153 protein-coding genes, 1 tRNA gene and 2 pseudogenes (1 of these 156 cut by a window edge) are annotated in these 169,586 nt (G+C 73.9%); 102 read left to right on the top strand and 54 right to left on the bottom strand.

From position 1 onward, the window contains the following. A protein-coding gene (locus SM450_RS19695) for a class II 3-deoxy-7-phosphoheptulonate synthase (RefSeq protein ID WP_474621207.1) crosses the window boundary here: on the top strand, window positions 1-619 show its 3' portion. Its footprint begins 788 nt before the window's first position; the window shows 619 of its 1,407 coding nt (coding positions 789-1,407); its start codon lies beyond the left edge, outside the window; its stop codon occupies window positions 617-619. Continuing rightward, the gene (locus SM450_RS19700) at window positions 612-1,643 is read left to right on the top strand and encodes a threonine aldolase family protein (protein WP_474621208.1); all 1,032 of its coding nucleotides are present in this window, start codon (window positions 612-614) and stop codon (window positions 1,641-1,643) included. The genes SM450_RS19695 and SM450_RS19700 overlap by 8 nt, the downstream gene beginning before the upstream one ends. A gap of 164 nt (window positions 1,644-1,807) precedes the next feature. Here the strand turns inward: SM450_RS19700 and SM450_RS19705 are convergent, their stop codons facing one another. Beyond that, on the bottom strand, window positions 1,808-2,686 hold the full coding sequence (locus SM450_RS19705; RefSeq protein WP_474621209.1) for a deoxyribonuclease IV: 879 nt from the start codon (window positions 2,684-2,686) through the stop codon (window positions 1,808-1,810). After that, window positions 2,683-4,665, bottom strand: a complete 1,983-nt coding sequence (pknB, locus tag SM450_RS19710; RefSeq protein ID WP_474621210.1) for a Stk1 family PASTA domain-containing Ser/Thr kinase — start codon at window positions 4,663-4,665, stop codon at window positions 2,683-2,685. Before pknB ends, SM450_RS19705 begins: the two co-directional genes overlap by 4 nt. A 143-nt stretch (window positions 4,666-4,808) precedes the next feature. Here pknB and SM450_RS19715 point away from each other — a divergent pair, with 143 nt between their 5' ends. Next, complete coding sequence (locus tag SM450_RS19715; RefSeq protein WP_474621211.1) at window positions 4,809-5,189, top strand: Rv2175c family DNA-binding protein; 381 nt, start codon at window positions 4,809-4,811, stop codon at window positions 5,187-5,189. Between the two features lie 119 nt (window positions 5,190-5,308). Here SM450_RS19715 and SM450_RS19720 read toward each other — a convergent pair whose 3' ends face one another. Both SM450_RS19720 and SM450_RS19725 read right to left on the bottom strand, forming a co-directional pair. After that, window positions 5,309-6,391 carry a polyprenyl synthetase family protein gene (locus SM450_RS19720; RefSeq protein WP_474621212.1) on the bottom strand — a complete coding sequence of 361 codons (1,083 nt, stop codon included), beginning with the start codon at window positions 6,389-6,391 and terminating at the stop codon, window positions 5,309-5,311. A 9-nt stretch (window positions 6,392-6,400) separates the two neighbouring features. Continuing rightward, window positions 6,401-6,718 (bottom strand): hypothetical protein, encoded by a 318-nt coding sequence (locus SM450_RS19725; RefSeq protein WP_474621213.1) that lies wholly within the window; start codon window positions 6,716-6,718, stop codon window positions 6,401-6,403. Window positions 6,719-6,935: 217 nt separating this feature from the next. Here SM450_RS19725 and metF point away from each other — a divergent pair, with 217 nt between their 5' ends. Both metF and SM450_RS19735 read left to right on the top strand, forming a co-directional pair. Then, entirely contained in the window at window positions 6,936-7,853 is a 918-nt protein-coding gene (gene metF, locus SM450_RS19730; protein WP_474621214.1) for a methylenetetrahydrofolate reductase [NAD(P)H], read from the top strand. A gap of 44 nt (window positions 7,854-7,897) precedes the next feature. Continuing rightward, the gene (locus SM450_RS19735) at window positions 7,898-8,587 is read left to right on the top strand and encodes a CDP-alcohol phosphatidyltransferase family protein (protein ID WP_474621215.1); all 690 of its coding nucleotides are present in this window, start codon (window positions 7,898-7,900) and stop codon (window positions 8,585-8,587) included. 64 nt (window positions 8,588-8,651) lie between these two features. Here SM450_RS19735 and SM450_RS19740 read toward each other — a convergent pair whose 3' ends face one another. The 10 genes from SM450_RS19740 to SM450_RS19785 form a co-directional block, all read right to left on the bottom strand. Continuing rightward, window positions 8,652-10,139, bottom strand: coding sequence for a phytoene desaturase family protein (locus tag SM450_RS19740; protein ID WP_474621216.1), 1,488 nt, complete (start codon window positions 10,137-10,139; stop codon window positions 8,652-8,654). 12 nt (window positions 10,140-10,151) lie between these two features. Beyond that, the gene (locus SM450_RS19745; protein ID WP_474621217.1) at window positions 10,152-11,279 is read right to left on the bottom strand and encodes a glycosyltransferase family 2 protein; all 1,128 of its coding nucleotides are present in this window, start codon (window positions 11,277-11,279) and stop codon (window positions 10,152-10,154) included. Continuing rightward, on the bottom strand, window positions 11,276-12,118 hold the full coding sequence (locus tag SM450_RS19750) for a carotenoid biosynthesis protein (RefSeq protein WP_474621218.1): 843 nt from the start codon (window positions 12,116-12,118) through the stop codon (window positions 11,276-11,278). Before SM450_RS19750 ends, SM450_RS19745 begins: the two co-directional genes overlap by 4 nt. Next, complete coding sequence (locus tag SM450_RS19755; protein ID WP_474621219.1) at window positions 12,115-12,669, bottom strand: GNAT family N-acetyltransferase; 555 nt, start codon at window positions 12,667-12,669, stop codon at window positions 12,115-12,117. The genes SM450_RS19750 and SM450_RS19755 overlap by 4 nt, the downstream gene beginning before the upstream one ends. Further along, window positions 12,666-13,397 carry a monooxygenase gene (locus SM450_RS19760; protein WP_474621220.1) on the bottom strand — a complete coding sequence of 244 codons (732 nt, stop codon included), beginning with the start codon at window positions 13,395-13,397 and terminating at the stop codon, window positions 12,666-12,668. Before SM450_RS19760 ends, SM450_RS19755 begins: the two co-directional genes overlap by 4 nt. After that, window positions 13,394-13,882 carry a YbaK/EbsC family protein gene (locus tag SM450_RS19765; protein WP_474621221.1) on the bottom strand — a complete coding sequence of 163 codons (489 nt, stop codon included), beginning with the start codon at window positions 13,880-13,882 and terminating at the stop codon, window positions 13,394-13,396. The genes SM450_RS19760 and SM450_RS19765 overlap by 4 nt, the downstream gene beginning before the upstream one ends. A gap of 109 nt (window positions 13,883-13,991) precedes the next feature. After that, window positions 13,992-14,825: a TetR/AcrR family transcriptional regulator gene (locus SM450_RS19770; RefSeq protein WP_474621222.1), complete on the bottom strand. Its 834-nt coding sequence runs from the start codon at window positions 14,823-14,825 to the stop codon at window positions 13,992-13,994. A 36-nt stretch (window positions 14,826-14,861) separates the two neighbouring features. Further along, entirely contained in the window at window positions 14,862-15,662 is an 801-nt protein-coding gene (locus SM450_RS19775; RefSeq protein WP_474621223.1) for an FAD:protein FMN transferase, read from the bottom strand. Next, on the bottom strand, window positions 15,659-16,189 hold the full coding sequence (locus SM450_RS19780; protein WP_474621224.1) for an FMN-binding protein: 531 nt from the start codon (window positions 16,187-16,189) through the stop codon (window positions 15,659-15,661). The genes SM450_RS19775 and SM450_RS19780 overlap by 4 nt, the downstream gene beginning before the upstream one ends. Window positions 16,190-16,209: 20 nt before the next feature. Continuing rightward, window positions 16,210-17,607 (bottom strand): ferredoxin reductase family protein, encoded by a 1,398-nt coding sequence (locus tag SM450_RS19785; RefSeq protein ID WP_474621225.1) that lies wholly within the window; start codon window positions 17,605-17,607, stop codon window positions 16,210-16,212. 545 nt (window positions 17,608-18,152) lie between these two features. Between SM450_RS19785 and SM450_RS19790 the strand changes: the two genes are divergently transcribed. From SM450_RS19790 to SM450_RS19830, 9 genes are all read left to right on the top strand, one after another. Beyond that, window positions 18,153-18,680: an SAV_6107 family HEPN domain-containing protein gene (locus SM450_RS19790; protein ID WP_474621226.1), complete on the top strand. Its 528-nt coding sequence runs from the start codon at window positions 18,153-18,155 to the stop codon at window positions 18,678-18,680. 125 nt (window positions 18,681-18,805) lie between these two features. Beyond that, complete coding sequence (locus SM450_RS19795) at window positions 18,806-19,603, top strand: hypothetical protein (RefSeq protein WP_474621227.1); 798 nt, start codon at window positions 18,806-18,808, stop codon at window positions 19,601-19,603. Next, a complete protein-coding gene (locus tag SM450_RS19800; RefSeq protein WP_474621228.1) occupies window positions 19,600-21,669 on the top strand; it encodes a DNA polymerase Y family protein in 2,070 nt (689 codons plus the stop codon). Before SM450_RS19795 ends, SM450_RS19800 begins: the two co-directional genes overlap by 4 nt. A 207-nt stretch (window positions 21,670-21,876) precedes the next feature. After that, on the top strand, window positions 21,877-25,257 hold the full coding sequence (locus SM450_RS19805; RefSeq protein ID WP_474621229.1) for an error-prone DNA polymerase: 3,381 nt from the start codon (window positions 21,877-21,879) through the stop codon (window positions 25,255-25,257). Window positions 25,258-25,354: 97 nt separating this feature from the next. Continuing rightward, the gene (locus tag SM450_RS19810; protein WP_281587440.1) at window positions 25,355-25,537 is read left to right on the top strand and encodes a hypothetical protein; all 183 of its coding nucleotides are present in this window, start codon (window positions 25,355-25,357) and stop codon (window positions 25,535-25,537) included. A 72-nt stretch (window positions 25,538-25,609) separates the two neighbouring features. Continuing rightward, entirely contained in the window at window positions 25,610-26,359 is a 750-nt protein-coding gene (locus tag SM450_RS19815) for a class I SAM-dependent methyltransferase (protein WP_474621230.1), read from the top strand. Beyond that, window positions 26,356-27,519, top strand: a complete 1,164-nt coding sequence (locus SM450_RS19820) for an alkaline phosphatase family protein (RefSeq protein ID WP_474621231.1) — start codon at window positions 26,356-26,358, stop codon at window positions 27,517-27,519. The genes SM450_RS19815 and SM450_RS19820 overlap by 4 nt, the downstream gene beginning before the upstream one ends. Before the next feature lie 67 nt (window positions 27,520-27,586). Continuing rightward, window positions 27,587-28,849 carry a DNA polymerase IV gene (locus tag SM450_RS19825; RefSeq protein ID WP_474621232.1) on the top strand — a complete coding sequence of 421 codons (1,263 nt, stop codon included), beginning with the start codon at window positions 27,587-27,589 and terminating at the stop codon, window positions 28,847-28,849. 115 nt (window positions 28,850-28,964) lie between these two features. After that, the gene (locus SM450_RS19830) at window positions 28,965-29,366 is read left to right on the top strand and encodes a DUF3040 domain-containing protein (protein WP_282283661.1); all 402 of its coding nucleotides are present in this window, start codon (window positions 28,965-28,967) and stop codon (window positions 29,364-29,366) included. Window positions 29,367-29,688: 322 nt separating this feature from the next. On the opposite strand, the gene SM450_RS19835 is transcribed toward SM450_RS19830, so the two are convergent. From SM450_RS19835 to SM450_RS19845, 3 genes are read right to left on the bottom strand one after another with little or no spacing between them, the layout of a single operon-like run. After that, entirely contained in the window at window positions 29,689-32,154 is a 2,466-nt protein-coding gene (locus SM450_RS19835; protein ID WP_474621233.1) for a transglutaminase TgpA family protein, read from the bottom strand. A 15-nt stretch (window positions 32,155-32,169) separates the two neighbouring features. Next, a complete protein-coding gene (locus SM450_RS19840; RefSeq protein WP_474621234.1) occupies window positions 32,170-33,468 on the bottom strand; it encodes a DUF58 domain-containing protein in 1,299 nt (432 codons plus the stop codon). Between the two features lies 1 nt (window position 33,469). After that, window positions 33,470-34,522 (bottom strand): AAA family ATPase, encoded by a 1,053-nt coding sequence (locus SM450_RS19845; protein ID WP_474621235.1) that lies wholly within the window; start codon window positions 34,520-34,522, stop codon window positions 33,470-33,472. A gap of 351 nt (window positions 34,523-34,873) precedes the next feature. On the opposite strand from SM450_RS19845, the gene leuS reads away from it, so the two are divergent. Continuing rightward, a complete protein-coding gene (gene leuS / locus SM450_RS19850; protein WP_474621236.1) occupies window positions 34,874-37,714 on the top strand; it encodes a leucine--tRNA ligase in 2,841 nt (946 codons plus the stop codon). Window positions 37,715-38,051: 337 nt separating this feature from the next. On the opposite strand, the gene SM450_RS19855 is transcribed toward leuS, so the two are convergent. The 3 genes from SM450_RS19855 to SM450_RS19865 are packed head-to-tail and all read right to left on the bottom strand — an operon-like array spanning window position 38,052 to window position 40,724. Then, window positions 38,052-38,768 (bottom strand): TVP38/TMEM64 family protein, encoded by a 717-nt coding sequence (locus SM450_RS19855; RefSeq protein ID WP_474621237.1) that lies wholly within the window; start codon window positions 38,766-38,768, stop codon window positions 38,052-38,054. Further along, window positions 38,765-39,487, bottom strand: a complete 723-nt coding sequence (locus tag SM450_RS19860) for a type 1 glutamine amidotransferase (protein ID WP_474621238.1) — start codon at window positions 39,485-39,487, stop codon at window positions 38,765-38,767. Before SM450_RS19860 ends, SM450_RS19855 begins: the two co-directional genes overlap by 4 nt. Beyond that, entirely contained in the window at window positions 39,477-40,724 is a 1,248-nt protein-coding gene (locus SM450_RS19865) for a MurT ligase domain-containing protein (protein ID WP_474621347.1), read from the bottom strand. Before SM450_RS19865 ends, SM450_RS19860 begins: the two co-directional genes overlap by 11 nt. Before the next feature lie 355 nt (window positions 40,725-41,079). Here SM450_RS19865 and mraZ point away from each other — a divergent pair, with 355 nt between their 5' ends. From mraZ to SM450_RS19990, 25 genes are all read left to right on the top strand, one after another. Beyond that, complete coding sequence (gene mraZ, locus SM450_RS19870) at window positions 41,080-41,511, top strand: division/cell wall cluster transcriptional repressor MraZ (protein WP_474621239.1); 432 nt, start codon at window positions 41,080-41,082, stop codon at window positions 41,509-41,511. Between the two features lie 204 nt (window positions 41,512-41,715). After that, the gene (gene rsmH, locus SM450_RS19875; protein ID WP_474621240.1) at window positions 41,716-42,774 is read left to right on the top strand and encodes a 16S rRNA (cytosine(1402)-N(4))-methyltransferase RsmH; all 1,059 of its coding nucleotides are present in this window, start codon (window positions 41,716-41,718) and stop codon (window positions 42,772-42,774) included. Next, a complete protein-coding gene (gene ftsL / locus SM450_RS19880; RefSeq protein ID WP_474621241.1) occupies window positions 42,771-43,352 on the top strand; it encodes a cell division protein FtsL in 582 nt (193 codons plus the stop codon). The genes rsmH and ftsL overlap by 4 nt, the downstream gene beginning before the upstream one ends. Window positions 43,353-43,355: 3 nt before the next feature. After that, window positions 43,356-45,581, top strand: a complete 2,226-nt coding sequence (locus SM450_RS19885; RefSeq protein ID WP_474621242.1) for a peptidoglycan D,D-transpeptidase FtsI family protein — start codon at window positions 43,356-43,358, stop codon at window positions 45,579-45,581. 52 nt (window positions 45,582-45,633) lie between these two features. After that, window positions 45,634-47,196, top strand: coding sequence for a UDP-N-acetylmuramoyl-L-alanyl-D-glutamate--2,6-diaminopimelate ligase (locus tag SM450_RS19890; protein ID WP_474621243.1), 1,563 nt, complete (start codon window positions 45,634-45,636; stop codon window positions 47,194-47,196). Beyond that, complete coding sequence (locus SM450_RS19895; protein ID WP_474621244.1) at window positions 47,193-48,602, top strand: UDP-N-acetylmuramoyl-tripeptide--D-alanyl-D-alanine ligase; 1,410 nt, start codon at window positions 47,193-47,195, stop codon at window positions 48,600-48,602. Before SM450_RS19890 ends, SM450_RS19895 begins: the two co-directional genes overlap by 4 nt. Continuing rightward, window positions 48,599-49,726 carry a phospho-N-acetylmuramoyl-pentapeptide-transferase gene (mraY, locus tag SM450_RS19900; RefSeq protein WP_474621245.1) on the top strand — a complete coding sequence of 376 codons (1,128 nt, stop codon included), beginning with the start codon at window positions 48,599-48,601 and terminating at the stop codon, window positions 49,724-49,726. Before SM450_RS19895 ends, mraY begins: the two co-directional genes overlap by 4 nt. 120 nt (window positions 49,727-49,846) lie before the next feature. Further along, window positions 49,847-51,373, top strand: coding sequence for an FtsW/RodA/SpoVE family cell cycle protein (locus SM450_RS19905; protein ID WP_474621246.1), 1,527 nt, complete (start codon window positions 49,847-49,849; stop codon window positions 51,371-51,373). Next, the gene (gene murG, locus SM450_RS19910) at window positions 51,373-52,479 is read left to right on the top strand and encodes an undecaprenyldiphospho-muramoylpentapeptide beta-N-acetylglucosaminyltransferase (protein ID WP_474621247.1); all 1,107 of its coding nucleotides are present in this window, start codon (window positions 51,373-51,375) and stop codon (window positions 52,477-52,479) included. The genes SM450_RS19905 and murG overlap by 1 nt, the downstream gene beginning before the upstream one ends. Window positions 52,480-52,510: 31 nt before the next feature. Continuing rightward, entirely contained in the window at window positions 52,511-53,992 is a 1,482-nt protein-coding gene (gene murC / locus SM450_RS19915; RefSeq protein ID WP_474621248.1) for a UDP-N-acetylmuramate--L-alanine ligase, read from the top strand. Beyond that, the gene (locus SM450_RS19920) at window positions 53,989-54,807 is read left to right on the top strand and encodes a cell division protein FtsQ/DivIB (RefSeq protein ID WP_474621249.1); all 819 of its coding nucleotides are present in this window, start codon (window positions 53,989-53,991) and stop codon (window positions 54,805-54,807) included. The genes murC and SM450_RS19920 overlap by 4 nt, the downstream gene beginning before the upstream one ends. A gap of 248 nt (window positions 54,808-55,055) precedes the next feature. After that, window positions 55,056-56,171 (top strand): cell division protein FtsZ, encoded by a 1,116-nt coding sequence (gene ftsZ / locus SM450_RS19925; protein ID WP_474621250.1) that lies wholly within the window; start codon window positions 55,056-55,058, stop codon window positions 56,169-56,171. A 9-nt stretch (window positions 56,172-56,180) separates the two neighbouring features. Further along, the gene (locus tag SM450_RS19930; protein ID WP_474621251.1) at window positions 56,181-56,927 is read left to right on the top strand and encodes a YggS family pyridoxal phosphate-dependent enzyme; all 747 of its coding nucleotides are present in this window, start codon (window positions 56,181-56,183) and stop codon (window positions 56,925-56,927) included. Window positions 56,928-57,120: 193 nt separating this feature from the next. After that, window positions 57,121-57,825 (top strand): cell division protein SepF, encoded by a 705-nt coding sequence (locus tag SM450_RS19935; RefSeq protein WP_474621252.1) that lies wholly within the window; start codon window positions 57,121-57,123, stop codon window positions 57,823-57,825. Between the two features lie 28 nt (window positions 57,826-57,853). Then, window positions 57,854-58,159: a YggT family protein gene (locus tag SM450_RS19940; RefSeq protein WP_091059628.1), complete on the top strand. Its 306-nt coding sequence runs from the start codon at window positions 57,854-57,856 to the stop codon at window positions 58,157-58,159. Between the two features lie 41 nt (window positions 58,160-58,200). Continuing rightward, entirely contained in the window at window positions 58,201-59,007 is an 807-nt protein-coding gene (locus tag SM450_RS19945; protein ID WP_474621253.1) for a DivIVA domain-containing protein, read from the top strand. 72 nt (window positions 59,008-59,079) lie between these two features. Beyond that, the gene (locus SM450_RS19950; protein ID WP_474621254.1) at window positions 59,080-59,757 is read left to right on the top strand and encodes a hypothetical protein; all 678 of its coding nucleotides are present in this window, start codon (window positions 59,080-59,082) and stop codon (window positions 59,755-59,757) included. Window positions 59,758-59,759: 2 nt separating this feature from the next. Further along, complete coding sequence (locus SM450_RS19955) at window positions 59,760-60,068, top strand: DUF167 domain-containing protein (protein ID WP_474621255.1); 309 nt, start codon at window positions 59,760-59,762, stop codon at window positions 60,066-60,068. A gap of 22 nt (window positions 60,069-60,090) precedes the next feature. Next, the gene (locus SM450_RS19960) at window positions 60,091-61,596 is read left to right on the top strand and encodes a potassium/proton antiporter (RefSeq protein ID WP_474621256.1); all 1,506 of its coding nucleotides are present in this window, start codon (window positions 60,091-60,093) and stop codon (window positions 61,594-61,596) included. A 217-nt stretch (window positions 61,597-61,813) separates the two neighbouring features. Next, window positions 61,814-62,233: a TraR/DksA family transcriptional regulator gene (locus SM450_RS19965; protein WP_107157596.1), complete on the top strand. Its 420-nt coding sequence runs from the start codon at window positions 61,814-61,816 to the stop codon at window positions 62,231-62,233. A 67-nt stretch (window positions 62,234-62,300) separates the two neighbouring features. After that, on the top strand, window positions 62,301-62,903 hold the full coding sequence (gene lspA, locus SM450_RS19970) for a signal peptidase II (RefSeq protein WP_474621257.1): 603 nt from the start codon (window positions 62,301-62,303) through the stop codon (window positions 62,901-62,903). Beyond that, entirely contained in the window at window positions 62,900-63,844 is a 945-nt protein-coding gene (locus SM450_RS19975; protein ID WP_281587467.1) for an RluA family pseudouridine synthase, read from the top strand. The genes lspA and SM450_RS19975 overlap by 4 nt, the downstream gene beginning before the upstream one ends. Window positions 63,845-63,846: 2 nt before the next feature. After that, a complete protein-coding gene (locus SM450_RS19980; protein ID WP_474621258.1) occupies window positions 63,847-64,701 on the top strand; it encodes a hypothetical protein in 855 nt (284 codons plus the stop codon). Between the two features lie 117 nt (window positions 64,702-64,818). After that, window positions 64,819-66,375: a MinD/ParA family ATP-binding protein gene (locus SM450_RS19985; protein WP_474621259.1), complete on the top strand. Its 1,557-nt coding sequence runs from the start codon at window positions 64,819-64,821 to the stop codon at window positions 66,373-66,375. A gap of 49 nt (window positions 66,376-66,424) precedes the next feature. After that, entirely contained in the window at window positions 66,425-67,180 is a 756-nt protein-coding gene (locus tag SM450_RS19990) for a DUF2567 domain-containing protein (RefSeq protein ID WP_474621260.1), read from the top strand. Here SM450_RS19990 and SM450_RS19995 read toward each other — a convergent pair. Further along, window positions 67,146-67,850, bottom strand: a complete 705-nt coding sequence (locus SM450_RS19995; RefSeq protein WP_474621261.1) for an LON peptidase substrate-binding domain-containing protein — start codon at window positions 67,848-67,850, stop codon at window positions 67,146-67,148. The two genes, SM450_RS19990 and SM450_RS19995, sit on opposite strands and share 35 nt — an antisense overlap. A gap of 107 nt (window positions 67,851-67,957) precedes the next feature. On the opposite strand from SM450_RS19995, the gene hisD reads away from it, so the two are divergent. The 12 genes from hisD (at window position 67,958) to hisF (ending at window position 76,158) form a co-directional block, all read left to right on the top strand. Beyond that, complete coding sequence (hisD, locus tag SM450_RS20000; protein WP_474621262.1) at window positions 67,958-69,280, top strand: histidinol dehydrogenase; 1,323 nt, start codon at window positions 67,958-67,960, stop codon at window positions 69,278-69,280. Beyond that, entirely contained in the window at window positions 69,277-70,350 is a 1,074-nt protein-coding gene (locus tag SM450_RS20005) for a histidinol-phosphate transaminase (RefSeq protein WP_474621263.1), read from the top strand. Before hisD ends, SM450_RS20005 begins: the two co-directional genes overlap by 4 nt. Then, window positions 70,347-70,958 carry an imidazoleglycerol-phosphate dehydratase HisB gene (gene hisB, locus SM450_RS20010; protein WP_474621264.1) on the top strand — a complete coding sequence of 204 codons (612 nt, stop codon included), beginning with the start codon at window positions 70,347-70,349 and terminating at the stop codon, window positions 70,956-70,958. The genes SM450_RS20005 and hisB overlap by 4 nt, the downstream gene beginning before the upstream one ends. A gap of 2 nt (window positions 70,959-70,960) precedes the next feature. Further along, window positions 70,961-71,128, top strand: a complete 168-nt coding sequence (locus tag SM450_RS20015) for a hypothetical protein (RefSeq protein ID WP_282283630.1) — start codon at window positions 70,961-70,963, stop codon at window positions 71,126-71,128. Then, entirely contained in the window at window positions 71,128-71,754 is a 627-nt protein-coding gene (gene hisH / locus SM450_RS20020; RefSeq protein ID WP_474621265.1) for an imidazole glycerol phosphate synthase subunit HisH, read from the top strand. The genes SM450_RS20015 and hisH overlap by 1 nt, the downstream gene beginning before the upstream one ends. Continuing rightward, window positions 71,747-72,067 carry a hypothetical protein gene (locus SM450_RS20025; protein ID WP_281587477.1) on the top strand — a complete coding sequence of 107 codons (321 nt, stop codon included), beginning with the start codon at window positions 71,747-71,749 and terminating at the stop codon, window positions 72,065-72,067. The genes hisH and SM450_RS20025 overlap by 8 nt, the downstream gene beginning before the upstream one ends. Before the next feature lie 19 nt (window positions 72,068-72,086). Then, entirely contained in the window at window positions 72,087-72,815 is a 729-nt protein-coding gene (gene priA, locus SM450_RS20030; RefSeq protein ID WP_474621266.1) for a bifunctional 1-(5-phosphoribosyl)-5-((5-phosphoribosylamino)methylideneamino)imidazole-4-carboxamide isomerase/phosphoribosylanthranilate isomerase PriA, read from the top strand. Then, a complete protein-coding gene (locus tag SM450_RS20035) occupies window positions 72,812-73,258 on the top strand; it encodes a Rid family hydrolase (protein ID WP_474621267.1) in 447 nt (148 codons plus the stop codon). The genes priA and SM450_RS20035 overlap by 4 nt, the downstream gene beginning before the upstream one ends. 129 nt (window positions 73,259-73,387) lie before the next feature. Next, entirely contained in the window at window positions 73,388-73,834 is a 447-nt protein-coding gene (locus SM450_RS20040) for a MarR family winged helix-turn-helix transcriptional regulator (protein WP_474621268.1), read from the top strand. A 2-nt stretch (window positions 73,835-73,836) separates the two neighbouring features. Next, a complete protein-coding gene (locus tag SM450_RS20045; RefSeq protein ID WP_474621348.1) occupies window positions 73,837-74,262 on the top strand; it encodes an organic hydroperoxide resistance protein in 426 nt (141 codons plus the stop codon). 55 nt (window positions 74,263-74,317) lie between these two features. Continuing rightward, the gene (locus SM450_RS20050) at window positions 74,318-75,316 is read left to right on the top strand and encodes an NADP-dependent oxidoreductase (RefSeq protein WP_474621269.1); all 999 of its coding nucleotides are present in this window, start codon (window positions 74,318-74,320) and stop codon (window positions 75,314-75,316) included. 74 nt (window positions 75,317-75,390) lie between these two features. Next, window positions 75,391-76,158, top strand: coding sequence for an imidazole glycerol phosphate synthase subunit HisF (gene hisF / locus SM450_RS20055; protein WP_474621270.1), 768 nt, complete (start codon window positions 75,391-75,393; stop codon window positions 76,156-76,158). Between the two features lie 17 nt (window positions 76,159-76,175). Here hisF and SM450_RS20060 read toward each other — a convergent pair whose 3' ends face one another. Both SM450_RS20060 and yczE read right to left on the bottom strand, forming a co-directional pair. Next, window positions 76,176-76,637 carry a hypothetical protein gene (locus tag SM450_RS20060; protein ID WP_474621271.1) on the bottom strand — a complete coding sequence of 154 codons (462 nt, stop codon included), beginning with the start codon at window positions 76,635-76,637 and terminating at the stop codon, window positions 76,176-76,178. A gap of 117 nt (window positions 76,638-76,754) precedes the next feature. Continuing rightward, a complete protein-coding gene (gene yczE, locus SM450_RS20065; RefSeq protein WP_474621272.1) occupies window positions 76,755-77,387 on the bottom strand; it encodes a membrane protein YczE in 633 nt (210 codons plus the stop codon). A 59-nt stretch (window positions 77,388-77,446) separates the two neighbouring features. Here yczE and yczR point away from each other — a divergent pair, with 59 nt between their 5' ends. Then, window positions 77,447-78,898 carry a MocR-like transcription factor YczR gene (gene yczR, locus SM450_RS20070; RefSeq protein WP_474621273.1) on the top strand — a complete coding sequence of 484 codons (1,452 nt, stop codon included), beginning with the start codon at window positions 77,447-77,449 and terminating at the stop codon, window positions 78,896-78,898. A 106-nt stretch (window positions 78,899-79,004) separates the two neighbouring features. Beyond that, window positions 79,005-80,276: a low temperature requirement protein A gene (locus SM450_RS20075; protein WP_474621349.1), complete on the top strand. Its 1,272-nt coding sequence runs from the start codon at window positions 79,005-79,007 to the stop codon at window positions 80,274-80,276. Between the two features lie 79 nt (window positions 80,277-80,355). On the opposite strand, the gene SM450_RS20080 is transcribed toward SM450_RS20075, so the two are convergent. From SM450_RS20080 to SM450_RS20090, 3 genes are all read right to left on the bottom strand, one after another. Beyond that, entirely contained in the window at window positions 80,356-82,182 is a 1,827-nt protein-coding gene (locus SM450_RS20080) for an AMP-dependent synthetase/ligase (protein WP_474621274.1), read from the bottom strand. Window positions 82,183-82,284: 102 nt separating this feature from the next. Continuing rightward, complete coding sequence (locus tag SM450_RS20085) at window positions 82,285-83,235, bottom strand: terpene synthase family protein (protein WP_474621275.1); 951 nt, start codon at window positions 83,233-83,235, stop codon at window positions 82,285-82,287. 126 nt (window positions 83,236-83,361) lie between these two features. Next, entirely contained in the window at window positions 83,362-83,991 is a 630-nt protein-coding gene (locus SM450_RS20090; protein ID WP_474621276.1) for a TIGR03085 family metal-binding protein, read from the bottom strand. Window positions 83,992-84,184: 193 nt separating this feature from the next. Here SM450_RS20090 and SM450_RS20095 point away from each other — a divergent pair, with 193 nt between their 5' ends. Continuing rightward, entirely contained in the window at window positions 84,185-86,059 is a 1,875-nt protein-coding gene (locus tag SM450_RS20095; protein ID WP_474621277.1) for an ABC transporter ATP-binding protein, read from the top strand. Further along, entirely contained in the window at window positions 86,056-87,831 is a 1,776-nt protein-coding gene (locus SM450_RS20100) for an ABC transporter ATP-binding protein (RefSeq protein WP_474621278.1), read from the top strand. The genes SM450_RS20095 and SM450_RS20100 overlap by 4 nt, the downstream gene beginning before the upstream one ends. Before the next feature lie 16 nt (window positions 87,832-87,847). Here the strand turns inward: SM450_RS20100 and SM450_RS20105 are convergent, their stop codons facing one another. The 3 genes from SM450_RS20105 to SM450_RS20115 are packed head-to-tail and all read right to left on the bottom strand — an operon-like array spanning window position 87,848 to window position 89,960. After that, a complete protein-coding gene (locus SM450_RS20105; protein WP_474621279.1) occupies window positions 87,848-88,486 on the bottom strand; it encodes a TetR/AcrR family transcriptional regulator in 639 nt (212 codons plus the stop codon). After that, entirely contained in the window at window positions 88,483-89,238 is a 756-nt protein-coding gene (locus SM450_RS20110) for an ABC transporter permease (RefSeq protein ID WP_474621280.1), read from the bottom strand. The genes SM450_RS20105 and SM450_RS20110 overlap by 4 nt, the downstream gene beginning before the upstream one ends. Further along, complete coding sequence (locus SM450_RS20115; RefSeq protein ID WP_474621281.1) at window positions 89,235-89,960, bottom strand: ABC transporter ATP-binding protein; 726 nt, start codon at window positions 89,958-89,960, stop codon at window positions 89,235-89,237. Before SM450_RS20115 ends, SM450_RS20110 begins: the two co-directional genes overlap by 4 nt. 107 nt (window positions 89,961-90,067) lie before the next feature. On the opposite strand from SM450_RS20115, the gene SM450_RS20120 reads away from it, so the two are divergent. Genes SM450_RS20120 through SM450_RS20135 form a run of 4 tightly spaced genes read left to right on the top strand, consistent with a single transcriptional unit; the run spans window position 90,068 to window position 93,000 of the window. After that, on the top strand, window positions 90,068-90,457 hold the full coding sequence (locus tag SM450_RS20120) for a MerR family transcriptional regulator (protein WP_474621282.1): 390 nt from the start codon (window positions 90,068-90,070) through the stop codon (window positions 90,455-90,457). 22 nt (window positions 90,458-90,479) lie between these two features. Then, entirely contained in the window at window positions 90,480-90,881 is a 402-nt protein-coding gene (hisI, locus tag SM450_RS20125; protein WP_474621283.1) for a phosphoribosyl-AMP cyclohydrolase, read from the top strand. Continuing rightward, on the top strand, window positions 90,878-92,431 hold the full coding sequence (locus SM450_RS20130) for an anthranilate synthase component I (RefSeq protein ID WP_474621284.1): 1,554 nt from the start codon (window positions 90,878-90,880) through the stop codon (window positions 92,429-92,431). Before hisI ends, SM450_RS20130 begins: the two co-directional genes overlap by 4 nt. Continuing rightward, a complete protein-coding gene (locus SM450_RS20135; protein WP_474621285.1) occupies window positions 92,428-93,000 on the top strand; it encodes a Trp biosynthesis-associated membrane protein in 573 nt (190 codons plus the stop codon). Before SM450_RS20130 ends, SM450_RS20135 begins: the two co-directional genes overlap by 4 nt. On the opposite strand, the gene SM450_RS20140 is transcribed toward SM450_RS20135, so the two are convergent. After that, the gene (locus tag SM450_RS20140) at window positions 92,993-93,268 is read right to left on the bottom strand and encodes a hypothetical protein (RefSeq protein WP_474621286.1); all 276 of its coding nucleotides are present in this window, start codon (window positions 93,266-93,268) and stop codon (window positions 92,993-92,995) included. The genes SM450_RS20135 and SM450_RS20140 overlap by 8 nt on opposite strands. 442 nt (window positions 93,269-93,710) lie before the next feature. Between SM450_RS20140 and trpC the strand changes: the two genes are divergently transcribed. The 5 genes from trpC (at window position 93,711) to SM450_RS20165 (ending at window position 99,272) form a co-directional block, all read left to right on the top strand. Continuing rightward, window positions 93,711-94,514: an indole-3-glycerol phosphate synthase TrpC gene (gene trpC, locus SM450_RS20145; RefSeq protein ID WP_474621350.1), complete on the top strand. Its 804-nt coding sequence runs from the start codon at window positions 93,711-93,713 to the stop codon at window positions 94,512-94,514. Between the two features lie 36 nt (window positions 94,515-94,550). Then, window positions 94,551-95,777 carry a tryptophan synthase subunit beta gene (gene trpB, locus SM450_RS20150; protein WP_474621287.1) on the top strand — a complete coding sequence of 409 codons (1,227 nt, stop codon included), beginning with the start codon at window positions 94,551-94,553 and terminating at the stop codon, window positions 95,775-95,777. 4 nt (window positions 95,778-95,781) lie between these two features. After that, on the top strand, window positions 95,782-96,585 hold the full coding sequence (gene trpA / locus SM450_RS20155; protein ID WP_474621288.1) for a tryptophan synthase subunit alpha: 804 nt from the start codon (window positions 95,782-95,784) through the stop codon (window positions 96,583-96,585). Between the two features lie 291 nt (window positions 96,586-96,876). Continuing rightward, window positions 96,877-98,073, top strand: coding sequence for a prolipoprotein diacylglyceryl transferase (gene lgt, locus SM450_RS20160; RefSeq protein WP_474621289.1), 1,197 nt, complete (start codon window positions 96,877-96,879; stop codon window positions 98,071-98,073). A gap of 11 nt (window positions 98,074-98,084) precedes the next feature. Continuing rightward, complete coding sequence (locus SM450_RS20165) at window positions 98,085-99,272, top strand: FAD-dependent oxidoreductase (RefSeq protein WP_474621290.1); 1,188 nt, start codon at window positions 98,085-98,087, stop codon at window positions 99,270-99,272. A gap of 18 nt (window positions 99,273-99,290) precedes the next feature. On the opposite strand, the gene SM450_RS20170 is transcribed toward SM450_RS20165, so the two are convergent. Continuing rightward, window positions 99,291-100,133 carry a GNAT family N-acetyltransferase gene (locus SM450_RS20170; protein WP_474621291.1) on the bottom strand — a complete coding sequence of 281 codons (843 nt, stop codon included), beginning with the start codon at window positions 100,131-100,133 and terminating at the stop codon, window positions 99,291-99,293. 145 nt (window positions 100,134-100,278) lie between these two features. On the opposite strand from SM450_RS20170, the gene gltB reads away from it, so the two are divergent. The 3 genes from gltB to SM450_RS20185 all read left to right on the top strand — a co-directional run bounded on the left by gltB (window position 100,279) and on the right by SM450_RS20185 (window position 107,079). Continuing rightward, window positions 100,279-104,937 carry a glutamate synthase large subunit gene (gene gltB / locus SM450_RS20175; protein WP_474621292.1) on the top strand — a complete coding sequence of 1,553 codons (4,659 nt, stop codon included), beginning with the start codon at window positions 100,279-100,281 and terminating at the stop codon, window positions 104,935-104,937. Beyond that, a complete protein-coding gene (locus tag SM450_RS20180) occupies window positions 104,930-106,432 on the top strand; it encodes a glutamate synthase subunit beta (RefSeq protein WP_474621293.1) in 1,503 nt (500 codons plus the stop codon). Before gltB ends, SM450_RS20180 begins: the two co-directional genes overlap by 8 nt. Before the next feature lie 122 nt (window positions 106,433-106,554). Then, window positions 106,555-107,079: a hypothetical protein gene (locus tag SM450_RS20185; protein ID WP_474621294.1), complete on the top strand. Its 525-nt coding sequence runs from the start codon at window positions 106,555-106,557 to the stop codon at window positions 107,077-107,079. A gap of 62 nt (window positions 107,080-107,141) precedes the next feature. Here SM450_RS20185 and SM450_RS20190 read toward each other — a convergent pair whose 3' ends face one another. Continuing rightward, window positions 107,142-108,677, bottom strand: a complete 1,536-nt coding sequence (locus SM450_RS20190) for a M1 family metallopeptidase (protein ID WP_474621295.1) — start codon at window positions 108,675-108,677, stop codon at window positions 107,142-107,144. 139 nt (window positions 108,678-108,816) lie between these two features. Next, window positions 108,817-110,307 (bottom strand): MFS transporter, encoded by a 1,491-nt coding sequence (locus SM450_RS20195; protein WP_474621296.1) that lies wholly within the window; start codon window positions 110,305-110,307, stop codon window positions 108,817-108,819. Window positions 110,308-110,470: 163 nt separating this feature from the next. On the opposite strand from SM450_RS20195, the gene SM450_RS20200 reads away from it, so the two are divergent. From SM450_RS20200 to SM450_RS20215, 4 genes are all read left to right on the top strand, one after another. After that, entirely contained in the window at window positions 110,471-111,049 is a 579-nt protein-coding gene (locus SM450_RS20200) for a TetR/AcrR family transcriptional regulator (RefSeq protein ID WP_474621297.1), read from the top strand. A gap of 124 nt (window positions 111,050-111,173) precedes the next feature. Beyond that, window positions 111,174-113,855, top strand: a complete 2,682-nt coding sequence (locus tag SM450_RS20205) for a hypothetical protein (protein WP_474621298.1) — start codon at window positions 111,174-111,176, stop codon at window positions 113,853-113,855. A 66-nt stretch (window positions 113,856-113,921) separates the two neighbouring features. Next, window positions 113,922-114,335 (top strand): hypothetical protein, encoded by a 414-nt coding sequence (locus SM450_RS20210; protein WP_474621299.1) that lies wholly within the window; start codon window positions 113,922-113,924, stop codon window positions 114,333-114,335. 50 nt (window positions 114,336-114,385) lie between these two features. Then, complete coding sequence (locus SM450_RS20215) at window positions 114,386-114,556, top strand: hypothetical protein (protein WP_474621300.1); 171 nt, start codon at window positions 114,386-114,388, stop codon at window positions 114,554-114,556. 31 nt (window positions 114,557-114,587) lie between these two features. Here SM450_RS20215 and SM450_RS20220 read toward each other — a convergent pair whose 3' ends face one another. Genes SM450_RS20220 through SM450_RS20230 form a run of 3 tightly spaced genes read right to left on the bottom strand, consistent with a single transcriptional unit; the run spans window position 114,588 to window position 115,491 of the window. Next, window positions 114,588-115,001, bottom strand: coding sequence for a hypothetical protein (locus SM450_RS20220; RefSeq protein WP_474621301.1), 414 nt, complete (start codon window positions 114,999-115,001; stop codon window positions 114,588-114,590). Continuing rightward, a complete protein-coding gene (locus tag SM450_RS20225; RefSeq protein WP_474621302.1) occupies window positions 114,998-115,291 on the bottom strand; it encodes a hypothetical protein in 294 nt (97 codons plus the stop codon). Before SM450_RS20225 ends, SM450_RS20220 begins: the two co-directional genes overlap by 4 nt. After that, window positions 115,288-115,491, bottom strand: a complete 204-nt coding sequence (locus SM450_RS20230; protein WP_474621303.1) for a hypothetical protein — start codon at window positions 115,489-115,491, stop codon at window positions 115,288-115,290. Before SM450_RS20230 ends, SM450_RS20225 begins: the two co-directional genes overlap by 4 nt. Window positions 115,492-115,725: 234 nt before the next feature. Between SM450_RS20230 and SM450_RS20235 the strand changes: the two genes are divergently transcribed. Then, window positions 115,726-115,953: a winged helix-turn-helix domain-containing protein gene (locus tag SM450_RS20235; RefSeq protein ID WP_474621304.1), complete on the top strand. Its 228-nt coding sequence runs from the start codon at window positions 115,726-115,728 to the stop codon at window positions 115,951-115,953. Between the two features lie 15 nt (window positions 115,954-115,968). On the opposite strand, the gene SM450_RS20240 is transcribed toward SM450_RS20235, so the two are convergent. Next, window positions 115,969-117,000, bottom strand: a complete 1,032-nt coding sequence (locus tag SM450_RS20240; RefSeq protein WP_474621305.1) for an endonuclease domain-containing protein — start codon at window positions 116,998-117,000, stop codon at window positions 115,969-115,971. A gap of 125 nt (window positions 117,001-117,125) precedes the next feature. Beyond that, entirely contained in the window at window positions 117,126-118,535 is a 1,410-nt protein-coding gene (locus SM450_RS20245; protein WP_474621306.1) for an alkaline phosphatase PhoX, read from the bottom strand. A 190-nt stretch (window positions 118,536-118,725) separates the two neighbouring features. On the opposite strand from SM450_RS20245, the gene SM450_RS20250 reads away from it, so the two are divergent. The 3 genes from SM450_RS20250 to SM450_RS20260 all read left to right on the top strand — a co-directional run bounded on the left by SM450_RS20250 (window position 118,726) and on the right by SM450_RS20260 (window position 122,432). Then, window positions 118,726-121,227, top strand: coding sequence for an FtsK/SpoIIIE domain-containing protein (locus SM450_RS20250; protein WP_474621307.1), 2,502 nt, complete (start codon window positions 118,726-118,728; stop codon window positions 121,225-121,227). Beyond that, complete coding sequence (locus tag SM450_RS20255; protein ID WP_474621308.1) at window positions 121,224-122,030, top strand: hypothetical protein; 807 nt, start codon at window positions 121,224-121,226, stop codon at window positions 122,028-122,030. Before SM450_RS20250 ends, SM450_RS20255 begins: the two co-directional genes overlap by 4 nt. A gap of 138 nt (window positions 122,031-122,168) precedes the next feature. Next, window positions 122,169-122,432, top strand: a complete 264-nt coding sequence (locus SM450_RS20260) for a DUF6244 family protein (protein WP_089157165.1) — start codon at window positions 122,169-122,171, stop codon at window positions 122,430-122,432. 7 nt (window positions 122,433-122,439) lie between these two features. Here the strand turns inward: SM450_RS20260 and SM450_RS20265 are convergent, their stop codons facing one another. Further along, the gene (locus SM450_RS20265; RefSeq protein ID WP_474621351.1) at window positions 122,440-123,801 is read right to left on the bottom strand and encodes a pentapeptide repeat-containing protein; all 1,362 of its coding nucleotides are present in this window, start codon (window positions 123,799-123,801) and stop codon (window positions 122,440-122,442) included. Window positions 123,802-124,014: 213 nt separating this feature from the next. On the opposite strand from SM450_RS20265, the gene SM450_RS20270 reads away from it, so the two are divergent. Continuing rightward, the gene (locus tag SM450_RS20270) at window positions 124,015-124,833 is read left to right on the top strand and encodes a lipase family alpha/beta hydrolase (RefSeq protein WP_474621309.1); all 819 of its coding nucleotides are present in this window, start codon (window positions 124,015-124,017) and stop codon (window positions 124,831-124,833) included. Window positions 124,834-124,899: 66 nt separating this feature from the next. Here SM450_RS20270 and SM450_RS20275 read toward each other — a convergent pair whose 3' ends face one another. From SM450_RS20275 to SM450_RS20285, 3 genes and pseudogenes are all read right to left on the bottom strand, one after another. Next, a complete protein-coding gene (locus SM450_RS20275; protein ID WP_474621310.1) occupies window positions 124,900-126,492 on the bottom strand; it encodes a GMC family oxidoreductase in 1,593 nt (530 codons plus the stop codon). A gap of 68 nt (window positions 126,493-126,560) precedes the next feature. Continuing rightward, window positions 126,561-127,426: pseudogene (locus SM450_RS20280) on the bottom strand (aldo/keto reductase). Between the two features lie 73 nt (window positions 127,427-127,499). Further along, window positions 127,500-130,463: a SpoIIE family protein phosphatase gene (locus tag SM450_RS20285; RefSeq protein WP_474621311.1), complete on the bottom strand. Its 2,964-nt coding sequence runs from the start codon at window positions 130,461-130,463 to the stop codon at window positions 127,500-127,502. Window positions 130,464-130,687: 224 nt separating this feature from the next. On the opposite strand from SM450_RS20285, the gene SM450_RS20290 reads away from it, so the two are divergent. From SM450_RS20290 to SM450_RS20315, 6 genes are all read left to right on the top strand, one after another. Then, on the top strand, window positions 130,688-131,053 hold the full coding sequence (locus tag SM450_RS20290) for a YciI family protein (protein WP_474621312.1): 366 nt from the start codon (window positions 130,688-130,690) through the stop codon (window positions 131,051-131,053). A 234-nt stretch (window positions 131,054-131,287) separates the two neighbouring features. Beyond that, window positions 131,288-132,736 (top strand): pyruvate kinase, encoded by a 1,449-nt coding sequence (gene pyk / locus SM450_RS20295; RefSeq protein ID WP_474621313.1) that lies wholly within the window; start codon window positions 131,288-131,290, stop codon window positions 132,734-132,736. Between the two features lie 160 nt (window positions 132,737-132,896). Beyond that, window positions 132,897-133,781, top strand: coding sequence for an acyl-CoA thioesterase (locus tag SM450_RS20300; protein ID WP_474621314.1), 885 nt, complete (start codon window positions 132,897-132,899; stop codon window positions 133,779-133,781). 141 nt (window positions 133,782-133,922) lie between these two features. Beyond that, complete coding sequence (locus tag SM450_RS20305) at window positions 133,923-134,393, top strand: RrF2 family transcriptional regulator (RefSeq protein ID WP_474621315.1); 471 nt, start codon at window positions 133,923-133,925, stop codon at window positions 134,391-134,393. A 121-nt stretch (window positions 134,394-134,514) separates the two neighbouring features. Continuing rightward, a complete protein-coding gene (locus SM450_RS20310) occupies window positions 134,515-135,636 on the top strand; it encodes a sulfite exporter TauE/SafE family protein (RefSeq protein ID WP_474621352.1) in 1,122 nt (373 codons plus the stop codon). 325 nt (window positions 135,637-135,961) lie between these two features. After that, window positions 135,962-138,259 carry a rhamnogalacturonan lyase family protein gene (locus tag SM450_RS20315; RefSeq protein WP_474621316.1) on the top strand — a complete coding sequence of 766 codons (2,298 nt, stop codon included), beginning with the start codon at window positions 135,962-135,964 and terminating at the stop codon, window positions 138,257-138,259. A 171-nt stretch (window positions 138,260-138,430) separates the two neighbouring features. On the opposite strand, the gene SM450_RS20320 is transcribed toward SM450_RS20315, so the two are convergent. Beyond that, on the bottom strand, window positions 138,431-139,426 hold the full coding sequence (locus SM450_RS20320; RefSeq protein WP_474621317.1) for an LLM class flavin-dependent oxidoreductase: 996 nt from the start codon (window positions 139,424-139,426) through the stop codon (window positions 138,431-138,433). Window positions 139,427-139,487: 61 nt separating this feature from the next. Continuing rightward, window positions 139,488-139,967 (bottom strand): Lrp/AsnC family transcriptional regulator, encoded by a 480-nt coding sequence (locus SM450_RS20325; protein WP_474621318.1) that lies wholly within the window; start codon window positions 139,965-139,967, stop codon window positions 139,488-139,490. Window positions 139,968-140,069: 102 nt separating this feature from the next. On the opposite strand from SM450_RS20325, the gene SM450_RS20330 reads away from it, so the two are divergent. After that, entirely contained in the window at window positions 140,070-141,227 is a 1,158-nt protein-coding gene (locus SM450_RS20330) for a trans-sulfuration enzyme family protein (RefSeq protein WP_474621319.1), read from the top strand. 75 nt (window positions 141,228-141,302) lie between these two features. Here the strand turns inward: SM450_RS20330 and SM450_RS20335 are convergent, their stop codons facing one another. Together SM450_RS20335 and SM450_RS20340 are read right to left on the bottom strand one after the other, a co-directional pair. Further along, window positions 141,303-142,052, bottom strand: a complete 750-nt coding sequence (locus SM450_RS20335; RefSeq protein WP_474621320.1) for a terminase gpP N-terminus-related DNA-binding protein — start codon at window positions 142,050-142,052, stop codon at window positions 141,303-141,305. Between the two features lie 31 nt (window positions 142,053-142,083). Further along, a tRNA-Leu gene (locus SM450_RS20340) sits at window positions 142,084-142,161 on the bottom strand. A gap of 94 nt (window positions 142,162-142,255) precedes the next feature. On the opposite strand from SM450_RS20340, the gene SM450_RS20345 reads away from it, so the two are divergent. The 8 genes from SM450_RS20345 (at window position 142,256) to polA (ending at window position 152,092) form a co-directional block, all read left to right on the top strand. Then, on the top strand, window positions 142,256-142,876 hold the full coding sequence (locus tag SM450_RS20345) for an ANTAR domain-containing response regulator (protein WP_281587537.1): 621 nt from the start codon (window positions 142,256-142,258) through the stop codon (window positions 142,874-142,876). Window positions 142,877-142,924: 48 nt separating this feature from the next. After that, window positions 142,925-144,085, top strand: a complete 1,161-nt coding sequence (locus SM450_RS20350) for a hypothetical protein (RefSeq protein ID WP_474621321.1) — start codon at window positions 142,925-142,927, stop codon at window positions 144,083-144,085. 260 nt (window positions 144,086-144,345) lie between these two features. Next, window positions 144,346-145,512: a branched-chain amino acid ABC transporter substrate-binding protein gene (locus tag SM450_RS20355; RefSeq protein WP_474621322.1), complete on the top strand. Its 1,167-nt coding sequence runs from the start codon at window positions 144,346-144,348 to the stop codon at window positions 145,510-145,512. A gap of 95 nt (window positions 145,513-145,607) precedes the next feature. Then, the gene (locus tag SM450_RS20360; RefSeq protein ID WP_474621323.1) at window positions 145,608-146,558 is read left to right on the top strand and encodes a branched-chain amino acid ABC transporter permease; all 951 of its coding nucleotides are present in this window, start codon (window positions 145,608-145,610) and stop codon (window positions 146,556-146,558) included. Further along, on the top strand, window positions 146,555-147,709 hold the full coding sequence (locus tag SM450_RS20365) for a branched-chain amino acid ABC transporter permease (protein ID WP_474621324.1): 1,155 nt from the start codon (window positions 146,555-146,557) through the stop codon (window positions 147,707-147,709). Before SM450_RS20360 ends, SM450_RS20365 begins: the two co-directional genes overlap by 4 nt. Continuing rightward, window positions 147,702-148,622, top strand: coding sequence for an ABC transporter ATP-binding protein (locus SM450_RS20370; protein WP_474621325.1), 921 nt, complete (start codon window positions 147,702-147,704; stop codon window positions 148,620-148,622). The genes SM450_RS20365 and SM450_RS20370 overlap by 8 nt, the downstream gene beginning before the upstream one ends. Further along, entirely contained in the window at window positions 148,612-149,322 is a 711-nt protein-coding gene (locus SM450_RS20375; protein WP_474621326.1) for an ABC transporter ATP-binding protein, read from the top strand. Before SM450_RS20370 ends, SM450_RS20375 begins: the two co-directional genes overlap by 11 nt. Window positions 149,323-149,392: 70 nt before the next feature. Next, window positions 149,393-152,092, top strand: a complete 2,700-nt coding sequence (gene polA, locus SM450_RS20380) for a DNA polymerase I (protein ID WP_474621327.1) — start codon at window positions 149,393-149,395, stop codon at window positions 152,090-152,092. 30 nt (window positions 152,093-152,122) lie between these two features. Here polA and SM450_RS20385 read toward each other — a convergent pair. The 4 genes and pseudogenes from SM450_RS20385 to SM450_RS20400 form a co-directional block, all read right to left on the bottom strand. Beyond that, window positions 152,123-152,467: pseudogene (locus SM450_RS20385) on the bottom strand (DUF3140 domain-containing protein); the annotation flags it as partial. After that, entirely contained in the window at window positions 152,454-152,672 is a 219-nt protein-coding gene (locus SM450_RS20390; RefSeq protein ID WP_474621328.1) for a hypervirulence associated TUDOR domain-containing protein, read from the bottom strand. The gene SM450_RS20390 and the pseudogene SM450_RS20385, both read right to left, overlap by 14 nt. A gap of 41 nt (window positions 152,673-152,713) precedes the next feature. Beyond that, complete coding sequence (locus SM450_RS20395) at window positions 152,714-153,229, bottom strand: Uma2 family endonuclease (protein WP_474621329.1); 516 nt, start codon at window positions 153,227-153,229, stop codon at window positions 152,714-152,716. Window positions 153,230-153,368: 139 nt separating this feature from the next. Beyond that, on the bottom strand, window positions 153,369-154,172 hold the full coding sequence (locus tag SM450_RS20400; RefSeq protein ID WP_474621330.1) for a class I SAM-dependent methyltransferase: 804 nt from the start codon (window positions 154,170-154,172) through the stop codon (window positions 153,369-153,371). Between the two features lie 320 nt (window positions 154,173-154,492). Between SM450_RS20400 and rpsA the strand changes: the two genes are divergently transcribed. The 6 genes from rpsA to SM450_RS20430 all read left to right on the top strand — a co-directional run bounded on the left by rpsA (window position 154,493) and on the right by SM450_RS20430 (window position 162,049). Next, entirely contained in the window at window positions 154,493-156,034 is a 1,542-nt protein-coding gene (gene rpsA, locus SM450_RS20405; protein WP_474621331.1) for a 30S ribosomal protein S1, read from the top strand. Between the two features lie 159 nt (window positions 156,035-156,193). After that, window positions 156,194-157,372, top strand: a complete 1,179-nt coding sequence (gene coaE / locus SM450_RS20410) for a dephospho-CoA kinase (RefSeq protein ID WP_474621353.1) — start codon at window positions 156,194-156,196, stop codon at window positions 157,370-157,372. Between the two features lie 313 nt (window positions 157,373-157,685). Then, on the top strand, window positions 157,686-159,797 hold the full coding sequence (gene uvrB, locus SM450_RS20415; RefSeq protein WP_474621332.1) for an excinuclease ABC subunit UvrB: 2,112 nt from the start codon (window positions 157,686-157,688) through the stop codon (window positions 159,795-159,797). A 25-nt stretch (window positions 159,798-159,822) separates the two neighbouring features. Continuing rightward, window positions 159,823-160,659 (top strand): helix-turn-helix domain-containing protein, encoded by an 837-nt coding sequence (locus SM450_RS20420; protein WP_474621333.1) that lies wholly within the window; start codon window positions 159,823-159,825, stop codon window positions 160,657-160,659. 24 nt (window positions 160,660-160,683) lie between these two features. Continuing rightward, window positions 160,684-161,052 carry a VOC family protein gene (locus SM450_RS20425; protein WP_474621334.1) on the top strand — a complete coding sequence of 123 codons (369 nt, stop codon included), beginning with the start codon at window positions 160,684-160,686 and terminating at the stop codon, window positions 161,050-161,052. A 97-nt stretch (window positions 161,053-161,149) separates the two neighbouring features. Next, window positions 161,150-162,049, top strand: coding sequence for a DUF5753 domain-containing protein (locus tag SM450_RS20430; protein WP_474621335.1), 900 nt, complete (start codon window positions 161,150-161,152; stop codon window positions 162,047-162,049). A 93-nt stretch (window positions 162,050-162,142) separates the two neighbouring features. Here SM450_RS20430 and SM450_RS20435 read toward each other — a convergent pair whose 3' ends face one another. Then, complete coding sequence (locus SM450_RS20435) at window positions 162,143-162,436, bottom strand: antibiotic biosynthesis monooxygenase family protein (protein ID WP_474621336.1); 294 nt, start codon at window positions 162,434-162,436, stop codon at window positions 162,143-162,145. 102 nt (window positions 162,437-162,538) lie between these two features. Between SM450_RS20435 and pnuC the strand changes: the two genes are divergently transcribed. From pnuC to SM450_RS20450, 3 genes are all read left to right on the top strand, one after another. After that, window positions 162,539-163,192, top strand: coding sequence for a nicotinamide riboside transporter PnuC (gene pnuC / locus SM450_RS20440; protein ID WP_474621337.1), 654 nt, complete (start codon window positions 162,539-162,541; stop codon window positions 163,190-163,192). Continuing rightward, on the top strand, window positions 163,189-164,280 hold the full coding sequence (locus tag SM450_RS20445; RefSeq protein ID WP_474621338.1) for an AAA family ATPase: 1,092 nt from the start codon (window positions 163,189-163,191) through the stop codon (window positions 164,278-164,280). Before pnuC ends, SM450_RS20445 begins: the two co-directional genes overlap by 4 nt. Before the next feature lie 316 nt (window positions 164,281-164,596). Then, complete coding sequence (locus SM450_RS20450; RefSeq protein WP_474621339.1) at window positions 164,597-165,595, top strand: TerC family protein; 999 nt, start codon at window positions 164,597-164,599, stop codon at window positions 165,593-165,595. 48 nt (window positions 165,596-165,643) lie between these two features. On the opposite strand, the gene SM450_RS20455 is transcribed toward SM450_RS20450, so the two are convergent. Then, window positions 165,644-166,561 carry a C40 family peptidase gene (locus SM450_RS20455; protein WP_474621340.1) on the bottom strand — a complete coding sequence of 306 codons (918 nt, stop codon included), beginning with the start codon at window positions 166,559-166,561 and terminating at the stop codon, window positions 165,644-165,646. Between the two features lie 56 nt (window positions 166,562-166,617). After that, window positions 166,618-167,715, bottom strand: a complete 1,098-nt coding sequence (locus tag SM450_RS20460; protein ID WP_474621341.1) for a mandelate racemase/muconate lactonizing enzyme family protein — start codon at window positions 167,713-167,715, stop codon at window positions 166,618-166,620. A 44-nt stretch (window positions 167,716-167,759) separates the two neighbouring features. Here SM450_RS20460 and SM450_RS20465 point away from each other — a divergent pair, with 44 nt between their 5' ends. Continuing rightward, a complete protein-coding gene (locus tag SM450_RS20465; RefSeq protein ID WP_474621342.1) occupies window positions 167,760-168,557 on the top strand; it encodes a tyrosine-protein phosphatase in 798 nt (265 codons plus the stop codon). A gap of 4 nt (window positions 168,558-168,561) precedes the next feature. Here SM450_RS20465 and SM450_RS20470 read toward each other — a convergent pair whose 3' ends face one another. Next, complete coding sequence (locus SM450_RS20470; RefSeq protein WP_474621343.1) at window positions 168,562-169,428, bottom strand: serine hydrolase; 867 nt, start codon at window positions 169,426-169,428, stop codon at window positions 168,562-168,564. Between the last annotated feature and the right edge of the window lie 158 nt (window positions 169,429-169,586).

The raw sequence follows: 169,586 nt of genomic DNA on the forward strand, positions 1-169,586 counted from the left end.
GGAGTACGACCGGGCGCTGACCCGGATCTCCAACCGCAAGGCGTACGGCCTGTCCGGGCACTTCCTCTGGATCGGCGAGCGGACCCGGCAGCTCGACGGCGCGCACATCGACTTCATCTCCCGGATCGCCAACCCGATCGGCGTCAAGCTCGGCCCCACCACCTCACCGGACGAGGCGATCGAGCTCTGCGAGAAGCTCAACCCGGACAACGTGCCCGGCCGGCTCACCCTGATCAGTCGGATGGGCAACCACCGGGTCCGGGACGCGCTGCCGCCGATCGTCGCCAAGGTCACCGCCGCCGGCGCCAAGGTCGTATGGCAGTGCGACCCGATGCACGGCAACACCCACGAGTCCTCGAACGGCTACAAGACCCGGCACTTCGACCGGATCGTCGACGAGGTGCTCGGCTACTTCGAGGTGCACCGCGGCCTGGAGACCCACCCGGGCGGCCTGCACGTCGAGCTGACCGGCGAGGACGTCACCGAGTGCCTCGGCGGCGCCCAGGGCATCGAGGACCTCGACCTGCCCGACCGGTACGAGACCGCCTGCGACCCGCGACTGAACACCCAGCAGTCGCTGGAGCTGGCCTTCCTGGTTGCGGAGATGTTGCGTGGATAGTGCTGTCGACCTTCGTACGGACACCGTGACCCGGCCGACCGCGGAAATGCGCGAGGCCATGGCCACCGCCGAGGTGGGCGACGACGTCTACGGCGAGGACCCCACAGTCGTCGCGCTCGAAGCCGAGGTGGCCGCCCGGTTCGGGCACGAGGCGGCGCTGTTCGCCCCGAGCGGCTCGATGGCCAACCAGCTCGCCCTCCAACTGCTCGTCCCACCCGGCGACGAACTGCTCTGCGACGCCGACGCGCACGTGGTCACGTACGAGGTCGGCGCCGCCGCCGCGTACTCCGGAATCTCGTCGCGGACCTGGCCGGCGGTGGGCGCGGAGATCGACCCCGACGTGGTCGTCGGGATGATCCGGCCGGACGGCTACTTCGCGGTGCCCACCCGGGCGATCGCGGTGGAGCAGACCCACAACCGGGGCGGCGGCGGGGTGATCCCGCTGTCCACGCTGCGCCGGCTACGCGCGGTCACCGACGAGCACGGGCTCGCCCTGCACTGTGACGGCGCCCGGATCTGGCACGCGCACGTGGCCGACGGGGTGCCGCTCGCCGAGTACGGCGCGTTGTTCGACACGCTCTCGGTCTGCCTCTCCAAGGGCCTGGGCGCGCCGGTCGGCTCGCTCGTGGTGGGCAGCGCCGAGAAGATCGCCCGGGCCCGGTTCCTGCGCAAGCGGATGGGCGGCGGCATGCGGCAGGTCGGCATCCTCGCCGCCGCCGGCCGGTACGCGCTGGCGCACCATGTCGAGCGGCTCGCCGACGACCATGCCAAGGCCGCCCGGCTGGCCGAGGCGGTCGCCCCGCACGGGGTGCTGGCGTCCACGGTGCGGACCAACATCGTGCCGCTGGACCTGACCAAGCATCCGCTCGACGCGCACGCCGTCGCCGCCGCCGCCCGGGCGGAGGGTCTGCTGATCTCGGTGCTCGGCCCGCGTACCGCCCGGCTGGTCACCCACCTGGACGTCACCGACGCCCAGACCGACCGCGCCGCCGAGATCCTCACCAACATCCTGCGCGCCGCCTGACCCCCACCCCACCCGCTCCAGGCTGGGCCGGGCGGGGCCGGGCGGGGCGGGGCCGAGTTGATCATGAAGTTAGCGGCGTGAACTGTCCGATTTGATACCGCCAACCTCATGATCAACCTCGGAGCGGCCGGGGTGGGCTGGGGCGGGGCCGGGCGGGGAGCGGGTCAGGGGTGAAGACGTCTGAGGATGGCGATGTCGGCGGCGTGGCCGGCGTGTTTCTCCGTCGGCGTCTCCACAAGCACCGGGACACCGGCGGTCGCGGGGTGACGCATCAGCTCCGCGAATGCCGGCTCGCCGATGCTGCCCTTGCCGATGCTCTCGTGCCGGTCCCGGGTGGAGCCGCACAGGTCCTTCGAGTCGTTGGCGTGCACCAGCCGTAGCCGGTCGGCGCCCACGGTGGCGACGAGCGTGTCAAGCGTGGCGGTCATGCCACCCTCGGCGGCCAGGTCGTGCCCCGCGGCCCAGGCGTGGCAGGTGTCGAAGCAGACGCCGAGCATGGGGTGCCGGTCGACCGCGTCCAGGTAGGGGCCGAGGTGCTCGACCCGGGACGCCAGCGACCGGCCGCCCCCGGCGCTCGGCTCGACAAGCAGCATCGGCCCGCCGACGGCCGCCGCCTCGTCCAGCAGCGGAAGCAGCGATGCCCGGACCTGCCGGAAAGCCGCCTCCGCGTGCCCCTTGTCGACCGAGCTGCCGGCGTGGAACACCACGCCCTCGGCGCCGATGGCCCGGCCCCGGCGCAGCGCGTGGGCAAGCGTCTCCACCGACCGGGCGACCGTGGCCGGTGTGGGGGAGCCGAGGTTGACCAGCAGCGAGGCGTGGATGAAGACGGGCAGGCCACGTTCGCCGCAGCCGTCGCGGAACAGCGTGTCCTGCGTCGGGTCGCCCGCCGGCAGCGCCCAGCCGCGCGAGTTGGAGACGTAGACCTGCACCGCCTCCGAGCCGGCCGCCTCGGCGTACGGCAGCGCGGCCCGGGCCAGCCCGCCGGAGGTGGGCGTGTGCGAGCCCACCCGGCGGCGGTCGCCGGCCGCATGCGCCCGGGTCATAGGCAGGTCACCGTGACCGTGGTGCCCGGCGGCACCGGAGTGTTCTCGGGCGGGTTCTGGAGCTTGACCACACCGTTCGGGTTGAGCTGGACGTTGACCGGGAAGCCCTGGCTCTCCAGCGTCTGCTTGGCCTGCTGGCACGGCAGGTCGATCACCCGTGGGACGGCGACCTGCGGTGGACCCTTGCTGATCTCCAGCTTGACCTTGGCGCCCTTCTCCACGCCGGTGCCGTCGGCCGGGCTCTGGCCGAGGATCTCGTCCTTCGGCTTGTCGGAGTCCTTGAAGTTCTCCTCCACCTTCAGCCCGCGCTGCCCGAGGATGCTCCGCGCCTCGTTGAGGTTCTTGCCGACCAGGTTGGGCACGGTCACCGGGGCGCGACCCTTGCTGAGGATCAGCGTCACCTTCGACCCGGGCTTGACCACCGTGCCCACCTTCGGGTCGGTGGCCAGCACCACGCCGGCCGGCAACGCGTCGTCGTAGCGGGAGGAGCCCTTGGCCGGCGCCAGCTTCGCGTCGGTCAGCTCGGCCTGGGCCAGCTCGTAGTCCTTGCCCACCACGTCCGGCACCGGCAACCGCTCCGGGCCGAGCGACAGCGTCAGGGTGATGGTGCCGCCCTTGACGATCCGGGCGGCCGATCCGGGCGCCTGCCCGAGCACGGTGTCCTTGGGCACCTTCTCGTCGTAGCGGGGGTCGGCGTAGCGCAGCGTGAACCCGCCGCGCTGGGCCTGCGCCTCCGCGTCGGCCTTGGTCAGGCTCACCAACTGCGGCGCGACCGTGTATCGGCCCACCCCGAACCACCAGCCACCGCCGGCGGCCACCAGGCCGAGCACCACGACCACCGCGGCGACCGCCAGCCGGCCGCGCGGCGAGCCCATGACCCGGGTACGCAGGGCGGCCAGCCGGGCGCCCCGCCCCTCCGGCTCCTCGGCTCGGCGTCGGTGCGGGCGCTGCCCGCCGCCCTCGGGCAGCCGGGCCCAGGCCGGACGTTCGGTCGGGCGGAGCGCGGCCACCACCTGGGTCGGCTGGCTCAGCACCGACGTGTCGTCGCCGATCTGGCGCAGCACCGCCGTGTGCGCGTGCGGGTTACCCAGCTCGTCACGGGCCGCCTGCACCTCGGTCAGCAGCGCCCCGGCGTCGGCCGGCCGGGCCGCCGGATCACGCCGGGTGGCGCGTGCGACGAGCGCGTCGAGGGCCGGCGGCAGCGCCGGGACCAGGGTGGACGGCGCCGGCACGTCGCGGTCGACGTGCTGCCAGGCGACCTCCACCGGCCGGTCGCCGTCGTAGGGCACCCGGCCGGTGAGCATCTCGAACAGCACGATGCCGGCGGAGTAGACGTCGGTGCGCGGGTCCGCGTGGCCCTGGGTGACCAGCTCCGGCGCCACGTACGCCACGGTCGCCATGAGCTGGTTGCCGTTCTCCTCCTCGGCGCTGGCCTCGACGGCGCGGGCCAGCCCGAAGTCGGCCACCTTGACCACGCTGTCGACCAGGTCGCCCCGGCCGCCGGCGGGCGCCTCGGCGACAAGCACGTTCTCCGGCTTGACGTCGCGGTGCACGAGGCCGGCCCGGTGCGCGGCGGCGATCGCGGCGAGCATCTGCTCGGCGATCGCGAGGGCCTCGTCCGGGTCGAGCCGGCGCCGCTCGGCGAGCACGTCGCGCAGCGTGCGACCGCGGACGTATTCCATCACCAGGTAGGGCAGGCCGGCGTGGATGCCCTGGTCGTAGACCGCGACCACGTTCGGGTGGGTGAGCCGGGCGATGGTCTTGGCCTCGTCGGTGAAGCGTTCGACGAAGCCGGCCATCCGGGCCCGCGCCTGGGGCGCCTGGGTCGGATGAATGATCTTGACCGCCACGGTGCGCTCCAGGCGCTCGTCGGTGGCGGTGTACACGGTCGCCATGCCGCCACGGGCCACGCGACCGCGAATGCGGTAGCGCCCGTCGATAAGCGAGCCCAGCAACGTGTCGGCGACCTGTGTGTCCATCGGCAGGCAGTCTATGTGTCGGAGCGGTGAAGGATGAACAGGATGCTACCGCCGGGGTCCGACGCCGGGGGACCGCCACGCTCCCCGGCTGGGTCCGGGGGTGCCGTGCACCAGGTGCGGCGGGCACGTGGCAGGGTGGTCGGGTGACCGATTCCGTACCCGCCGAGGCCGGTGCCGACCTGCCCGGACCGACCGACCCGGCCGGCTGGCTGAGCCTGCCGGACGTGGCCGAGCGCCTCGACCTGTCGATCAGCAAGGTGCACCAGATGATCCGGGACCGCGAGCTGCTCGCGGTGCGCCGCGACGGCGTCCGCCGGATTCCGGCCGACCTGGTGGCCAACCACATCGTGCTCAAGCACCTACCCGGCGTGCTCAACCTGCTCGCCGACGCCGGGTACGACGACGAGGAGGCGTTGCGCTGGCTCTACCGGGAGGACCCGAGCCTGCCCGGCACCCCCGCCGCCGCGCTCGCCGGTGACCTGGCCCGCGAGGTCAAGCGCCGCGCCCAGGCCACCGCCTTCTGACCCACCCCACCCCCGGCCCTTTCGCCCGCTGATTCACGGAAAGCGTGGCCATCGCGCGCGGAATGACCACGCTTTCCGTGAATCAGCGCGGATCTGGGGTGGGGAGGGGGTGAGGGGGGTCAGTCGGTGCGGCGGGTGGCGGCGATGGCCAGGTCGACCAGGGACTGGCGGGCCTCGGTGTCCAGGTCGACGGCGGTCAGCGCGGCCAGGGCGCTCTCGGTGAGTGTGGCGATCCGGCGCTCGGTGCGCTCCAGCGCGCCGCTCGCGGTGATCAGCTCGCGCAGCCGGGTCACCCCGGCGGCGTCCAGGTCCGGTGCGCCGAGACCGCCCAACAGCAGCTCCCGGCCGGTCGGTTCGAGCGTCTCCAGGGCCGCCGCCACCAGGTACGTCCGCTTGCCCTCGCGCAGGTCGTCGCCGGCCGGCTTGCCGGTGCGCTCCGGGTCGCCGAACACGCCAAGCACGTCGTCGCGGAGCTGGAACGCCTCACCCAGCGGCAGCCCGTACGCCGAGTAGGCCGCGTGCACCTCGGCCGGGGCGCCGGCCAGCGCGGCGCCAAGCAGCAGCGGACGCTCGACGGTGTATTTCGCCGACTTGTACCGGGCCACCTTGCCGGCCCGGTCGAGCGAGGTGTCGCCGGTGGCCTGGGTCAGCACGTCCAGGTACTGCCCGACGGTCACCTCGGTGCGCATCTCGTCGAAGACCGGCCGGGCCCGCGCCACCGTCGCCGGGGACAGACCGGCGGAGTGCAGCAACTCGTCGGACCACACCAGGCAGAGGTCGCCCAGCAGGATCGCGGCGGCGTCGCCGAAGGAGCCGGCGTTGCCGCCCCACCCGGCGTCACGGTGCCGGGCGGCGAACCGCCGGTGCACCGAAGGCTCGCCCCGCCGGGTGTCCGAGCGGTCCATCAGGTCGTCGTGGATCAACGCGCTGGCCTGCACGAACTCCAACGCGGCGAGGGTGGCGACGACCTGGTCGGAGTCGATCCCGCCGGCACCCCGGTAACCCCAGTAGCCGAAGGCCGGACGCAGCCGCTTGCCGCCACCCAGCACGAACGCCTCGATCGCCTCGGCGACCGGCAGCAGGCCGTCGTCGACGGCGGCCAGCCAGGCGCGCTTGCCGGCGAGGAACTCGGTGAGCGCCTTGTCGATCCGCTGGCGCAGGCCGGCGCGGTCGACGGGGGACACGGGAGCAGCGTGGGTCACGCCACGACGCTAGCCGGTTCCGGCCGGACCCGCCCCGCCGCCGCCCCGGCGCGCCGGCCGCCCGCGACGGAGCCGACGGCTGCGCGCGGTGGCCTCGGCGATCAGCTCGACCGGCGCCCCGAGGACACGCGCCAGCCAGCGGGACCAGAAGTCGCCGGGGAGCCGGAGCTGCCGCTCCCACCGGGATATCTCGTGCCGGGTGAGGGTGGGCACGCCGGAGGCGGCGCACAACTCGGCGGCGACCCGCTGCTGGCTCCAGCCACGGGCGGACCGCAACTCGGCCAGGAGCGGTCCGAGCGGACGGGCGACGGAAGGCGGGGACGACATCATCGGGACCTCCGGGGCGGGGACGCGGGCGGTGACGCCCGGCCGTGCGCGCCGGCGCGTCGCTGTCGTGGCGACCCCCGCGCGGGCCCCCGGGCCGGCCGCCGGCCACCCCACCGCGCTGTCCTCGTTTCTACCCCCGGGGTACGACGTTCCGGCCGTACCGTTCGCGGACTGGGAAGATCCCGGCCCGCCGGCCCGGTCCGGCTACAGTCGGTCCGTGGCGCTCGGTCTTCCCTCGGTCCTCCCCAACCCGCAGCCGGCGATCGGGGAGTTGATCCGTGACGGCCGCCCGACCTTCTCGTTCGAGTTCTTCCCGCCGAAGACCGCCGCCGGGGAGAAGCTGCTCTGGCAGGCGATCCGGGAGCTGGAGTCGCTGCTTCCGTCGTTCGTCTCGATCACGTACGGCGCGGGCGGCTCGACCCGGGACACCACTGTCGCGGTGACCGAGCGGATCGCCACCGAGACCACCCTGCTGCCGATGGCGCACCTCACCGCGGTCAACCACTCGGTCGCCGAGCTGCGGCATGTGATCGGCCGGCTGGCCTCGGTTGGGGTGCGTAACGTGCTTGCCGTGCGGGGCGACCCGCCAGGTGACCCGGGCGGCGAGTGGATCACGCATCCCGAGGGCGTCCGGTACGCCGAGGACCTGGTCCGGCTGGTGCGCGACAGCGGCGACTTCAGCGTCGGGGTGGCCGCCTTCCCGTACAAGCACCCGCGCTCGCCGGACGTGGCGAGCGACACCGCACACTTCGTCCGCAAGTGCCGGGCCGGCGCCGAGTTCGCGATCACCCAGATGTTCTTCGACGCCGACGACTACCTGCGGCTGCGGGACCGGGTCGCCGCCGCCGGCTGCGACACCCCGATCCTCGCCGGGGTGATGCCGGTGACCCAGATCGGCACCATCGCGCGCTCGGTGCAGCTCTCCGGCGCGCCGTTCCCGACCGCGCTCGCCGAGCGGTTCGAGCGGGTGGCCGACGACCCCGGGGCGGTCCACCGGCTCGGCGTCGAGCAGGCCGGCGAGATGTGCGCGAAGCTGCTTGACGAGGGCGTGCCCGGGATCCACTTCATCACGCTCAACCGGTCCACCGCGACGCGCGAGGTGTGGCAGCTCCTGCGGGCCGACGCGCGGGTGTGACCACCCGCCACGCGACACCCGCGTCGCCCTTCTACGGTTGACCGGTGGTGGGCACACAGCTGAACTGGGACCAGTACGCGACCGCGTGGGCGCGGCTGCACGGTGGGTTCGATCCCCGTAGCGCCGCGCCTGTGGTACGCGCCTGGCTGCGCTTCGCGTACCACGTGGGTTTCGTCCTGGGCCGGCTGCGGGTCGGCCCGACCGCGGTGACCGTGGTCGGGGTGGTGCTCTGCTTCTGCGTACCCCTGCTTGTGGGCCGGGCCGGCGACGGACCGTTCCTGGGTGCGTTGTTCGTGCTGCTGGCCGCCGTGGCGGACAGCGTCGACGGCGCGGTGGCGGTGGCCACCGCACGGACCACCCGGCTGGGCTACGTCTACGACTCGGTCGCCGACCGGCTCGGCGAGGTGGCCTGGCTGATCGCGTTCTGGCTGCTCGGCGCGCCCGGCGCGTTGGTCGCCGCGGCCGGCGGCCTGTCCTGGTTGCACGAGTACGTGCGGGCCCGGTCCGTGTCGGCGGGGATGCGGGAGATCGGCGCGGTGACCGTGGGGGAGCGGCCCACCCGGGTCTGTGTGGCCCTGGTCGGGCTGCTTGTCGCCGGGCTCACCGGGCTGATCGACGTCGACCTGACCGCAGGCACCGTCACCATGGCCACCACGGTGTGGGTGCTGCTCGCCGGCTTCGGCCTCGGCCAGTTGCTCTCCGCGGTCCGGCGCGCCCTCGTCGACGCCGGCTGACCGGCCCGGCGGGTGTTAAGCGGGGGCCCCGCCTCTACCGAAAACGTTAAGCGGGGGCCCCGCCTTACCACCCGGGTCCGATGGCGTCGGCGACTATCTCCGCGGAGAGGGTCACCATCGGGAGCCCGCCGCCCGGATGCGTGGAGCCGCCGACCAGCCACAGCCCGGCCACCGGGCCCCGGTTGGCCGGACGCAGCAGCCCGCCCGCGGTGCCGTAGATCGCCCCGCCCGGCGCGCCGGTGGCCGCGTCCAGGTCGGCCGGGGTGCGGGTCTCCGAGAACACCAGCCGGTCCCGCACGTCCACCCCCCGCTCGGCCAGCACGTCGAGGATCCGGTCCGCGTACGCCTGGGCCAGCCCCGGCCGCCGCCAGTCCACCGCGTCCGGGGCGGTGCCGTGCCGGGGCGCGTTGACGAGCACGAACCACGCCTCGTGCCCGTCCGGCCGGACCGCCGGGTCGTCGGCCACGGTGACGAACACGGTCGGGTCGGACGGCGGGCGGGCCCGCACGCCGCGACCGGGGTCGCCGAAGACGGCGTCGAACTCGGCGTCGTAGTCGCGGGGGAAGAAGACGTTGTGGTGGGCCAGCCCGGAGTCGCCGCGCACGCCCAGCAGCAGCACGAAACCGGCCAGGCTGCGATCGGTGAGCGCGGCCAGCCGGCGCGGGTTCGGCAGCAGGTCCCGGTAGACGGTGAGCGCGTCGGTGTTGGCGACCACCACGTCGGCCGGGACCGGCGCGGCCGACCCGGCGACGCGTACCCCGTGCACCCGGCCGCCGGCGGCGTCGATCCGGGTGACCGCCGCGTCGGTGCGCACCACCACCCCGAGGTCGAGGCAGCGCGACAGCAGCGCGTCGGCGAGCGTGCCCAGCCCGCCGCGCAGGTACCAGCCGCCGTACGCCAGCTCGGCGTAGGGGACGGCGACGAGCGCGGCCGGGGCGCGGCGCGGGTCGGCGCCGGCGTAGGTGGCGTACCTGTCGAGCAGCATCCGCAGCCGCCTGTCGGACAGGTGCCTGCGGCCCAGCCCGCGCAGCGTGCGGCCGGGGGCGATGGCGGCGAGGTCGCCCAGCCGCCAGGCGAGCGCGGCCAGGTCGCGCGGCGAGTCCACGGCGCGGCGCAGGATGTCCCGGTGCGACGCCGTCCACACCCGCTCCGCGCGGCGCCACAGCCGCTGCCAGTCGGCGGCGGACCGGTCGCCGAACGCGGCGCCGATCCGGGCGGCGAACTCGTCCGGGTCGGCGCAGGAGTCAAGCGCGGGGCCGCCGCCGGGGAAGACGTGCCGCACGATCGGGTCCAACGGCACCAGGTCGAGGTATTCGTCCAGTTTCGCCCCGGTGGCCTCGAACAGGTCGTGGAAGACCTGCGGCAGGGTGAGCAGGCTCGGCCCGGTGTCGAAGCGCCACGACCCCTCGGGGGTGTGGTGCGCGTACCGGCCGAGCTTGCCGCCGACCGTGCCGGCCCGTTCCAGGACGGTGACCTCGTGTCCGGTGACCGCGAGCCGGGCGGCGACGGCGAGGCCGCCCACGCCGGCGCCGATGACCACGATGCGCGCCATGGCGTGCCCCTCCTAGGTGACCGGGCGACCCCGCCAGGTGAGCCGGCGTCGCTTCCGCAGATGGTACGACCGGACGGTCAGCCAACCGAGGACCACGACCGACACGGGGTGCGCCAGCGCGTCGGGCCAGGCCCGCCCGCCGGTGGCGCGGGCGCTTACCACCCGTCCGGCCACGCCCGCCAGGTAGGCGCCGAACGCCGCGCCGGCCACCGCCGGCGCGCCTGCCACAAGCGCTGCCACGGCCAGCAGCGGCGGGGCCGTGTAGAGCAGGAGCAGCAGCGCCAGCACGGCAGCCGCGGCGGTCGGGTGCCCGAACGAGGCCCACAGCGACTTGGTGTAGCCGTCGCGCAGTTGCGGCCAGTCGTCGTACATCCGGCAGGACGCCAGATGGGAGCCGTCGGCCAGGGCGATCCGGCCGCCGGCCCGCTTCACCGCCCGGGCCAGCTCGATGTCCTCAAGCACCTTGTCGGCCACCGCCGCGTGCCCGCCGGCCCGCAGGTAGCCGGCCCGGTCCACGACCAGGAACTGCCCGCCCGCCGCCGCGAGGGACGGCCGCCGCGAGCGTTCCATCGCCCGCAGCGGCAGGAACGTCAGCCACAACCACTGCAACAGCGGCTGCACCAGCCGGTCGGCCGCCGTCCGCACCACGATCCGGGGGTACGGCGACAGCAGCGTCGCGTCCGCCGCGCGCAGCTCGGTCACCGCCGCCGCGACCGCGTACGGGGTGAGCACCACGTCGGCGTCGACGAAGGCCAGCACGGTCGGGGCCGGATCGGTGCGGGTGGCGAGCTGCCAGCAGGCGTGCGGCTTGCCCAGCCAGCCGGATGGCGGGGCGACGCCGGTGAGCAGCGTGACCCGCGGGTCGGCGCCGGCCACCGCGCGGACCACCTCGGCGGTGGCGTCGCCCGAGCCGTCGTCGAGCACCACGATCCGTAACCCGGGCACGCCGCGCTGGGCGAGCAGCGCGCGCAGGCACGGGGTGACCCGGTCGGCCTCGTCACGCAGCGGCAGCAGCACCGCCACCGCCTCGGTGACCCCGGTCGGGCCGGCGGCGGGGCGGCGCAGCCAGGCGACCGCGTTGACGAGCGTGTGCAAGGTGAGCGCGGCGACGGCCACCACGAGCGCGAGGGCGGCGGTCATGCCGGCGCGTCGACCCGCGGCGGGGGAGCGTCGGCGTCGGCGCGGTCCCGGCGACCGCGCCACAGCACCACCGCGAGCGGCACCGCGGCCACCGCCATCCCGGCCGCGCCCCACAACGCGGACGCGGGCAGCCGGAGGAAGACCGCGTGCGCCAGCACGCTTGAGGCGTACGTCCAGAGGTAGAGCGCGAACATCGGCGCGTCCCGGCGGTCGACCCGGTCGACGGACGGCCCGGCGAGCGGGCGCAGCGCGGCGGCCAGCAGCACCGCGAAGCCCAGCCACCCGAGGTAGTTGCTGACCGGGATGCCGGGCAGCCCGGGCAGCGCCGGCGTGGCGTCCCGCCAGGTCCAGTACCCCTCCGCCACCATCTGCGGATCGAGGAACAGATCCCACGCCGCCAACCCCACCGCCGCGAGCGCAAGGCGGGGGCCCCGCTTAACGCTTTTGGTAGAGGCGGGGCCCCCGCTTAACACCTGGGTGATCCGGACCGCGGTGAGCCACGCCGGCCAGGCCATCCACGTCCACGCCAGCGGGATGATCAGCGGCACGCCGGCCAGCTTCGGGCCCAGCTCGCCGGAGTAGTCGTAGCTGCCGAACGGGAACCCGGTGGCCACGCCGAGCGCCTCGACCGCGAACCCGCCGCCGGTGGCGACCGCGACGAGCGCGGCGGCGGCCCGGGCGCCGCGGGTGAGCAGCGCGTGGCCGACCGAGAGCAGCCAGCCGAGCAGCACGGTGGCCACGGTCAGCCCGGCCCGGGTCGCGCCGCCGGTGAGCGGATAGCAGATCTGGGTGAGGACCAGCACCGCCAGCAGCGCCCAGGGCAGCCGGGCGTTCCTCATGTCCCGTCCGGCACGGGCAGCGGCAGGTCCCGGCCGAGCACGCCGAACGGCCGCTCGTCACCGGGGAAGTGGAAGTGGCGCAGGACGTCGACGAAGCCGAACCGGCGGTAGAGCCGCCAGGCCCGCGACGCCTGCTCGTCCGCCTCCGGGGTGGAGAGCAACGTGGTGTCGCCCTCGGCCATGGTGAGCAGCGCCCGGAGCTGGCGCGCGCCCAGGCCGTGCCCCTGCGCCGGCGGCCGGACGTGCAGCTCGACCACCTCGAACGGGTGGCCCAGCCAGCGCTGCCGGGCCTCCGCCTTCAACGCCCGGTGCACCTGGTCGTGCCACCACTGGCCGGTGGCGCCGAGATAGCCGTACCCGAAGCCGGCCAGGTGCCCCTCCGTGGTGAGGCTGGCGACGGCGCGGAACCCGGGCCGCCGGACGTGGGTGGCGATGTAGCCGCGCCGGGCCTCCAGCAGGTCGGCGCGGTAGCCCATCGCCTCGCCGTAGACGGCGACCACGTCGTCCAGCCGCCGGACCAGGTCGTCCGGCGTCCAGCGCACCAGCCTCATGCGTTCCCTCTCGCCGAGTCGGGGTCGCCCTCGGCGGCGACCCAGCCGAGCACCGTACGGTCGCCGACCACGTCGCCCACCGCGAACCGCGCGAACAGTTCCTCCGCGTACCAGCCCTCGGTGGGGGTGCGGGTGATCGCGGCGCGGTGCTCGGGGGAACGGTACGCGAACGCGACCAGGTCCGTCGGATCACGCCACACGCTCACCGTGCCCTGCCAGCCCAGCGGCGCCTCGCCGACACCCAGTCGGGCGAGCAGGCCGGGCGCGGCGTGCAGCTCGGCGGCGACCGGCGGGATCGCCCGCCAGAACGTGGCCGCCCGGCGGGGCCGCAGCCGGGCCCGGGTCAGCGCCAGCACCGGCCCGGTGACCCGCCCGCCGGTCGGCGTGCCGAACGGCTCGTGCCCGGACCACCGGCCCCGGCTGCTCAGCGGGCGCAGGTCCAGCCGGACGGCGGCGCGGGCGATCCGGGCCCAGGAGCGGGCGACCGGGGAGGCGTCGAAGCCGGCCGCCGCGGCGGGCGAGTCCCAGACCACGAGCGCGGCCCACCGGGTCAGGTCGGCGTCGCCCGGCCCGAAGCCGGTGCCGGTCCCGGTGCCGAGCAGCTTGGCGAAGCGGACGCCGGGCACCCGGCGCAGCCGCGCCGGGTGGGTCGCCATCCGGGCCAGCGCCCCGGGCAGGCACCGGCGGGGTACGCGCCACACGTGCAGCGTGACCAGGTCGGGGTTCACGCCACCTCGGCCGGGGCGCCGCCGGTGATCCGCAGCAGTTCCGCGTACGTGGTGGGGAACACCGCCTGCGGTACGCCACCGGCCGCCCACAATTCGTCGTACCCGGCGAGGGCGGTGTCGACCACGGTGCGCAACGGCCCGGGGTGGCCGACCGGCGCGACCCCGCCGATCACCTGCCCGGTGTGCCGTTTGACGAATTCCGGGCTGGCCCGGCGCAGGTGGGTCACGCCAAGCGTGGCGGCCAGGCCGGCGGTGTCCACCCGGTGCGCGCCGGAGGTGAGCACCAGCAGTGGCGCGTCATCGGCGTCGAAGACAAGCGAGTTGGCGATGGCGCCGACGTCGACGCCGAGCGCCCCGGCCGCCGCGGCGGCGGTGTGCACCGCCTCCGGCAGCAGACGAACGACGCTGGCCCGGCCGGACCCGTCGAGCGCCTCCGCCCCGTCGAGCGCCAGTTGCACCGCCCGCACATTCGGATGTGGCTGCATACCCCCATTCTCCCCCCACCCCTCTCCCGCCCCACCCGCCCCCACCCCGGCCCGGTGATCATGAAGTTGACGGCGATGTGGATCTCTGTCGGGGCCGTCAACTTCATGATCACCCCCTCGTCGGTCGGGTGGTGATCAGGGCTTCGATGCCGTCGAGGATGCGGGTCAGGCCGAAGTTCAGGGTGGAGTCGGGGGAGAGGGCGGCGGGGGTGGGGGAGTGGGTGTCGGGGGGATCGGTCAGGGCGGCGGCCAGGGCGGGGAAGCGGGTCTCGCGTCCGCGTACCAGCGCGCCGAACGCCGCCTCCCGGCCGGAGTCGGGTGGCAGGCCGGCCAGGTTGCGGGCGTGCCCGACCAGCAGCGTCGCCACGTCGAGCCGCTCGTGGGCGGTGAGCCCGGTGCCGGCGAGCACGGCTACGACGCGTTCCACCCAGGACAGCTCGTTCGGCCCGGGCAGCCGGGCGCCGACGGCCGCCGCCTGGGCCCAGGGATGCCGGCGGAACCGCTCGACCAGCCGCCGGGTCCAGTCGTCGAGCTGCGCGCGCCACCCGTCGCCGGCCGGCGACGGGATGCCGGGTGCGGCTCGCCCGGCATCGTGTCCGGCCGTCGCGACCGAGTGGGCGCCGGACGCGGCTCGTCCGGCCTCCGTGCCCGAGCCGGCGTCGACCGGTGGCGGGGGTGGCTCGCCCAGCGCCGCGTCAAGCATCAGGGCGACCAGCTCCGCCCGGCCCGGCACGTAGCGGTAGAGCGCCATCTTGGTGACGCCCAGCCCCTCGGCGACCCGCTGCATGGTCAGCCCGTCGAGCCCTTCGGCGTCGGCGACGACGATGCCGGCGCGGGCCACGGCGGCCGGCGACAGGGTGGGGCGCGGTCCACGCCGAGGCCCGGCCGGCGTACCCCAGAGCAGCTCGAACAGCCGCTTCTTGTCCACCTCGCCGGCCCGCACGGTCGCCCTCCCCGCCGGCGGCACCGGGTCCGCCCGCTAGCGGAGAAGATACGGCCTGTGGGAGCGGGCGCCGGGCCAGCCCGGGGTGGTCCGGACCCGGCCGTCGGCGGTCACCAGCAGGGCCGCGTACCCGTCCAGGGTGGCCAGCCAGTCCGGCGCGTCCGCGCCGCGGGCGACGGCCGCGGTCGCGTACACGTCGGTCCAGAGCAGATCCGGGCCGACCACGGTGACCGACCGGACGGCCTCGGCCGGCCGACCCGCGCGCGGGTCGGTGATGTGCGCGCCGCGCCGCGCGGTGCCGGAGGTGGCGACCGCGCCGCCGGTCCGCTCGACCACGTCGAGCATCCGCTCCGGCCGGTCCGGGTCCTCGATCCCGACCCGCCAGGCCGGGCGGTCCGGCGCGGCCCGCAGCAGCACGTCCCCGCCCGCGTTCAGGCACAGGTCGTGGCCGTCCAGGTCGGTCAGGTGCCGGGCGGCCCGTTCCACCGCCCAGCCCTTGACCAGGCCGGACGGGTCGAATCCGAGGCCACCGAGCGGCAGCGGCAGCCGGCGGGCGTCGAACCATCCGCCGGTACGCGCGCGGGCCGTCTCGCAGAGCCCGGCCACCTCGCGCACCAGCGGGTCGGCGGTGGCCGCCGGGCCGGGTGGCGCGCCCCGGAGGCGGCCCAGCACGCTGTCCGGCCGGTACGTGCTGAACACCGCGTCGGCGGCGCGCAGCTCGGCGAAGACCCGCGCCACCCGCTCCTCGACCGCCCGCGTACGCACCCGTGGGCCGCGCAGGTGCACGCTTACCGGCAGCCCCATCACCTGCTCCACCCAGGCCCGCCGGTCGCTCACCTGAGGTGCGCCGCGTCGATGGCGGACTGGAGCGACTCCCGGTAGCCGTCGCTGGTGACGGTGGCACCGGAGACGCTGTCGATCCGGGCGCTCTGCGCGGCCAGGGCCTCCTGCCGCAGGATCGGCACCGCGTAGTCGTTGATCTCCTGGTCCCGCCGGTTGCCGTCGGGCACCCGGACGGCCGTCACGTCGGTGATCTTCCCGCCGGATACGGTGATCCGCACCTGCACCGGCCCCCACCGGGTCTGCGCCACCGACCCGGTCGCCGTGCCGCTCGCGCCGCCGCCGGTGCTACCGCCGTCGTCGGACCCGGTGCCGCCGCCGGTGCTGCCGCCGTCGTCGGACCCGGTGCCGCCGTCGGACGGGTCGGTGCCGCCGTCCGTGCCGCTCCACGAGCTGCCGCCCGGGTCGCCGCCGGTGGCGACCGCGCTTGTCTCCCCGCCCGCGCCCATGGTGCTGGTCCGGTAGCTGAACAGCAGCACCAGCACGGTCACGGTGGACAGCAACCAGATGGTGATCCGGCGCACGGATCCTCCCTTCGCGCCCGTCACCAGGCGAAGCGTTCGTGATGGACGTGCGCGTCGGGCACCCCGGCCGCGCGGGTCGCGGCGCGGACGGCGTCGACCCAGCCGTCCGGTCCGCAGAGGAAGACGTCGTGTCCGGCCACGCCGGGGGAGAGCCGGCGCAGCGCCTCGGCGTCGGTCAGCCCGTCGGCGTACGCGGGCAGCCAGGACGGCCGCGCCGCCCGCGGGCCGACCAGGTGGTGCACGACCAGCCCGCGCTCGGCGACCAACCGGTCCAACTCGGCGGAGAAGGCCAGGTCCTCGCCGGTACGCGCGCGGTAGGCGAGCACCGCCTGGCCGGGCGCGTACGGCAGCTCCCAGAGCAGCGCCAGCAGCGGGGTGAGGCCGACGCCGCAGGCCAGCATGGTGAGCCCGCCGCCGCGCCAGTGCTGCCCGGTGAGCCGCCCGTACGGCCCTTCGATCAGCACCCGGGTGCCGGGGCGCAGGGCGGCCACCCGGGCGCTGTCGTCGCCCAGGTCCTTGACGGTGATCCGCATCAGGTCCCCGTGCGGCGGCGCGGACAGCGAGTACGGGTGGGCGCGGGACCAGCCGGGTCCGTCCAGGAACCGCCAGAGCAGGAACTGCCCGGCGCGTACCGGCAGCCGGTGCAGGTCCCGCCCGCGCAACCAGACCGAGGTGATCCCGGGCGCCTCGGGCACCACCGCGGCCACCTCGATCCGGTGCCGCAGCGAGCGCCACACCGGCACGCCGAGCCGCCAGATCAGCACGCTTGCGAGCGCCAGCAGGTAGACCGTCCACCAGTAGGCGCGGGCGAGCGGCGAGGCGAGGAAGTCGGCGCCGGTCCAGAGCTGGTGCGGCAGCGCCAGCGCGACGCCCAGGTAGGCGTAGAGGTGCAGCAGGTGCCAGGACTCGTAGCGCAGCCGCCGCCGGGCCGCGCGGACCGAGGTCACCACCACCAGCGCCAGCAGGGCCAGCGCCGCGGTGGCCAGCAGCATCCCGGGGTACGTGACGATCAGGTCCCAGGTCTCGGCGAGCACCCCCTGGCGGGCGGCGCCGGCGTACCCGAGGACGGTCAGCAGCACGTGCGCCAGGAGCAGGTGGAACGAGGTGAAGCCGGCGAGCCGGTGCCAGCGGGCGATCCGGTCCTGGCCGAAGCGACGCTCGAACAGCGGCACCCGGGCCATCAGCACCACCTGGACCAGCATCAGGTCGGCGCTCACCAGACCGGCGAGCCGGCCGAGCGAGGTGAGCCCGGTGGCCGCGCCGGCCAGCAGCTCCTGCACCCCGCGGTCGGCGGTCCACAGGGCGGTGACGACCAGCAGGCTGAGCACCGCGAGGCCGCCGGCGACGTCGGCCCACCAGGCGGGAGCGGCCGGCGGGACGCGGCGTACGGCCCGTGGGCCGGCCACGCCGGCGGTCACCGGAAGATCCTTTCGGTACGGCGGACGCTCATGGGGTAAACGGTGAGCCGGTGAGTTCTGGTTCTCCTTTGCCGGGGCTGTGCCCCGGCTGGGAATCGCGCCGCCCACCCGGGGTGTCTCCGGTGCGTCACACGTTGCGTTTTTGTCGGCGGGGAGGTGTACTGTCAGGGCAGTTAGAACGAGTGTTCGATTCGGTCGCGGTTGATCCAGTCCCCGCCCGATCGGGTCGCACACCGTCAGCAAGCTCCGGAAGCGGTGTTTCGCGGCACCGGCTTTCGGAAGGTGCGGCTCCGCGGGCCGCACCGGGCTTCGGACAGTCGCGAGTCCGAGCCCATCTGGCAGGTCGTCGCCCGCCGCCCACGACCCCCGGGCGGCGGGCGACGGACCCGCCGGCACGCCGGCCGGGCGTGGGTGTGGGGAAGCGTCCACACCCGGCCGGCCGCCAACACTGGTGCGTCTTCCTCCGCACCGACCGCTCCGGGTGACCGGGCGACGGTTCCCCGTCGCGCGACCGCCCGCCCCGGCCACACGCGGAGGAGAGACCCATGCCGACCAGTCCGGCCCAGGCGCCCACGGTGCCCGCGCACGTGCTGCCGCACCGCACCCCCGCTCAGCTGCTCGTGGTGGCCCGCGACGGGTTGGTCGAGGCCGCCCGCACCCGCCCCGACGGCCTCCGGTACGCCGCCGCCCACCTCGCGGCGCTGCGCGCCGCCGCCGCCGTGCTCGCCGCCCGCGCCCGCCCCGCGCCGACCCGGCGTAACCGGGTCACGAGTGTCTGGGTGTTGCTCGCCACCGTCGCCCCCGAGATGGACGAGTGGGCCGCCCTCTTCGCCGCCGGCGCGAGCAAGCGGGCCGCCGCCGAGGCCGGCATCCCCCGGGTGGTCACCGCCCGGGAGGCCGACGACCTGCTCCGCGCCGCCGAACAGTTCGTGACCGTGGTGGAGTCCGTGCTCGGCCTGGCACACCAACCGGCGCTCGACGGCCTGCACCGGCCCCTGCGGACCAGCGGGTCCGACATCACGCCGCGTTCCGGTTCGGCCGCCGTGCCGCGTCGCGGGACGGCAGCCGCCTGAATCGTGGCGCCCGGCCGCCGTCGGCGGGACCCCAGGGTGGCCGGGCGCCGCTCCACCGCATCACACGATCCACAGCACCACCCACGGGCCGGGCCCGGGGCAGAACACGACGGGGGGTTGGTCCGATGGCGGGCCGAATGGTGGTCGGTTCCGCCGCCCTGGCCGAGCTGGTGCGTCCGGCGAGCACGCCCGACCCGGCCGGCGGCCACCGGGTGCTCCCCGTCCGGGCCGAGCTGACCGGGTTGCTGCCCAACCGCGGGCTGCGACGCGGCAGCACCGTCGCGGTCGGTGTCGGGCGGCCCCGGCACAGCGGCGCCACCTCGCTGATCCTCGCGCTGCTCGCCGAGGCGTCCCGGGCCGGCTCGTGGTGCGCCGTGGTCGGCGTACCCACCTTCGGGGCCGGCGCGGCGGCGGAAGCCGGGATCGTGCTGGACCGGCTCGCCCTCGTGCCCGACCCGGGGCCGGAGTGGCCCACCGTCGTGGCCGCGCTCATCGACGGGATCGACGTGGTGGTCACCGCCGTGCCGAACACGGTCTCCGCCTCGGTCTCCGCCCGGCTGGCCGCCCGGGCCCGGCAACGTGGCAGTGTGCTGGTCCCGTACGGCCGGTGGGACGGCGCGGACGTGACGCTCCAGGTGGTTCGCGGCGTATGGCAGGGGCTCGGGTCGGGCCGTGGTCGGCTGCGCCGCCGCGAGGTGACCGTCTCGGCGCGCGGTCGGGGCGCCGCCGCCCGGCCGAAGGAGATCAAGGTGTGGCTGCCCGGCGACGAGCTGACCCGGGTGATCCCGCGCTCTACCGGGCTCGCCGTCCCACCCGCCGTCCCGGCCCGCCGGCTGCGCGTGGTGACCCCCGCCGGTCCGCTCACCGTGGCCGGTCCACCGGGCCGGCGAGCCCCCCGCTCGCGAACTGAGGCGGGCCAGTGAGCGGCGTCCCGCCGCGTGCCCTGCTGCTCTGGTGCCCGGACTGGCCCGTCCTCGCCGCCGAGATCGTCGACGGGGTGCCCGCCACCGACCCGGTCGTGGTGCTGCACGCCAACCGGGTGATCGCCTGTTCCGAGCGGGCCCGGGCCGAGGGGATCCGGCGCGGGCTGCGCCGGCGGGAGGCGCAGGGGCGCTGCCCCCGGCTCACCGTCGTCGACCACGACCCCGGCCGGGACGCGCGGGCGTTCGAGCCGGTGGTGGCCGCCGTCGAGGAGGTGGTCGCCGGGGTCGAGGTGATCCGGCCCGGCGCGTGCGCCACCGCCGCCCGGGGGCCGAGCCGCTACCTCGGCGGCGAGGAGGCGGCGGCCGAACGGATCGTCGAGCACGTCGCCCAGAGCTGCGCGGTGGAGAGCCAGGTCGGCATCGCCGACGGGGTCTTCGCGGCCGGGCTGGCGGCCCGGGAGGGGCGGATCGTGCCCGTCGGCGGCACCGCGGAGTTCCTGGCCGGCCGTCCGGTCGAGGCGCTCGGCCGGCCCGCCCTGGCCGACCTGCTGCGCCGGCTCGGCGTACGCACCCTCGGTGACTTCGCCGCGTTGCCCGCCGGGGACGTGCTGGCCCGGTTCGGTTTCGACGGGGCGCTGGCGCACCGGCTCGCCGCGGGCCGGGACGACCGTCCGCTCGCCGTCCGGCAGCCACCCGCCGACCTGACCGCCACCGCCGAGTACGACGAGCCGATCGACCGGGTCGACGCCGCCGCGTTCGCCGCCCGGACGCTGGCCGGGAGCCTCCACGAGCGGCTGGCCGCGTACGGGCTGGCCTGCACCCGGCTCGGCATCGAGGCGGTCACCGCGCACGGCCAGGAACTGCACCGGGTGTGGCGGCACGACGGCCTGCTCACCGCGGCGGCCATCGCCGACCGGGTCCGCTGGCAGCTCGACGGCTGGCTCTCCGGCAGCAACGGCCGGGGCGGGGCCCGCCCGACCCGGCCGACCGCCGGGATCATCCGGCTGCGGCTGGTGCCGGACGGTGTGCTCGCCCAGGCCGGCCTGCAACCCGGCCTGTGGGGTGAGACCGGCGCGGAGCGGGAACGGGCGCACCGCGCGTTGAACCGGGTACAGGGCATCCTCGGCCCCGAGGCGGTGGTCACCGCCGTCCTCGGCGGCGGGCGTTCCCCGGCCGACCAGGTGCGCCTGGTTCCGTGGGGCGACGAGCGGGTGCCCGCCCGCCCCGGCCCACCACCGCTGCCGGCCCTCCCGCCGACGGGCGTCACCTCACCCGTCCCGCCCGTCGTGCCAGCTCCAGGCGTTACGCCGACCCTCAGCGTGTCGGAGCCGTCTGTCGTGCCGGGGCCGCCTGTCGCGTCGGTCCGGGCTCCGGGTTTCGTGCCGGGGCCGGTCGTTGCGTCGGCCCCAAGCGTGCCGGGGGCGTCTGTCGTGTCGGTCCCGGCGGGCCTGTCGACTCCGGCTCCGGGCCTCGTGCCGGTTCCGTCCGTCGGTCCGGTCCCGGCTGGCGTTTCGCCGGTCGTGTCGGCTGCCGGGTCAGCTCTTGTGCCGGCTGCGGCTGGCGTTTCGCCGGTCGTGTCGGCTACGGAGTCAGCTCTTGTGCCGGTCCCGGCTGGCGTTTCGCCGGTCGTGTCGGCTGCGGCTGCGGAGTCAGCCCTCGTGCCGGTCGGGTCCGCCGATTCGGCCCGGATGGGTGTGCGGGCCGGTCGCCGGGCTGGTCGGGTCAAGGCAGTGCCCGAGCCGCCGTGGCCGGGTCGGATCCCGCCGCCGGCGCCGGCCGTGGTGCTGCCCACCCCGCTGGCGGCCGAGGTGCACGACGCGGCGGGGGAACCGGTCGTGGTGAGCGCCCGGCTGGCGGTCAGCGCGGCGCCGGCCCGGCTGACCGTGGGCGCCGGCCGGCCGGCCGGGATCACCGGATGGGTCGGCCCGTGGCCGGTGGACGAGCGCTGGTGGGCGCCGGCCGAGGCCCGCCGCCGGGCCCGGTTCCAGGTCTGCCTGGTCGACGGCACGGCCCTGCTGCTCGCCGTCGAGGGCGGGCAGTGGCTGGTGGAGGCCGTCTATGACTGAGCGGCGTGCCTCGGCGTCGCGGCGTGCCCACGTGCCGGGCCGAGCTGTCGCCACCACCGTCGCCGTGACTCATCCGTGCCATCAAGTTCGTAGGCGACCGCAGGCCGACCTTCGCCCGATCGGCAGGGGAGATCTTGGAATCCCATGGCCCCTCTGGGGGCCGAAATCTTCCAAGATCTCGGCAGGCGCCGGGCGGGGGAGCGCGGCGTGAGCTTCCACAATCCGAGGATGCCCTGGTCGAAGCTGGAGCAGGTGCTCTCCGGGCGGGGCGCGGGCGGGCGGGGCGAGGACGAGCGCGCCAGGGGCGAACGGCATCTGCACGTGGTGGACCCGCTCGCGGTCGACGCCGACGGCGGTGACTCCCCGGCCTGGAGCCGCAAGCGCCAGGAATACCGGCCACCGGAGCTGGCCCGCCCGGACGACGCGGTCGCCTACGCGGAGCTGCACGCGCACTCCAACTTCAGCTTCCTCGACGGCGCCAGCCACCCGGAGGAGATGGCCGAGGAGGCCGCCCGGCTGGGGCTCACCGCGCTCGCCGTCACCGACCACGACGGCTTCTACGGCGTGGTGCGCTTCGCCGAGGCGGCCCGCGCGCTGCGGCTGCCGACGATCTTCGGGGCGGAGCTGTCCCTCGGGCTGCCCGGCCCGCAGAACGGCGAGCCCGACCCGCTCGGCCGGCACCTGCTGGTGCTCGCGCACGGGCACGAGGGCTACGCGCGTCTCGCCGCCACCGTCTCCCGGGCCCAGTTGCGGGGCGGGGAGAAGGGCCGCCCGGTCTACGGCGAGTTGGAGCAGATCGCCGAGGAGCTGCGGGACCACGTGCTGGTGCTCACCGGCTGCCGCAAGGGGCATGTGCCCGGTGCGCTGCTCACCGACGGGGTCGACGCGGCGGCCCGGGAGCTGGACCGGCTCACCGCGCTGTTCGGCGCGGAGACGGTGGCGGTGGAGCTGACCGATCACGGCCATCCGGTGGACGCCGACCGCAACGACGCGCTCGCCGAGCTGGCCGCCGCGGCGGGGCTGCCCACGGTGGCCACCAACAACGCGCACTACGCCACCCCGGGCCGGCGCCGGCTGGCCACCACCGTGGCCGCGGTCCGGGCCCGGCGCAGCCTCGACGAGATCGACGGCTGGCTGCCCGCCGCGGCCACCGCCCACCTGCGCAGCGGCGCGGAGATGGCGGCGCGGTTCGCCGCGTACCCGGGTGCGGTGGCGCGGGCCGCCGAGTTCGGCGCGGAACTCGCGTTCGACCTGCACCTGGTCGCGCCGCGGTTGCCGGCGTATCCGGTGCCGGCCGGGCACACCGAGATGAGCTGGCTGCGCCGGCTGACCATGGACGGCGCCCGGGAGCGCTACGGCCCGCCCGAGGCGCACCCGGAGGCGTACGCGCAGTTGGAGCACGAGCTGCGGATGATCGACGAGCTGGGCTTCCCCGGCTACTTCCTGGTGGTCTACGACATCGTCATGTTCTGCCGCGAGCAGGACATCTACTGCCAGGGCCGGGGGTCGGCGGCCAACTCGGCGGTCTGCTACGCGCTGCGCATCACAAACGTGGACGCGGTCCGGCACCGGCTGCTGTTCGAGCGCTTCCTCGCCCCGGAACGGGACGGCCCGCCCGACATCGACGTGGACATCGAGTCCGACCGTCGGGAGGAGGTGATCCAGCACGTCTACGCCCGCTACGGCCGGGAGCACACCGCCCAGGTCGCCAACGTCATCTCGTACCGGCCGCGGTCGGCGGTGCGGGACGTGGCCAAGGCGTTCGGTTTCTCGCCCGGCCAGCAGGACGCCTGGAGCAAGCAGATCGACAGGTGGGGCTCGGTCGCCACGGTCGACGTGGCGGACATCCCGGAGCAGGTGGTCGCGTACGCGAACGAGTTGCAGACGTTTCCCCGGCACCTGGGCATCCACTCCGGCGGCATGGTGATCTGCGACCGTCCGGTGATCGAGGTCTGCCCGGTGGAGTGGGGCCGGATGCCCGGCCGCAGCGTGCTCCAGTGGGACAAGGACGACTGCGCGGCCGTCGGCCTGGTCAAGTTCGACCTGCTCGGCCTCGGCATGCTGTCCGCGCTGCACTACGGCTACGACCTGATCGGGGCCAGCCTGGACCTGGGCGAGATGACGCTCGACGATCCCGAGGTCTACGACATGCTCTGCCGGGCCGACTCGGTGGGGGTGTTCCAGGTGGAGAGCCGGGCCCAGATGGCCACCCTGCCCCGGCTCAGGCCCCGCGAGTTCTACGACCTGGTGGTGGAGGTGGCGCTGATCCGTCCCGGCCCGATCCAGGGCGGCTCGGTGCACCCGTACATCAGGCGCAAGAACGGCCAGGAGTCGGTGACGTACGCGCATCCGCTGATGCGTAACGCGCTGGAGAAGACGCTCGGCGTGCCGCTGTTCCAGGAGCAGCTCATGCAGCTCGCCATCGACCTGGCCGGGTTCGACGCGGCCGGGGCCGACCAGTTGCGCCGGGCCATGGGGGCGAAACGCTCGGTGGAGCGGATGGCGCAGATCGCCGACCGGCTCTACGCCGGGATGGCCGAGCGGGGCATCACAGGTGAGCTGGCCGACGACGTCTACCGCAAGCTCACCGCGTTCGCCAGCTACGGCTTCCCGGAGAGCCACGCGATGAGCTTCGCCTACCTGGTCTACGCCAGCTCGTGGCTCAAGCGCTACCACCCGGGTCCGTTCCTGGCCGCGTTGCTCAACGCCCAGCCGATGGGCTTCTACTCGCCGCAGACGCTCGCCGAGGACGCCCGCCGGCACGGCGTGGAGGTGCGCCGGCCGGACATCAACGCCAGCGGCGCCAAGGCGGTGCTGGAGTCGACGCCGCAGACCCGGTGGGGCAGCCTGCCGGGGGAGCCGCCGCACGCCTGGGGGCTGGGCGGTCCGGCGGTCCGGCTCGGGCTGGGCAGCGTCCGTACCCTCGGCGAGGACGCGGCCGAGCGGATCGAGGCGGAGCGGGCGACGCACGGGCCGTACCGGGACATGCCGGACCTGGCCCGCCGCGTCGGTCTCACCGCGGCGCAACTGGAGGCGCTTGCCACCGCTGACGCCTTCGCCTGTTTCGGGCTGACCCGCCGGCAGGCCCTCTGGGCCGCCGGCGCGGCGGCGCAGGACCGGCCCGGCCGGCTGCCCGGCACGGTGACCGGCGCCGACCCGCCCACCCTGCCCGGCATGGCGGCGGTGGACCGGCTGGTCGCCGACGTCTGGGCCACCGGCCTGTCCCCGGAGAGCCACCCGGCCCGGTTCATCCGGGACCGGCTCGACGCGCTGGGCGCGGTGCCGATCGCCCGGCTCGGCCAGGTGCCGCCCGGGCAGCGGATCCGGGTCGGCGGGATCGTCACCCACCGGCAGCGGCCGGCGACCGCCGGCGGAGTCACGTTCCTCAACCTGGAGGACGAGACAGGCATGCTCAACGTCACGTGTTCGCCAGGGCTCTGGCAGCGCTACCGTCGAATCGCCCGCACCAGCGGAGCACTTGTGGTGCGGGGCCGGTTGCAGCGGCACGAGGGCGTCACGAACCTCACCGCGGACCGGCTGGACGCGATCGAGCCGCCCGTCACGCCGGCGTCCCGGGATTTCCGTTGACCGTAGTGATCCACATTACGGTTTCCCGGGGCCGGACGCGGGAGACTCCCGACGCGGGTGGGCAGAGTCGCCCACCCCGGTGTGGGGGATGAACCAGATGACCTTTCAGCGCACGTACCCCGGTGGCGTGGCCAACGCCCGACGGACCCGCCTGGGCGCCGGGTGGGCGCCCACCCACGAGATCGAGCCGCGCGAGCACCAGGTGACCGACGGCCCGGTGGCCAACGCCCAGCGCTCCCGCGGCGCCGAGGAGGACCCGGCCGGCGGCGGCGAGTCCTGACACCGGGCCGGGCCATGGCTGGGCCTGATGGCCATGGCCGCACGGCCCTCACTGCGTTCGGTGCGTTTGGCCATGGCTAGGCTCGGCGGCGTGGAGCAGACCCGAACCCTCACCCCCCGCACCGCCGTGATCTGGGCGGTGCTCCGGGCCGAGCTGGACCGGCGGGCCGGTGAACGACTCTCCGTGCTCGACGTCGGCGGCGGGACCGGTGGCTTCGCCGTGCCGCTCGCCGAGGCCGGCCACCAGGTCACCGTGGTCGACGCCAGCCCCGACGCGCTCGCCGCGCTGACCCGCCGGGCCGCCGAGGCCGGGGTCGCCGATCGGGTACGCGCCATGCAGGGCGACGCCGACGCGCTCACCGGGCTCGTCGAACCGGCCTCGGTGGACATGGTGCTCTGCCACGCCGTCCTGGAGGTGGTCGACGACCCGGAGCCGGTGACCGCGGCGCTGGCCGCCGCGCTGCGCCCCGGTGGCGCGGCAAGTGTGCTTGTCGCCGCGCGGGCCGCCGCCGTGCTCGGCCGGGCGATCAACGGGCAGCTCGACGCCGCCGCAGCGCTTGCCGCCGACCCGCACGGCACCGCCGGCGGCCGGGACACCCTGCGCCGCCGCTACGACGCCGACGGAGCGGGCGCGCTGCTCACCGCCGCCGGGCTCGTCGTCGAGGAGATCCATGGCGTACGCGTGCTCGCCGACCTGCTCCCGGCGGCCGTGGCGGACGGTCAACCGGCCGCCCTGCTCGACCTGGAGTGCGCCCTGGCGGCGAAGCTGCCGTACCGGGACCTCGCCGCCCAGCTGCACCTGTTCGCCCGCCGCCCGGTATGACCGGCCCGGCACCGGGTCCGCTCGACCGGGTCGCGCCCCGCTACGACGGGGGCAGCCTGATCGACGTGCTGCCCAGCGCGCTGGCGCTGCTCGGGGTGCCCGGCGCGGTCGACCGGCTCGGCCTGGCCCCCCGGCTGGCCGGGGTACGCCGGATCGCCGTGCTCCTGGTCGACGGGCTCGGCTGGTACCAGATCCCCACCGCCGCCCGGTACGCGCCGACGCTCGCCGGGCTGGCCGCCACCACAGGCGTTCCGCTCACCGCCGGCTTCCCGTCCACCACCCCGACCAGCCTGGTCGGCCTCGGCACCGGCGTCCCGTCGGGCGCGCACGGGGTGCTCGGCTTCACCGTCCGGGTGCCCGGCACCGACCGGGTGCTCACCCACGTCGACTGGGCCGGCGACCCCGACCCGTCCCGCTGGCAGCCGGTTCCCACCTGGTACGAGCGAGCCCGCGCGGCAGGCGTCGCGGTGACCGTGGTCAGCCGCCCCGAGTTCGCCGGCAGCGGCCTCACCGTGGCCGCCAACCGGGGCGGCGACTACCGGGGCGCGACCGGGATCGACGCGCTCGCCGCGCGGATGCTCACCGCGCTGGCCGCCGGCACCGGTCCCGCCCTGGTCTCCGGCTACCACCCCGACCTCGACCGGCAGGGCCACCTCAGCGGCGTCGACTCCGTACCGTGGCGGTCGGCCGCGGCCGAGGTGGACGCGCTGCTGGCCCGCCTCGTCGACGGGCTGCCGCCGGACGCCGCGCTGCTGGTCACCGCCGACCACGGTCAGCTCGACGTGCCGGCCGGGCACCGCGTCGACCTGGACACCGATGCCCGGCTGCGGGCCGGGGTGCGGGTGGTGGCCGGCGAGCCCCGGGTCCGCTACCTGCACACCGAGCCGGGCGCCGAGGCCGACGTGGTGGCCGCCTGGACGGCGGTGCTCGGTGGCACGGCGGACGTGCTGACCCGGGCCGAGGCGGTGGCCACCGGCTGGTTCGGGCCGGTGCCCGAGGCGCACCTGGCCCGGATCGGCGACGTGGTGGTGGTCTGCCGGGACACGTACGCGGTGGTCGCCACCCGCTCGGAGCCGCCGATGGCGTCGCGGCTGGTGGCGTACCACGGCGCGGACACCGCCGCGGAGATGACCGTCCCGCTGCTCATGGTCCGGGGCTGACCGGCGGTGCGGTCGGACCGGGGCCTGACCGGGGGGAGTGTCGGACCGGCGGGCTAGCCTGCGGGGCATGGGTCGCAGCCAGTCGTTGCCCCGGGGCGGCGGAGACCCGCGCTTCGGGCCGGACGCCGACGACACCGGTTGTCCGATCCTGCACGTCGACATGGACGCGTTCTTCGCCTCGGTGGAGGTGCGTCGCCGCCCCGAGCTGCGCGGTCGGCCGGTGGTGGTGGGCGGGGTCGGCCCGCGCGGGGTGGTCAGCTCGGCCAGCTACGAGGCCCGCCGGTTCGGCGTACGCAGCGCGATGCCCACCGCGCGGGCCCGCGCGCTCTGCCCCGGCGCGATCTACCTGCCGCCCGACTTCGCCGCCTACTCCGAGGCGTCCCGGGCGGTGATGCGGATCTTCCGGGACGTCACGCCGCTTGTCGAGCCGCTCTCGCTGGACGAGGCGTTCCTCGACGTGGCGGGCGCCCGGCGGCTGTTCGGCCCGCCGGTCGCCATCGCCGCGCTGATCCGTCGCCGGGTGGCCGAGGAACAGCGGTTGACCTGTTCGGTGGGCGTCGGGCCGAGCAAGTTCGTGGCGAAGCTCGGTTCCACCCGGGCCAAGCCGGACGGCCTGCTCGTGGTGCCCGCCGACCAGGTGCTGGAGTTCCTGCACCCGCTGCCGGTGTCGGCGCTGTGGGGGGTGGGGGAACGGTCGGCGGACGCGTTGCGCCGGCTCGGCCTGCGCACCGTGCGTGACCTGGCCGAGGCGCCGCCCGGCCTGCTGCGCCGGGCGGTGGGCGAGGCGTCCGCCGCGCACCTGCATGAGCTGGCCTGGGGGCGGGACCCGCGCGGGGTGTCCCCGGAGCAGGTGGAGAAGTCGATCGGCGCGGAGGTCACGTTCGACACCGACGTCACCGACCCGGTGGAGATCCGGCGGGCCCTGCTCGCCCTCGCCGACAAGGCCGGCGCCCGGCTGCGGGCGGCCGGGCAGGTGGGGCGGACGGTGTCGCTGAAAGTCCGGTTCGCCGACTTCCGCACGGTGAGCCGCTCCCGCACCCTCGCCGTGCCGACCGACACGGCCCGCGAGATGTTCGACACGGCCTGGGCGCTCTGGGGCGTTCTCGCCCCGCGCGAGCCGGTCCGCCTGGTGGGCGTACGGATGGAAGGGCTCGCGGTGGCGGAGGAGACACCACAGCAGCTCACCCTGGGTGCGCCGGAGCGCGGCTGGCGGGAGGCGGAGGCGGCGGCCGACGCGGCGGCTGCCCGTTTCGGGCGATCCGTCATAGGTCCGGCCAGTCTTCTCGGGCGGCGTGATAAGCACCGAGTCGAAAAACCGACCCGGCCGTAGGTCGTCCCGCTTTCCGACGCGCGAGCACCCTCGTAGACTTGCGGGTAAGCAGCCGGTTGGCTGCCACGGTCTGTCGGCCCGACCGGGCCGACCAACGTGACCGGGGAGGAGTGCCGTGCCGCTCTCGGAGCACGAGCAGCGGCTGTTCGAGCAGATCGAGCAGTCGCTTGCCGAGGATCCCAAGTTCGCCTCGGCTGTGCGCGCCAGCGACCCGCGTTTCCACGCGCGGCGTCGCGTGCTCGTCGCTGCCGGCGTGGTCGTCGTTGGTCTGGCCCTGTTGATCTACGGTGCCGTGATCAAGATTCCTGCGGTGGCCGTGGCGGGCTTCGTCGTCATGCTGGCCTCGTTGGGCTACGCGGTGCAGTCGCACCGTCGATCCCAGACGCCCGACCTGCACGTGGTGGGCGGCACAACGACAAGCCGGCGTCGTCCCCGTGGTCGCAGCGGCGGCCGTCGGGGCTCCTTCCTCGACCGGATGGAGGACCGTTGGCGGCAGCGCCCGGAGGGCCACCGCTGACCGCGCCCCGCCCCTGACCGAGGCGGGCAGCGCCGACGCCCCGCCGGCCCGATGCCGGCGAGCGCGCGGGCTCCGTCGCGCCTGTCGTCCTGACCGTTCCGTCCCCAGTCCCGCTCCCGGCTCCCGCCCCCTCCCTGCTCCGCCCCGTCCTGCTCCGGAGGATGGACGTTCCAAAATGCGGGATAGTGGAGATCTTGGTACGAAACGGCCCCTCTGAGGGCCCTTTCGTACCAAGATCTCGCGCCGGCTAATTCGTCCCGCGCAGACGCGAACTCCTTGATCGATGTGGGTCGCGGTGGTGGGTGGGTGGGCGGTAGCGGGGTCAGCGGGTGGGGCGGCTGGCCAGCAGGCGACGCGGATTCCAACGCAGCAGCCGCTGCCGTACCTGCCCGGTGGTGACGACCAGTCGGGCCGACCGCTCGGCGAGTGCGGTCCGCCAGCGCATCAGCACCGACGGTGGCAGCACCGCGGCCAGCAGCCGGGTCCGCCGGCTCGCGCCGGACGCGAGCGCCCCGCGTACCGTCCGCAGCGCCGGCTGCAACTCCGTGCCGGTAAGCGGGTCACGGGCGTAGCGGGCCCGCTCCTCGGCCCGGCCCAGCAGCCGTACCCCGGTGGCCGCGCCGGCGTCCTCGGCCAGCGCCTCCCGGGCCAACCGCTCCGCGGTCGTCCGTGGGGTCTCCGTGATGTCCACCGGAACGTGGAAGTCGACAAGCGTGTCCAGCAGTTCGTCCCAGGTGGCGTGCGCGTCGGCGCGGGCCACCTCGGGGTCCACCCCGACCACGACCTCGCGGGCCCCGCCCCGCTGGCCGGGCACGGTCACGGCGGTGGCCGCCGCCACGGTGGCCCGGACCCGGCGCCGGCGGCGCAGCGTCGAGCGGCGCAGGGCCGGTACGGCGAGCAACGCCAGCAGGGCGAGCGCCCCGCCCAGCCACCACGGCCATACCGGCGCCTGCCGGGTCGGCCCGCTCTCGCCGAGCGCCAGGCCCTGGTCGGCGTCCTTGTCCAGGCGGTCCGGCTCGTTCGGGCCGGCCGACGGGTCGACCCCGCCGGGCGCGGCGCTGCTGCCGGCCGAGGGGGCGATCTCCTCCGGGGCGTTCGTGTCCGGCGCCCAGGCCGGCCGCACCGCACCCGGGATGCTCGCCGCCGGGGTGGCGTCGAACGGCACCCAGCCGATGCCGCCGAAGTAGACCTCGGTCCAGGCGTGCAGGTTCTGGTTGGTGAGCACGTAGGTGCCGCCGTCGGCGTTGCTGCCGTTGGTGAATCCGACCGCCACCCGGGCCGGCACGCCGGCCTCCCGGACCAGCCAGGCCATCGCCGCGGCGTACTGCTGGCAGTAGCCGACCTTGGTGGCGAGGAAGTCGGTGATGTCCGCCCCGCTGCTGCCGTTGCGGGTGGAGAGCGCGTAGGTGAAGCCGTTCTCCACCGAGAAGTAGTCGTAGACCGCCCGGACCTTGTCGTAGTCGGTCTGCTTGCCCTTGACCAACTGCTCGACCAGCCGCTCGACGGCCGGCACGGACGGCCTGGCGGTCTGCAACGTCATGATCCGGCTGTCCGCGGGGAGGGACGGCGCGGCGCGTAGCGCCGACGGGCTGAACGTCGACCGCACGTAGTCGAAGGAGTAGCGCTTGCCGCGGGCGTTCTCCCGGTTGGAGAACACGATCTGCTGGTTCGGGTCGTAGAGCCAGTAGTTGCTGAGGTCGTCGGTCTCGACCGGCTCGGCGTAGACCGGCATCAGCGGCATGTTCAGGTTCTTGGTCACCTCGACGGTGGCCCGGTAGCGCTGCTGCTCGACCCCGCGGGGGGCGCGCTCGCCCGGGTCGGGCAGGCCGCGGGTGACCGCCCGCCCGGTGGGCACGCGCGCCTGGAAGCCGTTCGGCCGCAGGTCGTCCACCACGCCGAGGCGCAGGTAGAACGGGTTGGGCTCGTTGGTGGTGACCTTGACCAGGTCGAACCGCTCGCTCTGGTTGAGCTGACCGCTGAGCGCGGCGAACAGGTCGACCCGGCCCGGGCTGCCGCCCTGACCGGGCCGGCCGTTGCCGTCGCCGTTGCCGGCGCCGACGGTGCTCATCAGGCCGCCGGTCATCCCGGGCACGGCAAGCGGCACCGCCACCGCCACCGCCATCCCGACCACGGCCAGCCGGCGGCCGGCCGCGGCCAACGGCGACGCCTCCCAGACGTCGACGTCACGTCCCTCGCCGGTGAACCGGCGACCGAACCGGCGCACCCGGTCGACGTTGTCCGTGACCAGCAGCCACAGGTAGCCGGCGGCGCCCACCACGAACGGGGTGGCGGGGACGCTGTCCACGTACACCGCCACCGGCACCGAGTAGATGGCGAGCATCGGCAGCCCGGCCAGCGCCGGCCGGCGCAGCCCAACCGCGAGCACGTCCACCACCACGGCCACCGCGCCGATGCCGAGCACGGCGAGGAAGAGCAGCGAGTCGACGTCCGGCACCTCGACGCCGTACGTGCGCATGTCCTCGAGCGAGGACGCGAGCAGGTCACCGAAGTGGACGAAGGTGGCCGGGGTCGGCACGAACGCGAACGCCTCGGTGCCGCCCGGGAAGACCCAGGTCAGGCCCAGGGTCAGGCCGCCGAGCATGGCCAGCACCTGACCCCACAGCGGAGCCCGGCCCAGCCGGCTCAGCGCGGCTGCGCCGGCCACCACGGAGACCACGATGGCCGCCTGGACCAGCCACGTCCAGCGTTCGAAGATCGCCGACAGCGGGGCCGCCGCCAGCAGGGTCGCCGCCGCGGCGACGAAGCCGATGTTGCGGTGCGGGGTCACCTGACCACCTCTCGGTTATCGCATGCCGCCGGCGACCGTCTCGGCCAGCGCCGCCCGCAGGGCGAAGCCCTGGGAGCCGCGGCCGGCCTGCGGCCACAGCGCCGGCAGCCGGTTGCCGTGTTCCACCCCGATCACCCGCCAGCCGCTCTGCAGCAGCGCGAGCGCGGAACTGCCGTGTGCCCGCTCCGCCTCGGCCCGGGCCTTCGGTGGCAGGTTCAGCCAGGTGTTGCTGTCGAGCAGGAACGCCACGCAGGTGGCGCCGTTGCCACGCAGCCCGGCCAGCAGCTCCGCCTCGGCGTCGCCGAGCGTGCCGAGGAGCGCGATGATCAGGCCGCCGTCGGCCCGCTGCCGGACCTGCTGCACAAGCGTGGTGATCTCACCGCGCCGGTCGAGGTGCACCTCGGCCAGGTGGTCGAGGAGCAGCCCGTCGCCGCCGACCTCGGTGGCGCCGACGTCGGTGCCGGCGCCGGTGACCAGGCGCAGCTTGTAGCCGGCCTGGCGCAGGTGCACGGCGATGCTTGCGGCGGCCGAGACGGCCCACTCGAAGCTGGCCGTCGGGCCCTCGCCCCGGTGACCGGCGGCGCGGGTGTCGAGCACCACCGTCGCCCGGCTCTCCCACGGCTGCTCCTCGCGGCGCACCATCAGCTCGCCGGTGCGGGCGGTCGACTTCCAGTGCACCCGGCGCAGGTCGTCGCCCCTCCGGTATTCCCGGGTGGCGGCGTCGTCCTCGCCGTGCACCGCCACCGAACGCGCGCGGCTGTCGCCGCTGCCGGCGTACTCGCCCGGCAACCGCACCGCGGGCAGCGGGGTGACCTGCGGGATCACGGTGAGGTGGTCGGTGCTGGGGAAGGACCGGGTCAGCTCGCACAGCCCGAACGGGTCGGTCAGCCGGATCACCAGCGGACCCACGTCGTAGCGCCCGCGCACGTCGGCGCGGACCGTGTACGCCACGGAGGTGGCCTGGTGCGCGCCGAGTCGTTCCAGCACCACCCGGGGCCGGCTGCCCAACGCGTAGGGCAGCCGGTCCTCCAGCAGCAGCGTGCCGGTGGGCAGCCGGGACAGGTTCTGCAGCCGAAGCACCACCCGGGAGCTGGCCCCGACCGGCGCCCGGTGCGGTTCGAGCGTGCGGTGGCAGGCCAACTTGTAGCGGCTGCGCCCGACGTACGCCGCCGCGAGCAGCGGCAGGATGGCGAGCAGGACGGCCACCCGGAGCAGGTCCTTCTCGCCGAGGATGCCGGCGGAGATCGCGGCGGCGACCGCAGCCGCCAGGAAGGAGCGACCGCGGGTGGTCAGCCCGCGCAGGCCGTCACGCACGTCACGGCCTCCGCGGCTCGTACGGCCCGCGGCCGTTGCCGCTCCCGGGCCGGTTGTCGTACGGGGAGCGCTGCCGGTCGTGCGGCAGCGGCAGGCGGTGCACCAGCTCGGCGACGATCGCGTCGGTGGTGCGCCGGGCCAGTTGCGCGTCCGCGGTCGGGATGATCCGGTGCGCCAGCACCGGCACCGCGAGGTTCTGGAGGTCGTCCGGGAGGACGTAGTCGCGGCCCTCCAGGGCGGCCACCGCGCGGGCCGTGCGCAGCAGTTGCAGGGTGGCCCGCGGGGACGCGCCGAGTCGCAGGTCGGGCGCCTCGCGGGTGGCGGTCACCAGGTCGATGGCGTACTGCTTGACGGCGTCGGCGACGTGCACCTGACGGACGTGGCCGATCAGCCGGCGCACGGTGGCCGCGTCGGCGACCGGCCGCAGCGCGGGCAGCGGGTCGGTGGCGCCGTGCCCGTCGAGCATGGCCAGTTCGGCGCTCGGGTCCGGGTAGCCCATCGCGATGCGGGCGGTGAACCGGTCCCGCTGCGCCTCGGGCAGCGGGTAGGTCCCCTCCATCTCGATCGGGTTCTGCGTCGCGATCACCATGAACGGGGTCTGGAGCTGGTAGGTCACCCCGTCGACCGTGACCTGTCGTTCCTCCATGCACTCGAGCAGGGCCGACTGGGTCTTCGGCGAGGCCCGGTTGATCTCGTCGCCGACCACCAGGTTGGCGAAGACCGCGCCCGGGCGGAACTCGAAGTCGTGGGTCTCCTGGTTGTAGACGCTCACGCCGGTGACGTCGCTGGGCAGGAGGTCGGGGGTGAACTGGATGCGGCGGACCGAGCAGTCGATGGAGCGGGCCATCGCCTTGGCGAGCTTGGTCTTGCCGACGCCGGGAACGTCTTCGATGAGGAGGTGGCCCTCGGCCAGCAGCACCGCCAGGGCGAGCCGGACGGTGGCCGTCTTGCCCGCGATGACCTGCTCGATGTTGGTCACGACGGCTTCGCTTGCGGCACGGAACTCGTCGTGCGGCAGCAGACCGCCCACCTCGTCCCAGGTCTGTTGTGTCACGGGCCTCCTCCTCGTCGCCGGAACGGCAGCTCTGTATAGAGCACCTGGACCCGCCGTTGGGTTCGCGACGCCGAGCCTCGTCTGCCGCACGCATCTCACTGGCCTCTCAGGCTAACCATGTTTCTCGTCAACGCCGACTCCCGCAGGTGGTCGCCCGGTTACACCCGGAATATTCGCCGGACGGGGGATCGGGGTACACTGCCGGGCATGGCCGGAGTGTTCCTGCTTCTTACCGAGCCGTGCTGATGCGCTGAACGCGCGACAGCACGGCCGCCCCTCCTGCGCGAGGGGCTTTTTTGTGCCCGCAGCAGACCTCCCACCACCTGAGACGAACCGCGCCGAGGAGACGCCATGAGTGAGGCAGCCGCACCGGCCACCGACATTCCCCCGTTCCGGTACACCGCCGCACTGGCCGACGAGATCGAGCACCGCTGGCAGGAGACCTGGGCCCGGGAGGGCACCTTCCACACGCCGAACCCGACCGGCCCGCTGGCCGATCCGGATCACCCCCGCGCGGGCGCCGAGAAGCTGTACGTGCTTGACATGTTCCCCTACCCGTCGGGCGTCGGCCTGCACGTCGGCCACCCGCTGGGCTACATCGGCACCGACTGCTACGCCCGCTACCAGCGGATGTCCGGCCGCAACGTGCTGCACGCGATGGGCTTCGACGCGTTCGGCCTGCCCGCCGAGCAGTACGCGGTGCAGACCGGCACCCACCCCCGCGCCACCACGTTGCGGAACATCGAGCGGTACCGGGCGCAGTTGCGCCGGCTGGGGCTGGGGCACGATGAGCGACGGTCGGTGGCGACCATGGACACCGACTTCTACCGGTGGACCCAGTGGATCTTCCTGCAGGTCTTCAACTCCTGGTACGACGCGGACGCGAAGAAGGCCCGGCCGATCGCCGAGCTGGTGGCCGAGTTCGAGGGCGGGAACCGTTCCACCCCCGACGGCCGCCCGTGGGCCGAGCTGACCGTGGCCGAGCGTCGCCGCGTCGTCGACGACCACCGGCTGGCGTACGTCTCGGAGGCGCCGGTGAACTGGTGCCCGGGGCTGGGCACCGTGCTGGCCAACGAGGAGGTCACCGCCGACGGTCGCTCCGAGCGGGGCAACTTCCCGGTCTTCAAGCGCAATCTGAAGCAGTGGATGATGCGGATCACCGCGTACGGTGACCGGCTGCTGGACGACCTGGACACGCTGGACTGGCCGGAGCCGATCAAGCTGCAGCAGCGCAACTGGATCGGCCGTTCGACCGGCGCGCACATCGACTTCCCGACCGAGGCCGCCCCGGTGCGGGTGTTCACGACCCGTCCGGACACGATCTTCGGCGCCACCTACATGGTGCTGGCGCCCGAGCACGAGCTGGTCGACGTGCTGACGCCGGCCGCCTGGCCGGAGGGGACGAAGGACGCCTGGACCGGTGGGCACGCCGGTCCGCGCGAGGCCGTCGAGGCGTACCGCAAGGCCGCCGCGGCCAAGACGGACGTCGAGCGGCAGGCGGACAGCAAGGAGAAGACAGGCGTCTTCGTCGGCGCCTGGGCGACCAACCCGGTGACCGGCGGGCAGATCCCGATCTTCATCGCCGACTACGTGCTGGCCGGCTACGGCACCGGCGCGATCATGGCGGTGCCCGCGCAGGACGAGCGGGACTGGGCCTTCGCCGAGGTCTTCGACCTGCCGATCGTGCGCACCGTGGCCCCGCCGGAGGGCTTCGACGGCAAGGCGTTCACCGGCGACGGGCCGGCGATCAACAGCGCCGCCCCGGAGCGGGGCGTCGACCTGGACGGCCTGGGGGTGGCCGACGCGAAGGCGCGGATCATCGAGTGGCTGGAGGCGAACGGGCACGGCGCGGGCGCGGTCACCTGGCGGCTGCGCGACTGGCTGTTCTCCCGGCAGCGTTACTGGGGCGAGCCGTTCCCGATCGTGTACGACGAGACAGGCGCGCCGATCGCGCTGCCGGAGTCGATGCTGCCGGTCGAGCTGCCCGAGGTGGACGACTTCTCGCCGAAGACGTTCGACCCGGAGGACGCCGCCAGCAACCCGGAGACCCCGCTGTCGCGGCGACGCGACTGGGTGGAGGTGGAGCTGGACCTGGGTGACGGGCCGAAGCGCTACACCCGGGAGACGAACGTGATGCCGCAGTGGGCCGGCTCCTGCTGGTACGAGCTGCGCTACCTGGACCCGGCCAACGCGCAGCGGTTCGCCGACCCGGCGAACGAGGCGTACTGGATGGGCCCGCAGCGACCCGGCGACTGCGGCGGCACCGACCTGTACGTCGGCGGCCAGGAGCATGCCGTGCTGCACCTGCTGTACGCCCGCTTCTGGCACAAGGTGCTGTTCGACCTGGGGCACGTCTCGTCGTTCGAGCCGTTCCGCAAGCTGTTCAACCAGGGCATGATCCAGGCGTACGCGTTCACCGACCCGCGCGGCGCCTACGTGCCCGCCGAGGAGGTCGTCGAGGTCGACGGCCGCTGGTTCCACGGCGAGACCGAGGTCCGGCGCGAGTACGGCAAGATGGGCAAGTCGCTGAAGAACGTGGTCACCCCGGACGACATGTGCGCGGCGTACGGCGCCGACACCTTCCGGGTGTACGAGATGTCGATGGGTCCGCTGGAGGTGTCCCGCCCGTGGGAGACCCGGGCGGTGGTCGGCTCGCACCGGTTCCTGCAGCGGGTATGGCGCACCGTCGTGGACGAGCGGACCGGCGAGTCGCGGGTCACCGACGCGCCGGCCGACGAGGCGACCCGGCGGCTGCTGCACAAGGTCGTCGACGGGGTCCGCGCCGACATGGACGGGATCCGGTTCAACACCGCGATCGCCAAGCTGATCGAGCTGACCAACGGGCTGACCCGGCTGGCCGAGACGCCCCGGGAGGTGGCCGAGCCGCTGGTGCTGATGGTCGCCCCGTTCGCGCCGCACCTGGCCGAGGAGCTGTGGCGCCGGCTGGGCCACGACACCTCGCTGGCGTACGCGGACTTCCCGGTGGCCGATCCGGCGCTGCTGGTGGCCGAGTCGGTGACCTACCCGGTGCAGATCAACGGCAAGGTCCGGGGCCGGGTGGAGGTGCCAACCGACGCGCCCGAGGAGACGGTCCGCGCGGCGGCGCTGGAGGCGGTCGCCGGCGCGCTGGCCGGCAAGGAGCCGCGCAAGGTGATCGTGGTGAAGGGACGGATGGTCTCGGTCGTCGCCTGACTCGCTCAGGGACTCGGCGGCGCCGAGTCCGGCCGGACCAGGTCGTCCGGCTCCGGCAGGTGGCGCCGCCGCCGCAGGCTGGTGGTGGCCGGGGTCGGTGGTGGCTGCGATCGGCCGGGACCGGAAGGTTGCTCCGTGCAGCCTACAAACTTGATGGCGCGGATGACTCGCTCGCCCGACGCGCGGGGAGCCCTCGTGTCTGAGTCACCTACGCCATCAAGTTCGTAGGCACGCCGAGGCAGGACCGGAGCGAGACGATGCCACCGCGGGACCGGGCCGGTGCGGCGCCGCGGGCAGTGCGGTGCCCCGCGGTCGCCGCCAGGTGACGCGGCCCGGGTCAGCTCGGGCCGAGCCGGCGTTGCCGTTCGGCCCGCCACCAGCGGTGGATGATCAGCACGCTGGCGATCAGGCCGAGGCTGGCCGGCGCCGCCGCGTACCAGTTGATCGAACCGGGGCTGCTCACCGCCGCCCCGATCGCGGCGTAGCCGATGGCGGTGGGCGCGGAGGCGATCACGCTGCCGGCCAGGAACGGCAGCACCCGGGCGCCGGTGGTGCCGTAGCCGTAGCTGACCAGCCCGAAACCGGCGATCGGCAGCAGCCGGACGGTGATCACCCCGAACACGCTCTGCCTGGCGAACCAGCCGTCGAGCCGGGCCAGCCGGCCGCGGACCCGCTCGGCCACGAAGTCACGGCCCAGCAGGCGGCCGACCGCGAAGCCGAGCGCCGCCGCGAGCAGCGCCGCGCCGAGCGCGTACGCGGCACCCTGCACCGGCCCGAAGATGGCGCCGGAGGCAAGCGTGACGAACGTCCGGGGCACCAGGGCCACCAGGAGAAGCGCGCCGCCGACGACGGCCGCGACCGGGGCGTACCCGCCGAGCGCGTCGGCGAGCCGGGGCAGGTCTGCCGCGTCCGGCCGGGGCGCCAGCAGCAGCGTGACGGCGAACCCGGCGAGCAGCAGGAGCAACAGCCCGAACCGGCGTGCCGACGGCTGCCTCAGCAGCCCGGCGAGCCGGCGGGTCACCGGTCGCCGCCCCGGAGGGGCGGCGCCGGTCATGCCCGGGCGGCGGCGGAGACCGCGGTGCGGCGCTCGGACCGGAGCCGGTCGGCCCAGGTGTCGTCGAGCGCGGGGAGCTGGTGGATGCCGGTCGCCCAGCGCAGCAGCAGGTCGGCCAGGTCGGGGTTGCGCGCCAGCGCCGGGCCGTGCGAATAGGTGCCGAGCAGCTTGCCCCGCCAGGCGCCCTCGGTGGCGCCGTCGTTGCCGACCCCGGCGGTGACCCGGGCCAGCGGCGACACGCCGGGGCCCAGGTGGGTCCGCCCGCCGTGGTTCTCGAACCCGGTCAGGTGCGGGATGCCCAGCCGCGGGTCGACCTCGCCGGCCAGCTCGCCGACCGCCCGGGTCGGACCCCGGTCGGAGGAGAGGTCGAGCAGCTCCAGGCCGGCACACCGGGTGCCCTTGGCGAAGAAGGAGGTGCCGAGCAGTTGGTAGCCGGCGCAGACGCCGAACACCACCGAGCCCTGGGCCACCGCCCGGTGCAGGCCGCCGTCGGCGTGCAGGCGCTGGGCGCCGAGCGCCTGCGGACCGTCCTCGCCGCCGCCGATCAGGTAGATGTCGGCGGTGGCGGGCAGCCGCTGGTCGGAGCGGACCTCAAGCACCTCGACCGGCATGCCGCGCAGTTGGGCCCGGCGGGCCAGGATCAGCGCGTTGCCCCGGTCGCCGTAGGTGGACAGCAGGTCGGGATAGACCCAGACGATGCGCAGGCTCTCAGTTGACACGGTCCAGCTCCGCTCGGATGTCCTGGAAGGCGGTGTAGTTGGCGATGACCTCCAGCCGGCCCGGCGGCACCGCGCGGACCGCCTCGTCGAACGTGCGCACGTGCCGGAACGGCACGCCGTTGACGTCGAGCCGCACCGCGAGGTCGTACGCCCGGTCGCCGGTGATCAGCACCTGCCGGCCGGCCAGCGGCGAGAAGTCGACGTCGAACAGCCACGACGTGTCAAGCCCGTCGGGGTCGCGCGCGTTGATGGAGAGCAGTGTCGGCGCGACGTCTGCCATGTCGAACGCCTCCAGCCAACTCGCCGGGTTCTTCGCCAGCAGCAGCCGGATGTTGCGCCCGTCCCGCTGGACCTGGGCGTACCGGCCGGCCACCGAGGTGACCGTGCCGAGTCGGGAGACCGCGTCCACCGGGCGTACGCCGAACTCGGCGGCGACCGCGAGCGCGGTGGCCGCGTTGCCGAGGTTGACCTTGCCGGGGAGCTGGAGCTGGATCTTGTGCCAGGCGCCGGTGGGGTCGAGCACGCCGTCGTCCTCGACCGTCCACTGCGGTTCGGGGCGGCGCAGCGGGCATCCGGTGCACCACCACTGCCCGCCGGAACGCTGGATGGTGGAGCCGCACTCGGGGCAGACCCACGAGTCGTCGTGCCAGCGCTGGCCGGCGCTGAACCAGGTGACGTGCGGTGGCACGTGGCCCTGGGCCGGGTCGGCCGGCGGGGTGGCGGCCCAGACCACCATCGGGTCGTCGGCGTTGGCGACCACCCGCACGTCGGGGTGCCGGACCAGGGCGGCGCGCCAGAGCTGCGCCATCATGGCGACCTCCTTGGCCCGGTCGAGCTGGTCGCGGGAGAGGTTGAGCAGCGCCACCACGTGCGGCTCGGTCGCCTCCAGCACCTGCGCCAGGTAGTGCTCGTCCACCTCCAGCACGGCGTAGGGCGTGCTGCCGGCCTTGGCCAGCGCCGAGGTGTGCCCGGTCGGCATGTTGGCGCCGAAGGCGTTGGAGGCGACCCGGCCCAGCACGCCGACCGCGGCGGCGGTGAGCCGGGTGGTGGTGGTCTTGCCGTTGGTGCCGGACACCAGGGCGATGGCGCGCCCGGCCGAGAGGTGGGCGAGCAGGTCCGGGTCGATCTTGAGGCCGATCCAGCCGCCGATCACCGAGCCGTCGCCACGGCCCGCGGCCCGCGACAGCGCCGCGGCGGTGCGCGACACGGAGCTGGCCACCTTTGCCCGCATGGGCATCTTCGCGTCCGTCACCCGAGCGAGGTTACCGGACCACGGGCGCCGCCAGATCGCCGCCGACGGTGAACCGTTCGGCCGGGGACGACGCGGTGGACGGCCGGACCGGGCTCGCCCGGACGGTGGCGGTCGATGTCGGGTAACGGACCGTCGGCGGGGGGCGTGCACCCCTCCACTCCGCCCCACCCGCATTGACGTGCGGTTTTATGCCGCGGATCGCCACGCCGACCGGGCGATTCTGGTTGCAGGTGGAGGGAAGTGGAGTAGAGTGGGGCGCGATGGTGAGGCCGGGAGGGCCACACCGGCCCGGGGGGTCAGCGGCGCCGCGAACGCCGCTCAGGGCGAGGGGGTTGGGCCGATGTTCCTCGGCACCCACACTCCGCGCCTGGACGACAAAGGCCGGTTGATCCTGCCGGCCAAGTTCCGGGACGAGCTGGCGGGGGGTGTCGTGGTCACCAAAGGGCAGGAGCGCTGCCTCTACGTCTTCCCGATGCCCGAGTTCCAGCGGATCGCCGACCAGTTGCGTGCGCAACCGATGACGAGCAAGGCGGCCCGGGCCTACAGCCGGGTCTTCTTCGCCAGCGCGCACGACGAGGTGCCGGACAAGCAGGGCCGGGTCACGATTCCCGGGCATCTGCGGTCATACGCGGCCCTCGACCGGGACCTGGTCGTGATCGGGGCGAGCACCCGGGTGGAGATCTGGGACCGGGCGGCCTGGGAGGCCTACCTCACGGAGAGCGAAGACGACTTCGCCGACATCGAGGAGGGGGTGCTGCCGGGCGGTCTGTAGGGCGTGACGGCGCCCGACGTACTGCGAGATCTCCAGCCGCTTTCGAGTTCCTGGCACCCCTTCCCCGGTGCCAGGCGCACGATCCGACACGGAGGGCCGCGGCCTCCGGCGGGCGGGGAGCGGATGGGGATCTGGCGGTATGGCGAGGCGTCGTGGCGACGACGGACACGTGGACGAGGACGGTTTCGAGCAGTGGGGGTCGACATGGGGGAGCTACGCGGCACGCACGTGCCGGTGCTGCTCGAGCGGTGTCTCGAGCTGCTGGCCCCCGCGCTGGGCCGCCCCGGCCGGACCGTGCACGTCGACGCCACGCTCGGCCTGGCCGGGCACGCCGAGGCGGTGCTCACGGCGCACCCGGGCACGGTCCTGATCGGTCTGGACCGGGACACCGAGGCGCTCGCCCACGCGCGGGTCCGCCTGGCCCGGTTCGCCGACCGGGTGCACCTGGAGCACGCCGTCTACGACGAGCTGCCCGAGGTGCTGGACCGGCTCGGCTACCCGGCGATCGACGGCGTGCTGTTCGATCTCGGCGTCTCGTCGCTGCAACTGGACGCGCCCGACCGCGGGTTCGCCTACGCGCAGGACGCGCCGCTCGACATGCGGATGGACCAGACCCGGGGGGTGACCGCCGAGGAGGTGGTCAACACCTACTCCCATCCGGATCTGGCCCGGCTGCTGCGGGTGTACGGCGAGGAGAAGTTCGCCGGGAAGGTCGCCTCGGCGATCATCCGGGAGCGCGAGCGGAACCGGATCACGTCGTCGGCCCGGCTGGCCGAGTTGGTGCGGGAGGCCATTCCCGCCCCAGCCCGACGAACGGGGGGACACCCCGCAAAGAGAACGTTTCAGGCTTTACGGATCGAGGTAAACAGAGAACTGGCAGCGCTGGAGACAGCGCTGCCGGCCGCTCTGGACAAGCTCACCGTGGGCGGCCGCATGGTGGTCCTGTCCTACCACTCGCTGGAGGACCGGCTCACCAAGCAGGCGCTCGCCGACCGGGTCCGCAGCAAGGGCCCGGTCGACCTCCCGGTCGAACTGCCCGGGTCGGGCCCGACGTTCCGGCTGTTGAGCCGGGGCGCGGAGCTTCCCGGGGAGGCGGAGGTGGCCGCGAATCCGCGCGCCGCCTCGGTGCGGCTGCGGGCCGCGGTTCGGCTCGATCCGGAGGCGACCCGGCAGGAGGGTACCGACCGCGAACGGTACCGCCGCCGGGTGAAGGCGATGCACCAACCGGGGAACGGGACGGACGAGGAGGGGGAGGGGACATGAACGTCGAGAAGCGCGACGGCCGGGGGGCCGTCGGGCAGCGCGCACCGCGGTCGGGGGGCCGGACCACGGCGCAGCGCACCACGCGAGACACGACGACGACGGCCGGTGGTCGGGAGGGGACCCGCGCCCGGGGGACGCGCGACTACCCGACCGAGGGCAGCGCCGCGCTGCGCCCGGCCGAGCGCAGCCGGACCACCGCGCCTGCGCCGCCGCGCCTGCGGGTCGCCCCGCCGCCGCCGATCCGGGTGCCGCGGGCGCCCTTCGTCGGGCTGATCCTGGTGCTCGTGGTCGGCGGGGTGCTCGGCATCCTGGCGGTCAACACCAAGATCAACGAGAATGCGTTCCGACTGGAGCGGCTCCAGCAGCAGCAGGCCAAGCTGGACGTGGACGAGCAGGAGCTGAAGAAGCAGATCGCCGACCAGGAGGCGCCGGGCAACCTCACCGCCAACGCCCGCAAGCTGGGCCTGGTCGAGTCCGCGGACCCGGCCTACATCCGGCTGCCGGACGGGGAGACGATCGACGTCCCGCTCCCCGGCGAGGTCGGGACGGCCGGCGGCCAGCAGGGCAACGGAGGCTGAGCGGTGCCGCCGAGATCTGACGAACCGCGCCGGGACCCCACGGGCTCCCGGCGCGGTTCGTCGCGTGGGGCCGAGTCGCGCGGGGTCGAGCCGCGGGAGCCGGGCGTCGGAGGGATCTCCGACGCCCGCGCGTACACCCCGCGCGGGCGGACCATCCGCGAGGGCGGCGCCGAGCAACGGCGTACCCCGCGCAGCAGCCGGTCCGGTGACCCGTTCCGGCCCGCGTTGCAGGTGCTCGACGGCGGCCGGGTCACCCGCGCCGGCCGCCGGGAGCCGGCCGCGGCCGGCGAGAGCGCCCGGGCCGGCCGGCGCGCGCCGACGACAGGCGGTCGCGCCGGCGTGGTGCGGACCGTCTCCACCCGCCCCCTGCGGGAGCCGTTCGACGACGACGAGGAGGACGCGCCGACACGGCGCCGGCCCGGCCCGCGCCGCCCGGCGGCCCGCCGGCCGGTCCGCAAGCCGCGCCGCCCGCCCCGGCTCGGCGACCCGGGCCGGCGGCTGCGCCTGGCCACGGTGCTGGCGCTGGCGCTGTTCGCCAGCATCGGCGTCCGCCTGGTCTATCTACAGACCGTGAACGCCCCGGCGTACGCCGACGGCGGCCTGTCCAAGCGGGTCGCCACGGTCGAGCTGCCGGCGCCACGCGGGGCCATCCTCGACCGCAACGGCCAGCCGCTGGCGCACAGCGTGGAGGCCCGGTACGTCTTCGCCGACCCGACCAAGGTCAAGGACCGGGACGCGACCGCGCGGGCGCTCTCCCCGCTGCTCGGGGTGCCCGCCCCGGACCTGGCCGACCGGATGAAGCCGAGCAAGCTGCCCGGCACCAACACCGACCTGGAGTTCGTCTACCTGGCCCGGGGTGTCGAGATCGGCACGGCCAAGCAGATCATGGCGCTCGACCTGGCCGGCATCGGCGTGCACCGGGACGAGCGGCGTGAGGTGCCCGGCGGCGCACTGGCCGCCAACATGATCGGCTTCGTCAGCCCGGACATGAACGGCCTGGAGGGGCTGGAGGCGAAGTACGACGAACTGCTGCGCGGCGAGGCCGGCAAGCGGACCTACGAGGTGGGCCAGGGCGACCTGGCCGCGCCCATCCCGGGCGGCTACAGCCTGACCACCAAGCCCGAACCGGGCAGCTCGCTCCGGCTCACCGTCGACCGGGACCTCCAGTTCAAGACGCAGCGGATCCTGACCAAGCAGCTCGCCCAGGTCAAGGGCAGCGTCGCCGCCGCCGTGATCATCGACGTACCCACCGGGGAGGTGCTGGCCCAGGCCAGCGAGCCCACCTACGACGCGGCCGACCCGACGAAGGTCAACTCGCCGGCCGACCGGGACGACGCGGCCACCAGCTTCGTGGTGGACCCCGGCTCGATCCACAAGGCGATCACCTACGGCGCCGCGCTCCAGGAGGGAGTGATCACGCCGAACACCACGTTCCCGGTGGCCAACACCATGGTCCGGGGCGGCGTCACGTTCGAGGACACCCACCACGCGGACGGCCGCGTGATGAGCATCCCGGGGATGCTCGCGTTCTCGTCGAACATCGGCACCATCGAGATCGCCGACAAGCTGGGCAAGGAGCGGCTGATCGACTACCAGAAGCGGTTCGGGCTGGGCCAGCCGACCGGCGAGGGCCTGCCCGGCGAGGCGTCCGGCCGGTTGCTCCCGGCCGACGAGTGGAGCGGCTCGGCGTACGGGTCGGTGCCGATCGGGCACAGCGTGGACGCCACGCCGTTGCAGATGGCCGCCGCGTACAACGCCATCGCCAACAACGGGACGTACGTGCAGCCGCACCTGATCAAGGAGACGATCGGGCCGGACGACACGCGGACCCCGGGCGCCGCGCCGACCACCCGCTCGGTCCTCAGCCCGGCCAACGCCGCCGCCCTGCGCCGGATGCTGGAGGCGGTCACCACCGTCGACGGCCCGGACGGGCGGGCCACCGGCCTGGCCGCCGCGGTGCCGGGCTACCGGGTGGCCGGCAAGACCGGCACCGGCCTGCGCTACGACAACGGCAAGCGGCAGCCGGGCGACGTCGGCTCGTTCATCGGGATGGCCCCGGCGGAGAATCCGCGGTACGTGGTGGCGGTCTTCGTCTGGAGTCCGGGCGGCGAGGGCGGGGCGGTCGCCGCGCCGGCGTTCCGCGAGATGATGGGCTTCACTCTCCGCCACTACCGGGTGCCGCCGTCACTCACCGACAAGTCCCCGAAGTTCGAGGTCTTTCCGCGCTGAGCGGGCCCGGCGGGACATCATCGGTGAGTGGCGACGAACCACCGGGGCGGCTGTGCGGTCGGAACCGGACGACCGGGTAGGGTCTGACGCCGTGCCCGGCAATCCACGTCCCGCCACCGTGCTGCCCGTCCGGCTCGGCGACCTCGCCGCCCGTCTGTCGGTGACACCGCCGGAGGCCGCCGCCGACATGCCCGTCACCGGGGTCACCCACGCCAGCCAGGAGGTCCGCCCCGGCGACCTGTACGCCGCCCTGCCCGGCGCCCGCCGGCACGGCGCGGAGTTCGCCGCCGCCGCGGCCGGCGCCGGCGCGGTGGCCGTGCTGACCGACCCGGCCGGGGTGCCGCTGGCCGCCGACGCGGGCCTGCCGATGCTCGTCGTCGCCGACGCGCGGGGCGTGCTCGGCGACGTGGCCGCCACGGTCTACGGCGACCCCACCGCCGGGCTGACCGTGATCGGGGTGACCGGCACCGCGGGCAAGACCTCCACCAGCTACCTGATCGAATCCGGGCTGCGCGCCGCCGGGCACACCACCGGCCTGGTCGGCACCGTGGAGACCCGCCTCGGCGACCTGGTGGTGGACAGCGTCCGGACCACCCCGGAGGCCACCGACCTGCACGCCATGCTCGCGGTGGCCCGCGAGCGCGGAGTGGACGCCGTGGTCATGGAGGTGTCCAGCCACGCGCTCGTCATGGGCCGGGTCGGCGGCGTCCGGTTCGACGTCGGCGGCTACACCAACTTCGGCTCCGACCACCTCGACTTCCACGCCGACGAGGCGGACTACTTCGCCGCCAAGGCCCGGCTCTTCGACGGCAGGTGTCGGGTCGAGGTGCTCAACCACGACGACCCGGCGCTGCGCCCGCTGCGCAAGCCCGCCACGGTGACCTACTCGGCGGCCGGCGACCCGTCCGCCACCTGGTGGGCCGACCGGATCGACGGCGAGGGCTACGCGCAGCACTTCACCCTGCACGGCCCGGACACGCCGGCGCTGCCCACCGGCGTGGCGCTGCCCGGCCGGCACAACGTCGCGAACGCGCTGCTGGCCGTCGCCACGCTCGTGGCCGCCGGCGTCGACCCGGTGACCGCGGCGCGCGGCGTGGCCGCCTGCGGCGGCGTGCCCGGGCGGTTGGAGCTGGTGAGCGGCGACGCCCCGGTGCGCGGCGTGGTCGACTACGCGCACAAGGCGAACGCGATCGAGGCGGTGCTGACCGCGCTGCGCGGCCTGACCGACGGCCGGCTGGTCTGCGTGCTGGGCGCCGGCGGCGACCGGGACCGGGGCAAGCGACCGGTGATGGGCGACGCGGCTGCCCGGGGCGCCGACGTGGTGCTGGTGACCGACGACAACCCGCGTACCGAGGATCCGGCCACGATCCGGGCCGAGGTGCTGGCCGGCGCGTACGCCGCGGCCGGCCCGGCGCGGATCATCGAGGTGCCCGGCCGGCGGGCGGCGATCGAGGAGGCGGTCCGGGTGGCCGAACCGGGTGACGTGGTGGCGGTGCTGGGTAAGGGCCAGGAACGTGGCCAGGAGATCGGCGGCGAGGTGCTGCCGTTCGACGACCGGGTGGAACTGGCCGCGGCGTTGCGCGCCCGCTTCGGCGACCTGGTGGGTCAGCGGTGATCCCGCTGACGCTCGCCGAGGTGGCCGCCGCGGTGGGCGGGCGGCTCACCGGCGCCGACCCGGATGCCCGGGTCACGTCGACGGTGGAGTTCGACTCCCGCAAGGTCACCCCGGGCGGGCTCTTCGTCGCGTTCCCGGGCGAGAAGGTGGACGGCCACGACTACGCGGCCGGCGCGGTGGACACCGGCGCCGTCGCCGTGCTCGGCACCCGGGAGGTGCCGGGCGTGCCGATGGTGCTCGTCGACGACACGCTCGACGCGATGGGCCGGCTGGCCCGCGCGGTGGTCGACCGGCTGCCCGGGCTGACCGTGATCGGGTTGACCGGCTCCTCCGGCAAGACCACCACCAAGGACCTGATCGCGCAGCTCGCGGTCCGGCTCGGCCCGACCGTGGCGCCGCCCGGCTCGTTCAACAACGAGCTGGGGCACCCGTACACGGCGTTGCAGGCCACCCCGGAGACGCGCTACCTGGTGATGGAGAAGGGTGCCCGCGGGGTCGGTCACGTCCGCTACCTGTGCGACGTGGTGCCGCCGCGGATCTCGGTGGTGCTCAACGTCGGCGTGGCGCACCTCGGCGAGTTCGGCTCGGTGGAGGCCATCGCGCTTGCCAAGGGGGAGCTGGTCGAGGCGCTGCCGGAGGACGGGCTGGCGGTGCTGAACGCCGACGATCCCCGGGTCGACGCGATGGCGACCCGGACGTCCGCGCGGGTGGTCCGGTACGGCGAGTCGGCGCGGGCCGACGTGCGCGCGGTGGACGTGACGCTCGACGGCCGGGGCCGGCCGTCGTACACCCTCGTGACGCCGGAGGGGAGCGCCCCGGTGCGGCTCGGGCTGACCGGCCGGCACCAGGTGTCCAACTCGCTTGCCGCCGCGGCGGTCGCCCGCGAGCTGGGGCTGCCGCTGGCCGAGCTGGCGGCGGCGCTTGGCGAGCTGGGTCTGGTCTCCACCAGGCGGATGGACGTCTTCGAACGCCCCGACGGGGTGATCGTGATCGACGACTCGTACAACGCCAACCCGGCCTCGACCGGCGTGGCGCTGCGGGCCTTGGCCAGCATGCGCGGCGAGGGGCGTACCGTCGCGGTGCTCGGCTACATGGCCGAGCTCGGCGACTTCGAACGGGAAGGACATCAGCAGGTCGGCCGGCTCGCGGCCGAGTTGGGAGTGGACCGGCTGCTCGTGGTGGGCGAGCCGGCGGCGCCGATCCACGAGGGCGCGACAGCGGTAGGCAACTGGGGAGGAGAGTCGGTGCTGCTCACCGATCAGGCGGCGGCCGTCGAGGTGCTGCGGAGCGAGCTGCGTCCAGGGGACGTGGTGCTGGTGAAGGGCTCCCGGTATCGGACCTGGGACGTGGCCGACGCGCTGCGCGCGGACGCCCGCGAGACGGCGGCGGAGGGCGGCGCCGCATGAGGGCGGTCATCGTCGCCATCGGCGTCGCGTTCCTGATCTCGCTGTTCTGCACCCCGATCGCGATCAAGGTGTTCGCCAGGCTGAAAGCCGGCCAGCCGATCCGATCGAACCTCGGGCTGGCAAGCAACGAGGGCAAGAAGGGCACGCCGACGATGGGCGGCGTGGTCTTCATCCTGGCCACGGTCATCGCGTACGTCGCCGGGCACCTGGCCCTGACCACGCTGCCGGACGCGCAGATCGCGCAGGTCGAGCCGACCATCACGGCGCTGGTGCTGCTGGGGCTGATGGTGTTCTCCGGCGCGGTCGGCTTCATCGACGACTTCCTCAAGGTCCGCAAGCGGCACAGCGGCGGTCTCAACAAGCGGGGCAAGCTGGCCGGGCAGATCCTGGTCGGCGCCGTCTTCGGCGTGGTGGCGCTCTACTTCCCGTCGAGCATGACCGACGTCAGCGGCAACGCGACGAACACCGCGACGGTGGGCAGCACCACGCTGAGCTTCATCCGGGACATCCCGGCGCTGGAGATCGGCAAGGTCGGCGCGGTGATCGTCATCATCATGGTGGTGATGGCGGCGACGAACGGCGTCAACCTCACCGACGGGCTGGACGGCCTGGCCACCGGCGCGTCGGTGATGGTGCTCGCCGCGTACGCGCTCATCGCGTTCTGGCAGTACCGGCACTGGTGCGCGGACCCGAACTACACCGAGGCGTACTGCTACACGGTGCGTGACCCGCTGGAGATCGCGCTGATCGCCGGCGCGGCGGCCGGGGCGTGCGTCGGTTTCCTCTGGTGGAACACCTCGCCGGCCCGGATCTTCATGGGTGACACCGGCGCGCTCGGGCTGGGCGGCCTGATCGCCGGCATGGCGATGTCCACCCGGACGATCCTGCTGCTGCCGATCCTGGGCGGCCTCTTCGTGATCATCACGATGTCCGTGGTCATCCAGATCATCTCGTTCCGCACCACTGGCAAGCGGGTGTTCCGGATGTCGCCGCTCCAGCACCACTTCGAGCTGGCCGGTTGGAGCGAGGTCAACATCGTGGTGCGGTTCTGGATCATCGCCGGCATCGGGGTGGCCATCGCGCTGGGGCTGTTCTACAGCGAGGTCCTCGCTGCGGTCAGCTAGGTGTTAGGAGGGGCCCCTTTTAACAGACGTCTGTTAAAAAGGGGCCCCTCCTTCAGATCCGACACGCCGACCGCGCCGGTTGCGCCACGGGCGGGCGGGGCGAGCCGCCATGATGGGCGGGTGGGGGAGGGACGAGACATCCAGGTCAGCAGCGATCCGCCGGTCCGCCGTGCGCCGGCGGCCACGCCACCTGCCGATCCGCCGGCCGCGCGCTGGGACCCGGCGAGTGGCCTGGCCGCGCTGCGTGGCCTGCTGGCCCGGCCGCTCGCGTCCTACTACCTGCTGCTCTCCAGCGCCGGCCTGCTGCTGCTGATCGGCCTCACCATGGTCTTCTCGGCGACGAGCGTGCGGGACTACGCCGAGGGCGGTGACGCCGCCGCCTCGCTCACCAAGCAGACCGTCTTCGCGGTGATCGGCGTCGGCGCGTTCTGGGCCTGCCAGCGGCTGCCCGCGCGCACGTTCCGGGCGGTGAGCCGCCCCGCGCTCGGCGTGGCGGTGGCGCTGCTGCTCCTGCTCAACCTGCTTGTCGCGCTGGAGTCGCTGTTCGGGGTGGCGTCCATCGGGCCGTTGAAGGGCGAACTCCTCTCGCTCTCCCTCGGCCCGATCTCGCTTCAGCCGGCCGAGGTGGCCAAGTTCGCGCTTGTGCTGTGGGGCGCGCACGTGCTCGCCCGCAAGGGCGCCAAGCTGGGCTGGTGGCGGGATCTGGCCACGCCGCTGTTCCCGGTGGTCGGCCTGCTCTTCGTGCTCGTCGGCTTCAACGACCTGGGCAGCATGCTCTGCCTGGTGGCGCTTGTGGTGGGCCTGCTCTGGGCGGCCGGCGTCCGGGGCCGGGTCTTCGCCGCGCTCTCCACGATCGGCCTGGTCGGCATCGGCCTGCTCGTCGCCGCCGCCTCGCTCGGCGCCGGTTCCGGCTCCCGGGACGCCGACAACTACCGGCTGGGCCGGCTCACCATGTGGCTGAACCCGCCGGATCCGCAGACCTGCATCGAGCTGAAGCTGGAGAACTGCTACCAGCCCATGATGGCCCGGTACGCGATCGGCAACGGCGGCTGGTTCGGCGTCGGCCTGGGCCAGAGCGTCTTCAAGTGGGACTGGCTGCCCGAGGCGCACAACGACTTCATCTTCGCCATCATCGCCGAGGAGTTGGGCGTGGTGGGCTGCACGGTGATCCTGGCGCTGTTCGCCGTGCTCGCCTACACCGGCATGCGGATCGCCCGCCGGGTGGAGGACCCGTTCCGCCGGCTTGCCGCCGCCGGGGTCACCGCGTGGCTGGTCGGGCAGGCCGTCATCAACATCGGCGGGGTCACCGGGCTGCTGCCGCTGACCGGCGTACCGCTGCCGTTCATCTCCGACGGCGGCAGCGCCCTGGTGGTGACGCTTGCCGCGATCGGCATGCTTGCCTCCTTCGCCCGCGCCGAGCCGGACGCGGCCCGGGCGCTGAACGCCCGTCCGCCGGCCCGATGGGTCCGACTAGTGTGGGCCCCGTTGCCGCCGCTTCCCGGCCGGCGCCGCCGACCGGCGCCGCCCCCGGCGGACCGAGGGCCCGTGCCCCGGTCCCGCCAGCGACGGCGCGACGATCAGGCCGCGTCCCGCGGCGCCCGGTCCGACCGGGCGCGCGCCGGCTCGGCGAGCGAGAGGAGACGCTGATGGGTCCGCTGCGTTCGGTGGTGCTCTGTGGAGGGGGTACGGGCGGGCACATCTACCCGCTGCTCGCCTTCGCCGACTGCCTGCGCCGACACGACCCGAGCGTCCGGATCACCTGCCTCGGCACCCCGAAGGGGCTGGAGAACGAGCTGATCCCGCCGGCCGGTTACGACCTGCGGCAGATCCCGGCCTACCAGCTCCCCCGGTCGGTGAACATGAGCCTGGTGCGCACCCCGGACCGGATGTGGAAGGCGGCCCGCGCGGCGGGCAAGGTGATCGACGAGGTGCAGGCCGACGTCGTGGTCGGCTTCGGCGGGTACGTCTCGGTGCCCGGCTACCTGGCCGCGTGGCGGCGCGACCTGCCGATCGTCATCCACGAGGTGAACGTGCCGCCGGGCGTGGCCAACCGGATGGGCATGAAGTTCACCAAGAACGTCGCGGTGGGCTTCCCGCACCAGCCGGTGCAGGCCGAGGCGCTGCGCGACGCCCGGGTGGTCGGGGTGCCGCTGCGCCGGGGCATCGCCGGGCTGGACCGGGCCGCCCTGCGGGACGCCGCGCGTGCCCACTTCGGGCTCCGCCCCGACCTGCCGGTGCTCTTCGTGGCCGGTGGCTCGCAGGGCGCCCGCTCGATCAACCTGGCCGTCTCCGGCGCCGCCAAGGAGCTGGCGCGCAACGGCGTGCAGGTGCTGCACGTGATCGGCGCCCGCAACGAGCCGGTCTCCGTCCCCTCTGACCTGCCGGTGCCGTACGTGACGCTGCCCTACCTGTCCGAGATGGAGCTGGGCTACGCGGCGGCCGACCTGATGCTGGGCCGGGGCGGCGCGATGACCTGCGCCGAGGTGGCCGCGATCGGCCTGCCCACGATCTACGTGCCCTATCCGCACAGCAACCAGGAGCAGAAGCGCAACGCGCTGCCCGTGGTGGAGGCCGGCGGCGGGCTGCTCGTCGACGACGCCGAGGTGACCCCGGCCTGGGTGGAGCACACCGTGATCCCGCTGATCCGGGACACGCAGCGGCTCTGGGCGATGAGCCACGCCGCGGCCGGTTACGGCCGCCGCGACGGCGACGTGGCGCTGTTGAACTTCGTCTACGAGGCGGTGAGCCGGTAATGGGCGTCGCCGCGACGGGAAGGTACCTGACATGAACACCGCGCAGTTCACGCCCGCCGGCACCATGACCGCGGAGGATCTGGGCCGGATCCACCTGATCGGGGTGGGCGGCGTCGGGATGGCCGGGCTGGCCCGCCTCTTCCTCACCCGCGGCCTGCCGGTCTCCGGCAGCGAGCTGCGGGAGTGGCCGTCCCTGGCCGGCCTGCGGGCCCTCGGCGGCACGATCCACTCCAGTCACGAGGCGGAAAACCTCGACGGGGTGGACACGGTCGTCTACTCCTCGGCGATCCCGCAGGACCATCTGGAGATGGTCGAGGCGCGTCGTCGGGGGCTGCGCGTGCTGCACCGGTCCGAGGCGCTCGCCGCCGCGATGACCGGCCGGCGCACGGTGGCGGTGGCCGGCACGCACGGCAAGACGTCCACCACATCGATGGTCACCATGGTGCTCCAGCAGGCCGGCGCCGATCCGTCCTTCGTGATCGGTGGCGAGATCTCCGAGGTCGGCTCCGGCGCGCACCACGGCACCGGCGAGCACTTCGTGGTGGAGGCGGACGAGAGCGACCGCTCCTTCCTCATCTACCGCCCGTACGTGTCGATCATCACGAACGTCGAGGCGGACCACCTCAACACCTATGGCGACCTGGCCAACCTGGAGGCGGCGTTCGCCGAGTTCGCCCGGCTCACCGATCCGGACGGCTTCGTCGTCACCTGCGCCGACGACGCCGGTGGCCGGCGGCTGGCCGAGACGCTGCGGTCCGAGGGCCGTCGGGTCTGGACGTACGGCGAGTCCGCCGACGCCGACCTGCGGATGAGCGACGTGGTCTCCTCGGCGCGGGGCGTGCGCTACCTGGCCGAGATCGAGGGCCTGTCGCTCGGTGAGATCCGGCTGCCGATCCCGGGCCGGCACATGGCGTTGAACAGCGCCGCCGCGGTGCTCGCGGCGTACCTGCTGGAGCTGCCGGTGGCGGCGGCGGAGGTCGCGCTCGGCGCGTTCCCCGGCGTGCGGCGGCGCTTCGAGCGCAAGGGCGTCGCCGACGGCGTGCTCGTCTACGACGAGTACGCCTACCATCCGACGTCGATGACGCTGGCGCTCCAGACGCTGCGTGAGGTGGCCGGCGACGGCCGGCTGATCGTGGTCTTCCAGCCCTACCGGCTCTACCGCACCCGCGACCTCCAGGCGGAGATCGCCGCCGCCCTCGGCATCGCCGACGAGCTGGTGCTGTTGGAGGTCTTCGGCCCCGGCGAGCAGCGCGATCCCGGCGAGGGGTCGGCCGCGCTTGTCGCGGTGGTGCCGCTGCCGGCGGATCGGAAGGTCTTCGTCGAGGCGTGGGACGACGTGCCGGCCGAGGTGGCCCGCCGGGCCCGCACCGGCGACGTGGTCGTGACGATGGGCGCGCCGCCGATCTCGCTGATGGGTGACCAGTTGCTTGATGCCCTGGTGGCCCGTACCGGCGGCGCCACGGCCCCGGGCGTCGGCATCGACCCGGACGGCGCGGCGGCCACCGCCGGATGAGCCCCGGCCCGGCCCGCGGGCGCACGGGCGGCCAGGACGGCGGGGCCGGGCGGCGCAGTCCGGTCCGCCGCTGGCAGCTGGTGCGGGCCGGCGCGGACGCCGTGCCGCCGTCCACCCGCCGTTTCATGGCCCGGGCCCGGCAGCGGCGGATGCGGGCCGCGCTGCCCTGGGCGGTGGCGGCGGCGGTGGTCGCCGTCGCCGGCCTGGTCGCCTGGACGGTGCTCGGCACCGGGCTGTTCGGCGTCCGCGACGTGCGGGTGGTCGGCGCGCGGCTTGTCACGCCGGTGGAGATCCGGGACGCCGCGGCGGTGCCGGACGACGCGCCCTTGGCCCGGGTGGACCTGGCCGCGACCGCCCGCCGGGTCGGCACGCTGCCGCCGGTGGCGCGGGCCACGGTGGAGCGGGAGTGGCCGTCGACACTCGTGATCCAGGTGGTCGAGCGGGTGCCGGTGGCGGCGGTGCCGCAGGGCGAGCGGTTCGCCGTGATCGACGCCGCCGGCGTGGTCTTCCAGCGCCTGGACCGGGCGCCCGACGGGTTGCCGCTGGTCCGGGTGGTGCGGCCGGGCCCGGACGATCCGGGCACCCGGGCCGGCCTGGCGGTGCTCGCCGCGCTCGGCGCGAAGCTGCGTGCCGAGCTGGTCACGGTGGACGTGGCGGGGTTGGCCCGGATCACGTTGCGGCTGCGCGACGACCGGGAGATCTTCTGGGGTGACGCCTCCCGCAGCGCGGACAAGTCCTCGGTGGCCACCGCGCTGCTGCCGCGCCGAGCCGACCGGATCGACGTCAGCGCGCCGGACGTGGTCACGTTCAGGTGACCGGTGAGTCAGCGGGCGCGACGTGGTGTCGCTTGTCGCTGGTCGGCGACACGCCGAAAGGGGTCCTTGGCTCCTGGCGCGGCGGCGCATACGTTGCCCCGAAGAGATCAGTGGTTGACATAACTCTAAGCCTCTAGTAGAGGGTTAGGGTTCTCGTCACGGAGGGGTTCGCCGGAGTTGCTCCGCCGCTGGTCCGGCCAAGCCGTGTGGGGTCGGCCCATGCCAATCTCGAAGGGAAAGGACCGGAGATGACACCTCCGCACAACTACCTGGCGGTCATCAAGGTCGTCGGCATCGGGGGCGGCGGCGTGAACGCCGTCAACCGGATGATCGAGGTTGGGCTCAAGGGCGTCGAGTTCATCGCGATCAACACCGACGCGCAGGCGCTGCTGATGAGCGACGCCGACGTCAAGCTCGACGTGGGCCGGGAGCTGACCCGGGGGCTTGGCGCCGGTGCGAATCCGGACGTCGGGAAGAACGCCGCCGAGGACCACCGCGACGAGATCGAGGAGGTGCTCAAGGGCGCCGACATGGTCTTCGTGACCTGCGGCGAGGGCGGCGGCACCGGCACCGGCGGCGCGCCCGTGGTGGCGAACATCGCGCGCAAGCTCGGCGCGCTCACCATCGGCGTGGTCACCCGGCCGTTCTCGTTCGAGGGCAAGCGCCGCCAGGTGCAGGCCGAGACGGGCATCGAGGAGCTGCGCAACCAGTGCGACACGCTCATCGTGATTCCGAACGACCGGCTGCTCGCGCTCGGCGACCGCAACATCTCGATGATGGACGCCTTCCGCACCGCGGACCAGGTGCTCCTCTCCGGTGTCCAGGGCATCACCGACCTGATCACCACGCCGGGCCTGATCAACCTCGACTTCGCCGACGTGAAGAGCGTGATGAGCGGCGCCGGCAGCGCGCTGATGGGCATCGGCAGCGCCCGGGGTGAGAACCGCGCCGTGGAGGCGGCCGAGGCGGCCATCTCCAGCCCCCTGCTGGAGCAGAGCATGGACGGCGCGCGGGGCGTGCTGCTCTCCATCGCCGGCGGCTCGGACCTCGGCCTGTTCGAGATCAACGACGCCGCCCAGCTGGTCACCGACGCGGCCCACCCGGACGCCAACATCATCTTCGGCGCGGTCATCGACGACGCCCTCGGCGACGAGGTGCGGGTGACCGTGATCGCGGCGGGCTTCGACGGGGGCACGCCTGCCTACAAGGCGGTCGAGCCGCCGCGTAAGAGCAACCAGAACCCGCCCGCCCAGCCGAGCACGCCGGTGAGCCCGCCGGCCACCATGCCGGCCCCGCAGCAGCCGTCGCGCCGGGTGCTCTTCGACGACGTCGACGTGCCCGACTTCCTCAAGAACGGGTCCTGAGCCGCGCCGATGACCGACTCATCCGTCGCGGTGCGGCCCGAGCGTCGCGCCGAACTCGCGGCCGGCCTGGCCCAGGTCCGGGCCCGTGTCGCCGAGGCCTGCGCGGCGGCCGGCCGGGCCCGGGACGAGGTGACCCTGGTCGCGGTGACGAAGACCTACCCGGCCGCCGACGTGGTCGCGTTGGCCGGGCTCGGCGTGACCGACGTGGGGGAGAACCGGGATCAGGAGGCGGCGCCGAAGGCGGCGGCGGTGGCTGACGCCGGGGTGGCGCCGCGCTGGCACTTCATCGGCCAGCTGCAACGCAACAAGGCCCGTTCGGTGGTCCGGTACGCCGACGTGGTCCAGTCGGTGGACAGCGTGCGGCTGGCCGCCGCCCTGGACGCCGCCGCGACAGGCGTCCGGGACCGGCCGTTGGACGTGCTGGTGCAGGTGAGCATCGACGGTGACCCGGCCCGGGGCGGGGCGCTTCCGGGCGCGGCCGACCCGGAGCGGGGGCTCGGTCCGGTGGCCGCGGCCGTGGCCGGGGCGGGTGGGCTGCGGCTGGCCGGCCTGATGGCGGTGGCTCCGCTGGGCTGGGAGCCGGATCGGGCGTTCGCCCGGCTGGCCGAGGTGGCGGCGGGGCTGCGGGCCGACCATCCGGGCGCGACGGCGCTGTCCGCGGGGATGAGCGGCGACCTGGAGAGCGCGATCGGTCATGGCGCGACACATGTCCGCGTCGGCAGCGCGTTGCTCGGCATGCGTCCCACGCTGGGGTAGCCTGGCCGCGACGGAAGCAAATTACATCAGTGTTGTTCAGGACGGCGTTCCCGTAGCCGGGGGCCGTGGCGGGCGGGCCGCGAACCGCACGTCAGGGGATTGCCGGTCCGGTCCGGTGGGCATGATCGTCCACTCGTGATCAAGCGACACGGCACGGGGGCGCGTGCCGCATGGCGGACGGAAGGGCGCGGGGATGGGTGCACTGCGCAAGGCGGGGGTTTGGCTCGGTCTCGTCGAGGAGGACGACGAGCGGGCGTACGAGGACGGTGGCTACGACAAGGGTGGCTACCGGGACTCGCGCTACCGGTCGAGCCGGTACGCCGAGGAGTTCGCCGACGAGGACGACGAGGAGCCGGAGGAGCCGCCGGCGCCCCGGACCCGCGCCGGCGACCGGGGTCGGCTGACCGAGCGCGCCACGAGCCGCGGGGTCGACACCGACCGGTCCGACACCGAGCGCCCGGAGCGGGCGGAGCGCGCCGAGCGCGCAAGCGTCCGGTCGATCACCCGCTCCTCCGCCGGTGAGACCTCCGGCGCGCTCAGCTACCACACCCGGGACAATCTCGCCCTGGCACCGCAGGCGTCGCCGCGCGAGCGGGCGGTGGCCCCGGAGGACGAGCAGCGCTACCAGATCACCACGCTGCACCCGACCACCTACCGCGAGGCGCGGACCATCGGCGAGCACTTCCGGGACGGGGTGCCGGTGATCATCAACCTCACCGAGATGGACGAGGCGGACGCCCGCCGGCTTGTCGACTTCGCCGCCGGGCTCGCGTTCGGCCTGCGCGGTACGATCGAGCGCGTGACCAACCGGGTGTTCCTGCTCTCACCGGCCAACGTCCAGGTCACCGCGGAGGACAAGGCCAAGATCGCTGAGGGCGGCTTTTTCAGTCTGAGCTAGCCCGCACGACCGAGGGACGTCGCCTGCCGTGTTGTCGATCCTGTTCCAGGTGCTCTACCTGCTGCTCTACTTCTTCCTGCTTGTCCTTTTGGCGAGGTTTGTCCTCGGAGCCGTGCTGGCCTACGGCCGCCGCTGGCAGCCGGGGCGAGGCGCATCGGCAGGACTGGAAGTCGTGTGGAGCGTCACTGATCCGCCCCTGCGAGCGTTGAGGCGTGTGATCCCACCTCTGCGGATTGGTACCGTGAGCATCGACCTGGCCTCCCTTGTGCTCCTGGTTATCCTGTTCGTGCTGATGGAGTTCGTGTTACAGCGTCTGATCGTGGCGTTTGCCTGACCAGAGCGCTTTCGCGGCCGCAACTGACCCGAGGAGTTTCGATGCCGCTGACCCCGGCCGACGTTCATAACGTCGCCTTCAAAAAGCCGCCGATCGGCAAGCGGGGGTATGACGAGGAGGAGGTCGACGCCTTCCTGGACGAGGTCGAGCGCGAGCTGGCCCGTCTGATCGAGGAGAACAACGAGCTGCGCGCCCAGGTGGAGCGCGGCGGTCGGGGTGGCGCCCCCGCCGGCCCCGGCGGCGACGCCCGGCTCGCGGCGGAGCTCAACGACGTCAAGGCCCAGCTCGACCGGGTGCAGCGCGACAAGGCGGCGGCCGAGCAGGCGGCCCGGGCGATGCAGGCCGAGCTTGAGCAGGTCCGCACCCAGGGCGGCCCGGTGGGCGTCACCGGCGATGGCGAGCAGCAGGCGCTGCGGGTGCTCATGATGGCCCAGCGCACCGCCGACGACCACGTCTCCGACGCCCGGCGCGAGGCCGACAGCCTGCTCTCCGAGGCCCGGTCCAAGGCCGAGGAGGTCACCCGCGAGGCGCGGGCCAAGGCCGACGCCCTGGAGCGCGACGCCCGCCAGCGGCACCAGGAGGCCATGGGCGGCCTGGACGCCAAGCGCACGGCGCTCCAGAAGCACATCGAGGAGCTCAAGCAGTTCGAGCGCGAATACCGCACCCGCCTCAAGGCGTACCTGGAGAGCCAGCTACGTGACCTCGACGGTCGCGGTCAGGGCCTTGAGGTCGAGATGAACCGCGCCGAGGGCAACCGCGCCGCCGGCGGCAACAACGGCCTCGCCACCGCCGGCCTCGCCGGCTCCTACGGCGGTGGCCGCGGCGGCTCGCTCGAGTCCGGCCGCTGATCCCACGTCGGTGGCCGTCCCCGCGGCGGCCACCGACCGCACAGACCGACACGACGCGGCCGGGGGTGAGCCGTGATAGCCGCCAGCGTCCTGCTCATCCTCGTCGCGGTCGTGCTCCTGGTGGTCGGGCTGGCCGGTGGGTCCAGCTCGCTGCTGATCGTCTCGATCGCGGCCAGCCTGCTGTCCGCCGTCGCCTTCGTCGCGTTCGCCCGCCAGGCGGCTGCGACCCGGGCCACGGCGGCCCGGGAGGCCGGGCCGCGCGCCCGGACCGCACCCACCGGCCCGTCCCCGGACGAGCCGGTGAGCCCGGTCCCGCACCACACGTCCACGGTCGGCGCCGGTGGACCCGGATGGCGGCAACCGCCCGGGTCCCCGGCCGCCGAGCCGTACGACGCGGCAGCCGCCGCGTACTCCCCGGTGGCCGAGCCGTACGACGCGGAGGCGCCGCCGGGCGCCGCGTACTCTGCGGTGGCCGAGCCGGCGCCCACCTCGCCCGCGCCCGATGGTCCGTTCGACAGTGATCCACCGGCGGAGTTCCTCTCCGCCGGCGAGGTCGCCCGGCTGGCGCGGCTGCCCGACGAGGTCCGGGTGGTCGACGGCCACCCCCGCTTCCACCTGACCGACTGCCCGCACCTGGTGGGCCGGTTGGACGAGCCGATGCCGGTCACCGAGGCGATCGGGCTCGGCTTCACCCCGTGCGCCCACTGCGCCGCCGCCACCACCCTGCTCGCCGACGGCCGGCCGCGCTGACCATGACGAGTGCGGACGCCCCGCTCACCGTCGCGGTGCGGGTGAAGCCCGGCGCGGCCCGCGCCCGGGTCGGTGGCCGGTTCGACGGGCCGCACGGTCCCGCCCTGGTCGTCGCCGTGCACGCGCCGGCCGTGGACGGCCGGGCCACCGAGGCCGCCCGGCGGGCGTTGGCCGACGCCCTCGGCGTCCGGCCGGCGGCGGTGTCGCTGCGCGCCGGCGCGGCCAGCCGGGACAAGCTCTTCCTGGTCGAGCGCCCGACCGGCGGGTTGCCCGAGGTGCTGCGTCGGCTGCGCGACGGCAGCGCCGGGTGAGGAAGCGTCGGGTCGGTCCGCGATGACTCCGGGGCTGAACCTCGCGCTGCTCGTGGGCGCCGCCGTGCTGCTTGTCGCGGTGGGCGCGGTGCGGTTCTCCACCCGGCTCGGCGTGCCGAGCCTGCTTGTCTACCTGGCGCTCGGGGTGCTCATCGGCGAGGCGGGCCTGGGCATCCACTTCGATGACGTCGAGCTGACCCGGATGCTCGGCTTCTGCGCGCTCATCGTGATCATCGCCGAGGGTGGCCTGAGCGCGCGGTGGAGCCTGCTGCGTCCGGTGCTCGGCCTGGCCGCCGTGCTCTCCACGGTCGGTGTGGTGGTAAGCATCGTGGCCGTCGGCGTGGTGGTGCACCTGCTGCTCGGTCTGGACTGGCGGCTGGCCCTGCTCTACGGCGCGGTGCTCTCCTCGACCGACGCCGCGGCGGTCTTCGCCACCCTGCGGCGGCTGCGCCTGCCGCCCCGCCTGGTGGCCACGCTTGAGGCCGAGTCCGGGATGAACGACGCCCCGGTGGTCCTCCTGGTGCTGCTGCTGTCCCGGGCCGGGGTGGAGGCCGCCCACCCCTGGTGGTACGAGGCGTTGCTGCTCGGCTACGAGTTGGGCGTCGGCGCGGCGGTCGGGGTGGCCGCGGGCCTGGCCGGGCGGTACGCGTTGCGGCGCGCCGCGCTGCCCTCGGCGGGTCTCTACCCGATCGCGGTGGTCGGCTTCACCGTCCTGGCGTACGCGGCCGGTTCGGCGCTGCACGCCTCGGGTTTCCTCGCCGTCTACGTGGCCGGGGTGCTGCTCGGCAACTCCCGCCTGCCGCACCGGCAGGCGATCCTCGGTTTCGCCGACGGGCTCGCGTGGCTGGCCCAGATCGGCCTGTTCGTGCTGCTCGGCCTGCTCGTGACGCCGGGCCGGCTGGGCGCCGCGGTGGTGCCGGCGGTGATCACCGGGCTGGCCCTGCTGCTGTTCGCCAGGCCGCTGTCGGTGGCGGTGTCCGCGCTGCCGTTCCGGGTCTCCGTGCGCAAGCAGCTCTTCCTCTCCTGGGCCGGGCTGCGCGGCGCGGTGCCGATCGTGCTGGCCACCATTCCGCTCTCGCTGCGGGTGCCGGGCGCGGACCGGCTCTTCGACGCGGTCTTCGTGCTGGTGGTGATCTTCACGCTGCTCCAGGCCGGCACGCTGGCCCCGGCGGCCCGCCGGCTGGGCGTGACCGCGCCGGCGGAGGCGACGGAGATCCTGTTGGAGACGGCCCCGCTGGAGCGGATGCGGGCCGTTCTGCTCCAGTTGGAGGTGCCGTCCGCCTCCCGGCTGGCCGGGGTGCACGTGGACGAGTTGCGGCTGCCGGTCGGCGCCGCGGTCACCCTCGTGCTGCGGGACGGGGCCGGGTTCGTGCCGGACGCGGGCACCCGGCTCAAGGTGGGCGACAGCCTGCTCATCGTCGCCACCGCGGGGGTGCGGGACGAGGCGGAACGGCGGTTGCGGGCGGTCAGTCGCCGAGGTCGCCTGGCCCGGTGGTTTGGGGAGGACGGCAAGGACCGGACCGGCTGATCTGCTAGCGTTCCTTTTGCCCCACTTCTGGCAGTTCGGGGCGGAAACGCGGCGCGACGGTGCGGCACGTTGTCGCACGCGGCGTACGTTCCGTATTCTTGCCAACCTCTGGAGTACGCGGCTGGTCGCCGCGTGCCCGTTCCGTTCGGGGGGACACGCCGGTGCCCCCTGCCCACGTACCGCTGACCGCCGCGCCACGCGGCTGAGGGAGCTGACGATGGCGAAGCCAGCCGACACCAGGACCGCCGGCCGGAAGCCGGTGGCGAAGGCCACCCGCAGCGCGGCGGAGACCGAGAAGATCCGGGCCGCGCTGGCGGCCCGACGGGACGAGCTGAACGCCGAGTACGATCAGACGCTGAGCGAGATCACCGAGCTGCAGCGCGACCGGCTCACCGACTCGGCCGGGGACGACCAGGCCGACACCGGGACCAAGACGTTCGAGCGCGAGCAGGAGATCTCACTCGCCAACAGCATCAAGGAGCGGATCACGCAGGTCGAGCGCGCGCTGGAGCGCCTCGACGAGGGTGGCTACGGCTGGTGCGAGCGGTGCGGCAACCCGATCCCGGTGGAGCGGCTCGCCGCGTTCCCGTCGGCCACCCTCTGCGTGAGCTGCAAGCAGCTGGCGGAGCGGCGCTGACGTCCGCTCCCCGGCCGCCGAACGGCAGACGGTGACCGCCACCGTCGCGAGCGTCGATGGGGAGCAGATGACCGCAGCACCGCCCGCCGGGTCCGGCACCACCGAGCCGGACGCCGGCACCCCCCGCCGCAGGGCGGTGGGCCTGCTGCTCGGCGTCTCCCTGCTCTCGCTCCTCGCGGACCTGGGCACGAAGCAGCTCGCGCTCAGCGAGCTGACCGGCCGGGAGCCGCTGTCGCTGCTCGGCGGCGCCGTCTATCTCACGCTCACCCGCAACAGCGGCGCCGCCTGGAGCATCGGCTCCGACCACACCTGGGTCTTCCCGCTGATCACCTTCGCGGTGATCGGGTGGATCGGGTGGATGGCGCTGCGGCTGCGCTCACTGCCGTGGGCGGTGTCGCTGGGTCTGGTGCTCGGCGGCGCGCTCGGCAACCTGACCGACCGGATCTTCCGCGCGCCGGGGCACTTCGTCGGCCACGTGGTCGACATGATCAGCCTGTTCGACCCGTACGGCCAGGTGTGGCCGGTGTTCAACCTGGCCGACAGCTCGCTTGTCTGCGGCGTGGTGCTTGCGGTCTTCCTGGAGCTGACCGGCCGGCAGCGCGACGGCTCCCGGGCCGGCGCCGAACCGGCCGGCGACAACGCCCCGGCGGGTCAGCGGGAGCGCGCGTGACCGCCGCGTACGCCACCGGCGGCGACCACCGGTCCCTGCCCGTTCCGGACGGCCTTGACGGCATGCGACTGGACCAGGCCGTGTCCCGGCTGTTCGGGCTGTCCCGCACCGCCGCGGCGGCGCTCGTCGACGCCGGGGACGCGCTCGTCGACGGCACGGCCCGGGCCAACTCGCACAAGGTGCGGGCCGGGGCCTGGCTGGAGGTCACGCTGCCCGCGCCGGTCGCCCCGCCGACCGTGGTGCCGCAGGCCGTCCCCGGTCTGACCGTGGTCTACGCCGACGACGACATCGTCGTGGTCGACAAGCCGGTCGGGGTGGCCGCGCACCCGAGCCCCGGCTGGACCGGCCCGACCGTGATCGGCGGGCTGGCCGGGATCGGTCACCGGATCTCCACGAGCGGCGCGGCCGAACGGCAGGGCGTGGTGCACCGGCTCGACGTGGGCACCACCGGGGTGATGGCGGTGGCCAAGAGCGAGCTGGCCTACACCGCGTTGAAGCGGGCCTTCAAGGAACGCGAGGTGGAGAAGCGCTACCACGCCGTGGTGCAGGGCCACCCGGACCCGCTGCGCGGCACCATCGACGCGCCGATCGACAGGCACCCGCACCACGACTACCGGTGGGCGGTGGTCTCCGGCGGCAAGCCGAGCATCACCCACTACGACACGCTTGAGGCGTTCCCCTCGGCCAGCCTGCTGGACGTGCGCCTGGAGACCGGGCGTACGCACCAGATCCGGGTGCACTTCTCGACCCTGCGGCACCCCTGCGTGGGTGACCTGACCTACGGCGCCGACCCGACCCTGTCGGCCCGGCTCAAGCTGTCCCGGCAGTGGCTGCACGCCCGTTCGTTGAGCTTCCGGCATCCGCGCACCGGCGACGAGGTCACCTTCGTCAGCGAATACCCGGACGACCTGGCCCGGGCGTTGGAGATCCTGCGCGACTGACCATGGCCGACGACACCACGCCGCCGCGCCGGTCGCGGTCCACGGCGCTGACCTGGCTCGCCCTCGGCTGCGCGCTCGTGGTGCTCGTGGTCGCCGTCGCGCAGCGGCGGGACCGGCCGGTGGGGGACCGGACGGTCGGTGAGGTGACCCGCGTCGGGGTGGCCGACGGCGCGTCCGTCCCGGCGTACCTGCGCGCCGCCGGGGACGAGCTGGCCCGGCTGGACGCGCCCGACGGCTACGCCCTGGTCTCGTTCGCGGCCTACCTGACGCCCGCCGAGGTGGCGCAGACGCTTGCCGGCACGCCGGTCTCGGCGGTCCTGGCGCGGGTGCCGCTGCCCGGCCGGCAGACCGAGATCGTCCGGCTCGCGGTGCTGCGCCTGCCCGACGACGCGGTCGCCGCGATGGCCGAGGTGGCCGCGCGCAAGGACCGGGAGGCCGCGGAGTACCGCGCCCGCGCCGCCGCCGGTTCGGCCACCGCCGATCCCGGGCGTCGCCTGGAGTACGACACCGGCGCCGCGGTCGCGGCCGGGGAGGCGGCCGGCTACCGGGCCGGGTGCGCCTGCGTCTACGCCGCAGTGGTCCGGGGTGTCCCGGCCGCGTTGCGCGCGCTCGCCGGCCGTCCCGGGGTGCGGGCGGTGGACCCGACGCCGGAGGTGACCCGGCTGGACCGGACGGTGTTCACGCCACCGCTGCCCGAGCAGCGCGACGTGGCCCGACCGCCGGCCGACACCGGGCCCGCGCCCGGCGACGGAATGGGCGATTCGTCGGAAGCCGCACCGACAGTGAGCGCACCTTCACCGGCCGGCAGTCCACCCGGCGCCGGGTCCGGGCCGCCCAATCCCGCTCCCACCTCCTGAGACATCCGGGTGCGCCACCAGCGGCCGGGCGCCACGGTGAGGAGACCCACCGGGCGATGTGCGGCGCGGGGAGTGGTCCGAATAGGGTTTCGTTCGTAGCCTGTCAGGCGGAGATCGATGGGCTGGGGGAGGGGCGAATCCTTGGACGGCAGCGAGACCGGCTGGGGTCGGCAGGGCGAGCCGGCACCGCGGTGGCGGGCGCTGCTCGACCGGGCCCGGCTCGGTGGTCGCGGCGCGGAGCACACCGACGCCGACCGCCGCGCCGAGGAGAACCCGGTGCCACCCCCTGATCCGCTGCCGCGCCGGGGCTCGGGCACCGGCTGGACCGGCCGCGCCTCCGCCGTCGGCCGCGCCGCCGACGGGTCGTACGGCGCCGAACCCGGCTACCGGGCCGAGGCCACGTTCCGGGTGGACCCGGCCTTCCGCGCCGATCCCCGTTACGACGGCGAGCCGGCCTACCGGGCCGATCCGGCGTACCGCACCGACCCGGAGCCGCCGCCGGCCGAGGCGGCCTGGCGTGCCGACCCGTCCTACGTTCCCGAGTCGGCGGTCGAGCCGACGTGGCGGGCCGATCCGTCGTACGCCGCCGAGTCGCCGGCCGAGCCGGCCTGGCGGGCCGAGCCGGAGCCGCGCGGCCGGGCCGAGGCGCCTGTCGAGTCGCGCTACTCCCTGCTCGACGGCGGCTACCGACCCGCGCCGCCGCCACCGGAGTCCCGCTACGCCCTGCTGGACCGGGGACGCTACCGACCGGTGCTCCCGCCGGCGCCGGAACAACCCGTGGTGCCCGCCCCGCGTCGCCCGGCCGAGGGCCGGTCGGGCCGGACCGACCCGGCGCGGGTGCAGTGGCGCGCCCCGGAGCAGGACCCGGAGCTGGAACGGGCGACCGGCGTGCTCCGCCGCGAGCTGGGCACGCCACGGGTGCTCGCCTTCGCCAACCCCAAGGGCGGGGTGCACAAGACCACCGCCACCGTGCTCGCCGCGGCCACCGTGGGCAGCGTGCGCGGTCGTGGCGTGCTCGCCTGGGACGACAACGAGTTGCGGGGCACGCTCGGCCTGCGTGCCGGCAGCGCCCGGCACGCCCGCACCATCCGGCACCTGGTCCAGGACCTCGCGCACATCGAGATCCTGGAGGGCAACACCCTGCTGTCGCACCTCGACGACTACCTGCGGCACGCCTCCGACGGATCGTACGACGTGCTGGCCGGCGAGGAGAGCCCGCGCTTCGCCCAGCGGCTCGACCAGTTCACCGTCAAGCGGGTGCTGGAGCTGCTGCGCCGCACCCACGAGGTGGTCTGCGTGGACACCGGCAACAACGTGGAGAGCCCGAACTGGCGCACCGTCATGCAGGCCGCCGACCAGCTCGTGGTGACCACCGTGCCGCGCGAGGACGCCGCCTTCAGCGCGGACTGGATGCTCGACCTGCTGCACGAGGTGGGCATGGGTGAGCTGGCCGACAACGCGGTCACGCTGATCTCCTGCCCGACCCCGGGACGCACCTCCCTCCAGGACGACCTGGAGCGCCACTTCGCCACCCGCACCCGGGCGGTCGCCGTGGTGCCCTACGACCCGGCGCTGGAGACCGGCTCCTCGATCGAATACCACCAGCTCCAGGCGGAGACCCGCGACGCCTGGCTCAAGGCCGCGTCGGTGATGCTGGAGCCGTTCGCGCGCTGACCGCCGACCACCGCGCCCACGCCGCCCCCGGGCCTGAGAGGATCACCGGGTGAGTCCGGACACCCCTGATCCCGAGCGGACCGCCGACCGTCCCGGCGCCGCCGACCATCCGTCCGCCGCGGACCCTCCGTCCGTCGCGGACCCGCTCGCCGGACATCCGGGCGCGGTGTGGGAGACGCCCGGCACGGCGCCCGCCACCCGCCGTGGTGGCGGCCGGGCGGCGGCCACCGTGCTCGGCGTGACGGCGCTGCTCAGCGCGCTCGGCGCGCCGCTGGGGCTGCTCTGGGTGTGGCTGGCGCCGGGCACACCGGTGCGGCAGACCCCGGGCGGCGCGGTCTACGCCGTCCCGCAGCCGGAACAGCCGATCGCGGCCGACGGCTGGTTCAGCCTCCTCGCGTTCGGCTTCGGGGTGCTCGCCGCCATCGCCCTGTGGATGCTGCTGCGCTGGCGGCGCGGCCCGGCGATCCTGCTCGCGGTGACGCTTGGCGGCCTTGGCGCGGCCGTGGTGGCCTGGCAGGTCGGCCGCCGGATCGGGTTGGCCACCTTCGAGCGGCTGCTGGAGACCGCGCCGCCGGGGACCGACTTCACCAGGCCGGTCGACCTGCGCGCCGGCGGGATCGACTGGTACGGCCCGCTGCCGGCGCCGCACGGCAACCTGCTGCTCGCGGCGTTCGGCGCGGCCGTCACGTACACGCTGCTGGCCGGCTGGTCGCGGTGGCCGTCGCTGCGCCCGGAGCCGGAGCCCGGCGACTGGCCGCCCCCGCCCGGGATCAGTTCGGGGCCGGAGGGCCCGCCAGCTCGCTGAGCGGCACCGGCACCGCCCGGACCTGACGCAGCAGCGCCGACTCCCGGTTGAGCAGGCGCAGCTCGGCGCGGAGCCGGCCGGGGGTGTCGTCGATGGCGAGCAGCCGCTGCCGGTCGGCCACGGTCAGCGCGGCGGTCGCCGCGACCAGGTGCGACAGCACGGTCGGATCCTCCGGAAGCTGCTCGGAGATCTCCTCCTGGTCCGGCCGGACCAGGCTGAGATATTGCCGGAACACCGAGATCACCCGGGCGGCCAGCACGTCGGCCACCTCGTCCGGGCCGGCCGGCTCGGGCAGCCACTCCACCTCGGCGGTGAGATAGGGCTCGGCGGCGTCGTCGATCTCGGCGATGCGGAACCGCCGCCGGCCCACCGTGACGATGTCGAACCCGCCCTCGGCCAGCTCGGTGACCTGCCGCAGCTCGGCGGTGCAGCCGACCTCGTGCAGCGTGACGTCGCCGCCGGCCGGCCCGGAGCGGCCCGGCGGCCCGGCCGGCGCGACCTCCCAGCCGGCCTGGATCGCCACCACCCCGAACTCGCGCGGCGCGCCCTCGGGCAACCCCACCAGGTGGCGCACAAGCGCCTGGTAGCGCTCCTCGAAGATGTGCAGCGGAAGGACCAGCCCGGGAAAGAGGACGGTCCCGAGGGGGAACACCGGCAGCCGCGCGCTCACGTGATCGAGCGTATCCCCATCGCGCTCGGCCGGCGTGTCCCGGCTCACCGTCCCGGCGTACGGGCGGCTCCGGCCGGTCCGACCGGCGGCGGCCTAGACTCGCAGGCGTGTTGAATCGGATCGACCTGCGCGGCGGGACACGCGACCCGCGCCGCCTGCTGCCCCGTGCCCAGCTCGACGTATCCGTGGCGGTCGAGCGGATCCGCCCGCTCGTCGAGGCGGTCCGCGAGCATGGGTACCCGGCGATCCGGGAGGCCAGCGAGCGGTTCGACGGTGTCTCGCCGGAGCACCTGCGGGTGCCGGTCGAGGTGATCCGCGCCGCCGAGAGCGAGCTGGACCCGCAGGTCCGCGCCGCGCTGCTGGAGTCGATCACCCGGGCCCGCAAGGTCCACGCCGACCAGCGCCGCACCGACCACACCACCCGGGTGGTGTCCGGCGGCACGGTGACCGAGCGGTGGCTGCCGGTCGACCGGGTCGGCCTCTACGTCCCCGGCGGCCTGGCGATGTACCCGTCGACAGTGGTGATGAACGTGGTCCCGGCCCAGGCGGCCGGCGTGCGCTCGCTCGTGGTGGTGAGCCCGCCGCAGAAGGACAACGACGGCCTCCCGGACCGCCGGGTCCTGGCGGCCTGCGCGCTGCTCGGCGTCGACGAGGTGTACGCGGTGGGCGGCGCCCACGCGGTGGCCATGCTCGCCTACGGCGCCGCCGTCGACCCGGCCGGCGAGCGGCGCTGCGACCCGGTCGACATGATCACCGGTCCGGGCAACATCTGGGTCACCGCCGCCAAGCGACTGCTGCGCGGCGTGGTCGGCATCGACGCCGAGGCCGGCCCGACCGAGATCGCCGTGCTGGCCGACCACACCGCCGACCCGGCGCACGTCGCCGCCGACCTGATCAGCCAGGCCGAGCACGACCCCCTCGCGGCAAGCGTGCTCGTCACCCCGTCGACCGGGCTGGCCGACGCCGTCGACGCCGAGCTGGCCCGGCAGGTGCCGGCCGCCAAGCACGCCGAGCGGATCGGCGCCGCGCTGCGCGGCGAGCAGAGCGGGGTGGTCCTGGTCGACGACCTGGAGGCCGGGCTGCGGGTGGTCGACGCGTACGCGGCCGAGCACCTGGAGATCCAGACCGAGAACGCCCGCGAGTGGGCGCTGCGGGTGCGCAACGCCGGCGCGATCTTCGTGGGCGCCTGGTCGCCGGTGTCGCTCGGCGACTACTGCGCGGGCTCCAACCACGTGCTGCCCACCGGCGGCTGCGCCCGGCACTCCTCCGGGCTGTCGGTGCAGTCCTTCCTGCGCGGCGTGCACCTGGTCGAATACACCGAGGCGGCGCTGCGCGAGGTGGCCCCGCACGTGGTCACGCTTGCCGGCGTGGAGGATCTGCCGGCGCACGGTCAGGCGGTAAGCGTCCGCTTCCCCGGAGGCGTCTCGTGACCACGCTCGACGACCTGCCGATCCGCGACGACCTGCGGGGCCGGTCCCCGTACGGCGCGCCGCAGCTCGACGTGCCGGTGCGGCTGAACACCAACGAGAACTCCTACCCGCTGCCCGAGCCGGTGGTCGAGGCGATCGGCAAGGCCGTCGCGGCCGAGCTGCGCGACCTCAACCGCTACCCGGACCGGGACGCCGTGGCGCTCCGCGCCGACCTGGCCGCCTACCTGGGCCACGGGCTCACCGTCGACCACGTGTGGGCGGCCAACGGCTCCAACGAGATCCAGCAGCAGCTGCTCCAGGCGTTCGGCGGGCCGGGCCGCACCGCGCTCGGCTTCACCCCGGCCTACTCCATGCATCCGCTGCTGGCGCTCGGCTCCGGCACCGGCTGGGTCGCCGCCGAGCGGGACGCCGACTTCGGGCTGAGCGCCGCCGACGCGGTCGCCCAGGTGCGCCGGCACCGGCCGGACGTGGTCTTCCTCTGCTCGCCGAACAACCCGACCGGCACCGCGCTCGACCCGTCCGTGGTCGCCGCCGTGCTCGACGAGGCGCCCGGGATGGTGGTGGTGGACGAGGCGTACGCGGAGTTCGCCCGCCCCGGCGCGGTAAGCGCGCTCGCCGTGCTGCCCGGCCACCCGCGGCTGGTGGTCACCCGCACCATGAGCAAGGCGTTCGGGTTCGCCGGCGGCCGGCTGGGCTACCTGGCCGCCGACCCGGCGGTGGTGGCGGCGGTGCAACTGGTCCGGCTGCCCTACCACCTGTCCGCGCTCACCCAGGCCGCCGCCCGCGCGGCGCTCGCCCACCGGGGCGCCCTGCTCGGCACCATCACCGCGATCATGGGGCAACGCGACCGGATCGTCGCCGAGCTGCGCGCGCGGGGGCACCGGGTGGCCGACAGCGACGCCAACTTCGTGCTCTTCGCCGTCGGCGGTGACCAGGGCACCGCCTGGCGTACGCTGCTCGACGCCGGCGTGCTGGTCCGCGACGTCGGCGTGCCCGGCTGGTTGCGGGTGACCGCCGGAACCCCGGCCGAGACCGACGCCTTTCTGTCCGCGATGGAGAAGTTGTCATGAACCGCACCGCCCGGATCGAGCGGGTCACCAACGAGACCAAGGTGCTCGTCGAGATCGACCTCGACGGCACCGGCAAGGCCGACATCGAGACCGGTGTCGGCTTCTACGACCACATGCTGAACCAGATCGCCCGGCACGGCGGCTTCGACCTGACCGTGCACACGGTCGGCGACCTGGAGATCGACGCGCACCACACGATGGAGGACACCGCGCTGGCGCTGGGCGCCGCGTTCGACCGGGCGCTCGGCGACAAGGCCGGCATCCGGCGGTACGGCTCGGCCACCGTCCCGATGGACGAGGTGCTGGTCCGGGCCGCGGTCGACCTGTCCGGCCGGCCGTACGTGGTGCACGACGAGCCGGCGTTGTCGCCGTACATCGGGCCGGTCTACCCGACGAGCATGACCCGGCACATCTGGGAGTCGTTCGGCCAGGCGGCCCGGGTGACGCTGCACGTCGACGTGCTGCGGGCGGCGCGGCCGGGCGGCCACCCGGACGCGCACCACGTGGTCGAGGCCCAGTTCAAGGCCGTCTCCCGCGCGTTGCGCGAGGCCACCGCGATCGACCCGCGCAACGCCGGCGTGGTGCCGTCCACGAAGGGCGCGCTCTAACAATGAAGGTGTTGCCGACGCTGCTGTTGATCCTGGCCGGGGTGCTTGTCGGCGGGACCTGGTCGCTGCACAAGCAGGGCGCCGCCCGCGCCGCCGTGGTGGTCACCGGCCTGCTGGCCGTGCTGGCCACCGTCGGCGGGGTGCTCTGGCTGCTGCCCGGGGAGGCGTGATGGGCAGGCGGGTGGTGGTGCTGGACTACGGCTCGGGCAACCTGCGCTCGGCCGAGCGCGCGCTTGAGCGGGCCGGCGCCGACGTGACGGTCACCGCCGACCTGAGCGCCGCGGCGGACGCCGACGGCCTGGTGGTCCCGGGTGTCGGCGCGTACGCCGCGTGCATGGCCGGCATCGAGGCGCTCGGCGCCGGCCCGGTCATCGCCGAGCGGGTCGCCGCCGGCCGTCCGGTGCTGGGCATCTGCGTCGGGATGCAGGTGCTCTTCGAGCACGGCGACGAGCACGGCGTGGTGACCAAGGGCCTCGGGCTGCTGCCCGGCGGGGTGACGAAGCTGCCCGCTCCGCGCCTTCCGCACATGGGCTGGAACACCGTGCGCGCGCCCGCGGGTTCGGTGCTCTTCGCCGGCCTGCCGGCGGACGCCCGGTTCTACTTCGTCCACTCCTACGGGGTGACCGACACCGCCGGGCTGGCCGCCGCGGGCGCGACCGTCACCACCGCCGAGCACGGCGCCGACTTCGTCGCCGGGGTGGAGCGGGGGGCCCTGTCCGCGGCCCAGTTCCACCCGGAGAAGTCGTCCGACACCGGCGCCGCGCTGCTGCGCAACTGGTTGGGCGCACTTGAGTAAGGAGCGGGCCCGCCGCCGGGCGGCCCGCGAGGCCGACCAGCAGCGGGCGCGCGCCGCCCGGGCCCGCCGGGTCGCGCGCCGGGAGCGGCGCCGTTCGGTGGTACGCCGGCTGACGCCCCGGTTGCGCCGGGGTCGCACCGGTCGGCTGCGCCGGCACAGCCGGGGTGAGCGGGCGGCCATCGTGCTGCTCACCGCCGTCGCGGTGGCCGGCATCTGGAGTTTCGTCGACGACCTCGCCCTGCGCCTGGCGTTGGTCGTGTTGTTGCTGCTGGTCCTGCCGGCGATCGTGGTGATCGCGTTGGACCGTCGTTGAGAATGCGAGGAGACAAGCGTTGAGCCTTGACCTGTTGCCCGCCGTGGACGTCGCCTTCGGCCAGGCCGTCCGGCTCGTGCAGGGCGCCGCCGGCAGCGAGACCGCGTACGGCGACCCGCTGGAGGCGGCCCTCGCCTGGCAGTCCGACGGGGCCGAGTGGATCCACCTGGTCGACCTGGACGCCGCGTTCGGCCGGGGCTCCAACGCCGCGCTGCTCGCCGAGGTGGTCGGCAAGCTCGACGTACACGTGGAACTGTCCGGGGGCATCCGGGACGACGGGTCGCTGCGGGCGGCGTTGGGCACCGGGGCGGCCCGGGTCAACATCGGCACCGCCGCGCTCGAGGATCCCGAGTGGTGCGACCGGATCTGCGGCGAGTACGGCGACCGGGTGGCGATCGGGCTGGACGTGCGTGGTCGTACCCTCTCGGCGCGTGGCTGGACCCGCGACGGCGGTGACCTCTACGCCGTGCTGGCCCGGCTGGACGCCGCCGGCGCGGCGCGGTATGTGGTGACCGACATCACCAAGGACGGCACGATGCGCGGTCCGAACCTGGACCTGCTGCGCGAGGTGTGCGCCCGCACCGATGCCCCGGTGATCGCCTCCGGCGGGGTGTCCACGCTCGACGACCTGCGGGCGCTCGCCACGCTGGAGCCGGTCGGCGTGGAGGGCGTGATCGCCGGCAAGGCCCTGTACGCCGGCGCGTTCACCGTCGCCGAGGCGCTCGCCACGCTGCGGGCCGGCGCGTGACCGTCGAGGTGGGCGGACCGGTCGACGACCTGGGCCGGGCACCGCTCGACGGCGCGGTGGTGACCCGGCTCGGCTCGGGCGGGCCGTGGGAGGCGCTCTACGGCTATTCCCGGGTGGTCCGTGCCGGCGCGCTCGCGATCACCGCCGGCTGCACCTCCACGGTGGACGGCCGGGTGGCGCACGTCGGGGACGCGGCGGCACAGACCGCGCAGGCGATCCGGATCGGCCTGGACGCGCTGGCCGAGGTGGGCGCCCAGCCGGGCGACGTGGTGCGGACCCGGATGTACGTGACCGACCGGCTCTACACCGACGAGGTGGGGCGGGCGCACAACGCGGTGTTCGGCCCGGTGCGTCCGGTGGCGACCATGGTGGTGGTGGCCGCCCTGCTCGACCCGGACCACCTGGTCGAGGTGGAGTTGGAGGCGTGGATCCCCGGGCGCTGACCGGAGCCAGGGCAGCCCGTGGAGTCGCTACAAACTTGATGACGACAACGACTCGCACGCCCGGGACGGTTTGCCGCCGCCGACGCCGATAAGTTGTGCACAACTTGATTGTGCGCTACGGTTTACCGCGTGACCGATGATCTGGTGCTGCGGCGGCAGGTGTGCTTCGCCCTCTACGCGGCGTCGCGCGCCCTGACCGACGTCTACCGGCCCATCCTCGACGGGCACGGCCTGACCTACCCGCAGTACCTGGTGCTGCTGGTGCTCTGGGAGCGCGGGGACGACGCTCCCACCGTCTCCGAGCTCGGCGCGCGGCTCCGGCTCGACTCCGGCACGCTCTCCCCGCTGCTCAAGCGGTTGGAGGCGGCCGGTCTGGTGGTGCGCACCCGCTCGGCGACAGATGAGCGCCGGGTCGAGGTGGGCCTCACCGGCCGGGGCCGGGCCCTGCGGGAGCGGATGGACGAGGTGCCGATGCGGGTGGCCCGGGCCACCGGCCTCACCGAGGCCGAGCTGGTCGGCCTCCGCGACACCCTCACCCGGGTCACCGAGACGATCCACCGACAGAAGGAGCAGTGACCATGCAGGTCCTCTACACCGCGTCCGCCAAGGCCACCGGCGACGGCCGCGACGGCCACGTGCGCACCTCCGACGGCACCGTCGAGCTGGATCTCGCCGTGCCCAAGGAGATGGGCGGCGCCGGCGGCGCGGCAAACCCCGAGCAGCTCTTCGCCGCCGGCTACGCGGCGTGCTTCCACTCCGCGCTGCGCGTCGTGGCCCGGCAGGCCAAGGCGGACGTCTCCGGCTCGGTCGTCGAGGCCGAGGTGGGCATCGGCCCGAACGGCAGCGGCGGCTACGGCCTGACCGTGACACTCGTGGTGGACCTGCCCGCGGTCGAGCGTTCGGCCGCCGAGAAGGTCGTCGAGGCGGCCCACCAGGTCTGCCCCTACTCGAACGCGACCCGCGGCAACATCGAGGTCGCGCTGACCGTCCGGGAGGCCCTGTGAGCGCGAGGAGCGAGCCGGGTTTGCGAGCCCCGCAGTCGCGATCGAAGGAGGCCCGGTGAGTGTCAATCGGGAGATCCATCTGGCGTCCCGCCCCGAGGGCTGGCCGACCGCCGGGAACTTCCGGCTGGTCACCACGGACGTGCCGACGCCGGGCCCGGGTCAGGTCGTGGTCCGCAACCAGTTCATGTCCGTCGACCCGTACATGCGGGGGCGGATGAACGACGCCAAGTCGTACGTGCCGCCGTTCGCGCTCGACGCCCCGCTCGACGGCGCCGCGATCGGTGCGGTGGTGGCCGGCGAGGCCGACGGCGTCAAGCCCGGCGACGTGGTGCTGCACGGTCTCGGCTGGCGGGAGTACGCGCTCGTCGACGCCAAGGCCGCGCGCAAGGTCGATCCCGGGGTCGCCCCGGTCAGCGCCTACCTGAGCGTGCTCGGCATGACCGGGCTCACCGCGTACGCCGGGCTGCTGGACGTGGCCGCGATGAAGCCGGGGGAGACGGTCTTCGTCTCCGGCGCGGCCGGCGCGGTGGGCAGCATGGTCGGGCAGATCGCGAAGCTGCGCGGCGCCGGCCGGGTGGTCGGCAGCGCCGGTTCCCGGGCGAAGGTCGAGCGGCTCCACGCGCTCGGGTTCGACGCGGCCTTCAACTACCACGACGGGCCGGTGTACGAGCAGCTCAAGGCCGCCGCCCCGGACGGCGTCGACGTGTACTTCGACAACGTCGGCTCGGACCACCTGGAGGCCGCGATCGGGGCGATGAACCTGCACGGCCGGGCCGCGATCTGCGGCATGATCGCCCAGTACAACTCGGCCGAGCCGCCGGCCGCCCCGCGCAACCTGGCCCTGCTGATCGGCAAGCGGCTGACCCTGCGCGGCTTCCTCGTCGGTGACCACGGCCACCTGCGCGAGCAGTTCGTGCAGGAGACGGCCGGCTGGTTGCGCGAGGGCCGGCTGTCCTACGACGAGACCGTGGTCGACGGCATCGAGCAGGCGCCGGAGGCGTTCCTCGGCCTGCTGCGCGGCGAGAACCTCGGCAAGATGCTCGTCCGCCTCTGACCGGCACGCGCGGCGGCGGCGTCCGGCCTCACCGGCCGGCCGTCGCCGCCGTCGCATTGGCTAGGCTTTCCGGCATGACGGTGGCGGTACGGGTCATCCCGTGTCTGGACGTGGACGCCGGGCGGGTGGTCAAGGGCGTCAACTTCGTCGACCTGCGCGACGCCGGCGACCCGGTGGAGCTGGCGGCGGCGTACGACCGGGCCGGCGCGGACGAGCTGACGTTCCTCGACGTGACCGCGTCGTCGAGCGACCGCGGCACCACGCTCGACGTGGTCCGGCGTACCGCCGAGTCGGTCTTCATCCCGCTCACCGTGGGTGGCGGCATCCGCCGCGTCGGGGACGTGGACACGCTGCTGCGGGCCGGGGCGGACAAGGTCGGGGTGAACACCGCGGCCATCGCCCGGCCGGAGCTGATCGCCGAGATCGCCGACCGGTTCGGGCGGCAGGTGCTTGTGCTCTCGCTCGATGTGCGGCGTGCCCCGGCGGGGGGCGCGCCGAGCGGTTTCGAGGTGACCACGCACGGCGGGCGACGAGGCACCGGCCTGGACGCGGTCGAGTGGGCCGCGCGCGGCGCCGAGCTGGGCGCGGGCGAGATCCTGCTCAACTCGATGGACGCCGACGGCACCAAGGCCGGATTCGACCTGCCGCTGATCCAGGCGGTCCGCGACGTGGTCGACGTGCCGGTGATCGCCAGCGGTGGCGCGGGCGCGGTGGCGCACTTCCCGCCGGCCGTCGGCGCGGGCGCCGACGCGGTGCTCGCCGCAAGCGTCTTCCACTTCGGCGAGTTGACCGTCGGCGAGGTCAAGGACGCGCTGCGCGGCGCCGGGCACCCGGTGCGCTGACCCGGGGCGGTCGGCGGTCAGGGCCGGCCGGAGTGTCCCTCGGGGGACCGGCGCGGCATCGGGATGGAGCGGACCACGTATTCCTGGACGGCGGCGGCGTGGTCGTCCTCGTCGAGCTGCCACTCGGACTCGCCGGGCGGGTGCCGGCGGGTCAGCACGCCCTGCACGGTGTCGACGGTGGTGCCCAGCCCGGCGCTGGGCCGGGTGCGCCAGAGCCGTTCACCGTCCGGGGTGACCCGGAACCATCCGTCGGAGACGCTTACCAGGCCGGCTCCGACGAGCCGGCGGACCGCCCCCTCGACCTCGTGCCGCTCCGGGATGGCCTGGTTGAGGTGGTCGGCGGTGGAGAGGACGTCGGTGAGGCGTACCCCCTCCGGACGGCGTGTGGCGGCGGCCCGGCGGTGCCGGCCGGCGCCGCTGGCGATGACAAGCGCGACGAAGATCCAGGCGTCGCTCCAACGCCATCCGTTCTCCCCCATGCACGAATGATGCCCGCCCGCGGCGGCGGAGGAAACACCTGGTTTTCACCGCCGCGTGTCGTCGCAGCTCAGGGCCGTCGAAGTGGGCCCGCGTGGTGGCGGTGGGCCGGGCCATGCTCACGCAGCGTAGGCGGCGACCGGTCGGGGTGGCATCGCGAAGATCGGAATGAACAGTTGGGCGAGCGGCCCGATGGCGAGCGCGTAGGCCACGGTGCCGAGGCCGACCGTCCCGCCGAGCAGCCAGCCGAGGCCCAGCACGGTCACCTCGATGGCGGTCCGGACCAGCCGGAGCGACAGGCGGGGGTGCCGGGCGGTGAAGCCGGTCATCAGGCCGTCGCGCGGCCCGGGGCCGAGGCCGGCGCCCAGGTAGAGGCCGGTGGCGGCGCCGTTGGCGACGATGCCTGTGACAAGCAGCGCGGCGCGCGCCGGCAGGCCCTCGCCCGGCGGCAGTACGGCCAGGGTGGCGTCGACGACCAGCCCGATCACCACGACGTTGCTGATCGTGCCGAGGCCGGGCCGTTGCCGCAGCGGGATCCAGAGCAGCAGCACCACGGCGCCGACGGCGATGGTGACGGTGCCGAAGGAGAGGCCGGTCTGCCGGGCGAGCCCCTGGTGGAACACGTCCCACGGGTCCAGGCCGAGCCCGGAGCGGATCATCAGCGCCATGCTGATCCCGTAGACGGCCAGGCCGGCGTAGAGCTGGGTGAGCCGCCGCACCGGCCGGTGCCGGAGATTGCCAAGCTGTGCCATGCATGCCACCCTAGGTGCCAATTGAGGAAGCCGAAGAGGCCAATTGTGGAGGTGTGGCCGTGACCAGTCAGGTACGCGGTGTCCAATTGGCGCGGTTGCTCGGCCAGTGGCACGCCCTGCCGGGCCGCCGCCGGAGCCCCGACTACGTGGCGCTTGCCGCGGCCGTCCGGGGCCTGCTCGCCGACGCCCGCCTCCCGCTCGGCGTCCGCCTGCCGGCCGAACGGGAACTGGCCGAGGCGCTGCGGATCAGCCGGACCACAGTCACTGCCGCGTACCGCGAACTGCGGGAGACCGGCCACCTGGCCAGCCGGCGCGGCGCCGGGAGCTGGACCATGCTGCCCGGCACCCACCGGGTGGCCAGCACCGGCCTGTGGACGCCGCTCGACGACCGGGAGATGATCGACCTCGGCGTGGCCGCGCTGTCCGCCCCGCCGCAGCTCGTCCCCGCCGCCCGGGCAGCCGCCGAGGACCTGCCGCGCTACCTCGGCGGCGCCGGCTACCACCCGACCGGGATCATCGAGCTGCGCGAGGCGGTGGCCCGCGGGTACACCGAGCGCGGGCTGGCCACCAGCCCCGAGCAGATCATGGTCACCAGCGGCACCCAGCACGCGCTCGACCTGGTGCTGCGCCTGGCCCTGTCGCCCGGCGGCGCGGTGCTCGTGGAGTCGCCCACCTACCCCAACGCGCTCGCCGCGCTCGCCGCCCGGCGGGCCCGGATCGCCACCCACGGGCTCTCCGACGACGGCTGGGACGCCGACCTGCTGCTCGGCAGCATCCGGCAGACCCGGCCGAAGCTCGCGTACGTGATTCCGGAGTTCCACAACCCGACCGGCCACCTGATGGCGGCCGACCTGCGGGAGCGGCTTGTCGGCGCGGCCCACGCGGCCGGCACCGACCTGGTGGTCGACGAGTCCTTCGTCGACCTGCCGCTCGACGGCACGCCGCTGCCGCCACCGGTGGCGGTCTTCGACAGGCACTCCCGGGTGATCAGCATCGGCGGGATGAGTAAGCCCTACTGGGGTGGACTGCGGATCGGTTGGGTGCGCGCCTCCGCACCCCAGGTGCAGCGGCTGGCCGCGGCCCGGGTCGGGGTGGACATGGCCAGCCCGGTGCTCGACCAGCTCGTCGCGGTGCACCTGCTCACCCAGGCCCCGACCATCGTCGCGGCCCGCCGCGCGCAGCTCGCCGCCCAACGGGACGCCCTGGTCGCCGCGCTCGCCGACCGCCTGCCCGACTGGCGGGTCACCGTCCCGCGCGGCGGCGTCACGCTCTGGGCCGAGCTGGACGGCCCGATCTCCAGCGCGTTGGCCCGGGCCGCCGAGGAGGTCGGCGTACGGCTGGCGCCCGGCCCCCGGTTCGGCCTCGACGGAACGCTTGAGCGGTTCCTCCGGCTGCCCTTCACGCTGCCCGCCGCCGAGCTGGTGGAGGCGGTCGGGCGGCTCGCCGCGGTCCGCTACGACCTGGACCGGGCCGGCCGCCCGCAGTGGCGGGAGCCGAGCGTCATCGCCTGACGCGCGCCCGTTCCGGTGGGGATCGGGCGAACCGGGCCACCGGCTCCTGTGGTGCCCGCAGACTGCCCGGGTGGGGTACTCCGACGGTGTCCGGTCGTCGCGCGCCGTGCGGGCCGGCGCGCCGGGCTCCCGGACCACCCGGCTGGAACTCTTCTACGACCTGGTCTTCGTCTTCGCGTTCCTCAGCGTCACCACGCTCACCGCGTCCGCGCTCACCCCGGTCAACCTCTACCGCTTCCTGCTGGTGCTGGCGCTGCTCTGGTGGTCGTGGACCGGGTTCGCCCGGATGGGCAACGCGATCCGTGCCGACCAGGGCGTGCTGCCGCTCGTCGGCTTCGTCACCGTGGCGGCGACGTTCCTGCTGGTGCTCAGCGTGCCCGGCGCGTTCGTGGACCGTCCCGGCGGGCTGCCCGGCCCGCTTGTCTTCGCCGGCTGCTACTTCGTGATCCGGGTGGCCCAGCTCACCGTTTTCGGCTGGGTGGACCGCGCCGACCCGGTCCGGCGTCGGCGGTTCTTCCTGCGTGCCTCGGTCCCGGCCGTGGCCACCGCGCTGTTGCTGGTCGCCGCCACGGTGCCCGCCCGGCTGCCGCAGGGGCGGTTCGCGGTGGGGCTGCAACTGGCGCTCTGGACGCTCGCGGTGCTTGTCGAGTACGTGGTCGGGTCCACCCTGGCCCGACGCTGGTGGGTGGTGGTCTCGGCCGGGCACTGGGCGGAACGGCACGCGCTGATGGTGCTTGTCGCGCTCGGCGAGTCGATCATCGCGCTCGGGCTCGGCCCGAAAAGCGGGCTGCCGTTGACCGGGCCGGTGGCGGTGGCCGCGCTGCTCGGCATCCTGATCGTGGCGGCGCTCTGGTGGGCGTACTTCGACACGCTTGCGTTCGCGCTTGAACAGGCGCTGCACCACGCCCGGGACCAGGCCGCCCGGCTGCGGCTGTCCCGCGCGGTCTACACGTTCCTGCACCTGCCGATGGTCACCGGCACCATCCTCTACGCGCTCGGTCTGAAGGACCTGCTGACCGAGGTGGCCGACGCGCCGACCCCGGACTGGGGGTGGCCGCTCGGCGGCTTCTGGGGCGGCGTCATCTTCGGCGGCGTCGCGCTCTATCTGCTCAGCATCGCCGGGTGCTGGTGGCTGGCGGTGCGCGAGGTGCACCGGCCGCTGCTTGTCACCGTGGCGGCGCTCGCCGTGGCCGGCCCGTTCGCGTTCCGGATCCCGGAGGTGGGCGCGCTCGGCGTGCTGGGGGTGCTCGCCGGCGCGGGCGTGGCCTGGGAGACCCGCAGCGAGGACGGCCGCCGGCGTCGGGTCCGGCGGCTGGCCCTGGAGGAGCAACTCGCCGCCGAGGCCGAGCAGAGCCGGTGGCGGCGGCAGCACCTGTGACGCGGGGCGTCGCCGGGTGCCGCTCCGCGCGGCCGTGCCCCGGGACGGTGGGGCACGGCCGGCGCGGCCTCGGGGCGCGTCACAATTCGGCGAGCGAGCCCTCGTACATCTTGTCGATCTCGCCGGCGAAGTTGGTCTCGACGCTGCGGCGCTTGATCTTCAGCGACGGGGTGACCTCGCCGTCGGCGATGGTGAGGTCACGGGGGAGGATCGTCACCTTTTTGATCGTCTCCCAGCGGTTGAGCTTGGCGTTCAGCTCGGCCACGTAGCCCTCGACCATCGCCTGCGCCTCCGGCGAGGTGACGATCGTGGTGTAGTCCCGCCCCTCCAACGGGGTGCCGGCGGCCCAGGCCTGGATCGCGTCCGGGTCCAGGGTGACGAGCATCGTGCAGTAGTTGCGGGCCTGCCCGATCACCACTGCCTGCGAGGTGTACGGGCAGACCGCCTTGAACACGCCCTCGATGTGCGACGGCGCGACGTACTTGCCGCCGGACGTCTTGACCAGATCCTTCTTCCGGTCGGTGATGCGCAGGTAGCCGTCGTCGTCGAGCGTGCCGATGTCGCCGCTGCGGAAGAAACCGTCCTCGGTGAACGCCGCCGCGGTCTCCTCGGGCAGGTTGTGGTAGCCGCGCATGACCGGACGGCCGCGGAGCAGGATCTCGCCGTCGGTGTCGATCCGGCACTCCAGGTCGCCCATGGCACGACCCACGCTGCCGATCTTGAGCCCGTCGGGCGGGTTGACGAACGCCCCGGCGCTGGTCTCGGTCAGGCCGTACCCCTCCGAGATGGGCAGGTTCGCGGCGGCGAAGAAGGTGGCGATCTCCTGGCTCAGCGGGGCCGCGCCGGAGACCAGCACCCGCATCCGGCCGCCGAGCCGGGCCTGGAGCTTGCTGAAGACCAGCTTCTCGGCGACCGCGTACTTCGCCCGCAGCCCGGCCGGGACCGGCTTGCCGGCCTGCTCCAGCGCGACCTTCTCCTTGCCGACCGCGACACCCCAGGCGAAGATCTTCGCCTTCGCGCCGCCGGCGCCCTGCGCCGTCGTCACCGCCTTGTTGTAGACCTTCTCGAAGACCCGGGGTGCGCCGCACATCAGCGTCGGCTGGACCACCCCGAGCAGCTCGACCAGCTTGTCCACCCGGCCGTCGACGTAGGTGGGCAGCCCGACGTGGGTGGCGCCGCAGAGCAGCGTCTTGCCGAACGAGTGGGACAGCGGCAGCCACAGGTACTGCAGGTCGTCGACGCGCAGCAGGCCCAGCTCGGCCTGCGCCACACCCTCCCAGCACCAGCCGCCGTGCAGCAGCTCCACGCCCTTGGGTCGGCCGGTGGTGCCCGAGGTGTAGATCAGGGTGGCCAGGTGGTCCGGACCGATGCCGCTGACGAGCGTGTCGACCAGGTCGGGCTCGGCCGCGAGCGCCGCCGCCCCGCGTTCCTCAAGCTCGGCCAGGCTGAGCTGGGGGACGCCGGCCGCCGGGTCGGGCGTGCCGTCGAGGAGCACCACGTGGGTGAGCGCCGGCAGCGCCGCGCCGGCGATCTTCGCCGCCTGGTCCGGGTTCTCCGCGAACAGCACCCGGGAGCCGGAGTCGGCGAGGATGTAGACCGCGTCGTCGGGCTCCGTGGTGGGGTAGACGGTGGTGGTGGCGCCGCCGGCGCACATGATGCCGAAGTCGGCGAGCACCCACTCCAGCCGCGTGTTGGCCAGGATCGCCACCGGGTCCTCAAGGCCCACACCGAGCCCGTGCAGCCCGGCCGCGATCGCCTTGGCGCGCTGCCCGACCTGCCCCCACGTCAACCAGACCGGACCCGGGTCGTCCTGGCCGGGGTGGGCGAACGCGTGCCGGTCGGGAGAGTCCGCCACGCGCTTGAGAAACATGTCGGATACGGAACGGTACGGTATGTCGAGAGCCATCGTGGGCGCCGCCTTCGGGGGTGGAGGGGCGTGACGGGGGTCACGCCGATCTGCGGTTACCGAAGGGTATTGCCTGTACCGGGGCAGCGGCTAGCCCCGGGATCAGGTATAGCGGGCGGCGGCGCGGGACCAGTCGTACGTGGCCCGGATCCAGTCCCGCCGGGTGGCCAGGAACGCCCGCACCCCGTCGTCGGCCCCGGCGACGAGCGCCGCGTCCCGTTCCGTGTACGCCGCGAGCGCCGCGTTGAACCGGGCCGCCGCCGCGCGCAGCGCCGCCTCCTCGCCCTGCCCGGTCTCGCCGGCGATCGTGGTGACCAGGTTGTGCGCCGTCGGAGCGCCGCCGCGTTCCTTGGCGTAGGAGAACAGGTCGTTGCACCAGCAGACCAGGTCGGTGGCGAGCGCGTCCAGCACGACAAGCGCCGGATCGGCCCGGCTCGCCGATCCGGGTCGCGCCGGGTGGGCCAGGTCGGTCACCGTGAAGCTGGGCCGTACGCCGCCGGTGTGCCGGCGCATCTGCACGTACTCGGCCACCCCGGGCACCCGGCGGCGCTCCCGGTTGGCGGCCTCCCAGAGCAGCGCCAGCAGGTATTCGCGCAACTGGCTGACCAGGCGCAGCAGCAGCGCGGGCCGCTGCGCCTCGCGGGCCCGCCGGCACAGGTCGTGTAGGCCGACGGCGAGCGGACCCCCGCCGGTCGGGCCGGACGGCGCCGGGTCGCCGAGCCGGTCGAGCACGGTCAGCAACGCGGCCACGGTGGGCGCGAGCCGGACCGGGTCGGTGCCCAGCCCGTCGTCGTCGCAGGCGTCGTCCACCACGAACAGCCAGTTGATCAGGTCGGTGAGCAGGCGCAGGCCGCCGGGGGACGCCTCCGGGCAGGCCCGTCCGGCAAGCTCGGCGGCGTGGGCGCCGGCCAGCCGGTCCTGCCCGGCCGGGTCGTCGACCAGGCCGAGGCCACGAGCCCAGTCGGCACTCTCCGCGGCGACCCGTTCGACGGCGGGGTGCCGCCGCGCCGGAAAGGGCGGCTCGTGCAGTGCGGAGACCGCGAAGCCATGCATCCGTGCCCCCTGTCCGCCGCCCGTGGGGCCGGGCGGCGGGCAGGAGCGTACGGCAGAATTTGGTCGGGGATCATCATTCGATATGCATTTTTCACCATAGGCCGGTCACCGGTCGCTCACGCTAGGTCAGAAGCCCAGCTCGGCGGCGCGCAGGCGGTGCGCGGCCCCGGTCGGGCCGTCCACCTGGACCCGGGCCACCCGCTGCCGGCCGGTCAGGAACAGAACCAGCTCGCCCGGCGCGCCCACCAGGCGCAGCCGCTCACCGCCCCGCCCGCCCCGTACCTCGCCGTGGCCGGGCGCCTGCACCAGCACCTCGGCCGGGAAGCGTCGCAGCGCCATCGGGGCCAGCAGGGCGACCCGCTTCCACAGCACCGCCTGCTGCCCGGCCGGAAGGTCGCGCGGGCGCCAGCCGGACCGGGCCCGGCGCACGTCCTCGTGGTGGATGAAGAACTCCAGGCCGTTCGCCAGCTCGTCGGTGAGCGGGTTGCTCACCGGGCTCCACAGCGGCGGGCGGCGGACCCGGGCGACCAGGTCGGCGTACGGGCCGGCGGCGATCCGGCGGCGGACCGCCTCCCCGTGGCCCCGCAACGGCGGCAGCAGGATCCCGCCGGCCGCGTCCGGCCGGCGCTCCCGCACCAGCAGGTGCGCCGCCAGGTCACGGGTGGTCCACCCCTCGTTGACCGTCGGCGCGTCCGGTCCCAGTTCCAGCATCAGGTCGGCGAGCGCTTCGCGCTCCGCTCGGGCGTACCGCGGCATGGCCCGATCGTAGGCCCGTCCGGGCGGATCGGCGCGCGGTAACCGGCGCGGTGGCGGTGGCCGGCGGGTCACCGCCCGCCACCGGTCGGTGGTCCGTGGGAACGTGACGGCGGACATACGCGAGCGGGTCGGCGGCGGCGGCGGCGAGCGGTAAGGATGGGGGAGAAAATTGCGGCTTACGGCGGGGGCGAGCGTGGCGAGCGGGACAAGTCGGGACGTGCTCGGCCGAGGGCTGCAGGTGCTCGGCCGGGCGATCCGGGAACAACCACGGATCTTCGCGGTCGCGGTCACCGGCAGCGTGCTCTTCGGCCTCCTCGTGATCGTCAGCGCGTACGTGATCGGCGCGGTGGTCGGCGAGGTGGTGGTGCCCGCGGTCGAGCGCGGCGCGGTGGCCGGCGGCACCCTCGCGCTCGCCGCGGCGGCGCTGTTCGGGATCAGCGTGCTGCGGGTGGTCGGCATCTTCGGCCGGCGGCTCGGCGCCGGCTACATGCAGTACCGGCTCCAGGCCGCCTACCGCCGCCGGGTCACCCGTCGCTACCTCGACCTGCCGCTGGCCTGGCACCACCGCAACTCCACCGGCACGTTGCTGTCGAACGCCAACTCGGACGTGGAGGCCGCCTGGTATCCGATCGCGCCGCTGCCGTTCGCGGTCGGCACGCTCGTGATGCTTGTCGGTGCGGTGGCGTCGCTGTTCCTCACCGACTGGGCGCTCGCCCTGGTCGGCCTCGCCGTCTTCCCCGCGCTGTTCGCGCTCAACGTGGTCTACTCCCGCCGGATGGCGCCCCGGCAGGCCCGGGCCCAGCGGCTGCGGGCCGAGGTCAGCGGCATCGCGCACGAGAGCTTCGACGGCGCGCTGGTGGTCAAGACCATGGGCCGCGAGTCGCAGGAGACGGCCCGCTTCGCCGCCCGCGCCGGCGAGCTGCGGGACGCGCTGATCTCCGTCGGCCGGCTGCGCGGCGTCTTCGACCCGATGCTGGAGACGCTGCCCAGCCTCGGCACGCTCGCCGTGCTCGTGGTCGGCGCGGTCCGGCTCCGCCAGGGCGCGATCACGGTGACCGAGCTGGTGAGCGTCGCGTTCCTGTTCACCGTGCTGGCGTTCCCGGTGCGGGCGATCGGCTGGGTGCTGGCCGAGCTGCCGCGCAGCGTCGCCGGCTGGGACCGGGTCCGCCGGGTGCTCGACGCCACGGGCGAGATGCCGTACGGCGACGTGACGCTCGACCCGGCCACCCGGACGCCCGCCACGCTCGGCTTCGCCGACGTCCACTTCGGGTACGAGCCGGCCGAGGCGCACCTGCCCGGCGCCGAGGTGCTCGGCGCGGTGACGTTCACCGTGCCGGCCGGAAAGACGGTCGCGCTGGTCGGGCCGACCGGCGCCGGCAAGTCCACCATCGCGTCGCTTGCCGTGCGCCTGGTCGACCCGCGTACCGGCCGGGTCAGCCTGGACGGCGTCGACGTGCGCGAGCTGACCGCCGCCTCGCTCGCCGCCACGGTGGCGCTCGTGGCCCAGGTGCCGTTCGTCTTCGACGACACCGTCCGGGCCAACATCACCCTCGACCGGGCCGGCATCGGCGACGACGAGGTGTGGGCGGCGCTGCGGCTGGCCGAGGCGGACGGCTTCGTCGCCGCCCTCCCGAACGGGCTGGACACCATGGTCGGCGAACGGGGCACGTCGCTCTCCGGCGGGCAGCGGCAGCGGCTCACGCTGGCCCGGGCGCTCGCCGGCCGGCCCCGCCTGCTGGTGCTCGACGACGCCACAAGCGCCGTTGACCCGCGCGTCGAGGCCGCCATCCTGGCCGGCCTGCGTGCCCCGACGGACGGTGGCGCGCCCGCGTCGATCCTGGTGGTCGCCTACCGGCGGGCCACCATCGCGCTCGCCGACGAGGTGATCTACGTGGAGCAGGGCCGGGTGGTGGCCCGCGGCACCCACCCCGAGCTGCTGGCCACCGTGCCCGGTTACGCCGACCTGGTCACCGCGTACGAGCAGGCCGAGCAGGAGCGCGAGCAGAACCGCACGTACGACGAGGTCACGCCGATGACCTCCGGCCTGGAGATGGAGGTGGACCGGTGAGCGCTGCCGCTGCCGAGGCGCGGACCGAGACGACCTGGGGGACGCTGCGGCGAGGGCTGGCGCTCTCCCCGGAGCTGAAGACCGGGCTCGCCACCACGCTGGCGCTGGCGCTGGTCTACATGGTCGGCCGGGTGGCCGTGCCGGTGGCGGTGCAGCGCGGCATCGACCACGGCATCGTCGGCGGGCTCGACCTGAACGTCATCTCGCTGACCGTGGCGGTCACCGTCGCGGTGCTCGTGGTCACCACCACCTGCGGCTACCTGATGATGCGCCGGCTGTTCACGGTGAGCGAGACCGCCCTGGCCGGCGTACGCACCCGCGCGTTCCGGCACGTGCACGACCTGTCCATGCTGCACCAGCAGTCCGAGCGGCGCGGGTCGCTCGTCTCCCGGGTCACGAGCGACGTCGACCAGATCACCCAGTTCCTCCAGTGGGGCGGGGTGATCCTCCTCGTCAACCTGGGCCAACTGGTGGTCACCACCGCGGTGATGCTCGCGTACTCCTGGCAGTTGACGCTCGTGGTGCTCGTCGCGTTCGCGCCGGCGGTGCTCGTCATCCGGCAGCTCCAACGCCGGCTCGCCGGGGCGTACGGGCTGGTCCGGCAGCGGACCGGCACACTGCTCGGCGCGATCGGCGAGAGCGTGGTGGGCGCGCCGGTGATCCGGGCGTACGGGATCGCCGGGCGCACCGCCCGGCGGCTGGACGCGGCGATCGACGGGCAGCGGGTGGCCCAGCAGCGGGCGATCCGGATCAGCATCCTGGGCAGCTCGGTCGGCGAGCTGGCCGCCGGCCTGGCGCTGGCCGGCGTGGTGGTGGTCGGGGTGAGCCTCGGCGTCGACCGCACGCTGTCGGTCGGCCAGCTCACCGCGTTCCTGTTCCTGGTCACGCTCTTCATCCAGCCGGTGCAGATCGCCACCGAGGTGCTCAACGAGGCGCAGAACGCGATCGCCGGCTGGCGCCGGGTGCTCGACGTGCTCGACGTCGAACCGGACGTCGCCGACCCGGGCGAGCAGGGGCGGGGGCTGCCGGCCGGTCCGCTCGACGTCCGCTTCGCCGGCGTGACGTTCGCCTACCCGGGCGGGCCGCCGGTGCTGCACGGCGTGACGCTCGACATCCCGGCGAAGAGCCGGGTGGCAGTGGTGGGCGAGACCGGCAGCGGCAAGACCACGTTCGCGAAGCTGCTGACCCGGCTGATGGACCCGACCGAGGGCGAGGTGCTGCTCTCCGGCGTCGACCTGCGCCAGGTGCGCTTCGACTCGCTGCGCGCCCGGGTGGTGATGGTGCCGCAGGACGGCTTCCTGTTCGACACCACGGTCGGGGAGAATGTGCGCTTCGCCCGGCCGGAGCTGACCGACGCGCGACTCACCGCCGCCTTCACCGAGCTGGGCCTGGCCGACTGGCTGGACGGGCTGCCGGCCGGGCTGGACACCCCGGTCGGTGAGCGGGGCGAGGCGCTGAGCGTGGGCGAGCGGCAGCTCGTGGCGCTGGCCCGCGCGTACGTGGCGGACCCGGACCTGCTGGTGCTCGACGAGGCGACGAGCGCGGTCGACCCGGCCACCGAGGTCCGGCTCCAGCGCACGCTTGACGCGGTCACCCGGGGGCGCACCACGCTCGCCATCGCGCACCGGCTCTCCACCGCCCAGGCGGCCGACGAGGTGATCGTGGTGGACCGGGGCCGGATCGTCCAGCGTGGCCCGCACGAGGAGCTGGTCCGCGACACCGACTCGGTCTACGCCCTGCTCTACGCCTCCTGGCTGGAGCAGACCCGCTGACCCCGCCGCCGGCCCGTCAGCCGGTGGCCAGCGGGCCGGTGAGGTAGCGCTGCACGGTCGGGCCGATGGTGGCGGCCAGGGTGTCCGGGGAGGCGGACGCGACAGGTTCCAGGCGGATCACGTAGCGCATCATGGCCAGGCCGGCGATCTGGGTGGCGACAAGCGCGCCCCGCAGCGGCGCCTCGGCCGGGTCCAGGTCGAGCTGGTCGAGGACCCGACGCAGGATCTGGGTGGTCAGGAACTCGCGCAGCAGGCGGGCGGTCCACGTGTTGCTCATCGCGGACCGCAGCAGGGCCACCGCGGCGGCGCCGGCCGGGGAGTCCCACACGGCCAGGAACGTGCGGACCAGCCGCTCGCCGACCTCGCCCGTGCCGCCCGCCAGCACCCGCGGCACCAGCTCGGCCGGGTCGATCGGGATCGCCATGGCGGCCCGGAACAGCTCCTCCTTGGCGCCGAAGTAGTGGTGCACGAGCGCCGGGTCCACACCGGCGGCGGCGGCGACCGCCCGGATCGGGGTGGCGTCGTAGCCACGTTCGGCGAACGCGGTCCGGGCCGCCGCGAGGATCGCCTCCCGGGTGTCCGGGTTGCCGGGCCGCCGCCCGCTGCGGCGCGGGTTCGCCGGGTGCGGCGGCTCGGTGTCGCCGCGCGGGCTCATCCGCTGCGCCGGCGCAGCGTCGCGGCGGCCAGCACCAGCGCGACAAGCGCCGCCCCGGCCACGATCGCCACGTCGCGCCACATGGTGCCGGTCGGTTCGGCGTGCGCGCCGACCTCCTGGAGGGCCTCGACCGCGTACGACAGCGGCAGCACGTCGCTCACCGCCTGGAGCCACCCGGCCATCTGGCCGCGCGGCACGAACAGCCCGCAGAGCAGCAGTTGCGGGGCGACCACCACCGGCATGAACTGCACCGCCTGGAACTCGGTGCGGGCGAACGCCGAGCAGAACAGGCCGAGCGCCACGGCCAGCACCGCGTTCACCCCGGCGATCAGGACGACGAGCCACGGGCTGCCGGCGGTGTCCAGGCCGAACACCAGGTAGGCCACGAGCGAGGCGACCGTGGACTGGAGCACCCCGGCCAGGCCGAACGCGATGCCGTAGCCGAAGAGCAGGTCGAGCTTGCCCAGCGGCGTGGTGAGCAGCCGTTCCAGCGTCCCGGTGGTGCGCTCGCGGAGCATGGCGATGCTTGTCACCAGGAACATGATGATGAACGGGAAGAAGCCCAGCATGATCAGCGCGACCCGGTCGAACGTGCTCGGCGCGCCGGGCGGGGTGGGCTGGTCGACGTACATGAAGTAGACGAGCGTGAGCAGCGCGGCCGGCACCAGGAGGAGCAGCGCCACGGTGCGCCGGTCGTGCCGGAGCTGGCGCAGGATCCGCCCGGTCGTGGCGGCCAGGATCCGGCCGTTCATGCGGCGTCCTCCTGCTCGGCGTCGCGGATGAGGCGCAGGAACGCCTCCTCCAGGTCGTCCACGCCGGTGGTGGCGCGGACCGCGGCCGGGGTGTCGTCGGCGATCAGCCGACCCTCGCGGATCAGCAGCAACCGGTCGCAGCGGGCCGCCTCGTCCATCACGTGGCTGGAGACCAGCAACGTGGTGCCGGCGGCGGCCATGGCGTGGAACCTGGCCCACAGGTCGGCCCGCAACACCGGGTCCTGACCGACCGTGGGTTCGTCGAGGACGACCAGCTCCGGGTCGCCGACCAGGGCGCAGGCGAGCGAGGCGCGGCTGCGCTGGCCGCCGGAGAGCGTGCCGACCAGTTGGTCCGCGGCGGCGGCCAGGCCGACGTCGGTGACCGCGCGGTCGGCCTCGGCGCGGCCCCGGCCCTGGAGGACGGCGAAGTAGCGGGCGTTCTCCCGGACCGTGAGGTCGGCGTAGACGCTCGGCGCCTGCGTCAGGTAGCCCACCCGGTGGCGCAGCTCGGCCGAGCCGGCGGGCCGGCCGAGCACGTCGACCGTGCCGGCGTCGATGGTCTGCACGCCGACCACGGCACGCATCAGTGTGGTCTTGCCGCTGCCGCTGGGCCCGAGCAGCCCGGTGACCGTGCCCCGGGGCACGTCGCAGCTGATGCCGTGCAGCACCCGCCGTCCGCCCCGGTCGACCACCAGGCCACGGACCGACACCGCGTCGTCCATGTCCGCCTCCAACAATTCATCAACCAATGAAATCAACGCTAGATGAATTTCCCCGACCGCGCAATGGTGGTTGACTTCGAGTGGACTCGAACTGGGACCCTGGAGCGGTGGACATCGGTATCCGGGAGAAGAGTGTCAGCGTCGGCGAGGCGGCCGAGCGGGTCGGCCTGACCACCTACACGCTGCGCTGGTACGAGCAGGAGGGGCTTGTCGCCCCGGTCGGGCGGGACTCCGCCGGGCGTCGGCGCTACACCGAGGCGGACGTCAACTGGCTGTTCCTGCTCACCCGACTACGCCGCACCGGCATGCCGGTGCGCGACATGCGCCGCTACGCCGAGCTGGCCCGGCAGGGGGACCGCACGCTCGGCGCGCGGCGGGCGCTGTTCGAGGCGCACCGGGCCCGGGTGCTCGCCCGGATGGCCGAGCTGACCGAGGATCTGACAATCCTCGACCACAAGATCGACGCGTACCGGCGGGCCGAGGAGGAACTGGGCTGAGCGTGCGGGAGAATAGTCAACCGTGCCCGCCTCTGACGCGCCGGTGACCGGCCCCCCCGCCCGCCCCTCCCGGCTCGACCCGGCCATCGCCGCCAAGCTCCGGCGTGGCCCGGACGGCCTGGTCGCCGCCGTGGTCCGCGCCCACGACTCCGGTGAGGTGCTGATGGTCGCCTGGATGGACGACGAGGCGCTGCACCGCACGCTCACCACCGGCCGGGCCACCTACTGGTCGCGCAGCCGGGCCGAATACTGGGTCAAGGGCGCCACCTCCGGCCACCACCAGTACGTCCGCTCCGTCGCGCTCGACTGCGACGGCGACGCGCTGCTGGTGAGCGTGGAGCAGGTCGGGGCGGCCTGCCACACCGGGCACCGCACCTGCTTCCACACCGACCTGCCGGTCAGCTCGCCGGAGGTGACCCCGTGACCGACGGCGTGGTCACCCCGGACCGGTCCGCCTTCGCCGAGCTGGCCGACCGCTGGCGGGTCGTGCCGGTCACCCGGCGGCTGCTCGCGGACGCGGAGACCCCGGTCGGCGTCTACCGCAAGCTCGCCGGTGGCCCCGGCACCTTCCTGCTGGAATCCGCCGAGCAGGGCGTCGGCGCGGCAGGTACGGCCTGGTCGCGCTACTCGTTCATCGGCGTCCGCAGCGGCGCCACACTCACCGAGCGGGCCGGCGAGGCGTGCTGGACCGGCACACCGCCGGCCGGCGTGCCCACCTCCGGCGACCCGGTCACGGTGCTCCGGGAGACCGTCGCCGCGCTCGCCGGCCCGGCCTGGGACCCGGCCGGCGACCTGCCGCCGCTCACCGGCGGCCTGGTCGGCTACCTCGGCTACGACCTGGTCCGCCGGTTCGAGCGGCTGCCGGAGCTGACCGAGGACGAGCTGGACGTGCCCGAGCTGGGCATGATGCTCGCCACCGACCTGGTGGTGCTCGACCACTACGAGGGCTCGGCGATCCTGGTCGCCAACGCCGTGCTGCCGCCGCCGGACGCGGCCGACCGGCCGGAGCGGGTGGCCGCCGCGTACCACCACGCGGTGGGCCGCCTGGACGCGATGACGACCGCCCTGTCCCGACCGATCCCGCCCATGGTCGCCACGGTCGACCGCCCCGGCGTCGGCGAGGTGGTCAGCCGCACCCCCGAGGGCGGATATCCCAAGGCGGTGGAGGCGGCCAAGGAGGCGATCCGGGCCGGCGAGTGCTTCCAGATCGTCCTCAGCCAGCGCTTCGAGCGGGCCACCGACGCCGACCCACTCGACGTCTACCGGGTGCTGCGCACCACGAATCCCAGCCCGTACATGTACCTGCTGCGCTTCGACGGCTTCGACATCGTCGGCTCGTCACCGGAGGCGCACCTCAAGGTCGGCGCCGGGCCGGACGGCCGCCGTCGGGCGCTGCTGCACCCGATCGCCGGCACCCGGCCGCGCGGTGGCTCGGCCGAGTCGGACGCCCGGCTCGCCGCCGAGCTGCTCGCCGACCCGAAGGAGCGCGCCGAGCACGTCATGCTCGTCGACCTGGGCCGCAACGACCTGGGCCGGGTCTGCCGGCCGGGCACCGTCGAGGTGCCGGAGTTCGCCACCATCGAGCGCTACAGCCACGTCATGCACATCGTCTCCACGGTGGTCGGCGAGCTGCGCGACGACCGCAGCGCGTTCGACGCGCTGGCCGCGACGTTCCCGGCCGGCACGCTCAGCGGCGCGCCGAAGGTGCGCGCCATGGAGATCATCGAGGAGCTGGAGCCGGTCCGCCGCGGCGTCTACGGCGGCACCGTCGGCTACTTCGCCTTCGGTGGCGACCTGGACATGGCGATCGCGATCCGGACCGCGCTGATCCGCGACGGCCGGGCCTACGTGCAGGCCGGCGCCGGAGTGGTGGCCGACTCCGATCCGGCCGCGGAGGACCAGGAGACCCGGAACAAGGCCGCCGCGGTGCTCGCCGCGATCGCCGCCGCCGAGACACTGCGGCCGGCCCGATGAGCGTGCCCGACACCGCCGTGGCCGGCCCGCCCGCCGTCCGTGGCCGGCGCGATCTGGCGTACGCGGTGCTGCTCTGCCTGGCCGGCGCGGGCCTGGCCGCCTGGGCGGTGACCCGCGCCTGGTCGGTGGAGCTGACCACCCGCGGCTCCCTGCCGCCCGGGGAGCGGACCCGCACCGGCGCGGAGCTGCTGCCCTGGGTGTCGGCGCTTGCCTACGTCGGGCTGGCCGGCGGCGGCGCGGTGCTGGCGACCCGGGGGCGGCTGCGCCGGCTGCTGGGCGCGCTGCTGGCCGGCGTCGGGCTGGCCGTGACGCTCGGCGGCGGCGTCGGCCTCACCGAGGCCGGGGTGAGCCGGCACTGGCCGGCGCTGGTGCTGGCCGGCGGGCTGGCCCTGGCGGCCGGTGGGGCGCTGACCGGGTGGCGCGGCGGCGACTGGCCGGCGATGGGCGCCCGCTACGAGCGGCGGTCCGGGTCGACCGGGCCCGCCGACGCCGACCGGCCGGCCGTCGAACGGGGCACCCGCGACGCCTGGGACGCGCTGGACCGGGGCGAGGATCCGACGGTCAGCTGACCGGCTGGGCCTCGCGCGCGTCGCGGCGTTCCCGGGCCGCGGCCCGGGCCGCGGCCAGCTCGGAGACCAGCCGTTCCAGTTCGCGGCGGTGCTCGGCCCGGGCCCGGTCGGCGCAGACCGCCTCCCAGGCGTTGCCCTGGGCGGTACGCGTGCGGCCGTCACCGGCCACGGCGCGTTCGAGCGTGTGCACCACGCCGACGGCGAGTGAGGCGACGGTCCGGGAGATGGTGGTCAACCCGATGTTCTGGTGCGGCCCGTTGGCGCTCATGATTCACCCCGCGCGAGATCGTTGGTGACGGTCGGCAGCCGCCTCGTCGAGTCTGCCCTGCGACGATGCTGCCGGGCTCACGTTTCGTCGCCGTGAAGCACAGGTCAACGGTCCGGCGGTGGGAGCGACCTGGGCAGAGGCGGAAGTCCTTGACCTTGGTCACAGCGGGGTGGACGCCGGCATGCGGCCCGGGGCCGGCCGTGGTGAGATAGGGCATGTGCGGCGGTCGATGTGTGTGGTGGCGCTGCGTGACACCGTGTTCACCACAAGTCGGCCATCATGCCACAGCCCATCTGGTGAGGTGCGCCATACCCCCCGGCATGTGTCGCCAGGTGGCGCCCCCTAGCATCGGCCCATGACGCCCGGAGAGGGGAGTCCGTTGGTGACTGCTGAGCATGCGCACGCGGAGGGGGACGACGCCGGAGCGGCGCCGTCCGCAGGCGTGCTCGACGAGATCCTGGCCGGCGTGCGCGAGGACGTGGCCCGGCGGCAGGAGCAGATCCCGCTGGAGCGGATCCGCGAGCTGGCCGCCGCCGCGCCGCCACCACTCGACGCGTACGCGGCGCTGCGCCGACCCGGCGTGGCAGTGATCGCCGAGGTGAAGCGCTCGTCGCCGTCCAAGGGGCGGCTGGCCGAGATCGCCGACCCGGCGGACCTCGCCGGCGACTACGCGGCCGGCGGCGCGCGGGCGATCAGCGTGCTGACCGAGGGCCGCTGGTTCGGCGGGTCGCTCGACGACCTGGCCGCCGTGCGGGCCGCGGTGAACGTGCCGGTGCTGCGCAAGGACTTCGTCGTCTCCAGCTACCAGGTGCACGAGGCCCGCGCGCACGGCGCCGACCTGGTGCTGCTGATCGTCGCCGCGCTGGAACAGAACGCGCTCGTCGGGCTGCTGGAGCGGATCGAGTCGCTGGGCATGACCGCGCTCGTCGAGGTGCACACCGAGGAAGAGGCGGACCGGGCCATGGAGGCCGGCGCGCAGGTGATCGGCGTCAACGCCCGCGACCTGCGGACCCTGGAGGTCGACCGCTCGGTGTTCGAGCGGATCGCCCCCGGCCTGCCGAGTCGCGTCGTCAAGATCGCCGAGTCGGGCGTGCGCGGGCCGCACGACCTGATCCGGTACGCCTCGGCCGGCGCCGACGCCGTCCTGGTGGGCGAGGGCCTGGTCACCCAGAAGAGCCCCCGCGAGGCCGTCGCCGAGCTGGTCAACGCCGGCAACCACCCGGCCACGCCCCGTCCGGTGCGCTGACCCGCGCCGGGTTACCCGACCGAGAGGACGCCCGCGATGAGCGCCGCAGACGCAGCCGGCCAGCTTCCCGACGCCGCCGGCCACTTCGGCCGGTTCGGCGGCCGGTTCGTCCCCGAGGCGCTCGTCGCCGCGCTCGACGAGCTGGACGCGGCGTACCGGAAGGCGATGGGCGACGAGGAGTTCCTGGCCGAGTTCGACGCCCTGCTGCGCGACTACGCCGGCACCCCCTCCGAGCTGTACGAGGCCCGGCGGCTCTCCGCACAGCTCGGGGCGCGGATCCTGCTCAAGCGGGAGGACCTCAACCACACCGGCGCCCACAAGGTCCGCAACGTGCTCGGCCAGGCGCTGCTCACCCGGCGGATGGGCAAGCGGCGGGTGATCGCGGAGACCGGCGCCGGCCAGCACGGCGTGGCCACCGCGACCGCAGCCGCCCTGTTCGACCTCGAGTGCGTGGTCTACATGGGTGAGGTGGACACCGAGCGGCAGGCGCTCAACGTGGCCCGGATGCGGATGCTCGGCGCCACAGTCGTCCCGGTGACCGCCGGTTCGCGCACGCTCAAGGACGCGATGAACGAGGCGATGCGGGACTGGGTCGCCAACGTCGACGACACCCACTACCTGATCGGCACCGCCGCCGGGCCGCACCCGTTCCCCGAGATGGTCCGCGACTTCGTCCGCGGCATCGGGGTGGAGGCCCGCCAGCAGTGCCTGGATCTGACCGGCGCGCTGCCGGACGCGGTCGCGGCCTGCGTCGGCGGCGGCTCCAACGCGCTCGGCATCTTCCACGCCTTCATCCCCGACGCCGGGGTGCGGCTCTACGGCTTCGAGGCCGGCGGCGAGGGCGTGACGACCGGCCGGCACGCCGCAAGCATCACCGGCGGCTCGGCGGGCGTGCTGCACGGCACCCGCACGTACGTGCTGCAGAACGCCGACGGGCAGACGATTGAGTCGCACTCGATCTCGGCCGGCCTGGACTACCCGGGCGTCGGGCCGGAGCACGCCTGGCTGCACGACGCCGGCCGGGCCACCTACCTGCCGGTCGACGACGCCGAGGCGATGGCCGCGTTCGAGCTGCTCTGCCGCACCGAGGGCGTGATCCCGGCGATCGAGAGCGCGCACGCGCTCGCCGGCGCCCGCCGGATCGCCCCGCAGCTCGCCGCCGAGCTGGGCCGCGAGCCGGTGATCGTGGTGAACCTCTCCGGTCGGGGCGACAAGGACGTGCACACCGCCGGGGCCTACTTCGGCATCCTCGACAAGGAGTGACAGCGTGAGCCGCATCGGGGTCGCCTTCGACAAGGCCCGCGCCGACGGACGGGCCGTGCTTGTCGGCTGCATGCCGGCCGGCTTCCCGACCGTCGAGGGCAGCATCGCCGCCATGACCGCCATGGTCGAGGCGGGCGTCGACGTCATCGAGGTCGAGATCCCCTACTCCGATCCGGTGATGGACGGCCCGGTCATCCAGAAGGCGAGCGACATCGCGCTGGCCGGCGGCGTACGCACCGCCGACGCGCTGCGCGTGGTCGAGGCGGTCGCCGCCACCGGGGCCCAGGTGGTCACGATGACCTACTGGAACCCGATCGAGCAGTACGGCGTGGACGCGTTCGCCCGGGACATGGCCGCGGCCGGCGGCACCGGGCTCATCACGCCGGACCTGATCCCCGACGAGGCCGCCGAGTGGCTCGCCGCCTCCGACGCGCACGGCCTCGACCGGACGTTCCTGGTGTCGCCGTCCTCCACCGACGCGCGGCTGCGGATGACCGTCGAGCACTGCCGCGGCTTCGTCTACGCCACCGCGATCATGGGCGTCACCGGTGCCCGCGCGCAGACCTCCGAGGCGGCGCCGGTCCTGGTCTCCCGGCTGCGCGAGATCACCGACCTGCCGGTCGGGGTCGGGCTGGGCGTGGGGACCGGCGCGCAGGCCGCCACCGTGGCCGGCTACGCCGACGCGGTGATCGTGGGCAGCGCGCTGGTCCGGTGCGTGCTTGACGCGCCGGACCAGGCCGCCGGGCTGACCGCCCTGCGCAGGCTCAGCGCCGAACTCGCCGAGGGCGTCCGCAACCCCGCTCGCTGACCTCGTCCCGGCCTTCCGCGCGCCGGCGGACCGGATACGGGTTCCCTGCCTACAAACGTGATGACGTGAATGACTCAGGAGGCGCCAGTCCACCCCGGCTCGCGCTGAGTCATCCGTGCCATCAAGTTTGTAGGCAACGTGAGGGCACCGGTGGTGGACGTTGTGTCGACGACCGGACCGCGGATGGAACTCGGTGGCCGGCTGGAGGCCGGGGCGACCGGCCGGGGGAGTGGACCGGCGGAGCGGACCGGGGTGCCGCGCACACGGTCCGCACCGGTACCGTGTGCATCCGTGACCCTCGCCCCGATGACTTCACTGGCGGCCATGCCCAGCCCCAGCACCGCCGTCTGGCAGCTCGGTCCGGTTCCGATCCGGGCGTACGCGCTCTGCATCATCCTCGGCATCGTGGTGGCCTGCGTGGTCACCGAGTACCGGTTGCGCCGCCGTGGCGTCGCGCCGGGCGCCGTGCTCGACATCGCCGTCTGGGCGGTGCCGACCGGGATCATCGGCGCCCGGATCTACCACGTGATCACCTCGCCGGAGAAATACTTCGGCGCCGACGGCCAGCCGCTCAAGGCGTTCGCCATCTGGGAGGGTGGTCTCGGCATCTGGGGCGCGGTGGCCGGTGGCGCGGTCGGCGCCTGGATCGCCGCCCGGCAGCTCGGCATCCCGCTCACCGTGGTGGCCGACGCGCTGGCCCCGGGCATGCCGCTGGCGCAGGCGGTGGGCCGGCTCGGCAACTGGTTCAACAACGAGCTGTACGGCGGCCGGACCACCCTGCCGTGGGGTCTCGAGGTGCACGTGATGGACCCGGACAATCCGGGGCACGCGCTGCGTGACGACGCCGGCAGCCCGGTCCTGCAACCGGGGCTCTACCACCCGACGTTCCTCTACGAGTTGATCTGGAACGTCGGCGTCGCCGCGCTGGTGCTGATCCTCGACCGGAAGCTGCGGCTGGGCCGGGGCCGGGCCTTCGCGCTCTACGTGATGGGCTACACGGCGGGCCGGTTCTGGATCGAGCTGATGCGCACCGACGAGGCCAACCACATCCTCGGCGTCCGGCTCAACGTCTGGACCGCCGTGCTCGTCTTCCTCGGCGCGCTCGCCTACTTCCTCCGCGCCCACGGTCCGCGGGAATACCTCGTCCCGCTGGGCGAGCCGGCGGCGCCGGTGACGCCGGGTGGCGACGTGTCCCAGGTCGACCTCTCCGGCCGGGAGGCCGCGGCGGCGACGGTGGCGCCCGAGGGCTACCGGGTGGTGACCGAGGAGCAGTTTCGCGCGTACCGGGAAACCGGCGCACTGCCCCCGGCGGAGCCGGCGGCGACCGACGGCCCCACGACCGACGCTCCCGCAGCCGGCGACGCCGCGACCGACCGTGCCACGACGGCCGAGGTCGACGGCATGGCCGATGTCGAGCGGGCCGACGTCGAGCGGGCCGACTCGGGCCGGGCGGACGCCGGCGGGCGGCCGGCGGACCGGGACAGCTGAGCGGGGGCGTCATGCGCAGCGCGGTGGTGGTCGGCGCCGGCCTCGGCGGGATGGCGACGGCCGGCGTGCTGGCCCGCTCCGGGTGGCGGGTCACGCTGCTGGAACGCGCCGACCGGATCCGGCCGGAGGCGACCGCCGTGGTGCTCTGGCCGAACGGGGTACGCGCGCTGCGCGCCCTCGGCCTCGGCGACGGGCTGGACGCGATCGCCACGCCGCTGCCCGACGGGGGGATCCGCCGTCCGGACGGGCAGTGGCTTGTGCAACCCCGCCCGACCCCGGCCGACCGGATGCCTGTGGTGGTGCACCGGGAGGACCTGCACGACGCGCTCATCGCCGGGCTGGGCGAGCAGGTGGAGCTGCGCACCGGGGTGAGCGTGCGGAGCGTACGCGCGGTGGCCGGCGAGCGACCCGCGGTGGGTGACGGCCGGCACACGTTCGAAGCCGACCTGGTGGTGGCCGCCGACGGCACGGACAGCGAGATCCGGCGGCAGCTCGCCCCGGAGACCGCGGTGGTGAGTTCCGGTTGCGCCGCCTGGCGGGCGGTCATCCCCTGGTACCAAGCCCCGCAACTGCCCGACGACCAGCCGGTGCACGGCGAGACGCTCGGCGCCGGCTACCGGTTCGTGGCCGCGTCGCTCGGCGAGCGCGGCGCCGCCGGCGCCTCCCGCCGGGGCGGTATCTACTGGGTGGCCACCGCCGCGGGCGCGCCCCGCCCCGAGCCGCCGGAGATCCAACTCGCCCTGCTCAAGCGTTGGTTCGCGGGCTGGCCCGCGCCGATCGCCACGCTGCTGGAGGCGACCGACCCGGCCGACGTGGTGCAGCAGGAGGTACGCGAGCTGCGCCCGCTGCCCCGGTCGTACGGCGTTCCGGCCGGCCCGGGCGGCGTGGTGCTGCTCGGCGACGCCGCGCACGCCATGCCGCCGCACCTCGGGCAGGGCGCCTGCCTCGCGTTCGAGGACGCGGCCACGCTCGCCGTGCTGCTGCGCGAGTCGCGGCTGCCGGACGCGGTGACCGCCTACGACCGGCTGCGCCGGCCCCGCGCGGCCACCATGGTCCGGCAGACCCGCCGGATGTCGGCGGTGCTCCAGACCCGGGGGCGGCTGGCGCTGCGCGCCCGGGACGCCGCGCTGGGCACGATCAGCCCGCGGATGCGCAACACCGCCGCCGCGGCGGCAGCCGACTGGCAACCGCCGTCCTGACCGGTCGCGTGCCGGTGCTCAGATGACCGCGGCCGGCTCGGCGATGCAGGCCGTGCCGACCCGGCGGAAGCCGACCCGCAGGTAGACCCGGGCGATCTCCTCGCTGCCCGCGCTCAGGAAGATCAGTTCGGTGCCGGCGGCGCGTAGTTCCCGGGCCAGCGTGGCGGTCACCGCCGCGCCCAGCCCGCGTCGCCGGGCGGACGGCAGGGTGGCCACCCCGGCGATCTCCGCCACGTCGCCGACCCGCATCGCCATGCCGCTCGCGAGCGCCCCGTCCGGCGCGGTGCCGGCGAGCACCGAGACGCGCCGGCCGTCGGCCACCCGGGTTGCCTCCTCCTCCAGCGCGTCGACGTCCAGCCGGGCGAGCGCGGTGTCCCGTTCGGCCGGCCCGGCCTCGCCCCGGGCGGTGCCGCCGTGGGCGAAGCCGACCGCGGCGACGGCCCGGCGCAGCGCGATGTCCGCCGCGAAGCCGGGGTCACCGGGGTCCAGCACCCGCACCGGTACGTCGCTGAGCGTCGCCGGGTCGGGCAGCCGCTCCGCTTCGAGCAGCATGAGCGGCGCCTCCAGCACGGTCAGGCCCGCCGAGCGGGCCACCGCCAGCAGGTCCGGCTGGTGCTCGTGCACCCACTCGAACGTCTCGGGCAGGCCCAGCTCCCGCTGCCGGGAGCGGACCGCGGTAACCTCGGCCAGCGTGGGTGGCGCGGTGGCGTCGAGGCGGGGGCGGGCGTAGAACGGCCAGCCGGCGCCGTCCCGGACGAACAGCACCAGGGCGTCGAACTCCTCCGCCCGGGCGCCGTCGCGGGGCACCGCGTCGTAGAACCGCTCCACCCGGTCGAGCACGTCAGCTCGTACGACATCCACCGCGCGAGACTACACGTCCCAGCATCTGGAAGTGTGATCAATCTGAACTGGCCTTGCGTGGGAAGCCCTAACGTAGACTCAATAAACCCCAGCGGGCCGACGTCGTCCCCACCATGATCCAACCTGAGTGACGACAGGAGGCCCGGTGGCCTTTCCGTACCCTCACAGCCCGCAACCGGCCCCGCAGCCGGCCGGGCTCTACGACCCCGCGTACGAGCATGACGCCTGCGGGGTGGCCTTCGTGGCCGACCTGTACGGGCGCCGTTCGCACCAGGTCGTCGCGAACGGCCTCGGGGCGCTGTGCCGGCTGGACCACCGGGGCGCCCGGGGCGCGGAGCACAACACAGGTGACGGCGCCGGGATCATGATCCAGGTGCCGGACGCCTTCCTGCGCGCCACCGTCGGCTTCCCGCTGCCCCCGGCCGGCCAGTACGCCACCGGTCTGGTCTTCCTGCCCGACGACGACGCGGCCGAGGCCCGCGCCCGCCAGGTCGTCGACAAGTACGCGCTTGTCGAGGGCGCCGAGGTGCTCGGCTGGCGGGAGGTGCCGACCGACCCGTCCGGCCTGGGGGAGACCGCGCTCGCGGCGATGCCCCGGGTCCGGCAGCTCTTCCTGGCCGCGCGCCGGCTGACCGACTCGCCCGCCGGCCCGGCCGGCTCCCCGCTGACCGGGCTCGACCTGGACCGGGTGGCGTTCTGCCTGCGCAAGCAGGTCGAGCGGGAGACCGCCGAGCGGGGCCTGCCGGCCTACTTCCCGTCGCTGTCCGGACGGACCATGGTCTTCAAGGGCATGCTCACCCCCGACCAGTTGCCGGCGTTCTATCCGGAGCTGACCGACGAGCGGGTGGTAAGCGCCATCGCGCTCGTGCACTCGCGCTTCTCCACGAACACGTTCCCGTCCTGGCCGCTGGCCCACCCCTACCGTTTCATCGCGCACAACGGCGAGATCAACACGATCCGGGGCAACCGCAACTGGATGCAGGCCCGCGAGGCGCTGCTGCGCAGCCCCGGCATCCCGGGCAACATCCGCCGGGCCTTCCCGGTCTGCACCCCGGCCGCGTCCGACTCCGCCAACTTCGACGAGGTCCTGGAGTTGCTGCACCTGGCCGGGCGGAGCCTGCCGCATGCGGTGCTCATGATGATCCCCGAGGCGTGGGAGAACGACCCGGACATGCGCGCCGACAAGCGCGCGTTCTACCGCTTCCACGCCAGCCTGATGGAGCCGTGGGACGGCCCCGCCTCGGTGGCGTTCACCGACGGCGAGATCGTCGGCGCGGTGCTCGACCGGAACGGCCTGCGCCCGGGCCGCTGGTGGCACACGAGCGACGGGCTGGTGGTGCTCGGCAGCGAGGCGGGCGTGCTCGACCTCGACCCGGCCACAGTGGTGGCCAAGGGGCGGCTCCAGCCGGGGCGGATGTTCCTGGTCGACACCGTCAACGGCCGGATCGTCTCCGACGACGAGATCAAGACCGAGCTGGCCGCCGCCGAGCCCTACCAGGAGTGGCTGCACGCCGGCCTGATCGAGATGGACGACCTGCCGCCGCGCGAGCACATCGTCTACACCCACGACTCGGTGCGCCGCCGGCAGCAGACCTTCGGCTACACCGAGGAGGAGCTGAAGATCCTGCTCGGCCCGATGGCCCGCAGCGGCGCGGAGCCGATCGGCTCGATGGGCACCGACACCCCGATCGCCGCGCTGTCCACCCGGCCGCGGCTGCTCTACGACTACTTCCACCAGCTCTTCGCCCAGGTCACGAACCCGCCGCTGGACGCCATCCGGGAGGAGCTGGTGACCAGCCTGGCGTCCACCATCGGGCCGGAGGGCAACCTGCTCGACCCGGGGCCGGCGAGCTGCCGCCAGATCGTGCTGCCCCACCCGGTGATCGACAACGACGAGCTGGCGAAGATCCTCTCCGTCGACGAGGACGGCGACCTGCCCGGCTTCAAGGCGGTCCGGGTCTCCGGCCTCTACCCGATCCGTGACGGCGGGGCCGGGATCAAGGCCCGACTGACCGAGATCTGCCGGCACGTCTCCGAGGCGATCGAGGACGGCGTACGCATCCTGGTGCTCTCCGACCGGGACTCCACCGCGGACCTGGCCCCGATCCCGTCGCTGCTGCTGACCGCCGCGGTGCACCAGCACCTGGTACGCGAGCAGACCCGCACGCAGGCGGCGCTGATCGTGGAGTCCGGCGACTGCCGGGAGGTGCACCACGCGGCAGTGCTCATCGGGTACGGCGCGGCGGCGGTGAACCCCTACCTCGCGTTCGAGTCGGTGGAGGACATGATCTCCACCGGCACGCTGGCCGGGGTGGACCGGGTCAAGGCGGTCCGCAACTACGTCAAGGCGCTCGGCAAGGGCGTCCTGAAGATCATGTCCAAGATGGGCATCTCGACTGTGTCGTCGTACTGCGGCGCCCAGGTGTTCGAGGCGGTCGGCCTGGACCCCCGCCTGGTCGACCGCTACTTCCGCGGCACGCCGAGCACGATCGGCGGCATCGGGCTGGCCGAGGTCCACGCCGAGGTGGCCGCCCGGCACGCGCTGGCCTGGCCGGCGCCGGGCGCGCAGGCAAACGACCGGCTGGAGGTCGGCGGCGAATACCAGTGGCGTCGCGAGGGCGAGCTGCACCTGTTCAACCCGGAGACGGTCTTCCTGCTCCAGCACGCCACCCGCAGCCGCCAGTACGACGTCTTCCGGCAGTACACCGCGAAGGTCGACGAACTGGCCGCGAAGGCGGGCTCGCTGCGCGGGCTGTTCACGCTGCGCACCGGCGTACGCCCGGCGGTGCCGCTGGACGAGGTCGAGCCGGCCACCGAGATCGTCAAGCGCTTCGCCACCGGCGCCATGTCGTACGGGTCGATCTCGGCCGAGGCGCACGAGACGCTCGCCATCGCGATGAACCGCCTCGGCGGCAAGTCCAACACGGGCGAGGGCGGCGAGGACGTCGAGCGGCTGCACGACCCGGCGCGACGCTCCGCGGTCAAGCAGATCGCCAGCGGCCGGTTCGGCGTGACAAGCGAATACCTGGTCAACGCCGACGACCTCCAGATCAAGATGGCGCAGGGCGCGAAGCCCGGCGAGGGCGGGCAGTTGCCCGGCAACAAGGTGTGGCCGTGGATCGCCCGGACCCGGCATGCCACCCCGGGCGTCGGCCTGATCTCCCCGCCGCCGCACCACGACATCTACTCCATCGAGGACCTGGCCCAGCTCGTGCACGACCTGAAGTGCGTCAACCCGGCCGCCCGGGTGCACGTCAAGCTGGTGAGCGAGGTGGGTGTGGGCACCGTGGCGGCCGGCGTGGCCAAGCTGAAGGCAGACGTCATCCTCATCTCCGGGCACGACGGAGGCACCGGCGCGTCCCCGCTCAACTCGCTCAAGCACGCCGGCACCCCGTGGGAGCTGGGCCTGGCCGAGGCGCAGCAGACACTGCTGCTCAACAAGCTGCGCGACCGGGTCACCGTGCAGGTCGACGGCCAGCTCAAGACCGGCCGGGACGTGCTTGTCGCGGCGCTGCTCGGCGCGGAGGAGTTCGGCTTCGCCACCGCCCCGCTGATCGTCGAGGGCTGCGTGATGATGCGCGTCTGTCACCTGGACACCTGTCCGGTCGGCATCGCCACCCAGAACCCGGTGCTGCGGGAACGGTTCACCGGCAAGCCGGAGTTCGTGGAGAACTTCTTCCTGTTCCTCGCCGAGGAGGTCCGGGGCTACCTGGCCGAGCTGGGCTTCCGGAGCATCGACGAGGCGATCGGGCACACCGAGCTGCTCGACGTCGCCGGCGCGATCGACCACTGGAAGGGCCACGGGCTCGACCTGGGTCGCGTCCTGCACCTGCCCGAGCTGCCCGAGGGCGCGGCCCGGCGCGGGGTGCGCGCCCAGGACCACGGCCTCGACGTGGCGCTCGACAACCAGCTCATCGACCTCGCCGGCCCGGCGCTGCGCGACGGCACCCCGGTCCGGGTCGAGGTCGACGTGCGCAACGAGCACCGCAGCGTCGGCGCGATGCTCGGCGGCGAGGTGACCCGCCGGTTCGGCGGCGCCGGGCTGCCCGAGGACACCGTCGAGTTCCTGCTGCGCGGCACCGCCGGGCAGTCGTTCGGCGCGTTCCTGCCGCGCGGGGTCACCCTGCGCCTGCACGGCGACGCCAACGACTACGTCGGCAAGGGCCTGTCCGGCGGGCGGATCGTGGTCCGGCCGGACGCCGCCGCGCCGTTCGCCGGCCACCACGCCGAGCCGGGCCGCCGCGCCGAGGACCAGATCATCGCCGGCAACACGATCCTCTACGGCGCCACAGGTGGCGAGGTGTTCCTGCGCGGCCGGGTCGGGGAGCGGTTCGCGGTGCGCAACTCCGGCGCGGCGGCCGTGGTCGAGGGCCTCGGCGACCACGGCTGCGAGTACATGACCGGCGGCACGGTGGTGGTGCTCGGCCCGACCGGGCGCAACTTCGCCGCCGGCATGTCCGGTGGCACCGCGTTCGTGCACCGGCTCGACCGGCGGCTGGTGAACGCCGAGCTTGTCGACCTGGCCCCGCTGAGCGACTCCGAACGCAACCGACTGCACGAGCTGGTCCAGCGGCATCTGGCCGAGACCGACTCGACGGTCGCGGAGGCGCTGCTCAAGCGCTGGCCGGAGGCGGTGGAGGAGTTCACCGCCGTGGTGCCCCGGGACTACCGCCGGGTCATGGAGATCATGCGGGCCGCCGAAGCCGCCGGCCGCGACGTCGACGACGCGGTGATGAGCGCGCTCTCACCAGCCCCGGCGCCGGCCGCGCCGCGGGTGGTCGCCCAGGAGGTGGCTCGTGCCTGACCCGAACGGTTTCCTGCGCTACGACAGGCGGCTGCCCGCCCGCCGCCCGGTCCCGGTGCGGATCACCGACTGGCGGGAGGTCTACCCGCCGGCCGGCGAGGAGCTGATCCGCGAGCAGGCCACCAGGTGCATGGACTGCGGCATCCCGTTCTGCCACGACGGCTGCCCGCTCGGCAACCGCATCCCGGACTGGAACGACCTGGTCCGCACCGGCAACTGGGACGCCGCGGTGGAGTCGCTGCACGCGACGAACAACTTCCCCGAGTTCACCGGCCGGCTCTGCCCGGCGCCGTGCGAGGCGGCCTGCGTGCTCGGCCTCGGCGGCCAGCAGCCGGTCACCATCAAGCAGGTCGAGGTGGAGATCGCCGACGCGGCGGTGGCCGGCGACGGGCTGCGGCCCCGGCCCGCGTCGACCCCGACCGGCCGTTCGGTCGCCGTGGTCGGCTCCGGCCCGGCCGGGTTGGCCGCCGCGCAGCAGCTCGCCCGCGCCGGCCACACGGTCACCGTGTACGAGCGCGACGACACCCCCGGCGGCCTCCTCCGCTATGGCATCCCCGACTTCAAGTTGGAAAAGCAGCACGTCGACCGCCGGGTCGTCCAGCTCACCGCCGAGGGGGTGCGCTTCCGCACCGGGGTGAACGTCGGCGTGGACGTGACCGCCGAGCAGTTGCGCGCCGAGCACGACGCGGTGCTGCTGGCCTGCGGCGCGTTGCAGGGCCGGGACACCGCGGAGACGCCGGGTCGGGCGTTGCGCGGCGTGCACCAGGCGATGGCGCACCTGGTGGCCGCGAACAAGGTGGTGGCGGCTGCCGGTGACGGGCGGCCGGCCCCGGCCACCCTGCCGGACGGCACGCCGATCGACGCGGCCGGCAAGCACGTGGTGATCATCGGTGGTGGGGACACCGCCGCGGACTGCCTCGGCGTGGCCCACCGGCAGGGCGCGGCCGGCGTACACCAGCTCGACCTCTACCCGCAGCCCCCGACGGACCGGGACGCCGCCCGGGACCCGTGGCCGACCTGGCCGTGGGTGCTGCGCTCCTACCCGGCACACGAGGAGGGCGGCGAGCGCGTCTTCGCGGTGGCGGTGCAGGAGTTTGTCGACGACGGCACCGGGCAGGTCCGGGCCGTCCGGATCGCCGAGGTGACCGTGGCGAAGGTCGACGGCCGGCGGATCGTCACCGCGCTGCCCGGCTCGGAGCGGGAGATCCCGGCCGACCTGGTGCTGCTCGCGATCGGCTTCGAGGGCACCGAGGAGCAGCCGCTGCTGGCCCAGCTCGGGGTGGACCGCAACGGGCGCGGCGCGATCGACGCCCGCCCCGACTGGCAGGCGGCCGACGGCGTCTTCGTCGCCGGGGACATGCACCGGGGCGCGTCGCTCATCGTCTGGGCGATCGCCGAGGGGCGGGCCGCCGCCGCGGCCGTCCACACGTACCTGGGCGGGGTGGGGGAGCTGCCCGCCCCCGTCACCCCGGCGCGCCAACCACTCGCGGTGTAAGGAGGGGCCCCCGCTTAACGCTTTCGGTATAGGCGGGGGCCCCGCTTAACACCCACCGGACGTGGGTCACGTCTCGTCCGGCGGGACCACGAGGGTGCGAAGATCATCGTTACGCTGCGGACATGGACGTCGAGGTACGCCTGCGGTGGGTGCGCCGCTGGCTCTGGGTCGTGGTGGTGGGTCTCTTCCTCAGCGGGGTGACCGCGTTCCCGCTGGAGATCGAGGTGCGCTGGCTGCTGGCGGCGCTCGACCCGCTCGCCGGCCGGTTCCCCGCGTTGGTGAGCTGGATCGAGCGGGTCCACACCGGCCTGGTGACCGCCGACCGCGACTATCCGTTCCTGCTCTACGGCACCGACTGGCTCGCCTTCGCCCACCTGGTGCTCGCGGTGGCGTTCTGGGGTCCGCTGCGTGATCCGGTACGCAATGTCTGGATGGTCCAGGTGGGACTGATCGCCTGCGCCGGCATCGTGCCGCTGGCGCTGATCTGCGGCCCGATCCGGGACATCCCCTGGCTCTGGACGCTCGTCGACCTGTCGTTCGCGGTCGGCGCGTTCCCGCCGCTCTGGTTCGCCTACCGGCACATCCGCGCCGTCGAGGCGAGCCAAGCGTCGCCGACTGCTCCGGCGCCCGTGCCGGGACCGGTCTGACCGGCGCCGCCAGCTCGGCCCCGGCCGGCCCCGCCCCCGACGGGCGGGACCGGCCGGACCGGTCAGTGGCCGAGCAGGTCGTGCGCCGCCCGGATCTTCGTCCAGGAGGCCGGGCGCGCCGGGGCCGCCGAGGTACGCGCGGCGGCGCCCACCTCGGGGCGGCCGGCGGTGAACAGCCAGGTGGTGAACACCGCGTCCAGGTCCCGGCCGGCGATCCGCTCGGCGAGCGCCTGGAACTGTTCGATGGTGCCGTTGCCGTACTGGTGCTGGGCCGTCCAGGTGCGCAGGATCCGGAAGAACGCCGGGTCGCCGACGGCCAGCCGGATCTGGTGCAGCGCCATCGCGCCCCGGTCGTAGACCGCGTCGTCGAAGACCCGGTCGGCGCCCGGGTCACCGGGGAGCACCTGCCAGAAGTCCGAGTCCGCCGGATAGCTGTCGTAGGTGAAGTCGAACAGCTCCTGCGCGGTGCCCTCGTCCTGCTCCTCCGACCAGAGCCACTCGGCGTACGAGGCGAAGCCCTCGTTGAGCCAGATGTTGCGCCAGTCCGCCACTGAGACCGAGTCGCCGAACCACTGGTGGGCGTTCTCGTGCACGATCACGTAGGGGTTCGAGCCGCGCCGCCAGAAGCCGGGGCCGTAGACCGGCCGGGTCTGCGTCTCCAGGGCGAAGCCGATGCCGTCGATCGGGCCGGCCACGCCGCCCTGCGCCTCGAACGGGTACGGGCCCAGCACCCCGCTCTCCCAGTCGACGATCTCGGCGGTGCGTTCGATGCTGGCCCGGGCGGCGGGCCCGCGCTCGCCGAGCGTGGTGCTGTACGCGTTCACCACCGGCTGCCCGTTCGGCGCGGTGTCAGTGACGATGTCGTACTGCCCGATGACCATGAACGCCTGGTAGGTGGCGCCGGGCTTGACGCTGCGCCAGATCCACCGGGAGCGGTTGCCGGCCTCGGGCAGCGGGTCGCGCGGCTGCACGCCGTTGCTGACCACCTCGACGCCGGTCGGCACCGAGACGGAGATGTCCCAGGTGGCCTTGTCCTTCGGGTGGTCGTTGCTCGGGAACCACCACCAGGCCGACTCGGGCTCGTTCACGGCGAGCGCGCCGTCGGCGGTGCGGGTCCAGCCGGTGTAGCCGTACACCTTGGTCTGAGACGGGATGCCGGCGTACTTCACCACGACGGTGAGCTGCTGACCCTTGAGCACCGACCGGGGTGGGGTGATCACCAGCTCGTGGTCGCCGGCCCGGGCGAAACCGGCGACCCAGCCGTTGACCCGCACCGACTCGACGTCGAGCGCGAAGTCGAGGTTGAACCGGGACAGGTCCTGGGTGGCGGTGGCCAGGATCGTGGTGGTGCCGCTGAGCCGGTCGGTGGCCGGTTCGTAGCGCAGCCGGATGTCGTAGTGGTCGACGTCGTAGCCGCCGTTGCCGTAGTCGGGGAAGTAGCTGTCGCCGAGCCCGGGGCTGCCCGGCGCGGGGGTGGCCGCCGAGACCTGCGGTCGGCCCCATCCGGTCGGGGCGGCCCGGCCGGGTGCGCCGGTCACGGTGGTGACGGCGGTGGTGAGGGTCAGGGCGGCGATCGCCGCCGTGAGTGCGCGTGGCACGGGTGGGACTCCCTCCGTCGGGTGTTCGCCCCGCCAACCTAATCGACACATGTAAACGAAGCCATGTAAGGAGGGGGCCCCTGTTAACGCATTTCGCATAGGAGGGGCCCCCTTTTAACAACTCGCCACGGCATGCGGGTCAGCGGACCGCGGGCGCCAGCCGGCCGACCGTCTTCGACGGGATGGCCGGAGCGCCGGGCACGCCGGGCACCACCTCCGGTGCCGGTCCGATTTGCCGCCGGGGCCGGGTGCGGCGCCCGGACGGTACGGCGAGTGCGGCAAGCGCGGCGGCCAGCGAGATGCCGGTGAGCAGCAGGAATCCGGCGGTGAACCCGGCCTCCCGGGGCAGCCCGCTCGGCTGCGGATTGGCGGTGATCACGGTGCTGGCCAGGGCCGCGCCGATCGCGCCGCCGATGGTGCGGATGTTGGCGTTCATTCCTGTCGCCGCGCCGGTCTGCGAGGCCGGCACGTTGCCCACGATCAGGTTTGCCATCGAGGCGAACGCCAGCCCGACGCCGAGCCCGACCAGGCCGCCGGCCACGGCGACCTGCCAGCGGGTGTCGTGCGCGACGGTGAGCATGGCGGCGGCGGTCACGTTGAACACCGCTCCGGTGCCCAGTTGTGCCTTGGGGCTGAACCGGGACTCCAGCCGCCCGGCCAGCAGGCCGGCGGTGAACATGCCGACGAGCATCGGCAGCATGAGCAGCCCGGCCTGGGTGATGCTGGCGCCGAAGCCGTAGCCGGCGCTTGTCGGGATCTGGGTGAACTGCGGCAGGAAGGCGTAGACGGCGAACATCGAGGCGCCGTAGAGCAGGGCGACCAGGTTTGTGGTCCAGACCGCCGGCAGGCGCATCATCCGCAGGTCGATCAGCGGGTTCGCGGTGCGGGCCTCGACCGCCAGCCAGCCGGCCACGAGCACCGCGGCCAACGCCAGCAGCCCGATGACCGGACCGGAGGTCCAACCCCAGGTGGCGCCCTTGCTGACCGGCAGCAGCAGCGCCACCAGCCAGCCGGAGAGCAGGACGGCGCTGGCCCAGTTGATCCGGCCCGGGGTGCGTACCGGGGAGCGGGGCACGAACCGGTGCGCGGCCACCGCGGTGAGGCCGACCACGATCAGCGGGATCCAGAACAGCCAGCGGTAGCCCAGGGTGGCCACGATCGGCCCGGCGAGGACGACGCCCAGCCCGCCGCCGACCGCCACGACCGCCGAGATCGACGCGACCGCCGAACTCACCCGGGCGGCGGGGAACTCGTCGCGGATGATGCCGAACGACAGCGGGAAGACGGCGCCGCCGATGCCCTGGACCACCCGGGCGGCGATGAGTACGCCGATGTTCGGCGCGACGGCGGCCAGCAGGCAGCCCAGGGCGAGCGCGGCGAGCGAGACGACGAGCATCCGCTCCTTGCCGACCATGTCGCCGACCCGGCCGAGGATCGGCGTGAAGATCGACGCGGAGAGCAGGTAGGCGGTCAGCACCCAGGTCACCGTGTTCGGCGAGGTGTGCAGGTCGTGCTGGATGGTGGGCAGCACCGGCGTGATCAGCGACTGGAGCATCGCGAAGAAGCCGGCGCCGGCGGCGAGGACGAGGAACGTCATCCGGCGCGAGCCGCGCCGGAAGGTGTCGATCATGTAGAACAACTTCCGTTCGGTACGAGGGAGGCCGCTCGCGCGGTGGGGCGGCGGTGGCGGCGCATCGGGCCGGGTCCTCCGGAGTACGCTATCCGGAGGGGTGCCTCCACCAACGTAGTGGAGGGATGCCTCCGGTTGCAAGAGAGAAGGAGTGACACGCGTCATGCCCAGCGCCGACCAGGCGACCGAAGTCTTCGCGCGTCGCCCGAAGCGCGCCGACGCCAGGCGCAACTACGACGCGCTGATCACCGCCGCCCGGGACGTGTTCGGCGAGCAGGGCGCCGGCGCGTCGCTGGAGCAGATCGCCCGCCGGGCCGGCGTCGGCATCGGCACGCTCTACCGCAACTTCCCCCAGCGGCGGGACCTGTTCGAGGCCGTCTACGTCGAGGAGGTGCGCGCCCTGAGCGCCTCCGCCGCCGACCTGGCCGACCTCGACCCGTGGGGCGCCCTGGTCGGCTGGCTGCGCCGGTTCGTCGACTACGTCGGCGCCAAGCGGGCGCTTGCCGACGAGTTGGTGCACGACTCCGAGGTGTTCCGCAACTGCCGCACCGAGATCTACGCCGCGGGTGAGCCGCTGCTGCGCCGCGCCCAGGCCGCCGGCGCCGCCCGGCCGGACGCCGACTTCGACGACGTGGTACGCCTGATCAGCGGCATCGCCGCGTACCAGTTCCCCGATCCGGCCCAGCGTGACCGCGTCCTGGCCATCGCGCTCGACGGCCTGCGCCCGCCGCCGCCTCGCTAGGGCGGCCCCCTTATGTGTTAAGCGGGGCCCCTTCCTATACCTGAGGCGTTAACCGGGGCCCCCTCCTTGCACCTTGCGTGGGTGTCGACAATGGTGCGACACTCGGCGTCACCCGGAGGTGGCCATGCGCGACCCGGCGACCCGGCCGCGGCCCGCCCGGGAGCAACTTCCGGCCGGCGGCCTGGAACTGCTCACCCTGCTGGCCCGGCTGTTGCGGCGGCCCCGCCGCGGCGACCGCAGGCTGCCGCTGCTCTGGCTGCTCCGGCCGGCCGGCGACCGCGCGGTGGCGGCCCTGCTGCGCCGTTTCGCCACCCGTGGCAGCGGACGGCGGGTGCCGCACGCCGTGCTGGACCTGAACGACCGACCGCCCGCCGACGACGTGGCTACGGTGCTGCGGGAACTGCACCGGCAGCTCTCCCTGGAGGCGTTCGGCGCGCCCCGGCTGCGTTTCCGGCACTATCCGCTCGCCGACTGGCTGATGCAGCAGACGCTCGCCGTCGACGTGGACGCCGCGGACAGCGGCCGGGCCTCGCTTGTGCGCCGGCTGCGGGACTGGCGGGGGCGTCGGGTCGGCGACGATCCCCAGATGGGCGGCGGCTCCGCGCTCGCCACCGCGCTGCAACTGCTGCTCTGGCTGCTGCGCCGGGCGGTGCCCGGCGTGGTGTTCCGGATCGCCGTCTCCGGCCGGGTGCCGGTGATCGGCCGGCAGTACCGCTGGTTCATGCGCCAGCAGTATCTCGCGCCCCGGCAGTCGGTGACGTTCCTCGGCTTCGCCGAACGGCTCACCGCCGGCTGGCGCGACGGCGAGCATCCGGCCCAGGTGGAGAAGCTGCTGCTGCACGCGTTCCTGGAGGACCTGCGGCTGGCTTACCGGCGGCGGTTCTGGCGACCGGGGGACTGGCGCCGGACCGCCTACCCGGTGGTGCTGCTCGACGGCGTGGGCCCGGACAACGTCGGGCACACCCTGGTCCGTATCTTCGACGAGGTCCGCAACGAGACCGGCCGCAACGACCCGCTGCTCGTGGTCGCGGTCGCGGCCGAGCCGCCGCCGGAACCGGCCGCGTCCCGGCCGCTGGCGCAGGCCGAGGAGGCGTACGAGGACTGGGCAGAGGCACTGCCGGAACGTCGCCGGCTGCGCCGCTCCGGCGCCTGGCTCATGGTGCTGGCCGCGGAGGAGGACGTCGCCGGCGTACCCACAGGGGTTGCCCCGCCGGCGCTCGTCGCACCGGATCCACCCTGGTGGGCACGGCGGTTCCTGCCCGCGGCGGTGGCCCTCGTGCTGCTCGCCGGGGTGGGCGTCTGGGCGCACGGGCGGTGGGCGTCGGACTGCCGCCCCTGGCCGACCGACCGGGTGGGCGTGCGGCTGGTGGGCGGGGAGTGCGTCGGCTACAGCGACACCGCCGGTCAGGTCTTCAACAGCGAGCCCGGGCAGGACCGGCTGCGGGCGGTGCAGCGGCGCATCTTCGCCCAGAACCGGGCCACCGAGGAGGTGTGGCGGCGCAGCGACCACCGCCGCCCCTATCTGACCCTGGTCTACCTGGGCAGCCTCACCGGCAACCGAACCCGCGCGGACGAGGAGTCGTACGTCTCCGAGCGCGAGGAACTGGAGGGCATGGCCACCGCCCAGTACGCGCTGCTGAAGGAGTCGGCGGCGGCGGACGACGCGGCGCTGCTGCACATCGTGGTGGCCAACGCCGGCCGGCAGATGCGGCACGCCGACGACGCCGTACGCATGCTGGAAGGGCTGGCCCACGACGACCCGACCGTGCTCGGCGTGGTCGGCCTGGTGGACAGCCGCACCAGCACGGCGGCGGCGTTGCGCGAACTCAACCGGATCGGCCTGCCGGTGCTCGCGCCCACCCTGTCCGCCGACCGGATGGACGAGAACTCCAGCCTCTACCTGGCCATGTCCGCGCCCAACCGGGAGCAGGCCCGGATGGTCGAGGCCTACGCCGGGCAGGTGCTGCGGGTGGGGGAGGCGCACGTCTACTGGACCACAGGCGAGGGCAGTTCGCTCACCGACGACCTCTACGTCGGCACGCTCGTCGACGGCCTGCGGGAGCGGTTCGGCGACCGGCTCACCCGGCTCGACGAGTGGCGCAGCGGCCGGCGGCTGACCCAGGAGTGCGGATACTCCGGGATGCTCTTCTTCGCCGGCCGCTGGTCGGAGTTCGACGGGTTCCTGCGGGCGTTGAAGGAGTGCGGCGCGGACCCGCCCCGGCACCTGGTCGCCGACGACTCGGTGAACCGCTACATGGCCAACCCGGGGCTGCGGGCCAGCGCGCCGGGCAACCTGCCGGTCACGTACGTGTCGAAGGCGTCCCTTGCCACCTGCGCCGCGCTGCGGACCGCGCAGGCCGCGCGGGACGACGCCCGGGGCAGTTTCCTCACCTGGATCGGCGCGGCCGACCTGCTCGACCCGCCGCGCTGCCGGGACGGGGCCGGCCCGCCGGTCGGCGAGCGGGTCAGCCTCGCCTACGACGCCGCCATGATGATGGTGCGCGCGCTGGAGAGCCTGGCCGCCCGGCTGCGGCACGCCGACACCGGTCGCCGCTGGGAGCCGCGCGCGGTCAACCCGGTCGGCGTGCACGCCGAGGTGCTGCGGCAGAACGCCGCCGGCGGCTACCCGGGGGTCAGCGGCCTGATCCGGTACGCCCCGGACTCCGGCGAACCGGTCGCCAAGCGACTGGCGCTGCTCACCGTGGCGAAGGTGCCCGACGTGGCCGCCGCTCCGATCGAGGTCTTCCACTGCGGAGTCGCCGACGCGGCGGTTCCCGGTCCCGGTTGCGCTCCCGCGCGGGAATAGATGAATCTTGGTACGCGGACGCCCCTCGGAGGGCGGTTCCGTACCAAGATCTACGGAGGCGAACGGGTGAGCGGCGAGGTGCTGGACGGGTTTTCCATCGGGTTTCTGCCGGGTGGGGTTGGTGAGATGGTGTCGGACTTCGCCACCGAGTGGGAGGACGTCAGCTTCGCCACGCGCGTCTGGGAGCGCCAGGTCGAGGACGGTTACCGGGTCGACCTGCGGGTGCACGTGCTCCGGGGCGAGCGCCTTGCCGACCTGAGCGCGGTCCGCGAGTTCCTCACGGACTATCACGAGCGCGACGGCGGCGCGTGGGAGCTTGCCGACTTCGCGCATCCGGACGGCCCCGGCCTGATCGGTGACGCCGAAGCGTTCTGGCTCGCCGAGCCCGGGGTCGCCGTTGATGTGCTCGTCGATCCGGAAACGGTGGACGCCGGTGCGCTCCGGTCCATTGTTGACGGGGTGGTTCGAGGAGTCCGCTGAAACGCCTCCGGTTTTGTCGTCCACGCTGGGACACGAGTAGGAACGCCAGCGTGGAGGCGGGCCGGGACGACGAGCTGGCTCGGGCCATGGTCGAGGCATTGCAGGACATGCTCGATGACCTCAGGGAGGTGCCGGACGTGGCTGATCGGTTGGCCGCCTATCGCGCCGATCCGGCGAGCGCCATCTCGTGGGAGCAGGCCAAACGCGAGCTTGGCCTGTGACATGGCAAGCGCGGTTCAAGCGGCCGGCTGCTCAATCAGGGCGCGGCTCTCGATCGGCCGCTGACCGATCTTCCGGGCGAACGCGGCTGATCTCTTCCGTAATGAGATCCTCGGCGCTGACCAGGCCGGATGCCACCGCGTAGAGTCGCTCCCGCCAGTCCTGGTCGAAGTCCTGGCCAATGGGCCAGTGTGTGCAGCGGTGCTCAACCGACGAACCGGGCGAACAGCGCCTGCGGGCTCGGCGCCTTGTCGGGGTTGAGGCGATGCAGCTCTTGAGCCGCGCGTCGTAGAGCTGTCCGTACAGGAAGACCGCCAGGGCGAGCCGGTCACCCTTGTAATCGACCAGCAGGGCGAGCCGAGCCTCCGCGCACGGCCACGGGTGCGCGCAGCGTCGGCAGATCCAGAGCGGGCGCATGGACAGATGCGGGCGGGTGCCGATACTCATGCCGGCACTCGCGGCCGTGTGGCGATGGGGGCGCTTCGGCTGACGGTAGGGCGTCCGCCGTGCCGGGTGTTGAGCCAGCTCAGCCCGGCCGGCTGCACGAACAGCTCTCGCTTGGCGACCGCATCACCCCTGCCGTCCAGCTCGTACACCTCGATCCACGCCCAGCCGTCGAAGGTAGGACGATCGATGATCTCGCGAATGACCCGTACCGTGATCGGGCGACAGAACTGCACGCTCGCCGCGCGGTCGAGGCACAGGAGGTCTCCCGCCTTGAGCGGACGAGCGCTCACCGCTCGTCGGGCCCGGTGACGGTGGCCTTGACCAGGCGCGCGAAGACCACCTCCAGACAGGGAAAGTCCTCGCCGCAGCCGCACACCCAGCGGACGACCCGGCGCGGCGGGTGCGCGAAGAGGATGTCCTCGGCGTCCTCGATGTCCTGCGCCGAGACGAAGGAATCACCTGGGGACTCGTCGTTGGTGCGCTCGCCCATCGGGCCTCCCGTCGGGATGCGACGTGTGGTTGACAGGTACGCACGCCCGGCCGTCCGGGGGATTGGCCGGCCGAGCGCTCTGCGCGGTGGGAACGGACCAGCTCCGGTTTGCAGACCTGGGAGCCAGCCAGATGGAGCTTTACACAACTAGTCACGCATAGCAAGGACGACAACACGTTGCTTGTCATGGCAAGTCGCGCGTGATCGAATGGCTGGGCAGACCTGGGAGTACACATGCCCGTCAAACCGAAATGGGAACAGCTCGCGGATCAACTCCGCACTCAGATCCAGTCAGGAGCACTCGCGCCGGGGGACAAGTTGCCGTCCACGTCGCAGCTCAAGGCTGATCACGGCGTCTCGACGACAGTGGTTCGGCAGGCCATTCTCGTGCTGCAGACGCAGGGATGGGTGGAGGGCGTACATGGCCTCGGCGTGTTCGTCGCCGAGCGCCCCGAGCCGTAGTAACGCGGAAGAACGCTAGATCTTGGAAGCGGAAGGCCCCTCTGGGGGCCATTTTCTTCCAAGATCGCCAAGATCCCCAACGGCGCAAGCCGTTTGTCCGGGCCAGCCGGCGGCTTGGAGGGCGGCTCGTAACTGGCCGATCACCGCTTCCGGATCGTTGCGCAGGGCCCAGGAGGGGAATCGGAGGACGCGGTCGCCCTCGATCCAGAGCGCATTCTGCCGGCGCATGTCCGCCCAGGCGTGCGCCGGGTCGAGATGCTGCCCGCCGTCCACCTCGACGTGCACCCGCCACTCGTCGAAGTAGGCGTCGAGGTAGCGTCGCCGGCCCATGGCGTCGCGCCGGACCACCTGGCGGGTCGGCTCGGGTAGGCCGGCGCGACGCACGAGGTCGAGCAGGTTCAACTCGCCCAGCGAATGCGCTCCGCCGGCCGCGTCCGTGGCGGTGGACAGGAGGAGTCGTCGGCGGCGGACCCGTGGCATCCGACTCAGCACCTCGTGCAGGTCGTCACCGCCCACCAGCCGTTGCTGGAACGCCGCCGCCACGATCGCCCGGGACTGCGCGTCGGTAGCTGCCCACTGGGCCGCGTCGATCACCGATCGCGCAGCCGTCGTCCGGGGCGGCTGGCCGACCCGCACCACGTCACCGTCGGGCAGGTGAGTGGTCCGGTGTGCTCGTACGCCGGTCGGCAGCGGAGCACGACGGCAGGTGGCGGGCATGAGCAGATGAACGACGCGGTCCGGAAACCCACGTAGCCCGCCGGCCTGGGCGGCGGTGATGCCGCCGAGCAGCGCGGTCGGGCCGGCGGCCAGCACCGCGATCCACCGGAGCTGAGCGGGACCGACGGGGCCGTTGTGCGCGACGAGAACCGCTCGGTGAGCCTGACGCCATCGACGGCTGGCCACCCGATGCCGGATCGCCTTGCGCGTGAGGTGCGCCTGTGCCTGGCCGAGGCTGAGCACGCCGTCCTGACGGAACAACAACCAGGTCAGCTCATCCGCGTCGTCCGACGGCAGCGCCCGCCGCATCCCCGCCCACGAGTTCCCCACCCACCCAAGGCTGCCGTCCACAGGGGTCGCCGCGCGGCCCCTGTGGACAACGCTCGTAGATCTTGGAGGATAGCGGCCCCCGGAGGGGCCGATCCCTTCCAAGATCTACAACTGAGCCGGCCCCCTCAGCGGTGCGCGTTGCTCGGGCGCCCCCACGGACCGGTGATCGCGAACACGTACCCGGGGCTCTGGATGTTCGCGAACAGGATCTTCCCGTCCGCGCTGAACGTCGGCCCGGTGAACTCGCTGTCGTTCAGCTCGTTGCGGGCCAGCGGGTACGCCTTGCCCTGCTCGGTGATCCCCACCAGGTGCGACACGCCCTCGCCGTCCTCGGCCAGGATCACCCCGCCGTACGGGGAGACGGTGATGTTGTCCGGCCCGTCGTAGTTGCCGTGGTCGCCCTCCGGGTCGGTGTTCACCCCGAAGATGGTCTTCAGCGTCACGGTCTGCCGCCGCGGGTCGTAGAACCAGACCTGGCCGTCGTGCTCGTTGACGCTGCCGTCGCTGTGCCGGGCGTAGCTGGCCACGAAGTACGCGCCGCCGTCGCCCCACCAGGCGCCCTCCAGTTTGCGGCTGCGGGTCACCTCGGCGTCGGTGAACTGCTTGCGCACCGACACGGTCCGGGCGTCCCGGTCCGGCACCTGCACCCACTCCACCTGGTAGCGGGTACCGGGCGTGGTGGCTTCGGACAGGTCGGCCACGTGCGCGTCGCCCCGCCGGCAGCGCATCGCTTCGAGGCTGCCGGCGGTGCCGCCGTCGGGCCGCTGGGCGAGCGCCCGCAGCGCGCCCTTGCCGGCCCGGAAACCGGGCGGCGGCGTCCACCGGAAGTAGAGGCCGTTCGGGCCGCTCGCGTCCTCGGTCAGATAGATCGAGTGGGTGTACGGGTCGACCGCCACCGCCTCGTGGGAGTAGCGGCCGAGGAACGTCAGCGCCACCGGGTCGGTGTTGGCGGCCCGGTCGTGCGGGTCGACCTCGAAGACGTACCCGTGGTCCTTCTGGAACTGACCGCCGGCCCGCTGCTCGGTCTCCTCGCAGGTCAGCCACGTGCCCCACGGGGTGATGCCGCCGGCGCAGTTGTTGTGCGTGCCGGCCACGCTCGCATATTCGCGCAGCCGCCGGCCGTGCTTGTCCACCTCGATGGTGGTGGTGCCGCCGCGCGCGCCGGGGTCGTAGGTGAGGCCGGGCAGCGCCGGCACCGGGTACGGCTCGTCGCCGCCGATCTCGTGGTTGTTCACGAGCACCGACCCGCGCGGGCCGCGGAAGCAGCCGGTGCCGTCGGCGTCGCTCGGGGTCGCCTGCCCCGATTCGAGCAGCGTCGCGCCCGCCTGGGCGACGACGGTGTACCGGAAGCCCGGCGGCAGCGCCAGCAGCCCGGCCGGGTCGGGCACCAGGTCGCCGTAGCCGGCGGCGGGGCGGCACGCGGCCCGGGCCGCCGCCGGGCCGGCGATGGCGTCCAGGTTGCCGGCCACCACGATGCCGAGGCCGCCGGCCGCGCCGCCCAGCAGGGACCGCCGGGAAAGGGGAGAGGAGGTCACGTCGTCGCCTTCCTGTGCACACGAGGTTGCCCTGGCAGGCAAGCCGGGCCAGGGGAACGGCGGGCGGCGGGGCCGGCCCCGGCCGGGTGAACAGTGGACGAATCCCGGGTGCCGAGCACGCCGTGCCCTCGCGATGCGCGTCCGTTAGGGTTCCCTCGATCGCAGATGGTGGCGTCGGAGGGCGGACGGGGTGAACAGGCTCGCGGCGGCGTACCGGCAGGCGGTCGAGAGGCATCGGGCGGCGCTGCGGCACTGGGAGGCGGCCCGGCGGATGCTGAGCGCCGCCGGCCCGGCCCCCGTCGGCAGCCCCGAACTGGTCGCCCGGCTGGCCCGCCTGGGCGGGGAGCTGGCCACCGCGGTGCCCGGCACCGCCCGCGTCGCGACCCACCCCGCGCCGGTACGCCTCGGCGTCGCGACCACTGTCGACGGCGCGTTCCCGGTGCTCGTGCCGGTGGGGGCCGGCGCCCACCTGGCGATCGACGCCGACGCCCGTGACCCGCGGGTCGGTGAGCTGCTGCGCGTGGCGGTGGTGCGGCTGCTCACCGCCGCACCGGCCGGCGCGGTCCGGGTGGTCGGCCTCGACCAGGCCGCGTTCGGCGCGGCGTTCCTGCCGCTGCGCCCGCTGCACGACGCCGGGGTGCTCGGCGCGACGGCGACCACCGAGGCGGAGACGACCGCGCTGCTTGATGCCGCCGAGCGCCATGCGCGTACCGCCCAGCGGGCCGACCCGGAGGACCGCGAGCTGCTCGTGGTGGTCGTCGCGTCGGCGCCGCCGGCGCGGGAACTGGCCCGGCTGGCCGCGCTCACCCACGCCGGCCCGGCCGCGGCGGTGTGCGTGCTGCTGGCCGGGGCACGCGGGGCGCCGCCGCTGGGCGCGACCACCCACTTGCGGGTCACCGAGCGCTACACGCTCGTCGGCGACCCGCCGGGGCGCCGGTTCAGCGTCGACGGCAGCGGCCTGGCCGCGCCCGTGGTGCTCGACGGCGGCCCGTCGCACGCGGCGGTGACCGCGCTGGCCCGCCGGCTCGCCGAGGCCGCCGACGACTCCTCCGGCATCATGTTCGCCGACCTGCTGCCGCCGGCCCGCTGGACCGAGTCGGCCGGCGCGGGGCTGCGCACGGTGCTCGGCCGGGCGGGGCGGAAAGCGGTGAGCGTGGCGTTCGACGACACCACGCCGCACTGGCTGGTCGGCGGGCGCACCGGCGCCGGCAAAACGGTCCTGCTGCTCGATGTGCTCTACGGGCTGGCCGCCCGCTACTCCCCGGCCGAGCTGCGGCTGATGCTGCTCGACTTCAAGGAGGGCGTCAGCTTCACCGAGTTCGTGCCGACCCCGCGTGACCCGTCCTGGCTGCCACACGCCGGGGCGGTCGGCATCGAGTCCGACCGCGAGTACGGGGTGGCAGTGCTCCGGGAGCTGCGCGCCGAGCTGACCCGCCGGGCCGAGCTGCTCAAGCGCCACGGCGTCAGCCGGCTCGCCGACGTGCCGCCGAACGCCAGGCCGCCCCGGATCGTCACCGTCATCGACGAGTTCCAGGTGCTGTTCGCCGGCAACGACGCGCTGGCCCGGCAGGCCGTCGACCTGATCGAGGAACTGGCCCGCAAGGGTCGCTCGTACGGCCTGCACCTGGTCCTGGCCAGTCAGAGCACCACAGGCGTCGAGGCCCTCTACGGCCGCGCCGAGGCCATCTTCGGCCAGTTCCCGCTGCGCATCGCGCTTCCCGGCGGGGACGCCGTGCTGGACCCGCGCAACGACGCCGCGCGCGGGCTGACCGTCGGCACGGCCGTGGTGAACACCGCCGCCGGCGCGCCCGGCGCGGACATCGAGGTGCGCTTCCCCGACGCGCACGCCGCCGCGGTCGACCTCGCGGCGCTGCGCCACGAGCTGCACGCGGCCCGGCCGGAGGGGTCGCACCCGCCGGCGGTCTTCCGCGGCCACGACACGCCCCGGCTCACCGACGACCCCGCCTGGGCGGCGCTGACCCCCGGCGCCGATCCGCCGTACGCCCTGGTCGGCCGCCTGGTGGACGTCGCCGGCAGCCCGGCCGGGTTCGCCCTCGACGCCAGCCCCGGCCGGCACCTGGCCGTCGTCGGCACCGCCGCCACCGGCGCGGAGATGCTCAGGTGCGCGGCCCTGGCGCTGGCCCGGCAGCACGTCCCGGGCACCGCCCGGTTCCTGTTCGCCCCGCTGGCCCCCGGCACCACCGACCTCGCCGACGACCTCGCCATGACGCTCGCCGCCGCCGGCCACCCGGTCCGCCGGCTCGACGCCGACGCGCTGCGCGCGTTCCTCGCCGAGGCGGCCGGCGACGCCTCCGGCCCGGACCGCACCTACCTGGTGGGCTTCGGCATGGACGGCGCCGCCGGCACGCTCGCCGCCACCGACCCGGGCACGTTCCGCTCCGGCCACGACGACCTGCGCGCGGTGCTGCGGCACGGCCCGGCGCGCGGCGTGCACGTGCTCGGCTGGTGGCGCGGGTTGCGCCGGCTCGCCGACGACCTCGGCGGCAGCGGGCACCGCGACGACGTGACCGGCCTGGTCGCGTTGAACGTGCCGGCCGCCGACCTGGGCCTGCACCTCGGGGTGCACGACCTCGCCTACACCCCGCGTGACGGCCGCGCCCTGCTCGTCGACCGGCACGAGCACCGCACCGCCCTGATCGTGCCGTTCGCCGCCGAGAGCGTTGACTCATGAGCGGGTTCGACGACTACGCGGCGCTGCTGCGGGAGCTGTCCACCCGGCAGCGGGGCGGGGAGCGGGCGATCGCCGCCGAGGCGGAGCGCCGGCGCGACCTCCAGTCCGGCGTGGACACGGTCGGGCGGCGGTTGGCCGCCCAGGGGGAGCGCCTGGACCGGCTGGGGGAGGCGGTGGGCGTGCCGATCCGGTCGGTTCCGGAGGCGGCCGGCCCACCCGTCGGGCCCGGATCGGTGGCCGGTTCGCCCGCTGGACCCGGATCGGTGGCCGGTTCGCCTGTCGGGCCCGGATCTGGGGACGGGGTGACCGGCGGCGCAGCCGCCGCGCCGGGGCAGCCGGGGGTCGGGGCGTACCCCGAGGGGGGCGGGACCGCGCCGGTGGGTGACCCGGCGGCGGAGCTGGCGGTGGCCGGGCGGCTGGCCGACGAGGCGGACCGGCACGGGCAGGAGGCGGAGGCGCTGGCGCGCCGGCCGGTGCTGCTGCCGACCTGGTCCGCGCCGGCCCGGGCGGTCGCCGTCTACGCCGGGTGCGCGCTCGTCGGGTCGCTGCTGATGCTCGTCGCGCTTGTCGGCACGCCGCTGCCGATCTCCGGGATGGACCTGGTGGCGGCGGTGTCGTGCGCGGGCGTGCCGTTGATGTCCTTCGTGGCCGGTCAGCTCGTGCTGGCCAGGTGGGGACGCCCGGTGCTCGCCGACGGTGAGGCCCCAACCGGGCGCTACGTGCCGCTCGGCTTCGTGATCTGCGCGCTGGTCTCCCCGTCGCTGTTCTGCGTCTACCTGCTCCTGTTCCGCCTCCTGCGCTGAGCGCCCACCTCCCCGCACGGGGCGGCGATCATGAAGTTGGCGGCGCCGACGGAGATCAACAACGCCGTCAACTTCATGATCACCGCATCGGGGGTGGGGTGGGGGGTAGGCTGGGCGGGCGGACTGGGGGGAGGGCTTGTGAGCGCTGCGGAGGTCATCGCGAGGCTGGCGGCGGCGGCACAGAAGCTTGACGAGGCGAAGGCCCGCACGGCTGCCGCCGCGCAGGACGCAGCCGAGGCGCGGGCGCTTGTCGCCGGCGCGCTTGAAGGCGCGACGGCGGGGCCGCTGATCGGGGTCATCGACGCCTACCGGCAGGCGCTCGCCCAGGCCGCGCAGGGCGGCGAGCCGGCCCGCCAGCACGTGCAGGAGACCATCGCCAAGGTCCAGGCGCTCGGCAACTGACCGGCCGTCAGGGGTCGGTGAGGACGAGCCAGTCGTCGTCGCGTCGCGTCACCGTGACGTCCGGGGGCCATACGTGGGTGACGGATGTCGACGCGCGGGCCTGGTCGACAAGGGGCCGGCGGGCCAGCTCCGCCCCCTCGAAGTGGGCCCCGGCGTGGAACACGGCCCGGCCGAAGTTGGTGCCGCCCTCGAAGCGGGCCCCCTCGAACCACGCCTCCGCGCCGAACTCGGTCCAGCGGAACAACGCCATGTCGGCGAAGCGCGCCCGGCGGAAACCCGCGTACCCGGCGAAACCGGTGTGCTCCATGGAGAGCCCGGCCAGGAACACCGCCTTCCGGAAGGTGGCGCTGCCGGCGAACGTGGCCCGGTCGAAGCTGCTCGGCTGCCGCAGCGTGGCGGTGTGGAAGGACACCTGCCCGAAGCGCGTCCCGCGGCAGGACAGCGCGCCACCGAGGTCGGCCCGGTCGAAGCTGGCCCGGCCGGTGACCCGGGCGTCGTCGAGCACGATCTCGGCGTCGCCGGTGAGGTCGTCGCACACGAGGTCGGCGAACTCGGCGGTCAGCCGCAGCCGGCCGTGCGCGACCGCCCCGGCGAAGCTCGTGACGCCGGTGCAGACCGCGCCGGTGAGGTCCAGGTCGACGAGGGTGCAGCCGGCGGCGTCGAAGTCGTCGAGCCGGGCGCCGGTCAGGTCCAGCGCGGTGCCCGGCCACCAGGTGTCCCGGTCCGCCCGCAGGTGCCGGGTGAGCATCCGCTGCGCGGTGCGGCGCACCTCGGTCTCGCGCGGGTCGTCGGGCGCCGGCATCCGCAGGTACGCGCAGAGCACCGCCACGGTGGTCGGCCGCTGCCCCGGGTTGTCCTGACCGAGGCGTTCCAGCGCGTGCAGCCCGCCGAGGCGTACCGCCGGGTTGTCGCTGCCGACCAGCTCGATGGCCCGGACGTAGAGCTCGGTGAGCCGCCGCTCGCCGGCGTCGTGCTCGGCGGCGGTGGCCTGGCGTTCCTGGTGCCGCGCGGCGGCCTCGGCGACCGCCTCGGCGTGCGCCTGCACCCGGTCCCGGTGCGCCTGGTCGCGGGCGGCGACGGCCTCCTGGTGCCGCTGGCCGCGCTCGCTGATCCACTGTCGACGGGCGGCGAACAGCAGCGCGAGCCCGCCGCCGGTGCCGGCGACCACGGTGAGGCCGGTGCGGATGGCGTCGACGCGCAGCGTGGCCCGGGTGTCGGGCTGGACGGCCCGGTCGGCCTCGCCGAGCAGCCAGCCGAGCACCAGCCAGCCGAGGCCGGCGGCCAGCAGCAGCCCGAGCAGCGCCAGCCACCAGGGCATCACCCGGAGCGGCTTCTCCGGCGGCGGCGGGGCGGACACGGCGCCCAGCATGCCATCCACGCCGGTCGCCGTGGGACCGGTCGTCCACCGGGCCGGCGGTGTCCGAGGTGCCGGTTTACGCGCGGGGCGCACCAACTGGTTACCGACGCGTAACTTTCCATTGACGAGTGTGAAATCCGACACGCATCATCGTTCCCACGATCGATCGGATCCCACCCGTCCCTCCCGGTCCCGACCGGGTGCCTCCCATCGGAGGTGCAGCCCATGCTGCTCCGAACGATCCTCGCCGCCACCACCACCGCCGCCCTGTTCGTCCCGGCCACCGCCGCCCACGCCGCCGAGCCCGCCTCACCGGCGACCGCCAGCACCGCCACCAGCGCCACCGCCAGCACCGTCACCGCCGCCGAACGGGCCGCCGCCGCGGCGGCCGACCCGGTCATCGTGGTCGGCGGGCTGATCGGGATCTCCATCGCGTACGAGCCGATCGCCGCCCGGCTGCGCGCCGACGGCTACCGGGTCTCGATCTACCAACTGCCGAACCTCGGCCTCGGCGACATCCGCGAGTCCGCCCGGGCACTCTCGTCCTACGTGGACCAGGTCCGCGCCGCCACCGGAGCGAGCCGGGTCGACCTGGTCACCCACTCCGAGGGTGGGCTGGTCAGCCGCTGGTACGTCCGGAACCTCGGCGGCGCCGACCGGGTCGACCAGTACATCAGCCTGGGCAGCCCGCAGTACGGCACGTACGTCGCCAACATTCTCAACGTCGTCGGGTTGGGAAGCTGCGCCGGCATCGTCGCCTGCCAGCAGATGACCATCGGGTCGAGCTTCCTGGCCGATCTGAACGCCGGCGACGACACCCCCGGCCCGGTCCGCTGGACCACGCTGCGCACCTGGCAGGACGAGCTGGTCCGGCCGGTCGACAACGCGGTGCTCGCCGACGGCGCGACGAACATCCTGGTGCAGGCGTGGTGCCCGCTGCGGGTCGTCGGCCACCTCGGCCTGGTCCTCGACGGCACCACGTACACGGCGGTCCGGCAGACCCTCGCGGGCGCCGCGATCCGGCCCAACTGCTTCGCGGTCTGAGCGGTCGCGGGCCCGCCACCCCGGGCGGGCCCGCCACGCCGGGCGCAGGCCCGCCACGCCGCCAGCTCACCCCTCGGCGCGGCCCCGGATCACGTCGGCGGCCCGCCAGGCCAGCGCCGTCACCGGCGCGCTTGTCCAACCCGCCACCATCACCGGCAGCACCGAGGCGTCCGCCACCCGCAGCCCGTCGACGCCGCGTACCCGCAGCTCGGCGTCGACCACGTGGTCGTCGTCCGCGCCCATCGCGCAGGTGCCGATCGCGTGGTAGCCGCAGTAGCCGTGCGTCACCGCCGCCTCGACGATCTCCTCGTCCGTCCGGGTCGCCAGGCCGGGCACCGTCTCCGCGTTGATCCGCTTGGCGATCGGCCCGGTGGCGAAGAACTCCCGCATCCGCCGGAACAGGTCCACCGCCACCCGCCGGTCGTGCCCGGTGGCGAGGTAGTTCGCCACGATCGACGGCGGGGTGCGCGGGTCGGCGTCGGTGACGGTGAGGCTGCCCTCGCTGTCCGGCCGGGTCACCGTGCCCAGGCACATCAGGCCCGGCTCCCGTTCCAGCTCCAGCGCCCGGCCCGGGCGGGGCGGGGCGGCCGAGAACGGCGCCATCAGCAGGTGACCGTCCGGCCGGTCCAGGTCCGGCCGGGACTTCACGTGGGCCGCCACGTCGAGCACCGGCAGCGCCAGCGGGCCGCCGCGGGTGAGCAACCAGCGCAGCGTCGCGCGGGCCTGCCCGAGCGGGCTCGCCAGCCGGGCGTTGTGGCCGCCCGGCTCGGCGAGCCGGTACTGCAACGCGATCGAGCGGTGCTCCCGCAGCCCGGCGCCCACCCGGGGCCGGTCGAGCAGCACCGGAACCCCGGCGGCGCGCAGCGTCCCGGCCGGACCGATGCCGGAGACCTGCAACAACTGCGGGGTGGCGAGCGCGCCGGCGGCGAGGATCACCTCGCCGGACGTCAGGTGCTCGACCTCCCGGCCGCGGTGCGCCACCCGTACGCCGACCGCCCGGCCGCCCTCGACGAGCACGCGCAGCGCGACCGCGCCGACCACGACGGTCAGGTTCGGGCGTCGGCGCGCCGGGTGCAGGAACGCGTCGGCGGCGCTGACCCGGCGTCCCCGGTGGATGGTCGCGGTCGGATAGCCGATCCGTTCGTCGTCGCCGGCGTCCAGGTCGTCCGCCGCCCGCCAGCCCAGCTCGGCGCCGGTGGCCACCATCTCCTCGGCGAGCGGGTCGGTGCCGGTGGCCACGGAGAGCCGCACCGGCCCGCCGACGCCCCGGTGCGGCGCGGCTCCCAGCGGATGGTCCTCCACCCGCTGGAACACCTGCCGCATGACCGACCAGCCCCACCCCAGCGGCGCCAGCGCGTCCCAGTCCCGGGCCGTGCCGCGACTCCAGATCATGCCGTTGACCGAGGTGGAGCCGCCGACCATCCGGCCGCGCTGCCAGGTCTCCCGCCGGCCCGGCCCGGTCGTCACCGGGTAGTGCCAGGTGGTACGCGGATCGTCCATCAACCGGGCGAACGCCTTCGGCACCCGGACGAACGGGCTCCGGTCCCAACCGCCCGCCTCCAGCAGCAGGACCCGGGTGCCCGGATCCTCGGTCAACCGGTCGGCCAGCACGCAGCCCGCCGCGCCGGCACCGACGACGACGTAGTCGAACTCCACCACTGTGGACCCCCAGTCGCGAGAATCCTTCCGACAGTAGTTGCTCGATCACGCCTCGCAAAGAGGTGGGCTCAGGCCGCCTTCGCCAACGCCTCGTACTCGTCGTCGGTCAGCTCGACCTCGGCCGCCGCGACGTTCTCCTCCAGGTGCGCCACCGACGACGTACCCGGAATGGGAAGCATCACCGGCGACCGGCGCAACAACCACGCCAGGGCGAGCTGCGCGGGGCTGGCGCCGTGCGCGGTGGAGATCGCGTCAAGCGGCCCGCCGGGCCGCGCCAGGTTGCCGGTGGCGATCGGGAACCACGGAATGAACGCCAGATCGTTGCGCTCGCAGTGCGTCAGCACGTCCTCGGCGCCGCGGTCGGCCAGGTTGTAGAGGTTCTGCACGGACACGATCGGGGTGATCTTCCGGGCCGCCTCGACCTGCTCGACGCTCACCTCGGAGAGCCCGATGTGCCGGATCTTGCCCTCCTGCCTCAGCAGCGCCAGCTCACCGAGCTGATCCGCAAGCGGCACCTTCGCGTCGATCCGGTGCAACTGGTAGAGCGGAATCGCGTTCAGGCCCAGATGGCGCAGGCTCAGCTCGCACTGCTGGCGCAGGTATTCCGGGCGACCCACCGGCCGCCAGTCGCCCGGACCGGAGCGGGTCAGCCCGGCCTTCGTCGCGATCACCAGGTCGTCGGCGTACGGGTGCAGCGCCTCCCGGATCAGCAACTCGCTGACGAACGGCCCGTACAGTCGGCGGTGTCGACGAACGTGACCCCCAGCTCGTACGCGCGGCGCAGCACCCGCACCGCCTCGGCCGGGTCCTTCGGGTCGCCCCAGACACCGGGGCCGGTGAGCTGCATCGCCCCGTATCCGAGGCGGTCGACCCGCAGGTCACCGCCGATCCGGTAGCTGCCCGACGCCTTCGCGGGCTGGGTGCCTGTGGTCATCACGGTCCTCCTGGTCTTCTCCGGTTCGGGTCCGACCGGAGGACATTCCCCGAAACGTGCGGCCGAGGCCTGTTCACCCCAGATGCCGCAGCACCACGAGCGCCTGGTCGTCCTCCGAGCCGGCCAGATCGTGCAGCAGCGCGTCCGCGATCGCCTCCGCCGGCTCGGCACGCACCGCGGCGAGCGTCCGGTGCAACGCCGCGACGCCCTCGTCGTACGGCCGGCCGCGTCGCTCCACCAGCCCGTCGGTGTACGCGACGAGCACGTCACCGGAAGTGAACGGGATCGTGGCCACGGTCATCGGCCGGTCCACCATGCCCAGCGGCAGGGCGTGGGCCGTCGGCACGGCGCGCGGCGGCTGCCCGGCCGGCAGCAGCACCGGATGCGGGTGTCCGGCCCGGGCCACCTGCGCCGTACCGGCCGCCGGATCGACCACCACGACCAGGCAGGTGCCCAGGAACCCGACGCCGAGCAGGTCGGTGAGGCGGAGGAACACCTCCGCCAGCGGCACGCCCAACCGGATCAGCGTGTTCAGCATGGTGCGGAGCTGGGCCATGTCGGCGGCGGCCTCGACCTGGTGCCCGACCACGTCGCCGACCACCACGGCCAGCCGGTCGCCGTCCTGCCGGACCAGGTCGTACCAGTCGCCGCCCAGGTGCAGGCCGCTCATCGCCGGCCGGTAGCGGGTGGCAACCTCCAGGCCCTTCGGCGGGGCCAGCGACGAGCTGCGCAGGCGACCGGCCAGGCGGGTCACCAGATTGTGCTCGGCGGCGGCCAGCCGGACCCGCTCCAGCGTCTGCTCGCACAGGTCGGCGACGGTGTTCAGCAACGCCAGATCGGTGTCGCGCAGCGGGCGCTCCCGCCGCCAGCCGAAACCGAGCGCGGCGATCGGCCGGCGCTCGGCGCCGAACAGCGGCAGCGCCACGGTGGTCACCAGGCCGTGCGCGCCGACCGGGTCGGGCAGGCCGGGGAACCGGGCGGCGAAGTCGGCGCGGTCCCGCAACATGATGCGCGTCCCGTCGCGCAACGCGCGCACCAGCGGGCGCGGGTCGTCGACGCTCAGGTCGTGGAACGCCGCCGCGAGCGTGCCCGGCACGTCGTCGTGGTACCAGAGCCGGACCCGCCGGCCCTCGTCCCGCATGGCCAGGCCGGGCAACTCCGCGCCGAACGCCGTGGTGGCGGCGTCGAGGATCACCTCGATCGCCTCGGCGGTGGACCGGGTCACGCTCAACTGGGCCGCGAACACGGCCATGGCCTGCGCCGACCCGGTCAGCTCGGCCCGTTGCAACGCCTGGCTGCACAGCCCGGCCACCGCGTCGAGCAGGTTGTGCAGCGCCTCGTCGTCGGTGACCGGGTCGGCCCAACGCACCTCCAGCGCGCCCAGCGCGACACCGTCGCCGTAGCGCAGCGGCAGGCAGAGACCTGTCGTCCGGCCGTCGGCGCCGGTCATCGGCAGCACCGCGTTGTCGCGTACCGCCCGGGCCAGCGGGACGTCGGCGTCCAGCGGCAACGGCCCGGGCGGGGCGTCGCCACCTGTCACGTCGAGCACGGTACGGCCGGGCAGGGCGACCGCCACCCGCAACGCGGCAGCGTCCACCACGGCCGGGGCGACAGTGGTGAGCACCTCCACGATGGCCTCCCGGCCCCGCGCCGAACTGAGCGCCCCGGCCAGCCGGGCGAGCGCCTCCGCCCGCCGCAGCGCCCGCTGCCGGTCGCTGACGTCCCGCGCCACGGTGGCCACGAACGCGGTACGCCGGTCGCCGGTGTCCACGGTGAAGGTCTGGTGGTCGACGTCGATCGGCACGCCGGTGTCCCGGTGGACCAGCCGGCTCTCGGCGCGGTGGTGCCCGTCGCGCAACGCGGTCGGGATGAGCTCGGCCCGCCACAGCTCCCGCGCGTCCGGCGCGGCGAAGTCGACAAGGGCCAGCCCGTCGACCCGCTCCCCGTCGTCAAGCCCCACGAGCGCCCGCCCGGCCGGGTTGACGTAGACGGCACGGCCGTCCGGGGTGGCCACCGCGATGAAGTCGCCGGAGCGTTCCACGAGCGCCTGGAACAGCCGCAGCTCGGCCTGGGCGGCGCGGGCGGCGTCCAGTTCGGCGCGGTCGGTGGACCGGCGGTGGTGCGCCCGGGCGGCGGCCAGCGCGACGCCCACCTGCCCGGCGAGCAGCCCGACGAACGCCCGGTGGTCGGCATCTACCGCACGGTGCGGGTCCAGCCCGACGACGAGCACCCCGGCCGGGGCGGCGGCGCCCGGATCGGGCACCGGCAGCACGGCCACCACCGGGCCGTCCGGCCGGCCGCCGGTGGGATACGGGGGCACCAGTCGGGGCGCGCCGTCGGCAAGCACCTCGGCCAGCGGCAGGTCGCCCACCGGCGGGACCTCGGTGCCGGCCGTGGCGGCCAGCCGCGGGCCGCCCGGCGTGGCCAGGTGGAGCTGGACGAACGGAAGCGAGGTCGCGCCGCCGAGCGTCCCGACCGCCCGCCGGGCCACCTCCTCCGGGTCGGTCGCGTCGGCGAGCGCGGCGCCGAGCGCCACGAGCAGCCGCAGCCGGGCCTCGCCCACCACCCGCGCGGTGGTCTCCGCGCCGGCGGTGAGGACACCCGCCGGCCGGCCCGACTCGTCGGTCACCGGGCTGTGCGTGAAGGTGAACCAGCGGTCGCCGTCGTGCGCGTCCCGCACCCGCACGTCCGGGCTGGTGGCGGCGCCCCGGGCGGTGAGCAGCGGGACGAGCGCGTTCCAGTCGCCCGGCCACGCCTGCGCCGCCGGCCGGTCCGGCGCGACCTCCCGGCCCGGGCCGAGCAACCGCCGGTAGGCGTCGTTTGGCAGCGGCACGGGCTCGTCGCCCCACCACAGCACCATCGGGGCGGGGGAGCGCAGGCAGAACGCCAACGCGGTACGCAGGCTCTGCGGCCAACCCTCGATCGGGCCGAGCGGCGTGCCGGACCAGTCGTACGCCGCGATCACCGCGCCCGCGTGCCCGCCGGTGGCGGCGACGGCGTCCGGCCACCGCGTGTCGTCCGGCGGGGTGACGTTCACCCGGGACCTCCGCTCGGCCGGTGGGCGTCGGCAGTACCGGGAAACGTACCAGCGGCCCGGCGCGCCGGACGATCGTCGATCCGGTTCGGAGCATCGCGCGACCCGGCCGGGACGAACGCCCCGGCACGTCGGCAACCGGGCGGGGCCGGGGCAGTTGCCGCGAGCCCGCCCGCCGGCCCGGGCCGCCGTGCGAGGCTGGGTGGGACGGTGGTCAGGAGGTGCGCATGGGCGCGACGCCCCGGCTCGACTTCGCGTTGGACACCTACGAGTGCATCGTGCTCTACCCGGGGCCGTCCGGCCGGGCGCTGCCGGAGGAGACCGTGCGGCGGCTCCAGGCCGAACACCTGCGACACATGCAGGCCTTGCAGCGGCGGGGCATCGTGCTCGTCGACGGCTCGGTGGACGGCCCGGCGCGCGAACCCGACCCGCCGATCGGCTTCGGCCTGGCCCGAACCGGTTCGGTGGACGACGTACGCAGCGTCATGGAGGCCGACCCGGCGGTGCAGGCCGGGCTCTACCGGGTCGAGGTGCTCACCTTCATCTGCGCGGCCGGGTCGCTTGACTTCCCGCTGGTCAAGACCGAGAGCTGAGGCTCCGGCGCCCGAGGTCCAGCCGATTCACCCGGGGTCACCGGGAGCACCCCGCCGGCCGGTGACGGCGAGCGGTACGATTTCCGCCGCGCGGTCGCCGATGCCCGCCACACACGACGTTCCGGTGCGGTACGCCCACCGCCCGCTCGCGCGGGTTTCGCGCGTCGTTGGACAACTGTTCCGCAGTCCGCAAGGGGTCGGTCGGCAGGCCGATCCGAAGGAGAGACTAGCCTGATGGGCGTGACACGCCGCGCGAAGATCGTCTGCACTCTCGGCCCCGCCACCTCGTCCCCGGAGCGCATCCGTGGGCTCATCGAGGCCGGCATGAACGTGGCGAGGCTCAACTTCAGCCACGGCAGTCACGCCGACCACGAGTCGGTCTACCGGATGGTGCGGGAGGCCGCCGATGCGGCCGAGGCGCCGGTCGCCGTGCTCGCCGACCTCCAGGGCCCCAAGATCCGCCTCGGGCGCTTCGCCGACGGGCCGCACGAGTGGCGCACCGGCGACTCCGTGACGATCACCGGCGACGAGATCGTCGGCAGCAAGGAGCGGGTCTCCTGCACCTACCGCAAGCTGCCGCAGGAGGTGAAGCCGGGCGACCGGCTGCTGATCGACGACGGCCGGGTCGCGGTCGAGGTAAGCGACGTCACCGGCAACGACATCCGCTGCCTGGTCACCGAGGGCGGCCCGGTCTCCAACAACAAGGGCGTCTCGCTGCCGAACGTGGCGGTGAGCGTCCCGGCCATGTCCGACAAGGACGCCGAGGACCTGCGCTTCGCCCTCGGCCTCGGCGTCGACCTGGTCGCGCTCTCCTTCGTCCGCTCGCCGGAGGACATCAAGCTCGTCCACGCGATCATGGACGAGGAGGGCGTGCGCCGTCCGGTGCTGGCCAAGGTCGAGAAGCCGGAGGCGGTCGACCACCTGGAAGCGATCGTGCTCGCCTTCGACGGCGTCATGGTCGCCCGCGGCGACCTCGGCGTCGAACTGCCGCTGGACCAGGTCCCGCTGGTGCAGAAGCGCGCCGTGCAGCTCTGCCGGGAGAACGCCAAGCCGGTCATCGTGGCCACCCAGATGCTCGACTCCATGATCGAGAATTCGCGCCCGACCCGCGCCGAGGCCTCCGACGTGGCGAACGCGGTGCTCGACGGCGCGGACGCGGTGATGCTCTCCGGCGAGACAAGCGTCGGCAAATACCCGGTGCTCACCGTCAGCACCATGGCGAAGATCATCACCACCACCGAGGCCGGCTCCATCGCCGTCCCCCGGCTCCAGCACGACCCGCGTACGCACGGCGGCGCGCTCACCGTCGCCGCGTCCTCCATCGCCCGCGCCATCGGCGCCAAGGCCATGGTGGCGTTCTCGCAGACCGGCGACACCGTGAAGCGGCTCAGCCGGCTGCACTGCGACCTACCGCTGCTGGCCTTCACCCCGGTGCCGGAGGTGCGCCACCAGCTCGCGCTCTGCTGGGGCGTGGAGACGTTCCTGATGCCGTTCGTGCAGCACACCGACGACATGTTCCGCCAGGTCGACCAGGCGCTGCTCGGCCTCGACCGGGCCAACCCGGGCGACTACGTGGTGATCGTGGCCGGCAGCCCGCCCGGCACCCCCGGCTCCACCAACACGCTGCGCGTGCACCAGCTCGGCTCGCTTGTCGACGCCGCTTCGGCGCGTGCGCTCCAGTGAGCCGGGTCGGCAGGCCCTGCGGTCACGACCGCGGGCCGACCGGTGAGTGCGAGGAGTGAGCCGGTGTTGCGAGCCCCGCAGTCGCGAACGAAGGCTGACCGGTGAGTGCGAGGAGTGAGCCGGTGTTGCGAGCCCCGCAGTCGCGAACGAAGGCTGACCGGTGAGTGACGGTCCGGCGGCGACCGGGCAGGCCGCCGTCGACCAGCTCCTCGAGGTGCTCGACCTGGCGCAGACCGGCGAGATGACCTTCCGCGGGATGAGCCCGCCGGTGGGCCCGCAGCGGGTCTACGGCGGCCAGGTCGCCGGGCAGGCGTTGGTGGCGGCCGGCCGCACGGTCGGCCCGGAGCGGGCCGTGCACTCGTTGCACGGCTACTTCGTGCGGCCCGGCGACCCGGCCGAGCCGATCGACTACCAGGTGGAGAACGTCCGGGACGGCCGGTCCTTCTCGGTGCGCCGCTCGGTGGCGTTGCAGCACGACAAGCCGATCTTCTTCATGTCGGCCTCGTTCCAGCGGCAGGAGGAGGGGCTGGACCACCACGCCCCGGTCCCGCTCGACGTGCCCGGCCCGGACGACGTGCCCACCATGGCCGACCGGCTCGCCCGCTATCCGGAGCGGCTCGGCATCTGGGGGCAGATCCCGCGTCCGATCGACGTCCGCTACGTCGGCGAGCCCGGCTGGGTCCGCCCCGGGGACCGCCCGGCCGAGCCGCACCAGCGGGTCTGGATGCGCATCGACGGCAAGCTTCCCGACGATCCGCTGCTGCACGCGTGCGCGCTGACGTACGCCTCCGACCTGACGCTGCTGGACTCGGTGCTGTCGGTGCACGGCGAGGTGTGGGGGCCCGGTGGCGTGGTCGGCGCGAGCCTCGACCACGCGCTGTGGTTCCACCGGGCGTTCCGGGCCGACGAGTGGTTCCTCTACGACTGCTGGAGCCCGTCCGCCTCGGGCGCCCGGGGCCTGGCCACCGGCCGGATGTTCACCACCCAGGGCCGCCACATCGCCAGCGCCGTCCAGGAGGGCCTGCTGCGCCGCGTCGGCGCCTGAGCGCAAGGCGGGGCCCCCGGTTAACGCCTTCGGTAGAGGCGGGGCACCCTATTAACACCTTCGGTGGCGGCGGGCCTCCGCGTGACGTTCGGCCGAGGGTCGGGGGACCGGGCGGCTGAGCAGGCGACTAACCTTGCCGGCATGCGTCTCTCCGCCCGGGTCGACTATGCCCTCCGTGCGGCTGCCGAGCTGGCCTCGGTCGCCGAGGGCACGACCTCCGGGCGGAGCCGGCCGGTGACCGCCGAGCAGATCGCCCGGTCGCAGGACATCCCGCCGAAGTTTCTCGAGAGCATCCTGCTCCAACTGCGCCGCGGCGGCGTCGTGCACGCCCAGCGTGGTCCCGAGGGCGGCTACTGGCTGGCCCGCCCGGCCGCGGAGATCTCCCTGGCCGAGGTGATCCGGGTGATCGACGGGCCGCTCGCGCACGTCCGCGGCCACCGCCCGGAGCAGCTCGGCTACCAGGGCGCGGCCCGCGCGTTGCAGGACGTGTGGATCGCGTTGCGGGCCAGCGAGCGGGAGATCCTGGAACTGGTCACCATCGCCGACGTGGCCGCCGGGAAGCTGCCCGGCCGGGTGAACGAGCTGGCCGCCGACCCACGCGCCTGGAGCTGACGACTCTCCGACGGGCCGTCCGGCGCGTCTCACCAACCGGATGGGGGACTTGACCGGGGGCGCCTCCGTGCCGCATTGTCGACCAAGTCGATAGGAGATGCCGAAAAGTCAGGGGGCGCTCGTGCGCAAGCTTCTGGTCCTCGCCCTCGTCGGGCTCGCCGCGCAACTGGTCGACGGCGCGCTCGGTATGGCCTACGGGCTGACCTCCTCGACCCTGCTCCTCTTCGCCGGCGTCGCGCCGGCCGCCGCGTCCGCCTCGGTGCACCTCGCCGAGATCGGCACCACGCTCGCCGCCGGCGTGGCCCACTGGCGCTTCGGCAACGTCGACTGGAAGGTGGTCGGCCGGATCGCGCTGCCCGGCGCGCTCGGCGCGTTCGCCGGCGCCACGTTCCTCAGCTCCATCTCCACCGAGTCGGCCGCCCCGTGGATGGCCGCGATCCTGTTCACCCTCGGCGCGTACCTGCTGGTTCGCTTCTCCCGGCCGCTGCGCGCCAACCGCGCCGCCGGCCGGCTGCGCAGCCGCTTCCTCGCCCCGCTCGGCCTGGTCGCCGGCTTCGTCGACGCCACCGGCGGCGGCGGATGGGGCCCGGTCGCCACCCCGGCCCTGCTGGTCTCCGGGCGGATGGAGCCCCGCAAGGTCATCGGCTCGGTGGACACCTCCGAGTTCGTGGTCGCCGGCGCGGCCAGCCTCGGCTTCCTGATCGGCCTCGGCTCCGAGGGCTTCCTGCTGCCTACCGTGGCCGCGCTCCTGATCGGCGGCCTGATCGCCGCGCCGATCGCGGCCTGGCTGGTCCGCATCGTGCCGGCCCAGGTGCTCGGCGCCGTCATCGGCGGCGTGATCGTGCTGACCAACGCCCGCACCCTGCTGCGCGCCGGCGACCTGGGCGGCCCGGTGCCGGCCCTGGTCTACGCCGTGCTCGGCGCCGGCTGGCTGGCCGCCGTGGTGCTGGCGGTGCGGGCCCTGCGCCGCGTCCGCCGCGCCCGGGCCACGGTCGAGGCGGCGCTCGCCGCGACTCCTTCCGACGTCGCCGTGTCCGACAGCGCCGTGCCTGACGCCGCCGTGTCCGACGCCGCCGTGTCCGACGCCGTCGTCTCGGTGCCCGTCGAGGCCAAGGCGTCCGCTGGTCTCGGCGGCGGCGGCGAGCGCGCCGCGACTCCGGCTGTCGACGCTGCTCCGGCCGCTGCCGTTCCAGCCGCCGAAGCCGAGACGTCCCGGCGGCTTGCCGCCGCTGTCGAGGGCTGAGTCTCCACCGTCGCGGACGAGCCGCAGGCCGCTCCGCTCCGGCTACCCGCCGCGCGCCCCACCCCGTACGTGTGCCCACGCCATCCTGCGCTCGCCGACGCCGGAAGTGTTAATAGGGGGCCCTTCCTCTACCGAAAACGTTAACAAGGGCCCCCGCCTTAACCCCCTCCTTGTGGGGCGTGGGGTGGTGTCCTACAGTGGCGGGGCACGGGAGCTAATTACATGCGTCGATGTCTGACGTTCCGTCGCGTCAGCGCGCGTGCACTCCCGCCGGCCCGGGCAGGCCGGCGTCGCCGCGTGCCTGACCTTCGCGAAAGGCAACCCCGTGCACCACACCACCTCACGCCGGATCGCACTGCTCGCCGCCGCCTCGGCGGCCACCCTGACGGCGGGCGCGCTCACCACCATGACGGCCTCGGCCGCGGCTGCCGCCTGCCGGGTCGACTACCGGGTCACCAACCAGTGGGGCGGCGGCTTCGGCGCCGACGTCACCGTGACCAACCTCGGCGACCCGGTCAACGGCTGGACGCTCGGCTGGAGCTTCGCCAACGGTCAGCAGGTCGTCCAGGCATGGAACGCCACGGTAAGCCAGTCCGGCGCCCAGGTCACCGCCCGCGACGCCGGCTACAACGCCGCGATCGGCACCGGTGGCAGCGCCAACTTCGGCTTCAACGGCTCGTGGAACAACGCCTCCAACCCCGCCCCGACGACGTTCACGCTCAACGGCACCACCTGCACCGGCGCGCCCCCGACCGCGACGCCGACGACGTCCGGGCCGACGACTCCGCCGCCCACCACGCCGCCACCGACCGATCCGCCGCCCACCACCACACCGCCGCCCACCACCACACCACCGCCCACCACCCCGCCGGCCGGCGCCAAGCAGATGGAGAAGCTCGACCGCGGGTTGGTGAGCGTCCGCTCCGGCAGCGGGAACCTGGTGTCCTGGCGACTGCTCGGCACCGAGACCTCGGGCGTGTCGTTCAACCTCTACCGGGGCGGCACCAAGGTCAACGGCAGCCCGATCACCGGCGCCACCAGCTACCTGGACAGCGGCGCGGCGGCCGGGTCCGCGTACACCGTGCGGGCCGTGGCGAACGGCGCCGAGCAGGCGGCGTCCGCCCCGGCGTTGCAGTTCGCCAACGGCTACCTGGACGTGCCGATCCAGGCCCCGCCGGGCGGCACCACGCCGAGCGGCGAGTCCTACAGCTACTCCGCGAACGACGCGAGCGTCGGCGACCTCGACGGCGACGGCGACTACGAGTTCGTGCTCAAGTGGGACCCGTCGAACGCCAAGGACAACTCGCAGTCCGGCTACACCGGCAACGTCTACGTCGACGCGTACACCCTCACCGGCGCCCGGCTGTGGCGCATCGACCTGGGCCGCAACATCCGCGCCGGCGCCCACTACACCCAGTTCCAGGTGTACGACTACGACGGCGACGGCGACGCCGAGGTGGCCATGAAGACCGCCGACGGCACCCGCTCCGGCACCGGCCAGGTGATCGGCTCCTCCTCGGCCGACTACCGCAACTCCAGCGGCTACGTGCTCGCCGGCCCCGAATACCTGACCATGTTCGACGGCCGCACCGGCGCGGCGCTGTCCACCGTCGACTACGACCCGCCGCGCGGGACCGTCTCGTCCTGGGGCGACTCGTACGGCAACCGGGTCGACAGGTTCCTCGCCGGCACCGCCTACCTGGACGGCCAGCGCCCGTCACTGATCATGGCGCGCGGCTACTACACCCGGGCGGTCATCGCCGCCTGGGACTTCCGCGACGGCACGCTGCGCAAGCGCTGGACGTTCGACTCCAACGCCTCCGGCAACGGCGCCGCCGCCGGCCAGGGCAACCACCAGCTCTCCGTCGCCGACGTGGACAACGACGGTCGCCAGGAGATCGTGTACGGCGCGGCCACCATCGACGACAACGGCCGGCTGCTCTACTCCACCGGCAACGGGCACGGCGACGCGATGCACGTCGGCGACCTCGACCCGTCCCGCGCCGGCCTGGAGGTCTTCAAGGTGGACGAGGACGGCAGCAAGCCCAGCTCGTGGATGTCCGACGCGCGTACCGGCCAGATCCTCTGGCAGACGTCGCCGAACGGCGACAACGGCCGTGGCGTCTCCGGTGACGTCTGGGCCGGCAGCCCGGGCGCGGAGTCCTGGTCCTCGGCGGCGGACGGCCTGCTCAACACCCGTGGCCAGAACGTCGGCCGCAAGCCGTCCTCGGCGAACTTCCTGATCTGGTGGGACGGCGACCCGGTCCGCGAGCTGCTCGACGCCACCAAGATCGACAAGTACGGCACCGGCGGCGAGACCCGGCTGCTCACCGGCAGCAACGTCGCGTCCAACAACGGCACCAAGTCCACTCCGGCGCTCTCCGGCGACATCCTCGGCGACTGGCGCGAGGAGGTGGTGTGGCGCACCGCCGACAGCTCCGCGCTGCGCATCTACAGCACGCCTGTCACCACGGGCCTGCGCCTGCCGACCCTGGTGCACGACCCGCAGTATCGGGTGGCCGTCGCCTGGCAGAACACCGCCTACAACCAGCCGCCGCACCCGAGCTTCTTCCTCGGTGACGGCATGAGCACGCCCGCCGCGCCGAACATCTACCTGCGCTGAGGCAACAAAAAGGCACCGGGTCGCCGGCCGCGGAATCCGCTCCGCCGGCGACCCGGTGCACCACACCGCAGCATTCCCGACCCGTCCCGACCGGGAATGCCGTACCACCACCGAGGACTAAGTTATGCGTCCCACGCGACGCTGCGGTGACGTGGCTATGAAGAGCGTGTTTCAGCCGTCCCGGCGCAGGCCGCCGGCGACCTTCTCGGCGATCAACTCGTACGAGCGGACCCGGTCGGCCACGTCGTAGACCATCGCGGTCAGCATCAACTCGTCCGCGCCGGTGCGCTCCAGCAACTCCCCGAGCTGCCGGGCCACCGTCTCCGGCGAGCCCGTGGCCTGGCCGTCGCGGCGCTGGGCCACGAACTCCCGCTCCAGCTCCGAGTACGGGTAGGCCGCCGCCTCCTCCGGCGTGACGAGCGGCTCCGGCCGCCCCGACCGCAGCTTCAGGAACGACAACCCGGCCGGCCCGGCCAGCCACTCCGCCCGCTCGTCGGTCTCCGCGCACACCGCGTTCACCGCCACCATCGCGTACGGCCGGTCCAGCCACCGCGACGGCCGGAAGTGCTGCCGGTAGAGCCGCAACGCCGGGATCGTGTGCTGCGAGCTGAAGTGGTGCGCGAAGGAGAACGGCAACCCGAGCAGGCCGGCGAGCTGGGCGCTGAACCCGCTCGACCCGAGCAGCCACACCTGCGGCGACTGCCCGCGCCCCGGCGTCGCCGTGATCGGACCCGGCTCCTTGCCGCTGAAGTAGTTCATCAGGTCGGCCAGCTCGCGCGGGAAGTGCTCGGCGGACAGGCCCTCCATGGTGCGGCGCAGTGCCAACGCGGTCACCTGGTCGGTGCCGGGCGCCCGGCCGATGCCCAGGTCGATCCGGCCCGGGTGCAGCGCCTCCAACGTGCCGAACTGCTCCGCCACCACGAGCGGCGCGTGGTTGGGCAGCATCACCCCACCGGAACCCAACCGGATCGTGTGCGTGTTCGCGGCCAGGTGGGCGAGCAGCACCGCGGGCGCCGAACTGGCGATCGCCGGCATGTTGTGGTGCTCGGCCACCCAGAACCGGCGGTAGCCCAGCTCCTCGGTGCGTCGGGCCAGCTCGGTGGTGTGCCGCAGCGCCTCACCGGCACTGCCGGTCGCGGCCACCGGGGCAAGGTCAAGGACAGACATCGGTACGTCGATCACGCCATGGTGCAACCCGCCACCTGCCGGAATTGTTCCGTCGGGTGGGTCAGCCCATACCCCGGGCCTGCTCGAAGATCAGGCTGGTCTGGGTGTGCTGGACCGCCGGATCCACCGCCAGATGGTCGAGCACGAAGTCCCGCAGCGCGTCCCCGGACGCCGCCCGCACGTGCAGCACGTAGTCCTCCGCGCCCGCCACGTGGAACACCGACACCACCCCCGGCAGCCGCACCGACCGGGCCCGGAACGCGTCCACCGCGGCCCGTTCGTGCGCCGTCAGCCGCACCGACACCAGCGCCTGCAACGGCAGCCCCACCGCGGCCGGATCCACGTCGGCGTGGAACCCGCGGATCGCCCCGCACTCGCGCAACGCCCGGGTCCGGGTCAGACACGTCGACGGGGCCACCCCCACCCGCTCGGCGAGCGCGTTGTTCGGCAGCCGCCCGTCCACGGTCAGCGCGGTCAGGATCGCGCGATCGACGTCGTCCAGACCGGAGAACGGCCGTACATCATTCGGTGCGGGAGGCATGCTGCCATCCTCCACCGAAGATGCGTACGGCGGAAGCATGTTCACCAGAATCTTGTTCGCTTCTCTTGCCCTCCGGTGTGAGGATGTTCGACGCTTCCGGGCATGACCGCCGTGGACACCGCAGCCGTGCACGCCGGGCGTGACGACCTCGCCGGTCTCGGCGTCCACGTCCCGCCCATCGACCTCTCCACCACCAACCCGCTGCCCTCGGTGGCCGACGGCGGCGACGCCTACGAGACCCTCGCCACCGGCAACCCGCTCCCGGCCGGCGGCAGCGCCGTCTACCAGCGGCTCTGGAACCCCACCGTGGCCCGCTTCGAAACCGCCCTCGCCCAGCTCGAAGGCACCGCCGAGGCGGTCGCCTTCGCCAGCGGCATGGCCGCGCTCACCGCGACCCTGCTCGCCGCCACCCGCGACGGGAAGCGCCACGTCGTCGCCGTCCGCCCCCTCTACGGCGGCACCGACCACGTCCTCGCCAGCGGCCTGCTCGGCACCGAGGTCACCTGGGCCCGCGCCGACGACGTCGCCGCCGCGATCCGCACCGACACCGCCCTGGTCGTGGTCGAGACCCCGGCCAACCCCACCCTCGACCTGGTCGACATCGCCGCGCTCGCCACCGCCACCGGGAACGTCCCGCTGCTCGTCGACAACACCGTCGCGACCCCGGTGCTCCAACAACCCGCCCGGCACGGCGCCGCCCTCGTCCTGCACAGCGCCACCAAGAGCATCGGCGGCCACGGCGACGTCCTCGCCGGCGTCGTCGCCTGCGCGCCCGACTGGGCCGCCCGGCTGCGCCAGGTCCGCGCCGTCACCGGCGCCGTCCTGCACCCGCTCGGCGCCTACCTGCTGCACCGCGGCCTCCAGACCCTGCCGCTGCGGGTCCGCGCCCAGCAGGCCGGCGCCGAGAAACTCGCCGCCTGGCTCGCCGGCCACCCGGCCGTCGAACAGGTCCACCACCCGTCCCGGCGCGACCCGGCCGGCCTGGTCGGCCGCCAGATGTCCGGCGGCGGCAGCCTGCTCGCCTTCGAGGTACGCGGCGGCGCGCCCGCCGCTGCCACGGTCGCCGGCGCCTGCGAGCTGATCACCCACGCCGTCTCGCTCGGCGGCGTCGACACGCTGATCCAGCACCCGGCCTCGCTGACGCACCGGCCGGTCGAGGGCGACGCCAAGCCGTGCGGCGCGCTGCTGCGGGTCTCGGTCGGGCTGGAGGACCCGGAGGACCTGCGCGCGGACCTGGCGCGGGCGCTGGCGTCGCTCTGAGGCGCGCCGGGGCGGGTGTCGAGGGCTGAGCCGGACCGGTCGCCGCCGGCCTCGTGCCCACAGCGCGCCGTCCGGTCAGGACTTCGGGCCGACGTGTTGGTCCAGCGCGGCGACCGCCTCCCGCCGGGCCACCGACAGGGACCACGGCAGGTTCATCCGCCAGGCGATACCGAGCAGGTCGAGGGCCCACTGACAGAGCGCCATGATGTCGGTGGAGCGGTTGGAGAACATGTAACGGGGATAGACGTACTCCTTTCCGCGGGTGACGACCCGGTTGGCGAAGCGGCAGCCGTCGGAGTGGAACAGGCCGCGCAGGAAGTGGCCCGGATGTGCCTCGACGATGGTCCGCTGCCAGTCGGCCAGGACGATCGGGCGCTCGTGCTTCTTGCCCGGCCCGTGCTGCGGCAGCAGGCATGGCCAGTGCTTGCCGTAGCTCTGCACATTGACGCAGCCCTGTTGCTGGACGCGCTGCACCTTCTCGGCCAGCACCGCTCGCATGGCGTCGTCGCATGCCTCGATCAGACCCGGCCAGCAGTCGCTGCAGGAGATCCGGAGCACCGGCACCCGGGCGCTGGTGACGAGATGCCCGTCGCCGAGGTAGAGGCCGAGAAGGTAGGCGTAGGCCGCCGGATCTGTCGGAACGTGGACATCTTCACGGCAGCGAAAACATCGCGACGCGGTGCCCAACTGCTTCGGCTCCGGGCGATCCTTGCACCAGTGGCGCACGGTTGGATAGGAGAGCCCCACGGTCCGCGCCACCTCGGCGACGGTCGCGCCGCCGAGGTAGAGACGTCGCGCTCGAGCGCGAATTTCGGGTGGATGCACAGGACTATGGTCGAACGCCTGTATGACACTTTGGTGCCCTCGGTGGGATTCGAACCCACACTGTATGGAGTTTGAATCCATTGCCTGCTGCCAGTTGGGCTACGAGGGCGTTCCGTGATTCGGCCTCGACAGCCTACCCGCTAGGCTGAGGGCGGTGACACCCGGCACGGCGGGTGTCGGGTTCGAACCGGTGGGAGTGGCTCGTGGGCGAGATGCAGACGGATGCCGAGCGCAAGCGCGTTCTGATCGCCGAGGACGAGGCGCTGATCCGGCTGGACCTGGCCGAGATGCTTGTCGAGGAGGGTTACGAGGTGGTCGGCGAGGCCGGCGACGGTGAGACCGCCGTCAAGCTCGCCGAGGAGCTCAAGCCGGATCTGGTCATCCTCGACATCAAGATGCCGATCATGGACGGGCTGGCCGCCGCCGAGCGGATCGCCGGCGCGCGCATCGCCCCGGTGATCATCCTGACCGCGTTCAGCCAGCGCGACCTGGTCGAGCGGGCCCGGGCGGCGGGCGCTATGGCCTACCTGGTCAAGCCGTTCCAGAAGAGCGACCTGGTGCCGGCGGTGGAGATCGCGCTGTCCCGCTACTCCGAGGTCGCCGCGCTGGAGGCGGAGGTGGCCGGTCTGACCGACCGGCTGGAGATCCGCAAGACCGTGGAGCGGGCCAAGGGCGCGCTGATGACGACGTACGGGATGACCGAGCCCGAGGCGTTCAAGTGGATCCAGCGCACCGCGATGGACCACCGGATGACCATGAAGGAGGTCGCCGAGCGGATCCTCGCCGAGACCGCCGGCGGCGAGGTGGCGCAGCCCGCCTCCTGACCCGGCGGCCGGTTCCCGGCGTCGCCTCCGATCGATACGGTTGCCGTCATGCGACGTTCGCTGGCGGTGCTCGGCCTGCTCGTGGCGCTGCTTGCTGCCTGCCAGGCGCCCGACGCGCCCATCCCCGCCCCCGAGCCGCTGCGTCCGGCCTGGCAGCCGGTCGACCTGCCGCTTCCGCCCGGTCTCTCCGGCCGGGTCGCGTTGCGTGACGCCGCCGCCTGCGGGGGCCGCTGGTTCGTGGTGGGCGCGGTGCTGGACGCCGACGGAACCCCGCATCCGGCGGCCTGGTCGAGTGTGGACGCGCGTGCCTGGGTGGCGCTGCGTCCGGTGCCGCGCAGCACGTACGGCCCGGAGAACCTGCTCACCGCGGTCGGCTGCCGGGCCGGCCGGCCGGTGGCGGTCGGTGGGCGCAGCGGCGGGGTGCACGGCAATCCCCGGATCAGCACCTGGCGCCTGGACGCCGACGGTTCGCTTGTGGAGGTGCCGGCGGAGTTCGAGGTGTTCGGCGGGCCGGACGCGGTGAACGTGGGCCGGGTGGCGGGTGGGCCGGGCGGCTGGTTGATCTCCGGGAACCGGGCCACCGGCGCGGCGGCCTGGGTGTCGGCGGACGGGTCGGACTTCCGTCTGGTGAGTGGCGTGCCGGGATTGGCCACGGACGGGGTGGGCCGGCCGTGGGTGGCCGACGGCGCGGCGGCCGGGTCGGGGTGGCTCATGGTGGGCTCGGTGCTGCCGTCGGGGCGTACCGGCTCGGACGCGGCGGTGTGGACCTCGCCGGACGGGTCGGCCTGGCGGCGCGCGGTGCTGCCCGGCGGCGGCGTCGACCAGGATCTGCAACGGGTGGTCCGGGTGGGTGACCGGGCGGTGGCGGTGGGCCGGCGGGGCGACGACCTGGGCGCGTGGGTGGCCGACGGCGACGCCTGGCGGCCTGGTGGTGCCGTCCCGGGTGGCGCGGAGCGGCCGGGCCGGGTCTGGGGTCTGTCGGCGCGCGGCGACGGCGCGTTCGCGGTGGTCGCCGGCGCGGCGTCGGAGGGGGGCTGGTTCTCGCCGGACGGTGACCGGTGGTCGCCGGTGGCGCTGCCGGTGGCGGTTCCGTGGGGTAACGACAGGTCGGTCGCGGTGGCCGCGGCGGGTGACGTCGCCCTGCTGCTGGTGGACGACGGCGCGGCGGCGCGGGTGTGGTCGGCGCGGGGGGCGTGGCGGCCCGCCTGAGCTTTTCACCAGCGTGTTTCCGGCGGGTGTCGGATGTCCGATGGTCCCACCGGTGATCCCGGTGTGTTACACCACCGCCGTGAATCCGGCCACTCAACGTAACGGTTAGGTCAACCCCGCTTCTCAGGTCTACCTTCGGCACCCGCCGGTGGGATAACGTCCCGGCCCAGACCGGGATCGCGGTCGGTCCGGCCAACCCTCGCAAGGTCCAATTCGCGCTGGGTGGTTTCCGGGCCTTCGGACGGAGGAGGGTACGAGCCGTGAGGCAGAAGCTCGCACGGGTGCTCGGTGGTGTGGCCATCGGCGCGCTCGTTTTCAGTGGCGCGGCCTGCAAGGCTGACAGTGGTGATGAGGCGGGTGGCGGCAGCAAGGCCGCCTGCGACCTGAAGATCGGCTTCTTCGGCCCGCTGACCGGCGATGCCGCGGGTCTCGGTATCCACATGCGCAACGGCACCAAGCTGGCCATCGACCAGTACAACAAGGACAACGCGGACTGCAAGGTCAACCTGGAGGAGTACGACTCCCAGGGTGACCCGGCCAAGGCCCCGGCGCTGGCTCAGAAGGCCGCCGGTGACGCCAAGGTCGTCGGCATCATCGGTCCGGCGTTCTCCGGTGAGTCGGAGGTGGCCGACCCGATCTTCGACGAGGCCGGCCTGCCGATCATCACGCCGTCGGCCACCCGGCCGAGCCTGAGCACCAAGAACTGGAAGATCTTCCACCGGGGCGTCGGCAACGACACCTCGCAGGGTCCGGCCGCCGGCCGCTACATCAAGGACGTCCTGAAGGCCGAGAAGGTCTACGTGGTGGACGACCAGTCGGCGTACGGCGCGGGTCTGGTGGACGAGGTGAAGAAGGTTCTCGGCGCGGTCGCGGGCGAGGACAAGATCCAGGTCAAGCAGACCAACTTCTCCGCCGTGGTCACCAAGATCCAGAGCAGCGGCGCGAACGTCCTCTTCTTCGGTGGCTACTACACCGAGGCCGGCCTGCTGCTCAAGCAGCTCAAGGGCGCGGGCTGGAAGGGCACGATGGTCGCCGGTGACGGTGTCAACGACGCCAACTTCATCAAGGTCGCCGGCCAGCAGGTCGCCGAGGGCACGATCCTGACCTGCCCGTGCGCCCCGGCCACGGCCGCCAAGGGCTCGTTCGTGACCGACTACAAGGCCGCGTTCGACAACGCCGAGCCGGGCACCTACGCCGACGTGTCGTACGACATCTCCAAGATCATGCTGGAGGGCATCAAGGACGGCAAGGGCACTCGCGCCGACCTGCTGAGCTTCATCAAGTCCTACAACAAGGCCGGTGGCGCGACCGGCGTGACCTACAAGTTCGAGTCCACCGGCGAGCTGGACCCGGCGCAGGTCATCGTGTGGGCGTTCAAGGTGAACGCGGGCAAGGTCGTCCCCGACATCGAGATCCCCAAGAGCTGACCGGTTCATCCGGTCCTGTCACGGGACACCAGGCGTGCGGCCGGGAGTGAGTTTCTCCCGGCCGCACGGCTTGGCCGCACAGTTGGAGCCCCCACTTGAACTTCGATGAGCTCTTCGGGAACTTCCCGACGCTGACCATCACGGGCCTGGAGCAGGGCGCGATCTACGCGCTCATCGCCCTCGGCTACACCCTGGTGTACGGCGTTCTACGCCTGATCAACTTTGCTCACTCCGAGGTCTTCATGGTCGGTACCTTCTCCGCCCTGTGGACCTGGCAGGCCCTCGGCTACGACCAGAACTCGGCCGCCCCGGCCCTCGGCCCGCTGATCCTGGCGGTCGTCGCCGGGCTCGCGGTGGCGATGGTCGCCTCGGCGGCCACGGCGGTCACCGTCGAGCTGGTGGCCTACCGGCCGCTGCGCAAGCGCAACGCGCCGCCACTGGCCTTCCTCATCACCGCGATCGGCGCCTCGTTCGTGCTCGCCGAGTCCTTCGGCATCGGCACCAGCCGCGCGCCGTTCGGCATGCCGACGATGATCCCGCAGGAGACGGTGTTCACCGTTTTCGGCGCGGCCGTGACGAACCTCCAGTTGGTGATCCTCGGCGTCACGCTTGTCATGATGGTGGCGCTGGACCAGTTCGTGAACCGCAGCCGGCTCGGCCGCGGCATCCGCGCGGTGGCCCAGGACCCGGACACCGCCGCCCTGATGGGCGTCAACAAGAACCGGGTCATCCTGCTGGTCTTCGTGCTCGGCGGCCTGATGGCAGGCGTGGGCGCGCTCCTGTGGGACCTGCGGTTCGGCTACACCAAGTTCAACGTCGGCTTCCTGATCGGGCTCAAGGCGTTCGCCGCCGCGGTGCTCGGCGGCATCGGCAACCTGCGCGGCGCGCTGCTCGGCGGCCTGCTGCTGGGGGTGGCGGAGAACTACGCCGCCGGCCTGTTCGGCGGCGACTGGAAGGACTTCACCGGTTTCGTGCTGCTGATCGTGCTGCTGATGTTCCGGCCGACAGGTCTGCTCGGCGAATCTCTCGGGAGGGCGCGCGCATGACCGCCACCGTGGACAAGAAGCGGACCGGGGGCATCAGGACCCGCTGGGCCGCCATGCCCAGGCAGGTGCGCTGGGCGGCGATCGCGGCGCTGATCGTGCTGCTCTACATCCTGCCGAACAAGTGGTTCTACGAATATCTGGGCTTCCCGATCGGAAGCGAGTACTTCGCCCTCTACACCACCCGCTCGGACTTCGCCGGCGTGCTCTTCGACACCGCCGTGTTCGTGCTGCTGGCCGTGGGCCTCAACGTGGTGGTCGGTTTCGCCGGCCTGCTCGACCTGGGCTACTTCGGCTTCTACGCGCTCGGCGCGTACACGGTCGCGTTGCTCACCTCGCCGGAGAGCCGGTTCGGCACGAACTGGCCGTGGCTGGCGGCGGTGCCGCTGGCGGTGATGGTGGCGATGATCTCGGGGGTGATCCTCGGCGGCCCGACGCTGCGCCTGCGCGGTGACTACCTGGCCATCGTGACGCTCGGCTTCGCCGAGATGATCCGGCTGTACGCGGCCCGCCAGGACGGCCTCGCCCAGGGCCAGCGGGGCATCCCGGCGATCCCGCACCCACCGGGCCACGGCAGCGACGGCAAGGCGCTGTTCGGGGTGGTCGACTCCCGGCCGTACTACTGGCTCATGCTGACGCTGATCCTGGTCGTGCTGGTGCTGATCCGGAACCTGGCCAACAGCCGGGTCGGCCGGGCCTGGGTGGCGATCCGCGAGGACGAGGACGCCGCCGAGGTGATGGGCGTGCCCACGTTCAAGTACAAGCTGTGGGCGTTCGCGATCGGGGCGGCGGTGGCCGGCCTGACCGGCGCGGTCTTCGCCGGCAAGCAGACGTTCATCAACTCGGACCAGTTCGTGCTGGAGAGCTCCATCCTGGTGCTGGCCGCGGTGATCCTCGGCGGCGCCGGCAACATCAAGGGCGCCATCGTCGGCGGCGCGGTCACCTGGTACCTGCCGGAGTGGCTGCGTGGCGTCGGTGACCTCCTCGGGCTGGAGTTCGACGCCGCCGAGTACCGGATCCTGGTGTTCGGCCTCGTGGTCATCATCATGATGATCTTCCGGCCGCAGGGTCTGGTGCCCAACCGGCGGCGGGCGGCCGAGCTCGCCGACCGGCGCAAGGAAGCGGTTCCCCAGGAGACGGTGCCCAATGAGTGAGCCGCAGATGCACAGCGAGCGCGACGCGACGAGCGAGCGGGACATCGCCGACGACGGGCGCAGCACGGTCGGCACCCCACCGGAGTCCGGCTCGGACACCCCGGTGGAGCCGACGCCGGGCGACACCGCGCCGGCCGGCCGCGAACCGCTGCTGGAGGTCGACCACGTCACCCTCCGCTTCGGCGGTGTGGTGGCGCTCAACGACGTCGCGTTCACCCTCTACAAGGGGGAGATCCTCGGCCTGATCGGCCCGAACGGCGCCGGCAAGACGACCTGCTTCAACGCGATGACGGGCGTCTACCGGCCCACCGAGGGCGAGATCCGGTTCGACGGGCAGCGGATCAACGGCAAGCGCCGGAGCTGGATCACCAAGGCGGGCGTCGCCCGTACGTTCCAGAACATCCGGCTGTTCCCGGAGATGACCGCGCTGGAGAACGTGATGGTGGGCGCGGACGCCCACCACAAGACCAGCGTGATCTCCGCGATGCTGCGGCTGCCGCGGCACTGGCGGGAGGAGCGGGAGGGCCGGGAGAAGGCCCGCGAGCTGCTCCGCTTCGTCGGTATCGAACGCCGCATCGGGGACCTGGCGCGCAATCTCTCGTACGGCGAGCAGCGCCGGCTGGAGATCGCCCGGGCCCTGGCGACCGACCCGAAGCTGCTCTGCCTGGACGAGCCGGCCGCCGGCTTCACCCCGGCGGAGAAGGAGGAACTGCTCGGGTTGATCCGGAAGATCCGCGACAATGGCACCACGGTGTTGCTGATCGAGCACGACATGCGACTCGTCATGGGCGTGACCGACCGGATCGTGGTGCTGGAGTTCGGCAAGAAGATCGCCGAGGGCCTGCCGGCCGCGGTCCGCGAGGACCCGAAGGTGATCGCCGCGTACCTGGGGGTGCCGACCGATGCTGCTTGAGATCAACGACCTGACGCTGCTGTACGGGCGGATCCAGGCGCTGCACGGGATCAGCCTGCACGTCGACGAGGGTGAGGTGGTGGCCCTGATCGGCGCGAACGGCGCCGGCAAGACCACCACCATGCGGGCCATCTCCGGGCTGCGCCCGGTGGCCGAGGGCTCGATCGTCTTCAACGGCACCGACGTCACCCGGATGCGGGCCGACCTGCGGGTGGTCCGGGGCATCGGGCAGGCGCCCGAGGGTCGCGGCGTCTTCCCCGGCATGACGGTCATCGAGAACCTGGAGATGGGCGCGTACACCAGGCGGGACCGGGCGGGCATCGCCGAGGACCTGAAGATGGTCATGGACCTCTTCCCCCGGCTGCACGAGCGGCGCAAGCAGGCCGGCGGCACGCTCTCCGGCGGCGAGCAGCAGATGCTGGCGGTGGGCCGGGCGTTGATGGCCCGCCCGAAGCTGCTGCTGCTCGACGAGCCCTCGATGGGTCTCGCGCCGATGCTGATCCAGCAGATCTTCGAGATCATCACCCGGATCAACGAGCAGGGCACCACCATCCTGCTTGTCGAGCAGAACGCCCAGCAGGCGCTCTCCCGCGCCCACCGGGCCTACGTGCTGGAGACCGGCCGGATCGTCAAGGAGGGCACCGGCCGGGACCTGCTGCACGACCAGGCGGTCAAGGACGCGTACCTCGGCGTGGCCTGAGGTCGTACCGGCCGCCGTCGTCGGTGCGGCCGGGCCCGGCTTGTCGGGGCCACGGACTAGAGTCGCTGCCGTGACAGCTACGACGCCGCGCCTGCTCCTCGTCGACGGACATTCCCTGGCATACCGGGCGTTCTTCGCCCTGCCTGTGGAAAACTTCTCCACCACCACGGGGCAGCCGACGAACGCCGTCTACGGCTTCACCTCGATGCTGATCAACGTGCTCCGCGACGAGCAGCCGACCCACATCGTGGTCGCCTTCGACGTCTCCCGCCACTCCTTCCGCACCGACCGTTACGCGGAGTACAAGGCCGGCCGCAGCGAGACCCCGACCGACTTCAAGGGCCAGGTGAGCCTGGTCAAGGAGGTCCTCGCGGCGCTGCGGGTGCCGGTCGTGGAGGCGCCGGGCTACGAGGCCGACGACGTCATCGCCACGCTCGCCTGCCAGGCCCGCGACCAGGGCATGGACGTGCTGATCACCACCGGCGACCGGGACGCGTTCCAGCTCGTCGGCGACCAGGTCACCGTGCTCTACCCGCGCAAGGGCGTCTCCGACCTGGCCCGGATGGACCCGGCGGCGGTCGAGGCGAAATACGGCGTCACGCCGGACCGCTACCGCGACCTGGCCGCGCTCGTCGGCGAGACGAGCGACAACCTGCCCGGCGTCCCAGGCGTCGGCCCGAAGACCGCGGCCAAGTGGATCAACCTGTACGGCGGGGTCGAGGGTGTGGTGGCCCGGGCCGACGAGATCAAGGGCAAGGCCGGCGAGAGCCTGCGCGAGCGGCTGGCCGACGTGATCCGCAACTACGAGATCAACTGCCTGGTCGCCGACCTGGAGCTGCCGGTGCGGCCCGAGGACGCCCGCTGGCCGGGCTGGGACCGGGAGGCCGTGCACCAGGTCTTCGACACGCTCCAGTTCCGCATCCTGCGGGACCGCCTCTACCAATACCTGGAGGCCGTCGAGCCGGAGGCCGAGGCCGGCTTCGAGCTGGCCGGCGAGGTGCTTACCGAGCCGGGCGCGCTCGCCGGCTGGCTGGACACGCACGCCGGCGCCGGCACGCCTGTCGGCCTGGCCGCCACGCTCGACACCGGCCCCAACCGCCGGCACACCGCCACCGTGACCGCGATGGCGCTCGCCACCACCGACGGCGCGGCGGCCTGGTTCGACCCGAGCCGGCTGGACGCCGGCGATGAGTCCGCCCTGGCCGGCTGGCTGGCCGACGCCGGGCGCCCGAAGGTGCTGCACGACAGCAAGCCGGCGGTGCTGGCGTTCGCCGCGCACGGCTGGGATCTTCGGGGCATCGCCCGTGACACCCAGATCGCCGCCTACCTGGCCCGCCCCGACCAACGCTCCTACGACCTCACCGACCTGGCCCTGCGCTACCTGCACCGGGAGCTGCGCGTCGACGCGCCGGAGACCGGCCAGCTCACCCTGGACGGGTTCGGCGACGAGGGCGCGGCCGAGCAGAACCTGATGCTCCAGGCCCGGGCCACGCTCGACCTCGCCGACGCCATCGACGCCGAGCTGTCCCGCGACGGCGAGCAGTCCGCGCGGCTGATGGCCGGCGTGGAGCTGCCGCTGATGCGGGTGCTGGCCAACATGGAGCGCACCGGCATCGCCGCCGACACCGACTACCTCTCCGAGCTGGAGGCCCACTTCGCCGCCGAGGTGAAGGCCGCCGCCCAGAGCGCCTACGCGGTGGTCGGCCGGGAGTTCAACCTCGGCTCGCCCAAGCAGTTGCAGGAGATCCTCTTCACCGAGCTGGGCCTGCCCAAGACCAAGCGGATCAAGACCGGCTACACCACCGACGCCGACGCCCTCCAGTGGCTCTACGCCCAGACCGAGCATCCGCTGCTGCACCACCTGCTGCGCCACCGCGACGTGGCCAAGCTCAAGTCGACTGTCGACGGGCTGCTCAAGTCGGTCTCCGACGACGGCCGGATCCACACCACGTTCAACCAGACCGTGGCCGCGACCGGGCGCCTGTCGTCCACCGAGCCCAACCTGCAGAACATCCCCATCCGCACCGAGGAAGGGCGACGGATCCGGCGCGCGTTCGTCGTCGGCGAGGGCTACGAGTGCCTGCTCACCGCCGACTACAGCCAGATCGAGATGCGGATCATGGCGCACCTGTCCTCCGACGAGGCGCTGATCGAGGCGTTCAACTCCGGCCACGACTTCCACGCCGCGACCGCCTCCTCGGTCTTCACCGTCGACGTCGGCCAGGTCACCGCCGACCAGCGGCGCAAGATCAAGGCGATGAACTACGGCCTGGCGTACGGGCTGAGCGCGTTCGGCCTGTCCCAGCAGCTCGGCATCACCGCCGAGGAGGCGCGCGGGCTGATGGAGAACTACTTCGCCGGGTTCGGCGGGGTCCGCGACTATCTCCAGGAGGTGGTGGCCCGGGCCCGGCAGGACGGCTACACCTCCACCATTCTGGGCCGCCGCCGCTACCTGCCCGACCTGGTGAGCGACAACCGGCAGCGCCGAGAGATGGCCGAGCGGATGGCGCTCAACGCCCCGATCCAGGGCTCGGCGGCCGACCTCATCAAGGTCGCCATGCTGCACGTCGACGCCGCGCTGCGCGACGCCGGGCTGCGCTCGCGGATGCTGTTGCAGGTGCACGACGAGTTGGTCTTCGAGGTCGCCCCGGGCGAGCGGGAGGCGCTGGAGGCCCTGGTGCGCAAGGAGATGGGCGCCGCCCACCCGCTGTCGGTGCCGCTAGAGGTCTCGGTCGGCGAGGGCCACGACTGGAACAGCGCAGACCACTGACCGCAGCAGTCGAGGTCGCGTGACGGGTCAGCCCTTGAGCGGGTCGTGGCCCCAGTTCATCAGCGACCAGCGCCACCTCGTGTCGCGGACGTCGCCGGACGGGCGCTGGGCCAGGTGCCGGTGCACGTACCCGATCACCTTGCGCATGTGCTTGTAGTCGGCGGCGGTGAGCTGGTCGCGTTTGCGGCGCAGCAGGTCGACGATCCGGCGGCCGGAGTCGTGCCCGACGGACTCGCCGCCCTTCGTGCCCGGCTTGTGCCAGCCGACGTGCTTGGACTCGTCGGTCTCCAGCCAGCGGGTCAGCTCGGCGGGCTTCATGTTCACCGCGTCGGTGAACTCCCGGTACGTCTGCTGCGGGTCCTCACTCCGACTCACGGCGCAGCACCTCCGGTCGGTGGGCGACGTCCCGGCCGGAATCGTCGTTGACGATCCGGTACTGCGGCTGCTCCGGCGAGGCGTTCACCTGATGCCCGCGTACGTGGGTGCGCTCGGTCAGCTTCTCCTTGACCACGCCGTGCGCCCGGCCGCTGTGACTGGCCCAGGAGACGTGGTCGCCGGCGCGGAACTCCCTCTCGGCCATGCCAACCGGTTACCCGCCCGCCTGGGCGAGTAACGACGCGGTCAGGGCCGGATCTCGGCGATCGGCAGCTTGAGGTCGAACGGCTCGGTCAGCTCGATCACCTCGCTGCCGTCGGTCACCAGCTCGTACTGACGCTCGCCGCCCGGGCCGATCCGGTCGCCGAGGCGGTACGCGTAGAGGTGCACCGGGTCCTGCTCGATCCGCCAGTAGAACGGGATGCCGGCGGCGGCGTACTCGCCGGGCTTGGCGAACCGGTCCACCCGCCGGGTGCCGGGCGAGACGATCTCCACGGCGAGTACGACGTCGTCGGGGAGTAGGAGGCGGCGGTCGAACGGCAGCCCGGCGTGGTGCAGCAGCACATCGGGTCGGCGGACCGTGTTGACGTCGAGACCGACACAGACCGCCTGGGTGGCGCGCACCGTCGTTGGCGCATGCGTTCGCAGCCATCCTCTCAGCAGGCCGGAGACGGCCTGGTGGCCGATGGTGGGGAGCGGCGTCACCTGGAAGATCCCGTCGACCAGTTTGGCGTGCGGGGCGTCGTCCGGAAGCCTCAGCATGTCGTCCACGGTGTGGTCGGCCTGCTGCTGACGGAGGGGATCCGGGCACCATGGGGAGGTTGCTGACGCGATCGTCCCGGCCATCCGTTCAGTGTTGTCGGACGGTCGCCGCCGACGTCGCACCGGGCGTGCGACGCGCTCAGCCCGCGGGCTTCTCGGTGACGAAGATGGCGGTGCCGGGGAAGAGCCGGCCGCGCAGCGGGCTCCACTGGCCCCACGTCCCCTCGTGCCCGGCCGGCCACTCCGGCTCTACCAGGTCGAGCAGGCGGAATCCGGCGCCGACCAGCTCCCGGATCCGGTCGCCGAGGGTGCGGTGCTGCTCGACGTACGTGGCGGCGCCGTGCTCGTCCTGCTCGACGTAGGGGGAGCGGTCGAAGTACGAGTGCACGGCGGTCAGCCCGCCCTCGCCCGGGTCGTCGAGGAAGATCCAGCGCATCGGGTGGGTGACCGCGAAGACCCACCGGCCGCCGGGGCGCAGCACGCGGGCCACCTCGCGCATCGCCGCCGCGGAGTCGTCCACGAACGGAATCGCCCCGAACGCGGTGCAGACCGTGTCGAAGGCGTCGTCGGAGAAGGGCAGGGCCAGCGCGTCGGCCTGGACCAGCGGTACGCGTACCCCGGTCCGGTGGGCGGCCTGCGCGGCGTGCCGCAACATGCCGGCGGAGAGGTCCAGGGCGACCGGCCGGGCGCCCCGGGCGGCGAGCCAGCGGGCGGCGGCGGCAGCGCCGGCGCCGAGTTCGAGGACCCGCCGGCCGGTGACGTCGCCGAGCAGCCGGGCGTCGGCCTCGCGCAGCCCCTCCGGGCACCAGACGAAGTCGACCTCGCCCAGGAACGCGCCGTGCTCGGCCTGGTAGGCGTCGGCGTCGGTGTCCCACCAGCCGCGGTTGGCGCGGCGGATCTCGGCGGCACCGACCCGCCGGCGGGTCACCCTGTCGTCGTCCACCCGGTCCACGCTAGGGCCGGGTGGACGCCGGGGTGCGGGCGGGGCGGCGTGTGACTGGTGTGGCAGATGTGACGGACGAGACAGGCGTGGCACCTTACCGCGCGAAATCTCCGCTTTCGCAGCCGATGCGGGCGCGGAGACCCGGGAGGGCTTGCACGCTGTGGTAATGCAGCGGGTAGGCTAGACGATGCGCTCGCGGATCGTGTGCCTCGGCAGGGAGCAGGTGTGCGGTCACCGGAGCCACTAATGATCTTCTCGCGTCGATCGTTCGGTGTGCCCGGCGACGGATCCGCTGGCGCGGAAGAGTCACCGCGACACCCATGCCCGCTGTGACAACCCATCCGACCGGAGCAACCGCCCACATGACGAGCAGCATCGAGGCCACCTCGAGCGCCAACAAGGTCACGCACGACGATCTCGGCTCTGAGGAAGCTTTCCTCGCCGCTATCGACGAGACCATCAAGTACTTCAACGACGGCGACATTGTCGAAGGCACCGTCGTCAAGGTCGATCGGGACGAGGTCCTGCTCGACATCGGCTACAAGACCGAGGGCGTGATCCCCTCTCGGGAGCTGTCGATCAAGCACGACGTGGACCCGGCCGAGGTCGTTTCGGTCGGCGACCACATCGAGGCCCTCGTCCTCCAGAAGGAGGACAAGGAGGGTCGGCTGATCCTCTCCAAGAAGCGGGCGCAGTACGAGCGGGCCTGGGGCACGATCGAGAAGATCAAGGACGAGGACGGCGTCGTCCGCGGCTCGGTCATCGAGGTCGTCAAGGGTGGTCTCATCCTCGACATCGGCCTGCGTGGCTTCCTGCCGGCGTCGCTCGTCGAGATGCGGCGTGTGCGCGACCTCCAGCCGTACGTCGGCCGTGAGCTCGAAGCCAAGATCATCGAGCTGGACAAGAACCGCAACAACGTGGTCCTGTCCCGCCGGGCCTGGCTTGAGCAGACGCAGTCCGAGGTGCGCACCGAGTTCCTCAACAAGCTCCAGAAGGGGCAGGTCCGCAAGGGCGTCGTCTCGTCGATCGTCAACTTCGGCGCGTTCGTCGACCTGGGTGGCGTGGACGGCCTGGTGCACGTCTCCGAGCTGTCCTGGAAGCACATCGACCACCCGTCCGAGGTCGTCGAGGTGGGCCAGGAGGTCGAGGTCGAGGTCCTGGACGTCGACCTGGACCGCGAGCGGGTCTCGCTGTCGCTGAAGGCGACCCAGGAGGACCCGTGGCGTCAGTTCGCCCGCACCCACGCGATCCAGCAGATCGTGCCGGGTAAGGTCACCAAGCTGGTGCCGTTCGGCGCGTTCGTCCGGGTGGACGACGGCATCGAGGGCCTGGTCCACATCTCCGAGCTGGCCGAGCGCCACGTGGAGATCCCGGAGCAGGTCGTGCAGGTCGGTTCCGAGGTCATGGTCAAGGTCATCGACATCGACCTGGAGCGCCGCCGGATCTCGCTGTCGCTCAAGCAGGCCAACGAGGGCTTCGTCGAGGGCGAGGAGCACTTCGACCCGACCCTCTACGGCATGGCCGCGACGTACGACAACGAGGGCAACTACATCTACCCGGAGGGCTTCGACCCGGAGACGGGCGAGTGGCTCGAGGGCTACGACAAGCAGCGCGAGACCTGGGAGAACCAGTACGCCGAGGCGCGTCAGCGTTGGGAGGCCCACACCAAGCAGGTGCAGACCTCCCGCGCCGCCGACGCCGAGGCCGCGGCCAACCCGGCTCCGCCCGCCACCAGCACCAGCAGCAGCAGCACCTCGACCTCGACCTCGGCCCCGAGCCGTCAGGCCGAGGAGCCGGCCGGCACGCTTGCCACCGACGAGGCGCTCGCCGCGCTGCGGGAGAAGCTCGCCGGCGGCAAGTGACAGGTCGCTGACGCCGGGTGCGCCCGCACGGACGCACCGGTTGACGACACACTGACGGGCCCCGTCCCCGCGTTCCGCACCAGCGGAGCGCCGGGGGCGGGGCCCGCGGTCGTCGTCTGCCTGTTTGGCATGCGCACGCCCATCGGGTTGACTGTCCCGATGCTGAAGGTGGGGCTGACGGGCGGCATCGGGTCCGGCAAGAGCGCGGTGGCGAGCCGCCTGGCGGCGCTCGGCGCGGTCGTGGTCGACTCGGACCGGATCGCCCGCGAGGTCGTGGCCCCGGGCACCGAGGGGCTGGCCGAGGTGGTCGCCGCGTTCTCCGACCGGGTCCTCGGCCCCGACGGCACGCTCGACCGGGCCGCCCTGGGCGCGGTGGTCTTCGGCGACGAGACCGCCCGCCGCCGGCTGGAGGGGATCACCCATCCGCGGGTACGGGCGCGGGCCGCCGAACTGGTCGCCGCCGCGCCGGCCGACGCGGTGGTGGTCAACGACGTTCCGCTGCTTGTCGAGGTGGGGCTCGCGCCGACGTACCACCTGGTGCTCGTGGTGCAGACGGCGGCGCCGACCCGGCTGGCGCGGTTGTCCCGCGACCGTGGCATGGACCCGGCCGAGGCGCGGCGGCGGATCGCCGCGCAGACCGACGACGCGGGCCGGCGGGCGGTGGCGGACGTGCTGCTCACCAACGACGGCTCGCTGGCCGACCTGCACGGCGCGGTGGACGCGCTCTGGCGCGACCGGCTGCTGCCCTACGAGCGCAACGTCCGCGAACGGCACGCGGTGCTGGCCGACCGGCCGACGCTCACCGAGCCCGACCCGACCTGGCCCGAGCAGTACGCCCGGCTCGCGGCGCGGATCCGCCACGCGGCCGGCGGCGACGTCCGGATCGACCACGTCGGCTCCACCGCCGTGCCCGGGCTGACCGCGCCGGACGTCATCGACATCCAGTTGACCGTGCCCGCGCTGGCGGAGGCGGACGGTCCGCTCGCCGACCGGCTGGCCGAGGCGGGCTTCCCCCGGCTGTCCGGCGAGTGGTGGGACGCGCCGCTGCGCCCCGACCGGGTGCACTTGGCGAAGCGGTTGCACGGCGGCGCGGACCCGGGTCGGCCGGCGCTCCTGCACCTGCGGGTGGCCGGCTCGGCCGGCTGGCGGCACGCGCTGCTGGTGCGGGACCACCTGCGCGCGGACCCGGCCCGGCGATCCGCCTACCTCCAGGTCAAGCGGGACCTGGCGGCCACCGCGCCGGAGAGCGCCGAGCCGGCGACGCTCCACGATCCGTGGTTCTACGAGGAGCGCCTGCGGGCCGAGGAGTGGGCCGCACACACCCGCTGGCACCCCTGACCCGCCCCGCGCGGGCGGGCGCGGCGAGGGGAGGGCGGGGTTCGGTGAGGAGCAGGGGCGCTCGCGGCGGCCGGTGAGCGCCTCAGCGCGACCACCGTGGGCGCGCACGCCGGTCGTCCCGGGTGCTGCGGCCCTGGCGCCGGGGGCGGCCGGGCCCCGAAGGGGCGGCCACCTTCCCGGTCGGCCGCCGCGAGCGGCCTACGGTACGAGGGTAGTCCGGTGAGATGAGCCACACAATGGGAATATCGAAGCCGGTCAGGGACGGTCCGTGGTCGGGCCGGAAGTGTCGGACCGCGGGCGTACCGTTGGTGTCATGGCGCTCGACATTCCCCGGCTCGACGGTCGCTTCCAGGTCGTCAGTGAGTTCCAGCCGGCCGGCGACCAGCCGGCGGCCATCGACGACCTTGAGCGTCGCGTGCGGCGCGGCGACCGCAACACGGTGCTGCTCGGCGCGACCGGCACCGGCAAGAGCGCCACCACGGCGTGGCTGGTCGAGCGGTTGCAGCGGCCCACCCTGGTGCTCGCGCCCAACAAGACCCTCGCCGCCCAGCTCGCCAAGGAGTTCGGCGAGCTGCTGCCGCACAACGCGGTGGAATACTTCGTCTCCTACTACGACTATTACCAGCCCGAGGCCTACATCCCGCAGACCGACACCTACATCGAGAAGGACTCCTCGATCAACGAGGAGGTCGAGCGGCTGCGGCACTCGGCGACCATGTCGTTGCTCACCCGGCGGGACGTCATCGTGGTGGCCACCGTGTCGGCGATCTACGGCCTGGGCACGCCCGAGGAATACCTCGACCGCGCCGTGCGGGTCAAGGTGGGGCAGGAGCTCGACCGCGACCAACTGCTGCGCCGGCTCGTCGACATTCAATACACGCGCAACGACATGGCCTTCCAGCGCGGCACGTTCCGGGTGCGCGGCGACACGCTGGAGATCATCCCGGCCTACGAGGAACTGGCCGTCCGGATCGAGCTGTTCGGTGACGAGATCGAGAAGCTCTACTACCTCAATCCGTTGACCGGTGACGTGGTCCGTGAGGTCGACAGCCTGATGATCTTCCCGGCCACGCACTACGCCGCCGGCCCGGAGCGGATGGAGCGGGCGACCCGCGACATCGAGGCCGAGCTGGGCGAACGGCTGGCCGAGCTGGAGCGGCAGGGCAAGCTGCTGGAGGCGCAGCGACTGCGCATGCGCACCACCTACGACCTGGAGATGATGCGCCAGGTGGGCTTCTGCTCCGGCATCGAGAACTACTCGATGCACATCGACGGTCGGCTGCCCGGCAGCCCGCCGCACTGCCTGCTCGACTACTTCCCCGACGACTTCCTCACCGTGGTCGACGAGTCGCACGTGACCATCCCGCAGATCGGCGGCATGTACGAGGGCGACGCCTCCCGCAAGCGGATGCTCATCGACCACGGCTTCCGGCTGCCGAGCGCCGCCGACAACCGTCCCCTGCGCTTCGACGAATACCTGGAGCGGGTGGGCCAGATGGTCTTCCTCTCCGCCACCCCGGGCCCGTGGGAGCTGGAGCAGGCCCAGGGCGAGTTCGTCGAGCAGGTGATCCGTCCGACCGGCCTGATCGACCCCGAGGTGGTGGTGAAGCCGACCAAGGGGCAGATCGACGACCTCATGCACGAGATCAAGCTGCGCACCGAGCGGGACGAGCGGGTGCTTGTCACCACGCTCACCAAGAAGATGGCCGAGGATCTCTCCGACTACCTGCTGGAGAACGGCATCCGGGTGCGCTACCTGCACTCCGAGGTGGACACGCTGCGCCGGGTCGAGCTGCTGCGCGAGCTGCGTAAGGGCGACTACGACGTGCTTGTCGGCATCAACCTGCTCCGGGAGGGCCTGGACCTGCCCGAGGTCTCCCTGGTGGCGATCCTCGACGCCGACAAGGAGGGGTTCCTGCGCAGCGGCCGGTCGCTGATCCAGACCATCGGCCGCGCGGCCCGTAACGTCTCGGGTCAGGTCCACATGTACGCCGACAAGATCACCCCGTCGATGGCGTCCGCGATCGACGAGACCAACAGGCGCCGGGCCAAGCAGACCGCGCACAACGAGGCCCACGGCATCAACCCCGAGCCGCTGCGGAAGAAGATCCACGACATCCTCGACGACATCTACCGCGAGGCGGAGGACACCGAGGCCACCACGGTCGGCGGCGCCGCCCGGCAACTGTCGAGGGGCAAGGCGCCGGTCAAGGAGACCCGCAGCCGCAACGGTCGGGGCGGCGCGGCCACTCCGTCCCGCGAGGGCATGGCCCGGGCCGACCTCGCGAACCTGATCCAGGAGCTGAACGACCAGATGCTTGCCGCCGCGCGGGAGCTCCAGTTCGAGTTGGCCGCGCGGATCCGCGACGAGGTCTCCGACCTGAAGAAGGAGCTGCGCGGGATGGACGCGGCCGGGGTGCGGTGAGCGGCACGAGGGCCGGGCGGGCGCGATGCTGACCGAGGCCGTGGTCGGGCTTCCCGCCCCGGCGCTGCGTCCCTGGGTGGACCGTTACCTCGGCTACCGGGAGGAGTTGCCCGGGCCGGTGGTGCGGCGTGAGGTCGCCGGCGCCTTCGTCGTGCTGGTCCTCGGCTGGGGCGACCCGCTTGACGTCACCGATCCGCGCGGCGCCGGTCGCGGCGCGTACGCCACCAACGCGTTCCTGGCCGGCCCGTTCGACGGCTGGTGCGCCACCCGCAGCGCCGGCACGGGCACCGGCGTGCAGGTGATGCTGACCGCCCCGGCGGCGCGGCGGTTGCTCGGGTTGCCGCTTGGCGAGTTGGCCAACCGGGCGGCCCCGGTCGACCGGGTCGCCGGGTGGCTGGCCCGGCTCCGCGACGAACTGGCCGGCGAGCCCGGCTGGCCGGGGCGCTTCGCCCGCCTCGACGCCGCCCTCGCCGCCCGGCTGGCGGCCACCGACCCGGTCGACGGTCGGCTGCTGGCCGCCTGGCGGCGGCTCGACGGGAGCGGGGGCGCGATCGGGGTGGCCGCGCTCGCCGACGAGATCGGCTGGTCCCGCCGTCACCTGGCGGTGCGGTTCCGCCGGGAGTTCGGGTTGCCGCCGAAGACCGTCGCCCGGCTGCAACGCTTCCACCGGGCCTACGCCACCCTGGGTCGCACGGTGCTCACCGCGCCGCCGGCCGGCCCGGACGGATCGGGCTGGGCGGAACGGGCGGCCCGGTGGGGCTACTACGACCAGTCGCACCTGACCCGGGAGTTCCGGGAGTTCGCCGGCGCCCCGCCGGCGGCGTTGGCCCGGGCCGGATCGCATTCGTCCAATCCCTGCTGACCCGGTCGCCGGCAGACTGGGGGCATGCGAAGCATCTATCCGGTCCTCAGGTATCCCGACGTTCACGCCGCCGTCGACTTCCTCCGGTCGGCGTTCGGCCTCACCGTCCACGAGTTGCACTCCGGGCCCGACGGCGAGGTGCGCCACGCTCAGCTCGGCCACGGCGACGACCTGGTCATGGTGGGTCCGGGTCCCGCGCCGGCGAGCCGGCCGGCCGATGACGACTACCGCGTCTACCTGGCCGTCGACGACGTAGACGCGCACCACGAGCGGGCCCGGGCGGCCGGCGCGGAGATCGTCCGGGCGCCGTTCGACACCGACTACGGCTCCCGCGACTACGCCGCCCGCGATCTGGCCGGCATGGTCTGGTCGTTCGGCACGTACCGTCCTTGAAGAATTCCTCGGCGTCGATGCGTGCATGTTGCTCTGCGCGAGCGAGGTATTGCCGTGCGTGATGGTCATGCGTACGCTCCCACCCTGGGAGGCGCGCATGTCGTTGTCAGCAAGTCCGGTCGTCCGGCGCGTGCGGCTCGGTGTCGAGCTGCGCCGACTGCGCCGTCGTGAGTCGCTCACGCTCGAACAGGTCTGCACCCGGCTCGGTTGGGCCTCGACGTCGAAGCTGTCCCGCATCGAGCTGGGCCAGAGCCGGCCCGACCTGGCCGACGTGCTCGACCTGCTCGACGTCTACGAGGTTCCACCGCACCAGCGGGAGGATCTGATCGTCATCGCCCGCGACGCCGCCACCGGGCGCGGCTGGTCCAAGACGCTCGGCGAGATGGGCGAGCGGCAGCGGGGGTACGCGGAACTGGAGGCCGGTGCCGAGCGCATCGTGGAATACCAGCCGGCGCTCGTGCCCGGCCTGTTGCAGACCCCCGCGTACGCCCGGCTGCGGGTGTCGGCCGGCGCGTCGCTCGCCGGCGAGGTGGACGTGGAGGCCGACGTCCGGGCCCGGGCGGTGCGCCAGGAGTTGCTTGTCCGGCCGGACCCGCCGCACTACACCGCCCTGATCGACGAGCGGGCCTGCGAGCCGGACGGGCTGCCGGCCGAGGTGTGGCGGGAGCAGATGCGGCACCTGCTGGCGGTCGCCGAACGGTCGCACGTGACCCTCCGGGTGGTGCCCCGCGGCGCCTCGCCCGGCGATGACCTGCATCCGCTCGCGCCGTTCTCCTACTACGCCTATCCGGACCCGGACGACCCACGCACGATTCTGGTCGAGACGCTGACCACCGATCTGCGCCTGGTCGCCGAGGCCGACGTGGCCCGCTACGAGCAGGTGATCGAGCGGCTGCTCGCGGCGGCGCTGCCCGAGGACGCGACGGCCGCGCTGCTCACCCGCCGCCTCGGCGTCGCGCCGGTGCCCCGGCCGCGCGACCCGCACGAGCTGGAGTGAGGTCGTCGCGCGCCCACCGGGCCCGGCGCCCCCGATGCCCGTCGGGACCGGTGACCGCGCGTCGCGCGCAGGTTACGTGAGGGGTACGACAGTTCAGGCCGGCACGTCGACGAAGTGCTCGACAAGCGGCGGGCCGGCGAAGAACGGGCCGATCAGGCCCCGCCACCGCTCGAAGCGCTCGGTCTGCCGGAAGTTCACGTCGTGCGCCTCGACCGAGTCCCACTCGACAAGCAGCACGAACCGGGTGGGCGACTCGACCCCACGGGTCATCCGCACCGAGCGGCACCCCTGCGCCTCGGCGAGGATCGGACGCGCCTGCGCGTACGCGGCGGCGAAGTCGTCCTCGTGTCCGGGCGTCACATCGATAAGCGCGACCTCAAGAACCATGCCCGAAGCCTTTCATGCCGGGTGCCGACCGGTACGCTCCGGGGGCGCTCCGGCCGGCCGTGCCCCTCCACCGTGTCACCGGGCGGGCGGGGGAGGACGACAATGCTCGACTGGCTCACCGGCACCGCGTTCACCGTGTTCGGCGCCGGCACCACCTGGGCCGAGCTGCTCGGCTTCGGCACCGGCGTGGTCAACGTCTGGTTGGTCGCCCGCCAGCACATCGCGAACTGGCCCGTCGGCATCGCCAACGTGCTGCTGCTGATGGTGCTGTTCCAGACCGCCGGCTTGTACGCCGACGCCGGCCTGCAACTGGTCTACGTGGCGCTCGGGGTCTACGGCTGGTGGCACTGGCTCTTCGGCGGCGACCGGCGCAGCCGGCTCACGGTGGCGCGTACCGGGCGGCGGGAGTGGTGGGCGCTCGGTGCGGCCGGGCTGCTGCTCACCGCCGGCCTGTGGGTGCTGCTGGACCGGGCCACCGACTCCACCGTCCCGCTCGCCGACGCGGTCACCACCGCGCTGTCGCTGCTGGCCACCTACGGGCAGACCCGCAAGCTCGTGGAGAGCTGGTGGCTGTGGATCGCCGCCGACCTGATCTACATCCCGCTCTACGCGTACAAGGGACTCTGGCTGACCGGCGGTCTCTACCTGATCTTCCTGGCCCTCTGCGTGGTCGGGCTGCGCGCCTGGCGGGCGGACCTGCGCCGGCGGGCGGCGGCCACGCCGGTGCCGCCCGGTCCCGCGCCGGTGGCCGCGTGAGCGGGCGGTTCCGGCACGGGCTGGTGGTCGGCAAGTTCTACCCGCCGCACGCCGGGCACCACGCGCTCGTCGAGGCCGCCGCGGCCCGCTGCGCGGCGGTGACCGTGGTGGTGGCGCCGTCCCGGCGCGAGTCGATCCCGCTGGCCCTGCGACTGGCCTGGCTGCGCGAGGTCCATGCCGGCACCCCGGGGGTGCGGTTCGTCGGCCGCTACGACGACCACCCGGTCGACTACGCCGACCCGGCGGTCTGGGACCTGCACTGCGCGGTGTTCGCCGACGCGTTGGGCGGCGAGCCGGTGGACGCCGTCTTCTCCTCGGAGGCGTACGGCGAGGAGTTGGCCCGCCGGTTCGGCGCGGTCGCGGTCGAGGTGGATCTGCGGCGGCGGGCCGCGCCGGTCTCCGGCACCGCCGTGCGCGCGGACCCGGCGGCCCACTGGCGGTGGCTGAGCCCGCCGGTGCGGGCGTGGCTGGTCCGCCGCGTGGTGGTTCTCGGCGCCGAGTCGACAGGTACGACGACCATGGCGCGGGCGCTCGCCTGGCGTTTCGGCGCCGCCTGGGTGCCCGAGTACGGCCGCGAGTTGACCGAGCGCAAGCTCGCCGCGTTGCGCCGGTCCCGGCCGGAGGCCACCGTCTTCGACGTCACCTGGGACCGGGACGACTTCGTCGAGGTGGTACGCGAGCAGCAGGCCGCCGAGGACGCGACGGCGCGGGTCGGCGGCCCGCTGCTGATCTGCGACACCGATGCCCGGGCCACCGCGGTCTGGGAGGAGCGCTACCTGGGCTCGTCCTCGGCGGAGGTGCGCGCGGCGGCCCGCCGGCCGGCGCTCTATCTGCTCACCGGCCACGAGGGGGTGCCCTTCGCCGACGACGGCCTGCGCGACGGGGAGCACCTGCGGGCGTGGATGACCGGCCGCTTCCGCGCGGAGCTGGCCGGGTGCGGGGTGCCGGTGGTCGAGCTGCGCGGGACGCACGAGGAGCGCCTGACCACCGCGGTCGCCGCCGTCGAGGCCCTGCTCGCCGCCGGTTGGTCCTTCACCGATCCGGTCCTGCCCGCCGATCCGGCGGCATCATCAAAACTAGCCTCCTAGGATGCGCTGCGGGTGGTGACGCGGGTCGGTGACGTGAGCCGGGGCACCTGATCGCGATTGATGGGTGCCCGGAGATGCGCCACCCGGGCGAGATGGTGAAGAATGGCGGCCGAGGAGGGGAGTATTCCCCCGCGACGGAGTCGTCAGCACGGAAGAGCGCCAGCACCCCCGGTGCTCGACCCGGCTCCGTCGGTCGGTTCCCGCAAGGGTGCCGGCGGAAGAGACCTCCGACAGTCACCACAGTCAGCGTTGACGCACCCCGGCCCGCACCCGGCGTACGGTGTGCCCGACGCTGCGTGTCTGCCGGAGGATGGATTTGAACGTGTCCGCATTGGTGTGGGCGGTAACCCTGACCGCGATGATCGCGGTCCTGATGGCCGACCTGATCATCATCGGCCGCCGCCCGCACGAGCCGAGCGTCCGTGAGTCGAGCCTGTGGGTCGGATTCTACGTCGGGCTCGCGCTGCTCTTCGGCGTGGTGCTCTGGCTGACCGCCGGGCCGAGCGTGGCCGGCCAGTTCTACACCGGCTGGCTCACCGAATACAGCCTCTCGGTGGACAACCTCTTCGTCTTCGTGATCATCATGGCCCGCTTCGGCGTGCCCCGGCAGTACCAGCAGAAGGTGCTGCTCATCGGCATCCTGCTGGCGTTGGTCATGCGCGGCGGCTTCATCGCGGCCGGCGCCGCGCTGATCGCCCAGTTCTCCTGGGTGTTCTACATCTTCGGCGCGTTCCTCATCTACACCGCGGTGAACCTGGCCCGGCAGGGTGAGCCGGACGAGGACGAGTTCAGCGAGAACGTGCTGATCCGGTGGAGTCGCAAGGCGCTGCCGCTGTCCCGCGACTTCGACGGGGCGCGGATGACCACCCGGGAGAACGGCCGGCGGCTGTTCACCCCGATGCTGATCGTGATGATCGCGATCGGCACCACCGACCTCATCTTCGCGCTCGACTCGATCCCGGCGATCTTCGGCATCACGCAGGAGCCGTACCTGGTCTTCACCGCGAACGTCTTCGCGCTGATGGGGCTGCGGCAGCTCTACTTCCTGCTCGGCGGCCTGCTGGACCGGCTGATCTACCTCAGCTACGGGCTGGCCGTGGTGCTCGGCTTCATCGGCGTGAAGCTGGTCCTGGAGGCGCTCGCCGACAACAACCTGCCGTTCCTCAACGGCGGCGAGCCGGTGGCCTGGGCGCCGCACATCCCGATCTGGCTCTCGCTCACCGTCATCCTCGGCACGCTCGCCGTGGCCACGGCGGCGAGCCTGGCCAAGTCGTCGCGGGACAGGCGCCGGGAGCTGGCCGAAGCCCGCCGCTGACCGGTTCGTCGGATGCCGTTCCCGCCGGCCGGGAACGGCACCCGACGGTCAGACGCGGTGCGCGCCGACCAGGGTGTCCACCCGGGCCGGGGGCAACTCCTCCTCGACCACCCGGCGGGTGAGGTAGCAGGCGTGCAGCATCCGCCGCCGGCCGCCGTGCGGCTCGGCCGAGACGACGCCGACGTGGTGGATGCGCCGGCCGGGGTGGGCGAAGAAATAGAGGTCGCCGGGGCGTTCCGCACCGAGCGCCACCGGGGTGGTCGCCTCGGCCTGGTCGTCGGCGTCGCGGGGGAGCGTGACGCCGTACCGACGCCAGGCCAGGTGGACAAGCCCGGAGCAGTCGATGCCGTCGGTGGACAGGCCGCCCCAGACGTAGGCCAGGTCGCGTAGCCGCTCGGCGACCCCGAGCACCTCCTTGGCCTCGGGCCGCTCGCCGGGCAGCGGCACCAGGTCGCCCTCGGGGGCCCAGAGCGGATCGGCCCGGCCGGGCGCCCAAACCGGCCGCCAGCCGTCCACCGGGCGCCCGGCGGAGGCGAGACGGGTGCCGAGGACCACGCCGGTGAGCGCCGGCGGCCCGCCTGCGGTGTCGTGCAGCGTGGCGCGGTCGACGTCGACCACGAGCGCGGTGGCGTACGGCTCGGCGTCGACGGTCGCGGCCAGGTGGGCGGCCCGCATCCAACCCGGGTAGCCGCGCACGTCGAGCTTGGCGGCGGGCTGCCCGAGGGCGAGCACCCGGACCCAGCCGTCCGGTCGCGTCTCGGTGACAAGCACCGGCTCGCCGAGCAGCAGTTGGGTCAGAATGCAGTCGCCGACCTGCTGATCGCGGTCCATCCCGGCGACCCAGGTGGCGATGTCGGGCACGTCGGACCGGGCGGGTCCGTCGATCGGGCGGACCGCCTCCGGGGTGGTCCAGAGGGTCGCCACCGGGACCCGTACGACGGCCTGGTGGCCCGGTTGAGGCGCCATGCGCACCCCTCCTCCCACGCTCCTGTGGGCGACCCTATGAAAAAATCCAACAACACTCAACCGCGCTGCTGAACCTTAGCTTCACTCACGTCGGCGATGCCGAGACCTGGCGCGTCCGGCAACAGCACGCTCGCGCCCTCGTACCGGATGCCGCCGGTGACCGGCGACCAGGCGAGCCACCAGGCGGCGTCGAGGTCCGACACGGCCGTGGTCCCGTGGGCGGCGACCAGGCTGGCCGCAGCGCCCACGCCGATCGGACCCTCCATCATGGAACCGACGATCGTCCCCATGCCGTGGGCGGCGGCCAGGTCGAGCAGGGTACGGGCCGGTTGCAGGCCGCCGCACTTGGCGAGCTTGACGTTCACCATGTCGGCCGCCCGGCGGCGGATCACCTCGACCAGGTCACGCACGTCGAAGACCGACTCGTCGGCGAGGATCGGCACGTCCACCCGGTCGCTGACCCAGGCCAACCCGTCCAGGTCGCGGCGGTGCACCGGCTGCTCGACAAGCTCGACGTCGAGCCCGGCGTCGGAGATGCCCCGGATCACCCGGACCGCCTCGCGCGGCGTCCAGCCCTGGTTGGCGTCCAGCCGGATCCGCACGTCCGGGCCGACGGCGGCGCGCACCGCGCGGACCCGGTCCAGGTCGCCGCCGGCGTCGGTGCCGACCTTGAGCTTCAGCACGGTGAACCCCTCGGCGCGCCGCCGGCCGGCCGCCGTGGCCAGGTCGACCGCGTCGCCGGCGGCAAGCGTGACGTCCGTCGGGACGCGCAGCGCGGTGCCGCCGAGCAGCCGCACCAGGGGTACGCCGAGCCGCCGCGCGGCCAGGTCGTGCAGCGCGACGTCGACGGCCGCCTTCGCCGACTCGTTGCCCACCACCGCGCCCCGCACCTGCGCGCACCGGGCCTGGAGGTCGTCCGGGTCGCGTCCGGTCAGCAGCGGCGCGAGCAGTTCGCGTACGCACGCCTCGGCGCCGCCGATCGACGCGCCGGTGACCTGCCACACCTGCGGGGCCTCGCCGAATCCGGTACGCCCGTCGCTGTCGACGAGCTCGACGATGAGCGTCTCCACCGTGGTGGTGCTCCGCAGCGCGGTGACGAACGGGGTGTGCAAGGGTGCCGAGAGCCGGTGGGTGCGCACCGCCGTGATCGTCATGTGGGGCACCCTATAGGCATCTGGCGGCGAGCAGGGGAGGGCCGATGACCGGGCGGGACTGGGAGTTGGTGGGCGCGCCGAACGCCCGTGACCTGGGCGGGTTGCCGACGACCGACGGGCGGCGGGTCCGCGCCGGGCGGCTCGTCCGCGCCGCGGCGCTGGGTCGGCTGACCGACGAGGATCTGCCGGTGCTGGGCAAGCTCGCCCCGGCGTGCGTGGTGGACCTGCGCGCGGCCGAGGAACAGGCGGTCGCGCCGCCGGACCGGCTTGTGGGTGAGCCGCGCGTCGTGCACCTGCCGGTCTACGACGCCGCCCACCCGGTGTTCACCTACGTCTCGGCGGTCTTGCAGGGTCACGACCTGGACGCGTACGCGGAGTTGGCCCGCGACGGCATGCCGGGGGCGATGACCGCGATCTACCGCTGGTTCGTCACCGGGGAGCCGGCGCGGGCCGGGTTCGGCGCGGCGGTGCGGCTGGCCGCGGACGACGCGAACCTGCCGCTGCTGTTCCACTGCTCCGCCGGCAAGGACCGCACCGGCTGGCTGTCGGTGGTGCTGCTGACCGCGCTCGGCGTGCCGGAGCCGGCGATCCGCGCCGACTACCTGCGGCACAACGAGCTGACCGAGAGCCTGCGCGAGGTGCTGCTGGCGGCGATGACGAAGCGCCGGCCGGACCTCGACCCGGTGGCGGCCCGGCCGCTGCTCGAGGTGCGCCCGGAGTACCTGGACGCCGCGTACGACGAGGTGCGCCTGGCGCACGGGTCGTTCGAGGCGTACCTGAGCGACGGCCTGGGGGTGACCGACGACGTGCGGGCCGCGTTGCGGGAGCGGTTGCTGGACTAGCGGTTCAGCCGGCCAGCTCGTGCCGCGCGTCCCACACCCGCGCCGAGACGTGCGCGATCAGCCGGCAGGCGTCGTCCTCGACCGGCTCGCCGTCCGCGCCGCCGCCGGTCGGGTCGGTGGTGGTGCACACGACGATCGCGTACGGCGGCGCGTCGTCCGGGAACACCACGCCGGCGCCGTGGCGGACGCCGCGTACCCAGCCGTTCTTGTGCGCGATGCGGGTGCCGTCGGGCAGCCCGGCGGCCAGGTCCTCGCGGTGTTCCTGGGCGACCAGCACGTCGAGCATGGCGGCGCAGCCGGCCGGTGACGCGAGCGGGCCGGGCCGGCCGGCTCCGAGCGCCAGCTCGCCGAGGAGGGCGGCCAGGTCGGCGGCGGTGACCAGGTTGTCGATGCCGGCGTCACGGGCGGCGAAGTCCTCGATGCCGCGGCCGGTGACGCTGTGCCGGGCGCCGGCGAGCGTCCACGCCTGGGCGACGGCGGGCAGCCCGACCTGCCCGATGCAGAGGTTGGTGGCCAGGTTGCTGGAGCGGATGATCATGCGTTCGGCGAGCCAGCGCAGCGGCGCGGTGCCGCCGACCCGGTCCCAGACCGCCTCGTCGTTGTCGTAGTCGCGGTTGTTGGTGAAGCGGGGCGCGCCGGGGCGGGCGGATTCGAACGTGTTGCGCACCGGCACCGGCGCGTCCAGGTCGAGCCGGCCGGCCTCGGCGGCCCGGTGCAGCGCGACAAGCACGGCGACCTTCATGGTGCTCGCCGCGTAGTGGGTGGCGTCCGCCCGCCGGGTCCAGGTGGGCCGGGCGCCGGGGCGCCCCACGTACGCGGAGACGGTGCCGGACACCTGGTCGAGATGCGCGTCGAGCTCGTCCCAGATCATGGGCCCGACCGTAGCGGATCGTCCCGGCGGGCGCGGGGCTGCGGCATCACGGTGCCCGGGGCTAGCCCCAATGCCGGGTAGTTAAGCGCGGCGGTGGTTCGTCAAGTGGGCGTGTTGGTGCTGAGACTGGCAGCGGGACTTCGGTAGGAGAGGTACGT

This window comes from Micromonospora marincola (assembly GCF_056150385.1).

Excerpts from the sequence above, each read along its gene's own strand:
- SM450_RS19820 (WP_474621231.1), top strand. The coding sequence starts at position 26,356 with ATGACCGGCCCGGCACCGGGTCCGCTCGACCGGGTCGCGCCCCGCTAC.
- SM450_RS20230 (WP_474621303.1), bottom strand. The coding sequence starts at position 115,491 with ATGGGCGAGCGCACCAACGACGAGTCCCCAGGTGATTCCTTCGTCTCG.
- pnuC (WP_474621337.1), top strand. The coding sequence starts at position 162,539 with ATGCTCGACTGGCTCACCGGCACCGCGTTCACCGTGTTCGGCGCCGGC.
- SM450_RS19795 (WP_474621227.1), top strand. The coding sequence starts at position 18,806 with ATGGCGGGCCGAATGGTGGTCGGTTCCGCCGCCCTGGCCGAGCTGGTG.
- SM450_RS19825 (WP_474621232.1), top strand. The coding sequence starts at position 27,587 with ATGGGTCGCAGCCAGTCGTTGCCCCGGGGCGGCGGAGACCCGCGCTTC.
- SM450_RS20465 (WP_474621342.1), top strand. The coding sequence starts at position 167,760 with ATGACCGGGCGGGACTGGGAGTTGGTGGGCGCGCCGAACGCCCGTGAC.
- yczE (WP_474621272.1), bottom strand. The coding sequence starts at position 77,387 with ATGGCACAGCTTGGCAATCTCCGGCACCGGCCGGTGCGGCGGCTCACC.
- SM450_RS20235 (WP_474621304.1), top strand. The coding sequence starts at position 115,726 with ATGCCCGTCAAACCGAAATGGGAACAGCTCGCGGATCAACTCCGCACT.
- SM450_RS20165 (WP_474621290.1), top strand. The coding sequence starts at position 98,085 with ATGCGCAGCGCGGTGGTGGTCGGCGCCGGCCTCGGCGGGATGGCGACG.
- SM450_RS19980 (WP_474621258.1), top strand. The coding sequence starts at position 63,847 with ATGGCCGACGACACCACGCCGCCGCGCCGGTCGCGGTCCACGGCGCTG.
- uvrB (WP_474621332.1), top strand. The coding sequence starts at position 157,686 with ATGGCGCTCGACATTCCCCGGCTCGACGGTCGCTTCCAGGTCGTCAGT.
- SM450_RS20080 (WP_474621274.1), bottom strand. The coding sequence starts at position 82,182 with ATGGCTCTCGACATACCGTACCGTTCCGTATCCGACATGTTTCTCAAG.
- SM450_RS20110 (WP_474621280.1), bottom strand. The coding sequence starts at position 89,238 with ATGAACGGCCGGATCCTGGCCGCCACGACCGGGCGGATCCTGCGCCAG.
- rpsA (WP_474621331.1), top strand. The coding sequence starts at position 154,493 with ATGCCCGCTGTGACAACCCATCCGACCGGAGCAACCGCCCACATGACG.
- SM450_RS20090 (WP_474621276.1), bottom strand. The coding sequence starts at position 83,991 with ATGCCGCGGTACGCCCGAGCGGAGCGCGAAGCGCTCGCCGACCTGATG.
- mraZ (WP_474621239.1), top strand. The coding sequence starts at position 41,080 with ATGTTCCTCGGCACCCACACTCCGCGCCTGGACGACAAAGGCCGGTTG.
- hisF (WP_474621270.1), top strand. The coding sequence starts at position 75,391 with ATGACGGTGGCGGTACGGGTCATCCCGTGTCTGGACGTGGACGCCGGG.
- SM450_RS20255 (WP_474621308.1), top strand. The coding sequence starts at position 121,224 with ATGAGCGGGTTCGACGACTACGCGGCGCTGCTGCGGGAGCTGTCCACC.
- SM450_RS20320 (WP_474621317.1), bottom strand. The coding sequence starts at position 139,426 with ATGTCTGTCCTTGACCTTGCCCCGGTGGCCGCGACCGGCAGTGCCGGT.
- rsmH (WP_474621240.1), top strand. The coding sequence starts at position 41,716 with ATGGGGGAGCTACGCGGCACGCACGTGCCGGTGCTGCTCGAGCGGTGT.
- SM450_RS19755 (WP_474621219.1), bottom strand. The coding sequence starts at position 12,669 with ATGAGGCTGGTGCGCTGGACGCCGGACGACCTGGTCCGGCGGCTGGAC.
- SM450_RS20470 (WP_474621343.1), bottom strand. The coding sequence starts at position 169,428 with ATGATCTGGGACGAGCTCGACGCGCATCTCGACCAGGTGTCCGGCACC.
- SM450_RS20200 (WP_474621297.1), top strand. The coding sequence starts at position 110,471 with ATGCCCAGCGCCGACCAGGCGACCGAAGTCTTCGCGCGTCGCCCGAAG.
- SM450_RS19935 (WP_474621252.1), top strand. The coding sequence starts at position 57,121 with ATGGGTGCACTGCGCAAGGCGGGGGTTTGGCTCGGTCTCGTCGAGGAG.
- SM450_RS20105 (WP_474621279.1), bottom strand. The coding sequence starts at position 88,486 with ATGAGCCCGCGCGGCGACACCGAGCCGCCGCACCCGGCGAACCCGCGC.
- SM450_RS20305 (WP_474621315.1), top strand. The coding sequence starts at position 133,923 with ATGCGTCTCTCCGCCCGGGTCGACTATGCCCTCCGTGCGGCTGCCGAG.
- SM450_RS20290 (WP_474621312.1), top strand. The coding sequence starts at position 130,688 with ATGGGCGCGACGCCCCGGCTCGACTTCGCGTTGGACACCTACGAGTGC.
- SM450_RS20060 (WP_474621271.1), bottom strand. The coding sequence starts at position 76,637 with ATGGGGGAGAACGGATGGCGTTGGAGCGACGCCTGGATCTTCGTCGCG.
- SM450_RS20045 (WP_474621348.1), top strand. The coding sequence starts at position 73,837 with ATGCAGGTCCTCTACACCGCGTCCGCCAAGGCCACCGGCGACGGCCGC.
- murC (WP_474621248.1), top strand. The coding sequence starts at position 52,511 with ATGAACACCGCGCAGTTCACGCCCGCCGGCACCATGACCGCGGAGGAT.
- SM450_RS20375 (WP_474621326.1), top strand. The coding sequence starts at position 148,612 with ATGCTGCTTGAGATCAACGACCTGACGCTGCTGTACGGGCGGATCCAG.
- SM450_RS19745 (WP_474621217.1), bottom strand. The coding sequence starts at position 11,279 with ATGACCGCCGCCCTCGCGCTCGTGGTGGCCGTCGCCGCGCTCACCTTG.
- SM450_RS20115 (WP_474621281.1), bottom strand. The coding sequence starts at position 89,960 with ATGGACGACGCGGTGTCGGTCCGTGGCCTGGTGGTCGACCGGGGCGGA.
- SM450_RS20325 (WP_474621318.1), bottom strand. The coding sequence starts at position 139,967 with ATGCCTCCCGCACCGAATGATGTACGGCCGTTCTCCGGTCTGGACGAC.
- coaE (WP_474621353.1), top strand. The coding sequence starts at position 156,194 with ATGCTGAAGGTGGGGCTGACGGGCGGCATCGGGTCCGGCAAGAGCGCG.
- SM450_RS20140 (WP_474621286.1), bottom strand. The coding sequence starts at position 93,268 with ATGAGCGCCAACGGGCCGCACCAGAACATCGGGTTGACCACCATCTCC.
- SM450_RS19750 (WP_474621218.1), bottom strand. The coding sequence starts at position 12,118 with ATGAGGAACGCCCGGCTGCCCTGGGCGCTGCTGGCGGTGCTGGTCCTC.
- SM450_RS19960 (WP_474621256.1), top strand. The coding sequence starts at position 60,091 with ATGACTCCGGGGCTGAACCTCGCGCTGCTCGTGGGCGCCGCCGTGCTG.
- trpB (WP_474621287.1), top strand. The coding sequence starts at position 94,551 with ATGAGCGCCGCAGACGCAGCCGGCCAGCTTCCCGACGCCGCCGGCCAC.
- pknB (WP_474621210.1), bottom strand. The coding sequence starts at position 4,665 with ATGGACACACAGGTCGCCGACACGTTGCTGGGCTCGCTTATCGACGGG.
- SM450_RS19705 (WP_474621209.1), bottom strand. The coding sequence starts at position 2,686 with ATGACCCGGGCGCATGCGGCCGGCGACCGCCGCCGGGTGGGCTCGCAC.
- SM450_RS20395 (WP_474621329.1), bottom strand. The coding sequence starts at position 153,229 with ATGCTGAGGCTTCCGGACGACGCCCCGCACGCCAAACTGGTCGACGGG.
- leuS (WP_474621236.1), top strand. The coding sequence starts at position 34,874 with ATGAGTGAGGCAGCCGCACCGGCCACCGACATTCCCCCGTTCCGGTAC.
- SM450_RS20185 (WP_474621294.1), top strand. The coding sequence starts at position 106,555 with ATGGACGTCGAGGTACGCCTGCGGTGGGTGCGCCGCTGGCTCTGGGTC.
- SM450_RS19930 (WP_474621251.1), top strand. The coding sequence starts at position 56,181 with ATGACCGACTCATCCGTCGCGGTGCGGCCCGAGCGTCGCGCCGAACTC.
- SM450_RS20205 (WP_474621298.1), top strand. The coding sequence starts at position 111,174 with ATGCGCGACCCGGCGACCCGGCCGCGGCCCGCCCGGGAGCAACTTCCG.
- SM450_RS19790 (WP_474621226.1), top strand. The coding sequence starts at position 18,153 with ATGCCGACCAGTCCGGCCCAGGCGCCCACGGTGCCCGCGCACGTGCTG.
- SM450_RS20350 (WP_474621321.1), top strand. The coding sequence starts at position 142,925 with ATGCGACGTTCGCTGGCGGTGCTCGGCCTGCTCGTGGCGCTGCTTGCT.
- SM450_RS19740 (WP_474621216.1), bottom strand. The coding sequence starts at position 10,139 with ATGGCGCGCATCGTGGTCATCGGCGCCGGCGTGGGCGGCCTCGCCGTC.
- SM450_RS20365 (WP_474621324.1), top strand. The coding sequence starts at position 146,555 with ATGACCGCCACCGTGGACAAGAAGCGGACCGGGGGCATCAGGACCCGC.
- ftsL (WP_474621241.1), top strand. The coding sequence starts at position 42,771 with ATGAACGTCGAGAAGCGCGACGGCCGGGGGGCCGTCGGGCAGCGCGCA.
- pyk (WP_474621313.1), top strand. The coding sequence starts at position 131,288 with ATGGGCGTGACACGCCGCGCGAAGATCGTCTGCACTCTCGGCCCCGCC.
- mraY (WP_474621245.1), top strand. The coding sequence starts at position 48,599 with ATGAGGGCGGTCATCGTCGCCATCGGCGTCGCGTTCCTGATCTCGCTG.
- SM450_RS19865 (WP_474621347.1), bottom strand. The coding sequence starts at position 40,724 with ATGCCCATGCGGGCAAAGGTGGCCAGCTCCGTGTCGCGCACCGCCGCG.
- ftsZ (WP_474621250.1), top strand. The coding sequence starts at position 55,056 with ATGACACCTCCGCACAACTACCTGGCGGTCATCAAGGTCGTCGGCATC.
- SM450_RS19765 (WP_474621221.1), bottom strand. The coding sequence starts at position 13,882 with ATGCAGCCACATCCGAATGTGCGGGCGGTGCAACTGGCGCTCGACGGG.
- SM450_RS19920 (WP_474621249.1), top strand. The coding sequence starts at position 53,989 with ATGAGCCCCGGCCCGGCCCGCGGGCGCACGGGCGGCCAGGACGGCGGG.
- hisH (WP_474621265.1), top strand. The coding sequence starts at position 71,128 with ATGGGCAGGCGGGTGGTGGTGCTGGACTACGGCTCGGGCAACCTGCGC.
- lspA (WP_474621257.1), top strand. The coding sequence starts at position 62,301 with ATGACCGCAGCACCGCCCGCCGGGTCCGGCACCACCGAGCCGGACGCC.
- SM450_RS20435 (WP_474621336.1), bottom strand. The coding sequence starts at position 162,436 with ATGGTTCTTGAGGTCGCGCTTATCGATGTGACGCCCGGACACGAGGAC.
- SM450_RS19810 (WP_281587440.1), top strand. The coding sequence starts at position 25,355 with ATGACCTTTCAGCGCACGTACCCCGGTGGCGTGGCCAACGCCCGACGG.
- SM450_RS19855 (WP_474621237.1), bottom strand. The coding sequence starts at position 38,768 with ATGACCGGCGCCGCCCCTCCGGGGCGGCGACCGGTGACCCGCCGGCTC.
- SM450_RS20265 (WP_474621351.1), bottom strand. The coding sequence starts at position 123,801 with ATGCTGGGCGCCGTGTCCGCCCCGCCGCCGCCGGAGAAGCCGCTCCGG.
- SM450_RS20430 (WP_474621335.1), top strand. The coding sequence starts at position 161,150 with ATGTCGTTGTCAGCAAGTCCGGTCGTCCGGCGCGTGCGGCTCGGTGTC.
- murG (WP_474621247.1), top strand. The coding sequence starts at position 51,373 with ATGGGTCCGCTGCGTTCGGTGGTGCTCTGTGGAGGGGGTACGGGCGGG.
- SM450_RS20270 (WP_474621309.1), top strand. The coding sequence starts at position 124,015 with ATGCTGCTCCGAACGATCCTCGCCGCCACCACCACCGCCGCCCTGTTC.
- SM450_RS20460 (WP_474621341.1), bottom strand. The coding sequence starts at position 167,715 with ATGACGATCACGGCGGTGCGCACCCACCGGCTCTCGGCACCCTTGCAC.
- hisB (WP_474621264.1), top strand. The coding sequence starts at position 70,347 with ATGAACCGCACCGCCCGGATCGAGCGGGTCACCAACGAGACCAAGGTG.
- SM450_RS20425 (WP_474621334.1), top strand. The coding sequence starts at position 160,684 with ATGCGAAGCATCTATCCGGTCCTCAGGTATCCCGACGTTCACGCCGCC.
- SM450_RS20370 (WP_474621325.1), top strand. The coding sequence starts at position 147,702 with ATGAGTGAGCCGCAGATGCACAGCGAGCGCGACGCGACGAGCGAGCGG.
- SM450_RS20390 (WP_474621328.1), bottom strand. The coding sequence starts at position 152,672 with ATGGCCGAGAGGGAGTTCCGCGCCGGCGACCACGTCTCCTGGGCCAGT.
- SM450_RS20420 (WP_474621333.1), top strand. The coding sequence starts at position 159,823 with ATGCTGACCGAGGCCGTGGTCGGGCTTCCCGCCCCGGCGCTGCGTCCC.
- SM450_RS20455 (WP_474621340.1), bottom strand. The coding sequence starts at position 166,561 with ATGGCGCCTCAACCGGGCCACCAGGCCGTCGTACGGGTCCCGGTGGCG.
- SM450_RS20220 (WP_474621301.1), bottom strand. The coding sequence starts at position 115,001 with ATGAGTATCGGCACCCGCCCGCATCTGTCCATGCGCCCGCTCTGGATC.
- SM450_RS20015 (WP_282283630.1), top strand. The coding sequence starts at position 70,961 with ATGAAGGTGTTGCCGACGCTGCTGTTGATCCTGGCCGGGGTGCTTGTC.
- SM450_RS19945 (WP_474621253.1), top strand. The coding sequence starts at position 58,201 with ATGCCGCTGACCCCGGCCGACGTTCATAACGTCGCCTTCAAAAAGCCG.
- SM450_RS19815 (WP_474621230.1), top strand. The coding sequence starts at position 25,610 with ATGGCTAGGCTCGGCGGCGTGGAGCAGACCCGAACCCTCACCCCCCGC.
- SM450_RS19965 (WP_107157596.1), top strand. The coding sequence starts at position 61,814 with ATGGCGAAGCCAGCCGACACCAGGACCGCCGGCCGGAAGCCGGTGGCG.
- SM450_RS19955 (WP_474621255.1), top strand. The coding sequence starts at position 59,760 with ATGACGAGTGCGGACGCCCCGCTCACCGTCGCGGTGCGGGTGAAGCCC.
- SM450_RS20085 (WP_474621275.1), bottom strand. The coding sequence starts at position 83,235 with ATGCATGGCTTCGCGGTCTCCGCACTGCACGAGCCGCCCTTTCCGGCG.
- SM450_RS20195 (WP_474621296.1), bottom strand. The coding sequence starts at position 110,307 with ATGATCGACACCTTCCGGCGCGGCTCGCGCCGGATGACGTTCCTCGTC.
- SM450_RS20135 (WP_474621285.1), top strand. The coding sequence starts at position 92,428 with ATGAGCGTGCCCGACACCGCCGTGGCCGGCCCGCCCGCCGTCCGTGGC.
- SM450_RS19985 (WP_474621259.1), top strand. The coding sequence starts at position 64,819 with ATGGGCTGGGGGAGGGGCGAATCCTTGGACGGCAGCGAGACCGGCTGG.
- SM450_RS19725 (WP_474621213.1), bottom strand. The coding sequence starts at position 6,718 with ATGTCGTCCCCGCCTTCCGTCGCCCGTCCGCTCGGACCGCTCCTGGCC.
- SM450_RS20330 (WP_474621319.1), top strand. The coding sequence starts at position 140,070 with ATGACCGCCGTGGACACCGCAGCCGTGCACGCCGGGCGTGACGACCTC.